The 217,474-nt window shown below is 72.8% G+C and carries 234 protein-coding genes, 1 tRNA gene and 4 pseudogenes (2 of these 239 running past the window's edge); 134 read left to right on the top strand and 105 right to left on the bottom strand.

What is annotated here, in order from left to right:
* From OIE69_RS37665 to OIE69_RS37650, 4 genes are all read left to right on the top strand, one after another.
* Positions 1 to 699, top strand: partial view of a hypothetical protein gene (locus OIE69_RS37665; protein WP_326579389.1) — the 3' portion only. 228 nt of this gene lie to the left of the window's left edge; only the last 699 of its 927 coding nucleotides appear in the window; its start codon lies off the left edge, out of view; it ends in the stop codon at positions 697 to 699.
* A gap of 215 nt (positions 700 to 914) precedes the next feature.
* A complete protein-coding gene (locus OIE69_RS37660) occupies positions 915 to 2,528 on the top strand; it encodes an alpha/beta hydrolase (protein WP_326579387.1) in 1,614 nt (537 codons plus the stop codon).
* A gap of 136 nt (positions 2,529 to 2,664) precedes the next feature.
* Entirely contained in the window at positions 2,665 to 3,549 is an 885-nt protein-coding gene (locus OIE69_RS37655) for a DMT family transporter (protein ID WP_326579385.1), read from the top strand.
* Positions 3,550 to 3,642: 93 nt separating this feature from the next.
* Positions 3,643 to 4,206, top strand: a complete 564-nt coding sequence (locus tag OIE69_RS37650; RefSeq protein WP_326579383.1) for an Rv1733c family protein — start codon at positions 3,643 to 3,645, stop codon at positions 4,204 to 4,206.
* A 5-nt stretch (positions 4,207 to 4,211) separates the two neighbouring features.
* Here OIE69_RS37650 and OIE69_RS37645 read toward each other — a convergent pair whose 3' ends face one another.
* Positions 4,212 to 4,427 (bottom strand): hypothetical protein, encoded by a 216-nt coding sequence (locus OIE69_RS37645; RefSeq protein ID WP_143681691.1) that lies wholly within the window; start codon positions 4,425 to 4,427, stop codon positions 4,212 to 4,214.
* Positions 4,428 to 4,628: 201 nt separating this feature from the next.
* A complete protein-coding gene (locus OIE69_RS37640; protein WP_018559360.1) occupies positions 4,629 to 4,751 on the bottom strand; it encodes a hypothetical protein in 123 nt (40 codons plus the stop codon).
* A gap of 397 nt (positions 4,752 to 5,148) precedes the next feature.
* Between OIE69_RS37640 and OIE69_RS37635 the strand changes: the two genes are divergently transcribed.
* The 4 genes from OIE69_RS37635 (at position 5,149) to OIE69_RS37620 (ending at position 6,953) form a co-directional block, all read left to right on the top strand.
* Positions 5,149 to 5,556 carry an ArsR/SmtB family transcription factor gene (locus OIE69_RS37635; protein ID WP_326581528.1) on the top strand — a complete coding sequence of 136 codons (408 nt, stop codon included), beginning with the start codon at positions 5,149 to 5,151 and terminating at the stop codon, positions 5,554 to 5,556.
* A complete protein-coding gene (locus OIE69_RS37630; protein ID WP_326579377.1) occupies positions 5,553 to 6,191 on the top strand; it encodes an SRPBCC family protein in 639 nt (212 codons plus the stop codon). Before OIE69_RS37635 ends, OIE69_RS37630 begins: the two co-directional genes overlap by 4 nt.
* Before the next feature lie 78 nt (positions 6,192 to 6,269).
* Complete coding sequence (locus OIE69_RS37625) at positions 6,270 to 6,716, top strand: winged helix-turn-helix transcriptional regulator (RefSeq protein WP_326579375.1); 447 nt, start codon at positions 6,270 to 6,272, stop codon at positions 6,714 to 6,716.
* A 105-nt stretch (positions 6,717 to 6,821) separates the two neighbouring features.
* Positions 6,822 to 6,953: a hypothetical protein gene (locus tag OIE69_RS37620; RefSeq protein ID WP_326579374.1), complete on the top strand. Its 132-nt coding sequence runs from the start codon at positions 6,822 to 6,824 to the stop codon at positions 6,951 to 6,953.
* Positions 6,954 to 7,127: 174 nt separating this feature from the next.
* Here the strand turns inward: OIE69_RS37620 and OIE69_RS37615 are convergent, their stop codons facing one another.
* Both OIE69_RS37615 and OIE69_RS37610 read right to left on the bottom strand, forming a co-directional pair.
* Positions 7,128 to 8,339 (bottom strand): PP2C family protein-serine/threonine phosphatase, encoded by a 1,212-nt coding sequence (locus OIE69_RS37615; protein ID WP_326579372.1) that lies wholly within the window; start codon positions 8,337 to 8,339, stop codon positions 7,128 to 7,130.
* 208 nt (positions 8,340 to 8,547) lie between these two features.
* Complete coding sequence (locus OIE69_RS37610; protein ID WP_326579370.1) at positions 8,548 to 8,991, bottom strand: ATP-binding protein; 444 nt, start codon at positions 8,989 to 8,991, stop codon at positions 8,548 to 8,550.
* Positions 8,992 to 9,405: 414 nt separating this feature from the next.
* Here OIE69_RS37610 and OIE69_RS37605 point away from each other — a divergent pair, with 414 nt between their 5' ends.
* Entirely contained in the window at positions 9,406 to 10,170 is a 765-nt protein-coding gene (locus OIE69_RS37605; protein WP_326581527.1) for a YqjF family protein, read from the top strand.
* 14 nt (positions 10,171 to 10,184) lie between these two features.
* On the opposite strand, the gene OIE69_RS37600 is transcribed toward OIE69_RS37605, so the two are convergent.
* The 8 genes from OIE69_RS37600 to OIE69_RS37565 are packed head-to-tail and all read right to left on the bottom strand — an operon-like array spanning position 10,185 to position 13,913.
* Entirely contained in the window at positions 10,185 to 10,592 is a 408-nt protein-coding gene (locus OIE69_RS37600) for a gas vesicle protein K (protein ID WP_326579368.1), read from the bottom strand.
* Positions 10,589 to 10,804, bottom strand: coding sequence for a gas vesicle protein (locus OIE69_RS37595; protein ID WP_326579366.1), 216 nt, complete (start codon positions 10,802 to 10,804; stop codon positions 10,589 to 10,591). The genes OIE69_RS37600 and OIE69_RS37595 overlap by 4 nt, the downstream gene beginning before the upstream one ends.
* A complete protein-coding gene (locus tag OIE69_RS37590; protein ID WP_326579364.1) occupies positions 10,801 to 11,595 on the bottom strand; it encodes a GvpL/GvpF family gas vesicle protein in 795 nt (264 codons plus the stop codon). Before OIE69_RS37590 ends, OIE69_RS37595 begins: the two co-directional genes overlap by 4 nt.
* Positions 11,588 to 12,043, bottom strand: coding sequence for a gas vesicle protein (locus OIE69_RS37585; RefSeq protein WP_326579362.1), 456 nt, complete (start codon positions 12,041 to 12,043; stop codon positions 11,588 to 11,590). The genes OIE69_RS37590 and OIE69_RS37585 overlap by 8 nt, the downstream gene beginning before the upstream one ends.
* A gap of 14 nt (positions 12,044 to 12,057) precedes the next feature.
* The gene (locus tag OIE69_RS37580; RefSeq protein ID WP_326579360.1) at positions 12,058 to 12,312 is read right to left on the bottom strand and encodes a gas vesicle protein GvpG; all 255 of its coding nucleotides are present in this window, start codon (positions 12,310 to 12,312) and stop codon (positions 12,058 to 12,060) included.
* Between the two features lie 13 nt (positions 12,313 to 12,325).
* Positions 12,326 to 13,039: a GvpL/GvpF family gas vesicle protein gene (locus tag OIE69_RS37575; protein ID WP_326581526.1), complete on the bottom strand. Its 714-nt coding sequence runs from the start codon at positions 13,037 to 13,039 to the stop codon at positions 12,326 to 12,328.
* A gap of 2 nt (positions 13,040 to 13,041) precedes the next feature.
* A complete protein-coding gene (locus tag OIE69_RS37570; RefSeq protein ID WP_326579358.1) occupies positions 13,042 to 13,521 on the bottom strand; it encodes a gas vesicle structural protein GvpA in 480 nt (159 codons plus the stop codon).
* 29 nt (positions 13,522 to 13,550) lie between these two features.
* Positions 13,551 to 13,913 carry a gas vesicle protein GvpO gene (locus OIE69_RS37565; protein WP_326579356.1) on the bottom strand — a complete coding sequence of 121 codons (363 nt, stop codon included), beginning with the start codon at positions 13,911 to 13,913 and terminating at the stop codon, positions 13,551 to 13,553.
* 126 nt (positions 13,914 to 14,039) lie between these two features.
* Between OIE69_RS37565 and OIE69_RS37560 the strand changes: the two genes are divergently transcribed.
* Positions 14,040 to 14,813 carry a histone protein gene (locus tag OIE69_RS37560; RefSeq protein ID WP_326579354.1) on the top strand — a complete coding sequence of 258 codons (774 nt, stop codon included), beginning with the start codon at positions 14,040 to 14,042 and terminating at the stop codon, positions 14,811 to 14,813.
* On the opposite strand, the gene OIE69_RS37555 is transcribed toward OIE69_RS37560, so the two are convergent.
* Entirely contained in the window at positions 14,799 to 15,320 is a 522-nt protein-coding gene (locus OIE69_RS37555; RefSeq protein ID WP_326579352.1) for a hypothetical protein, read from the bottom strand. The genes OIE69_RS37560 and OIE69_RS37555 overlap by 15 nt on opposite strands.
* A 12-nt stretch (positions 15,321 to 15,332) precedes the next feature.
* Between OIE69_RS37555 and OIE69_RS37550 the strand changes: the two genes are divergently transcribed.
* A complete protein-coding gene (locus OIE69_RS37550) occupies positions 15,333 to 15,500 on the top strand; it encodes a hypothetical protein (protein WP_326579350.1) in 168 nt (55 codons plus the stop codon).
* A gap of 94 nt (positions 15,501 to 15,594) precedes the next feature.
* Here OIE69_RS37550 and OIE69_RS37545 read toward each other — a convergent pair whose 3' ends face one another.
* Positions 15,595 to 16,257, bottom strand: coding sequence for an SAM-dependent methyltransferase (locus OIE69_RS37545; protein WP_326579348.1), 663 nt, complete (start codon positions 16,255 to 16,257; stop codon positions 15,595 to 15,597).
* A gap of 149 nt (positions 16,258 to 16,406) precedes the next feature.
* Here OIE69_RS37545 and OIE69_RS37540 point away from each other — a divergent pair, with 149 nt between their 5' ends.
* Together OIE69_RS37540 and OIE69_RS37535 are read left to right on the top strand one after the other, a co-directional pair.
* Positions 16,407 to 17,573 (top strand): MalY/PatB family protein, encoded by a 1,167-nt coding sequence (locus OIE69_RS37540; protein ID WP_326579346.1) that lies wholly within the window; start codon positions 16,407 to 16,409, stop codon positions 17,571 to 17,573.
* A 158-nt stretch (positions 17,574 to 17,731) separates the two neighbouring features.
* The gene (locus OIE69_RS37535; protein ID WP_326581525.1) at positions 17,732 to 18,826 is read left to right on the top strand and encodes an NAD-dependent epimerase/dehydratase family protein; all 1,095 of its coding nucleotides are present in this window, start codon (positions 17,732 to 17,734) and stop codon (positions 18,824 to 18,826) included.
* A gap of 45 nt (positions 18,827 to 18,871) precedes the next feature.
* Here the strand turns inward: OIE69_RS37535 and OIE69_RS37530 are convergent, their stop codons facing one another.
* The gene (locus OIE69_RS37530; protein ID WP_326579344.1) at positions 18,872 to 19,837 is read right to left on the bottom strand and encodes a YihY/virulence factor BrkB family protein; all 966 of its coding nucleotides are present in this window, start codon (positions 19,835 to 19,837) and stop codon (positions 18,872 to 18,874) included.
* 95 nt (positions 19,838 to 19,932) lie between these two features.
* Positions 19,933 to 20,454, bottom strand: a complete 522-nt coding sequence (locus OIE69_RS37525) for a hypothetical protein (protein ID WP_326579342.1) — start codon at positions 20,452 to 20,454, stop codon at positions 19,933 to 19,935.
* A gap of 215 nt (positions 20,455 to 20,669) precedes the next feature.
* Here OIE69_RS37525 and OIE69_RS37520 point away from each other — a divergent pair, with 215 nt between their 5' ends.
* The 5 genes from OIE69_RS37520 (at position 20,670) to OIE69_RS37500 (ending at position 25,060) form a co-directional block, all read left to right on the top strand.
* A complete protein-coding gene (locus tag OIE69_RS37520) occupies positions 20,670 to 22,151 on the top strand; it encodes an AlkA N-terminal domain-containing protein (RefSeq protein ID WP_392567616.1) in 1,482 nt (493 codons plus the stop codon).
* Positions 22,152 to 22,279: 128 nt separating this feature from the next.
* The gene (locus OIE69_RS37515; protein WP_326579339.1) at positions 22,280 to 22,795 is read left to right on the top strand and encodes a methylated-DNA--[protein]-cysteine S-methyltransferase; all 516 of its coding nucleotides are present in this window, start codon (positions 22,280 to 22,282) and stop codon (positions 22,793 to 22,795) included.
* Entirely contained in the window at positions 22,792 to 23,544 is a 753-nt protein-coding gene (locus tag OIE69_RS37510) for a 2OG-Fe(II) oxygenase (RefSeq protein WP_326579337.1), read from the top strand. Before OIE69_RS37515 ends, OIE69_RS37510 begins: the two co-directional genes overlap by 4 nt.
* Positions 23,541 to 24,377: an Ada metal-binding domain-containing protein gene (locus tag OIE69_RS37505; RefSeq protein WP_326579335.1), complete on the top strand. Its 837-nt coding sequence runs from the start codon at positions 23,541 to 23,543 to the stop codon at positions 24,375 to 24,377. The genes OIE69_RS37510 and OIE69_RS37505 overlap by 4 nt, the downstream gene beginning before the upstream one ends.
* Complete coding sequence (locus tag OIE69_RS37500; protein WP_326579333.1) at positions 24,374 to 25,060, top strand: alpha-ketoglutarate-dependent dioxygenase AlkB family protein; 687 nt, start codon at positions 24,374 to 24,376, stop codon at positions 25,058 to 25,060. Before OIE69_RS37505 ends, OIE69_RS37500 begins: the two co-directional genes overlap by 4 nt.
* On the opposite strand, the gene OIE69_RS37495 is transcribed toward OIE69_RS37500, so the two are convergent.
* Entirely contained in the window at positions 25,014 to 26,228 is a 1,215-nt protein-coding gene (locus OIE69_RS37495; protein ID WP_326579331.1) for an MFS transporter, read from the bottom strand. The genes OIE69_RS37500 and OIE69_RS37495 overlap by 47 nt on opposite strands.
* Before the next feature lie 73 nt (positions 26,229 to 26,301).
* On the opposite strand from OIE69_RS37495, the gene OIE69_RS37490 reads away from it, so the two are divergent.
* The 3 genes from OIE69_RS37490 to ddaH all read left to right on the top strand — a co-directional run bounded on the left by OIE69_RS37490 (position 26,302) and on the right by ddaH (position 28,752).
* Complete coding sequence (locus OIE69_RS37490; RefSeq protein WP_326579329.1) at positions 26,302 to 27,273, top strand: transcriptional regulator; 972 nt, start codon at positions 26,302 to 26,304, stop codon at positions 27,271 to 27,273.
* A 15-nt stretch (positions 27,274 to 27,288) separates the two neighbouring features.
* Positions 27,289 to 27,792, top strand: coding sequence for an Lrp/AsnC family transcriptional regulator (locus OIE69_RS37485; protein WP_326579327.1), 504 nt, complete (start codon positions 27,289 to 27,291; stop codon positions 27,790 to 27,792).
* A gap of 123 nt (positions 27,793 to 27,915) precedes the next feature.
* Positions 27,916 to 28,752, top strand: coding sequence for a dimethylargininase (gene ddaH / locus OIE69_RS37480; protein ID WP_326579325.1), 837 nt, complete (start codon positions 27,916 to 27,918; stop codon positions 28,750 to 28,752).
* 97 nt (positions 28,753 to 28,849) lie between these two features.
* Here the strand turns inward: ddaH and OIE69_RS37475 are convergent, their stop codons facing one another.
* Positions 28,850 to 29,266, bottom strand: a complete 417-nt coding sequence (locus OIE69_RS37475) for a PaaI family thioesterase (RefSeq protein ID WP_326579323.1) — start codon at positions 29,264 to 29,266, stop codon at positions 28,850 to 28,852.
* A 37-nt stretch (positions 29,267 to 29,303) separates the two neighbouring features.
* Positions 29,304 to 30,893, bottom strand: coding sequence for an MFS transporter (locus OIE69_RS37470; protein WP_326579321.1), 1,590 nt, complete (start codon positions 30,891 to 30,893; stop codon positions 29,304 to 29,306).
* A 101-nt stretch (positions 30,894 to 30,994) separates the two neighbouring features.
* Between OIE69_RS37470 and OIE69_RS37465 the strand changes: the two genes are divergently transcribed.
* Together OIE69_RS37465 and OIE69_RS37460 are read left to right on the top strand one after the other, a co-directional pair.
* Positions 30,995 to 31,480 carry a winged helix-turn-helix transcriptional regulator gene (locus tag OIE69_RS37465; protein WP_326579319.1) on the top strand — a complete coding sequence of 162 codons (486 nt, stop codon included), beginning with the start codon at positions 30,995 to 30,997 and terminating at the stop codon, positions 31,478 to 31,480.
* Positions 31,481 to 31,548: 68 nt separating this feature from the next.
* Positions 31,549 to 32,079: a hypothetical protein gene (locus OIE69_RS37460; RefSeq protein WP_326579317.1), complete on the top strand. Its 531-nt coding sequence runs from the start codon at positions 31,549 to 31,551 to the stop codon at positions 32,077 to 32,079.
* A 25-nt stretch (positions 32,080 to 32,104) separates the two neighbouring features.
* Here the strand turns inward: OIE69_RS37460 and OIE69_RS37455 are convergent, their stop codons facing one another.
* Positions 32,105 to 33,136, bottom strand: coding sequence for a LacI family DNA-binding transcriptional regulator (locus OIE69_RS37455; RefSeq protein ID WP_326579315.1), 1,032 nt, complete (start codon positions 33,134 to 33,136; stop codon positions 32,105 to 32,107).
* 443 nt (positions 33,137 to 33,579) lie between these two features.
* On the opposite strand from OIE69_RS37455, the gene OIE69_RS37450 reads away from it, so the two are divergent.
* From OIE69_RS37450 to OIE69_RS37440, 3 genes are all read left to right on the top strand, one after another.
* A complete protein-coding gene (locus OIE69_RS37450) occupies positions 33,580 to 34,824 on the top strand; it encodes a glycoside hydrolase 5 family protein (RefSeq protein ID WP_326579313.1) in 1,245 nt (414 codons plus the stop codon).
* 209 nt (positions 34,825 to 35,033) lie between these two features.
* Positions 35,034 to 36,437: a Si-specific NAD(P)(+) transhydrogenase gene (gene sthA, locus OIE69_RS37445; protein ID WP_089227372.1), complete on the top strand. Its 1,404-nt coding sequence runs from the start codon at positions 35,034 to 35,036 to the stop codon at positions 36,435 to 36,437.
* 157 nt (positions 36,438 to 36,594) lie between these two features.
* Positions 36,595 to 37,386 (top strand): class I SAM-dependent DNA methyltransferase, encoded by a 792-nt coding sequence (locus OIE69_RS37440; protein WP_326579309.1) that lies wholly within the window; start codon positions 36,595 to 36,597, stop codon positions 37,384 to 37,386.
* Between the two features lie 44 nt (positions 37,387 to 37,430).
* On the opposite strand, the gene OIE69_RS37435 is transcribed toward OIE69_RS37440, so the two are convergent.
* Together OIE69_RS37435 and OIE69_RS37430 are read right to left on the bottom strand one after the other, a co-directional pair.
* Entirely contained in the window at positions 37,431 to 37,691 is a 261-nt protein-coding gene (locus OIE69_RS37435; protein ID WP_326579307.1) for an acyl carrier protein, read from the bottom strand.
* Between the two features lie 76 nt (positions 37,692 to 37,767).
* Positions 37,768 to 38,700 carry a 2-dehydropantoate 2-reductase gene (locus tag OIE69_RS37430; RefSeq protein ID WP_326579306.1) on the bottom strand — a complete coding sequence of 311 codons (933 nt, stop codon included), beginning with the start codon at positions 38,698 to 38,700 and terminating at the stop codon, positions 37,768 to 37,770.
* 63 nt (positions 38,701 to 38,763) lie between these two features.
* Between OIE69_RS37430 and OIE69_RS37425 the strand changes: the two genes are divergently transcribed.
* Positions 38,764 to 39,393, top strand: a complete 630-nt coding sequence (locus OIE69_RS37425; protein WP_326579305.1) for a CGNR zinc finger domain-containing protein — start codon at positions 38,764 to 38,766, stop codon at positions 39,391 to 39,393.
* An 8-nt stretch (positions 39,394 to 39,401) separates the two neighbouring features.
* Here OIE69_RS37425 and OIE69_RS37420 read toward each other — a convergent pair whose 3' ends face one another.
* The 3 genes from OIE69_RS37420 to OIE69_RS37410 form a co-directional block, all read right to left on the bottom strand.
* A complete protein-coding gene (locus OIE69_RS37420) occupies positions 39,402 to 40,301 on the bottom strand; it encodes a LysR family transcriptional regulator (RefSeq protein ID WP_326579304.1) in 900 nt (299 codons plus the stop codon).
* 138 nt (positions 40,302 to 40,439) lie between these two features.
* A complete protein-coding gene (locus OIE69_RS37415; RefSeq protein WP_326579302.1) occupies positions 40,440 to 41,399 on the bottom strand; it encodes an NAD(P)-dependent oxidoreductase in 960 nt (319 codons plus the stop codon).
* Positions 41,400 to 41,877: 478 nt separating this feature from the next.
* Complete coding sequence (locus OIE69_RS37410; protein WP_326579300.1) at positions 41,878 to 42,339, bottom strand: ATP-binding protein; 462 nt, start codon at positions 42,337 to 42,339, stop codon at positions 41,878 to 41,880.
* Between the two features lie 173 nt (positions 42,340 to 42,512).
* On the opposite strand from OIE69_RS37410, the gene OIE69_RS37405 reads away from it, so the two are divergent.
* Both OIE69_RS37405 and OIE69_RS37400 read left to right on the top strand, forming a co-directional pair.
* A complete protein-coding gene (locus OIE69_RS37405; RefSeq protein ID WP_326579298.1) occupies positions 42,513 to 42,749 on the top strand; it encodes a DUF397 domain-containing protein in 237 nt (78 codons plus the stop codon).
* Between the two features lie 89 nt (positions 42,750 to 42,838).
* Positions 42,839 to 43,747: a helix-turn-helix domain-containing protein gene (locus OIE69_RS37400; protein ID WP_326579296.1), complete on the top strand. Its 909-nt coding sequence runs from the start codon at positions 42,839 to 42,841 to the stop codon at positions 43,745 to 43,747.
* A gap of 50 nt (positions 43,748 to 43,797) precedes the next feature.
* Here the strand turns inward: OIE69_RS37400 and OIE69_RS37395 are convergent, their stop codons facing one another.
* Entirely contained in the window at positions 43,798 to 44,613 is an 816-nt protein-coding gene (locus tag OIE69_RS37395; protein WP_326579294.1) for an SAM-dependent methyltransferase, read from the bottom strand.
* Positions 44,614 to 44,851: 238 nt separating this feature from the next.
* Between OIE69_RS37395 and OIE69_RS37390 the strand changes: the two genes are divergently transcribed.
* The gene (locus OIE69_RS37390; RefSeq protein ID WP_326579292.1) at positions 44,852 to 45,139 is read left to right on the top strand and encodes a DUF1905 domain-containing protein; all 288 of its coding nucleotides are present in this window, start codon (positions 44,852 to 44,854) and stop codon (positions 45,137 to 45,139) included.
* A 25-nt stretch (positions 45,140 to 45,164) separates the two neighbouring features.
* Here OIE69_RS37390 and OIE69_RS37385 read toward each other — a convergent pair whose 3' ends face one another.
* Complete coding sequence (locus tag OIE69_RS37385; RefSeq protein ID WP_326579290.1) at positions 45,165 to 45,644, bottom strand: hypothetical protein; 480 nt, start codon at positions 45,642 to 45,644, stop codon at positions 45,165 to 45,167.
* Positions 45,645 to 46,080: 436 nt separating this feature from the next.
* Positions 46,081 to 46,155: transfer RNA gene (locus tag OIE69_RS37380), tRNA-Trp, on the bottom strand.
* Between the two features lie 353 nt (positions 46,156 to 46,508).
* Here OIE69_RS37380 and OIE69_RS37375 point away from each other — a divergent pair.
* Positions 46,509 to 47,021: a hypothetical protein gene (locus tag OIE69_RS37375; RefSeq protein ID WP_326579288.1), complete on the top strand. Its 513-nt coding sequence runs from the start codon at positions 46,509 to 46,511 to the stop codon at positions 47,019 to 47,021.
* A 327-nt stretch (positions 47,022 to 47,348) separates the two neighbouring features.
* Here the strand turns inward: OIE69_RS37375 and OIE69_RS37370 are convergent, their stop codons facing one another.
* On the bottom strand, positions 47,349 to 47,816 hold the full coding sequence (locus OIE69_RS37370; RefSeq protein ID WP_326579286.1) for an SAM-dependent methyltransferase: 468 nt from the start codon (positions 47,814 to 47,816) through the stop codon (positions 47,349 to 47,351).
* A 183-nt stretch (positions 47,817 to 47,999) separates the two neighbouring features.
* On the bottom strand, positions 48,000 to 48,509 hold the full coding sequence (locus OIE69_RS37365) for a DUF1062 domain-containing protein (RefSeq protein WP_326579284.1): 510 nt from the start codon (positions 48,507 to 48,509) through the stop codon (positions 48,000 to 48,002).
* 614 nt (positions 48,510 to 49,123) lie between these two features.
* Between OIE69_RS37365 and OIE69_RS37360 the strand changes: the two genes are divergently transcribed.
* Positions 49,124 to 49,882 carry a class I SAM-dependent methyltransferase gene (locus OIE69_RS37360; protein WP_326579282.1) on the top strand — a complete coding sequence of 253 codons (759 nt, stop codon included), beginning with the start codon at positions 49,124 to 49,126 and terminating at the stop codon, positions 49,880 to 49,882.
* Between the two features lie 191 nt (positions 49,883 to 50,073).
* Here OIE69_RS37360 and OIE69_RS37355 read toward each other — a convergent pair whose 3' ends face one another.
* On the bottom strand, positions 50,074 to 50,229 hold the full coding sequence (locus OIE69_RS37355) for a hypothetical protein (protein ID WP_326579280.1): 156 nt from the start codon (positions 50,227 to 50,229) through the stop codon (positions 50,074 to 50,076).
* Between the two features lie 37 nt (positions 50,230 to 50,266).
* On the bottom strand, positions 50,267 to 50,779 hold the full coding sequence (locus OIE69_RS37350) for a hypothetical protein (protein ID WP_326579278.1): 513 nt from the start codon (positions 50,777 to 50,779) through the stop codon (positions 50,267 to 50,269).
* Positions 50,780 to 50,928: 149 nt separating this feature from the next.
* On the opposite strand from OIE69_RS37350, the gene OIE69_RS37345 reads away from it, so the two are divergent.
* From OIE69_RS37345 to OIE69_RS37315, 7 genes are all read left to right on the top strand, one after another.
* Positions 50,929 to 51,207, top strand: coding sequence for a DUF6510 family protein (locus tag OIE69_RS37345; protein WP_326579276.1), 279 nt, complete (start codon positions 50,929 to 50,931; stop codon positions 51,205 to 51,207).
* Positions 51,208 to 51,285: 78 nt separating this feature from the next.
* Positions 51,286 to 51,720, top strand: a complete 435-nt coding sequence (locus tag OIE69_RS37340) for a nuclear transport factor 2 family protein (RefSeq protein ID WP_326579274.1) — start codon at positions 51,286 to 51,288, stop codon at positions 51,718 to 51,720.
* A gap of 54 nt (positions 51,721 to 51,774) precedes the next feature.
* Positions 51,775 to 52,983 (top strand): PP2C family protein-serine/threonine phosphatase, encoded by a 1,209-nt coding sequence (locus tag OIE69_RS37335; RefSeq protein WP_326579272.1) that lies wholly within the window; start codon positions 51,775 to 51,777, stop codon positions 52,981 to 52,983.
* Between the two features lie 195 nt (positions 52,984 to 53,178).
* Positions 53,179 to 53,844: a VanZ family protein gene (locus OIE69_RS37330; protein WP_326579270.1), complete on the top strand. Its 666-nt coding sequence runs from the start codon at positions 53,179 to 53,181 to the stop codon at positions 53,842 to 53,844.
* A 159-nt stretch (positions 53,845 to 54,003) separates the two neighbouring features.
* A complete protein-coding gene (locus OIE69_RS37325) occupies positions 54,004 to 54,270 on the top strand; it encodes a DUF6400 family protein (protein WP_326579268.1) in 267 nt (88 codons plus the stop codon).
* Positions 54,257 to 54,487, top strand: coding sequence for a hypothetical protein (locus OIE69_RS37320; RefSeq protein ID WP_326581524.1), 231 nt, complete (start codon positions 54,257 to 54,259; stop codon positions 54,485 to 54,487). The genes OIE69_RS37325 and OIE69_RS37320 overlap by 14 nt, the downstream gene beginning before the upstream one ends.
* Before the next feature lie 116 nt (positions 54,488 to 54,603).
* Positions 54,604 to 55,725 (top strand): baeRF3 domain-containing protein, encoded by a 1,122-nt coding sequence (locus OIE69_RS37315; RefSeq protein ID WP_326579266.1) that lies wholly within the window; start codon positions 54,604 to 54,606, stop codon positions 55,723 to 55,725.
* A gap of 129 nt (positions 55,726 to 55,854) precedes the next feature.
* Here the strand turns inward: OIE69_RS37315 and OIE69_RS37310 are convergent, their stop codons facing one another.
* Positions 55,855 to 56,298 (bottom strand): SRPBCC family protein, encoded by a 444-nt coding sequence (locus OIE69_RS37310; protein ID WP_326579264.1) that lies wholly within the window; start codon positions 56,296 to 56,298, stop codon positions 55,855 to 55,857.
* 236 nt (positions 56,299 to 56,534) lie between these two features.
* Here OIE69_RS37310 and OIE69_RS37305 point away from each other — a divergent pair, with 236 nt between their 5' ends.
* The 3 genes from OIE69_RS37305 to OIE69_RS37295 all read left to right on the top strand — a co-directional run bounded on the left by OIE69_RS37305 (position 56,535) and on the right by OIE69_RS37295 (position 59,446).
* Positions 56,535 to 58,001: a S1 family peptidase gene (locus OIE69_RS37305; protein WP_392567697.1), complete on the top strand. Its 1,467-nt coding sequence runs from the start codon at positions 56,535 to 56,537 to the stop codon at positions 57,999 to 58,001.
* Between the two features lie 41 nt (positions 58,002 to 58,042).
* On the top strand, positions 58,043 to 58,774 hold the full coding sequence (locus OIE69_RS37300; RefSeq protein ID WP_326579262.1) for a class I SAM-dependent methyltransferase: 732 nt from the start codon (positions 58,043 to 58,045) through the stop codon (positions 58,772 to 58,774).
* Between the two features lie 156 nt (positions 58,775 to 58,930).
* Complete coding sequence (locus OIE69_RS37295; RefSeq protein WP_326579261.1) at positions 58,931 to 59,446, top strand: mycothiol transferase; 516 nt, start codon at positions 58,931 to 58,933, stop codon at positions 59,444 to 59,446.
* On the opposite strand, the gene OIE69_RS37290 is transcribed toward OIE69_RS37295, so the two are convergent.
* The 3 genes from OIE69_RS37290 to OIE69_RS37280 form a co-directional block, all read right to left on the bottom strand.
* A complete protein-coding gene (locus tag OIE69_RS37290) occupies positions 59,443 to 60,051 on the bottom strand; it encodes a dihydrofolate reductase family protein (RefSeq protein ID WP_326579260.1) in 609 nt (202 codons plus the stop codon). The genes OIE69_RS37295 and OIE69_RS37290 overlap by 4 nt on opposite strands.
* A 77-nt stretch (positions 60,052 to 60,128) precedes the next feature.
* Positions 60,129 to 61,628 (bottom strand): MFS transporter, encoded by a 1,500-nt coding sequence (locus OIE69_RS37285; RefSeq protein ID WP_326579259.1) that lies wholly within the window; start codon positions 61,626 to 61,628, stop codon positions 60,129 to 60,131.
* An 82-nt stretch (positions 61,629 to 61,710) separates the two neighbouring features.
* The gene (locus OIE69_RS37280; protein ID WP_326579258.1) at positions 61,711 to 62,682 is read right to left on the bottom strand and encodes an aldo/keto reductase; all 972 of its coding nucleotides are present in this window, start codon (positions 62,680 to 62,682) and stop codon (positions 61,711 to 61,713) included.
* Positions 62,683 to 62,953: 271 nt separating this feature from the next.
* Here OIE69_RS37280 and OIE69_RS37275 point away from each other — a divergent pair, with 271 nt between their 5' ends.
* The 3 genes from OIE69_RS37275 to OIE69_RS37265 all read left to right on the top strand — a co-directional run bounded on the left by OIE69_RS37275 (position 62,954) and on the right by OIE69_RS37265 (position 67,276).
* Positions 62,954 to 63,616 carry a peptidoglycan-binding domain-containing protein gene (locus OIE69_RS37275; RefSeq protein ID WP_326579257.1) on the top strand — a complete coding sequence of 221 codons (663 nt, stop codon included), beginning with the start codon at positions 62,954 to 62,956 and terminating at the stop codon, positions 63,614 to 63,616.
* 72 nt (positions 63,617 to 63,688) lie between these two features.
* Positions 63,689 to 64,975 (top strand): PP2C family protein-serine/threonine phosphatase, encoded by a 1,287-nt coding sequence (locus tag OIE69_RS37270; RefSeq protein ID WP_326579256.1) that lies wholly within the window; start codon positions 63,689 to 63,691, stop codon positions 64,973 to 64,975.
* A gap of 105 nt (positions 64,976 to 65,080) precedes the next feature.
* Entirely contained in the window at positions 65,081 to 67,276 is a 2,196-nt protein-coding gene (locus OIE69_RS37265) for an FUSC family protein (protein ID WP_326579255.1), read from the top strand.
* On the opposite strand, the gene OIE69_RS37260 is transcribed toward OIE69_RS37265, so the two are convergent.
* Both OIE69_RS37260 and OIE69_RS37255 read right to left on the bottom strand, forming a co-directional pair.
* A complete protein-coding gene (locus OIE69_RS37260) occupies positions 67,227 to 67,742 on the bottom strand; it encodes an HD domain-containing protein (RefSeq protein WP_326579254.1) in 516 nt (171 codons plus the stop codon). The two genes, OIE69_RS37265 and OIE69_RS37260, sit on opposite strands and share 50 nt — an antisense overlap.
* A gap of 355 nt (positions 67,743 to 68,097) precedes the next feature.
* Entirely contained in the window at positions 68,098 to 68,793 is a 696-nt protein-coding gene (locus OIE69_RS37255; RefSeq protein WP_326579253.1) for a type 1 glutamine amidotransferase domain-containing protein, read from the bottom strand.
* 106 nt (positions 68,794 to 68,899) lie between these two features.
* On the opposite strand from OIE69_RS37255, the gene OIE69_RS37250 reads away from it, so the two are divergent.
* On the top strand, positions 68,900 to 69,862 hold the full coding sequence (locus OIE69_RS37250) for a LysR family transcriptional regulator (RefSeq protein WP_392567615.1): 963 nt from the start codon (positions 68,900 to 68,902) through the stop codon (positions 69,860 to 69,862).
* Between the two features lie 55 nt (positions 69,863 to 69,917).
* On the opposite strand, the gene OIE69_RS37245 is transcribed toward OIE69_RS37250, so the two are convergent.
* Positions 69,918 to 70,262, bottom strand: a complete 345-nt coding sequence (locus OIE69_RS37245; protein WP_326579252.1) for a hypothetical protein — start codon at positions 70,260 to 70,262, stop codon at positions 69,918 to 69,920.
* Positions 70,263 to 70,363: 101 nt separating this feature from the next.
* Between OIE69_RS37245 and OIE69_RS37240 the strand changes: the two genes are divergently transcribed.
* On the top strand, positions 70,364 to 71,299 hold the full coding sequence (locus OIE69_RS37240; protein WP_326579251.1) for a MerR family transcriptional regulator: 936 nt from the start codon (positions 70,364 to 70,366) through the stop codon (positions 71,297 to 71,299).
* Between the two features lie 18 nt (positions 71,300 to 71,317).
* Here the strand turns inward: OIE69_RS37240 and OIE69_RS37235 are convergent, their stop codons facing one another.
* A complete protein-coding gene (locus OIE69_RS37235) occupies positions 71,318 to 71,887 on the bottom strand; it encodes a PadR family transcriptional regulator (protein WP_326579250.1) in 570 nt (189 codons plus the stop codon).
* A 137-nt stretch (positions 71,888 to 72,024) separates the two neighbouring features.
* Between OIE69_RS37235 and OIE69_RS37230 the strand changes: the two genes are divergently transcribed.
* Together OIE69_RS37230 and OIE69_RS37225 are read left to right on the top strand one after the other, a co-directional pair.
* The gene (locus tag OIE69_RS37230; RefSeq protein WP_326579249.1) at positions 72,025 to 72,447 is read left to right on the top strand and encodes a nuclear transport factor 2 family protein; all 423 of its coding nucleotides are present in this window, start codon (positions 72,025 to 72,027) and stop codon (positions 72,445 to 72,447) included.
* Positions 72,448 to 72,564: 117 nt separating this feature from the next.
* Complete coding sequence (locus tag OIE69_RS37225) at positions 72,565 to 73,575, top strand: questin oxidase family protein (protein WP_326579248.1); 1,011 nt, start codon at positions 72,565 to 72,567, stop codon at positions 73,573 to 73,575.
* Between the two features lie 44 nt (positions 73,576 to 73,619).
* Here OIE69_RS37225 and OIE69_RS37220 read toward each other — a convergent pair whose 3' ends face one another.
* The gene (locus tag OIE69_RS37220; protein WP_326579247.1) at positions 73,620 to 74,282 is read right to left on the bottom strand and encodes an HAD family hydrolase; all 663 of its coding nucleotides are present in this window, start codon (positions 74,280 to 74,282) and stop codon (positions 73,620 to 73,622) included.
* A 48-nt stretch (positions 74,283 to 74,330) separates the two neighbouring features.
* Positions 74,331 to 75,293, bottom strand: a complete 963-nt coding sequence (locus OIE69_RS37215; RefSeq protein WP_326579246.1) for a lytic polysaccharide monooxygenase — start codon at positions 75,291 to 75,293, stop codon at positions 74,331 to 74,333.
* Positions 75,294 to 75,479: 186 nt separating this feature from the next.
* On the opposite strand from OIE69_RS37215, the gene OIE69_RS37210 reads away from it, so the two are divergent.
* The 10 genes from OIE69_RS37210 (at position 75,480) to OIE69_RS37165 (ending at position 91,575) form a co-directional block, all read left to right on the top strand.
* Positions 75,480 to 77,096: a serine/threonine-protein kinase gene (locus tag OIE69_RS37210; protein ID WP_326579245.1), complete on the top strand. Its 1,617-nt coding sequence runs from the start codon at positions 75,480 to 75,482 to the stop codon at positions 77,094 to 77,096.
* Entirely contained in the window at positions 77,093 to 77,884 is a 792-nt protein-coding gene (locus OIE69_RS37205; protein WP_326579243.1) for a hypothetical protein, read from the top strand. The genes OIE69_RS37210 and OIE69_RS37205 overlap by 4 nt, the downstream gene beginning before the upstream one ends.
* 437 nt (positions 77,885 to 78,321) lie before the next feature.
* On the top strand, positions 78,322 to 80,922 hold the full coding sequence (locus OIE69_RS37200) for a Pls/PosA family non-ribosomal peptide synthetase (protein ID WP_326581522.1): 2,601 nt from the start codon (positions 78,322 to 78,324) through the stop codon (positions 80,920 to 80,922).
* A 31-nt stretch (positions 80,923 to 80,953) separates the two neighbouring features.
* Entirely contained in the window at positions 80,954 to 84,205 is a 3,252-nt protein-coding gene (locus OIE69_RS37195; RefSeq protein ID WP_326579241.1) for a non-ribosomal peptide synthetase, read from the top strand.
* Entirely contained in the window at positions 84,202 to 85,236 is a 1,035-nt protein-coding gene (locus OIE69_RS37190; RefSeq protein ID WP_326579239.1) for a TauD/TfdA family dioxygenase, read from the top strand. Before OIE69_RS37195 ends, OIE69_RS37190 begins: the two co-directional genes overlap by 4 nt.
* Positions 85,233 to 86,303: a 2,3-diaminopropionate biosynthesis protein SbnB gene (gene sbnB, locus OIE69_RS37185; protein ID WP_326579237.1), complete on the top strand. Its 1,071-nt coding sequence runs from the start codon at positions 85,233 to 85,235 to the stop codon at positions 86,301 to 86,303. The genes OIE69_RS37190 and sbnB overlap by 4 nt, the downstream gene beginning before the upstream one ends.
* A 226-nt stretch (positions 86,304 to 86,529) precedes the next feature.
* Positions 86,530 to 87,621: a 2,3-diaminopropionate biosynthesis protein SbnA gene (gene sbnA / locus OIE69_RS37180; RefSeq protein ID WP_326579235.1), complete on the top strand. Its 1,092-nt coding sequence runs from the start codon at positions 86,530 to 86,532 to the stop codon at positions 87,619 to 87,621.
* 209 nt (positions 87,622 to 87,830) lie between these two features.
* A complete protein-coding gene (locus tag OIE69_RS37175; protein WP_326579233.1) occupies positions 87,831 to 88,139 on the top strand; it encodes a hypothetical protein in 309 nt (102 codons plus the stop codon).
* A gap of 98 nt (positions 88,140 to 88,237) precedes the next feature.
* Complete coding sequence (locus OIE69_RS37170) at positions 88,238 to 89,638, top strand: PI-PLC domain-containing protein (RefSeq protein WP_326579232.1); 1,401 nt, start codon at positions 88,238 to 88,240, stop codon at positions 89,636 to 89,638.
* Positions 89,639 to 89,640: 2 nt separating this feature from the next.
* A complete protein-coding gene (locus tag OIE69_RS37165) occupies positions 89,641 to 91,575 on the top strand; it encodes a glycoside hydrolase family 5 protein (RefSeq protein WP_326579230.1) in 1,935 nt (644 codons plus the stop codon).
* Positions 91,576 to 91,636: 61 nt separating this feature from the next.
* On the opposite strand, the gene OIE69_RS37160 is transcribed toward OIE69_RS37165, so the two are convergent.
* Positions 91,637 to 93,076, bottom strand: coding sequence for a cellulose binding domain-containing protein (locus tag OIE69_RS37160; protein ID WP_326579228.1), 1,440 nt, complete (start codon positions 93,074 to 93,076; stop codon positions 91,637 to 91,639).
* Positions 93,077 to 93,314: 238 nt separating this feature from the next.
* Between OIE69_RS37160 and OIE69_RS37155 the strand changes: the two genes are divergently transcribed.
* The 4 genes from OIE69_RS37155 to OIE69_RS37140 all read left to right on the top strand — a co-directional run bounded on the left by OIE69_RS37155 (position 93,315) and on the right by OIE69_RS37140 (position 96,079).
* On the top strand, positions 93,315 to 94,157 hold the full coding sequence (locus OIE69_RS37155) for a GntR family transcriptional regulator (RefSeq protein WP_326579226.1): 843 nt from the start codon (positions 93,315 to 93,317) through the stop codon (positions 94,155 to 94,157).
* Between the two features lie 99 nt (positions 94,158 to 94,256).
* Positions 94,257 to 94,859: a DUF4328 domain-containing protein gene (locus OIE69_RS37150; RefSeq protein ID WP_326579224.1), complete on the top strand. Its 603-nt coding sequence runs from the start codon at positions 94,257 to 94,259 to the stop codon at positions 94,857 to 94,859.
* A gap of 14 nt (positions 94,860 to 94,873) precedes the next feature.
* Positions 94,874 to 95,608 carry a PhzF family phenazine biosynthesis protein gene (locus tag OIE69_RS37145; protein ID WP_326579222.1) on the top strand — a complete coding sequence of 245 codons (735 nt, stop codon included), beginning with the start codon at positions 94,874 to 94,876 and terminating at the stop codon, positions 95,606 to 95,608.
* Between the two features lie 21 nt (positions 95,609 to 95,629).
* Complete coding sequence (locus OIE69_RS37140; protein WP_326579220.1) at positions 95,630 to 96,079, top strand: DUF5959 family protein; 450 nt, start codon at positions 95,630 to 95,632, stop codon at positions 96,077 to 96,079.
* Positions 96,080 to 96,162: 83 nt separating this feature from the next.
* On the opposite strand, the gene OIE69_RS37135 is transcribed toward OIE69_RS37140, so the two are convergent.
* Entirely contained in the window at positions 96,163 to 97,239 is a 1,077-nt protein-coding gene (locus OIE69_RS37135) for a protein kinase family protein (protein ID WP_326581521.1), read from the bottom strand.
* A gap of 211 nt (positions 97,240 to 97,450) precedes the next feature.
* Between OIE69_RS37135 and OIE69_RS37130 the strand changes: the two genes are divergently transcribed.
* Together OIE69_RS37130 and OIE69_RS37125 are read left to right on the top strand one after the other, a co-directional pair.
* Positions 97,451 to 97,870, top strand: a complete 420-nt coding sequence (locus OIE69_RS37130) for a hypothetical protein (RefSeq protein ID WP_326579218.1) — start codon at positions 97,451 to 97,453, stop codon at positions 97,868 to 97,870.
* Between the two features lie 98 nt (positions 97,871 to 97,968).
* Positions 97,969 to 98,307 carry a YciI family protein gene (locus tag OIE69_RS37125; RefSeq protein ID WP_326579216.1) on the top strand — a complete coding sequence of 113 codons (339 nt, stop codon included), beginning with the start codon at positions 97,969 to 97,971 and terminating at the stop codon, positions 98,305 to 98,307.
* Here the strand turns inward: OIE69_RS37125 and OIE69_RS37120 are convergent.
* On the bottom strand, positions 98,285 to 98,692 hold the full coding sequence (locus OIE69_RS37120) for a hypothetical protein (protein ID WP_326579214.1): 408 nt from the start codon (positions 98,690 to 98,692) through the stop codon (positions 98,285 to 98,287). The two genes, OIE69_RS37125 and OIE69_RS37120, sit on opposite strands and share 23 nt — an antisense overlap.
* 170 nt (positions 98,693 to 98,862) lie before the next feature.
* Here OIE69_RS37120 and sigJ point away from each other — a divergent pair, with 170 nt between their 5' ends.
* On the top strand, positions 98,863 to 99,810 hold the full coding sequence (gene sigJ / locus OIE69_RS37115) for an RNA polymerase sigma factor SigJ (protein ID WP_326579211.1): 948 nt from the start codon (positions 98,863 to 98,865) through the stop codon (positions 99,808 to 99,810).
* Positions 99,811 to 99,829: 19 nt separating this feature from the next.
* Here the strand turns inward: sigJ and OIE69_RS37110 are convergent, their stop codons facing one another.
* From OIE69_RS37110 to OIE69_RS37095, 4 genes are all read right to left on the bottom strand, one after another.
* Entirely contained in the window at positions 99,830 to 100,189 is a 360-nt protein-coding gene (locus tag OIE69_RS37110) for a nuclear transport factor 2 family protein (protein WP_326579209.1), read from the bottom strand.
* A 76-nt stretch (positions 100,190 to 100,265) separates the two neighbouring features.
* Positions 100,266 to 101,909: a M4 family metallopeptidase gene (locus tag OIE69_RS37105; RefSeq protein ID WP_326579208.1), complete on the bottom strand. Its 1,644-nt coding sequence runs from the start codon at positions 101,907 to 101,909 to the stop codon at positions 100,266 to 100,268.
* Positions 101,910 to 102,148: 239 nt separating this feature from the next.
* Positions 102,149 to 102,931, bottom strand: coding sequence for a crotonase/enoyl-CoA hydratase family protein (locus tag OIE69_RS37100; RefSeq protein ID WP_326579206.1), 783 nt, complete (start codon positions 102,929 to 102,931; stop codon positions 102,149 to 102,151).
* A gap of 36 nt (positions 102,932 to 102,967) precedes the next feature.
* On the bottom strand, positions 102,968 to 104,164 hold the full coding sequence (locus OIE69_RS37095; RefSeq protein ID WP_326579204.1) for an alginate lyase family protein: 1,197 nt from the start codon (positions 104,162 to 104,164) through the stop codon (positions 102,968 to 102,970).
* Positions 104,165 to 104,470: 306 nt separating this feature from the next.
* Between OIE69_RS37095 and OIE69_RS37090 the strand changes: the two genes are divergently transcribed.
* On the top strand, positions 104,471 to 105,265 hold the full coding sequence (locus OIE69_RS37090) for an SDR family NAD(P)-dependent oxidoreductase (RefSeq protein WP_326579202.1): 795 nt from the start codon (positions 104,471 to 104,473) through the stop codon (positions 105,263 to 105,265).
* Between the two features lie 116 nt (positions 105,266 to 105,381).
* Here OIE69_RS37090 and OIE69_RS37085 read toward each other — a convergent pair whose 3' ends face one another.
* Positions 105,382 to 105,819, bottom strand: a complete 438-nt coding sequence (locus tag OIE69_RS37085; RefSeq protein ID WP_326579200.1) for a subtilase-type protease inhibitor — start codon at positions 105,817 to 105,819, stop codon at positions 105,382 to 105,384.
* Positions 105,820 to 106,119: 300 nt separating this feature from the next.
* Positions 106,120 to 107,688, bottom strand: a complete 1,569-nt coding sequence (locus tag OIE69_RS37080; RefSeq protein ID WP_326579198.1) for a cellulose binding domain-containing protein — start codon at positions 107,686 to 107,688, stop codon at positions 106,120 to 106,122.
* 263 nt (positions 107,689 to 107,951) lie between these two features.
* Between OIE69_RS37080 and OIE69_RS37075 the strand changes: the two genes are divergently transcribed.
* From OIE69_RS37075 to OIE69_RS36995, 18 genes are all read left to right on the top strand, one after another.
* The gene (locus tag OIE69_RS37075) at positions 107,952 to 109,664 is read left to right on the top strand and encodes a hydrogenase maturation protein (protein WP_326579196.1); all 1,713 of its coding nucleotides are present in this window, start codon (positions 107,952 to 107,954) and stop codon (positions 109,662 to 109,664) included.
* Positions 109,665 to 109,796: 132 nt separating this feature from the next.
* A complete protein-coding gene (locus OIE69_RS37070) occupies positions 109,797 to 110,882 on the top strand; it encodes an NADH-quinone oxidoreductase subunit B family protein (protein WP_326579194.1) in 1,086 nt (361 codons plus the stop codon).
* Positions 110,883 to 110,948: 66 nt separating this feature from the next.
* Positions 110,949 to 112,733 carry a nickel-dependent hydrogenase large subunit gene (locus OIE69_RS37065; RefSeq protein WP_326579192.1) on the top strand — a complete coding sequence of 595 codons (1,785 nt, stop codon included), beginning with the start codon at positions 110,949 to 110,951 and terminating at the stop codon, positions 112,731 to 112,733.
* On the top strand, positions 112,730 to 113,251 hold the full coding sequence (locus OIE69_RS37060) for a hypothetical protein (protein WP_326579190.1): 522 nt from the start codon (positions 112,730 to 112,732) through the stop codon (positions 113,249 to 113,251). The genes OIE69_RS37065 and OIE69_RS37060 overlap by 4 nt, the downstream gene beginning before the upstream one ends.
* On the top strand, positions 113,248 to 113,910 hold the full coding sequence (locus OIE69_RS37055) for a DUF5947 family protein (RefSeq protein ID WP_326579188.1): 663 nt from the start codon (positions 113,248 to 113,250) through the stop codon (positions 113,908 to 113,910). Before OIE69_RS37060 ends, OIE69_RS37055 begins: the two co-directional genes overlap by 4 nt.
* Positions 113,907 to 114,554, top strand: coding sequence for a DUF6084 family protein (locus OIE69_RS37050; protein ID WP_326579185.1), 648 nt, complete (start codon positions 113,907 to 113,909; stop codon positions 114,552 to 114,554). Before OIE69_RS37055 ends, OIE69_RS37050 begins: the two co-directional genes overlap by 4 nt.
* Complete coding sequence (locus tag OIE69_RS37045) at positions 114,551 to 115,915, top strand: hypothetical protein (protein WP_326579183.1); 1,365 nt, start codon at positions 114,551 to 114,553, stop codon at positions 115,913 to 115,915. The genes OIE69_RS37050 and OIE69_RS37045 overlap by 4 nt, the downstream gene beginning before the upstream one ends.
* Positions 115,912 to 116,430: a hydrogenase maturation protease gene (locus tag OIE69_RS37040; protein WP_326579181.1), complete on the top strand. Its 519-nt coding sequence runs from the start codon at positions 115,912 to 115,914 to the stop codon at positions 116,428 to 116,430. The genes OIE69_RS37045 and OIE69_RS37040 overlap by 4 nt, the downstream gene beginning before the upstream one ends.
* A gap of 54 nt (positions 116,431 to 116,484) precedes the next feature.
* Positions 116,485 to 116,589: a DUF6893 family small protein gene (locus OIE69_RS44845; protein ID WP_392567614.1), complete on the top strand. Its 105-nt coding sequence runs from the start codon at positions 116,485 to 116,487 to the stop codon at positions 116,587 to 116,589.
* Positions 116,590 to 116,743: 154 nt separating this feature from the next.
* A complete protein-coding gene (locus OIE69_RS37035; RefSeq protein ID WP_326579179.1) occupies positions 116,744 to 117,142 on the top strand; it encodes a hydrogenase maturation nickel metallochaperone HypA/HybF in 399 nt (132 codons plus the stop codon).
* Between the two features lie 5 nt (positions 117,143 to 117,147).
* Entirely contained in the window at positions 117,148 to 117,951 is an 804-nt protein-coding gene (gene hypB, locus OIE69_RS37030; RefSeq protein WP_326579177.1) for a hydrogenase nickel incorporation protein HypB, read from the top strand.
* Positions 117,951 to 120,326 carry a carbamoyltransferase HypF gene (gene hypF / locus OIE69_RS37025; RefSeq protein WP_326579175.1) on the top strand — a complete coding sequence of 792 codons (2,376 nt, stop codon included), beginning with the start codon at positions 117,951 to 117,953 and terminating at the stop codon, positions 120,324 to 120,326. The genes hypB and hypF overlap by 1 nt, the downstream gene beginning before the upstream one ends.
* Positions 120,326 to 120,622, top strand: coding sequence for a HypC/HybG/HupF family hydrogenase formation chaperone (locus tag OIE69_RS37020; RefSeq protein ID WP_018560791.1), 297 nt, complete (start codon positions 120,326 to 120,328; stop codon positions 120,620 to 120,622). Before hypF ends, OIE69_RS37020 begins: the two co-directional genes overlap by 1 nt.
* Positions 120,619 to 121,743: a hydrogenase formation protein HypD gene (gene hypD, locus OIE69_RS37015; RefSeq protein ID WP_326579172.1), complete on the top strand. Its 1,125-nt coding sequence runs from the start codon at positions 120,619 to 120,621 to the stop codon at positions 121,741 to 121,743. Before OIE69_RS37020 ends, hypD begins: the two co-directional genes overlap by 4 nt.
* Before the next feature lie 79 nt (positions 121,744 to 121,822).
* Positions 121,823 to 122,812 carry a hydrogenase expression/formation protein HypE gene (gene hypE / locus OIE69_RS37010; protein WP_326581520.1) on the top strand — a complete coding sequence of 330 codons (990 nt, stop codon included), beginning with the start codon at positions 121,823 to 121,825 and terminating at the stop codon, positions 122,810 to 122,812.
* Positions 122,813 to 122,909: 97 nt separating this feature from the next.
* Complete coding sequence (locus tag OIE69_RS37005; protein ID WP_326579170.1) at positions 122,910 to 123,281, top strand: low affinity iron permease family protein; 372 nt, start codon at positions 122,910 to 122,912, stop codon at positions 123,279 to 123,281.
* A 277-nt stretch (positions 123,282 to 123,558) separates the two neighbouring features.
* Complete coding sequence (locus OIE69_RS37000) at positions 123,559 to 124,002, top strand: sortase (RefSeq protein ID WP_326579168.1); 444 nt, start codon at positions 123,559 to 123,561, stop codon at positions 124,000 to 124,002.
* A gap of 239 nt (positions 124,003 to 124,241) precedes the next feature.
* A complete protein-coding gene (locus tag OIE69_RS36995; protein WP_089227292.1) occupies positions 124,242 to 124,703 on the top strand; it encodes a DUF5709 domain-containing protein in 462 nt (153 codons plus the stop codon).
* A gap of 51 nt (positions 124,704 to 124,754) precedes the next feature.
* Here the strand turns inward: OIE69_RS36995 and OIE69_RS36990 are convergent, their stop codons facing one another.
* Positions 124,755 to 126,329 carry a DHA2 family efflux MFS transporter permease subunit gene (locus OIE69_RS36990; RefSeq protein WP_326579164.1) on the bottom strand — a complete coding sequence of 525 codons (1,575 nt, stop codon included), beginning with the start codon at positions 126,327 to 126,329 and terminating at the stop codon, positions 124,755 to 124,757.
* Between the two features lie 138 nt (positions 126,330 to 126,467).
* Here OIE69_RS36990 and OIE69_RS36985 point away from each other — a divergent pair, with 138 nt between their 5' ends.
* On the top strand, positions 126,468 to 127,046 hold the full coding sequence (locus OIE69_RS36985; RefSeq protein WP_326579162.1) for a dihydrofolate reductase family protein: 579 nt from the start codon (positions 126,468 to 126,470) through the stop codon (positions 127,044 to 127,046).
* A 62-nt stretch (positions 127,047 to 127,108) separates the two neighbouring features.
* Positions 127,109 to 128,137: an MsnO8 family LLM class oxidoreductase gene (locus tag OIE69_RS36980; protein WP_326579160.1), complete on the top strand. Its 1,029-nt coding sequence runs from the start codon at positions 127,109 to 127,111 to the stop codon at positions 128,135 to 128,137.
* 181 nt (positions 128,138 to 128,318) lie between these two features.
* On the opposite strand, the gene OIE69_RS36975 is transcribed toward OIE69_RS36980, so the two are convergent.
* Positions 128,319 to 128,516, bottom strand: a complete 198-nt coding sequence (locus tag OIE69_RS36975) for a hypothetical protein (protein ID WP_018560800.1) — start codon at positions 128,514 to 128,516, stop codon at positions 128,319 to 128,321.
* A 141-nt stretch (positions 128,517 to 128,657) separates the two neighbouring features.
* Between OIE69_RS36975 and OIE69_RS36970 the strand changes: the two genes are divergently transcribed.
* On the top strand, positions 128,658 to 129,800 hold the full coding sequence (locus tag OIE69_RS36970; RefSeq protein ID WP_326581519.1) for a glutathione-independent formaldehyde dehydrogenase: 1,143 nt from the start codon (positions 128,658 to 128,660) through the stop codon (positions 129,798 to 129,800).
* A gap of 37 nt (positions 129,801 to 129,837) precedes the next feature.
* Here OIE69_RS36970 and OIE69_RS36965 read toward each other — a convergent pair whose 3' ends face one another.
* The 3 genes from OIE69_RS36965 to OIE69_RS36955 all read right to left on the bottom strand — a co-directional run bounded on the left by OIE69_RS36965 (position 129,838) and on the right by OIE69_RS36955 (position 131,295).
* Complete coding sequence (locus tag OIE69_RS36965; RefSeq protein WP_018560802.1) at positions 129,838 to 130,077, bottom strand: hypothetical protein; 240 nt, start codon at positions 130,075 to 130,077, stop codon at positions 129,838 to 129,840.
* Between the two features lie 109 nt (positions 130,078 to 130,186).
* Positions 130,187 to 130,426, bottom strand: a complete 240-nt coding sequence (locus OIE69_RS36960) for a DUF397 domain-containing protein (protein ID WP_326579156.1) — start codon at positions 130,424 to 130,426, stop codon at positions 130,187 to 130,189.
* A gap of 5 nt (positions 130,427 to 130,431) precedes the next feature.
* Positions 130,432 to 131,295, bottom strand: a complete 864-nt coding sequence (locus tag OIE69_RS36955) for a helix-turn-helix domain-containing protein (RefSeq protein ID WP_326579154.1) — start codon at positions 131,293 to 131,295, stop codon at positions 130,432 to 130,434.
* Between the two features lie 125 nt (positions 131,296 to 131,420).
* On the opposite strand from OIE69_RS36955, the gene OIE69_RS36950 reads away from it, so the two are divergent.
* Positions 131,421 to 131,855, top strand: coding sequence for an ATP-binding protein (locus OIE69_RS36950; RefSeq protein WP_326579152.1), 435 nt, complete (start codon positions 131,421 to 131,423; stop codon positions 131,853 to 131,855).
* A 291-nt stretch (positions 131,856 to 132,146) separates the two neighbouring features.
* The gene (locus tag OIE69_RS36945; RefSeq protein ID WP_018560806.1) at positions 132,147 to 132,317 is read left to right on the top strand and encodes a hypothetical protein; all 171 of its coding nucleotides are present in this window, start codon (positions 132,147 to 132,149) and stop codon (positions 132,315 to 132,317) included.
* Positions 132,318 to 132,388: 71 nt separating this feature from the next.
* On the opposite strand, the gene OIE69_RS36940 is transcribed toward OIE69_RS36945, so the two are convergent.
* From OIE69_RS36940 to OIE69_RS36930, 3 genes are read right to left on the bottom strand one after another with little or no spacing between them, the layout of a single operon-like run.
* A complete protein-coding gene (locus tag OIE69_RS36940) occupies positions 132,389 to 132,784 on the bottom strand; it encodes a (2Fe-2S) ferredoxin domain-containing protein (protein WP_326579149.1) in 396 nt (131 codons plus the stop codon).
* Positions 132,781 to 133,167 carry a PPOX class F420-dependent oxidoreductase gene (locus tag OIE69_RS36935; RefSeq protein WP_326579147.1) on the bottom strand — a complete coding sequence of 129 codons (387 nt, stop codon included), beginning with the start codon at positions 133,165 to 133,167 and terminating at the stop codon, positions 132,781 to 132,783. The genes OIE69_RS36940 and OIE69_RS36935 overlap by 4 nt, the downstream gene beginning before the upstream one ends.
* Positions 133,168 to 133,176: 9 nt before the next feature.
* Positions 133,177 to 133,677 carry a GNAT family N-acetyltransferase gene (locus OIE69_RS36930; RefSeq protein WP_326579145.1) on the bottom strand — a complete coding sequence of 167 codons (501 nt, stop codon included), beginning with the start codon at positions 133,675 to 133,677 and terminating at the stop codon, positions 133,177 to 133,179.
* A gap of 72 nt (positions 133,678 to 133,749) precedes the next feature.
* Between OIE69_RS36930 and OIE69_RS36925 the strand changes: the two genes are divergently transcribed.
* From OIE69_RS36925 to OIE69_RS36900, 6 genes are all read left to right on the top strand, one after another.
* Positions 133,750 to 134,550, top strand: a complete 801-nt coding sequence (locus OIE69_RS36925) for an exodeoxyribonuclease III (protein ID WP_326579143.1) — start codon at positions 133,750 to 133,752, stop codon at positions 134,548 to 134,550.
* Positions 134,551 to 134,876: 326 nt separating this feature from the next.
* Positions 134,877 to 135,503, top strand: coding sequence for a GntR family transcriptional regulator (locus tag OIE69_RS36920; protein ID WP_326581518.1), 627 nt, complete (start codon positions 134,877 to 134,879; stop codon positions 135,501 to 135,503).
* A 142-nt stretch (positions 135,504 to 135,645) separates the two neighbouring features.
* Positions 135,646 to 138,330 carry a pyruvate dehydrogenase (acetyl-transferring), homodimeric type gene (gene aceE / locus OIE69_RS36915; RefSeq protein WP_326579141.1) on the top strand — a complete coding sequence of 895 codons (2,685 nt, stop codon included), beginning with the start codon at positions 135,646 to 135,648 and terminating at the stop codon, positions 138,328 to 138,330.
* Positions 138,331 to 138,472: 142 nt separating this feature from the next.
* Positions 138,473 to 138,952: a MarR family winged helix-turn-helix transcriptional regulator gene (locus OIE69_RS36910; protein ID WP_326579139.1), complete on the top strand. Its 480-nt coding sequence runs from the start codon at positions 138,473 to 138,475 to the stop codon at positions 138,950 to 138,952.
* Between the two features lie 31 nt (positions 138,953 to 138,983).
* Positions 138,984 to 140,708 (top strand): MFS transporter, encoded by a 1,725-nt coding sequence (locus OIE69_RS36905; protein WP_326579137.1) that lies wholly within the window; start codon positions 138,984 to 138,986, stop codon positions 140,706 to 140,708.
* Between the two features lie 137 nt (positions 140,709 to 140,845).
* On the top strand, positions 140,846 to 142,372 hold the full coding sequence (locus OIE69_RS36900; RefSeq protein ID WP_326581517.1) for a glutamate synthase subunit beta: 1,527 nt from the start codon (positions 140,846 to 140,848) through the stop codon (positions 142,370 to 142,372).
* Here the strand turns inward: OIE69_RS36900 and OIE69_RS36895 are convergent.
* Complete coding sequence (locus OIE69_RS36895; RefSeq protein ID WP_326579135.1) at positions 142,341 to 143,378, bottom strand: Gfo/Idh/MocA family protein; 1,038 nt, start codon at positions 143,376 to 143,378, stop codon at positions 142,341 to 142,343. The two genes, OIE69_RS36900 and OIE69_RS36895, sit on opposite strands and share 32 nt — an antisense overlap.
* A gap of 225 nt (positions 143,379 to 143,603) precedes the next feature.
* Here OIE69_RS36895 and OIE69_RS36890 point away from each other — a divergent pair, with 225 nt between their 5' ends.
* Complete coding sequence (locus OIE69_RS36890) at positions 143,604 to 144,182, top strand: helix-turn-helix domain-containing protein (RefSeq protein ID WP_326579132.1); 579 nt, start codon at positions 143,604 to 143,606, stop codon at positions 144,180 to 144,182.
* Positions 144,179 to 144,724, top strand: a complete 546-nt coding sequence (locus tag OIE69_RS36885) for a GNAT family N-acetyltransferase (protein WP_326579130.1) — start codon at positions 144,179 to 144,181, stop codon at positions 144,722 to 144,724. Before OIE69_RS36890 ends, OIE69_RS36885 begins: the two co-directional genes overlap by 4 nt.
* A 54-nt stretch (positions 144,725 to 144,778) precedes the next feature.
* On the opposite strand, the gene OIE69_RS36880 is transcribed toward OIE69_RS36885, so the two are convergent.
* A complete protein-coding gene (locus OIE69_RS36880) occupies positions 144,779 to 145,627 on the bottom strand; it encodes an SDR family NAD(P)-dependent oxidoreductase (RefSeq protein WP_326579128.1) in 849 nt (282 codons plus the stop codon).
* Between the two features lie 90 nt (positions 145,628 to 145,717).
* Between OIE69_RS36880 and OIE69_RS36875 the strand changes: the two are divergent.
* A pseudogene (locus OIE69_RS36875) lies at positions 145,718 to 146,512 on the top strand (helix-turn-helix domain-containing protein); the annotation flags it as partial.
* Positions 146,513 to 146,677: 165 nt separating this feature from the next.
* Here OIE69_RS36875 and OIE69_RS36870 read toward each other — a convergent pair.
* On the bottom strand, positions 146,678 to 147,448 hold the full coding sequence (locus OIE69_RS36870; RefSeq protein ID WP_326579126.1) for a GNAT family N-acetyltransferase: 771 nt from the start codon (positions 147,446 to 147,448) through the stop codon (positions 146,678 to 146,680).
* 116 nt (positions 147,449 to 147,564) lie between these two features.
* Between OIE69_RS36870 and OIE69_RS36865 the strand changes: the two genes are divergently transcribed.
* The 6 genes from OIE69_RS36865 (at position 147,565) to OIE69_RS36840 (ending at position 151,345) form a co-directional block, all read left to right on the top strand.
* Positions 147,565 to 148,299 carry an ABC transporter ATP-binding protein gene (locus OIE69_RS36865; RefSeq protein WP_392567481.1) on the top strand — a complete coding sequence of 245 codons (735 nt, stop codon included), beginning with the start codon at positions 147,565 to 147,567 and terminating at the stop codon, positions 148,297 to 148,299.
* A 110-nt stretch (positions 148,300 to 148,409) separates the two neighbouring features.
* On the top strand, positions 148,410 to 148,850 hold the full coding sequence (locus OIE69_RS36860; RefSeq protein WP_326579124.1) for a hypothetical protein: 441 nt from the start codon (positions 148,410 to 148,412) through the stop codon (positions 148,848 to 148,850).
* 125 nt (positions 148,851 to 148,975) lie between these two features.
* Positions 148,976 to 149,314 (top strand): ArsR/SmtB family transcription factor, encoded by a 339-nt coding sequence (locus OIE69_RS36855; protein ID WP_018562704.1) that lies wholly within the window; start codon positions 148,976 to 148,978, stop codon positions 149,312 to 149,314.
* A gap of 104 nt (positions 149,315 to 149,418) precedes the next feature.
* Positions 149,419 to 149,961 carry a hypothetical protein gene (locus tag OIE69_RS36850; protein WP_326579120.1) on the top strand — a complete coding sequence of 181 codons (543 nt, stop codon included), beginning with the start codon at positions 149,419 to 149,421 and terminating at the stop codon, positions 149,959 to 149,961.
* Positions 149,962 to 150,132: 171 nt separating this feature from the next.
* Positions 150,133 to 150,363: a hypothetical protein gene (locus tag OIE69_RS36845; RefSeq protein WP_326579118.1), complete on the top strand. Its 231-nt coding sequence runs from the start codon at positions 150,133 to 150,135 to the stop codon at positions 150,361 to 150,363.
* Between the two features lie 25 nt (positions 150,364 to 150,388).
* On the top strand, positions 150,389 to 151,345 hold the full coding sequence (locus OIE69_RS36840) for an alpha/beta fold hydrolase (RefSeq protein ID WP_326579116.1): 957 nt from the start codon (positions 150,389 to 150,391) through the stop codon (positions 151,343 to 151,345).
* A gap of 141 nt (positions 151,346 to 151,486) precedes the next feature.
* Here OIE69_RS36840 and OIE69_RS36835 read toward each other — a convergent pair whose 3' ends face one another.
* Both OIE69_RS36835 and OIE69_RS36830 read right to left on the bottom strand, forming a co-directional pair.
* A complete protein-coding gene (locus tag OIE69_RS36835; protein ID WP_326579114.1) occupies positions 151,487 to 152,131 on the bottom strand; it encodes a TetR/AcrR family transcriptional regulator in 645 nt (214 codons plus the stop codon).
* A complete protein-coding gene (locus OIE69_RS36830) occupies positions 152,128 to 152,508 on the bottom strand; it encodes a cupin domain-containing protein (RefSeq protein ID WP_326581516.1) in 381 nt (126 codons plus the stop codon). Before OIE69_RS36830 ends, OIE69_RS36835 begins: the two co-directional genes overlap by 4 nt.
* Positions 152,509 to 152,915: 407 nt before the next feature.
* Between OIE69_RS36830 and OIE69_RS36825 the strand changes: the two genes are divergently transcribed.
* Both OIE69_RS36825 and aceE (OIE69_RS36820) read left to right on the top strand, forming a co-directional pair.
* Positions 152,916 to 153,659, top strand: coding sequence for an SDR family oxidoreductase (locus OIE69_RS36825; RefSeq protein WP_326579112.1), 744 nt, complete (start codon positions 152,916 to 152,918; stop codon positions 153,657 to 153,659).
* Between the two features lie 117 nt (positions 153,660 to 153,776).
* Positions 153,777 to 156,467 (top strand): pyruvate dehydrogenase (acetyl-transferring), homodimeric type, encoded by a 2,691-nt coding sequence (gene aceE / locus OIE69_RS36820; protein WP_326579110.1) that lies wholly within the window; start codon positions 153,777 to 153,779, stop codon positions 156,465 to 156,467.
* 104 nt (positions 156,468 to 156,571) lie between these two features.
* On the opposite strand, the gene OIE69_RS36815 is transcribed toward aceE (OIE69_RS36820), so the two are convergent.
* Together OIE69_RS36815 and OIE69_RS36810 are read right to left on the bottom strand one after the other, a co-directional pair.
* Positions 156,572 to 159,025, bottom strand: a complete 2,454-nt coding sequence (locus OIE69_RS36815) for an ABC transporter permease (protein WP_326579108.1) — start codon at positions 159,023 to 159,025, stop codon at positions 156,572 to 156,574.
* Positions 159,019 to 159,756 (bottom strand): ABC transporter ATP-binding protein, encoded by a 738-nt coding sequence (locus tag OIE69_RS36810; RefSeq protein WP_326579106.1) that lies wholly within the window; start codon positions 159,754 to 159,756, stop codon positions 159,019 to 159,021. Before OIE69_RS36810 ends, OIE69_RS36815 begins: the two co-directional genes overlap by 7 nt.
* A 213-nt stretch (positions 159,757 to 159,969) precedes the next feature.
* Here OIE69_RS36810 and OIE69_RS36805 point away from each other — a divergent pair, with 213 nt between their 5' ends.
* Entirely contained in the window at positions 159,970 to 161,259 is a 1,290-nt protein-coding gene (locus OIE69_RS36805) for a sensor histidine kinase (RefSeq protein ID WP_326579104.1), read from the top strand.
* Positions 161,259 to 161,891 (top strand): response regulator transcription factor, encoded by a 633-nt coding sequence (locus OIE69_RS36800; protein ID WP_326581515.1) that lies wholly within the window; start codon positions 161,259 to 161,261, stop codon positions 161,889 to 161,891. Before OIE69_RS36805 ends, OIE69_RS36800 begins: the two co-directional genes overlap by 1 nt.
* Positions 161,892 to 161,953: 62 nt before the next feature.
* Here OIE69_RS36800 and OIE69_RS36795 read toward each other — a convergent pair whose 3' ends face one another.
* The 4 genes and pseudogenes from OIE69_RS36795 to fdxA form a co-directional block, all read right to left on the bottom strand.
* Positions 161,954 to 162,634: a DNA alkylation repair protein gene (locus OIE69_RS36795; protein ID WP_326579102.1), complete on the bottom strand. Its 681-nt coding sequence runs from the start codon at positions 162,632 to 162,634 to the stop codon at positions 161,954 to 161,956.
* Between the two features lie 89 nt (positions 162,635 to 162,723).
* A complete protein-coding gene (locus OIE69_RS36790; protein WP_326579100.1) occupies positions 162,724 to 165,177 on the bottom strand; it encodes a SpoIIE family protein phosphatase in 2,454 nt (817 codons plus the stop codon).
* Between the two features lie 119 nt (positions 165,178 to 165,296).
* Positions 165,297 to 165,680: a GNAT family N-acetyltransferase gene (locus OIE69_RS36785; protein WP_326579098.1), complete on the bottom strand. Its 384-nt coding sequence runs from the start codon at positions 165,678 to 165,680 to the stop codon at positions 165,297 to 165,299.
* 283 nt (positions 165,681 to 165,963) lie between these two features.
* A pseudogene (gene fdxA / locus OIE69_RS36780) lies at positions 165,964 to 166,275 on the bottom strand (ferredoxin); the annotation flags it as partial.
* A gap of 222 nt (positions 166,276 to 166,497) precedes the next feature.
* Between fdxA and OIE69_RS36775 the strand changes: the two are divergent.
* The 5 genes from OIE69_RS36775 to OIE69_RS36755 all read left to right on the top strand — a co-directional run bounded on the left by OIE69_RS36775 (position 166,498) and on the right by OIE69_RS36755 (position 171,409).
* Positions 166,498 to 167,730, top strand: a complete 1,233-nt coding sequence (locus OIE69_RS36775; protein WP_326579096.1) for an NAD(P)/FAD-dependent oxidoreductase — start codon at positions 166,498 to 166,500, stop codon at positions 167,728 to 167,730.
* A 159-nt stretch (positions 167,731 to 167,889) separates the two neighbouring features.
* A complete protein-coding gene (locus OIE69_RS36770) occupies positions 167,890 to 169,590 on the top strand; it encodes an L-aspartate oxidase (protein ID WP_326579094.1) in 1,701 nt (566 codons plus the stop codon).
* Between the two features lie 185 nt (positions 169,591 to 169,775).
* Complete coding sequence (locus tag OIE69_RS36765; RefSeq protein WP_326579092.1) at positions 169,776 to 170,525, top strand: SDR family oxidoreductase; 750 nt, start codon at positions 169,776 to 169,778, stop codon at positions 170,523 to 170,525.
* Between the two features lie 81 nt (positions 170,526 to 170,606).
* On the top strand, positions 170,607 to 171,203 hold the full coding sequence (locus OIE69_RS36760) for a YceI family protein (protein ID WP_326579090.1): 597 nt from the start codon (positions 170,607 to 170,609) through the stop codon (positions 171,201 to 171,203).
* Entirely contained in the window at positions 171,203 to 171,409 is a 207-nt protein-coding gene (locus OIE69_RS36755; RefSeq protein ID WP_326579088.1) for a hypothetical protein, read from the top strand. Before OIE69_RS36760 ends, OIE69_RS36755 begins: the two co-directional genes overlap by 1 nt.
* A gap of 54 nt (positions 171,410 to 171,463) precedes the next feature.
* On the opposite strand, the gene OIE69_RS36750 is transcribed toward OIE69_RS36755, so the two are convergent.
* Together OIE69_RS36750 and OIE69_RS36745 are read right to left on the bottom strand one after the other, a co-directional pair.
* Entirely contained in the window at positions 171,464 to 171,817 is a 354-nt protein-coding gene (locus tag OIE69_RS36750; protein WP_326579086.1) for a VOC family protein, read from the bottom strand.
* Positions 171,818 to 171,906: 89 nt separating this feature from the next.
* Positions 171,907 to 172,797, bottom strand: a complete 891-nt coding sequence (locus OIE69_RS36745; protein ID WP_326579084.1) for an AraC family transcriptional regulator — start codon at positions 172,795 to 172,797, stop codon at positions 171,907 to 171,909.
* Between the two features lie 182 nt (positions 172,798 to 172,979).
* Here OIE69_RS36745 and OIE69_RS36740 point away from each other — a divergent pair, with 182 nt between their 5' ends.
* Positions 172,980 to 174,062 carry an aldo/keto reductase gene (locus OIE69_RS36740; protein ID WP_326579082.1) on the top strand — a complete coding sequence of 361 codons (1,083 nt, stop codon included), beginning with the start codon at positions 172,980 to 172,982 and terminating at the stop codon, positions 174,060 to 174,062.
* A 61-nt stretch (positions 174,063 to 174,123) separates the two neighbouring features.
* Here OIE69_RS36740 and OIE69_RS36735 read toward each other — a convergent pair whose 3' ends face one another.
* From OIE69_RS36735 to OIE69_RS36725, 3 genes are all read right to left on the bottom strand, one after another.
* Complete coding sequence (locus OIE69_RS36735) at positions 174,124 to 176,505, bottom strand: excinuclease ABC subunit UvrA (protein WP_326579080.1); 2,382 nt, start codon at positions 176,503 to 176,505, stop codon at positions 174,124 to 174,126.
* 259 nt (positions 176,506 to 176,764) lie between these two features.
* Entirely contained in the window at positions 176,765 to 177,175 is a 411-nt protein-coding gene (locus OIE69_RS36730; protein ID WP_326579078.1) for a VOC family protein, read from the bottom strand.
* 28 nt (positions 177,176 to 177,203) lie between these two features.
* Positions 177,204 to 177,782 carry a GNAT family N-acetyltransferase gene (locus OIE69_RS36725; RefSeq protein WP_326579076.1) on the bottom strand — a complete coding sequence of 193 codons (579 nt, stop codon included), beginning with the start codon at positions 177,780 to 177,782 and terminating at the stop codon, positions 177,204 to 177,206.
* Positions 177,783 to 177,891: 109 nt separating this feature from the next.
* On the opposite strand from OIE69_RS36725, the gene OIE69_RS36720 reads away from it, so the two are divergent.
* Positions 177,892 to 178,350, top strand: a complete 459-nt coding sequence (locus tag OIE69_RS36720; RefSeq protein WP_326579074.1) for a hypothetical protein — start codon at positions 177,892 to 177,894, stop codon at positions 178,348 to 178,350.
* A gap of 85 nt (positions 178,351 to 178,435) precedes the next feature.
* On the opposite strand, the gene OIE69_RS36715 is transcribed toward OIE69_RS36720, so the two are convergent.
* The 3 genes from OIE69_RS36715 to qcrB form a co-directional block, all read right to left on the bottom strand.
* The gene (locus tag OIE69_RS36715) at positions 178,436 to 179,287 is read right to left on the bottom strand and encodes an alpha/beta fold hydrolase (protein WP_326579073.1); all 852 of its coding nucleotides are present in this window, start codon (positions 179,285 to 179,287) and stop codon (positions 178,436 to 178,438) included.
* A 207-nt stretch (positions 179,288 to 179,494) separates the two neighbouring features.
* Entirely contained in the window at positions 179,495 to 180,445 is a 951-nt protein-coding gene (locus OIE69_RS36710) for an alpha/beta hydrolase (protein ID WP_326579071.1), read from the bottom strand.
* 80 nt (positions 180,446 to 180,525) lie between these two features.
* A complete protein-coding gene (gene qcrB / locus OIE69_RS36705; RefSeq protein ID WP_326579068.1) occupies positions 180,526 to 182,151 on the bottom strand; it encodes a cytochrome bc1 complex cytochrome b subunit in 1,626 nt (541 codons plus the stop codon).
* Positions 182,152 to 182,383: 232 nt separating this feature from the next.
* Here qcrB and OIE69_RS36700 point away from each other — a divergent pair, with 232 nt between their 5' ends.
* Complete coding sequence (locus OIE69_RS36700; RefSeq protein WP_326579066.1) at positions 182,384 to 183,271, top strand: sigma-70 family RNA polymerase sigma factor family protein; 888 nt, start codon at positions 182,384 to 182,386, stop codon at positions 183,269 to 183,271.
* Between the two features lie 31 nt (positions 183,272 to 183,302).
* Here OIE69_RS36700 and OIE69_RS36695 read toward each other — a convergent pair.
* Together OIE69_RS36695 and OIE69_RS36690 are read right to left on the bottom strand one after the other, a co-directional pair.
* Positions 183,303 to 183,905: pseudogene (locus tag OIE69_RS36695) on the bottom strand (sigma-70 family RNA polymerase sigma factor); the annotation flags it as partial.
* 707 nt (positions 183,906 to 184,612) lie between these two features.
* Positions 184,613 to 185,968 carry an NAD(P)/FAD-dependent oxidoreductase gene (locus OIE69_RS36690; protein ID WP_326579064.1) on the bottom strand — a complete coding sequence of 452 codons (1,356 nt, stop codon included), beginning with the start codon at positions 185,966 to 185,968 and terminating at the stop codon, positions 184,613 to 184,615.
* A 330-nt stretch (positions 185,969 to 186,298) separates the two neighbouring features.
* Here OIE69_RS36690 and OIE69_RS36685 point away from each other — a divergent pair, with 330 nt between their 5' ends.
* Together OIE69_RS36685 and OIE69_RS36680 are read left to right on the top strand one after the other, a co-directional pair.
* Positions 186,299 to 186,766, top strand: a complete 468-nt coding sequence (locus OIE69_RS36685) for a hypothetical protein (RefSeq protein ID WP_326579062.1) — start codon at positions 186,299 to 186,301, stop codon at positions 186,764 to 186,766.
* Between the two features lie 135 nt (positions 186,767 to 186,901).
* Positions 186,902 to 187,381, top strand: coding sequence for a cupin domain-containing protein (locus OIE69_RS36680; RefSeq protein ID WP_326579060.1), 480 nt, complete (start codon positions 186,902 to 186,904; stop codon positions 187,379 to 187,381).
* Positions 187,382 to 187,436: 55 nt separating this feature from the next.
* Here the strand turns inward: OIE69_RS36680 and OIE69_RS36675 are convergent, their stop codons facing one another.
* From OIE69_RS36675 to OIE69_RS36665, 3 genes are all read right to left on the bottom strand, one after another.
* A complete protein-coding gene (locus tag OIE69_RS36675) occupies positions 187,437 to 188,318 on the bottom strand; it encodes an RNA polymerase sigma-70 factor (protein WP_326579058.1) in 882 nt (293 codons plus the stop codon).
* Positions 188,319 to 188,365: 47 nt separating this feature from the next.
* Positions 188,366 to 189,097, bottom strand: a complete 732-nt coding sequence (locus OIE69_RS36670) for an SDR family oxidoreductase (protein WP_326579056.1) — start codon at positions 189,095 to 189,097, stop codon at positions 188,366 to 188,368.
* A gap of 142 nt (positions 189,098 to 189,239) precedes the next feature.
* A complete protein-coding gene (locus OIE69_RS36665) occupies positions 189,240 to 190,400 on the bottom strand; it encodes a PP2C family protein-serine/threonine phosphatase (RefSeq protein WP_326579054.1) in 1,161 nt (386 codons plus the stop codon).
* A 206-nt stretch (positions 190,401 to 190,606) separates the two neighbouring features.
* Here OIE69_RS36665 and OIE69_RS36660 point away from each other — a divergent pair, with 206 nt between their 5' ends.
* From OIE69_RS36660 to OIE69_RS36650, 3 genes are all read left to right on the top strand, one after another.
* Positions 190,607 to 190,783 carry an SDR family NAD(P)-dependent oxidoreductase gene (locus OIE69_RS36660; RefSeq protein ID WP_326579052.1) on the top strand — a complete coding sequence of 59 codons (177 nt, stop codon included), beginning with the start codon at positions 190,607 to 190,609 and terminating at the stop codon, positions 190,781 to 190,783.
* Positions 190,774 to 190,971: an SDR family NAD(P)-dependent oxidoreductase gene (locus tag OIE69_RS36655; RefSeq protein WP_326579051.1), complete on the top strand. Its 198-nt coding sequence runs from the start codon at positions 190,774 to 190,776 to the stop codon at positions 190,969 to 190,971. Before OIE69_RS36660 ends, OIE69_RS36655 begins: the two co-directional genes overlap by 10 nt.
* Positions 190,972 to 191,050: 79 nt before the next feature.
* A complete protein-coding gene (locus OIE69_RS36650) occupies positions 191,051 to 191,239 on the top strand; it encodes an SDR family oxidoreductase (RefSeq protein WP_326579049.1) in 189 nt (62 codons plus the stop codon).
* Between the two features lie 6 nt (positions 191,240 to 191,245).
* On the opposite strand, the gene OIE69_RS36645 is transcribed toward OIE69_RS36650, so the two are convergent.
* Positions 191,246 to 191,512 carry a WhiB family transcriptional regulator gene (locus tag OIE69_RS36645; protein ID WP_326579047.1) on the bottom strand — a complete coding sequence of 89 codons (267 nt, stop codon included), beginning with the start codon at positions 191,510 to 191,512 and terminating at the stop codon, positions 191,246 to 191,248.
* Between the two features lie 386 nt (positions 191,513 to 191,898).
* Here OIE69_RS36645 and OIE69_RS36640 point away from each other — a divergent pair, with 386 nt between their 5' ends.
* The 3 genes from OIE69_RS36640 (at position 191,899) to OIE69_RS36630 (ending at position 194,108) form a co-directional block, all read left to right on the top strand.
* Complete coding sequence (locus tag OIE69_RS36640; protein WP_326579045.1) at positions 191,899 to 192,396, top strand: Ohr family peroxiredoxin; 498 nt, start codon at positions 191,899 to 191,901, stop codon at positions 192,394 to 192,396.
* A 432-nt stretch (positions 192,397 to 192,828) separates the two neighbouring features.
* The gene (locus OIE69_RS36635) at positions 192,829 to 193,389 is read left to right on the top strand and encodes a DUF5994 family protein (protein WP_326579044.1); all 561 of its coding nucleotides are present in this window, start codon (positions 192,829 to 192,831) and stop codon (positions 193,387 to 193,389) included.
* Positions 193,386 to 194,108, top strand: coding sequence for a hypothetical protein (locus tag OIE69_RS36630; RefSeq protein WP_326581586.1), 723 nt, complete (start codon positions 193,386 to 193,388; stop codon positions 194,106 to 194,108). The genes OIE69_RS36635 and OIE69_RS36630 overlap by 4 nt, the downstream gene beginning before the upstream one ends.
* 314 nt (positions 194,109 to 194,422) lie before the next feature.
* Here the strand turns inward: OIE69_RS36630 and OIE69_RS36625 are convergent, their stop codons facing one another.
* Positions 194,423 to 194,920: a DUF5994 family protein gene (locus tag OIE69_RS36625; protein ID WP_326579043.1), complete on the bottom strand. Its 498-nt coding sequence runs from the start codon at positions 194,918 to 194,920 to the stop codon at positions 194,423 to 194,425.
* A gap of 184 nt (positions 194,921 to 195,104) precedes the next feature.
* On the bottom strand, positions 195,105 to 195,941 hold the full coding sequence (locus OIE69_RS36620; protein WP_326579042.1) for an SDR family oxidoreductase: 837 nt from the start codon (positions 195,939 to 195,941) through the stop codon (positions 195,105 to 195,107).
* 107 nt (positions 195,942 to 196,048) lie between these two features.
* Here OIE69_RS36620 and OIE69_RS36615 point away from each other — a divergent pair, with 107 nt between their 5' ends.
* Entirely contained in the window at positions 196,049 to 196,504 is a 456-nt protein-coding gene (locus tag OIE69_RS36615; protein ID WP_326579041.1) for an SRPBCC family protein, read from the top strand.
* Positions 196,505 to 196,529: 25 nt separating this feature from the next.
* Positions 196,530 to 198,152, top strand: a complete 1,623-nt coding sequence (locus tag OIE69_RS36610; protein WP_326579040.1) for a phytoene desaturase family protein — start codon at positions 196,530 to 196,532, stop codon at positions 198,150 to 198,152.
* Positions 198,153 to 198,164: 12 nt separating this feature from the next.
* Here the strand turns inward: OIE69_RS36610 and OIE69_RS36605 are convergent, their stop codons facing one another.
* Entirely contained in the window at positions 198,165 to 198,296 is a 132-nt protein-coding gene (locus OIE69_RS36605) for a hypothetical protein (protein WP_326579039.1), read from the bottom strand.
* A 252-nt stretch (positions 198,297 to 198,548) separates the two neighbouring features.
* Between OIE69_RS36605 and OIE69_RS36600 the strand changes: the two genes are divergently transcribed.
* From OIE69_RS36600 to OIE69_RS36590, 3 genes are all read left to right on the top strand, one after another.
* Positions 198,549 to 199,025, top strand: coding sequence for a MarR family winged helix-turn-helix transcriptional regulator (locus OIE69_RS36600; protein WP_326579037.1), 477 nt, complete (start codon positions 198,549 to 198,551; stop codon positions 199,023 to 199,025).
* A 113-nt stretch (positions 199,026 to 199,138) separates the two neighbouring features.
* A complete protein-coding gene (locus OIE69_RS36595; protein ID WP_326579035.1) occupies positions 199,139 to 199,696 on the top strand; it encodes a hypothetical protein in 558 nt (185 codons plus the stop codon).
* Between the two features lie 41 nt (positions 199,697 to 199,737).
* Complete coding sequence (locus tag OIE69_RS36590) at positions 199,738 to 200,211, top strand: hypothetical protein (protein WP_326579033.1); 474 nt, start codon at positions 199,738 to 199,740, stop codon at positions 200,209 to 200,211.
* Between the two features lie 370 nt (positions 200,212 to 200,581).
* Here OIE69_RS36590 and OIE69_RS36585 read toward each other — a convergent pair whose 3' ends face one another.
* Positions 200,582 to 201,721: a winged helix DNA-binding domain-containing protein gene (locus tag OIE69_RS36585; protein ID WP_326579031.1), complete on the bottom strand. Its 1,140-nt coding sequence runs from the start codon at positions 201,719 to 201,721 to the stop codon at positions 200,582 to 200,584.
* 157 nt (positions 201,722 to 201,878) lie between these two features.
* A complete protein-coding gene (locus tag OIE69_RS36580; RefSeq protein ID WP_326579029.1) occupies positions 201,879 to 202,427 on the bottom strand; it encodes a transposase in 549 nt (182 codons plus the stop codon).
* A 211-nt stretch (positions 202,428 to 202,638) separates the two neighbouring features.
* Between OIE69_RS36580 and OIE69_RS36575 the strand changes: the two genes are divergently transcribed.
* Positions 202,639 to 203,199, top strand: coding sequence for a hemerythrin domain-containing protein (locus OIE69_RS36575; protein WP_326579027.1), 561 nt, complete (start codon positions 202,639 to 202,641; stop codon positions 203,197 to 203,199).
* A 73-nt stretch (positions 203,200 to 203,272) separates the two neighbouring features.
* Here the strand turns inward: OIE69_RS36575 and OIE69_RS36570 are convergent.
* The 10 genes and pseudogenes from OIE69_RS36570 to OIE69_RS36525 form a co-directional block, all read right to left on the bottom strand.
* A pseudogene (locus OIE69_RS36570) lies at positions 203,273 to 203,712 on the bottom strand (LLM class F420-dependent oxidoreductase); the annotation flags it as partial.
* Between the two features lie 141 nt (positions 203,713 to 203,853).
* Positions 203,854 to 204,021 carry a hypothetical protein gene (locus tag OIE69_RS36565; RefSeq protein ID WP_326579025.1) on the bottom strand — a complete coding sequence of 56 codons (168 nt, stop codon included), beginning with the start codon at positions 204,019 to 204,021 and terminating at the stop codon, positions 203,854 to 203,856.
* Between the two features lie 45 nt (positions 204,022 to 204,066).
* Positions 204,067 to 204,282 carry a hypervirulence associated TUDOR domain-containing protein gene (locus OIE69_RS36560; RefSeq protein ID WP_326579023.1) on the bottom strand — a complete coding sequence of 72 codons (216 nt, stop codon included), beginning with the start codon at positions 204,280 to 204,282 and terminating at the stop codon, positions 204,067 to 204,069.
* A 23-nt stretch (positions 204,283 to 204,305) separates the two neighbouring features.
* The gene (locus OIE69_RS36555) at positions 204,306 to 204,539 is read right to left on the bottom strand and encodes a DUF6480 family protein (protein WP_326579021.1); all 234 of its coding nucleotides are present in this window, start codon (positions 204,537 to 204,539) and stop codon (positions 204,306 to 204,308) included.
* Positions 204,540 to 204,717: 178 nt separating this feature from the next.
* Positions 204,718 to 204,873 (bottom strand): DUF6131 family protein, encoded by a 156-nt coding sequence (locus tag OIE69_RS36550; RefSeq protein WP_326579019.1) that lies wholly within the window; start codon positions 204,871 to 204,873, stop codon positions 204,718 to 204,720.
* Between the two features lie 30 nt (positions 204,874 to 204,903).
* Positions 204,904 to 205,230, bottom strand: a complete 327-nt coding sequence (locus tag OIE69_RS36545) for a plasmid stabilization protein (protein ID WP_326579017.1) — start codon at positions 205,228 to 205,230, stop codon at positions 204,904 to 204,906.
* A gap of 121 nt (positions 205,231 to 205,351) precedes the next feature.
* Entirely contained in the window at positions 205,352 to 205,828 is a 477-nt protein-coding gene (locus OIE69_RS36540; protein ID WP_326579015.1) for a hypothetical protein, read from the bottom strand.
* A gap of 29 nt (positions 205,829 to 205,857) precedes the next feature.
* Positions 205,858 to 206,730, bottom strand: a complete 873-nt coding sequence (locus OIE69_RS36535) for a Rieske 2Fe-2S domain-containing protein (protein WP_392567612.1) — start codon at positions 206,728 to 206,730, stop codon at positions 205,858 to 205,860.
* A gap of 95 nt (positions 206,731 to 206,825) precedes the next feature.
* Entirely contained in the window at positions 206,826 to 207,983 is a 1,158-nt protein-coding gene (locus OIE69_RS36530) for a PP2C family protein-serine/threonine phosphatase (RefSeq protein WP_326579013.1), read from the bottom strand.
* A gap of 41 nt (positions 207,984 to 208,024) precedes the next feature.
* Positions 208,025 to 209,749, bottom strand: coding sequence for a PP2C family protein-serine/threonine phosphatase (locus OIE69_RS36525; protein ID WP_392567696.1), 1,725 nt, complete (start codon positions 209,747 to 209,749; stop codon positions 208,025 to 208,027).
* A gap of 184 nt (positions 209,750 to 209,933) precedes the next feature.
* Between OIE69_RS36525 and OIE69_RS36520 the strand changes: the two genes are divergently transcribed.
* Both OIE69_RS36520 and OIE69_RS36515 read left to right on the top strand, forming a co-directional pair.
* A complete protein-coding gene (locus OIE69_RS36520) occupies positions 209,934 to 210,587 on the top strand; it encodes a HemK2/MTQ2 family protein methyltransferase (RefSeq protein ID WP_326579009.1) in 654 nt (217 codons plus the stop codon).
* Positions 210,577 to 210,792 carry a CDGSH iron-sulfur domain-containing protein gene (locus OIE69_RS36515; protein WP_326579008.1) on the top strand — a complete coding sequence of 72 codons (216 nt, stop codon included), beginning with the start codon at positions 210,577 to 210,579 and terminating at the stop codon, positions 210,790 to 210,792. Before OIE69_RS36520 ends, OIE69_RS36515 begins: the two co-directional genes overlap by 11 nt.
* 518 nt (positions 210,793 to 211,310) lie before the next feature.
* On the opposite strand, the gene OIE69_RS36510 is transcribed toward OIE69_RS36515, so the two are convergent.
* The 5 genes from OIE69_RS36510 to OIE69_RS36490 all read right to left on the bottom strand — a co-directional run bounded on the left by OIE69_RS36510 (position 211,311) and on the right by OIE69_RS36490 (position 216,038).
* On the bottom strand, positions 211,311 to 212,501 hold the full coding sequence (locus OIE69_RS36510; protein ID WP_326579007.1) for a zinc-dependent alcohol dehydrogenase: 1,191 nt from the start codon (positions 212,499 to 212,501) through the stop codon (positions 211,311 to 211,313).
* A gap of 412 nt (positions 212,502 to 212,913) precedes the next feature.
* The gene (locus OIE69_RS36505; RefSeq protein WP_326579006.1) at positions 212,914 to 213,918 is read right to left on the bottom strand and encodes an ABC transporter permease; all 1,005 of its coding nucleotides are present in this window, start codon (positions 213,916 to 213,918) and stop codon (positions 212,914 to 212,916) included.
* Entirely contained in the window at positions 213,915 to 214,835 is a 921-nt protein-coding gene (locus OIE69_RS36500; RefSeq protein WP_326579005.1) for an ABC transporter ATP-binding protein, read from the bottom strand. The genes OIE69_RS36505 and OIE69_RS36500 overlap by 4 nt, the downstream gene beginning before the upstream one ends.
* 41 nt (positions 214,836 to 214,876) lie before the next feature.
* Positions 214,877 to 215,137: a hypothetical protein gene (locus OIE69_RS36495; protein WP_326579004.1), complete on the bottom strand. Its 261-nt coding sequence runs from the start codon at positions 215,135 to 215,137 to the stop codon at positions 214,877 to 214,879.
* 262 nt (positions 215,138 to 215,399) lie between these two features.
* Positions 215,400 to 216,038, bottom strand: a complete 639-nt coding sequence (locus tag OIE69_RS36490; RefSeq protein WP_326579003.1) for a hemerythrin domain-containing protein — start codon at positions 216,036 to 216,038, stop codon at positions 215,400 to 215,402.
* Between the two features lie 72 nt (positions 216,039 to 216,110).
* On the opposite strand from OIE69_RS36490, the gene OIE69_RS36485 reads away from it, so the two are divergent.
* On the top strand, positions 216,111 to 216,734 hold the full coding sequence (locus tag OIE69_RS36485) for a TetR/AcrR family transcriptional regulator (RefSeq protein ID WP_326579002.1): 624 nt from the start codon (positions 216,111 to 216,113) through the stop codon (positions 216,732 to 216,734).
* A gap of 9 nt (positions 216,735 to 216,743) precedes the next feature.
* Here the strand turns inward: OIE69_RS36485 and OIE69_RS36480 are convergent, their stop codons facing one another.
* Positions 216,744 to 217,474 carry the 3' portion of a helix-turn-helix domain-containing protein gene (locus tag OIE69_RS36480; protein ID WP_326579001.1) on the bottom strand. It continues 136 nt past the right edge of the window, so 731 of the gene's 867 nt are visible here — the last part of the coding sequence; its start codon lies off the right edge, out of view; the stop codon is at positions 216,744 to 216,746.

Below are 217,474 nucleotides of genomic sequence, written 5' to 3'. Positions count from 1 at the left end.
GGCGGTCCGCTGACCGGCACCTTCACGATCCCGGATGACGCGCCGGCCAACACCTACACCATCACCGTCAGCTGCATGATCGGCCCGAAGGCCGACCAGGGCAGCGTCGGCACCCTCACCGTTCCCGGCACGACCAGCACGAGCGGTGACCGTGACGGCGGGACCAACACGAACACGAACAACAACACCAACACGAACAACAACAACCACAACCACAACCACAACGACGACAACGGCGACGACGAGTACGGGGACGACTACGAGGACGACTACGGCAACTACGGCCGCGGCGACCACGGCGGCCAGGGCCGTGACAAGTGCTCGTGGGGCGGCCACGGCCGGGGCGGCCACGGCGGCGGTGACGACCGCGGAGACGACGACAACGGCCGCGGCGGTTACGGCGACCGGGGCGGCTACGGTGACCGCGGCGGTTACGGCGGCCGCGACAACGACCGCAAGTGCTACAAGAAGCGCCACCACGGCCACGACCGGGACCGCGACAACGACCGCGGCAACGACCGTGACAACGACAACGGCAACGGCAACGACAACGACAACGGCGCGCCCGACACCGGCTTCGGCGGATCGACCGGCATGAACACCGCCGAGAGCCTCACCGGCGCCTCCCTCCTGGCCGCCGCGGCGGCGGGCGGTGTGTTCCTCCTGCGCCGGCGTCGCACCCAGGGCGGCGAGGCCTGACGCCCCGCGTTCCCCCCTCACGGCACTCCGCCCCGGACCCGCACACGGTTCCGGGGCGGAGTGCCGTCCGCCGGCGGCCGACCGAGCGGCCGCACCGTCGCCGTGGCCCCGGTGCGCCCGCGGCGGTTCACTCCGCCGGCCTAGGCGAACACCTCCGCCGGACACGCTGCGTGGTGCACTGATCACGCACCGGAAGGTGAAGGAGAGACGTGGCGATGAAGGAAGCCCGGACCACCGGCCACATATCCCGCGGACCCCGGCGCGGGCTCCACCACGCGGTGCTCGCAGCGCTCTGGGCCTGCGCACTCCTGCTGACCGGCTGCGCGGCGGGACCGCCGGGACAACGCGCGGGGCACGGCCCCGCGGGGCCCCCGGGCACCACCGCCACGGCCGTTCCCCCCGGGTTGGCCGACCACTACCGGCAGAAGCTCCGGTGGACGCCCTGCGAGGAGCAGCCCTCGTTCCAGTGCACCACCCTGCGGGCCCCGCTGGACTACGCCCGTCCGGAATCGGGCGACATTCGCCTGGCGGCGACCCGCAAGAAGGCCACCGGGACCGGCGGCCGGCACATCGGCTCACTGCTGTTCAACCCCGGAGGCCCCGGCGAACCCGCGATCACCTCGCTGTGGTCGTTCGCCGGGGCCTTCTCCCCGGCCGTGCGGGCCTCTTACGACCTGGTCGCCGTGGACCCCCGCGGGGTCGGTTCCAGCACCCCGGTGAACTGCGGCGGCGACGCGGCCGGCACCCCTGCGGCGGTGCGGGGACTCCCCGGCTCGGGCGGCCCGGACGAGGACGGGCCGGCCACCGAGCCGCACGCGGACGGGCCGGACTTCGCGGCCGCCGACGAGGCGGCCCGCGAGACCGCCACCGCCTGCGAGCGCGGCGCGGGGCGTCTGCTCCCCCACGTCGGCACGCTCGACTCGGCCCGGGACCTGGAACTGGTCCGCGCCCTCCTCGGCGACGAGCGGTTGCACTACCTCGGCTTCTCCTACGGCTCCTACCTCGGCGCGAGTTACGCCGGCCTCTTCCCGTCCCGCGTCGGCCGCATGGTGCTCGACGGCGCCGTCGACCCCACCCTCGACGGCGTCCACAGCCTGCTGGGCCAGGCCCGGGGCTACCAGATCGCCTGGGACTCCTTCGCGGCCGACTGCGCCGCCCGCCCGGCATGCCCCGTGGGCCACTCCGCCGCCGAGGCCGGCCCCGCGCTGGACGCGCTGGTCGACGCCCTCGACCGCGCCCCGTTGCGGCAGGGCAAGGACGTGGTCGTCGACGGCGACAGCCTCGTCAGCGCGGTCACGACCGCGCTCATGGCACCCGCGTGGGAGAAGCTGCGCGCCGCGCTCCGCGAGGTGCGCACCGGTGACACCACCACCGTGCAGGAACTCGGCGGGGCCTTCGAGGACTCCGGTTTCAGCGGTGACGCGTACGTCGCGATCACGTGCCTCAGCGGAAGTCTGGGAGCACGCGCCACCCCCGCGCAGGCACGAGCCGCGCTACCCGGGTTCCTGCGGGCCTCCCCCCGCTTCGGGCGGTACTTCGCGGACCAGTTGTCGACCTGCGCCCACTGGCCCGTCCCCGCGGACCAGCCGGCCGGTCCCATCACCGCGCCCGGCGCGCCGCCGATCCTGGTCGTCGGCACCACCCGCGACCCGGCGACCCCCTACACCGAGGCCCGGGCCCTGGCCCGCCTGCTCTCCTCTGGCCGGCTCCTCACCTACGACGGCGACGGCCACACCGCGTACCTCAGGTCGGTCGGCTGCGTCGACGACGCCGTCGACCGCTATCTGATCCGGGGCCAGTTGCCGCCCGCCGGCACGGTCTGCGCCTGACATCCCCGACAAGGGTTGGGGGGCGGCTCGGGGTGGACCCTGATGCCCCGGGGGCGGCGCACACGATGTGCTGGAGGCACTCGGCACCATCCCCGCACCCCAGGAGGAGCCCCATGCCCGTTCGGAGGGCGTTCGCATGAACGGCGGCGTGCTGTCCCTGGCGGCGGCCCTGCTGTCGGCGGTCTGCTACGCGACGGCGGCCGTCGCCCAGGAACGCACGGCGGCCGCCGGGCGGAAGCCGACGGGCGGGCTGTGGACGCTGGCTCTGGTCCTCCAGTCGGCCGGGGCCGGACTGCACGCGGTCGCGCTGCGGTACGGGTCGCTGACCGTGGTCCAGGCACTGGGCGCGCTGGCCCTCGTACTGGCGCTGCCGCTGCACGCGGCCCTCGGCCGGCGCCGGGTACGGCCCCGGGAATGGCGCGGCGCGGGTCTGACCGTGCTGGGGCTGGTGACGCTCCTGCTGTCCACCGCACCGCCCGGCACGGAACGGGCGCTGGGCAGTGCCGAGTTGGTCCTGCTGGCCGCGATCACGGCGGCGGCGGCACTGGCGCTGACCCGGCTGCCGTGGGGGGCGGACCGATCCGCACTGCGCGCGCTGCGCTTCGCGACGGCGGCGGGCGCGGCGTTCGGGATCGCCTCGTGCCTGACCCAGGGCCTCGCGGTGCACCTGGCCGCGCAAGGGCTGGGGGCGGCCGTCGCCGACCCGATGCTCCTGGTGGCGGCGGGCTGCACCGGCGTCCTGGCGATCGCTGGGATGGTGTGGTCGCAGGAGGCGTACCGCGGTGGGCTGGGCGTCGCGCTGGCGGCCGTCACGCTGGCGAACCCCCTGGTGGCGGGATGCGTGGGTGTGCTGCTGCTCGGTGAGGGCTTCCGGGGCGGCTCGGTGGGCCTCGCGGTGGCGCTGGCCGGGGCGCTGGCGGCCGGGCGGGGCGTGGTCGTGCTGTCGCGGCCGACGCCCTCGGCGGGCCGCACTCACCGGGTCCCCGGCCCGCGGCCGGCGTCGCCCGCGGTCGCGGACTAGAAGGCGAATTCCCGGCGCCCGAACGCTCCGTGGGTGCAGCATGTCGGCAGTCCGGTCGAGGCCGGGCCGCGCGCCTCGTCCGAGGGGGGTCCCATGTCGCTCTGTGCCTGTCCCGCCGTGCTGCCGTCCCGGTGCCGTCCGTGCGCGCACACCCTTCCGCGGCTGGCCGCCTCCGTGCTGATGGTGCTGGCCGTGGTCGTCTCGTCGTGTGCAGGGTTCGCCGTGCACCGGACGGAGCGCGCGCAGGCGCTGGCCGAAAGGGGCCACCGGCACCTCGTGGCGGGCACCGCCCTGGCCGCTACGGGACCGGTCTTCCATGAGCACGGCATGCGCTCGCTGCCGCCGGTGAGTGCCGGCTGGGAGTTCCCGCGCGGCCGCCCGCACACCGGACGGGTCCCGGTGGGCCGGCCCGTCGAGGCGGGCGACCGGATACGGATCTGGGTGGACGACCGGGGCGCGCCGGCGCCGGAGCCCCGCAGTACGGCGGGTGCGCGGGGGGCCGCCCTCGTACTGGGTGTCACGTCCTTCCTGCTCTGGTCCGCGCTGGCCTGGGGCGTGCACCACGCGGTGGCCGCCCTCGCGCTGCGCGCGCGGCTGCGGTCGTGGGAGCGGGAGTGGGAGCGCGTCGAGCCGGTGTGGTCCCGCCGGGCGCCCTGACCGGGTCAGAGGAAGAGCCGCAGGACCCGTAGACCTCGTGCGTGGTCCTCACCGGGGCCCGCCTTGAGCTCCTCCGGGGGTTTCCAGTCGGCGTGCAGGGCGGCCCAGAAGTCGGTCCACGCCTGCGTCTCCGTCGGCCCGCGCCCGACCGCGTCGGTCCCCGGGCACGTGACCACATAACCTTCGCCGTCCTGCCGGATCGTCACTGCTGGCTCGACCATGGCCCACCTCGCGTTCCGGTGCACCCGAATCACGTCAAGGGTCACCCGGTCGGCGCCGACGCGCAACAGCGCCCCGCGTGGGCCGTCCGGGGGACTCGGCCCGCGACCCGTCACGGCCCCCGGTGCGCGGGGGCCGGCGGGCCAGGCCGGGGACCGACCGCATCCGGGCCGCCGGCGGCTTTCCGGGCTCCACCGGAGCCGTCACCCGGCCGGTGCGGCGCGGCGGAAGCCTTCGGCGAGGTAGCGCAGCCGCCTCACCACGTAGGCGAAGACGGGGCGGAAGGCCGGGACGGTACCGCCCGGTCGGCAGGACGTGTCGCTCATCTCGGGCGACCCTTCTGGACGTGCACAGTGTGCGTCGGGGCGGGCGTCAGTACGGGAGGGGCTTTCCGGACGGTGTCCGCAGGTCGATCGGAGGGCGCGACGGCGCCGGCTGCTTCGGTCGCTGGACGCGGATGCGGCGCATGGTCATCACTCCTTCGAAAACGCGCCCCGTGCGGGGCGGACCCTTTCAGTCCTACGCCGTGGACCCGGGGGCCCGCGTCAGGGAACGTCCCTGAAGCCACCCCTATGCCCGGTTCGTTCCTCCTCCCTTGGGGTGAGGTGCGCACCGAGGCACGTCGTCGCTGCTCAGGAGGTCGAGGAGAAACGGATGTCTCCCCTGAGCAGCGGACCCCAGAGCTTATCTCACTCCTTGCTTATATAAGTGGCTACTGCCATAGTGGCCGACGTGCACGCATTCGACGTACTCGGCGATCCGGTGCGACGCCGGATTCTGGAGCTCCTCGCCTCCGGGGAACAGCCGTCCGGCGCGATCACCGAGGTCATCAGGGAGGAATTCGGCATCTCGCAGCCCGCCGTGTCCCAGCATCTGAGGGTCCTGCGGGAGAACGGGTTCGCCGTGGTGCGGGCGGAGGGCACCCGGAGGCTCTACGCCGTGCAGGCCGCGCCCCTGCGCGAGGTCGACGCGTGGCTCGAGCGTTTCCGCGGCTTCTGGGAGCAGCGGCTGGACGCGCTCGGCACCGAGCTCGCCCGGGGGCGCCGCGAACGGCGTGTCACACAGGAAGAGCAGCGACCGGGGACGGGACAGGCCCGGGGCCCCCGAAGGGAACGTGAAGACACCGGATGAACATCGTCGACGAGATCAACGCCATCCACCGCGCGACCGGCAGCCGGGACGTCTCCGGCGAGGAGGCGCGCACGGTGCTGCTGCGCCGCACGTACGACGCCCCCGTCGAGGACGTGTGGGACGCCTGCACGACCGCGGAGCGGATCGGTCGCTGGTTCCTGCCGGTCACCGGCGAGCTGCGGCTCGGCGGCCGCTACCAGTTGCAGGGCAACGCCGGCGGGGAGGTCCTGCGCTGCGAACCCCCGAAGCTGCTCCGGGTCAGCTGGGTCATGGGCGAGGCCCCCGGGTTCAGCGAGGTGGAGGTGCGGCTGACCGCGCAGGACGCGGAGCGGACGGTCCTGGAACTGGAGCACGTCGCCGTCGTGCCGCCCGGCATGTGGGACCGGTTCGGGCCCGGCGCGGTCGGCGTGGGCTGGGACCTGGGGCTGCTGGGCCTCGGCCTGTACCTCGCCGGCGAGGCCATCGGACCGGAGAAGGCCGAGGAGTGGCAGTACTCCGACGAGGCCCGCGACTTCATGACCCGCAGCAGCGGGGCCTGGGGCACCGCGTACGCCGCCTCGGGCGTCCCCGAGGACACCGTGGCCGCCGCGGTCGACGCCACGACCGGCTTCTACGTCCCCGCACGACCCGAGTAGGCCCGTACCCGGCCCTACCCGGCGACGATGTTTGCCCCGCCCGCCCTCTCGGTTTAATGTCGAAACCGGGAGAGGGCGATGCAGAAGAAGGACTTCAGTGACGGACCGTGCCCGGTCGCGCGGACCCTGGGTGTCGTCGGCGACTGGTGGTCGCTGCTGATCGTCAGGGACGCGCTCAACGGGGTGCGCAGGTTCAACGACTTCCACCGCGGCCTGGGCTGCGCCAAGAACATCCTGAGCAGCCGCCTCGGCAAGCTGGTGGAGCACGGGGTGCTGCGCACGGTGCCAGCCTCGGACGGGAGTCCCTACCGGGAGTACGTACTCACCGAGGAGGGCAAGGGGCTGCGGCTGGTGCTGCTCGCCCTGCGCCAGTGGGGCGAGGACAACCTCTTCGAGCCCGGGGAGCGGCGCACCACCGCCGTGGACCGGGCGAGCGGCCGCCCGGTGGCCCCGCTGGAGATCCGCGACGCCGACGGGCGGCCGCTCGGGCCCGACGACGTCGAAGTGCGGGCCCCGGCGCCCTGACGACCGGCGGGGTGCCGGACCGCGACGGGGGAAACGCGGTCCGGCGCCCGCACCGCACGCCTGTCCGCGACGGCGCGGTTCATTCCTCCGCACCGGGCACGGCCGGTGGACGGGATCAGGCGGCCGGCCCTCAAGGCCCTGTGGTGGATCGCGCTGATCGTCCTGGTGGTGTGGCTGCCCGGCTTCGTGTTCCGGGCCGTCGAGGGCGGCGGACGCCGCCGCTGGTACCGATGGTGACCCGACACTCCGACGCAGTGCCAGGGGTGGGGTTCTCGCGGCCGCGTACGGCGGTCGGGAACCCCACCCCCGGCCATGGGGGCATGGAGACCGGCGGATGCGGCCGGTGCCGCGGCGTACCCTGCCGTCCGCGGGAGCCGCAGGTCCGGGACGGCGGCGTCGTGGCGGTCGTCGTCACAGTCCGCGGCCGGCAGGTCGAACGCCCGGCTCATCGGCGTCCGCCGCCGTGTCGGCTCCGGCGTGGGCCCGTGCACGCGGTGGCGGTCCCCCCAGGGCGTCGCGCAGGATCGCGACCACGGCCATGTCGTCCTGCAGCGGGGCGGCCACGTGGGCGAGCAGGTCGTCGGTCACCTTCCGCACGAGCTGGTCGGGGCGACGGTCGGCCCATTCCGCGACCCGGCTCATGAGCGGATAGAACTCCCCGGCGCCGTTCCGGGCCTCGGTCACGCCGTCGGTGTAGAGCAGCAGCCGGTCGCCGAGTGCGAAGGGGAAGGCGGTGGGGGCGTAACTGCTGCCGGTCAGCCCCCCGAGGCCCAGCGGGGGCGCCGGTTCGGGTACGTCGAGGGTGGTGACGGTCCCGTCGTGGAGGAGGATCGGCGGCAGGTGCCCGCAGCTGACCACGCGCACGTACGGCTCGTCGTCGGGGATCTCGACGACGGCCGCGGTGACGAAGCGCTCCCCGACGTCGGACTCGTTCGTTCCGTCCCATGACTCGGTGAGTTCCCAGCGGACGCCCGCCTCCAGCGACTCCATCAGCTCCGCGAGCGGCTCCTGCCGATGCGCGGCGGCACGGAACGCGCCGAGGACGGTCTCGGTGTCGCCGATGGAACAGAGGCCCTTGCCGCGTACGTCGCCGATGAGCAGGCGGGTGGCCCGGGCGGTGCGCGCGACGGCGTACAGGTCGCCGCCGATGCGGTCGCCGTCGCCGGCGCTCCGGTAGGCCGTGGCGATGGTCACCGGCCCGGCGTGGGTGGGCAGCGGCCGCAGCAGCACGCCCTGAGTCGCCCGCGACACCTCGCGCAACTCCTGGAGCTCGTGTCTGCGGCGCTCGCGCAGGGCGCTGATGAGGACGAGCAGGACGAAGAGCAGCACCAGCGAGCCGAGCTGGACGAGGACGTTCTCCGAGGACAGGGTGTGCCGTTCGGCGCCGGCCGCGACGAGCGCCAGTACGGCCGCGAGTCCCGTCAGGGCACCGCGCACGGCTCCGGTGAACGCGGAGGCGAGCGCGACGGGGACGACGAGCACGTGGGCGAGGTGGATGTCCTCCGGCAGGAAGTGGTCGGCGATCGGCACGGCCGTGATGATCGCGATCATCACGGCGAGGAAGACCCTGCACCCCGATCCGACGGGATCCTGCATCGCCGAGAGACGGGACCCGAACTCCATGCGGGTGCACTCCCTTCCCGCACCCGGGCCGGGTGCGACCACGACAGCCCTCCCTCTGGGCGATCTCAACATAAGGGTATTTCGTTTTCTTCCGGACAAAATTCGCGTAAGCAAATCCGCCCGCCGGGACCCCGAGGGCGCGGGCGGTTGGTCGACGCGGGTCTTTGCCCAGGTCAGGGGGCCAGTCAAGCGGGCGGTCCGGCCCAGGTCAGGCGGCCGGCAGCTCCGCCCAGCGGGCGCCGCCGCGGCTGCGGGCGCCGATGCCGGAACCGACGCCGAGGCTGTCGACGATGGCGGCGCCACGGCCGTGCTCGCCCGGTCCGCAGCTGGCGGCCCAGGCGCCGTGCCGCAGCGCGGGCCCGCCGTCCGTGACCTCGACGCGGATGATCGCCGTGCCGTCGACCTCTCCGCGGCGCAGACGCAGGCGCAGGGCGACCGGCGGAAGCGCGTGCTCCACGGCGTTGGTGACCAGTTCCGACACGACGAGAACAGCGTCGTGGACGGCCTCCTCCGGCACCGACCAGCCGGTCAGCACCGTGCGCGCGGTGCGTCGCGCGACGGCGACGGCCACGGCGCGGTGCTCCAGCTCGCACACGTACACGTACACGTCGGTACGGACGGCAGGTGACGAGGTGGCGTACCAGTGCGTCATCTCCATCACTCCCCACGCCGAAGGGCTGCTCCGCAGCGTCACCGGTAGGGGGAAGGGCCCCCTGTCCGTCCCCAACGGATGCGGGGCCCCGGCACCCGCCACCATGGTGTACCCCACTGTGACCTCCTGAACCCCACGTGTCACAGGAGTGGTCCGGCGGCCCTGCGGAGGCCTGTGCTGGTGGGGCGACAGGGGCCGGCCGTCGCCCACCCCGCGGACCTGGCGCGGCCGAGGCGCCGCTCGACGCACCCCTCGGGCGCACCCGCCGGACGCACCCGCGTGATGACGCAGCGCATCGTCGCGTACGGCACGACCGCGGGTGAACTCGCCCGTGCGGTGCGGATGTCCGCGTCCCGCGCCCCGGCCGGCTTGACCGTCCTCCGGCGCCCCTCACCCGTCTGCGATCCTGGTCGGGTGCCGCCCCCGCAGACCACACCGGAACCGATCACCGCGGAGCCGCCCGACGTCGCCGCCGTCCCGCTGCTCACCCAGTCGTGGCTCGACCTGGCGTTCCTCCACTGGGCGGCCGACCCCGCCGACATCGCTCCGCACCTGCCGGCCGGCACCGTCCCCGACACCCTCGACGGCGTCACCTACGTCGGCCTCGTCGCCTTCCGCATGCACCGCGTCGGCTGGTTCCGTCTCCCCGGCGTCCCCTACCTGGGCACCTTCCCCGAGACCAACGTCCGGCTGTACTCCGTGGACGCCCACGGCCGGCGCGGGGTCGTCTTCCGCTCACTCGACGCGTCCCGGCTGATACCCGTGGCGGTGGCGCGCGCCGCGTTCCGTCTGCCGTACCTGTGGTCGCGCATGGCGATCCGCCACGACGGCGACACCCTCACGTACACCAGCACCCGCCGGTGGCCGGGCCCCCGCGGGGCGCACTCCCGCATAGCGGTGCGCGTCGGCGAACCCGTCGCGGAACCCACCGAGCTCGAACACTTCCTCACCGCGCGCTGGGGCCTGCACAACACGTTCTTCGAGCGGCAGGTCTACCTTCCGAACTCGCACCCCCGCTGGCCCCTCCACCGCGCCGAACTCCTCGACTGCGACGAGACCCTGGTCACGGCCGCCGGCCTCCCCGCCCCCGTGGGCCCGCCAATCAGCGTCCTGTACTCCCCCGGCGTCCCGGTCCGCTTCGGCCGGCCCTCCCGCCCGGGCGGCATCCCCACGCCCTGAGTCCTCCCGCGCGGTCAGTCGGGCGGGAGCAGCGTGCCCAGGGGGCCGAGGTCAAGGTTCAGGTCGGACATGGACAGGCCGTACCGGACGCACAACCCTTCCATGCGGTCGTGGAGGATCATCAGGGTGGCGCCGAGGCGTTCCTCCTCCTCCTCGGTGAGGTCGCCCGCGTCGACACGGTGGAGGGCCTGCCGCTCCATGAGCTGGCGGAGGAGTTCGACGAGAGTCAGGACGAGCCTCATCAGGTCGCGTTCGACCGTGTCGGGGTCGGTGCTGATCCGGCGCGCGGGGCGGGGGGACACGGTGTCGCGGGGGACGGCGGGAAGAAGCCGGAAGGCGCGGGCGGCGGCGTCGGCGACCTCGCCGAGCCGGTCCGAGGGCTCCGGCGGGCGGTCGTCACGGGGGGATGCGGGGGGTGTCATGGGCCGGGCTCCGGGCCCCACGGGGAGGGGTTGCGTTCGCTGATGGAGACGATCAGGGCACGCAGCGAGATGCGGACGAGGTCGATGTCGGCGATGGACAGCACAACGTCGCCGGTGAGGACGACTCCGCCGCTGAGGAGGCGGTCGAGCAGGTCGACGAGGGCCACCTGGCGTTCGGCCAGGGGTTCGGGGGCCCGGTCGGCCGCGGTCATGGCGCCGCGTCCGCCACTTCCGCCTCGGGGAGGGCGGCGAAGGAGTACGGGGCCCAGGGCCCGGTGACGTCGACACGCACCCCGGGCAGGCCTTCACCGGCGGCCAGGGCGCGACTGCGGAAGGCCTCGGCTCGCTCGTGCGCGACGAGGAAGGCGTCGTTGAGAACGTTCTCCCCCGCCCCGGCGGCGAGTTGGCCCTGCTGCACACGGTGCCGGGCGTGCCCGGCGGCCAGTTCGCGGCCGATCGTCTCGACGCGGGCGGCGGCTTCCTCCGCCGCGTGGAAGGCCTCGTCGCGGGAGTGCCGCTGGGCGCGGCGGGCGCGCAGGTAGGCCCGGCCGGGGCTGAGCTCCTCGGGGGCTCCGGCGGGCTCGGCGGCCGCCGCCGGGGCGTCCACATAGATCTTGACGCCCCATTCGAGGTGGCCGGCCAGCCGCTCCAGTACCTCAGTGAACGCTGCGTCGTCCTCCCGCAGCACGTGCCGGACGCGTTCGTCGTCCAGGTAGACCGTGGCCAGCCGCAGCGGCAGCACGGTGGTGTGCGCGGAGAGCGCCTCGATGACGGTGTGGTGGGCTCGGGCGACGGCCTCGAGCCAGTCCAGGTCCTCCAGGTGCCGGCGGAGGGCGTCCTCGTCGAAGTCCGCGGCGGGCACCGGGCTGACGGCGGCGGCCAGCGGACCGGACGTCACGAGCCGTACGGGGGCCCGGGCGACGCCCGTCAGCGCCTCCAGGGCGCCGTCCGGCACGCCGTCGCCGCGCAGCACGGCGTACGCGTAGCTGACCCGGTCATCCATCGTCGTCCGTCCCGGTTCCGCCGCCGCGGCGGCGGGGCGTCGCCGAGGAGGACCGGGTGCGGTGGCGGGAGGCCACGCTGCCGCGTGGCGTGTCCGTCAGCTCCCGTCCCTCCTTCAGCGCCTCGATCTCCTCGCGCAGCCGCCGGTTCTCCTCCGCGAGCGAACTCTCCCCGTGGGCGCGCGAGGACAGGGAGGGGTCGTGCTCCCACCAGTCGATGCCCATCTCCTTGGCCTTGTCGACGGAGGCCACCAGGAGCCGCAGCTTGATGGTGAGCAGCTCGATGTCGAGCAGGTTGATCTGGATGTCGCCGGCGATGACGATGCCCTTGTCCAGGACACGCTCCAGGATGTCCGCCAGGTTGGCCGACGACCCCTGTCCGTAGGGGGACTGTGGGGGAGCGGCCCTCGTGGGATACGAACCGAGCCGGCCGGCCGGGGAATCCGTCACAGCGTCACCTCGTCTCAGGGCGCGGGCTCACCGCGCCGGAAGGCCGCGATCTCATCGAGGCGGTCGAGGAGTACCTCCTCGCGCTCCTCGAAGGTCTCCTCGTCGATCCGCCCGGCGAGGAGTTCCTTCTCCAGGGCGGCGAGTTCACGTTCGACGGGCTCGGGGTCGTAGTACTCCTGCTCGGCGGCCTCCAGCACGCGCTCGACGACCCAGCCCACCCCGCGCACGGGCGCCAGGGGGAGGGTGACGATCTGCGTGAACAGACCCATGGGCCACTCCCTTTCACACGAAGCTGTACGGCGGCAGCGGTCCGAGCAGCCGGAAGTCGCACTCCTCGCCCACCTGGTTGGCCAGGCTGAGCTGGGTGGCCAGGAACATCTCCTCCTTGCCGTCGTCCACCAGGAAGGAGACGCTGAGGAAGTCCTGTCCGGCCGGCGCGGAGGCCACGTCGTCCCGGGCGAAGGGGCGCAGCGCCTCGACGATGCCCGCTCCCAGGGCCTGCCGGCGGGCCTGCACCTCGTTGGCGATCAGCTCGCCCAGCATGAGCGGTACGTCGGGGGAGGCGGCTCCGCCACGGACCTCCTCGTTCAGCCGGCGTGCATCGTCGTTCTCCTCCAGGATCCGGCGCAGCAGGGAATCCTCGTCCCACGAGACCTTCAGGTGGTACTCGGTGCAGCCCTGCAGGTTCTTCAGCTGCTCGCGGTACTCCACAGCCCGGTCCTCCAAAGCGCCCCTGACGGCCTCCTCGTCGGGTGCCGTGAAGCCGAACTGCAGCGGCAGCACGGCGCCGTCGGCCATCAGCCGCTCCTGAACCTCCTGGTGGGCTAGCACGTCCCTGCGCCGGGGACGCAAGTCCTCCGGGGCCTCGCTCACGACCGCGGAGAGCTCCGCATTGGTCACCGTGCGCAATTCCCGGCCCGAGCCGCCCACAGCCGTGAGTCCGTCGAGGCGCAACGGGTGGTCCTTCGAAGTGATGGAGTAGACGTAGACCGCCATGCTCATTCCCTCTCCCGCCGGGAAGCCCGCCCGGTGCTCCTGCGCCGCGGCTGCCGGGGCTCCTCCTCGTACTCCGCTTCCTCCTCTTCCGGCTCCTCCTCGTACTCGTCCTCCTCCTCGTCCTCGTCACTCCCGCCCTTCAGGGTGTCGGTGACGGCTTCGACGGCGCCCGACAGGGCACCCTTCGACTTGCCTTTGGCCCCGCCCTCGGTGATCTCACCCACGAGGTCGGTGAGCTGGGCGGGCTGCTTGCGCCCGGATTCCAGGTCAAGCCGGTTGCAGGCTTCGGCGAAACGGAGGTACGTGTCCACGCTCGCCACCACGATGCGGGCGTCGATCTTGAGGATCTCGATGCCCACCAGGGACACGCGGACGAAGACGTCGATGACGAGCCCCCGGTCCAGGATCAGTTCCAGGACGTCGTAGAGGCTGCCCCCACCGCCCCTCGACATACCACCCCCGCTCTGCGGCACCACGGTCATGGGGCCTCCCTTCAGCGCCTTGCGTCGGATCAGGAGCGTCGGTCGATCTGGCCCCGCGTGTAACGGCGGGTCCGCTCGTACGCCACGAGGTCTCCTTCCTCGTCCAACGTCACGTGGTACGTGGCCATCACACTGGTCGTCTGGGGCACGCGCTCCAGCTCCAGCACCTCGACGTCCGCTTCCCAGCCGCCTTCGGTCGGTTTCACCGCGGATACGGATTCAGGCCTGCGACCGAGGAGTTCGGAGAGTTGCTCGGACGCGGATCGCATGGCCCAGGCCGCCGAACGTTTGCGGGGCCGCCGGGGGCGCTCGGCGCTCTCACGCCGTGCTGCGCCTTCGCTCCTGGTGGAGCGCCGGCCCCTTCCGGGGTCGCTCTTGTCGCTTGCGGCCATCCACTTCTCCGGCTCTGGAGCGGCGCCACCCCCGTAACGAAACGTACTATTTCAGCATATACACCTCATAAGGTGCGCGGCGACGGGGCGCCTCCCGCGGGGCCCAACTCCCGAAGGGAACAAGTGATGAAGGACTCGACCAAGCTCGCTCTGGCCGCCGCGGTAGCGGGCGGCTACGTCCTCGGTCGTACCAAAAAGGGGCGGCTTGCCTTCGGAATGGCTACCTACCTTGCCGGTCGCCGCTCCGGACTCGATCCGCAACAGCTGGTGACCGAGGGTATTCGCAAACTCAAGGACCTGCCTCAGGTCGCCCAGCTCAAGGAGCAGGTGCAGGGAGAGCTGATGGACGCCGGCCGAAAGGCGGTCGTCGCTGCCGCGGACCGGAAGCTCACGGATCTCGCAGGGACCTTGCACGACCGTACGGCCCGCATCGGCGGCAAGAAGGAGAAGCGCGAGGACGAGGAACCGGACGAGGCGGAGGAGGATTACGGGCCGGAGGACGAGGAGGAGCCCGAGGAAGAGGATTACGGGCCGGAGGGCGAGGAGGAGCCCGAGGAAGAGGAGGAAGAAGAACCCGAGGACGAAGAGGAGGAAGAAGAAGAACCCGAGGAAGAAGAGCCGGAGGAAGAGGAAGAAGAGCAGGCCCCTCGGCGCCGTCGCCCGGCCAAGCGGCAGGCTCCCACGCCACCGGCGCGCACGACCGCAGCCAAGAAGGCGGCCGCCAAGAGGACCCCCGCCAAGAAGGCACAGCCGGCGAAGAAGGCCGCCGCCAAGAAGACCGCGGCACCGGCCGGGAAGAGGGCGGCGCAGAAGACGGCGGTACCTGCTCGGAAGTCCGCCGCGAAGAAGACGGCCGCGAAGAAGTCGACAGCCAAGAAGGCCTCCTCACGGCGAAGGTAGTTCCACGGCCAGGACGGCTGGGGACAGTGGGGACAGGCTTCGGGCCTGGATCAGATGCGTTGCGAGCTGCGATACGGGCTCGCCGGCACCGTCGGGGCCCATGCGGAGAACCCGGCCGGCAAAGCGCGCGCCGGAGTCCCCGGGCCGACCCACCAGTTGATGAACGTGACCGACAACGGCGGCATCGGTCCGGGCGTTCGGCGGCGGCGCTGTACTGGACAGGGCGGAACGCTCGTCGGTGGCAATGACGAGGGCGACAACTCCGGTACGCAGAAGGTGACGAACATCGTCGAGGTCCAGGACCTCGGCCTCCCCTCCCGGTTCGGGCGACGGGAGGGTCAAGGCCGGCCCTTCGACCCGTGGCTGGAAGGCCGTGGTCGATGAGCAGATCCCCGACGAGCGCGTGATCAGGCACTCCGACGACGGCGCAAAGCGCACCACGCCCGGCAGCGCCGGCCTCCACGAGCCGACGCCGACCCCGCTTGCATCCTCCTCGTCGTCGAGCACTACCCCTCGGGCGTGTTCGAGAAGACCGGCCACATCTTGCGCGCCCAGGGCCGGCGCGGCGAGATCCGCGAAGCCGAGGTCGTGCGCACGCACGAGGAGGCCCTCGATGCGAAGGAGGCCGAGGAGGCCGAGGAGGCCGAGGAGGGCGAGGAGGCCGAGGAGGGCGAGGAAGGCGAGTAGGAGGCGTACGCGAGCGCACGTCGATGACGCCCCATCACCCCCGCACCCGCGCGCGCCGGCGGGCCGTGGTCGCCACGGCCCGCCGCGCCGTGTGTCACCGCGCCAGGCGGCGGATCTCCAGGGTGTTGTCCACGCGGGTCGTGGGCCGCCCGTCGGGATCGTTCTGGATGCGCTCGTGCTCGTCGGTCAGCACCACCTCCCACTCCCCTTCGGCGAGCCCGAGGCTCTCCAGCACCTCCTCCGGCGTCGGGAAGTGCACCTCCGGGTGCGGATCGGTCTCCCAGGCCGGGAACCCGGCGTGCCCGACGACGAGCAGCACACCGCCGGGAGCCACGGCCGCCGCGGCGGCGCGCAGGATGCGCTCGCGGGGCATGTCGTTCGGCGAGTGCAGGAACTGTGCGGAGACGAGGTCGTAGGTGCCCTCGGGGAACGTCTCGCCCAGGTCGTGGCGCTGCCAGTCGATGAGGCCCTCGGCGATGCCCTCCGCCTTCGCGTGGCCGGCGGCCCGCTCCAGGGCGACGCGCGAGATGTCGACGGCGGTCACCCGCCACCCCTGCCGGGCCAGCCAGACCGCGTCGGCGCCCTCACCGCAGCCCAGGTCGAGGGCCGTGCCGGGCTTCAGGCCCCCGACCTCGCGGACCAGGACGTTGTTGGGGTTGCCACTCCAGACGCGGTCGCTCCCGGCGTACCGGGCGTCCCAGAACTCCGCCTCCGGCTCGGGCTCGGCGCCGATCGCGCTGGTGGTGCCGTCGGTCATGGATGTCGTCTCCCTTGTGCCGTGGGTGTGGACCTGCCCCCGACGATGCGGTCCCGCGCACCCGCCGGGCAAGCCTTCTTGCCGGTTCGGCAACACGTCCGCCTTGCCGCCCCCTGCCCCGGCGGCAGGTCCGCACCTATGTTGATGTCATGGACATCGCGTCGAATGACGACCACCCGCTGCGGCGCCTCACGCTCGAGCAGCTGCGGCGCCGGACGAGCATGAAGTGGCGCACCCATCCTGAGGACGTGCTGCCCCTGTGGGTGGCGGAGATGGACGTGCCCCTGGCCGCGCCCGTGGCCCGGGCGCTCACGGAGGCGATCGCGGTCGGCGACACGGGTTATCCGGCGGGCACCGCATACGCGGAGGCGCTGGCGCACTTCGCCCGTGAGCGGTGGGGCTGGGACGGCCTGGCCGTGGAGCGCGCCTCGATCGTCCCCGACGTGATGCTGGGCGTCGTCGAGATGCTCCGGCTGGTCACGGGTCCCGGGGATCCGGTGATCGTCAACTGCCCGGTGTACCCGCCGTTCTACCAGTTCGTGACGCATATGGACCGACGCGTGGTGGAGGCCCCGCTCGGCCCGGGCCTGCGGCTGGACCTCGCGGCGCTGGAGGAGGCCTTCGCCCGGTCCACGGCCGGTGGCGGCCGGGCCGCCTACCTGCTCTGCAGCCCGCACAACCCGACCGGCACGGTGCACACCGCCGAGGAGCTGTCCGCGGTGGCGGCGCTGGCCGGGACGTACGGGGTGCGGGTCGTGGTGGACGAGATCCACGCGCCGCTGGTGACCGCCGAGGCGGCGTTCGTGCCGTACCTGAGCGTGCCCGGCGGCGAGAGCGGCCTGTCGCTGATGTCCGCGTCGAAGGCGTGGAACCTGGCCGGGCTGAAGGCGGCGCTCGCCCTGGCCGGGCCCGCCGCGGCGGACGACCTGGCGCGTATGCCGGAGGAGGTCAGCCATGGGCCGAGCCACCTGGGCGTCATCGCGCACACTGCGGCGCTGCGCGAGGGCGGGCGGTGGCTGGACGCCGTGCTGGACGACCTCGCCGAGAACCGCCGGCTGCTCGCCGCGCTGCTGGCCGAGCAGCTACCGGCGATCGCCTACCGGCCGACCCCGGGCACCTACCTGGCCTGGCTGGACTGCCGGGAGCTGGGCCTCGGTGACGACCCGGCCGCCGCCTTCCTGGCCCGCGGAAGGGTCGCCCTCAGCCCGGGGTCCGACTTCGGCACGGGCGGCGACGGCCACGCACGGCTGAACCTCGCGACGACGCCCGAGGTGCTCACGGAGGCGGTGCGCCGGATGGCGAAGGCGGTCGGCTGAGGCGGCCGGCCGACGCCCTGCGGCGAGGTCTGGAACGTCCCTCGCCGGGTAGCCGCCCCGGAGACCGGGACAGACATCGGACGAGGCCGCCAGGGCGCCGGGCGACCCGCCCGGCACCGCCGGTGCCCGGGCGCTCCCGGTGGCCGAGGGAGGCGAGGATCGTGACGAACGACTTCGCGCCCGGCGGCGGCGCCCTGCGCGTCGTCGTCGTAGGGGCGACCGGAAACGTCGGGACGAGCCTGGTGCGGGCCCTCGTCGAGGACCCGGCGGTGGCCGACATCGTCGGCATCGCCCGCAGGATCCCCCAGAACTGGCGCCCCGCCCGCACCACATGGGTGCACTCCGACATCGGCGACGACCGCACGCGCCTGGTGGAGCACCTGCGCGGCGCGCACGCCGTCGTGCACTTGGCCTGGCTGCTGCAGCCCACCCACGATCCGTGGATCACGTGGCGCACCAACGTCCTGGGCGGCATCCGCGTCTTCGAGGCGGCCGCCGCGGCCGGCGTGCCGACCCTGGTCCACGCCTCGTCTGTGGCGGCGTACTCCCCCGGTCCCAAGCGGTACCCGGTCGACGAGTCGTGGCCCACGCACGGCTGGCCAGGGGCCGCCTACTGCCGGGAGAAGGCATACGTCGAGCGCTGCCTGGACACCTTCGAGCGGGAAAACCCGCAGATCCGCGTGGTGCGCATGCGGCCGGGGTTCGTCTTCAAACGGGAGTCCGCCGCCCAGCAGCGCCGCTTGTTCGCGGGGCCGTTCCTGCCGAACCGGCTGGTACGCCCCCGGCTGGTGCCGGTGGTCCCGGACATGCGCGGGCTGCGCTTCCAGGCGCTCCACTCCGACGACGCGGCCGAGGCCTACCGGCTGGCGTTGCACCGTCCGGTGCACGGCGCCTTCAACCTGGCCGCCGATCCGCCGCTGGACGCGGAGGAACTCGCCGCGCTGCTCGGGGCGCAGGTCGTCCGTATGCCGCGAGGCGCGGTGCGGACGGCGCTGGCCGGGGCGTGGCGGCTGCACCTGGTGCCGTCGTCGCCCGGCCTGTTCGACGCCGTGGTCAGGCTGCCGCTGATGGACACCTCGCGGGCCCGCCGTGAACTGGGCTGGGAGCCCCGCCACACCGCCACCCGGGCGATCGAGGAGTTCCTCGAGGGTCTGCGCGAGGGCGCGGGCGACTCCTCGACCGCTCCCCTGGCGCCGGGCGGGGCCGGCAGCCGGCTCCACGAGGTCGCGACCGGTGTCGGCTCTCGGCCGTGAGGGCACGGAGGCCTGACGGCACGAGCGCGTGACGCCGTCCCGTCATCACCCGTCGTCGGTGCTGAGGCGCTCGGTGTCCTGCGGTTCGGCCTTGGGCACCCTGTCGTCCGGGCCGTCGTCGGGGCCGCCGTCGGGCCGTGCTCGGGCCCGTTCGAGTTCGGCGTTGAACTCCAGGCCGAGGAGCACGGCGATGTTCGAGATCCACAGCCAGACGAGGAAGACGATGATCGCCGCCAGGCTGCCGTAGAGCCTGTTGTAGTTGCCGAAGTTGGACACGTAGAGGCTGAACAGCGCAGAAGCGGCGGCCCAGATGACCACGGCCAGGGCGCTGCCGGGGCTCACCCAGCGGAAGCCGCCGTGCTTCACGTTGGGGGCGGCCCAGTACAGCAGCGCGAGGACCAGGCCGAACAGCACGAGCATCACGGGCCATTTGACGATGCCCCACACGCCGAGCGCGGCGTCGCCGGCCCCCAGCACCTGGCCCGTCCTGCGGGCCAGCGCGCCGGTGAAGACCACGCCGATCGCGATGAGCGCGGTGGCCACCAGCAGCACCACGGGGATGACGAACCTGCCGGCCAGGGTCTTCCACAGGGGCCGGCCCTCGTCGATGTCGTAGAGGGCGTTGGCGGCCCGCATGAAGGTCGCCACGTAGCCGGAGGACGACCACAAGGCGACCGCCGCGCCGATCGCGAGGGCCAGTCCCCCTCGGCCGACGCCCTGCTGCAACTGCCCGAGCACGCCGGTCAGGGTGTCCCGGACGGGTCCTGGTGCGAGCCCGCTCGCGTTGACGATCAGGGGTCTGACACTGGGGCCGCCCAGCAGGCCGACGACCGAGACGATGACGAGGAGGGCGGGGAAGACCGACAGCACGGCGTAGTACGTCAGCGCCGCGGCCCAGTCGGTCAGATGGTCCGCCCAGAACTCCTTGACCGTGCGCCGGAGCACCACGCGCCAGGACTCCGGGGGGAGCTCGGTGGGCTTGCGGGCGCCGGTCTGCGTGTGGCGAGCCATGCGCGTTCACCGCCTCGGGGCACACCTGCCCCACAGGAAACACCGACAAACCACTACATACAGGGCCCACCACAGCACAGCCGCAGCACCACCGCTCAGTGCTGGAGCGCGACCTTCGCCGCCACGATGACCAGGCCCAGCACCAGGTTCACGATGCCCACGGACACCACCGCCCAACGGGACGCGCCCACCCGGATGACGGCGGCACTGGCCCACCCGACCTGCTGGACGACGGCGACGGCCAGGGCCAGCCACGCCGTGCCCTCCAGCCCGAGCCCCAGCAGCGGGCTCACCGCGACCGCGGCCGCCGGCAGCAGCGCCGCCTGCACGATCGGCCACTCGCTGACGCACACCCGGCGGATCTCCTGCCAGGTGACCTTCCCCCTGCGCAGGCGGTCGCCGACGAACCCCGCGTAGACGTGGGCGGCCCAGAACACCAGACCGGTGCAGATCAGCAGCAGCACCAGCTCCACCCGGGGGTACGGGCCCGCCGAACCGGCACCGGCCACCACCGAGGCGGCCAGGAGCGATCCGTAGACGGCGCCCGTGTAATTGGCGCGGCCCGTGCCGGGGGCCTCCCGGCCGGTGAGGTCTCGCGGGGCGGAGCCGGCTGTCACCCCTTCAGGATCACCGAGGCGGCCCGGCCCCGCACGGTCGCACGGCAGCCGCCGCGCCCGGCGTCGTCCATGGGCATCCTCGGGTCTCGTCCGTCACGGATGCCGCCTCCTCCGGGTCCGCCGCCCCTCCAGGTCCAGGGCACGACGGCACGGGCGGCGACTCGGCCCGGCCCGGGAACGCGACGTCCGAATTCCGCCAGCGGCCCGCCTCCGCGATGCCGCACAGTGGAGGGGTGACGATCGACACGACCGACGAGGACAGCAGGTACGAGGCGGTGTGCAGCCGCGACGCCCGCTTCGACGGCGAGTTCTTCTTCGCGGTGACGACGACGGGGATCTACTGCCGCCCCAGCTGCCCGGCGGTCACGCCCAAGCGGCGCAACGTCCGGTTCTTCCGTACGGCGGCGGCCGCCCAGGGGTCGGGTTTCCGGGCCTGCCGCAGATGCCGCCCGGACGCGGTGCCGGGCTCCGCGGCGTGGAACGCTCGGGCGGACGTGGTGGGCCGCGCGATGCGGCTGATCGCCGACGGCGTCGTCGACCGGGAGGGCGTCGCGGGGCTGGCCGGGCGGCTCGGGTACAGCGCGCGCCAGGTGCAGCGGCAGCTCACCGCGGAAGTGGGGGCGGGCCCCATCGCCCTCGCCCGCGCGCAGCGGGCGCACACCGCCCGGATCCTGCTGCAGACCACCGACATGCAGGCCGCGGAGATCGCCTTCGCGGCCGGTTTCGCGAGCGTACGGCAGTTCAACGACACGGTCCGCGAGGTGTACGCGCTCACGCCGACCGGGCTGCGGCAGGCGCGCCCCGCCCGGCACCCGGCCGCCGGCACGGCCGCCGGCGTGCCGCTGCGGCTGTCGTACCGGGGGCCGTACGACACCGGGCGGGTCTTCGACTACCTGGCGGCCCGCGCGATCGCCGGTGCCGAGGAGATCACGGGGACCCGCGGCCGGCGGGTCTACCGGCGGACGCTCCGGCTGCCGCACGGACCCGCGGTCGCCGAGGTCGAGGAGGCCCCGCCCGGCAGGGGCGGTGACTGGCTCGAATGCCGGCTGCACCTGACCGCGCTGCGCGACCTGACCACCGGAACGCAGCGCGTGCGGCGCCTCTTCGACCTGGACGCCGATCCGTACGCGATCACCGAACGGCTGTCCGCGGACTCGGCGATGGGAGCCCTGGCCCGGGCCCGCCCCGGGCTGCGGGCGCCCGGGGCGGCGGACCCGCACGAGCTCGCGGTGCGGGCGGTGCTGGGCCAGCAGGTCTCCGTGGCGGCCGGGCGCCGGCTCGGCGCCGCCCTGGTCGCCACCCACGGAGAGCCCCTGGCGGCGCCGAACGGTGGCCTGACGCACCTGTTCCCCGACGCGGACACGCTCGCCGGTGCCTCGCTGGAAACCGTCGGCATGCCGCAGGCCCGGCGGGAGACGCTGCGCGGCCTGGCCCGCGCCCTCGCCGTCGGCGAGGTCCTGCTCGATCCGGGCGCGGACCGGGACGGCGCGGAGAAGGACCTGCTCGCGCTGCGCGGCATCGGGCCGTGGACGGCCGGCTACATCCGGATGCGCGCCCTGGGCGATCCCGATGTGCTGCTGGAGGGCGATGTCGCGGTGCGCGCGGGGGCGGCGCGTGCCGGTGTGCCGCTGGAGGACGCCGAGGGCTGGCGGCCGTGGCGCACCTACGCGATGCACCTGCTGTGGAGCGCCGGTTGACCGGGACGGGCGCGATCCGAAGGCGCGGGGCACGGCGGGAATGCGACGTCCGAATCCCGCCGGACATCGGTGCCGAACCGCCGCAGAATCGTGGATGTCACTGAAGGTGTGAGGAAAGGGAAGGACCGATGACGGTCTACACGACGTTCGACAGCCCGCTGGGCGAACTGCTGCTGGTCGGTGAGGAGTCACCGACCGCGAAGGGCGGCACCGCGCTCACCTCGCTGTCGGTGCCGGACCAGAAGGGCGGCGTCGTCGCGGCGGACCTGGCGGACGGCGCGCGTGCCGACGGCGCCGCGTTCACCGAGATCATCCGCCAGCTCCGGGCGTACTTCGCCGGCGAAACGACCGACTTCGACATCGAGTTCACCAGCGCGGGCACCGCCTTCCAGCAGCAGGTGTGGAAGACCCTGGAGACCATCGGCTACGGCACGACGCTCACCTACGCGGACGTCGCCGAGGCGATGGGCATCCCGCGGACCTCGTCGCGCGCGGTCGGCACCGCGATCGGCCGCAACCCGCTGCTGGTCGTCCGTCCCTGCCACCGCGTGGTCGGCGCCAAGGGCGCCATCACCGGCTACGCGGGCGGCGTCGAGCGCAAGCGGCTGCTGCTGGACCTCGAGTCCGGGCGCGGGACGGCATGAGGACGACAGCCGTGACCACCACCGCCGCGCACCCCACGACACCCCTGCACGAGCGGGTCGACGCCGAGGACTGGCCGGCGCTGGCCGCCGGACTCGACACCCACGGGAGCGCTCTGACCTCCCGTCCGGTCCTCTCCCCCGCCGAGTGCCGGGCGGTCGCCGCGCTCTACGACGAGCCCGGGCGGTTCCGCTCGACCGTCGACATGGCACGGCACCGCTTCGGCTCGGGGCAGTACCGCTACTTCGCCCGTCCCGTCCCCGAGCCCGTGCGGGCCCTGCGGGCGGCGTTCTACCCGCGGCTGCTGCCGATCGCCCGCGGCTGGGCGGCCCGCCTGCGGCAGCCCGCGCCCTGGCCCGACAGCCTCGACGAGTGGCTGGCGATGTGCCACGCCGCCGGCCAGACCCGCCCGACGCCGATCCTGCTGCGCTACGGCCCGGGCGACTGGAACGCGCTCCACCGCGACCTGTACGGGGACCTCGTCTTCCCGCTCCAGGTGGTGATCGGGCTCGACGTCCCCGGCGAGGACTACAGCGGCGGCGAGTTCCTGATGACGGAGCAGCGGCCGCGGGCGCAGACCAGGGGCTCGTCCACCACCCTGCCCCAGGGCCACGCGCTCGTCTTCACCACCCGCGACCGGCCGGTGCGCTCGGCCCGCGGCTGGTCGGCCGGCCCGATGCGGCACGGGGTGAGCACCGTGCGCGCCGGCCGCCGCCACACCCTGGGCCTGGTCTTCCACGACGCGGCTTGACGCCGTACGTGCTGACCGGCCCGGACGGGCTGCCGTACCGCAGCGCGGTTCCGGGGGCGCTCGGCGGGCACCGGCGCGGCCGGTTGTACGGCCGCCTCGACTGCCCGGCAGCCTCCCGGGCCATCGCGCGCGGCGGGTACGTGCGGGAGCGGGTGTTCTTCGCGGACGAGGCGACGGCGGTCGCCGCGGGCTACCGGCCCTGCGCCCGCTGCCTGCCCCGGCAGTACCGACAATGGAAGGCGACACCGACGGAGCGGAACTCCATGACCCACCCCGACACTCCCGTCCCGGCGCCGGCCTCGCCTCTGGTCCCGGCCGAGGGCCTGGCCGTGCTCGACGGCGTACCGGGACCGGCGCCGCACACCGGGGCCGAACTCGCCGCGCTGCTGGGCCTGTTGGGTGACGCCCGCCCCCGCGTGCGCGCCGTCGCCCTCGGCCACAGCCGGGACGCCGCCTCCCGGGCCGCCGCCGAGGGCTTCGCCGCGGCGTGGCGCGCGTCGGGCGGCACCGTCGCGGCCGTCGTGGACTGGCCCGAACGGGCCGCGTCCTGGCTGCGGGCCGCCCAGCGGCTGACCGCGCCGGCGCCGGACGCCTGGGTGGTGGCCGCGGCGCCGGCCGGGTGGGCGCAGTTGGCGCGCCGACTGCGGCGCAGCACGCCGTGGGAGCCGGCCCGTACGTACGGCTTCGCCCGTCTCGGCGACGCGCGCGTGGTGGCCGCCGCCGGGGCGGAGACGCTCCAGGGCCTGCGCGGCGCGACCCCGGACGGCCGGACCTGGCACGTGGACCGGGGCTGGGTGACCACGACCGCCCCGGGCGAGGGCAGTGCCCGGTGAGCGCGCTCATCCCCCGGCCCCGGCTGCAGGTCGCGCCGGGCGCGGTGCACGTGCCGGGCTGGCTCACCCCGGACGAGCAGCGGGGGCTGGTCGTCGCGTGCCGCGCCTGGGCCATGGGCCCGGTCCCCATCCGGCACACCCGCCTCCCCCGCGGCGGGGTGATGTCGGTGCGTACGGTCTGCATCGGCTGGCACTGGCAGCCGTACCGGTACACCCGTACAGCGGACGACGTGAACGGCGCCCGGGTCGCGCCCTTCCCGGACTGGATGGTGGAGCTGGGCCGCCGCGCCCTGGTCGCGGCCTACGAGGACCCGGCGGCGGGCGACGGCTACACCCCGGACACCGCGCTGATCAACTTCTACGACGGCGACGCCAGGCTCGGCATGCACCAGGACAAGGACGAGCGCAGCGACGCCCCCGTCGTGTCGCTGACCATCGGCGACACCTGCGTCTTCCGCTTCGGCAACACCGAGAACCGCAACCGCCCGTACACGGACCTGGAGCTGGCCTCCGGCGACCTGTTCGTCTTCGGCGGCCCGTCCCGATTCGCCTACCACGCCGTGCCGAAGGTCCGACCGGGCACCGGCGACCCGGCCACCGGCCTCGCCTCCGGCCGGCTGAACATCACGATGCGGGTCACGGGACTGGGCGACGGGTCGCGGGGCCGGGCGCCGCGGGCGTGACGGCGTCCGCGGTGCCCGGGCGCAGACCGGGTGCCAGGACCAAGGTGACGGCGACAGAGAGGGCGGCCATGACCGTCATCGCGGTCGCCGGGGAGGTGTGCTGGGCGACGGCGCCGGCCAGGGCGGCGCCCAGGCCCTGGCAGGCGAGCATGCCCGAGGAGTGCAGGCCGAGGGCGTGACCGCTGTGTTCGTCCGGCGTGAGGGCCATCAGCCGCTCCTGCAGCAGCAGGCTCGCCGCGTAGCCGACGGAGGCCAGGGCGACAACGGCCGCCGCGAGGGGCAGCGCCGGGTGCAGTGCGAAGACCAGGTAGGGGGCCGCGAGCAGCAGGCGCAGCGCGGCGCCCGCGCGTTCCCGCCACCATGGCGGGACGAACCGGCCGGCCATGGTGTCGCCGACGAGCATGCCGCAGGCCGCGGCGGCGAGGAGCAGCCCGGCGTTCTCGGGCGCGTAGGGCACGAACAGCGACTCGCAGCCGACGATCAGGCCGTTGGGGACCCAGAGCGCGAGGTACACGTAGCGGCGCGGCCTGGCGGACCACAGGAGCACGTTGGTCCGCCAGGTCTCGGCCGCCGAGGGGCGGCCGACCGCGCGCGGCGGCCTGGCGCGCAGTCCGGTCAGGGCGGCGGCCGCGGCCGCGAGGTAGAGGGCCGCGCCGGCGAGCAGGACCCCGCGCGGGGACAGGGCGGCGAGCAGCAGGCCGCCGGCGGCGAAGCCGCAGATCTGCATGGTGCCGGTCGCCATGTTCAGCACGGAACGGCCCAGCAGGAAGCCGCCCTTGGGCAGGATCTCGTGGAGCAGGCCGTAGCGCACCCCGCCGCCCAGGGACGCCACCAGGCCCTCGACGGGGAGGATGACGAAGACGGCCCAGATCGGCAGGCCGGGGACGGCCAGTACGGCGGTGCCGAGGGCGAAGATCAGGGCGACCGCCGTGAGCGCGGCGCGCGGCGGCAGCCGGTCGGCCGCCGACAGCAGGGTCGTCGCCCCCACCACCTGCGCCAGGGACGGGCCGAACATGGCGACCGCGGACAGCAGCGGCGAGCCCGTGGCGTCGTAGACCAGCGTGCTCAGGGCCAGCCCGCTCACCGTCTGCGCCGCGACCTGGCCGGTGGACACCAGGAACAGCGGGGTGAACTCCCGTGTGCGGAATAGCTCTTGGTAGGTGCGCATGGACCCGAGTCTCGGCGGCGCCGGTTCGGGCGGTTAATGTTTCGCACGAGCGCGAAAGGTGAGGAGGCGGGGCATGGGCTGGTGGGTGGTGAACGCGGAGACGCTGGTGGGCAGCCGGTTCGTCGTCTCCCCGCTGGCCGAGGCCGTCGCGGCCCTCAAGCTGCTCGACCGGGGCACGGCCGCGCACCCCGGGGAGCGCGAGTGGCTCGGCACGCACCTGCCGGCGTACCGGGAGCGGCTGGCCGCCGACCCGGTGACCGGGTTGCTGGTGCGTGCCGCTCTGGGGCGCACCTGGAACGCCGACTTCCTCACCCCCACGCCTTCCGGTGAGGGTGCTCCGGGCTTCGAGGAGGAGCTGACGCGGATCCGGGAGACCCCGCCGGACGCCGCCCGTCGGCATCTCTCCCTGTCGCTCGGCGGACCGCTCCCCGACGTGCTGCGCCGCGCGGACCTGCCGGAGCGTGCGGCGGACGTCGTCGCCTGGGTGTGGACGCACACGGTGCTGCCGGACTGGCCGCGCCGGCGGCGGGTCATCGAGGCCGACATCGTGGCGCGCACCGCCCAGCTGGGCCGCGGCGGCTGGGCGGAGGCGCTGGACGACATGCGCCGGGGGATGCGCTGGCTCGGCGAGGGCCGGTTGCAGATCAACACGCGGGACTACCCGCCCCGCGACCTGTCCGGTGCCCGGCTGATGTTCGTGCCCGTCACCCCGCGCACCGGGTGGGTGTCCTGGGACGAGCCCGTGCGGTACGCGGTGGTCTACCCGTGCTCGGGGGCGCTGGCCGAGGCGGGGCGGCAGCGGGTTCCCGAGGCGCTGGGTTCGCTGCTCGGCCCGGCGCGCGCCGCCGTCCTGGTGCTCCTCGCGACGCCGATGAGCACGACGCAGCTGGTCGCCCTGACCGGCCAGGGGCTGGGCTCGGTGGGACGTCATCTGAAGGTGCTCCTCGACGCCCGTCTGGTGCGGCGCCGGCGGGCGGGGCGTTCCGTGCTCTACTACCGGTCGGAGACCGGCGACGCCCTGGTCGCGGCCCAGCAGGACGGCTGACGGAAGGAGCGGGGCATGGTCCACAGACCCGTGCCGTTCGACGAGCTCGACCGCAAGATCGTCGCGGCTCTGATCGCGAACGCCAGGACGAGCTTCGCCGAGATCGGCGCGGACGTCGGCCTGTCGGCCACCGCCGTCAAGCGGCGGGTGGACCGGCTGCGGGAGTCCGGGATCATCACCGGGTTCACCGCCACGGTCCGGCCCGCGGCTCTCGGGTGGCGGACGGAGGCGTACGTGGAGGTGTACTGCGAGGGCGCGGCGCCGCCCCGGCGGCTGGCCGAGGTCGTCAGGAACCACCCGGAGATCACGGCGGCGATGACGGTGACCGGCGGCGCGGACGCCCTGCTGCACGTCCGGGCGACCGACGTCGAGCACTTCGAGGAGGTCCTGGAGCGGATCAGGACCGAGCCCTTCATCCGGAAGACGATCAGCTACATGGTGCTGTCGCACCTGCTGCCCGACAGCCCTGAGGCGGGGGCGGCGCGGCCCGCCGCGGAGGGCGCAGCAGACCTGCGTTGAAGGGCTCGTCGACGCAGCATCGCTGCGTGTGCGCGCAGCGTCCGGATCTTGTCGTCCACGGCCCCCGATTCCTACCGTTGAGCCGTTCCCCCGGCCTTACCGCAGGAAGCGGAGGAGTTCGCCGTGCCCGAGAACCGTGTGGCCCGCCCCCGGCGTTATCTGGTCTGCCCGCCGGACCACTTCGATGTGCGCTACGCGATCAACCCGTGGATGCGGGAGGGCGTGCGGGTCGACACCGCGCTCGCCCGGGAGCAGTGGGCCGCGCTGGTGCGGGCCTACCGGGAGCACGGTCACACGGTGGAGTCCGTCGAGCCGGTCCCGGGGCTGCCCGACATGGTGTTCGCCGCCAACTCGGCGCTGGTGGTGGAGGGGCGGGTGTTCGGCTCGTCCTTCCACGCGCCCGAACGCCGGCCGGAGGCCGAGGAGTACGCGGCCTGGTTCAAGGCGGCGGGTTTCGACGTGCACCGCCCGGTCTCGGTCTGCGAGGGGGAGGGCGACCTGGTGCCGGTCGGCGGTTTCGTCCTGGCCGGTACGGGCTTCCGCACCGTCCGGGCGGCACACCACGAGGTGCAGGAGTTCCTCGGTGTGCCGACGATCGGCCTGCAACTGGTGGACCCCCGCTTCTACCACCTGGACACCGCGCTGTTCGTCCTCGACGACGGGGCCGCGGGCGGGCCGGCGAACATCGCGTACCACCCGGAGGCGTTCTCTTCCGGCAGCCGCGAGGTGCTGCGCCGGATGTTCCCCGACGCGGTCGTCGCCACCGCCGACGACGCGCTGGCGTTCGGTCTCAACTCGGTGTCGGACGGTCGGCACGTGTTCGTGGCGCCCGCCGCGACGGGGCTGGCCGAGCAGCTCGCGGGGCGGGGCTACGTGCCCGTTCCCGTCGACCTCACGGAGTTCCACAAGGCCGGCGGGGGCATCAAGTGCTGCACGCAGGAGATCCGCCCGGCGGCCTGAAGCGCGGGAGCGGGGCCGCCACCCGGAGGCACCGCCCGGCTTCCCTGCCCCGGGGTTCCCTGCTCCGGCTTCCCTGCCCCGGGTTCCCTGCCCGCCGTCACACGGGCAGGGAGCGGTTGAACAGCCGCACCTGGCCGCGGGCGATCGGCCGGCCCGCCGCGTCGGTGATAACCGCCAGCCACAGCTGCAGGCTCCGGCCCTGCTGGAGGGGAGTGCCGCGGACGTCGAGGCGACCCCTGACGTACGGGAGCAGGAAGTCGGTCTGGTTGCCGACGCCGACGGCGAACCGGCCCTCGGACCGCACGGCGTAGGAGGCGCCGACGCTCGCCACGCTCTCGATGACGGTGGAGTAGAGGCCGCCGTGGGTGATCCCCCACGGGGTGTGGTGCTCCTCGGTGGCCTCCAGGTGGGCGGTGACCTCCTGCGCGCTGATCGTGTCGTAGTGCAGCCCGACGGCGCGCAGGAAGGCTCCGGCGGCCTCAGGGTCGAGGTCCGGGTCTGTGGTCTCCGTCATCGCGGCTCTCTCCTGTTCTCCTGTGACGCGGGCGGGGTCAGTGAGCCTGCGGAGCGGGCCGGTTGCCGACCAGCACGAGGGCGGCGACGGCGGCGGCCGCCAGGCCCACGCCGGGGATGAGCACGGCCAGGTGCAGGGCTCCGGTGAAGGCGCCGCCGACGGCCTCGGTGACGGTGTCCCGGAGCGCGGCCGGCAGGGTGGAACCCTGGGCGCCGGTGCCGACGGCCTGGGTCACCTGGTCGGTGAGGCGGGAGGGGACGCCGCGGTCGGAGAGTTCGCCGGGCAGCCGGGAGGCGAGGCCGCTGGTGAGCACGGTGCCGGTGACGGTCGCCCCGAGCGTGCCGCCGACCTGGCGGAAGAGGTTGACGGTGCCGCTGGCCATGCCGCCGTCGGTCTGCGGCACGCTGATGACGGCCACGGCCGTGCTCGGCGGCAGGACCAGGCCCGCGCCGGCACCGAACATCGCCATCAGCAGCACGATCACCTCCGTCGACGAGGTGGGCGTCTGGGCCGTCATCAGCAGGGTACCCGCCGAGGCGAGCAGGGCGCCGATGCCCAGGGTCGCCTTGAAGCCGATGCGGCGGGCGATCGCCGCGGCCACATAGCTGACCAGTACATAGGAGCCCATCAGCGGCAGGAGCAGCAGGCCCGCGTCGAGGATGGACTCGTGCCGGATCCGCTCGAAGTACAGCACCTGGGCGAAGGCGGTGGCCACGAAGGCGTACTGGGCGATCATCGCGACGACGTTGGCCGTGGCGAAGGAGCGGCCGCGGAAGAGCCGCAGCTTGAGCATGGGCGTAGGGGTGCGCGCCTCGTGGACGACGAAGGCGGCGAGCGAGGCGGCGGCGACCGCGAAGGCCGTGATCGCGTGGGTGGTGCCGAATCCGGTGTGGCCTCCCTCGACGAGGCCGTAGTTCAGCGCGCCGATGGCGAGGACCGCGAGCACCAGACCGGGCGGGTCGAGGTGGCGTCCGGGCTGCCGGCTCTCGGTGACGAACCGGGGCGTCAGCACCAGGACCAGCACCGCCAGGACGACGTTGACCAGGAACACCGCGTGCCAGGACCAGCGCTCGAGGATCAGCCCCGCGGCCACCGGCCCGAAGGCCAGGCCTATGCCGGAGACGGCGACCCAGATGCCGACGGCCCGGGTCCGGGCGTGCGGCTCCGCGAACATGCCGGTAACCAGGGACAGGCTGTTCGGCAGGATGGCTGCGCCGCCGAGGCCCATGAGGGCCTGGCCCACGATGACGCCCGACGCACCCGAGGCCAGCGAGGTGACGAGGCTGCCCCCGCCGAGCAGCAGCATGCCGAGGGCGAAGACGCGCCGCCGGCCGAAGCGGTCGCCGACGGTCCCGGCGGAGAGCACGAAGCTGGCCACCATCATGGAGTAGATCCCGGCGATCCACACCAGCTGGGCGCCGGACACCCGCAGGTCCTGCTGGAGCGGGGCGAGGACGGCGGTGGTCTGGGTGATGTTCACGAACATCGCCATCTGGCCGAGGCTCGCGACGACGAAGCCGATCCATCGCTTCCCCGCCTCCCCCGGGTCCGGTGTCCTCACGGTGGTCGCGGCGTCGGCCGCACCCGCACTGACGGCCTGGTCCATGGCGGCGCTCGGGCTCCTCATGAGCTGTTCCCTTCCCAGCTGAGTTCGACTTTCGAACCTAGCTTGCTCGGGCACGCTACCACGCCTGAGTTCTTTCTGAGAACTCAGGTAGGATCCGGAGCATGGAATACCTCGACCAGGACACCTCGAACTGCTCCGTCGGGCGGGCCGTCGGGCTCGTCGGCCAGTCCTGGGTGCTGCTGATCCTTCGCGATGTCACCCGCGGGATCAGGCGCTTCAGCGACCTCCAGGACCACCTCGGCGTCTCCCGCTCGGTCCTGGCGGACCGGCTGGGCGGCCTGGTCGGCCACGGGCTCCTCGAACTGCACACCTACCAGGAGCCCGGCGCCCGGCGCCGTGCCGAGTACGTGCTCACCGAGAAGGGCCGGGACCTCTACCCGCTGCTCACCTCGCTGCGGCAGTGGGGCGACAAGTACCTCGCCGACCCCGAGGGCCCCGCGCTGCTGGCCACCCACCACGACTGCGGCGCGCCCGTACGGGCCCGGCTGGTCTGCGAAGAGGGCCATGTGATCGGCGCCCCCGAAGAGGTCGACCGCACCCCGGGCCCCAGCGCCCGGCCCCGCCCCACCGCGGACGTACCGGCCTGAGCGGACCCGCGCCGCACGCGGCACGCCGGCATCCTCGCTGTCAGACCGACGCCCTACCGTGAGGCGGGATGATCGCTGACGATGGGAGACAGGCGATGGGCGCCACCGGCTGGGACTACGTCACTCCGTACCGCGGGAGCGTCGAGGCCACGCTCGAAGCGCTGCACGAGCAGGTCTTCCAGGAGCTCTACGGCGACGGTGAGGAGTACGGCGATCGCGCGGCGCTCTACGCCGACGAGTCCATGGCGGAGTCGGGCACCCACTCGATACTGGACGTCCACCGCATCGTCGACGCACCCGCGGGTCCCGGCAGGGGCGACTGGGACCACTACACGCTGCGCCCGCTGCGCCCCGAAAGGCTGGTGCACCACTTCGGGACGGAAGAGCCGACCCCGCAGCAGTTCGAGGACGCCATGGCACGTGCCAAGGACTCCTCCTCCCCCAGGTCACGCAGGTCACGCAGGTCACGCAGGTCACGCAGGGCTGAGGACATGACCCTGATCGGCGAGCAGGAGCTGCGCTGGACCGGACACTATGTGCTCCTGCACACACACGGAGAAGCCACCCACGTCGGCTTCTTCGGCATATCCGGAGACTGACCGCCCGACGTGCCCGGCCGGGCGCTCAGCCGCGCCGCGGCGGCGCCGTGCTGTCGCGGACGACGAGTTCCGGGGTCGGCTGGGCCACGTCACGGGCCGGGCGGCCGCCGAGCAGGCAGACGAGTTCCGCCGCCGCGCGCCGGCCGAAGGCTGTCGCGTCGCGGTCCAGGGCGGTCAGGCGGGGGTGCGTGGCGCGGCAGAGCGCCGAGTCCTCCCAGGCGACGACGGACAGGTCGTGCGGTACGGACAGGCCCATGCCGAGGGCAACACCGGCGCCCGCGACCGCCATCACGTCGTTGTCGTAGATGATCGCCGTGGGCGGCTCGGTCCCGGCCAGCGCGAGGCGGGTGGCCTCGGCGCCCTGGCCCTCGGAGTAGTCGGTGGTGACCGAGCGGACCGCGGACACCCCAAGGCGCGCGGCCCCGGCCCGCAGCGAGGCGACGCGGCGCGTGGTGTGCGCCAGGCCGGCCAGGCCCGCGACGTGCACGACACTGCGGTGGCCCAGCCCCGCGAGGTGCTCGACGATCGCGCCCATGGCGGCCGCGTCGTCCACCCGGACCGTGGAGATCACCGGGTACGGGACGGGCTCCTGCGGCTCGCGGTCGACTTCGCGGCCGCCGACCACCACCGCGGGCAGGCCCAGGGAGTCCAGCAGGGCCGGCCGGGGATCACCGATCCGCGGGTCCACCACGATGACGCCGTCGACCCGCTGCTCGGCCCACCACCTGCGGTAGACGGCGCATTCCTCCTCCGCTCCCGCGACCACCCGGAAGAGCAGGCCGAGGTGGCGCTCCGAGAGCACCTCCTGGATACCCGACACCAGTTGGAGGAAGAACGACTCGATGCCCAGTGAGCTCGCCGGGCGGGCTAGCACCAGGCCCACGGTCGCGGCCCCCTCCCCCGACAGGGCCCGCGCGGCGGTGCTGGCCCGCCAGCCGAGCTGGTCGGCGACCCTGCGCACGCGGTTGCGGGTGGTCTCGGAGACCCCGGGGCGGTCGTTGAGGGCGAAGGACACGGCGCTCTCGGAGACTCCGGCCCGCCGGGCGATGTCCTTCATCGTGGGGCGCCGGGCGGGGACGCGCCGACCGGTCCGGGCAGCGTGCGGCGGCTCCACCGGTGGCTCGTGCGCCGCGATCGTGGGCCCCCTCGGATCGTCCGCGTGACGTCGTGCGCGCCGGGCGCCGGGCGGCGCGACGCGCGCACCAGTATCCCCCAGCCGGGGAAGGGCGCGTACTAAAGCGCTTGAGCGACACGTCCCTAAAGCGCATTAGTGCTGACGCCCGAATTCCGGTCGCACACCGTCGACCTGCCACTTCTTCGCCCCAAAGAACAAATGAGAGAGGCGAGTTGACTTTCCCGGGGCGCGGTGCCACCTTGTCGTGGGCGCGCGGCGGCGACTCCCCCAGCCGCGCCGATCACGGGACGGATCCCCCGACCGCCCCGCGACCACCGGCAATGCCGCCGCGCGCCCACCCAGCTCGTACGAACACGGGAACCGCCATGACACCGCGCTTCGGCGTCAACTACACGCCCAGCCAGGGCTGGTTCCACCACTGGCTCGACTTCGACCTCGACGCCGTCCGCGCCGACCTGGACTCCGTCGCGCGCCTCGGTCTGGACCACATCCGGGTCTTCCCCCTGTGGCCGCTGTTCCAGCCCAACCGCACCCTGATCCGGCCGCGCGCCGTCGAGCAGCTGGTCGCGCTGGTGGACGCCGCGGCCGAACACGGCCTGGACGTCAACGTGGACGGCCTGCAGGGCCACCTGTCGAGCTTCGACTTCCTGCCCTCCTGGACGGCCACCTGGCACCGCCGGAACATCTTCACCGACCCGGACGTCGTCGCCGCCGAGGCCGAGTACCTGCGCACCCTCGCCGCCGCGCTCGCCGACCGGCCCAACTTCCTCGGCATGACCGTCGGCAACGAGATCAACCAGTTCTCCGGCCCGCCGCATCCGGACCCGGACCCCATCGGCCCGGCCGAGGCGGACGCCTGGCTGCGCCTCATGCTCGACGCGTGCGAGCGGGGCGCCCCCGGCAAGCTCCACCTGCACGCCGAGTACGACGCCGCCTGGTACCAGGACGACCACGCCTTCACCCCCGCGCAGGCCGCCCGGCTCGGCTTCGCGACCGCCGTCCACTCCTGGGTCTTCAACGGCACGGCCCAGCGTCACGGCCACGCGGGCGTCGCCACCGAGCACCACGCGGCGTACATGATCGAGCTGTCCAAGGCCTGGGCCACCGATCCGCACCGCCCGGTCTGGCTGCAGGAGGTCGGCGCCCCCGCGCCCGTGGTGCCGCCCGAGCACGCGGCGGCGTTCGCCACCGCCACCCTCGCGGGCGCCCTGGACTGCGCGGAGGTGTGGGGGGTGACCTGGTGGTGCTCGCACGACGTCGCCCGGTCCCTCGCCGACTTCCCCGAACTCGAGTACACGCTCGGGCTCCTCACCAACGACCGCGAGGTCAAGCCGGCGGGCACCGCCGTGGCCCGTGCCGTGGCGGAGCTGCGCGACCGCGGGTACGCGCCGCGGCCCCGGACGACCGCGCTCGTCGTCGACGTGGGCGACAGCCTGACCGCCCCCCGGCGGGCCGGCTGCGCCCCCGGCGGCGAGGTGTTCGAGGCCTGGGCGGCGCTGACGGCCCAGGGCGTACGGCCCGCCCTGGTGCTGGCCGACCGGGCCGCGGACGCGGCGCACCTGGCCGCCCGCGGTATCACCGAGGTCGTCACCCCCGCCCAGACCCGCTGAAACTCCCGAGCCGCGGAACCTCCACCGCGGAAGCTCCGCCGCTGAACCCCGAGCCGTCGAACCCCGGTCCGGCCGGACCCCGCACACCCCGTCCCCCGGCGGGCCCCCGGGCACGGGTCACGTACCCGTGCCGGGGGGCTCGGGGACGGTACCGGCCGCATCGCCGTCAGCCCTTTCCCGGGGGCGCCGCGGCCTGACAGACTCGTCCGGTGACCGAATTCGACCTGCTCGTCATCGGATCCGGCCCGGGTGGCCAGAAGGCCGCCATCGCCGCGGCCAAGCTGGGCCGCCGGGTCGCCGTCGTCGACCGCCCCGACATGGTCGGCGGGGTCTCCATCCACACCGGCACCATCCCGTCCAAGACGCTCCGCGAGGCCGTGCTCTACCTGACCGGGCTCACCCAGCGGGATCTGTACGGCCAGAGTTACCGCCTCAAGGAGGACATCACCATCGCGGACCTCACCGCGCGCACCCAGCACGTGGTGAGCCGCGAGGTGGACGTGATCCGCAGTCAGCTCTCCCGCAACCGCGTCACCATGCTCACCGGGACCGGCCGCTTCACCGACGACCACACGGTCGCCGTGGAGGACCCGTCCGGCCGCGAGGTGCTGGTGACCGCCGAGAACATCGTCATCGCCACCGGTACCCGCCCGGCCCGCCCGTCGACCGTGGAGTTCGACGACCGCACGGTGATGGACTCCGACAGCGTGCTCAACCTGGACCGGGTGCCGCGCTCCATGGTCATCGTCGGCGCCGGTGTCATCGGCATCGAGTACGCCTCGATGTTCGCGGCGCTGGGCAGCAAGGTGACGGTGGTCGAACAGCGTGACGGGATGCTGGACTTCTGCGACGTGGAGGTGGTCGAGGCGCTCAAGTACCACCTGCGGGACCTCGCCGTGACCTTCCGCTTCGGCGAGACCGTGGCGGCCGTGGAACGGCATCCGACGGGCACCCTCACCGTCCTGCAGAGCGGGAAGAAGATCCCCGCGGACGCCGTCATGTACTCGGCCGGACGGCAGGGCCTCACCGACGCCCTCGACCTCGGCAAGGCGGGCCTCGCCGCCGACAAGCGGGGCCGCATATCCGTCGACGAGCACTACCGCACCTCCGTGCCGCACATCTACGCCGTCGGAGACGTCATCGGCTTCCCGGCACTCGCGGCCACCTCCATGGAGCAGGGCAGGCTCGCCGCCTACCACGCCTGCGGCGAACCCGTGAACGCGATGCACGGGCTGCAGCCGATCGGCATCTACACGATCCCGGAGATCAGCTTCGTCGGCCGTACGGAGGACCAGCTCACCGACGACAACGTGCCCTTCGAGGTGGGCATCTCGCGCTACCGCGAGCTGGCCCGCGGCCAGATCATCGGCGACTCGCACGGCATGCTGAAGCTGCTGGTGTCGACGGAGGACCGCACCCTGCTGGGCGTCCACTGCTTCGGCACCGGCGCCACGGAGCTGCTGCACATCGGCCAGGCGGTGATGGGCTGCGGCGGCACGGTCGACTACCTGGTCGACGCGGTGTTCAACTACCCGACACTCGCCGAGTCGTACAAGGTGGCGGCCCTCGACGCCACCAACAAGCTCCGCCAGATCAACCGCCTCACCGGCTGACCCGGGTCCGTCGTGTGCGGGGCGCCCCGGTCGGGGGCGCCCCGCACACGTACCCGCACCACCCGTTCGGCGGGGAAACGACGAGCGCGCCGCGTGGCAGCCTCCCGGGAGGGGACGAAAGCACACCTGCCCCGTGACCCTCCGAGGGAGCACCCGCATGGCCACCAGGAAGAACCTCCGGGCCGACCGGACGAGCCTCACCCACCAGGTCGGCTACGCCCTCCGGCACCCCACGAGGGTCGCCGCGCACGCGCGCCGCGCCGCACGGGACCGCTGGCTCGCCCGCCGGCACCGCGACCACGTGGCGTACTACCGGGCCGTCATGGCCAGCGACACCGCGCGCGACCCCGAGGCCGCCGTCGGCAGCGGCAGCCACGAGCGCTGGCTGGCGCTGGGCGCGATGCAGTTCGACTACCTGCGCGAACACGGCCTGTCGCCGCGGCACCGGCTGCTGGACATCGGCTGCGGCAACCTGCGCGCGGGCCGGCTCCTCATCGCCTACCTCGACGCGGGCCACTACTACGGCATCGACATCTCCCCCGACATCCTGATCGCCGCCAAACGCACCGTGACCGCGCAGGGCCTGCAGCCCAAGCTGCCGTACCTGACGCTCACCCACGACCTGACCTTCGACTTCCTGCCGGACCGCCACTTCGACGTGGTCCACGCGCACAGCGTCTTCTCCCACTCGCCGCTGGAGGTCATCGACGAGTGCCTGGCCCACGTGGCCCGGATCCTGGCCCCGGACGGGTGGTTCGACTTCACGTTCGACCGCACCGAGGGCAAGGAACACCACGTGCTGCGCGAGGACTTCTACTACCGCACCGAGACGCTGGTGGGGCTGGCCGCCCGGCACGGGCTGCGCGCCCGCTTCATGGACGACTGGGAGCTGCGCGGCCACGGGCAGTCGAAGATCCGCGTCCACGCGGCCTCCTCCGCTCCCGCCTGACCGCCCGGGGGCCGCACCGGGGGCGCCTGCTCGGAGCACGTCCGTCAGGGGGCCTCCGCGGCCTCCTGCTCGGCGCGCTTGCCGGCCACGTGCTCGACCAGGTCCCCTACCGTGCCCATCCGCTCGACCTCGTCGGCCAGCAGCATCACGCCGACCTCGCGCTCCACGGCGTCGGCGGCACGCTGCTTGGCCCGGTCGCCCAGGCTCAGCTGGGCGAAGGTCGTGTCCGGCCCGATCTCCTCCGGCGGCACCTGCGCGCACCCGGCGACCACCCTGCGCACGATCCCGGCGACATCCTCGGCCATGTTCCCTCTCCCCTCCGGTGACTGCCCGATACGCCTACCCCGCCGGCGGCGCAGGACCGCACCCGGCCGCGGTCGGTCACGGCACCCGCGGCCGGCCGGGCACGTAGGGAGCGAGGATGTCGGCCACGGTGCGGTTGCGGGGCGTGGGGACGCCCAGCTCCCGGCCGAGGTCGGCGACGCCTCCGCTGAGCCAGGGCAGTTCCAGGCGGTTGCCCTGCTCCAGGTCGTTGTGCATGGAGGAGGTCATCGTGGCGGGCAACGTGTCGCAGAAGGCCAGTTGCTCGTCGACGAAGGACTCCTCCAGGCGTACGCCCGAGGCCCGGCCGACGGCGACGACCTCCGCCATGACGTCGCGCAGCAGCCCGCGCGTCGCGGGGTCGGCACGGACGACGCCGATCGGCTGTCGCACGGCCGACGTGGTGCCCGACAGCGCCGTGAGGAACACGAACTTCTGCCACACGACCCGGGCGATGTCGGCGCTGACCTCCGCGTCGACGCCGGCCTTCTCGCACACCGCGCGGAACTCCTCCGCCCGGGCGGTCCCCCCGCCGTCGTACGGGCCGAAGACCAGTTTCTGCATGGTCCCGCGGTGGGAGACGACGCCGGGCTCCTCGATGACTGCGGAGATGTAGCAGACCCCGCCCCACACGGCCTCGGGCGGCAGGTGCCGGCGCAGGACGGTGTCCTTCCGGACGCCGTTCTGCAGGGAGATCACGCGTGCGCCCGCTTCGGCCGGGCCGCGCAGCCGTTCCGCGACGTCCTCGGTGTCCCACAACTTGACCGCGACCAGCACCACGTCGACGGGGCCGACGTCGCCGATGTCCGGCACGAACCGGTCGGCCGGTGCCCGGAACTCCCCCAGCGGACTGCGGACGACCAGACCGCCGTTGGCGCGGATCGCCTCCAGATGCCTGCCGCGGGCGACGAAGGTGACCTCGTTGCCCGCCTGCGCGAGACGGGTGCCGAAGTAGCCCCCGACACCGCCCGCTCCGACGACCGCTATGCGCATGGCATGCTCCCTTCCCCGTTCGGCCGATGGCTTAGTAACCGCCCATAGGGTTATTATTGTCGCATGAGCGAGCGCGCACCGGCCACTCCCCGCACCCGCGTCACGGCCAGGGTCCGTGAACTGCGCTTCGATGCCGGCTCGCTGTCGCTCGACCTCGTCGCCACCGTGGGCCGCCGCCCGAGCACCCCCGTGGAGCGACTGGGCGACCACGACCGGCTCCGCGCCTGGTGCCAGGGCGTCGGTCTGACCGTGCGGGACGGCGAGGACCGGACGGCCCTGCTCGGGGCCCTCCACGAACTCCGCTCCGCCGCCACCGACGTCGCCACCGCGGCAGTGGACGGCCGCGCGCCGCGGCCGGAGTCCGTCGGTCGGCTCAACGACCTGGCGCGCGTCGAGCCGCCGGCGCCCCGTCTCCGCGTCGACTCCAAGGGGCGTCCGGCCGCCGGTACGGAACCGCTGTCGTCCGCCCAACTGCTCTCGGTCGTCGCCCGCGACCTGATCGCGCTGGTGACCGACCCGCGCCTGCGGGAGCGGCTGGGCACCTGCGCGGCAGAGGTCTGCGGCATGGTCTACCTCGACCCCGGCAGCGGGAAGCTGCGCAAGTGGTGCTCCATGGAGCGCTGCGGCAACAACGCCAAGGCGGCCCGGCACCGGCACCGTGCCTCCGCATCCGGGTCCACGCCCACGCCGTAGCCGGACGACTACGGCGACGCCGGCTGCTCGAAGGCGGCGATGAAATGGCCGAGGTCGCGCCGGCGGCAGCTGGACGGCCACACGGCCCAGGTCCTGCGGACCAGGGGATCCCCGACGAGCGGCGACCAGATGACGGTCTCGGGGATCGGCTGCGCCCAGTTCGGCGGGTCCAGCGCGAACGCCCGCCCCGTGATCACGGCCGCCAGCTTCACCTCCGCGATCAGCGGCTCCACCGCGCCCGTCTCGGGACCCACGTCCAGACCGTGGCTGCGCAGCACCGAGGTCAGCTCGTCCCACCAGGCAGGGCTCCCGTCGCGGGGGAAGCCGACCCACTCCAGCCCCGCCAGGGCCTCCAGGCGCACGCCGTGCGGGCCGGCGAGTTCGGCCGCCTGCTCGGCCGCGAGCAGCACCCCGAGGTTCTCCCTGACGACCAGCATCGCGTCGAACTCCGGCCCGGCCGGGCGCTCACGCATCAGTCCGACGTCGAGCTCGTCCGCGTGCAGCGCCTCCAGCTGAGCCGCCGTGGACAGATGGCGGGCCTGCACCCGGGTCTCGGGGTACGCCCGGGACAGCTCGGTGAGCACCGGGGTGAGCAGGTCGGGCGGCAACTCCAGCGGAACGCCCAGACGCAGGGTGCCCTCCCCGTGCGAGGTCAGCGCCGCCATCGCCCGTACGGCCTGGTCGTGGCGTACGAGCACGGCCCGGGCCTCGGACAGCAGCGTCGCCCCGGCCTCCGTCGTCCGCACCCCGGAACTGGACCGCACCAGGAGTTTGACGCCGAGTTGCCGCTCCAGCGCGGTGACGGTCTGCGAGAGCGCCGACTGGCTGACGTGCAGCCGCCGCGCCGCGGCCGACATCCCGCCCTCCTCCGCTACGGCGACGAAGACACGCAACTCCCGCAGTTCCATCCGGACATCTCACCAACGCGGCGCCCGGCGGGCGCCGCGACAGGCCAGGCCAGTTCCTTATGGCGGAACACGCCGCCCCCTGGGGGTGACGCGCCGGGCGGGCCGGCCCCGGGGGGTTTCCGCGGGGGCCGCCGGCGCTCAGTGCGCCGCCGCCATCTGGGGCAGGACGTTCACCAGGGGCTCGCCGTGCGCGTAGCGGTGCAACTGCTGCGCGATGAAGGCGAGGGAGGCGGGGGTGAAGGCGTCGGTGAAGGCCCCGACGTGCGGGGTGATCAGGATGCCGGGCAGGTACCACAGCGGGTGACCGCTGGGCAGCGGCTCCGGCGCGGTGACGTCCAGGGCGGCGCGCAGCCGCCCGCGCCCGGCCTCCCGCACCAGCGCCTGCGTGTCGACGATCTCCCCCCTGGCCACGTTGACCAGGACCGCCCGGTCCTTCATCAGGGCGAGGCGGGACGCGTCCATCAGGTCGCGGGTCTCGTCCGTCAGGGGCGCGCACAATACGACGGCGTCAGCGGAGGGAAGCAGCGAGGACAGGTCCGCGAACCCGTGCACGTGGCCGTCCGCCGTGTCGCGCGCGGTGCGTGCCAGCCTGACCACCCGGCAGCCGAACGGGGCGAGCCTGGCAGCCACGGCCTTCCCGACCGCGCCCTGGCCGACGACCAGGACCTCCTTGCCGGAGAGCGTGGGGAACACGCGGGGCCGCCACTGGCCCAGGGCGTGCCGGCGGGAGAAGTCGTCGAGGCCGCGCTCGGACGCCAGCAGCAGTGTCACCGCCAGCTCGGCCGTGGCCTCGCCGTGCACACCGTTGGCCGTGGCGACGCGGCTGCCGGACGGGAGCAGCCCGAGGAAGGGGGCGAGGTAGTCGTGCCCGGAGCTGAGGACCTGCAGGACCTCCAGCCGCTCGGCACGGCGCAGCAGTCGGTCCAGGATCTCGTGCTGCTTGGCCGGGACGGGCGGGACGACGGCGAACCGTACGTCCCGGGGATCGGACGGGAAGGCCGAAAGGCCGTCCCAGAAGTGGTACGACAGGGTGTCGGGCAGCGGGCCGGGAAATTCACCGGACCGATAGGGGAGCCAGACCGCGCGGCTTTCTTGCATGATTCGCAGTGCTTTTCTGTGGAACTCGGAGAACGGGCGTGCCACGCCGGGCTCCGAGAGCGCCACCCGTTGGACCAGGGGCTTTCCGTCGCGGACGCGTCACGTCCGTCGGCCCGGAGCATCTGACGTCGTTGTCGCGCGTGAACCTCGGGAACGCTAACACATGGCCGGCCGGCGGCTTCGGGCCGAGGGCGGCCGGAAATGGCGGTGCGTCAACGAGAGGTGAATTCCTTTCCCCGGAAAGGCAAAGGCGCGGTCACGAACCGTCCCCGGGGACGGCGCGCGACTGTCGTCCTCGTCACGCCCCGCTCGGGGAGTCCGGGCCCGGCCGGTTCGGCCGGGCCCGGCGAAACGAAGCGGAGAGCCGTCCGGCCGCGGCGAGGCATCCCCCCGGTGCCCCGCCGCGGCGTTTCTGGCCCCCGTTCCCCCGTTCCCCCGTCCCGCGGCGTCCGTTCTGCGCGACGCCGCGGGGCGGAAGTCACATGGGCGCCGAGATCAGCGCCCAGACGGACTTGCCCGCCTCGTCGGGCGGTGTCCACCCCCAGGACTCACTGAGTGAGTCGATGATGTGCAGCCCCCGCCCCGTCTCGGCGAACCAGTCCGGCTCCTTCACCACCGGGATGCCCGTGCCGGGGTCGGCGACCGTGCAGAGCACGGCCTCCTCGCGGCGGAGCAGGCCCAGCCAGACCGGCCGACTGGACAGCGGTGCGTACGCCGGGTCGTCGAGGCCGTAGCGGACGGCGTTGGTGAGCATCTCCGACACCACGATCGAGGCGGTGTCGACGATCGCGAGCATCCCCCAGTTGCTCAGGGTGGCACGCGTGAACTGCCGTGCGGAGCCTGCGGCATGGAGGTCACCGCTCAGGCCGCACGCGGCAAAGCGTGACCCTGAGTCCTCGGTCAGGCCGTAGTCGAGGGGGATCGCCGGATGCGTGGTCATCGGGAACTCCGCAGAGCTGTCGGGCGGGGGGCGCGGTGCTGTCTGCGTCCACCACTATCCCCGTCGGATCCCTACCCGTGCAAGCACATCTGCAATTACAGTCGTAAGTGCAAGAGTAAGTACATCTGCACGTGCATCTGCACGTGCAGATGGCGCGTCAAGGAGGCGTAGCCATGCGGGAGTTCGACAACGGCGTACCGGCCACCGACATCGAGGGCGCGGTCTGGAGGAAGAGCGGCCGGAGCAACCCCAGCGGCAACTGCGTCGAGCTGACGGCGCTGCCCGGCGGAGGCTTCGCGATGCGCAACTCCCGGCACCCGGGCGGACCTGCGCTCGTCTACACGCGCGCGGAGATCGAGGCCTTCCTCGGCGGCGTGAAGGACGGCGACTTTGATGACATGACGGGCTGACAAAACGTCGGCATGCCATAAGATGCGGCTGTATTCGGGCGCCACTCAGTGAGACACTGGCGGTCCGCCCAGTCACCACGGGAGTCGGCATGACCGCGACGCGGCCGAGCAACGAACCGTCGATAAGGCAGTACCTGGAGCACCCGCGCGGTGGTCCGACGGTTCTGCGTATCGTGCTCGGCACCCAGTTGCGGAGGCTGAGGGAGTCCCGGGGCATCACCCGTGAAGCGGCGGGTGACTCGATCCGCGGCTCCCACGCCAAGATCAGCCGTCTCGAGCTGGGCCGCGTCGGCTACAAGGAGCGGGACGTCGCCGACCTCCTGTCCCTCTACGGCGTGACCGACGAGACCGAGCGCGCGGACTTCCTCAAGCTCGCCCGGCAGGCCAACACGCCCGGATGGTGGCACCGCTACGCCGACGTGCTCCCCGGCTGGTTCGAGACGCTCGTGGGCCTGGAGGAGGCCGCCTCCATCATCCGTACCTACGAGGTGCAGTTCGTCCCCGGCCTGCTGCAGACCGAGGAGTACGCCCGCGCCGTCATCCGGCTGGGCCACCCCCGGGCGTCCGGGGTCGAGGTCGAGCGCCGGGTCGCACTGCGCATGGAGCGCCAGCACCTGCTGAACGGGGCCAACCCGCCCAGGCTGTGGGCGGTCGTGGACGAGGCGGCGCTCCGCCGTCCGCTGGGCGGCGCCGAGGTGATGTCCCGCCAGCTGGAGCGGCTCATCGAGGCGGCCGCGATGCCGAACGTGACGCTGCAGGTCGCGCCGTTCAGCGTCGGTGGCCTCGCCACCGCGGGCGGACCGGTGACGATCCTGCGTTTCCTGGAGCCGGACCTGCCCGACATCGTCTACCTGGAGCAGCTCACCAGCTCGCTGTATCTGGACAAGCAGGACGACGTCGACAACTACCTGGCCGTCATGGACCGGCTCAGCGCCGAGGCCGAGCCGCCGGTCCGCACGCCGGGCTTCCTGCGCGACTTCCTCAAGCAGCTGTCGTGAGCTGACGCGGGCCCCCGGGCCGGCCTTCCGGCCCGGGACCCCCGAGGCGATCAGGCCTTGCGGCCGACCCCGCCGAACTCGATCCATTCCTGCGTGGCCTGACGGGGCGCCAGGTCGGTGTCCGGACGCCAGGTGGACACCTCGACCAGCCCCGGCTCCAGGATCTGCAGTCCGTCGAGGAAGTCGTGGACGTCGCTCTCCTGGCGGACCCGGCCCCAGTTGCCCTGGGTGCTGGCGTCCATGAACTCGGTGACGAAGTCGCGCACCGACTTGTCCTCGCTGACCAGTTGGCAGACCACCAGGAAACTGCCCGGGGCCAGTCGCTCCGCGACGCGCCTGACCAGAGCCGCCGGGTCGTCCTCGTCGGGGATGCAGTGCATCACCGAGACGAACAGCGCGGCGACCGGCCGGCTGAAGTCGATCAGCCGCTCCACCTCGGGGTGACCGAAGATCCCGTCGGTGTCCCGGAAGTCGGCCTGGATGACGGCCGTGTTCTCGTTCTCCTCCAGCAGCGCGCGGCCGTGCGCCAGCACGATCGGGTCGTTGTCGACGTAGACGACGCGCGAGGCCGGGTCGACGCGCTGGGCGACCTGGTGGACGTTGTCCTGAGTCGGCAGGCCTGACCCGTGGTCCAGGAACTGGCGTATGCCGTACTCGCGGGCGAGCACGCCGACGACGCGCTGCAGGAACCTGCGGTTGTTGACGGCGAGTTCCTTGGTGCTCGGGACGACCTTGAGCAGCTCCTCGGAGGCCTCGCGGTCGATGGCGTAGTTGTCCTTGCCCCCGAGCAGGAAGTCGTACATCCGGGCGACGCTGGGAATCCCGGTGTCGATCGCGGTCGGCAGCGGCTCTCGCTCCTGGCTCATCCGGTCCCTCACAGTCCTGCCCACGCCCTGGACGCGGGGTGATCGCGGAGTCCCCATTCTAGGCTCAAGTCACGTTGTCGCCCTGCGGTTTCACCCATGGGAAGTGAATCGATCGGCAATTAGTTTGACTCCTGAAACCCCATCAGTCGCCCCGGAAACGGACCTATCCCCCTCGCCTCCGGGGGTCGTCGGTAGGCTGAGGCGGTCTTGCCGCCCCTCCAGGAACAGGACGGACCTCATGGAGCTCGTGTTCGCCGGCCGCGTGATCGAGTGGCGCGGACCCTCGCCGTACTACTTCGCGACTTTGCCGGACGAGGAGTCCGCGCACATCCACGAGGTGGCCGCGGCGGTCACCTACGGCTGGGGCGTCATCCCCGTCGAGGCCCGCATCGGCGGCACCGCCTTCACGACGTCGCTCTTCCCCAAGGACGGCGGTTACCTGCTGCCGCTGAAGGACGCCGTGCGCCGTCCTCAGGGCATCACGGCCGGGGACGACGTGACCGTGGAGCTCACGGTCCGGCTTTGAGTCTGCGGGCGGCACACCGTACGGTTCATCGGCCCAGTTGCGCGCGGGCCGCCTCCAGGAACGCCAGTTGCGCCCCGCGCACGTGGTCGTGCAACGACACCTCGGCGTGGGCGTACTCTCGCCACAGCACCTGGTCGACCGCCGTCCCGTACGCCCAGGCGCGGCGGTAGAAATCGGCCGGGAAGACGACCCCGATCATCCGCTCGCACACCCACATCCGGTCGATCAGCCCCAGGGCCGCCGCCCGCCACTCCGCTGTCGCGGCGGTCTCCCAGTCGCCTCCGGCGCCCTCCCGCTGCTCGGCGAGGCGTACCCCCTGCTGCGCCAGGGCGATGAACTCCTGCAGCAGCTCCAGCCGTTCCGCCCTGCGGGCCTCTGCCACGTCCGCCTGCCGGCGCCTGGCCTCGCTCCGGCCGGCCTGACGGCCCGCGGTGATCTGGGCCAGGAAGGAGAAGCCGCCGCCGAGCGCGACACCGAGCAGTGACGTCCACACCTGAGCGTCCACGGCACACACTCAACCAAACCGCCGCGGGCCGGCGCAGGCGGAACGCCCTTCCCGCACGATCGTGGACACCGCCCTCGGACGGACCCGGCACGGGGCACGTCCGCCGTCGCCGCGCCCGAGGGTCCGGCCCCGCCCCGAGTTCCAGCAGGTCACCGGATACCACCGCGCCTGGCCCTGCGCGGGAGCGAGCGGCGCGTCGTCAACGCCGACCGCGGGGCCCCGGAGGACGGCTACGTCCACCCCCTCCACCACGCGGAGGCCGCCAAGGCGCCGAAGGGGACGTCACTGGACCCCTACGCGAAGCGCGAGGCCATCGACGACATTCCGGCCGGGTGCGTGACGGCCACCCGCACCTGACCGCGCTCCCCCCACGGGACGAGCCCCGTTCGCGCTGCGAACGGGGCTCGTGTGCGGCAGGGGCCGCGTCCATCGTTTGCAGGGGCGGCAGGATTTGAACCTGCGGCATGCGGGTTTGGAGTCCGCTGCTCTGGCCGGGCTGAGCTACACCCCTTCGGTGGCATCACCTTGGCACGTGAGGCGGTGGAGGGGCCACGTGTTTTCCGGGGGGTGGGTTCGAGTGCGGCTTCCGGTCCGCCCGGGGCCCGTCGAGACGCCGGACCGCCCCCGTCGGGCAGATCAGCCGGTGGCCGCTCTCATTCCCGGGGTCGCAGTCCGGCGCCGCGGCGAGCGCCCGCATCGGGTGGGACCCGCCGCGGCGTGGCCCGTGTCGCCGCGCCCAGCCGGTTCGGCTCGAAGGCTCCACCCAGGGCACTCCCCCGGTCGCGGGCCGACCTCGAAACGTATCCGACGGCGCCTGTGAGCGTGGTCTTGGCCTCGCTCAGACGTGGGGTCACACTTGCCCCTGTGGAGGAGGCCATCCCGCTCAGCCGAGGCGATGTGCACTGGGTGTTCCCGGACCTTGAGGACACCGACGCGGTGGCGGGAGCGCTGACCACCGCCGATGCGCTGGTCTCCCGGCTGGCCGGGCACCTCGGCGTCCGTGCCGGCCGCACCGGAAGCGTCCTGGAGTACCTCCGCCTCGAAGGCCACGTGCTCGCGGGGGTCTTCGGCTGCGCCGAGCGGCCCGAGGTGTCCTTCCACGCACGGCTGTACTTCCCGCGGCGCTGCCTCTGGGATCTGCGCTGGGGTCCGCCATGGGACGTCGAGGCGGAGGTCAGGGTGCCGTGCGACCGCGAAACGGACTGCGGCGGGCACACCCTCGCCGTGAGCGAGCACACCTACGTCACTCCCGTCGACTCGGCGCGCGGCTTGGTGCGGGCCACGACGTGGCTGCTCACGCAGGGCGTCAGCAGGCCGCCGGACGCGTGGCGCTCCCTCGACCCCGGGTGCGGGTGCCTTCCCGGCCTGGTGGATTGAGACGACGGCCTCGATGCCGCGAACCCGCCCATGAGCGGCCCGGCCCAGCGGTTCCGGCCTGTGTGCTGACGTGCGGTACTCCTCGGGGAGCTCGACACCGTACTGGCCCTCGACCTCGGCGATCTCGGCGGCCGTCAGGACAGGATCGAGGAACGGGTACGGAGAAGTCCCCCGGCCCCGTGCCCGGCACTCGGCCTCCTCCACCGCGATCACACGTTCCCGGACCCCCGACCAGCCCGTGTGCGTGTCCATGACTGCCGCACGGTGTCGCACACCTGCGCGCTCTCCCCGGGCCCCGCCGAGCACCGATCACCTTGTCGCCGCGTCCTACGGCCGGAAGTACTCCGACATCAGACGGCTGACCCACTCCGGCTGCTTGACGTTCAGCGGGCGGAACTCCTCCATCGTCGGCTTCAGGTCGATGACCGGGGTGCCCGAGACCGCGTCGAGGCCCACCACCGTCAGTTCGCGGCCGCGGACGGATTCGATGGCGCAGGACGTCACCCCGATGCGGTTCGGCCTGCGGGGGCCGCGGCCGGCGAAGACGCCGACGGGCGGGAGGTCGGAGCGGCCGCGGTAGGGGCGGGGTTCACGGTGGTCGTCCTGTTCCGGGAACTGGTCGAAGACGAAGAGGACCTCCACGTGGGAGAAGCCCTCCAGTCCCTGGAGGCAGGCCTCGCCGAAGCGCTCGTCGACGGTGATCGTGCTGCGGACGGCACCCCAGTTGTCCGTGTGCTGGACGTCCGTCCTGTCGTTCCGGACCGTTCCTATCGCTGTGATCTCGAAACTCGGCATGGCCAGAGGCTATCCAGGCCGCGCCCCACGTCGAGGACGACCGCTCCCATGCGTCCCGATGCGGTGCGAGGACGCCTGTGCCCGTCACGGCTCGCAGGCCGACCGGCGGGGCGACGATCCACGAGGGAATCGGTCGGCGGCCCCGCCGAGCCGGGGCACGAGCGGGGCCGACGTGGCGGCCGATCAGGTGAGTCCCCGGACCCCGCCCGCCGGCGCACCGGGTGACGGCGGCGGTGTGGTGACGACGTAGAAGGTGAAGTCCTCGCGTGCCTTCGCGTCGACGGCCATGGGCAGGCGCAGCCGCCCGGACGCGGCCATGCCCCGCACGGCGGACCGGCTCAGGCCGAACCCGGTCATCAGCAGCTTCTCGACCCGCACGGGCGCAGGGAGTTCGAATCTGACGAAGACCTCGAGCGGCACCGGTCGCTCGGGGTCGGGCCGGTGGAAGGGCATGTCGGTCTCCAGCTCCCATGTGCCGCTCCAGTCGAGCCGGTACGAGGCCCTGCCCGCCAGCGCACCGTCCATCGCCAGTTGCCGCACCATGACCGGATCGTTGTTCTCGAACATCAGCAGCCGCTCGCTCTCGAGCGCCTGCACATGGACGCGCTCGTGGACGGGGATCTTCGACGTGCGGCCGCACAGCGCGCAGCCGATCAGCAACCAGACGTCGAGGAGTTTGCCGCTCGCGTTCACGCGGATCTTCCCGGTGGGCCGGTGACGCGTGGACCTGCACGAGACGCATGCTCTGACGATGGCGGGCAGACCCAGCTCTCGGATCACCCACAGTGCCTTCCGGTCGACGTCGACTCCGCCGCCGTCAGCGGGCACACGGCTGCCAAGGGATTGGTTCATGGTTTCGGCGAGCTCCAGGGCTTGCGCGGAAGGCAGCACCCATCGCCGTACGGCGCCGTGGGATGCCTTCCGGAATCAGTGGCGAACAGCCGGTGCCGCAGAGCGGAGCACACCGGCCGGCGCGACGTGGCGGAGCACGTCGCGTGAAGGAAGCCCGCAGCCCGCACCGATCACACGGTGCGGGCTTCGAGCGGTACGGCGGAGCGAGACGGGGAGTGACTCGAACCCGTCTTCATTCCGCACATGCGCCACTGGTCACAGATCCATGCCGGAGATGATGTGCAACCGGTGGGTGGTCGGGCAACAGGTTTTCCGGAAGTCCGGAGGACGGCACCTCAAGCCCGGCTCGGGCAGGCCCTCTTGTGGGGCGAGGCGGTGCAACCTACCGTCCCGATGTGTCGAATCGACGCGTCAGGACGCCGCTTGCGGTCGCCCGGCTGACACGGGGAGAGGCCATGAGGACGATCGACTACAACCAGGAGCAGTACCGGGACTACGCGCGCGGTCGCGCGCTCTCCGAGCGCCAACTGGGGGTGTGGCTGGACGCTTTCGCGGCGGTGCTGCCCGAACGGCGGCCGCTGGCAGGGCTGGACGTCGGTTCGGGGACCGGCAGGTTCACCCCCGCGCTGGCACGGGAGTTCGGGCCGGTCATCGGCGTCGAGCCGTCGGTCCGGATGCGCGAGGTCGCGCAGACGCGGTCCGGGCACCCCGGGGTGCGGTATCTGGCGGGCGGCGCCGAGGAGATGCCGGTGCCGTCCGACAGCGCCGACTACGCCCTGCTGTTCCTCTCCTGGCACCACGTCCAGGACAAGCTCCGGGCGGCCCGGGAGCTGGCCAGGGTGCTCAGGCCCGGCGGGCGGTTGCTGCTGCGCGCGAATTTCAGCGACCACCATCCCCGCCCGTGGTGGCTGGAGCACTTCCCCCGGGGATACGAGGTGGACGCCTCGATCTTCCAGCCGCTGCACGAGGTCATCGCGATGTTCACGTCGGCCGGCTGGAAGGTCGTGGACTACGGCACGGTCACCGAGCCGTCCCCGGGCACCCGCGGCGACATGCTGGAACGGCTGCGCCTGCGCACCCTCTCGTTCTTCGCGCAGCTCGGTCCCGAGGAGGTGGAGGCCGGCTTCCACCGCTTGGAGCAGGCTGTCGCCGCGGATCCCGACGCGCCGGCGCCCGTGTTCGCCGAGCCGCTGCTCACGTTCGAACTGCGCTGACGAAGGGATCGGGCACGGCACGGGTGACGCCCTGCGTCGGTGCTCGACGGAAGCAGGAAACGCTCGGCCTTGTGTTGCAGGTCAGGGGGCAGACCCGTCAGCCCCCTGACGATCGCGCGAAACTCCCGGCCGAGTTCGGGAAATTCGGCCCAGACCGCCGAGTCCCTGGTGTGGACCGATGTCCTGCCCGATCAACAAGCGCATGCCTCGACGGTCAGCTCGCCGATCGGCCGATGCCGCAAGGCGAGTGCGGTGGCGATGAGGCGGGTGTCGTCGGCCGACGGAGCCGGCCATTGTTCGCGTTCGAGCTCGTGGAGGGAGCGGTCACGATGCATGGGGTGCGTCATCGATCGATGGTCCTACGGCCAGGTTCCGAACCCGGTCTCATGTGTCCGTCAGACGATCGCTCACGGAGACGTCCGGGTACACGCGAATGCTCAGGCTCCCCTCGTGTCCCCCCAACTCGAAGTGCACCACTATGTACTTCTCCCGGACACCGTCCTCGATCCGGATACCGCGCGCACCCTCCCGGTAGATGCTGAGAATCTCGGCGTCGTCGCGCAGCCAGCGGAGCATGAACGAGCCGACGGTGACGTCGTACGAGAAACAGAGGATGTCCTGGTCGTCGACTACCAGCTCGAGGACCTCCACGTCTTCGCAGCCCTCCTCCGGCACGGGCGCGACACCGAACACTTCCCGGAAACGGGCGGCTTCGGGGACATGGAAGCTGCCGCCTCCCCCCGGAGCAGGGGGCGGTTCCGGTACGCGGCCCCGCCTCGGGAGAGCAGCACCCTCATCGCGTCGAGGCGAGGGGCCGACCTCGTCGGTGTGGATCACCGGGGCGGCGTCGTGCACAGGCGTCGCGCCATGGAGATCCGGAGCAGCGGTGCGGGGCATGGGGACACGATCCCATGCCGGGAAACCCGCAGGCGACCGGCCGTACCCGGGCCGTACGGCGGACGGGCCGACGGCGTGCGCGGGCGGGGTGGGCGTCGGCTGCGTAGGGTGGGTGGCGCCGGGGACGGCCGGGCCGATGGGAGGCTGGGATGAGCGCACAGGGCACGGACGCGTACACCGACGGCAACGCGCTGGCCGGACCGCTGCGGGAGATCTTCGCGGTGGAGATGACGGCCGCCGAGGGGCGCTGCGTGGGCTGCGGACTCACCGGCCCGGTCGCCTCGCTGCGCGTCTACGACCACGCTCCCGGTCTGGTGGCGCGCTGTCCCGGCTGCGACACCGTGATCATGCGGCTGGTCCGCGGGCCGTCCGCCGCGTGGCTCGATCTGCGGGGCTCGGTGAGCATGCGCATCCCGCTGCCGGAGTGACACCTTCGGTCGATTCCCGGCCCGGTTGACCGCTGCACGCGTCTTGGCTCTTCGCGCCGTGTGCCCAACACTGTGCCGATGACGACGCGAGCGGAGTGGGAGACCCTGCTGGACCGGCTGGCCGTGGACGAGCTGATCAGCGGCTACGGGGCGGCCGTCGACGACGGCGACTGGACGGCGTACGTCGCGCTCTTCACCCCGGACGGCCGGGCCGACTACACGTCCGCGGGCGGCATCGCCGGTCCCGCCACCGAGGTCGCCGAGTGGCTCGACTCGACGATGCGGCTGTTCCCCGTGCGCCAGCACCTGATCGTCAACCGCCGGATCACCCTGGAGCCGCCCTCGGCCGTGGCGCGGGCCGACTACGTCAACCCCATGCGGCTGGACGACCCGGGGACGAAGGCGACCGCCCCCAACTTCGTGTGCGGCGGCCGTTACACGTTCGGCCTGCGGCACACCGGAACCGGCTGGCGCATCCAGGAGGTGCTGGTCCGGGAGAAGTGGCGTTCCTGAGGCGCGGGACCCCACGGACGGGCAGGGCCAGGGGCGCGGGTGTATCCAGGAGTAATGGACGTGGCACGACGCCTGGGGCAGTGGGGGCGGTCGTGGCGGCCCAGGCAGCTGCTGGTGGCCGCCATGATCATGCTGATCCTGGTGGTCACCGCCGTCGACATCATGGCACCGCCCGACGTCCATCTGGGACCGTTCCTGGTCGCCGCCCCCGCGATCACCGCGTCGTTCGCCGGGGCCAGGACGACGGCGTTGGTCGGCGGGGTCGCGGTGGCCGCGCAGATCCTCGTGGCGGGGGTCCGCACGACGCCGCTGGACCTCAACCACTCGGCGCAGATCGCCACCCTGGCCCTGATGTCGGTGCTGGCGACCTTCTTCGCCCACCTGCGCGTCAAGCACGTGCGGCAGGTGACCCGCCTGCGTTCGGTGGCCGAGACCGCGCAGCGGGTGCTGCTGCGGCCCATCCCCCGGCGCATCGGACCGCTGTGCATCGCCTCGGTCTACCTCGCGGCGGAGGCGGAGGCGCAGATCGGCGGGGACCTGTACGCGGCGGTGCGGACGGACGGCGGGACCCGGGTGATCGTGGGCGACGTCCGCGGCAAGGGCATGGAGGCGGTGAACGAGGCCGCGCTGACCCTGGGCGCCTTCCGGGCCGTGGCCCACCGGCAGGCGGAGCTGCCGGCCCTCGTCCTGTGGCTGGAGCGGGCCCTCTCGTCGGAGCTCACCGATCCCGCCGCCGAGGCCGGACGGGCCGAGGACGAGGCCGAGTCGTTCGTCACCGCGGTCGTCGCCGACATCCCGGACGACAAGCCGGTGGTCCACCTCGTCACCTGCGGTCACCCCCCGCCGCTGCTGCTGCACGACGGACGGGTGACCTCGCTGGACATGCCCGCGCCCGCGCCGCCGCTGGGGCTGACGCAGTTCGTCGGCGGGGCCGGCGAGGAGCCCACGGTGCGGACGTTCGCCTTCGGGCCGGGTGACACCCTGCTGCTGTACACCGACGGGGTCGTCGAGGCACGTGACGTGTCCGGCGTGTTCTACCCGCTGACCGGCCGGCTGGCCGGGCTTCCGCCCGGTGATCCCGAGGCGCTGGTGGACCGTCTGTGCGCCGACCTCCTCGCCTACGCGGGCGGCTGCCTCGGCGACGACGCGGCCGTCCTGGCGATCAGCCGGTCGCCCGCCCTGGTGCCGGCGGCGGGCCGCGCGGGCGGTGGTCCGCCTTCGGCACCGCCGCCGCCTCCCGGGCAGGCGGCGCCCCCGAGTTGACCGGCGCGGCGCGGCGATCGATGGCATCGCGGGGGGCGCTTGGGGTATCCGGTCTGTGACACGGGGAGACCACGACCGGAACAGACCAAGAGGAGGGGGTAGTCCGTGGCTCGATCGGCGGTGCGCGGGCGTACGTCGGAAGGATCGGGAGAGGGCCGGCGATCACCGCTGGCCGCGCTTGCCCGATGGGCGGCGATGGCGCTGGCGTTCGTGGCGATGGTCGCGTTCGGGGCGGTGCTGGCCCGGGCGACACTGGCGCCGTCGTACGCCTCGGAGGGGCTCGCGCACGCGAATCTGCAGCCGGGTGCGTCACTGCGGCAGTACTACGAGCGGTACACGGTGGCGGGCGCCGTGCGGCAGGTCGGCGGGAACGTGCTGCTGGGCATGCCCTTCGGCGTGCTGCTCCCGGTGCTGGCGCCCAAGGCGCGCGGGGCGCTGCGCGTGGTGGTGACGACCGGCCTGGTGATGATCCTCGTGGAACTGGCGCAGGGGGCGGTGGTGCAGGGCCGCGCCTTCGACGTCGATGACGTGATCATGAACACCGCCGGTGCCCTGCTGGGCTACCTGCTCTTCGGGCGCCGCCTCGGCCGGGCCGTGCACGACGTCCGCCCGGCGGCTCCCGCCGAGGACCCGGCCCCGGCGGCGAAGCCCGCGGCCGGCACCGGGACGTCGAGGATCACGAAGGCGTTCCGGGGTCGCGGAAGCGGCGCGGCCGGGAAGACCGGAACGGCGGGGAAGACCGGGAAGACGGCGGGAGCCGGGAAGGGAGCCGCGAAGGGGGCCAAGGCCGCGGAGCCGGGCCCCCGCAGGCCGTTCCCGTCCTTCGGGACGGTCCGCCGCAAGGCCGCCCGGCGCTCCTGAGCGGGCGCCCGGCCCCCTGCGCTCCGCCGCTGGTACGTCCCTGACCAGCGGCGGAGCCGCATGGAGTTCGTCACATCGGGGCGGGAAAGGCTTTCCCCCGGGCACCACACTTTGTTACACAGAGTGGATTCATCCCCGATTGCCCCGGGAGCGGGCGACATGAACGACGACGACACCCCGGACCGCCTCCACGCGTTCGAGCTGGACTTCACCGACCACGAGACCCGCCGCCGGGCCGAGGTCCTCGCCGCCCTCGGCGACGACTGGGACCCGGTGACCGTGCTCCGCGAGGAGGACGCGGCCTACCGGCTGCTCTACTCCGGCCTCGACGAGGAGCAGGAAGCGGTGTACCGCACGCTCGTGGCCGCCGGTGTGCTGCCGCCCCGTGAGGCGACCGGGGAGGACGACGGTGCTGCTTCCGATTGATCCCACGGCCGACCCCGGCCGCCGGGCGTGGGTCCCCTGCCCGCGCTGTGCGGACCACCGGGAGTGCGCCACCTGCGCCGCGGGCCGCAACTGCCCCGACCACTGGCGCTACTTGCTGTCGAACAAGGGACCCGTGCTGCATCTGCAGTGCCCCGGCTGCACCCACATGTGGGCCTGGGACTCCGGCTTCGGCGCGCACCACCGCAACCGCGCCTGAACGTCACGCCGCCCGGGCCGTCCCCGGCAGGCGGCGGCCCGGCTGGTGTGCGAGGCTCGGGGTGTGGGCTGCCCCCGTCCGCGGGGAGCAACCGCGGACCCCTCAGGGAGGCGATCATGGAAACCGATGCCCTGACGGTCGGCACCCTGCGAGAACTGCGCGCGACCAGGCCGTATCCGGCGGTGTCGCTGACCATGCCGACGCACCGGCGCCAACCGGACAACGCCCAGGACGCCGTACGGCTGCGCAATCTTCTCGCCGAGGCCGAGCGCCGGATCGAGCACGATCCCGAGGCGTCCCGCCGGGCCCGGATGGCCATCAAGACTCAGCTCAAGGCGGCCGCCGCCGAGGTCGACCTGCGCTACTCGCTGGACGGGCTCGTCATGTACGCCACGGAACGGGACCACCAGATCTGGACCCTGCCCCGGGCCGTCCCCGAGCGCGTGGTTCTCAGCGACAGCTTCCTCACCCGCAATCTTGTCGCCGCGAAGGCGAGGGCCCGCCCGTACTGGGTGCTCACGGTGGCGGCCGACCGGGCCACCCTGTGGGGCGGCAGCGGCCAGTCGCTGCACCCGCACGACGCCCGGGGTTTCCCGCTGGAGCCCGATCCCGTGCAGTGGGACCCCGAGCGTCAGGAGCAGGTCGGGGACCACCCGAGCACCTTCCGGGACGAGGAGACGCGGCGGTTCCTGAGGTCCGTGGACAGCGCGCTCGCCGCGCTCCTGGCCACCGACGACCGGCCGCTGTACCTGGTCGGCCTGCCGGACGCGGTCGCCCTGCTCAAGGAGGTCGGCACCGCCGCCGACGCCGCGGTGGCCGTCGTGCACAAGGGCGGCCTGGCGAACGGCCCCGCGCCGGCGCTGCTCCAGGAACTCGCCCCGGCGCAGAAGGAGTTCGCGGAGCGGGAGGCGGAACAGATCGACCGCAGGCTGGTGGACGCCCGCAGTCGCAGGATCTTCGCGGCCGGGCTGGACGAGGTGTGGGAGTCGGTGTGCGAGGGCCGTGCCGAACTCGTCGTGGTCGAGGAGGACTTCCAGCGCGCGGTGCGCCTGAGCGACGGTCACCTCACGCCGGTCGACGGTGACGCGCCGGAGGCGGGCGGCTTCGAGGAGGGCATCCGCGAGGACATCGTGGACGAGCTCGTGGAGACCGCACTCGACAAGGGCGCCGAGGTCCGCTTCGTGGCGCCGGACAGCCTCGTGGAGCACGACCGGATCGCGGCGGTGCTCCGCTACTGATCCGTCGCGCCACCGGGCCGCCGTCCGGTCGCGGCGAGCGCGGCGCCCCCGAGAACGTCACCCGGGTCCGCTGTCGGCGGCGGGCCCGGGTGACCTGCGCCGCGGCGGCGGCATGGGCGGGCCGCCGGGTCAGGAGGCCTCGACGGCGGCCTTGATCCGCTGCCCGAACGCCGGGGCGTCCTTGCGTGCGGCGCTCAGGGCGATTCCCACCAGCAGCTTCCCGAGACCGTGCCCTTCCAGATGGTTGAAGATCCGCACCCGGGTGGTGGTCTCGGAGACCGGCTCCAGGTCGTAACCGCCCTCGGCGGTGACCAGGTTCTTCGACTGCTCGGTCCAGCGGATCCGGTTGGGCGGGTCGAACTCGGTGATCCGGAACTCCCGGTGGGACTTCATCCCGGCGTCCTTCACGATGCTGGTGAACACCGTGCCGACCGTGGTCGGGGCGTCCGGCGTCCGCAGGATCTCCTGCACCCTGGGGCTGAACTTCGGGTCGTTGCGCCCGTCCGCGAGGAAGGCGAAGACCTCCGCCACGGGACGGCCGACCTCGACGACCGCCTCGAACTGACCGCCCATGTCGCTCCTTGATGCCTCGGTGGATCGCCGGGTCCGGCGACCCGGCCACGATAGGGCCCTTCACCGCCCCGGGCACCCGGGCGCGTTCCGCATCTTCGCCGCGAGCGGTGAGCGCTGCGGCTCCCCCGCACGTATGGAAGGCCGGGTCCCCGCTCGGGACCTGCGGCAGCTCATGCCGGTGACCTGCAGGTACGTAAGCGGATATTGGGGGCACGGTGAGGCGCAAACGGCGTCAGGTGCAGCGCGCGCTGCGGCTCGTGGCCGTCGCGGGAGTGGTCTGCGGCGGAGTCATGATGTCGCAGGCCTTCGGGGCGGCCCCCGACGGCACGCAGCCCAGGAGCGGGAGCCGGGTGCTGGACGCACCGGACGGCGCGCGGGGCCCGGCGGACGCGGCGGGCCTCGCCAGAGACCTGGCGGCGCGACTCGGCGACGCCCGGACGGGCGGCAGCTGGGTGGACGACGAGGGCCGCCCGGTGGTCGCCGTGACCGACGAGGACACCGCGGCCGAGGTCGCCCGGGCGGGCGCCCGGGCGGAGGTCGTCCGCTACAGCATGCGTGACCTCCAGGACGCGGCCGGCGAGCTGCGGGAGGCCCCGCGTGTGCCCGGTACGGCCTGGTCGGTGGACCCGGTCTCCAACGAGGTCCTCGTGCTGGCCGACAGCACCGTCTCCGCGCAGGAGTGGGCACGGCTGCAGTCCGTCGCGGACGGCATCGGCGGGCAGGTGCGCATGGAGCGCACCGAGGCCGCCTTCACGACCAGGACCGCGGGGGCGGCGCCGATCCTGACCCGGGGCAGCCGCTGTTCCGCCGGCTTCAACGTCACCAACGGCACGACCGACTTCATCCTGACGGCCGGTCACTGCGGCCCGCCGGGCACCGGCTGGTTCGCCGACAACCAGGGGACCAAGCCCGTCGGCACCACCGTCTCGACCTCGTTCCCCGGCGGCGACTTCTCGCTCGTCCAGTACCAGAACGACGGCTCGGACCACAGCAGCGTCGTCGGGGTCGGCTCCGGCCGCGTGGTCCGCATCACGGGTGCGGCCGACCCGTTCGTGGGTCAGGAGGTCTTCCGCAGCGGCAGCACCTCGGGGCTGCACTCCGGTCAGGTCACCGGACTGAACGCGACCGTCAACTACCCCGAGGGAGCGGTCAGCGGTCTCATACAGACCACCGTGTGCGCGGAGCCCGGTGACAGCGGCGGCCCCCTGTTCGCCCAGGGCTTCGCGCTCGGCATCACCTCGGGCGGCAGCGGCGACTGCACCGCCGGCGGCATCACCTTCTTCCAGCCGGTGACCACGGCGATGGCGACGCTCGGTGTGAGCCTGCCGCGCGCCACGGACAGCGGCGACGCCGCGACGCCGGCCGCCGGTGGCGGGACGCCGGGTACGGCGCCGGCCGCCACCGCGGGTGCGCCCACCCGTGAGGCGGGTGGCGGCGCGGGAGGCGGTTCGGGCGGCTCCGGGACCGGCCAGGGCGGGCAGCAGGCGGCCCCGGGGGCGCCCGGCGCCCCGACGGCTCCGGGTGGCGCGCCGGTCTACCCGGGCACCGCGAGCGGTCCGACGTCGCTGGGCGCGATCGGCAGCGGCGGCGGCATCGGCCCCGGTCTGCTGATCGTCGCCGTCAGCTGCCTCGCGTTCCTGGCCACGCGGTGGATCCGACCCGCCGCGGCCGCCGGGGGCTACGGCTCGGGAGGCTGGGACTGACCGGCCGTCGCGGGCGGGCCGGGACGGAGGATCATGGAGGTATGACCGGTTCACCTCGCGCCCGCTCCTTCGACCGTGCCGCCGGACGGTACGCCGCGAACCGCCCCTCCTACCCGCCCGCCCTCCTCGACGCCGTCGAGGAGCTGGCGGGACGCCCGCTGAGCGGTGCCCTGGTGGCCGACGTGGGCGCCGGGACGGGCATCGCCACCGCGCTGCTGCACGACCGCGGCGCCCGGGTCGTGGCGGTGGAGCCCGGCGACGGCATGTCCGCGGAACTGCGCCGCAACCTGCCGGACGTCGCCCTGGTCCGCGGGGACGGCGACCGGCTGCCGCTGGCCTCCGGCGCCTTCGACTTCGTCACGTACGCCCAGGCGTGGCACTGGACCGATCCGCGGCGGTCGGTGCCGGAGGCCCTGCGGGTGCTGCGGCCGGGCGGCGCGTTCGCACTGTGGCGCAACGACCCCGACACCTCGGTGCCGTGGATCGCCGCCGAGCAGACGCGGCTGCGCGGCTTCTTCGCGGCGCTGTCCCACCCCCGCGCGGGGCGGCTGCCGGACGGGCCGGGTTTCACCGAGCTCCGGGTGCCGTGGTCGCGGCGGGTGCCCGTCGAGGTGCACCTGGCGAACATCGGCACCCAGTCGGCGTTCCTGGTGATCGGCGAGGAGCGTTCCCGGGCCTTCCTCGCCGCCGAACGGGAGCACCTGACCCGGCACTTCCCCGACGGCATGGTGGACGAGCACTACGTCGTGGCCCTGGTCCTCGCGATCCGCTGACGGGCGGCCCGGCGCCGGCGCCGGACGCCACGCGCCGCCCACGCACCCGGTGACCCGTACGGTCGCGGCGCGGCCCGGGTGCCGGGTGCTCTGGTGGCCGCGGCGGGGCGGCACGCCTAGCGTGGGCGAAGTGGCACAGGAACCGAGGGAGCACGCATGAAGAGCGCAGATCTCCTCGCCGACGCCTTCGGCAGGATCCAGGAGGCCGTGCACGAGGCCGTCGAGGGCATCGCCCCGGAGGGCCTGCACGCGCGGCAGGACGAGGGGGCCAACTCGATCGCCTGGCTGATCTGGCACCTGACGCGCATTCAGGACGACCATGTGGCCGGCGTCGCGGGCACCGAGCAGCTGTGGACCGCCGACGGCTGGGCCGACCGCTTCGGTCTGCCCTTCGCGCCGTACGACACCGGGTACGGCCACCGCCCCAAGGACGTCGCCGCGCTGCGCGTCGAGTCGGGCGAGCTGCTGACCGGCTATCACGACGCGGTGTGCGAGCGCACCCTGGGCTATCTGTCGACGCTGCGCGAGGCGGACTTCCCCCGCGTCGTCGACACCAGCTGGGATCCGCCGGTGACGCTGGCGGTGCGGCTGGTCAGCGTGGTCTCGGACGATCTGCAGCACGCCGGGCAGGCCGCGTTCCTGCGCGGCTGCGTGGAACGCGGCGCGCTCTAGCGGCCCGGCCGCGCGTTACCGTCACCGCCGTCGTCGGCATCGGCATCGGCGCGCTCGTACTGGAGCAGTACGACCCCGTTGCCGAAGGTCCGGGTTCCGGTACGCCGTAGGGCGGTGAGGGTGCCGGCGTCGGGGAAGGGCGTCCTGCCCCGCCCCAGCAGGACGGGGTGGACGTAGATCCGGAACTCGTCGACCAGGCCCAGCCGCAGGAAGGAGGCGGCGAGGCCGGCCCCGCCGAGCACCAGGTCGCCGCCGGGCCGCGCCTTGAGCTCCCGGACCTCCTCGGCGACGACGTCGCGCACGATCGTGGCGTTCCAGTCGGCCCGCTCAAGGGTCCGCGAGTACACGAACTTCGGCATGTCGCGCCAGATCCCGGCGAACTCGGCCACGGCGGGGCTGCTCTGCGGGTCGGCGTCGGCCGTCGGCCAGTAGGCGGCCATGAGTTCATGGCTGACGCGGCCGCTGAGGAAGCCGCCCATCACCTTCAGCCGCTCGTTCATGTGGAGGTGCAGCTCCTCGTCCACGAGGTGCCAGTCGATCTCGCGATCGGGCCCCTCGAAGTAGCCGTCGAGGGACACCGACATCTGCATGATGATCTTTCGCACGGCGGTCCTCACCCTGGGTCGCCCGGGTTGCCCACGACCCCCCGGACGATACCCCCCCGGGCCGCCGGCAAAGCCGGTCAGGGGCGCGCGCCGGCCGTGCCGGAGGTCCCCGCCGGCTCCTCGACGGCGCTGAGCGGGGCTGCCAGGGACTCCAGGCTGCGCCGCTCGGCGCGGACACCGATGGCCGCCTCGACCAGCCCCGCCAGCGTCATCAGGGTCGCGCCGAGGCAGAAGGCGAGGGTGGTGTCGCCGGGCTCGCCGCTGCTCACCAGGCTGTTGAAGAGCAAGGGACCGGTGATGCCGCCGATGGCGGTGCCGACGGCGTAGAAGAAGGCGATGCACAGCGCCCGGGTCTCCAGCGGGAAGATCTCGCTGACCGTCAGGTAGGCGGCGCTGGCGCCCGCCGAGGCGAGGAACAGCACCGCGGTCCAGCAGGCCGTCATCGTCACCGCGCTGAGGGCGCCCTGCTGGAACAGGTAGGCGGTGCCGAACAGGAGCAGGCCGGAGCCCACGTAGCTGCCGGTGATCATCGGCTTGCGGCCCACGGAGTCGAAGAGGTGGCCGAGCAGCAGGGGGCCGAGGAAGTTGCCGACCGCGATGACGGCGAAGTAGTAGCCGGTGTCGCCGTTCGGCACGTCGAAGAAGGTGGTGAGGATGACGGCGTAGCCGAAGGTGACGGAGTTGTAGAGGAAGGCCTGGCCGGAGAAGAGCGCGAGGCCGAGCACGGTGCGGCGCGGATACGTGCGGGTGACGGTGCGGGCGATGGACAGGAAGCCCCGTTCGCCGCGGGGGCGGATGAGGATGCTCTCGCCCGGCTCCGGCAGGGGCTTGCCGCTCTCCTCGGCGACCGTGCGCTCCACGTCCGCGACCAGGCGTTCGGCCTCCTCGGCCCGGCCGTGGGTGAACAACCAGCGCGGGCTCTCCGGCACATGGCGGCGTACCAGCAGGATGACCAGCCCGAGGACGACGCCGATACCGAAGGCGAGCCGCCACCCGACGTCGGTGGCGAACAGCGAGGTGTCCAGGAGGGCGATGGACGCGAACGCGCCCACGGCGGCGCCGATCCAGAAGCTGCCGTTGATGATCAGGTCGATGCGGCCGCGCACCCGGGCCGGGATCAGTTCGTCGATCGCCGAGTTGATGGCGGCGTACTCGCCTCCGATGCCGAACCCGGTGAAGAAGCGGCACAGGATGAAGAACCAGGCGGTCCACGACACCGCGGTGACGGCCGTGGCCGCGAGGTAGACGGCCAGGGTCACCATGAACAGCTTCTTGCGGCCGAGCCGGTCGGTCAGCCTGCCGAAGAACAGCGCGCCCAGGCACGCCCCCGCGACGTAGACCGCGGCCGCCAGGGTGGTGACCTGGGCGGTGCTGATGTCGATGCCGCTGCCCCGCTCGGCGAGCCGGCCCGCCATGTTGCCGACGATGGTGACCTCGAGGCCGTCGAGGATCCACACCGTGCCGAGACCGATCACGATGCGCCAGTGCCAGCGGGTCCACGGCAGCCGGTCCAGACGGGCCGGGACATCGGTCCGCAACGCCCCCGGCGGGTCGGCGTGAGCCGTCGACGCTGACATGGCCACCTCCGTGAACGATCCGTTCTGTCCGGAAGCGCGTCTTCCCCCGAGGGGGGCGTTCATGCTGCGGCGGTCGGGCCGGTCAGCCGTAGAAGTTGCGCTCCCAGCGGTGCCGGGCCAGCACGGCGAGTTGATCCGGCGTCAGGGGGCGTCCGTCGCTCAGCGCGGTGTTCCGCTCGACGTTGCGCACCGACCGCATGCCGGGGATGACGGTGGAGACCGCGGGGGCGCTCAGCACGAACCGCAGGGCGGTCTCGGCCATGTCGTCCCGGTCGATGCCGAGGTCGGCGACGATGGCGTCCACGTGCCGCTCCACCTGCGCGGGCCGGTCGTCGCGGAAGTAGCGGTTGCGGAAGTCGCCTTCGGGGAACGCGCTCCCGGCGGTGATCCGGCCGGTGAGGCCGCCCTCGTCGAGTGCCACCCGGACGATGACGCCGACGCCGTGCTCCTGGCAGGCGGGCAGCAGCGCGTCGGCCGGTGCCTGGTCGAAGACGTTGTAGATCACCTGCACCGTGTCCACGAGGCCGCTGCGGACCAGGGCGAGGGCGTTGTCCGGCTCGTGGTCGTTGACCGACACGCCGAAGAGCCGGATCTTGCCCTGCTTCTTGAGGTCGGCGACGGTCTCCGCCCAGTCCCCGCGCCGAACCCACTCGTCGCTCCAGACGTGGAACTGGAGTACGTCGAAGTGGTCGAGGCCGCTTGCCCGCAGGCTGGTGTCGAGGCTCTCGCGGATGTGGTCGCCGGGGAACGCCTCGGCGGGGTCGACACCGTCGGGCGCGGGCCACAGCCGGTTCTTCGGCGGCACTTTGGTCGCCACGAGAACCTCCTCGCCGGCGCGGGCGCGCTCGCGGACGACCCGTCCGACGATGCGCTCGCTCTCGCCGTAGCCGCGGGCGGTGTCGATGAGGTTCACCCCGAGGTCGACGGCCCGGTTCAGGGCGCGTACGGACTCGTCCTCGGTCGCGCCCACCCACGCGGACTCGCCGATCCCCCAGGCTCCGTAGCCGATCTCCGACACCCGCAGCCCGCTGCGTCCCAGGTCCCGGTAGCGCACAGTCGTCCTCCACTCGTGCCGTCACCCGCGGAGCGGTCTCCGCAGCCATGACGATAGGCGACCGGCCCGCACAAGGTCATCAGGGTTCCGCGCGGTCGCCGCCGACGACGCCCGCGCATACCCCAACGCGGCCCGGCCCGCGACGAATTCGGCGGTTCCGGGCCTTTGCCCACCGGCGGGTCCTAGCGTGGTCGGCCCGTAACGGATGACGGGGGAGAACAGGGGGACCGCTGTGCCGAACCCGTCCGGCGGAGGACCGTCACGGCGCCGCATGATCGAGCCGACGCGCATCATCCCCGCGCGGGAGGCATCCGGGGGGCCGGACGAGCCGTGGGAGGACTCCCTCGACCTCTTCCGCCCGGCCGGCGGTTCCGCCGGTTCCAGCCCGCCCAGGGAGGGCGGCCCCGACACCCAGCCGCTGCCACGCACCGCACCGCCTCCCGCACGGCCCGCACCACCGCGTACGGACCCCCGGGCCGGGGCCCGGACGGGACGGCCGCCTCGGCGCACCCCGCGTACCACGCGCGCCCTGCGCGTCGCCGTGCTGACCGGCACCGGTGGGGCCGCCGGATTCGCGCTCGCGCTCGCCCTGTTCGCCCCCGGCGTCCTCCATCCCCGCGCGCCGCAAGGCGCCGCCCCCGCCGCTCCCGGCGCGCCCACCGCCACGGCTCCCGGCTCCCCCGGCGCGGGCGCGATCGGCGGGGTGCTCCGCCGGGGCGACACCGGACCGGCCGTCAGCGAACTGCAGGCCCGGCTCCTGCGGATCCCGGACGTGTACGCGGGCGGCGCGGTCGACGGCCTCTTCGACGGGCGCCTCGCGGCGGCCGTCGCCCGCTTCCAGGTCTGGTACGGAGTCCGCGGCGACGAGAGCGGCGAGTACGGCGACGCGACGCGCCGCGACCTGGAGTCCCGTACCTCGCTCGCCTCGGGCTGAGCTCCGGCGGCCCGGCCGGGACGGCCGGCCGCGCGACAGGTGAGGAAACCGCAGGCCTTATAGATTGGTGGGGTGGCCCTGCCCGAGCGGGGGGACGACGAGCAGCACACCGTGGCGGCACCGCGGATCGACTACGCGGCGCTCTTCGCGGCGACGCCCAGCCCGTACCTGGTACTGGACGCGGCGCTCGTCATCGTGAGCGTCAACCGGGCGTACCTGGAGGCGACCCGGCGCACCCGGGACGACCTGATCGGGCAGTACATCTTCGACGCGTTCCCGGACAACCCCGCCGATCCGCTGGCCGACGGGGTGCACAACCTCAGCGCCTCCCTGCACCGGGTGCTGACCTCCCGCGAGCCCGACACGATGGCGGCGCAGAGGTACGACATCCCGCTGGTGGCCGAGCCCGGGAGGTTCGAGGAGCGCTGGTGGAGCCCCATCAACACTCCCGTCCTCGGGCCGGACGGCACGGTGGCGTGGATCATCCACCGGGTCGAGGACGTGACGGCGTTCGTCCAGGCCCGCCGGCACCGGCACGGGCTGCAGGGCTCCGAGCTGAGCGAGCGGGAGCAGGCGATGGAGGCCGAGCTGTACGCGCGGGCCCGGGAACTGCAGCGCCTCAACGACCAGCTGCGCGAGGCCCACGCCCGCGAGCGGAAGGTCGCCCTGACGCTGCAGGAGGCCATGCTGCACTCCCCGGACCTGGTCCAGCACGGGGACATCGCGGTGCGCTACCTGCCGGCGGCGGGCTCGCTGAACGTGTGCGGCGACTGGTACGACGTGGTCAACCTCTCGCCGGGCTGCTACGCGGTGGCGGTCGGCGACGTCGTGGGCCACGGTCTGGAGGCCGCCAGCGTCATGGGGATGCTGCGCAGCGCGCTGAGCGCGGCGATGCGCACCGTCGACGGTCCCGCCAAGGCCCTGGAGATCGTCGGCCAGTACGCCCGCTGTGTGGAAGGCGCCCTCGCCACCACGGCCTTCAGCGCGCTGATCGACAAGGAGCGGCACACGATCAGCTACAGCAGCGCCGGGCATCCGCCGCCCGTGCTGCTCCACGGCGACGGACGCTGCGAACTGCTGGACCAGGCGACCGACCCGCCTCTGGGAGCCCGTCCCGCCCACGTCCCCCGACCGCAGGCGGCCGTGTCGTACCGGCCGGGGGACACGCTGGTGCTCTACACCGACGGGCTGATCGAGCGCCGCGAGGAGGACATCTACACGGGCCTGGCCCGGTTGACCTCGGCGCTCGCCGAGAAGCCCGGGCTCGGCGCGGAGTCGCTCGCGGACGCCCTGCTGACCCGGCTCGGCGTCACCGGGGGCGCGGCGGACGACATCGCGCTGGTCACCGTACGCCTGTGAGGCGCGGGCCGGTGCGGACGGCGCGGTGGCCGGGCGGTGCCGCCCGGCCTACGGTGATCTGAGGGGTCCGGCGGGTCGTGGACCTGAGCAGCGAGGAGGCCGCGGGTGCCCGGTCGCGGTGGGCTGGAGTGGGTGCGGGCCCGTGATCCGGGTCTTCGGGCGGTGCGCCGTTCCGCTCGGGTGACGCTGGTGGCGTGCCTGAGCTTCTATGTGGCGCGCTACGGCTTCGGCGACCCGGTCGTCGCGATCTACGCGCTCTTCGGCGCGGTCGCCTCCGGCGCCCTGTCGTATGTGCCGGGTACGCCGCGTGAGCGTGCCCGGACGCTGCTGGCCGCGCTGCCGGTGGCCGCGCTGCTGGTGGCCCTGGGCACGGCGCTGGCCGTGAGCGACTGGACGGCGGCGCTGGGGATGCTCGGGGTCGGCTTCGCCGTGACGTACGCGGGAGTGGGCGGGCCGAAGCTGGTCGGGCTCGCGAACGGCCTGCAGTTGTTCTACATCCTGCCGTGCTTCCCGCCGTACCAGCCGGAGACGCTGGGCCTGCGCCTGTGCGGTCTGGTGGTCGGCGTGCTGCTGATGGCGGCGGCCGAGTTGTGGGTGTGGCCGGATCCTTCGCCGGGCCGCTACCAGGACCGGCTCGCCCACGCGTGCGAGGCCGCGGCGGACGCTCTGCAGTCGCTGGCGCTGGAGCCTCCGGTGGTGCGGGAGCGGTCGGAGGGCCTGCTGGAGACGGCGCAGCAACTGCGCATGAGCCATGTGCCGAAGGACGAGCGGCCGGTGTCCGCGGGTGCGCGCGACCGGGCGCTGTGCCAGGGCGCCGCCTACCTGCGGCACCTGCTGGCGCAGACCGGGCAGTTGGCGGACGACGCGGCGGAGCGCCCGCCGGCCCCCGACGCCGCGCGGTCGCGGATGCTGCTGGCCTCGGCCACCGCCTGCCACGGCGCCGCCCGGGCCCTGAGGGGCGAGGCGCCGGCGCCCCTGGTCGCCCCGTGCGCGGCCACCGCCGAGGCCTTCGAGGAGCACCGGGCCCGCCGGCCGGTGTCCGGGGCGGCCTCCGCGACGACGGTGCGGGACGGGGCGATCGCGCTCGACATCGCGTACACCGCGGCCTTCCTGGTCACGTCCGTGCGGATCGCGCTCGGCGCGCCGGTGCGGTCCGAGGCGACGCGGCCCGCGGAGGGACCGGGACCGTTCTGGTACGCGGGGCAGTCACCCGTCGCGCTGTACGGGCACCGGATGCGGGCCCATCTCACGCCGCGCTCGGTCTACTTCCAGAACGCCGTGCGCATCGCGCTGGCGCTGGCCGCGGCGCGGCTGATCGCGGGCGGGCTCGATCTGTCGCACGGCTTCTGGGCGCTGCTGACGACGCTGACGGTGATGCGCACCAGTGCCGCCGGCACCCGTACGACCGTGGTCCCCGCGGTGCGTGGCACGCTGGTCGGGGCCGGAGTGGCGGCGCTGCTCCTGGGTTTCGTGGGCGACCACCCGCTGGTGTACGCCGTCGCGATGCCGCCGGTGTTCTTCCTGGCCTTCACCGCGGGGCCGCTGCTCGGACTCGGCTGGGGCCAGGCCTTCTTCACGGTCGCGGTGGCCACCGCCTTCACGCAGATCGCCCCCGCGGGTCCCGAACTCGCCGCGTTCCGGATCGCGGACGTGGTGACGGGCGTGCTGACCGGCACCCTCGTCGGGCTGCTGGCCTGGCCGCGGGGCGGCACGGGCGAGCTGGGGCGGGCCTGTTCGCGGCTGCTGGACCAGGGCACCCGGGCGGTCACCCAGATCACCGACTGCATCACGGGCACGGGGACGATGGGCGACGCGCTGTCGAGGGCCCGGCTCGCCCAGCTGATCGCGGAGGCGAGCTACGCGCAGTTCGCGACCGAACGCGACACCCCCGGGGCCGGGCCTGCCCTGCCGACGGACTTCCAGGCGATCATGCTGGCCGGGAACCGGGTCCTGACCATGGGGCAGACCCTGGTGGACCACTGCCCTCCGGGCGCGCTGGCGGCGTGGCCGCTGAGCGCCGCGCACCTGCGGGACGCGGCGCACCATCTGCGGCTGACGACGCTGCCGCTGACGTACGACCTGCGCTCGGGGACGTTGCGTCCGGCGCCGGACGAGTCGCCGCAGCGGAGCGTGCCCACGGACCGCACCGTCATCGCCGACGTCTGCGCGGCCTCGGGCGGCCGGGCACCGGACCCGCTGCTGTACTACGCCGTCGACGCCGCGATCTGGCTGGCCAGCCTGCAGCGGGTGGTCACCGCGGTCCGCCGGCCGGCGGAAGATCCGGTAGCAGCGCAGTGTTGACGACCGCGAGGATGGCCGCCACGTCCTCGCGGGGCACCGCGGGCCACAGAACGGCCCGTGCGCGGCGGTACTTGGCGGCCAGCCGCAGCCGCTGCGCCTCGTCGAGGCGCGCGGCCCGGTCCGGGTGGCTGTTGTGGGCGTTGTCGGCGATCTTGACCAGGGCCGCGTCACGGGAGGCGGCGATCCGCCGCAGTTTGTCCTCGTAGGGCACGCCCGGCTGATTGGTCACCTGCTCGACGATGTCGACGACCCGGTCCGGGACGCCGGCGGCGCGCAGCCGGCCGGCGGTCCAGGAGGTGTCCTCGATGACGTCGTGCAGGAGCCCGGCCATCTGCAGTTCCGGGCCGAAGGCGGCGAGCCCCGCCGCGACCGCCCGGACGTGCTCGATGTAGGGCACGCCGATGCGGTCGGTCTGCCCCTCGTGCGCCAGGCGGGCCAGGGCCTCGGCGTCGGCCACGCTGTTCACCAGGTTCCTCCCAGGATGCCCGGACCTTCAGACCGGGGAGGGAGCGGACCCCTGCGGAGCAGGGCAGGAATCGGGGTTTCGCCCCCAGGGGTAAAGACCGTCGGGTCGTGTCCGTGTCGTGCTGAGCGAGAACCAAGCCGGCACGGCGGCGCGTTGCGAGAACCAAGCACGAGCCACCTCAGCTTTGCCGTACACGACCGGGCAGGTTCCGTCCCGGCTGGTGTTGAGGGAGTAAGACCTTGCGCGTTGCTGACCTGCGGGGCTTCCTGAGCCAGGAATCCCCCTGCGTCAGCAGCGGGAGGGTTCAACTTCATGGCAACCCATCCTCGGGGGCGCCGGGCGGGCCGGTCCAGCCTCAGTCCAGCGCGGCGAGCAGGCGCTCGGCCAGCGGGCCGGAAGATGCCGGGTTCTGACCGGTGATCAGGTTGCGGTCGGCCACCACGTGGGGCGTCCAGGGCTCGCCCTCCTGGAAGTCCGCCCCGAGGGCGACCAGCCGGTCCTGCAGGAGCCAGGGGGCGCGGTCCGCGAGCCCGGCCTGGGTCTCCTCGGCGTTGGTGAAGGCGGTCAGCCGGTAGCCCGCGAACGGCCAGCCGCCGTCGGCGCGTTCGGCGGCGAGCAGGGCCGCGGGTCCGTGGCAGACGACGCCGAGCGGCTTGCCCGAGTCGAGGGCGGCGGTCAGCAGGCGGCCGGAGACCGGGTCGACGGCGAGGTCCTCCATCGGGCCGTGCCCGCCGGGGTAGAACACCGCGGCGTAGTCGTCGAGATCCGCCTCCTCCAGTTTGATCGGGTGCCGCAGCGCCGTCATCGCCTCCAGTTCCTCGGCGACCGCCCTGGCGCCCTCCTCGCCGCCGTTGAACCCGGGGTCCAGACTCCCCCGGTCCACGGCCGGGACGACGCCGCCCGGGCTGGCGACGACGACCTCGTGCCCCGCGGCGGTGAGGATCCGGTGCGGGGTCACGGCCTCCTCCGCCCAGAAGCCGGTCGGGTGCTCGGTGCCGTCGGACAGCGTCCAGGACGAGGCGCCGGTCAGGACGAACAGGATCTTCGCCATGTGAGGTCTCCTTGGGGTGCTAGGTTGCCGCCGGCCCGCGTCGGGGCGGGCCGGACAGCACGACGGTAGGACGGGTCACCCATCGGATTCCAATAGAATCACCATCATGAGCCATACGGATTCCAATGGGTCTCCGGGAATGCGCCCGGGGCACGGCGGCGGCGGCGCGGGAGGCGGGCCGCTGGACCTGACCCTGCTGCGCACGTTCCTGGCAGTGCACCGCGCCGGCTCGTTCACCGCCGCCGCGCGTCTCCTGGGACTGTCCCAACCGACGGTGACCACCCAGATCCGTACCCTCGAAGGACAGCTGGACCGGGAGCTCTTCGAGCGGCTGCCCCGCGGGGTCGCCGCCACGCCCTTCGCCGACGAGCTCGCCGGCCGGGTGGCAGAACCGCTCGACGCGCTCGCCGCCGTCGCCGAGCGCGGGCACGGCGACCCGGACGTCCCGGCCGAGCCGGTGCGCCTCGGAGGCCCGGCGGAGCTGCTGTGCGAGCGTGTGCTGTCGGCGCTGGCCCCGCTCGTCGAGCGCGGCGTACGGCTGCGGATCGGTACCGGGCTCACCGACGACCTGCTGGAGTCGCTGCGGGCCGGACAGCACGACCTGGTGATCTCCACGCACCGCCCGCGCGGCCGGCTGTTCAGCGCCGTCCCCCTGATGGACGAGGAGTTCGTGCTGGTCGCCGCCCCGTCGCGGGCCGCCCGGCTGGACGTGGCGTCCGGCGGCCCCGGCGCGCTGAGCGGCGTCCCGCTCGTCTCGTACGCCGAGGACCTGCCGATCGCCCGCCGCTACTGGCGCCACGTGTTCGGCCGCCGACTCACCGGCCAGGCCGCCGTGACGGTTCCCGACCTGCGGGGCGTGCTGGCCGCCGTCGCCGCCGGCGCGGGCTTCACCGTCCTCCCCCGCTACCTGTGCGCCACCGCTCTGGCCGAGGGGACGCTCGTGCCGCTGCTGGAACCCGAGGACCCGCCCATCAACACCGCCCACCTCGTCCAGCGCCCGGGCGCCGGCCACCACCCGCACCTCGGCCTCGTCCGCGACCTGCTGCTGCGCGAGGCCCGCGCCTGGTGAGGCCCGGCCGGGGCCGCCGGTCCGGACGGGCGGTGCGGCACCGCGGTCACCGCGGTCACCGCGCGAGCGACTCCAGGGCCAGCACGGACAGCAGGAGGAGCCACCCCATCAGGAAGACCACCTGCACGCCCGTGGCGGCCCCGTGGCCACGGCGCGCCAGGACGACGGCAGTCACCGCGAAATACGAGCCGAGGAGGCCGAGGGCCGCCCCGTACACGGTGAGGTCGAGGGCGTCGTACGCCGGGCAGCCCGGTCCGCTGAAGCAGAGGTTGTGGGTCAGGTACCAGTAGACGACGGAGAGGTACATGGCCATGATCAGGAGGATCCCGGCCAGGAACACCGCGACGGCGGTCCAGGCCCCGGCACACCGCGACGGCGGACGCATCACGGAACGAGTCATGAGGCGAGTGTGGCGGTCCCGGCCGGATCTGCACCCGCGCGGGCGCCGTCCGGGAGGGCATGCTTGAGTCTCCCGCGGCGGGAGACCCCAGGATGGCGGACATGGACGACGACACCCTCCACACCATCGGTGACCTGGCCCGGATGACCGGTCTGAGCGTGAAGACCATCCGGTACTGGTCGGACACCGGAGTGGTGCCGCCGACCGATCGGACACCCGCCGGCTACCGGCTCTACGACCGGGCCGCGCTGGACCGCCTGGCCCTCGTGCGCACACTGCGCGACCTCGGCATCGACCTCGCGTCCGTCCACTCCATCCTGGACAGCAGGGTCACCGTCGCCGAGGTCGCCGCGGCCCACGCCGAGGCCCTGGAGGTGCAGATCCGCGCCCTGCGGATCCGCCAGGCGGTACTGCGGACGGTCGCCGGGCGCGGGGCCTCACCACAGGAGACGGAACTGATGCACCGACTCGCCACCCTCTCGGACCGTGAACGCCGCCGTCTCGTCGACGAGTTCGTCGACCACATCGTGAGCGGCATCGACGTCGACCCCGGATTCCCGGCCATGATGCGCGCCGCGCTGCCCGGACTCCCCGACGACGCCTCGCCGGAACAGGTGGGCGCCTGGGTGGAGCTGGCGGAGCTCATCCAGGACGAGGACTTCAGGGCCGGCGTCCGCCGGGCCGTCGCCGACCAGAGCAACGCGCTCGCTGAGGGCGGGCGGCCGGATCCGGCGGTGGCCCGCCGGACGGCCGAGTTGCTGCGCGAGCGCGCGGGCGGCGCAGTGGCGGCGGGTCTCGCCCCGGCCTCGCCGACGGCCCGGCCGGTCGTGGAGGAAGTCGTCGCCGCCTACGCGGAGTTGTCCGGCCGAACGGACGGTCCGGAGTTCCGGGCATGGCTGGCCGAACGGCTGGAGATCTCCCACGACTCCCGTTACGAGCGCTACTGGCAACTGCTGGCGCGGGTGGGCGGCCAGGAGGCACCCCACACCCTGTCCCCGGCGGTCGCCTGGCTGACGGCCGCCCTGCGGGCGGGCTGAGCCGGGCGCGGCAAGCCGTCAGCGCTCCTCCGCGACGCGGGCCCGCCGCCGCAGGACTTCGGCGGCCCGCCGGCACCAGTCCCGGTTGCCCTCCTCGAAGGCGAGGCCCCGCAGACAGGTGAGGTACGGGCCGACGCGGCGGCCGCGGCCGAGGAACTCCTCCTCGCTGCGGTCGCCGCGCATCCGCGCGAGAAGCCGTTCGAACAGCTCGATCTTGGCGTCGGCGAAAGCGGCCCGCTCGCCGAGCCGGGCGATCAGCTCCCCGGCGTCGACGACGTCGGCGGCCTGCACCGCCACCAGCAGGTCGTCGCGGATGAAGGAGGGCTTGCCGACCGCGGCCGCGAAGCGCTCCAGCTCGCCTACCCCGCCCTCGGTGACGTGGAAGAGGCGCTTGTTGGGCCGGCTGTCCTGGACGACCTCCCGGCCCGCGATCAGCCCCTCCTTCTCGAGCCTGGCCAGTTCGGCGTAGAGCTGCTGCGGCTGGGCGTGCCAGAAGTTGGCCACGCCGATGTCGAACGCCTTCGTCAGCTCGTAGCCGCTGAGCTCCCCGTCCAGGAGTGCGGCCAGGACCGCGTGCCGCAGGGCCATCCCGGCTCCCCTTCCGCCCGCCCGTCCCGGCGTGCCGTGCCGTGCTCTTCCGTGTGGACGCTCCCCATGATACTCAAGAAACTGACTAATCAATTTTCTGAGTGCCGGCGTCCGGAGCCGGACGACCAGGAGGAGCCATGACCGCCGCCGAACGCTTCCGGTCCGCCGTCGAGCGCAGCGATCTCAGCGCGCTGGACGAGCTGTTCCACGAGGACGTCCGTCTGTACAGCCCCGTGAAGTTCACCCCGTTCGAGGGCAAGCCCATGGTGATGGGGCTCTTCGGCGTCCTGCTGCGCACCTTCGAGGACTTCCGCTACGTGGGAACCCTGGACGGCACGGTCGAGACCAGCGCAGACGGCTCCGGGGCACCCTCGACCGTGCTGGTGTTCCGCGCCACCGTGGGCGGCAGGAGCATCCACGGCATCGACCTGCTGCAGGTCGACGAGGCGGGCCTGATCAAGGAGTTCACCGTGATGGTGCGCCCGCAGTCCGCGGTGCACGCGCTCGGGGAGGCCGTCCTGGCCGGCCTCGTCGCCGACGGCCTCGTCCCGGCACCGTAGGGGCACGGCACCGGGCACGAGCACGCCGGGCAAGAGCACGCCGGGCGGCTGACCTGGGCCGGGTCTTACGTCCCGGGCCCGTTACGCCGCCCTGGTGACCCGCCTACTGTCCTGGCCATGGATACGACAGGGACCCTGGACGAGGCGCTACAGCGACTGCACGGATCGGGGCCCGAACGGCTCGGACGGCTCACCAACCACGCGCCGATGGCCGTCGAGGCGCTCGCCGCCCGCGGGCAGGCCGCTTCCGTGCACCGCTGGCTCGACCTGTACGCGCGCAAGCTCGAGGAGTTCCCCTCCGGCGTCGAGCCTGTCACGGCCGCCGACTGGCGCTCCGCGCTCGGCGATCCGCGCCGCGCCGCCGACTGGATCGCCTACTTCGGGCGCGAGATCGCCGAGCACCCCTGGCGGGAGGTGCTCACGCAGTGGTGGCCGCGGCTGCTGCCCGGCGTGTACGGCGGCTCGACGCACCCGGTGATCCGGGTGGGCCACGCCGTACGCACTCTGCTGGCCGGCGAGACCACCGCGCCCCGTCTGGCCGAACTCGCCCACGGCCTCGGCTACTGGGCCGCCCGCCACCACCCCGTCGCGGGTCTCGCCCCGCTGCCTGGCGCGGGCAGCGCGGCCGCGGCTCTCGACGCGGTGGCGCCCATCGCCGTACGGGACGGCGGCTTCCCGGCGCGGCTCGGCCGCGTCACGGGCCTGCCGGTGTGGGCGGCCTCCGTCACGGACCCGGACGAAGCCCGCACCCGCCTGACCGAACTGGTGCGTGCGGCCACCCACCGGTACGCCACCCACGGCCACGGCGAGGAGACGATGCTGGTCCACGCCGCCACGGCCCCCAACGCCGTCCTGCGCGCCCTGCCCGCCCTCCCCCGCGCCCTGTGGGTACCGAGCCTGCGGGCCGCTTGGACGGCCTCCGCGGCGGTGACCGCGATGTACGCGCCGGACGCGCCGGTCGCGTACACCCCGCCGGGCACGTTCACCCCCGAGGAAGTCTTCGAACGGGCCGTGGCGCACGGCGACGAACACGTCCTCAAACTGACCGACACGGCCCTGGACGTCGGCGACGAACAGGCCCTGGCGGCCGCTCTGCGCTCCGTCGAGCTGAGCGAACCGCTGCGGTAGGCGCCCCGTCGTCCGGTCCGTGCTGCGGGCCGTGCTGCGGGCCGTCAACCGGTGGCGGAGACCATGCGGCCCAGGGCGGGAAGCACGCTTCGCAGGTCGCCGTCGTCCACGGTGACGGTCGCCGCGTCACGCGCTCCCGCCGACGCGTTGAACGCCACGCTCAATCCGACGGAGGCGAACAGCGGCAGGTCGGAGCGGCTGTCCCCGACGGCCCCGCACTCGCGGGGATCCAGCCCCAACCGCCGTGCCTGCGCGAGGGCGACGTCCCGTTTGTCGTACTCGTCGAAATGACGGGCGACCCGGCCCGTGAACCGGCCGTCGGCCGTCTCGAGGCGCGGCCCCCCGAACGCGTGGAAGCCGAACCGCCCGGCCAGATGACCGCCGACGGGTGACCAGGCGAGCGTCGCCAGGATGGGCACCAGCCCGTTCCGCCGGCACCAGGCAACGGTCTCGTCGATGCCCGGCACCAGGGGAAGCCCGTCGAGCCAACCAAAGACCCGGTCCACGGGAACCCCCGCCCAGCCCGCGGCATCCAGCTCGGAGACCTGACGATCGTCCAGTTCACCGGCGGCGTAGGCATCTTCGGCCCGGGCCAACTCGTCCCGGTGGCCGAGGAAGCCGGCCAGATGGACGGACGAACTCGTACCCGGGACGAGGGTGCCGTCGACGTCGAAGAACACGGCACCGGCATGATCGGACGAGGACACCGCGCAAGGATCCCACGGCCGCGGCCGAGCGCCCCCCTGCGGCCCGGCCTACCGGCCCCGGGTGCCCGGTGAACGGCGCAGCCGGAACAGCAGGGCGATCGCGGCCATGCCGCCCAGCAGGCTGGCGCTGCCGAGGGCCAGCAGGGTGCGTCCCGGTCCCTCGCTCTCGGCGGCCACGGGCCGGGTGGCAGGCGTGTGGACCGCGTCCCGCGGAGAGGCCGGGGCGGCCGCGGCGGATTCCGCGGTCCGGGCGGCGGAGGGGGACGCCGCGCCGCGGGAGACCGTGGCCGCGGGGCTCGCGGAGGCCGCCGTCGCCGCGGGTTCGGCGGGCTTCGCCGGCTTGGCGGGCTTTGCCGGCGCCTTTGCCGCGGCGGCCGGGAAGACGACGTCCGAACAGGAGTAATAGGTGTCGGGCGTCGAGGAGTTCTGCCAGATCGTGAAGAGCACGTGCCGCCCGGTGCGGTCCGAGGGCAGCCGCCCGCCGATGCGGTAGGCCCCGCCGGACACGGGCGGGTCGGTGACCTTCACGAAGGGGTCGCTCGCCAGCGCCGACCAGGTCAGCGGCCGGGTCGGGTCGTAGCCCTCCTTGGTGAGGTACAGCCGGAACGTGCCCTGGTGCGGGATGGTCGTGCCGTACGCCATGGTGAAGGCGGCACCCGGCGTCAGGCGCGTGGCCGGCCAGTCGGCGCGCGGCAGGTCGAGGCCGCGGAAGGCGGCCAGCCCGCCGCTGCAGAGCTTCCCGTCCGGGATCACCTGGCGGTCGCGGCCGGCGACCCCGGCGACCCGGAGGTTGTCCCAGTCCGCGAAGGGCCGGCTCCCGCCGTTGGCGGCCGCGGCGGCACGGCAGGCGGCCGTCCCCACGTACTGTCCGCTTCCGGACGCGCACGCCGCGGCGCGGCTGACCGGGGACACCGGTGCGCCGTGGGCGGCGGCCGGTCCCGCCAGGGCCAGCGGCAGCACGACGGCCGTGCCTGCGACGACGGAGCTGAGCACGTGGCGCGATGGGGCCATGCAGGCCGCCTCCCCTGTTGCCGTTCGGTGGATCGGAACGCACGTCCCCCCGTAGTACGGACGGTCGGCGGGGGGTGTTCAGCCGGGTGGGGGGTTCCCCGGGAACCGGTCGCGGAGGAATCGTGTCTGTTGAGGAGAAGTCGACGCGGTCGCCGGCACCGCGCCACGTTCAGGGGGGACAACTGAATGAGCGGCTGGAGGGCTCCCGGGTACACCGAGACCAGAGAGCTGGGCTCGGGCGGCGGCGGTCGCGTGGTGCTCGCGTCCCATGACGCGACGTCAGCGCCCGTCGCGATCAAGTACCTGAGCGACGAACTCCGGGCCGATCCGGGGTTCCTCCAGGAGTTCCGCGCCGAGGCACAGTTGCTGGGAGGTCTCGATACACCGTATGTCGTCAGTCTGTACGAGTACGTGGAGGGTCCCCGGGGTGCCGCGATCGTCATGGAGCTGGTCGACGGCTTACCGCTGAGGACGCTTCTCCGTCAGGAAGGAGCCACCGGGCCCGAGGCAGCGCTGGTGGTGCTCAAGGGGTCGTTGCTCGGCCTCGGCGCCGCCCACCGCACCGGTGTGGTGCACCGCGACTACAAACCGGAGAACGTCCTGGTCGCGGCGGACGGATCGTCGAAGCTGGTCGACTTCGGGATCGCCTTGCGCAGCGGGACCAAGGGGGCCGTGGCGGGAACGCCCGCCTACATGGCCCCCGAGCAGTGGAACGGGCGTACGGCGTCGCCCGCGACGGATGTGTACGCGGCGACGGCGACCTTCTACGAGTGCCTCACCGGCAGCAAGCCCTTCGGGGGCGACAACTTCGCCGAGCTGGCCGTACAGCACATCGAGGCCCCGGTGCCGGTGGAGCGGGCTCCGGAGGCGGTACGCGGCCTGATCCTCCGCGGGATGGCGAAGGACCCGGAGGAGCGCCCGGCCGACGCCGAGGCGCTCGTCGCGGAACTGGAGGTGATCGCGGGAGCGGCCTACGGAAGCGACTGGGAGGAGCGAGGCCGGCGCAGGCTCGCCGCCCTCGCGGCACTGCTGCCGCTGCTCTTCCCTTCTGCGGGACCGGCGCCGGGGACGGCCGATCTGGCCACGACCCTGGTCCGCGGCGGCGCGCGTCGCCTGACACGTCAGGGCATGCTCGCCGCGGTGGGCGGATTGATCATCGCCGGACTGCTGACCTTCGCCGCGGTGGCCTCGGGCGAGGCCCCACGGCAGACGACCGCAAACTGGACAGGGGAAACGACGAGAGCGACTCCGCGCGGCACCTCCGCCACGCCGGGGACGACGGCTCCACCGGGCAGTCCCTCGCCCGGTCCGACGAGTGCGTCGCCCTCGCAGCCGGAGGGCACCCCGGCGACCACCGGGCCCACCGCCGTCACCACGCCGACCGCGCCGACACCGACCACGACGGTCTCGGCCACGACTTCCGCGTCCGTGACGACCACGCCGCCGGCGTCGCCCTCCACGTCGCCGACACCGCCGGTGAGCGTGAGCGACGTCTCCGTCACCTCGCTCACCCAGACGGGTGTATTCAGTGCCGCGGCCACGATCCAGGTGCGCACCAGCGACGCACGCCCGGTGACCGTCACGGTCGCCTGGTACACGAGCGACGCGAAGGGGGAGCGCGGCACCGCCGACGGCGCGCAAACCTTCACCCGCAGCGGCTCGACCTCGTACACCTTCACCGCCGACCACACGTTCCCGCGGGGCAGCGGCTGTTGGTTCGGAGCGCTCGCCACCACCGCGCCGGCGGCGGCCAACGGCCAGTCGTTCCAGCAGATCCTCACCCGTGGCTGCGTGATCACGTGAACGGGTCGCCCGGCCTCCCGCCGGAGGAGACGGACCGCACCCTCCACCTCGGCCCCGCGGACGCGCCGCCGGCTGACGCGGCACCGCGGGACGCCACGCCCCACGACACCGAACCCGTACGGGCAGCGGCCGACCCCGAGTACAGCGCCACCGTCCTCGCCGAGCACTGGGCGCCGTCCACACTGCCGACGGCACGGCTCGAACCCACTGTCAGCGCCGAGGGGGCGGTGCCCACGGTGAAGGCGGGCCCCACCGTCGTCCTCCCGGACCGGGTCGAGGGCGATGTGATGCGCTTCGGCCCCGGTGTCACACCGGCCGCGGCGGCCCGTGCGAACATCGCCGCCGAGGTGTGGCGGGGCCTGATCACCCCGCCCCCGCCGCCGAGGCCGGCAGGCCGCAGGTGGCCGCAGCGGTACGCACTGGCCGCGACGGTGCTGGCGGCGGTGCTGCTCTTCCTCGCCTGGCAGCGCTTCGGGCCGGGCCTCGCGGTGCGGGGGGTGACGGTGACCGCCTCCCCGTCGGCGCCCCCCTGCGACACCACCGTCGACCTCGTGGCGGTGGTCACGACCAACGGCCGCCCGGGCACTATCGGTTACCGATGGCTACGCAACGACGGCACCTCCTCCGACGTGCTGTACGAGGAGGTCCCCCGCGGCCGCCACGAGGCCCGGCTGCACCTGTTGTGGACCTTCCGCGGTCAGGGCACGTACCGGGCGCAGGCCGAACTGCGCATCACCACCCCCGGCCACCGCGCCGTCACCACGGGTTTCACGTACGACTGCCCGTGACCACCGGGCCCGCCCGCGCAGCCTGAGCGCGGGCGGGCCCGGCCATATGACGAGGCTTCAGCGAATACCCGTCGCCTTTTAACTCTCTTGACCGGGGCGACCACTCTCGGTAGCGCTTATCGCATCTCCGCGACTTTCCCGCAACCTTGCGAATCGATGGTTTTTCCGGCTTTACGGAACGGTACTCGTCGATTCGTCGCGCCTTCTCGAGCATTTGCGCAGTCCAGGGCCGCGACATGCCACTTCGATCATCTTCGAGTGGCAGTCCGAACGAGGACGGCGGAGACTACGAGGAGCGACATATGGTTGTATGGCGAGAGAAGAGCTCACGACCGCATGGCTTCCGGATTACTCGCTCCGGCCCAGCCGGGGCGCGAGGGACACCGGGTACCGGCCTTACCGGCCGCCCGTGGTCGACTTTTCCTCAAGGAGCTCACATCGTGGAAAAATCTGCAGAGGTCCTGGCGTCGGATCCCGCTTCGGATCCCGATGAATCTTCAACCACCGGGCGCCCCTACGCCGCCCCGGCCGACGGCACGGAAAGAATTCTCGCCGACATTCTGGCGGGCGTCGTGCACACGGACCGGGTGTCGGTCGACAGCCATTTCTTCACGGAGATGGGTGCCGACTCCCTGGTGATGGCTCACTTCTGCGCCCGGGTGCGGAAGCACCAGGATCTGCCGTCGGTGTCGATGAAGGACATCTACCGGCATCCGACGATCAGAAGCCTCGCGACGGCGCTGGACGCCGTGCCGGCCACTGCCGAGGCCCCCGCCGCGGCGTCGGCCCTCGCCGACGTGCCGGTCCCCGAGGCCATCGAGGCGGCGGCCGCGAGGGGCACACCTCGCTACGTGCTCTGCGGCGTGCTGCAGGCACTGTTCTTCCTGGGCTACTCGTACCTCGCCGCGCTCGTGGTGATGAACGGCGCGGAGTGGATATCCGCCGGCACGAGCCCCATCGACATGTACCTGCGGTCCGTGGCCTTCGGCGCCGCGGCCCTGGCCGGCCTCTGCGTCCTGCCCGTCGCGGGCAAGTGGCTCCTGGTCGGACGGTGGAAACCGCAGGAGATCCGCATCTGGAGCCTGGCGTACTTCCGGTTCTGGTGCGTGCGGACCCTCATCCGGGCGAACCCCATGGTCCTGTTCGTCGGTTCACCGCTGTACGTGCTGTACCTGCGGGCGCTGGGCGCGCGAATAGGCCGCGGCGTCGCCGTCTTCTCCAAGCACGTCCCGGTCTGCACCGACCTGCTGACCATCGGCGACGGCACGGTGATCCGCAAGGACTCGTACTTCTCCTGCTACCGGGGCCACTCGGGCGCGATCCAGACCGGCCCGGTCACCCTCGGCAAGGAGGTGCTGATCGGCGAGGTGACGGTGCTCGACATCGGCACCTCCATGGGCGACGGCGCCCAACTCGGCCACGCCTCCTCGCTCCACACCGGCCAGACCGTCCCCGCCGGCGAGCGCTGGCACGGCTCCCCGGCACAGCCGGGCGCGGCGGACTACCGCGTGGTCGCGCCGGTGAAGTCCGGCAGGAGCCGCCGTGTCACCTACTGCCTGACGCAGTTGCTGATCCTCGTGGGCGTCTCGGTCCCGCTCGCGGTCGGCGGGGTGGCGATCCTGCTCGCGGCGGTCCCGCGACTGGCCCCCCTGCTGGAGCCGGGCCCGGTGGCCCTGACGACGTGGACCTTCTACGCCGACGCCCTGGCCGTCTCCTTCGTGCTCTTCTGCGGAGCGGTGCTGATCGGCCTGCTGCTCGTCGCCACCGTGCCGCGCCTGCTGCACCCGCTCGTGAAGCCCGACGCGGTCCACCCGCTCTACGGTTTCCGCTACGGGGTCCACCGGAGCATCGGCTTCCTCACCAACCGGAAGTTCTTCCGTGTCCTGTTCGGCGACAGTTCCGCCGTCGTGCACTACCTGCGCGCCATCGGATACGACCTGTCGCCGGTGGAGCAGACCGGCTCGAATTTCGGTACCGAGGTGAAGCACGAGAATCCGTTCCTGAGCAAGGTCGGCAGCGGCACCATGGTCGCCGACGGACTGTCCATCATGAATGCCGACTACTCGAGCACCTCTTTCCGCGTCACCCGGACGGCGATAGGTCCGCACAATTTCCTGGGCAACCACATCGCCTATCCGCCCCAGGGCAGGACGGGCGAGAACTGCCTGCTGGCGACGAAGGTCATGGTCCCCGTCGAGGGGCCGGTCCGGGAGAACGTCGGGCTGCTGGGATCGCCCAGCTTCGAGATTCCCCGCACGGTGGACCGGGACAGCAAGTTCGACCACCTGAAGGACGGCGACGCGTTCCGGCGCCTGCTGTCGGACAAGAACAAGCACAACACCGGCACCGCGGTGCTGCATTTGATGCTGCAGTGGCTGCTGCTCTTCCTGGTCGCACTGACGGCGTCCTGCGCCGCCGACTTCTACCCCACGTACGGCGTCGCCGCATTGGCCCTCGCGAACGTCGTGGTCCTGGTCGTCACGGTCACCTACATCGTGCTCGGCGAGCGGATCGTGACCAGGTTCCGCGGTCTGCGCCCGCTGTACTGCTCGATCTACGACCTCGACTTCTGGCGGCACGAACGCTACTGGAAGGTCACGGCCGCGACGGAGTACCTGAACGTCTTCAACGGCACCCCGTACAAGAACGTCGTCTGGCGTCTGCTCGGCGTGCGCATCGGGCGCAGGGTCTTCGACGACGGCCTCTTCCTCCCGGAGCGCTCCCTGGCCGCCATCGGCGACGACTGCACGCTCAACGCGGGCACCGTGATCCAGAGCCACTCCCAGGAGGACGGCGCCTTCAAGTCCGACCACAGCACGCTGGGTGCCGGCTGCACCCTCGGGGTCGGCGCCCTCGTCCACTACGGCGTGACCGTCGGCGACGGCGCCGTGATCGCCCCGGACTCCTTCGTGATGAAGGGCGAGGAACTCCCCGCGCACGCCCGGTGGGGCGGGAACCCCGCCCGGGAGATGCCCGAGAACCCGAAGACCCCCGACAGCGGCGGCGATCGCGCCACCGCGCTGATCAGCGGTGTGTAGCCCCGTGGAAACCGCGAGTGGAGGCAGTTCGATGGACATGGCAGTGCACGCCGGACGGGAGTTCTGGCGCGGAGTGCTCGCCAAGGGCGGGTTCACCGCGATCCCCCGCTGGACTTCCGAACCGGTCACCGGCGCCGCCGAGCACGTGGTGGCGGTCCCCGACGGCCTCACGGCGTCCGTACGCCGCGTGGCGGACGAGGTCGCCGTCCCGCTGGGCTCGGTGCTGCTGGCCGCGCACGCCAAGGTGCTGGCCGCGCTCTGCGGCGAGACCGACGTCGTGACCGGTTACGTCGCCGCGGGCGGCGCGGTGCTGCCGTGCCGGCTGTCGGCGGGCCCCGGCTCGTGGCGGTCCCTGCTGCTGGACGCGCACGGCGCCGAGTCGCAGGTACTGGCCTTCCAGGACTTCCCGGTCGACGCGCTCCGCAAGGAGCTCGATCTGACCGAGCCGCTCTTCGAGACGGTCTTCGACCTGTCCGGCGGCGGTGTCGAGCTCGCCCCCGGCACCGTGCTGTGGGTCGGTGCCTCGGACCGTGACGGACGCCTCTCGCTGCGGCTGCGCTACGCCACCGACGTCATGGACGAGGACGCCGCGGCCCGTGTCGCCGGCTACCACGTGGCCGCGCTGGCGCGGATCGCCGCCGACCTGGACGCCGAGCACACCCGCAAGAGCCTGCTGTCGGCCGAGGAGAACCGGCTGCAGCTCAGCGGAATGGCCGGACCGCACAGGAAGCTGCCGGACCAGCGGATGCACGAGCTGTTCGAGGAGCGGGCCCGGGCTCACCCGGAGGCGGTCGCGGCCGTCCACGGGGACCGCCAGTGGACGTACGGCGACCTCAACGCCCGGGCGAACCGCCTGGCCCACGCCCTCCTGGCGCGCGGTCTGGAGCGCGAGGGCGTCGTCGCGGTGGTCACCGAGCGGAACCTGGACTGGCTGGCGGCGGTGCTGGCGGTCTTCAAGGCCGGCGGTGCCTACCTGCCGATCGAGCCGCACTTCCCGGCCGGCCGTATCAGGAACACCCTGACCCGCGCCGAGTGCCGCCTGGTGCTGACCGAGCGCGGCAGCGCCGCCACACTGGACGAGGCCCTGGCCGCGCTCCCCGAGGTACAGCGGCTGCCGGTCGAGGACGCCTACGCGGAGGACCATCCGAGCGAGGACCCGCGCGTGGCCGTCGCCCGCGACCAGCTGGCGTACATCTACTTCACCTCCGGGTCGACCGGGGAGCCCAAGGGCGCGATGTGCGAGCACGCGGGCTTCGTCAACCACCTCTACGCCAAGATCGACGACCTCGGCATCGGCGAGGGGCAGGTGGTCGCCCAGACCGCCCCGCAGTGCTTCGACATCTCGCTGTGGCAGCTGGTCTCGGCGCTGCTCGTCGGCGGGCGCACCCTGCTGGTCGAGCAGGAGACGATCCTGGACGCCGACCGCTTCCTCGACAAGGTCGTCGAGGGACGGGCGAACGTCGTCCAGCTCGTCCCCTCCTACCTGGACGTCGTGCTCTCCGCACTGGAGCGGCAGCCGCGCGAACTGCCGGACCTGCGCTGCGTGTCGGTGACCGGCGAGGCCCTGAAGAAGGACCTCATCGGACGCTGGTTCGCCGCCCGGCCCGGTGTGAAGCTGGTCAACGCCTACGGGCTGACCGAGACCAGTGACGACACCAACCACGCGGTGATGGACCGGGTCCCCGACACCGACTGGGTGCCGCTGGGCAGGCCCGTCAACAACGTCCGCGTGTACGTCGTCGACGAGCACCTGTCCCCGGTGCCGCTGGGCGCGCCGGGTCTGGTCGTCTTCTCCGGGGTCTGCGTGGGCCGCGGCTACATCAACGACCCCGAGCGCACCCGGCAGACGTACCTGACCGACCCCCACCGGTCCGGTGAGCGGCTGTACCGAGGCGGCGACTACGGTCGCTGGCACCCGGACGGCACGCTGGAGTTCCTCGGCCGCAAGGACCACCAGGTCAAGATCCGCGGTTTCCGCATCGAGATCGGCGAGATCGAGAACACCCTGGTCCAGGCGCCGGGCGTACGCGACGGCGCGGTCGTCGTCACCGAGGACGGCAGCCAGCTGGTCGCCTTCTACTCGGGCCCCGCGCCCGTGGAGGCGGAGACGCTGCGCGAACACCTGGCGGCCTCCCTGCCCGCCTACATGGTCCCCGCGGCCTTCCACTGGAGGGAGAGCCTGCCGCTCACCGCCAACAGCAAGATCGACCGCAAGGCCCTGACCGCGCCGGCCGCGGAGGGCTCCGAGCGGGACGCCGCGGAGCCGGACGGGCAGGCCCCCGGCACCCACGCCGAGCTGCGCCTGGCGAAGGCGTGGTCGACGGTGCTCGGCATCCCGCAGGAGCGGATCGGGCGCCGGGACCACTTCTTCGACCGCGGCGGCACCTCCCTGTCGGCCGTGCGGCTGGCGATCCTGCTGGACCGCGCGATCTCCCTCAAGGACGTCACCGCCCACCCGGTCCTCGCCGACCTCGCCGAGGTCGTCGACGGCCGGACGGCGGCCCGGCCCGGACTGCTGCAAGCCCTGTCGGAGCCGGACGGCGAACCGCACGGCACCCTGGTGTGCTTCCCGTACGCCGGCGGCAACGCGGTGAACTTCCGGCCACTGGCCGCGGCCCTGCGGCCCGCGGGCTGCGCGGTCTACGCCGTCGAACTGCCCGGCCACGACCCGGCCGCCCGCCACGAGGCGTTCGCCCCGATGGCGCAGGTGGCCGGCGCGGTGGTCGAGGAGATCGCCGGCCGCGGACTGTCCCGGATCCTGCTGTGGGGCCACTCCTCGGGCACCGCCCTGGCGGTGGAGACCGCCCGGCGGCTGCAGGAGCGGGGCGTGGAGGTCCAGCGCGTGTTCCTCGGCGCGCAGCTGCTCGGCGACTCCGCCGGGCGGCGCGCCGCGGCCGAGGCGCTGTCCGGCCGCGGCGACGCCGAGATCGCCGCCGAGCTGAGCGGTGACGGCGGCTACGGCCAGCTCGCCGAGCTGGACAGGACGCGTGCCGAGCACGTGGCCGCCGCCTACCGCCACGACTGCGTGGCGGCCCACCGATACTTCGCCGACGCCCTCGACTCCGCACCGCCGGTGCGGCTGTCCGCGCCGGTCACCGTGGTCGTCGCCGCCGACGATCCGTACACGGCGGACCACTCCCGCCGGTACCGCGAGTGGCGGCTGCTGGCCGAGCACGTCGATCTGTACGAGCTCGCCCGCGGCGGTCACCACTTCCCCCGCACCTGCCCGGACGAGGCGGCGCAGGCGGTCCTGCGCGCCGCCGAACTCCTGGCCTCCCCATGAACGCGAACCGAGAGGAGACGCAGTTGTCGACCTCAGCTTCCCCTCCGTCCCTGCTCGACCTCGAGCTGCGGCCCGGCTCACCCCCGATCCTGCGCACCGGGGCCGTTGAGGACCCGGCGGGCTGGGCCGACGGATACCGCGACGCGCTGCGCGCGGTCGTCGCCGAGCACGGCTCGGTCCTGATCCGCGGCCTCGGCCTGACCGACGCGGACAAGGCCGCAGGCGTCGTCCGGCGGCTGGCCGGCAGGCTGACCCCCGAGAAGGAGGCCTTCGCGTCCCGGCAGACCTATGCCGAGGGCCTGTACTCCTCCTCCAACTGGCCGCCCAACCAGCCGATGTGCATGCACCACGAACTGAGCTACCGGCTCGAGTTCCCGGGCATGATGATGTTCGCCTGCCTGACCGCGCCGGAGAAGGGCGGGGCGACGGCGGTGGCCGACGCGCCGGCCGTGCTCGAGGCGCTGCCGCCCGAGCTGGTCCAGCGCTTCGAGCGCGAGGGCTGGCTGCTCACCCGCAGCTACAACGACGAGATCGGGGCGACCGTCGCCGAGGCCTTCGGCACGGACGACCGTTCCGCCGTCGAGGACTACTGCCGCGCCAACGCCATCGCCTTCGAGTGGCAGCCGGACGGGGCCCTGCGCACCCGCCAGCGGCGCAGTGCCGTCGTCCGCCACCCGGTCACGGGCCGGCGCTGCTGGTTCAACCAGATCGCGTTCCTCAACGAATGGACGATGGACCCCGAGGTGCACGAGTACCTCGTGGACATGTACGGCGCCGAGGGCCTGCCGTTCAACACCCGCTTCGGCGACGGCGACCCGATCGGCGCGGACGTCGTCCAGCTGCTCAACACCGTCTATGAGGCGAACACCGCCCGCGAGCCGTGGCAGACGGGCGACCTGATGCTCGTCGACAACATCCGCACCGCGCACAGCCGCGAGGCCTACGAGGGCTCCCGTGAAGTGCTGGTCGGCATGGCCGACGCGGTGCGCCTGGCCGACTGCTCCCCGACCGTCGAGGTGACGACCGCATGACCAGCAACCGCTCCGCCGCCCAGGGTTCCGCGCCCTCCGGGCCGCTCGCCGTACCGCCGTTCGCGGTGGTGCCCGGTGTCCAGGTCCAGCGTGCCCTGCACGGGCGCGAGAAGCAGATCACGGAGTTGGTGGAGACCACCTACCGGCTGCACTCCGCCGGTGACTCGGTCAACCCGCCGTCGTACTTCCTGCGGTTCCCCGACCGTCCCACCGCCCGGATCATCGCCCTGCCGGCCTCGATCGGCGGCGAGGTACGCGTGGACGGCCTGAAGTGGATCTCCAGCTTCCCGGAGAACGTGGCGGCGGGGATCCCCCGCGCCTCGGCGGTGCTGATCCTGAACGATCACGACACCGGCTACCCGATCGCGTGCCTGGAGAGCTCCATCATCAGCGCCACCAGGACGGCGGCGATGGCGGCCCTGGCCGCCGACCGGCTGAGCCGCCCCGACCGGCGCCCCCGGCGTGTGGGGTTCTTCGGGACGGGGCTGATCGCCCGCTACATCCACACCTATCTGGTGGGCACGGGCTGGCACTTCGACGAGGTCGGCGTGTACGACCTGTCGGACGAGAGCGCGAAGGGCTTCCGCGGCTACGTCGAGCAGACGGGCGCCCCGGGACGCATCACCCTGTACGACAACCCCGAGCAGATCATCCGGGAGAGCGACCTGGTGGTCTTCGCCACGGTCGCGGGCCGGCCCCACGTAGGGGACATGACCTGGTTCGGGCACAAGCCGCTCGTGCTGCACATGTCGCTGCGCGACCTCACGCCGGAGATCGTGCTCGGCTCGACCAACGTGGTCGACGACGTCGAGCACTGCCTGAAGGCGGACACGTCGCCGCACCTGGCGGAGCAGCACACCGGCAACCGCGACTTCCTGGCCGGCACGCTGGACGACGTGATCGCCGGCCGGGTGGCACTCCGCGAGGACCGGCCCGTGGTGTTCTCGCCCTTCGGCCTCGGGGTCCTCGACCTCGCGGTCGGCAAGTACGTCTACGACGAGGTGGCGCGTTCCGGCGAGCTGCACGTCGTCGACGACTTCTTCCACGAACTGCGCCGGTACGGATGAACGGCCGCGACCCCGCCCCCACGCCACCTGGCCCCCGGACCTGGGCCCGGGCCCCCGACGCCGGGGCGGGCACCACGGCGACCGACCACAAGGAGCCGCATGCGGAGGTACCTCCGGGAAAGACCAACGGTCCAGCCACGCAAGCTCATCAGTGCAGGACACAGCGGCCGCTGACGCGTTGCTCACCCGTCTGGACGGGAGAGGCGCTGCAGATGAGGAGGCCATCGTGACAGTCATATCCGTTCCCCAGGCCTTCAACGAGGAACAGCTCTTCGTCGACCTCGAGTCGATCTTCGGGCAGTCGCTCTTCCTCAAGTGCGAGGGCTTCAACTTCGCCGGTTCGATCAAGCTCAAAGCCGCGACCGAGATGGTGGAGACCGCCGAGCGGGAGGGGATCCTGACTCCGGAGTCGATCCTGGTCGAGTCCTCGTCCGGCAATCTGGGCGTGGCGCTGAGCATGATCGCGGCCAGCAAGGGCTACCGGTTCCTGTGCGTCACCGACGCACGGTGCAATCTGTCGACCAGGCTCCTGATGAAGGCCCTGGGCAGTCAGGTGCACATCATCTCCGGGCCGGACGCCCACGGCGGCTACCTCGGTGCGCGCCTGGACTTCGTCCGCGCGCTGTGCGCCTCCGACGACCGGTACGTGTGGCTCAGCCAGTACACGAACCCGGGCAACTGGAGGGCGCACTACCGGACGACCGCGCCGGAGATCGCGCGGCAGTTCCCCGAGGTCGACGTCGTGTTCGTCGGGGCCGGCACCACGGGGACGCTGATGGGCTGCGCCCGCTGGTTCCGCGAGTGGTCCCGGCCGGTCAAGGTCGTCGCGGTGGACAGCGTCGGTTCCGTGACGTTCGGCGGGGCTCCCGGCCGCCGGATGATCCCGGGGCTGGGCATGAGCGTCCATCCGCCGCTGCTCGACGAGTCCTTCGTGGACGAGGTCGTCCTGGTCGAGGAGGCGGACACCATCCGCGCCTGCCACCGGCTGGCCCGTCGCGGCTTCCTGTTCGGTGGCTCGACGGGCACCGTGGTCAGCGGCGCGACGAGCTGGCTCGAGAAGAACGGCGCCCCCGGCCTCACGTCGGTGGCGATCGCGCCGGACCTCGGCGAGCGCTACCTCGACACGATCTACCAGAGCAACTGGCTGCAGGACCTGTACGGCGAGGACGTCCTCGAACCGGACGAACGGGCCGACACCTCCTGGGCCGACCCCGCGTGGGCGGCGGCGGCCGAGGCCGCCTGGGCCGCCGCGTCCTCGGCGGCCCCCGCCGAACCGGCGACGACGCCGTCGGTCTCACCCGACGGTCAACTGCACTGACGGCCGGGCGGCGGCGCCGCCCCCGTCGATCACATGCTGCTGCGGCGGTCATCGACCGCCGCAGCAGCACGTCCGCGTTCGGGCGCGCACCGATTGAGTAGTTCCGCCGATCCGGCTTGAGCACGCGTACTCATCCCCGCCCGGGTGCGCCCCCCGTAGCCTCGTCAGCAGGGTCGACAACGACGCCTGGGACCAAGGGGGGACCTACGATGATCCGACGCACCGCCACCGCTCTGGCACTGTCCGCCGCCACCCTGCTGATCGCCGCAGGGGCGGTCGCCGCGGCGGACCAGGGGCCCGGGGCCGTCACCGGGGCCTGGGTCGGTCCTGGGGTCGTCAAGGCCTGGGTGGGACCCGGTGTCGCCACCGAGAGCTGGGTCGGGCCCGGCGTCGTCAAGGCCTGGGTGGGACCCGGTGTCGCCACCGAGAGCTGGGTCGGGCCCGGCGTCGTCAAGGCCTGGGTGGGACCCGGGGCCGTCACCGAGGCCTGGGTCGGGCCCGGCGTCGTCGAAGCCTGAGTCGGCGCGGGCGCGGCGCTCGCCCGGCGGGCGGGCGACGCGCTGAGCCGCACGGCGCGCCCTTTCATGGCAAGCGTTACCGGTGGTATGTCATGCGCATGACTACCACTCGGAGCGATCGCTCCGTCTCCCTGCCCCGCGCCGGCGCGGTGGCCGTGACCGTGGCGGCCGCGGTCCTGGCCGTCACCGTGCCCGGGCTGCCCGCCGGGGCCGCGGCCGTCGCCGCGCCCGGCGGCACCTTCTCCGTACAGAGCGCCGTGAACGGCCTCAACGCCTCCGACAGCGGCGGCACCGTGGCCCTGCACCGGCCCAAGGGCAACGAGGACCGCCAGCAGTGGACGGCCGTCGCCGTGCCCGGGGGCCAGGAATTACGCAGCACCGACGACGCGAGCAGCTGCCTGGGCCGCTCCGGCGCCGACGCGGCGATCGTGGCGTGCGGCGGCGCGAGCGCGGCGTGGGAGATCACGGCGGCCGGTGACGGCACGTACGCCCTGGGCGTGCCGGGCACCGCGGACCGCCTGACGCTGGGCGAGGCGCCGAGCGGGGGCGTGTACCCCGAGCGTCCGCGCGTGGGCGCCGCGGGGCCGCTGTCCCGGTGGCACCTCACACCCACCCCGCTCCCCCGGGCCGCCGTGCCGCCCGCCGACGGGCGCACCCTGGACCAGGTCACCTTCCTGACCGCGCACAACGCGTACGCCAACGGCGTCGACGGCGGCTTCGCCCCGCCCTTCGTGAACCTCTTCCCCAACCAGTCGCGCGGTATCTCGCAGCAACTGGGCGACGGTGTCCGCGGCTTCATGATGGACATCCACCAGACCCCCGACGGCGCGATCCTCTGCCACAACAGCTGCACGCTGGTCAGCCGTCCCGTCGCCCTCTGGGTGGACCTGCAGCGGATGGTCGACTTCCTCCGGCAGCACCCGGGGCAGTTCGTCACCGTCTTCCTGGAGGACTACGTCTCCCCCGAGGTGCTGCGCTCCGAGCTCTCCCGGGTGAACGGCCTGTACGACGTCCTCTACCGCCCGGACCAGGACGGCGTGCGCGAGCACGGCTGGCCCACCATGTCCGGCCTGGCCGCGCGCGGCAAGCAGTTGATGATCTTCAGCGACAGGACCCGCGGCTCCGACACCGGCCTGAAGCGCGACAGCTTCGGCGTGCTGTACCAGCAGGAGTGGACGGTGGAGAACCACTGGTCGATGGGCTCCGGCGCGAGCACCTCCGACTGGTCCTGCTACAGCCGCTGGTACGGCGCCGGGGTCAACGTGCCGCTCACCCGCGAGGAATCCGGCTTCCGGCCGCTCTTCGTCATGAACCACTTCCGGGACACGACCCTCGCCGGCACCGCGTCCACCGACAACGGCAAGCTGCTCAACCGCATCCAGAACTTCTGCGAGCCCGCGGCGCGGAAGAAGCCGACGTACGTGGCCGTCGACCGCTACGACCTCGGCTCGCCGATGACCGCGGTCGACCAGCTCAACACCTACACGGTGGTGCCGTAGCCATGGCCGCGACGTTACCGCGCCGGCCCCTCACGGCCGTGGCCGCCGCGCTCGTCACCCTCCTCGGCCTGCTCACCCCCACGACGGCGCTCGCGCGGGACCCCGGGCCCTCGGCCCCCGCCGCGCCCGCCACCGCGCTCGCCGCGTCCTGGACCCCGCCGCTCAGCACCCGCGGGCGGTACATCGTCGACGCCGACGGCAACCGCTTCAAGCTCAGGTCCGGCAACTGGCACGGCGCCAGCGGCACCTGGAACGGCTCGGGCGATCCCGCCGACCCGGCGAACCACCACGCGGGCGAGGACTCCGGCCGCACACCGCTCGGCCTGGACCGCGCGCCGATCGCCGAGATCCTCTCCGGCTTCGCCGAACTCGGCGTCAACAGCGTCCGGCTGCCCTTCTCCAACGAGATGATCCACGACTCCGTGCCCGTCACGGACGCCGCCGTGGCCGCGAACCCCCAGCTGCGCGGCAGGACACCGCTGCAGGTGTACGACGCCGTCGTCGGCGCCCTCACCGGCGCGGGCTTCGCCGTCGTCCTCAACAACCACACCAACACCACCCGCTGGTGCTGCGGCGTGGACGGCAACGAGCGCTGGAACGCCTCGCAGTCCACCGGCACCTGGGAGGACGACTGGCTGACCATGGTCCGCCGCTACCGCGACAACAAGCGCGTCGTCGGCGCCGACCTCTACAACGAGGTGCGCCGCTCGGTCTGGGACGACCCCAACTGGGGCCTCGGCGACGACCACGACTGGTTCGCCGCCTCGCAGCACCTGGGCGACCGCATCCTCCAGGAGGCCAACCCCGACCTGCTGGTCATCGTCGAGGGCATCAACTGGACGGGGCTGCCCGTCGACGGCCTCCCCCACGACCGCCCCACCCTGGAGCCCGTCCAGCGCCTTTCCCACACCCTCGTACGGTCCGGGAAGCTGGTGTACTCCGCGCACTTCTACGGCTACACCGGCCCGCGGCACAGCGGCGCGACGGGGATCGGCGAGACCCACGACCCGCGCTACAGCGACCTCGGCCGCGACGAGCTGTACGCGGAGCTGCGCAGACAGGCCTTCTACGTCTCGTCGGACACCGGACGGCACTACACCGCGCCGCTGTGGATCAGCGAGTTCGGCGTCGGCGGCCGGGACGAGACCAACGACAAGTCCCGCGCGTGGTTCGCGAACTTCACGGACTTCCTGATCCAGACAGACGCCGACTTCGCGTACTGGCCGCTGGTCGGCCGGCACGAGAACCGCCACGGCAACGGCTGGGCGCTGCTGCACTGGGACTCCGCCGGTCACCGCATGGGCCTGTACGACGGCGACGACTGGCGGGCCGACGCCTGGTCCCGGCTGGTCGGCAGCCCCGGCCGCACCGGGTACGTGGCCCCCGTCGCCCACTGGTCGATGCTCGCTCCGGACCACGGGGACTTCGTGCAGAGCCTGCGCATGCGCGCCCGCCCCGACTGGGACTCCGGGGCACGCAAGGCCGCCTGCCCGGACGGGCAGCGGCTGATCGGGCTGGCCCGCACCGGCAACCGCGGTCTGTGCACCGACACCGGCGCCGGGGACCTGTGGGCCTCCTCCGGGGCGTACCAGGTCGTCACCGACGAGCGGTACGTGCCTTCCGGGGGCGACTGGGCCTCGGGCTACACCAAGCTGCAGTGCCCGGGCGGCTCGTTCCTCGTGGGCTACGCGGTCCGCGGCGCCGCCGTCTCCAGCGCGCTGTGCGCCACCGCGGGCACGGCCCTGGGCGGTGCCGGGCGCACCGTGTGGTTCGACCGGGGCGACAACCGTCCCGCGTCGGGCGCGGGCGGCGACTTCGCGTACGGCAGCTACAAGGGCCAGTGCGCGGACGGCGAGTACGCGGCGGGCATCGCCTGGACCGGCCGCTTCGGCTCCTCCCGGACGCCGGACGCGCTGTACTGCCGGCCGCTTCCGTAGGGGCGGTCCGTGCCGCCGCCCACCGCGCCCCTGTGGCGGTGGGCGGCGGCACGGTGCCCGGTCAGCTGCCCGGGACGGTGTCGGTGAAGGCGGTGCCCGCGGTGCGGTAGGCGGTCACCTTGGCGGCGACCTGGGCCGGGGTCAGCACCTGGTCCTTGACGAAGTAGACGTAGTCGACCTGCTGGTTGTACGAGCGCGGGGTGCTGCCCGTCTGGCCGGTGAGGTCGATCAGCCAGTGGTTGAAGTCGATCCACTGGCTGGTCTCGGGCAGGTAGGGCTCGCCGTGGGAGCCGAAGACCTGGCCGTCGATGTAGTAGGTGATGGCGCTGTTGTCGATGGTGATCTGCAGGTCGTGCCACCCCTCGTAGCTCTGGCGGCTCTCCGAGTGGGTGTTGACCGCGTTCCACGGGTCCGGGTTGTAGGTCTCCCAGGACGTCGTGTACATGATGTTGCTCGGCTCGCCCCAGCCGCCGTTGGGCAGGTACTCGAAGTCCTGCTCGCTGTAGTTCGGGTCCATCGGGGCGTTGAGCGGGGTGAAGGCGAAGAACGTCTGCACGACGTGGTCGCCGTCGGGGCCGCCGGTCGGCGTGTCGTTGAAGCGCACGCGGGCGGCGTACGTGCCGTTGCGGAACTTGCGGGCGGTGGTCTGGATCTCGCTCTCCTTGGTGCCGGCGGCGGTGCCGTCGGTGGTGAGGCGGAGGTTCATGACCTTGTTGCTCCCGGTGCCCGCCACGAAGGTGACGTCCTGCGGGGACCACGTGGCGCCCGGTACGCCGGGACCGCCCTGGCCGGACTTCACGGTCCAGCCGTGGTTCTGCAGCGCGGGGTCGCTGCTGGAGGTGTAGGTGAAGTCGTCGAACATCGCGGGCGCGTTGGGATCGGCCGGCGGGTCCGTGGGCGGATCCGTCGGCGGGTCCGTGGGGTCGTTGCCGGCGGGCGCGGTGCCCCAGACGACCGAGCCGCCGCGCTGCACGGTGACCTTGTCCCAGTCGGCGTACGACGTCCGGGAGCCGTTGAAGGAGTAGTCGTCGGACTGGGTCAGGCGCTGCCAGTCCGCGCGGTAGAAGCGCAGCTGCATGTCGCCGGTGTTCTGCTCGGCGGCGAGGGAGCCCGCGCCGGAGGTGAAGCCGATCTCCAGGTAGCGGTCGGCGGTGGCGGTGGGGTTGGCGAGGTTGCCGAACGTGCCGGTGATGTTGGCGCACCCCTTGACCGCCCAGGAGCATGCGAAGCGGTACGCGGTGGTGGGGCTGTCGGCCTTGAAGTAGTAGCGCAGGGTCACCTCGCTGAGCGGTACGGAGGAGGTGCCCCGGTTGGTGATCTCGAGCCAGGGCTCGGCCTGGTCCGCGGTGGCCCCGGACGCGCTCGTCCGGTACTGCGCGGTGAGCGTGGTCGCCGCGGCCGACGCGGGCAGCGCGACGAGTCCGGCGCAGGCGAGACCCGCCGTCGTACAGGCGGCGATGGCGGTGCGGACCCGGGCGGTGGTGCGGAACGGTCCTGACATGGGGACCCCTTCCAGTCGGGTGGAGCACGTGGGGGAGGGCTTACCACTTGGCAACTGGTCTTCCACTGGTAAGGGAAGGTGGCATAGACCAGATGAAGGGTCAAGTCCCCTGACAGGAAGGGAAGTCAGCGCATCGGCAGCTGATACGAGTGTCCGAAACGCTGGAGAACTGGTCAGCAACTGGATAGCCTCATGGGCACGGCATTCACCGCACGGCCGAGAAGAGGGGGCGGGGCGCATGACGGGCGAGGCACCGCGGTCGCCGCTGAAGCGGGAACGGGTCCGCGACCACCTCCTGGAACTCGTCGAGTCACAGGCACCGGGCACCCCGATCCCGTCGGAGCGCGCCCTGTGCGAGCAACTGGACGTCTCCAGGCCCACCGTGCGCTCGGCCGTCGACGAACTGGTCACCACAGGACTGCTCGTCCGGCGCCACGGGAGCGGCATGTTCGTCGCCCCCGCCAAGATCACCCAGGAACTCGCCCAGGGGGAGAACGCCTTCAGCCTGCCGCAGGCCTCCGGCCACTGGCTCAGCCGCGTCCTGGAGTTCGCCACGGTGCGGGCGGGTGCCCGCGTCGGCCGCAAGCTCCGGGTGTCGCCCGCCGCCGAGATCGTCTACATCGCCCGGCTCCGCCTCGTCGACGGCGAGCCGATGGCCGTCGAGTACCTGCACGTACCGGCCGAGCTGGTGCCGGGCCTGCGGGCGGCCGACATGGAGTCCGGGGACTTCTACGCCTGCCTGCGCGAGCGGCACGGCGTCCTCGTCCACGAGGCCGTCCAGTCCATCGAACCCACGGTCGCCAACGAGGAGGAGGCGCGTCTGCTGCAGGTGCCGGTGCTCTCCCCCGCGCTGCTCTTCGACCGCCTCACCAGCGATGCCGCCGGCCGCCCCGTGGAATACGTGCACTCCCTCTACCGCGGCGACCGCTACCGCATCGTCTCCCGCCTGTCCCTCGCCGACTCGGCGTCCGCGGGCCTGCCCGTGACCGCCGGCCACCACCCCGGCATGCCCCCCGACGAGCGCGCCGCCCCGGCCGGCACGCTCGCCCACGTGATGGGGGACGTACAGCCCCGCGGATGAGGACCCGCAACCCGTACACACGTGCGCCCCGCAACCCCTATGATCACTCCGCTCCCGTGTCCACCGGAGCCGCGCACGACCCGAGACAGGCCATCCACGATGTCCAGCAAGCCCCCCAAATCCCCCTTGTTGCTCGCCCGTTGCGCACAGACGGTGATAGCAGCGGCCGCGATCCTGGACGTGTTCCGGGCGATCGAACTGCGGAACCGGTTCCTGCATCCGACGGACGCGAATCGGCACACCTCGGCCCTCATGTCCCAGATCTTCATCTATGGGATCGAACTCGCGATCGTGCTGTTCCTCGTGGGGCTCGCCCGGGTCCGTCGGAACGCGCAGGCGTTGTCCCCGCAGGCCAACGTCCCCACCCCGGGGTGGACGATCGGTGCGTGGTTCACGCCCCTGGTCAACTTGTTCGTCCCACGGCAGTTCGTCCTCGACATCGGGCGCGCGAGCCCCTCGGCTTGGCAAGAGCCGAAGGACAGGACGCTCGTGAACCTGTGGTGGGCGGCATGGCTCGGGCACATGATCGCGCTCCTGGTGACCGGCAATCTGGTACCCGGATCCCTGGCCCTCCTCGTCGTCGCGGAGACGTGCATGCTCGCCGCTGCCGGGCTGGTCGGTGTCGTCATCGAACGCATCAGCACGCTCCAGAGCGCCACGCTCGGTGCCTCGGTTCCCGTCTCCCCCGTCGCGCCGGCATGAGGCAGGCTGCAGCCATGACCGGCTACGACATAGTGCGGGTCTTCTGCGGACCCGACGGCGACCACGGCGACCGGCTCGCCGTGGTGCGTGACGGAAGCACCGTCGCCGACGAGCAGGACCGCGTCGCGTTCGCCCGGCGGTCGGGCTACACCGAGACCGTGTTCGTCGACGACCCCGAGCGGGGCATCATCGACATCCGCTCCGCCGACGGCCGGCTGCCCTTCGCCGGCTCCCCCTGCATGGGCGCCGCCTGGCTGCTGGACGCCCCCGAGCTGATCACCCCCGCGGGCGTCGTGGGCGTCCGCCTCGACGGCGAGTTCACCTGGCTCGAGGCCAGCCCGGCCTGGGCCCCGCCCCGCACCCTGCGGCAGTACGACTCGCCCGAGGAGGTGGAGGCGCTGCCCGTGCCGCCGCCCGGCGAGTGGGTCTACGCCTGGGCCTGGGAGGACGAGCCCGCCGGACGCGTCCGCGCCCGCGGCTTCCCGGGCCGCGGTGACGGCGTCGCCGAGGTCGAGGCCACCGGCTCGGCGGCCCTCCTGCTCACCGACCGCCTCGACCGCGCCCTCAACATCGCCCAGGGCCGCGGCTCCCAGATCCTCACCGCCCCCGCGCCGGACGGCCTGGTGGAACTCGGCGGCCGCGTCCACCTGGAGCGCGCCGTCCCCGGCACCCCCACCAGGACCCGCCCCGCGATCACCCTCGGCAGCCCGACCTCGTCGCGCCGCCGTATCCACCTGCTGGACCTCTGACGGACGGGCGAGGAACCGGCGGTGGATCTCGTTTCCCTGACCGACGGGGAGAGCCGTCTCCTCGTCCGCGTGCTGGGGCGGCACATGCCCGGTGTGCTGCCCTGGCACGACTTCCTGGACGCCGAGATCACCGTGACGAGCGGTTTCGCCCAGGGCCGCCTGGAACTGTGCCTCGCTCCGGACGACCTGGACACCTGGTCGGAAGCGGTGGCGACGCTGGCCGCCGGGGAGGACGTCCACTGGATGGACGACGGGCGCAACCCCGGGATCCGGTTCGAACGCGCCGGGGAAAGCGCATTCGTCGCGGTCGTCGTGTCGGACGCCGCGGCATCCGGCACGTCGGTCCGCATTCCCGTCCGCCTGGCCGACGGCTGGGCCGAAGAGCACGCCGAGCGCCTGCGGCGTGTACGGGCGGCCTGGCCCCGTGAGGTCGTGGAGACGTCGCCGCACGCCTACGAGTGGCGTCGCTGACGCCGCCTCGGGGCGACCGGCGAATGACCGCTGCACGCCTGGTCGTCCGGCGCGGCGCGGCCGGGCACGGTGCCACGCGTCCGTCAGCGGAAGGAGGAGCTGCCCATGCCCACGAGTCGGCGGATCTCCTCCAGCGGGTACGGGGTCTGCCTGCTCCGGCGCTGGAACGAGAGGTTGAACTCGGACATCACCGCGGCGACCGGCGCGTGCCGGGCGAGAATCGCCGCGACCGCCTCGGGGATTCCCTCGGGGCGCCTGCCCTCCGCGTAGGCGCGCACCAGCGCGTAGCGGCCCTCACGGTCCTGCCTCCGGAATCCGAACAGGGCGGTGACCAGCCAGTTCGCCAGGTACGTAGTGGTGAAACAGCGGTCGTAGGTCTGATGCCGGTCGAAGAAGTCAGCCTCCCCCTCGGACAGTTCGAACCCGGAGGACAGGGAGAGGCCGTAGTCCGCGAAGTACAGCCGACGGCCATCGGTCAGGATGTTCTCGAAGTGCGCGTCGAAGTGCAGCAGCCCGTGGCTGTTCATGAACGACGTGCCGGCCGCCAGTTCCCTCTCCACCATGGCGCAGGCTCGGTCGGCGGTCTCGCCCCCCGCTTCGACCTGGGCGTCCAGCCACTGGTGCAGGTTCTGCGGGATGTACTCCAGGAACAGTGCGACGCTCGCCGAGGACTCCTGGAGCGCTTCGATCCGGCGGCGCACCTGCGATCCGCCACCCCAGTAGGCGACGGCCCGTTCGATGTCGGCCAGTTCTTCGGGCAGGGGCGCCGAATCCGGCAGCACCCGCCAGTGGTACATCAGGGGGAAGCCCTCGTGTTCCGCCGCGAGCACCCAGTTCGTCGTCATGGTGTGCACGGCGAGCTCGCGCCAGGCCCCGAAGCCCGGCCCGCCGATGGTGCCGACGCCGTACTGGCAGAAGACGGGCAGCTCGAACAGATTCGCGGTGGACCGGACGTGCTCGGGTTGCCTCTCCAGATCGGTGAGAGGCACCCGCTTCACGAAGACCGGGGTTCCGGCGACCTCCAGCAGGGCCGCCTTCCCGCCGAGGCCGGACCCGATCGGCACGGCCGTTTCGACGAGCTCGCGCAGGGCGCGGTCACTGCGCAGGGCCAGGAATGTGGAGACGGCACTATGGGTGGCCAGACGCCCACCGCGCGACATGTCGGGGGACTTCACTGCGGCCTCCGCCTTGGTGCCGACCTCGGTCCTGCGAGGGCTTCGCGGTCCCGCCGAGCGCAACGACCGCACTCTACGTGACGCTCGACGACGGAATCGAGCGGACCCGGTGCCTCGGCGGACCGAGGAGCGCGATCCGCGCGCCACCGCCCTCACTCGTGGAGGCTCGCCGGCCGGCGGATGGAAGGATCGGTCCGTGACGTGCGACGTGTGCGGGCGTGAGATGCGCCCGGTGGCTACCGGGGACCCGCGGGAGAGGGAACGGTGGTTCTGCCGCTGGTGCTACGCGTGGACCATGCTGGGCACCCACCCGGGCGAGGTCTCACGGCCGCGGTACCTGCCCGCGAACCTGCGCTGGGAGCGGGCGGATCGGGCGGGTCCCCCGCCCGGCCTCGCCCATGCGTACGGCTACTTCGGCGCAACCCTGTGCGGCATGCGGCGGGACGGCCTCGCTCCCTCGCCGTATCCGTGGGTGCCGGAGTGGGACGACGCCTGCCCAGGGTGCAAGGCGGCGGCGGACGTCATCGACGACCGCTGGCCGGTGGACGCGCGGGGCGAGAAGTACGAACGGCCACTGCTCCCGCCCCCGCCGGGTTCGGACTGGCCGCCGTTCTGAGCGCGTCCCGGAAATCTGTTCGAATGCCGGTCCGGCGGGAGGCGCTCGCCGTAGGGTGAGAGGCGGCCGATGGCGGCCGACGACCGAGGGAGCCACGTATGACCCGGTATCTGATCTCGTTCGACGACGGCGCGATGACCTTCCCCGAGGAGGATCTGCCCGAGGTGGCCGAGGCCTCGCTCAAGGTGGTGGGCAAGGCCCGGGACGCCGGTGTGTGGGTCTTCGGCGGTGGGCTGGAAAGGCAGCGGGCGAGCGTCGTGTCCACCGGCGGGACCGTCACCGACGGCCCGTACCCGGAGACCAAGGCGGTGCTCGGCGGGTTCGCGATCATCGACGTGCCCTCACGTGAGAACGCGCTGGAGTGGGCTGCCGAGCTCGCCGCCGCGTGCCGCTGTGCGCAGGAGGTCCGGGAGATCATGCCCGACCCGACCGACTGATCGAAGACGACGTCCCTCGGCCGTCCACGGGCAGCGCCAGCACGCTGAGCCCGAACATCAGGACGCCCAGGGGGACATGGAGCGACGGCATGTGGGCGATGCCCAGTGCTACCTGCACCGAGGCGAGGGCGAGGAAGCCGGAGGCGTACAGGATGGGGCGGGGCGATCCGCCGCCCGGTCGCCACGCGAGGATCGCGGTCAGCACGTACAGCATCGACGCCGCGTACATCACGCGCGCTCCGGCACTGTGCAGCACCTCGCCGTGCGACGAGGACAGCAGCACTCCGGCGGTGACCGCCTGGAAGAAGATCGCCGAGGTCTGCAGGGCGACCGCGATCCGAAGGAACGTGAGGCTGCGGTGTTCTGCCGTTGTATCTGTGGCCATGACGCGGTCCCTCTTCTGTCTCGCGGCGGTGGATCGGTGCTGTCCCTCCATTCCGACGACCCGGGCCCGTGAACTGTCAGGCCGAGCGCCGGCCTGACAAACGGGGGCCGTGTTCCGTCGAAGGGGCGAGAGCGCAAGCGCACGGGACGATCCAGGGAGCGGTCGCTGCCATGAGCACCCCATCGAAGCCAGGGCGGGGGTCCGAGCCGGACCTGAGCGCGGTCGTCGGCGAGCGCCGTCATCTGATCAACCTCGCCTACCGGCTGCTCGGTTCGCTGGCCGAGGCCGAGGACGCCGTGCAGGAGACCTATGCCCGCTGGTACGCGATGTCGCGGCAGCAGCAGGAGGCCATCGAGTCTCCCGGCGCCTGGCTGACGACAGTGGCCGGCCGCGTCTGCCTCGACCTGCTCGGCTCGGCACGCGTCCGGCGCGAGCGCTACGTCGGCTCCTGGATACCCGAGCCGCTGCCGGACCGCTCGGAGTGGACCGGCGGCCCGGCCGGCGGCGGTGCCGAGTCGGGCGACCCCGCCGACCGGGTCACCCTGGACGAGTCCGTCACGATGGCCTTCCTCGTCGTCCTGGAGTCGATGACACCGGCCGAGCGGGTGGCGTTCGTGCTGCACGACGTCTTCCGCTTCCCCTTCCCCGAGGTGGCCGGGATCGTCGGCCGGACGCCCGCGGCCTGCCGGCAACTGGCGTACTCGGCCCGCCGAAGGGTTCGCGCCGCGCAGGGCCCGGCGGTGCCGGCGGCCGGGCAGGCCGGTGTGGTGCGGCACTTCAAGGAGGCGTGGGAGTCCGGGGACATCCGGGCCCTGATCGGCCTCCTCGACCCCGACGCCACGATGGTCGCCGACGGCGGCGGGCTGGCCGGTGCCGTCCTGCGCCCCGTTGAAGGCGGCGAGCGCATCGCCCGGTACCTGGTCCACATGGCCGGCAGGACCCCGGGGCTGACGCTCCTGGAGCGGACGGTCAACGGCCGGCCCGGCCTGGTCGCCCGGCACGCCGGGATGACCGTGACGGTGGCGGCGTTCGATGTCACGAGCGGCCGTGTCTCCCGCATCTGGGCGGTCCGCAACCCGGAGAAGCTCCGGCCGTGGACGGAGGGCGGTTCCTCCTGAGGGAGGTCCGAGGGCGCCCTCAGGAGATGTCCGCGCTCCCCTCGCGGTAGACCTTCGCCGACGCGATGCGGCCGTCCCGGAGTTCGTAGAACGCGGCGATGGGGCAGGTGCGGCGTTCGCCGCGGTAGGTGAGGGTCTCGGTCATCTGGCAGGCCGTGCGGTCGCCTTCGGCGAGGAGACCGTGGACCTCCAGCGTGGGGAGCAGCCCGCGCATCGCCTCGTCGAAGAGTCCGGTGAGCGCGGCGCGTCCGCGCACCGTGGTGGTGCCGGTGATCCATACGGCGTCATCGGTGAAGCCCGCCAGGAGGGCGTCCAGGTCGCGGGCGTTGAAGGCCCGTACGTGCGCGTGTATCGCCGCCGCGGCGTCGGTCGTGGTCACGGGGGCCAGTGTGGCAGGACCCCGGGGGACCGGCCTGGCGGTGGTCGGTCTCCCGGGGCCGCGGATCCGCCCGGCGTCAGTTGACGCTGACGGCGGACCAGGCGGCGGCCACGGCGGCGTACTCGGCGCTCGACGCGCCGTAGAGGTCGGTGGCGGCCTTGAGGGTGGCGGTGCGGGCGCCCGCGTAGTTGGTGCCGGAGGTCATGTAGACCGTGAGGGCTCGGTACCAGATCTTGCCGAGCTTGTCGCGGCCGATGCCGCCCACCGTGGAGCCGTTGCAGGTGGGGCTGTCGTAGCTGACGCCGTTGACGGTCTTGGCGCCACTGCCCTCGGCCAGCAGATAGGCGAAGTGGTTGGCGACGCCGGAGGAGTAGTGGACGTCGAGGTTGCCGACGCCCGAGCTCCAGCAGTCGGCGGAGCTGCCGTCCTTGGAGGGCTTGTCCATGAAGCGCAGCGCTGCCTTGCCGAAGCCGGACTTCACGATGCGCTCGCCGATGAGATAGTCGCCGGTGTCGGAGGAGTTGCCCGCGTACCACTCGACCAGGGTGCCGAAGATGTCCGAGGTGGCCTCGTTGAGGCCGCCGGACTCCCCGGAGTAGGTGAGGGCCGCGGTGCGCGAGGTGACGCCGTGCGACATCTCGTGCCCGGCGACGTCGAGGGCGACCAGCGGCCCGAAGGTGGTGCCGTCACCGTCGCCGTAGGTCATGCAGAAGCAGCTGTCGTCCCAGAAGGCGTTGTTGTAGTTGCTGCCGTAGTGGACCCGGTTGTACGAGCCCTTGCCGTCGCCGGCGATGCCGCTGCGGCCGTGGACGGTCTTGTAGTAGTCCCAGGTCTCGTCGGTGCCGTACTGGGCGTCGACGGCGGCCGTCGCGCGGTCGGCGGTGGTGCCGGTGCCCCAGTGGTTGTCGGCGTCGGTGAACAGGACCGCGGGCGCCCGGGAGAAGCAGATGCCGAAGATGCACAGGTCGGTCTTGTTCTGCGCGTCGCCGGTGTAGGTGTTGCCGCGGGTGGGGTCCTTCAGCTGGTAGGTGCTGCCGCTGAGGGTGGTCTCCAGGGACACGGTGCCGCCGTACAGGGACTTGCCGTCCCCGGCGGCGGTCTCCAGGGCGTCCCAGGCGTCGATGCGGGCACCGTTGCGGGCGTCGGTGAGGACGACGCGGGCGGCCGGGTTGCCCAGGCTGTCGAGGCCGACGGCGGTGGTGCGCCAGGCCAGGCGGGGCGTGCCGTGCAGTGCGTCGACGACGAGCTGCGGCTTGGCCTTGGCCTGCCGGAAGGCGGTGCCCCGGTGGGCGGAACGCAGCGCCGCCAGCCCCTTGTCGGCGGCGGTGGCGGCCTTCACGGACGGGCTGGTGCTCGGCACGGCCAGGTCGGAGCGGGTGGCCCGCTCGGCGCCCTCGTAGGCGCCGCCCGGGGCGAGGTGGACGACGAGGTCGCCGCCGAGGACGGGCAGTCCGCGGTAGGTCCGGTCGTAGCGGATGTGCTGGGCGCCGTCCGCGTCGGTGACGACGTCGCGGACGGTCCGGCCCTGCGCGGCGGTGACGGCGAGCCGGGTCGCGTTGGTGGTGACGGCGGCGTCGGCGCGGGCGACGCCGGTGGCGCGGGAGGGGAGGTCACGGCCGGACGCGGACGCCGCGGACGGCGTCAACAGAGCGGCGGTGACGGCGGTCGCGGCCAGCGCCGCGGATATGGCGGTCGCGGCACGTCTGGTGCTGGGCTGCATCGTGCTCCTCTGGTGGGGGGCGTGCGCGGTCCCCGCATCTGCGTCCGGCCACGGTGGGGCGGGCCCGGGTGCGGAGGTGAGGCGGTGCCAGATTTAAGTGCCCATGACATACGGATGTCCAGAGCGCGTCCGTGGTCCACACACGGGAACCGGCCGAAGTCCACACGGCGGTCACGCCACGGGCGCAGGTCAGCCGGGCGACCGGCGCGGAACGGCCCCCGTCGGTCGTCCCGCGCCGGTCAGCTCCCGTCGAACGCGCCGTGCCTCCCGGCCCCCGCCGAGAAGCGCGCCGCGCCCTCCCCCGCCTCCGCCAGCGACACCCGGCCGTGCCGCAACTCCGCCTCGAGCGCGGCCGTCTCCGCCAGGCCCTCGGCCTCCAGCACCGCGAGCCGGTCGTGCCGCAGGCAGGTCTGCGGAAAGGCAGCGATCTCCGCGGCGAGCCCTTCCGCCGCGGCACGCGCCCCGCCGGCCGGGACGACCCGGTTGACCAGGCCCATGGCGTACGCCTCGGCCGCGCCGACCGGACGCCCCGTCAGGATCAGGTCCATCGCCCGCGAGGTGCCGATCAGGCGCGGCAGCCGTACCGTCCCGCCGTCGATCAGGGGCACGCCCCAGCGCCGGCAGAACACCCCGAGCACCGCGTCCTCCTCGGCGACCCGCAGGTCGCACCAGAGAGCCAGTTCCAGGCCGCCGGCCACCGCGTGACCCGAGATGGCCGCGATGACCGGCTTGCCCAGCCGCAGGCGGGTGGGCCCCATGGGCCCGTCCCCGCCGCTACCCCCGTCCGCCACGTCGGTCACCTCGTTGCCGCGCGGGGTGCCGATGGCCTTGAGGTCGGCACCCGCGCAGAAGGTGCCGCCCTCGCCCCACAGCACGGCGACGAAGGCGCCGGGGTCGGCGTCGAACTCGCGGAAGGCGTCGGCCAGTTCCCGTGCCGTCGGACCGTCGACGGCGTTGCGCGCCGCGGGGCGCGAGAGCACCACCGTGGTGACGGGTCCGCTGCGCTCGACACGTACGGGCATGGCCGGTTCCCTCCGCCGCCGATCACCTCTTCCGGATCAGGAGAGGTTATCGCCGTGGGTCAGGGTCTCCCAGGCTACGAAGAGGTTGTTGCTGCCGGCCGGGCGCTGGGACTCGGTGAGCGCCTGGGTGTTGGTCATGGCGTAGCCGAGCCGGTTGTGCATCGCGTTGTAGCCGACCTCGGTGACCGGCCCGAGACCGAGGTTGAGGCTTCCGCCGCACAGCCAGGACGGCACGGCCTCGCCGCGCTGGTACTTGGACTGGAAGCCCAGCGCCTGCCGCAGCCGCTCGCCGACCTGCGGGTAGAGGTCCTCGCCCTGGATGCGGCTGGTCTCGGCGACGTGCGAGATCGACGAGATGCCGTAGCCGGTGTGCGTGAAGTCGCGGCAGGTCTCCTGGGTCAGACCGGTCACGAAGGTGGACTGGCCCTGCCAGTAGCCGACGATCTCGTCCCGGGTGTCGAGCCCGCTCCCGGGCACGGTCCTGGGCAGCGCGCCGTCGGTGTCCAGGTAGACGTACGCCGCGACGCGGTTGAGGTAGCGCGTGACGGCCTTGCCGTAGGAGGTCCGGTCGTCGAGGAAGACGGAGATGCCGACGGCGGCCTCCATCATGCTCAGCTCCCAGTTGCCGTTGCTCTTGGAGCCGTTGATGACCTCGGGGAGGTAGACGTTGCGCAGCATGGTGGCGAAGCGGTTCATGTTCGGCCAGCCGGTGTACGTGTAGCGGATGATCTCCGCCGCGCGCGGCCACACCGAGCCCGCCCAGCCGGTCTGCAGCGGGGCGTTGCTGTTGGTGTGGTCGGTGATGGTGGCCGACCAGGCGTCCATCAGCTGGATCGCCTTCTGCGCGTACTTGGCGTCGCGTGTGACGTACCAGGCCAGCGCGTTGGTGTAGGCCGCGATGGCGTCCTCGCGCTCGTCGGTGCAGCCGTAGTTGGGGTTGGAGTAGGAGCCGCACTCGACGACCGCGCGGGGCTTGGGGGTCCGCGACTGCGAGGCGTACTTCGACGCCATCATCTGGTCGTACGCGCCCTTCCAGGGCTGCGCCCCGGCCTGCACCTTTCCGCGTACGAAGTCGAGCTGGGCGCGGCTGACCAGGACACCGGGGTGGCTGAAGGCAGCCGGCGCGGCCTCGGCGCGACCGCCGCCGGGCAGCGCGGCCAGGAGGGCGGCGACCAGCGCCGCGACGAGGGCGAAGATGCCCTTGGTGAGGAGACCTTGTGATCTGTGGGACATGGGGGGACGCCTTCCCAGGAGACGGCATGTTCACATGGGTGAACCATGGATGTACCCGTGAACACTGCGATTGAGGGATGACGGTAGGACTAGACCAATACCCCGTCAAGTCCCCTGTCGTACACGGCCGATACCCGCCACCGTCCAGGGCACGTCTCGACGGTGCCCGTGCGGCGCGGGGACACGTATCTGACCGACCCTCATGCGCGAATCCCGGCGAGGGCCCCGACCGGCGGCGCTCCGGTGGCGACCCCGCCTCCCGTCCCCCAGGCTCGACACCCACCCGCCCGTCCCGAAGGGGTCCCCATGGAACTGCAGCTCCAGGACAAGGTCGCTGTCGTCACCGGAGCCGGCAGGGGCATCGGCCTGGCGGTGACGGAGGCACTCGCGCGTGAGGGCGTCCGGGTCGTCGCGGGCAGCCGCAGCCTCACCCCCGAGGCGGAAGCCCTCCGGGACGCCTACGAGGTGACCCCCGTGGCCGTGGACCTCGCCACCCCGGATGGCCCCGCCGAGCTCGTACGGCAGGCCGTGGAGCACTACGGCGCCGTCGACATCCTGGTCAACAACGTGGGCTCCGGGAAGTCCCGCGGCAGCTTCCTCGAGGTGGACGACGCGGAGTGGGGGCGGGTCTTCGAGATCTCCTTCTTCAGCGCGGTCCGCACCACCCGCGCCGCGCTGCCCCACATGGTGGCGGCGGGCGGCGGCGCTATCGTCAACGTCACGTCCGTCAACGCGCGCCTCCCCTACCCCATGGTCGTCGACTACTCGGCCGCCAAGGCGGCGCTGGCGAACCTGACGAAGTCACTGTCCGAGGAGTTCGCCCCGCGCGGCGTCCGCGTCAACGCGGTCGCTCCCGGCCCCGTCCGCACGCCCTTCTGGACCGCCCCGGGGGCCTTCGCCGACCAGACGGCCGCGGCGGCCGGGACCACCGCCCAGCAGGCCCTGGACGAGGTCGTGCCGCGCAGCATGGGCATCTCCACCGGGCGCGTCACCGAGCCCGAGGAGGTCGCCGCCCTGATCGCCTTCCTCGTCTCCCCCGTCGCCGGCAACGTCACGGGCGCGGAGTTCACCATCGACGGCGGCCAGATCAAGACGACCTGATGCCGCGGCGGGACACGAAAACACAGGGGCGGCCGACCCCGTCCCACGAGTCGGCCGCCCCCTCACAGGGCTCTCCCCCACGGTGAACCCCGTGGCCTTGGTTCACGGCATCGGCGTCAGAAGGCGAAGACGCCGGCCGTGTCGCTGCCGCGCAGCACGCACGGGTTGCCGAAGGTCTGCGCGAAGGTGACGCGCCGGCCTTCCCAGACCCCGTCGGCGGTGACCACGACCGGATCCCAGATCCGGGTGCAGGCCACACCCTCCGCGTCGGCGGTCATCGCCGCGAAGTCCCCGTGGACGGCGGCGAGTTCCGCACAGGCGGCCACCGGGTCCGGGTGGTCGCCGTACGGGGTGGGCCTGCAGCGCAGCACGACCGCGCGCTGTATCGTCGCCGTCGCGGGGTCTTCTCCCCTCCCCACGGACAGGACGAGGGCGGACGGCGCGTACAGGCTCGTCGCCCCGGCCGGCCTGGCCTGCGCCGAGCCGGCTGCGACCCCCGCCGAGCACATCGCCGCCACCAGGGCCAGGCAGGTCCCCACCGCACTGATCCGCATAGCGAACACTCCTTCGGCACTCGATCCGGATATCGGACGTCGAGGAGTCTTGTGCATCGAGAGCCCGCTCGTCACATCGCTCCGCGACTTTCGGTCACCGATTGTTCACAATGTGTACTATCCGTTGTGTCGCACTTGCGGTGGGCTGGGCGTCCGGGTGAATGGACTCAGTGGAACCGGGGCCTCCGTGAAAGCGCCTTCACGGATCGGCGACATCGTCTCCACATCGGCCGGAAAGCAGCGGGCCGCCGCCGTGTTCCGCACACGACGACGGCCCGTGGGGACGGTGCCCGGGTGGTGCTATCCGGTGTAGCCCGCGAAGATCCGCGAGAACTCGTAAGGGGACTGCGGGATGTTGGTGCACATGTAGAGCGCGCCGGTGCAGGCGTTGCGGTCCCGGGTCGTCTCCCAGAAGGCGAGCATGCCGAGGTGCCTGCCCTGGGCGAAGCTCACCAACTGGCGGGCGTCGGCCTGGTCGTAGATCCGGCCGTCGTCGTTCTGCCCGAGCATCGGCGTGACGCCCACCATCGCCCACACCTGGGCGTCGGACTTGCCGGGGTAGAGGGACTTGAGCTGGGCGAAGGTGCTGTTGGCCGCCTGGATCGCCGCGTCGCCGTAGTCGGCGCTGCGGTAGTAGTCCATCGCCATGATGTTGACGACGTCGAGGTTCACCCCGGCGTCCCGGGCCGAGCGCACGACACCCAGCCCGTCCGCAGTGAGCCCCTCCGGAAGGACGGGCAGGGTGAGGGAGATCCGCAGCCCGGGGTGGGCCTGCTGGAGGCGGGCCAGCGCCTGGGAGCGGCGGGCGACGGACGCCGGGTCGGCGGTGGCGGCGCCCTCGATGTCGAAGTCGGCGTAGGTCAGGCCGTAGGCGTTGACCACGGCGTCGTACTCGGCGTACAGCGCGTCGACGGAGCCGCAGGCCTGGGCGAGTTCGATGCCGGTGGCGCCGCCGAAGGAGATCTTGACGTCACCGCCGGCCGCGCGGATCGCGTCGATCTGGTCCTTGTTCCAGCCGTCGCGCGGGTCGTAGGCGTTGAACCACATCGCCTTGCAGGACGAGGCGGTGATGAAGGCCATGGTGAAGCTCTTCAGGCCGCTCGCCGAGGACAGCGTGGTCAGGCTGGGCGTCGGCCAGGCGCCCATGTCGACGTACGGCGCGGTGCGCACGCCGCCCGGGGGCGGGTTGGTGCCGCCGGAGGTGGTCGTCCCGCTGACCGCGCCGCTGTACGCGGAGGTGTTGCCCGCCGCGTCCTTGGCGCGGACGCGGAAGGAGTAGCCGGTGCTCACCTGCAGCCCGGTGGCGGTGTACGAGCTGCCGGTCACGGCGACGGGGGCGCCGCCGTCCCGGGAGACCTCGTAGCCGGCGACGCTGCCGGAGTTGTCGGTGGAGTCCGTCCAGCGGACGGTGAGCGAGGAGGAGGTGGCCGAGCCGACGGTGACCCCGCCGGGGACGCTCGGCGCGGTGGTGTCCGGTCCGCCGCCGGAGCCGGTGCAGGACCCGCCGTTGAGCTTGCAGTTCGCGGGCGCGCCCGTACCCGAGGAGACCCAGCCGAAGACCGCGGTCGCGCCGGGCGCCAGCGTGCCGTTGTACTCGCGGTTCTTGAAGGTGTAGTGACTGCCGCTCTGGGTCATCAGGGTGTCCCAGTACGAGCCGACGCTCGTCCCGGACGGCAGGTCGAACTCGACGGTCCATCCGCTGAGGGTGGTGGTGCCGCCGTTGGTGATCGTGTACTGCCCCTGGTATCCGGTCTCCCAGGTGGCCGTCTTCACGAAGGCCGCGCTCGGGGCGGCCGCGGCGGCGGGCGGGGCGAGGAGCAGGACGAGCGCTCCGACGAGCGCGGTGACCAGGGCCAGAGTTCTTCGCATCCGGGCCTCCCGTGGGGGGAACGCGCAGTTGGTCTGTACCAAATGCATCTGGTGTAGACCTATCGAGTTGATGCGTTCGCGTCAATACATGGGACGGTCCGGGATCGCGCCGCCGCACCACCCGCAAGCGGCCGGGTCGGCGGCGATCGGGTGAACCGGCGGCCGGGCCGCACCCGCGGGCACCCGCGGGGCGGGCATCATCGCTGAAGGCCGGGGCCGGTGCTCCCCCTCCCCGATCGTGCCGGGCGGCCCGGGAGGTCGTCATGCACATCCTGCTCATGGCGTCGGCGTTCAACAGCCTGACGCAGCGCGTGTACGCGGAACTCGGCGAGCTGGGACACACCGTCGCCGTGGAGGTGACACCGGACGGCGACGCCATGCGGGCGGCGCTCGCCCGCCACGAGCCGGAACTCGTCGTCGCGCCCATGCTCACGGCGGCGATCCCCGCGGACGTCCGGACCGCCCGCACCTGCCTGATCGTGCACCCCGGCCCACCCGGCGACCGGGGCCCCGCCTCCCTGGACCACGCGGTGCAGGAGGGCGTCACCGCCTGGGGGGTGACGGTCCTGCAGGCCGAGGAGGAGATGGACGCGGGTCCGGTCTGGGCCTCGGTGGACTGCGAGGTGCCGCCGGTCGGCAAGAGCGACCTGTACCGGGGAGAGGTCTCGGACGCGGCGATGGAGGCCGTCCTGCTGGCCGTCGACCGGTTCGCCTCGGGCGCGTACGTCCCCCGGCAGCAGAGCGACCCGGCCCTCGCGGCGGCCGTCCGCGTCCGCCCCGCACTCCGCCAGGGCGAGCGGCGCATCGACTGGGCCGCCGACCCGACCGCGACCGTGCTGCGCAAGCTGCGCGCCGCCGACTCACGGCCCGGCGTCCTGGACGAGCTCCTCGGCGCCCGCTGGTTCCTGCACGGCGGCCACCCCGAGGACCGGCTGCGCGGTGAACCGGGGCGGCTGCTGGCCACCCGGGCGGGCGCGGTGTGCCGGGCCACCCGCGACGCCGCCGTGTGGCTCCCCCGGCTGCGGCCCCGTCCCGCCCCGGGCGGCCCACCCACGTTCGCGCTGCCCGCCGTCACCGCGCTGGGCGCCCTCCTGCCGCCGCTGCCGGAGGACCCACTGCCCCCGGAACTCGCCGGCGAGCGGGAGACCTGGGCCGACATCCGCTACCGCGAGGACGGCGCGGCGGGCGTCCTGTCGTTCTCCCTCCCCGGCGGCGCCATGTCCGCCGCCGACTGCCGACGGCTCCTGGCGGCCTACCGCCACGCCTGCACGCGGCCCACCTCGGTGCTGGTGCTGGGCGGCGCCCGGGACGTCTTCTCCAACGGCATCGACCTCAAGGCCATCGAGGCCGCCGCCGACCCGGGCGCCGAGTCCTGGGCGAACATCACCGCCATCGACGACCTGGTCGAGGCGGTGCTGACCACCACCGACCGCCTGGTGGTCTCCGCGCTCGGCGGCAACGCGGGCGCGGGCGGCGTGATGCTCGCCCTCGCCGCCGACGAGGTCTGGTGCCGCCAGGGCGCGGTGCTCAACCCGCACTACCGCCTGATGGGCCTGTACGGCTCCGAGTACTGGACGTACACCCTGCCCCGCCGGGTCGGCCCCGCCACGGCCGCGTGCCTGACGCAGCAGGCCCTGCCGGTCGGCGCGGCCGCCGCCCTGCGGATCGGGCTGGTGGACCGGCTGCTGATGTGCGGCCCGCAGGAGTTCGGCGCCGACGTCGCCCGTCTCGCGGCCCGGCTGGCCCGCACGGCCGGGACGCAACCCAGGATCGCCGCGAAGAAGGCGGAGGCCGAGCGCCGCGAGGCGCAGCGCCCCTTGGCGTCGCACCGCGCCGAGGAGCTGTCCCGCATGCGGGAGGCCTTCTTCGACCCCCGGTCCCCCTACCACGCCCTCCGCTCGGCCTTCGTGCACCGCCGCACCCCCGCCGGGACCCCCTCGCACCTTCGGGAGGCCCCGGCGGCCTCCTGCCCCTGAGGCGCACCCGCGCCGATCAAGGGGCGGTCACCGTATTGGCCCCCTTCGACGTCCCCTCCCGGCGAGCCACTCGCTATCAAGGGGGATAGATGCCTTTATCTGGCATTTGTCGCTCGATGAGGAGGCATCCCGATGGATGCGACTGCTTCGACCCAGAACGACGCCGCACGGACCCCGGCAGCCGGGGACGAGCAAGCCCCGATCCACATTCTCTGGATCAACGCGGGGCTGAGTTGCGACGGAGACTCGGTGTCGCTGACCGCCGCGACGTTGCCCAGCATCGAGGAGATCGTCCTGGGCGGCCTTCCCGGCCTTCCCAAGATCCAGGTGCACTGGCCGCTGATCGACTTCGAGTGCGGTCCGGTCGGGGGCGCCGACACCTTCATCGAGTGGTTCTTCAAGGCCGAACGCGGCGAGATCGAGCCGTTCGTCCTGGTCGTCGAGGGGTCCATCCCCAACGAGGCGATCAAGGCCGAGGGCTACTGGTGCGGCTTCGGCGACAACCCCGAGACGGGCCAGCCGATCACCACCAGCGAGTGGATCGACCGTCTCGCGCCCAAGGCCCTGGCCGTGGTCGCCATCGGCACGTGTGCCACCTACGGCGGCATCCACGCCATGGAGGGCAACCCGACCGGCGCCATGGGCGTGCCGGACTACCTGGGCTGGGAGTGGAAGTCGAAGGCGGGCATCCCGATCGTCTGCGTGCCCGGCTGCCCGATCCAGCCCGACAACTTCGCCGAGACGCTCACGTACCTGCTCTACCAGGCGGCCGGCTCCGCGCCGATGATCCCGCTGGACGACAAGCTGCGCCCGGCGTGGCTGTTCGGCGCGACCGTGCACGAGGGCTGCGACCGCGCGGGCTACTACGAGCAGGGCCAGTTCGCCGACCGCTACGACTCGCCGCAGTGCCTGGTCAAGATCGGCTGCTGGGGCCCGGTCGTGAAGTGCAACGTCCCCAAGCGCGGCTGGATGGACGGCATCGGCGGCTGCCCCAACGTCGGTGGCATCTGCATCGCCTGCACCATGCCCGGCTTCCCGGACATGTTCATGCCGTTCATGGACGAGCCGCCCGGCGCGCGGCTGTCGAGCACCGCCAGCGGCGCGTACGGCGCGGCGATCCGGCGGCTGCGCTCCATCACGGCCAGGACCGTGGACAAGGAGCCCAAGTGGCGCCACACCGGCCGGAAGCTCACCACCGGCTACAAGGCGCCCTGGTGACCTCACGGCACCAAGCCGGCCACCGACCACCCACCTCCCCCGTTTGACGAAGGGCACGCACACACCATGGCTCCGAAGACGAAGACGGCCGGAGACGGCAGTGGCCTGATGGAGATGTCCTGGGATCCGATCACCCGGATCGTGGGCAGCCTCGGCATCCACACGAAGATCGACTTCAAGCAGAAGCGTGTCGCGGAGTGCTACAGCACCTCGTCGGTCTTCCGCGGCTACAGCGTCTTCATGCGCGGCAAGGATCCCCGCGACGCGCACTTCATCACCAGCCGGATCTGCGGCATCTGCGGCGACAACCACGCCACCTGCTCGGTCTACACGCAGAACATGGCGTACGGGGTGAAGCCGCCGCACCTCGGCGAGTGGATCATCAACCTCGGCGAGTCCGCGGAGTACATGTTCGACCACAACATCTTCCAGGAGAACCTGGTCGGGGTCGACTACTGCGAGAAGATGGTCCGCGAGACCAACCCGGGCGTCATGGAGCAGGCCGACCGCACCGAGTCCCCGCACGCCGCCGAGCACGGCTACCGCACCATCGGCGACATCATGCGCTCGCTCAATCCGCTCGAGGGCGAGTTCTACCGCGAGGCGCTGCAGGTCAGCCGCTACACCCGCGAGATGTTCTGCCTGATGGAGGGCCGGCACGTCCACCCGTCCACCCTCTACGCGGGCGGCGTCGGCACCATCGCGTCGGTGCAGCTGTTCACCGACTACCTCACCCGGCTGATGCGGTACGTGGAGTTCATGAAGCGCGTCGTGCCGCTCCACGACGACCTCTTCGACTTCTTCTACGAGGCCATGCCCGGCTACGAGGAGGTCGGCCGCCGCCGCATCATGCTCGGCTGCTGGGGCGCCCTCAACGACCCGGACCACTGCGACTTCACGTACGCCAACATGACCGACTGGGGACGGAAGATGTTCGTCTCCCCCGGCATCGTGGTGGACGGGAAGCTGGTCACCAACGACCTCACGCAGATCAACCTGGGCATCCGCATCCTGCTGGGCAGCTCCTACTACCAGGACTGGGAGGGCCAGCAGCAGTTCGTCACCCACGACCCGCTCGGCAACCCGGTCGACCCGCGCCACCCGTGGAACCAGCACACCATCCCCGCGCCCCAGAAGCGCGACTTCGGCGACAAGTACAGCTGGGTGATGTCCCCGCGCTGGTTCGACGGCAAGGACCACCTGGCGCTGGACACCGGCGGCGGCCCGCTCGCCCGGCTGTGGTCCACCGCGCTCAACGGCCTCGTCGACATGGGGTACGTGAAGGCCACCGGGCACAGCGTGGTGATCAACCTTCCCAGGACGCTGACCAAGCCGGAGACCACCTTCGAGTGGAAGATCCCGCAGTGGAGCAACGCCCTGGAGCGCAACCGGGCCCGCACCTACTTCCAGGCCTACTCCGCCGCCTGCGCCCTGTACTTCTGCGAGAAGGCGCTGGACGAGGTCCGCGCGGGCCGCACCCAGACGTGGGAGAAGTTCGAGGTCCCGGACGAGAGCATCGGCGTGGGCTTCACCGAGGCGGTGCGCGGCGTGCTCTCGCACCACATGGTCATCCGCGACGGCAAGATCGCCAACTACCACCCGTACCCGCCGACCCCGTGGAACGCCAGCGTGCGCGACACCTACGGCACCCCGGGCCCGTACGAGGACGCCGTGCAGAACACCCCGATCTTCGAGGAGAACTCCCCGGAGAACTTCAAGGGCATCGACATCATGCGGGCCGTGCGCAGCTTCGACCCGTGTCTGCCGTGCGGCGTCCACATGTACGTCGGCGGCGGGCGCACCGTGGAGAAACTCCACGTGCCCACCGGTCTGAGCGGTATGGCCGGATGAGCGCGGAGCAGACGGCGCGGCGCGTCGAGGAGATCCTCGACGCGTTCGCGGCCTCCGGAGACGGCGAGACCGCGCGTGCCGCCGAGGAACTGGTGCGCACCCTCATGGAGTTCTACGGCGCGGGCCTGGACCGCGCGGTCACGCTCCTGAAGAACGGCTCGGCCGACCCGCTCGCCGTGCTGATGGCCGACGAGATGGTCGCGGGCCTGCTGACCCTCCACGACCTGCACCCCGAGGACACCCTCACCCGGGTCGGCCGCGCCGTGGAGGCGGCCCGGGCCGGTGCGACGGTGGGCATCGAGCACTTCGACCCCGAGACCGGCACACTGCGCCTGAGCGCCCGCGAGGACGGGGGCTGCGGCTGCCCCAGCACCATGGACGCCACCCGGCAGCGCATCGAGGCGGCACTCTCCTGCTTCGCCCCGGAGGTGTCGGTGGTCGAGATGCCGCTCTCCGGTCCGGCGGCGGGCGAGCCCGCGCTGCTCCAGATCGGCAACCGCCCACCGGGGGCGCCATGAGCCGGCAGGCCCCCGGGGCCGGACTGCGCCGCTTCGTGGCGCCCCGGCAGCCCACGCCCGAGCGCTGCGAGCTGTGCGGGGTGGAACTGACGGGCCCCCACCGGCATCTGGTCGACGCAGGCCGGCGCGCGCTGGCCTGCGCCTGCGTGCCGTGCGCGCTGGTCCTGGAGCGGCCCGGTGCGGGCGGCGGCCGGTTCGCCGCCGTGCCCGACAGGGTGCTCGGCGACCCGGGCTCGGTGCCCGATGCGGCCGCCTGGCAGCGACTGCGCATCCCCGTCTCGGTCGCCTTCTTCTTCCACAACTCGGTGCTCGACCGGCCCGTGGTCCTCTATCCGAGCCCCGCCGGCGCCACCGAGAGCGAGGTCGACCCCGGCACCTGGCAGGCCGTGTTCGGCGACTCGCCGCTGGCCGGCGCGCTGCGTCCGGACGTCGAGGCGCTCCTGGTCCGCCGGGACCGCGACGGGGGCGACGGCGACGGCGACGGCGGCGAGTGCTACCTCCTCCCGGTCGACCGGGCCTACGAGCTGGTGGGCCGGCTGCGTCTGAACTGGCAGGGCTTCGACGGCGGTTCCGGCGCCCGCGCCGAACTGGCCGCCTTCTTCGACGACGTACGACAGCGGGCCGCACCGGTGGCGCCGCGGGAGGGGTTGCCGACGTGACCGAGCTGGACTTCGGCTGCACGGGCGTACGGGCCGATCCGTACGCCGCCGGACCGACGCTGGTCTTCCGGCTGCGGATCACCGCCCCCGGCGGGGAGCGGGTGCACGCCCTCGCGCTCCGCTGCCAGTTGCGCATCGAACCGGCGCAGCGGGGGTACGGCGACGCGGAGGCGCGGGGCTTGGGCGATCTGTTCGGCGAGCGCGAGCGGTGGGGCAGCACGCTGCAGCCGATGCAGTTCGCGCAGGTGTCGCTCATGGTGCCGGGCTTCACCGGCGAGACCGAGGTGGACCTGCCGGTGCCGTGCACCTACGACACGGACGTCGCCTCGGCGAAGTACTTCGAGGCCCTGGAGGACGGCGAGGCGCCGCTGCTGCTGCTCTTCTCCGGCACCGCCTTCGTCGGTCCGGGCGGTTTCCAGGTGCAGCCGGTGCCCTGGGACAAGGAGGCGGTGTGCCGCATGCCGGTGGCGGTGTGGCGCGAGGCGATCGACGCCCACTTCCCGGGGTGCGGCTGGATCCGGCTGCCCCGTACGGCGCTGGAGTCCCTGCGGTCCTTCCGGAGCGCGCACGCCCTTCCCTCGTGGGAGGCGACCGTCGAGGCCCTGCTCGCCGGCGCCGCCGCCCCGGCGGGAGGCGCCCGGTGACGGCCGCCACGGAACGCTTCGCGACCGCCCGGCAGGCCGCCGACGCCGTCCTGTTCGAGGGCTACGTGCTCTACCCGTACCGGGCGTCCTCGGCGAAGAACCGGATGCGCTGGCAGTTCGGGGTGCTGGTGCCCCCGGTGTGGGCCTCCGCGTCCGGCGAACCCGTCCTGCAGCGCACCGAGATCCTCATGGAGCCGCGCGCGGACGCCGCGCTCCACGCGGAGCTGCGCTTCCTGCACGCCCAGCGGCGGACGGTGGAACGGATCCTGATCGACGGCGAGTTCGAGCCCACCGGCGAACTCCAGTTGCCTGACCGGGTGCTGGTCCCGTGGGACGAGGGTGTGGAGGAACGCGTCGAGGTGTCCGTCGACATCGCGGCGCTGACCGCCGAGGACGTCGTCCTGCCGTTCACCGTCCCCGCGACGGAGGACAGCGAGATCGTCACCGGCGCGGACGGCTTCCCCGCCGGGCGGGTCGTGCGGCGCCGGGAGCGCCTCGAAGGCGTCCTGCGGCTCTCGGCGGAGGAACTGCCCGGCCCCTACCGGGTGCTGCGGCTGGCCGCCGTCGCGGAGAACACCGGGAACGCCCTGGCCTCGAACCGGGAGGAGGCGCTGCCGCACGCGCTGGTCTCGGCCCACCTGATGCTGCGGCTGACCGCCGGCTACTTCGTGTCGATGACGGACCCTCCCGAGTGGGCGAAGGCCGCCGTCGCCGAGTGCCGCAACGAGAACACCTGGCCGGTGCTGGCGGGCGACGACGGCGCGGCGAACGTGGTGCTGTCCTCCCCCATCATCCTGGAGGACCATCCGCGGATCGCCCCGGAGAGCCCCGGCGCGCTCTACGACGCCACCGAGATCGACGAGATCCTGGCGCTGCGCACCGCCGCCCTCACCGACGAGGAGAAGCGCCAGGCGCGCGGCACCGACGAACGGGCGGCCGCGGTGATCGACCTGGCCGACTCCATGCCGCCGGAGGTGATGGAGCGTCTGCACGGCGCCGTGCGCGCGCTGCGCGAGGTCACCGGTCCGCGGGACTCGCCCGCCGCGGTCCCCGAGACCCCCTGGTGGGACCCGGGCGCCGACGCCTCCGTCGACCCGGCCCGGGACCGCGTCATGGTCGGCGACACCTGGGTGGCCGCCGGCAGCCGGGTCGTCCTGCAGCCGGGACGGCGGCGCACCGACGCACAGGACCTGTTCCTGCACGGGCGCAGCGCCCAGGTGGAGGCGGTTCTGCACGACGTGGACGGCGGGGTGCACCTCGCGGTGACCGTCGAGGGCGACCCCGGCGCGGAGATCCGCCGGGAGCAGGGCCGCTTCCTGTACTTCCAGCCCGACGAACTCGCTCCCCTGGAGGACGCGTGAGCACGGGAGGTGTGCTGGTCGCGGGCATCGGCAACATCTTCCTGGGCGACGACGGCTTCGGCGTCGAGGTGGTGCGCCGGCTGTCCGGGCACCCGCTGCCCGACGGCGTCCACGTCACCGACACCGGCGTACGCGGCGTGCACCTGGCGTACCAGCTGCTCGACGGGTACCGCAGCGTGGTCCTCGTCGACGCCGTGGCGCGCGGCGGCGCCCCCGGCACGCTGCACCTCATCGAGGCTCCGCCGCCCGGCGGCGACGGCCCGGGCGAGGCCCTCGTGGACGGGCACCGGATGACCCCGGACACCGTACTGGCGCTGCTCGACACCCTCAGCGCCGGGACGGGTTCCCCCAAGCCCTCCCGGGTCCTGGTGGTCGGCTGCGAGCCGGCGTGCCTGGAGGAGGGCATCGGTCTGAGCGCTCCTGTGGCCGCCGCCGTGGACGAGGCCGTGCGCCTGGTGCTGCGGGTCGTCGGCGAGGAGTGCGGCCGGCCCGCGGACCCGCACACGGTGGCCTGACCGGCCCGCCGCAGACCCCGAAACACAGCAACGACCAGAAAGGAGCACCCCGCCATGTGGAAGATCGCCCTGAGCGCGGTGGGCGCGGCCGTGGCCGTCTTCGCCATGTCCCGCGTCCTGCCCGACGTCAAGCGCTACCTGCACATCCGGTCGATGTGAGCCCGAACGGGTAGGCCGTCGCCGGACGGGCGGCGTGGCGGGCCGGGTGCCCCCGGCGGCGGGCCTTCAATGGAGCCGCGTGAGCCGCCGGCGCCGCCCACCGGCCCACCCGGCCCACCGGCAGCCCCGGGCCCGCACACCGGAGAAGAGACCGATGCACGAGATGTCCATCGCAGTGGCGGTGGTGGAGCAGGTCGAGGAGGCCGCCGCCCGGCTCGCGGACGGCACGGGCGGGGCACCCTCCGCGGAGTCCGTCCACCTGGAGGTCGGCGAACTCGCCGGCGTCGTGGCGGACGCCCTCGCCTTCAGCTTCGACCTCGCCTGCACCGGCACCGTCCTGGAGGGCGCCGCCCTCATCACCGAGACCGTACCCGGCCGGGCCCGCTGCGCGCGCTGCGCGCGGGACTGGCCCACCGGCATGCCCCCGCGGCTGAGCTGTCCCGGCTGCGACGGCGCGGCGACGGAACTGCTGGCGGGCCGTGAGTTGCGGATCACCGAGGTGCGGTGGGCCGAGCAGCGCCGTCCGGTCGCCACACTCCCCGAGGAGCGCTGAGAACCATGTGCAAAGTGACCGATCTGCGGCAGTCCGTGCTCGCCAGGAACGACCGCGGCGCGCAGGAACTGCGGGAGGAACTCGCCGCGCGCGGGACCGTCATGGTGAACCTGCTGTCGAGCCCGGGCAGCGGCAAGACCGCGCTGCTGGAATCGGAACTCGGGCTGGCCCGGCTGCGCGGGGTGCCGGTGGCGGCGCTCACCGCCGACCTCGCCACCGAGAACGACGCGACCCGGCTGGCCCGCTCCGGCGCCCCGGTGCGGCAGGTGCTCACCGACGGGCTGTGCCACCTGGAGTCGGCGATGGTGCGGTCGCACGTCGACACCTGGCTCCCGGAAGGCACGCACCTGCTGTTCGTGGAGAACGTCGGCAACCTGGTCTGCCCCGCCTCGTACGACCTCGGTGAGTCGCTGCGCGTCGTGCTCGCCTCGGTCACCGAGGGCGAGGACAAGCCGCTGAAGTACCCGACGGCCTTCGGGCTGGCGCACCTGGTGCTCGTGACGAAGTACGACATCGCCGGGGCGGTCGGCTTCGACGAGCCGGCCTTCCTCGCGGCCGTGGCCCAGGTCAACCCGGGCGTGGAGGTCGTCCGTACCTCCTCGCGGGACGGCGACGGCGCGGGCGTGCTGCTGGAGCGGGCGCTGGCCGTGCACGCCGGGGCCGCGGTGCACCGTCCGGTGATGGCGCGCACCGCCGTCCAGCACGGCCACACGCACGAGCACGGACACGCCCACTCCCACGAGCACCCGCACGAGCACCCGCACGAGGATGCCGCCGGGCACACCCGCTCCGTGGACCACACGCACTGATGCCGGGTCAGCCGGGGCCCGCGGCCCGGACCGCGCAGCGCCGCCGGGTGCTGGTCCGGGGGGTCGTGCAGGGGGTCGGCTTCCGGCCGTTCGTGTTCGGTCTCGCCCGTGAACTGGGGCTGGCGGGCCACGTCGGCAACACCGGTGACGGGGTGGTCGCCGAGGTCGAGGGCGCCCCCGGCGCGGTCGCGGCCTTCTGCGACCGGATCGGTGCGGAAGCGCCCCCGCTCGCGGTGGTGGAGTCGGTGTCCCACGGTCCCGTCCCCCCGACGGGCGGCACGGACTTCACGATCAGCCCGTCCCGCCCCGGCGACGGGGCCTCGCGCACCCTGGTCTCCCCCGACACCGCCACCTGTGAGGCGTGCCTGGCCGAGTTGCGCGACCCCGGCGACCGCCGCCACCGGCACCCGTTCATCACCTGCACGCACTGCGGGCCGCGTTTCACGATCGTCACCGGCCTGCCGTACGACCGTCCCAACACCACGATGGCCCGCTTCCCCATGTGCGCGAAGTGCCTGGCCGAGTACGAGGATCCCGCCGACCGGCGCTTCCACGCGCAGCCGGTCTCCTGCCACGACTGCGGTCCCCGGCTGCGGCTGGTCCTGTCCCGCACGGACCGGACGGGGCAGCGGGGCGAACCGGTCGCGCAGGCGCGGCGGTTGCTGGCGGCGGGCGCGGTCGTCGCGGTGAAGGGCCTGGGCGGCTACCACCTGGCCTGCGACGCGGGCAACGAGGAGAGCGTGCGGCTGCTGCGGGCCCGCAAGGACCGCGGCGACAAGCCGTTCGCCCTGATGGCACGGGATCTCGCGGACATCGAGCGGCTGGCCCATCTCGGTCCGGAGGAGCGGGAGTTGCTGACCGGCGCACGCCGGCCGATCGTCCTGCTGCGGCGGCGTCCGGAGGCACGTGAGGTGGCGGAGGCCGTGGCCCCTCGGGTGGCCGACCTCGGGGTCATGCTGCCGTACACGCCGGTCCACCATCTGCTGCTGGGGTTGCCGGGCGACCCGCCGGGGCCCCGGCTGCTGGTGATGACCAGCGGCAATCTGGGCGGGGAGCCCATCGTCACGGACGACGAACAGGCGCTGGAACGGCTGGCGGGACTGGCCGACGCCTGGCTGACGCACGACCGGCCCATCCATGTGCCGTGCGACGACTCGGTGGTGCGGATCTGCGACGGCGCGGAACTTCCCGTGCGGCGCTCGCGCGGCTACGCGCCCTTCCCCGTGCCGCTGCCCGTGCCGGTGGCCCCGGCGCTCGCCGTGGGCGGCGACCTGAAGAACACCTTCTGCGTGGGAGAGGGCCGGCACGCCTGGCTGTCGGCCCACGTCGGCGACATGGACGACCTGGCGACGCTGACGGCCTTCACCGACGCCGAACGGCAGTTGGAGGAGATCACCGGGGTCAGGCCCGTACTGCTGGCAGCGGACCGGCACCCCGGCTACCGCTCGGTGGGCTGGGCCCGGCGCGCCGCCGGCGACCGGCCGCTGCGGCAGGTGCAGCACCACCACGCGCACGTCGCGGCGGCGATGGCCGAGGCGGGGCTGGACGGCACGAGCCCGGTGATCGGCGTCGCCTTCGACGGCACGGGCCACGGTGACGACGGCGCGGTCTGGGGCGGTGAGTTCCTGCTCGCCGGCTACAACGGCTTCCGGCGGTCCGCGCACCTGGCGTACGTGCCGCTGCCCGGCGGGGACGCGGCCGTGCGCCGCCCCTACCGCATGGCGCTGGCGCATCTGCGGGCGGCCGGCCTCCCGTGGGCACCCGGCCTGCCGTGCACGGACGCCTGCCCGAAGGACGAACGGACCGTGCTGGCGGCCCAGTTGGAGCGCGGGCTGCAATGCGTCCCGACCTCCAGCATGGGCCGGCTCTTCGACGCCGTCGCCTCGCTGTCCGGGGTGTGCCACCGGGCGGGCTACGAGGCGCAGGCGGCCGTCGAGCTGGAGGCGGCGGCCGTGGCGGCGGGCGGCCTGCCCGCCGAGGGCTACTCCTTCGCGCTGCGCCCGGGCGCCGGCGCCGGCGGGGCGACCGCCTGCGACCCCGGCCCGGTGCTGGCGGCCGTCGTCGCCGACCTGGGCGCGGGGGTGCCCACCGGGGTGATCGCCGGACGCTTCCACCGGGCGGTGACCGAACTCGTCCGGCGGGTGTGCGCCGCCGTACGGGAACGCGACGGGATCACGACGGTGGCGCTCAGCGGCGGTGTCTTCGCCAACGCGCTGCTGTCGTCCGCGTGCGCGCGGGACCTGTGCGCGGACGGGTTCACGGTGCTGCGCCATCGGCTCGTACCGCCCAACGACGGAGGCCTGGCACTCGGCCAGCTCGTCGTCGCCGCCCGCGGCGGCCCCCCGACCCCCCACCCACAGCGAGGAGACAGCTGATGTGCCTGGCGGTACCCGGCAAGGTGCTGGAGATCGAGGAACGTGACGGCACCAAGATGGCGGTCGTCGACTTCGGCGGCGTGGTGAAGGACGTGTGCCTGGAGTACCTGCCCGACCTCCAGGTCGGCGAGTACGCCATCGTCCACGTCGGTTTCGCGCTGCAACGGCTCGACGAGGAGTCCGCGCGGCAGACGCTCGCCCTCTTCGGGAACCTCGGGCTGCTGGAGGAGGAGTTCGGCGACCCCTGGCAGCAGGCGGCCGCCGAGGCGGGAACGACGGCGGAGGCGGAGCGGTGAAGTACATCGACGAGTTCCAGGACCCGGAGCTGGCCCGGAGACTGCTGGACGACATCCACGCGACGGTGACCAGGCCCTGGGCGCTGATGGAGGTGTGCGGCGGCCAGACCCACACCATCATCCGGCACGGCATCGACCAGCTCCTGCCGAAGGAGGTGGAACTCATCCACGGGCCCGGCTGCCCGGTCTGCGTGACCCCGCTGGAGGTCATCGACAAGGCGCTGGAGATCGCCTCCCGCCCCGGGGTGATCTTCTGCTCCTTCGGCGACATGCTGCGCGTCCCCGGCACCGGGCGCGACCTCTTCGGCGTCCGCGGCGAGGGCGGCGACGTACGCGTCGTCTACTCCCCGCTGGACGCGCTGCGCATCGCCCGGGAGAACCCGGACCACGAGGTCGTCTTCTTCGGCATCGGCTTCGAGACCACCGCCCCGCCCAACGCGATGACGGTGTACCAGGCGCGGAAGCTCGGCATCGCCAACTTCAGCCTGCTGGTGTCCCACGTCCGCGTCCCCCCGGCCATCGAGGCCATCATGCGCTCGTCGGACTGCCGCGTGCAGGGGTTCCTGGCGGCCGGTCATGTGTGCAGCGTGATGGGGACGGCGGAGTACCCGGAGCTCGCGGACGGCTTCGGCGTGCCCATCGTCGTCACCGGCTTCGAGCCGCTGGACATCCTGGAGGGCGTGCGCCGCGCGGTGCGCCAGCTGGAACACGGCGAGTACCGGGTGGAGAACGCCTATCCGCGCGCCGTCCGCCCGGAGGGCAACCCCGCGGCCAAGGCGATGCTCGCGGACGTCTTCGAGGTCACCGACCGGGCCTGGCGCGGGATCGGCGTCATCCCCGACAGCGGCTGGCGGCTGTCGGAGCGCTACCGGGAGTACGACGCCGAGCACCGGTTCTCCGTCACCGGCATCGCCACACGGGAGCCGGCGGAGTGCCGCAGCGGCGAGGTGCTGCAGGGCCTGATCAAGCCGCACGAGTGCGAGGCGTTCGGCGGTGTCTGCACGCCCCGCACCCCGCTCGGCGCCACGATGGTCTCCAGCGAGGGGGCCTGCGCCGCGTACTACCTCTACCGCCGGCTCGGCGGCACCAGCGCACCCCTGGAGGCGAGCCCCGTTGGCTGACATCGCAGAAACCCTGGCCGCCCCGGACTTCTCCGGCTGGACCTGTCCGGCCCCGCTGCGCGACCAGCCGCGGGTGGTGATGGGGCACGGCGGAGGGGGCGCGCTGTCCGCGGAACTCGTCCGGTACGTCTTCGCCCCCGCCTTCGGCGGGGAGGTGCTGTCCGGGCTCGCCGACTCCGCGACCGTCTCGTTGGGCGGCGCCCGGCTGGCGTTCTCCACCGACTCGTACGTGGTGCGGCCGCTGTTCTTCCCCGGCGGCAGCATCGGCGACCTCGCCGTCAACGGCACCGTCAACGACCTGGCGATGAGCGGGGCCAGGGCCGCCTACCTCTCCTGCGGCTTCATCCTGGAGGAAGGCGTCGAGATGTCGCTGGTGGCCCGGGTCGCCGAGGCGCTCGGCGCGGCCGCGCGCACCGCGGGGGTGGAGGTCGTCACCGGCGACACCAAGGTCGTCGAGACCGGCCACGGGGACGGGCTGTACGTCAACACGGCGGGCATCGGGCTGATCCCCGACGGTGTCGACATCCGTCCGCAGCGCGCGGCGCCTGGCGACGTGGTCATCGTCAGCGGGGCGATCGGGGCCCACGGTGTCGCCGTGATGAGCGTGCGCGAGGGCCTGGAGTTCGGGGTCGAGATCGAGAGCGACACGGCGGCGCTCGGCGGGCTCGTCGAGGCGGTGCTGCGCGTCACCACGGACGTGCACGTGCTGCGGGACCCCACACGCGGTGGGCTGGCGGCCGCTCTCAACGAGATCGCGGCCGCCTCGGGTGTCGGTGTCGTCCTGCAGGAGCGGGCGGTGCCCGTGCCGCCCGCGGTGGCCAACGCCTGCGCGGTGCTGGGCCTGGACCCGATGTACGTCGCCAACGAGGGCAGGCTCGTCGCCTTCGTGCCCCGCGCGGTCGCCGAGGAGGTGCTGGCCGCGATGCGCGCGCATCCGCTGGGCACCGGCGCGGCCGTCATCGGCGAGTGCGTGCCGGACCACGCGGGCATGGTCGTCGCCCGTACGGGTCTGGGCGGGACGCGGGTGGTCGATCTGCCGCTGGGTGAGCAACTGCCGCGCATCTGCTGACCGTGCCGGGGCTCCGGCCGGTCCGCCGACGCGGGCCGGCCGGTGCCCCGTGCGCGCCGCACGGGCGCATCGTCGAGGAACACCCCAGGAGGACGGTGTGGCGTTCCGGCATCCCGCCGAGCGGACCGAGGACGAGGCCGGACGGGGCCGGTTCGAGCGGCTCGCCGAGGCGGCGTCCAACTTCACGGCGTCGCCGCTCTTCTACGGCGTCTGCCTGCTCCTGGTGGCCGGCTTCCTCGTCGCCCACGCCCTCGGGCTGCCCCTGAAGTGGCAGTTGTTCGCGGCCGATCTGATGACCGCGGTCACGCTGCTGCTGCTCGCCCTGCTCAAGAACGCCGAACGCCGCGCCGAGCACGCCGTCCAACGGAAGCTGGACGCGATCGCCGGCGCGCTGCTGGAGCAGGGCGGCAGCTCGCACGAGGCACGGGACGCGCTGCGCGGGGTGATCGGGCTCCACAAGGACGCATGACCGCCCCAGTTTCTGACGATTCGTCAATCATGTTTCGACGCAAGGTGTCTGTCGCGACGTCACCTGTTTGCGGGTAGGCCCGGCATTCTGCGCGGGGGAACGGTTGCATGGCTCCTGACCTGCGGCGACATACCGAGGGTGCGGCCGCTGACGGCCGCCTGCGGCGCCGTGTGCAGCGCCCTCGGGTGGCAGGCTCCCTTGGGTGCTGTTTTGCTCCGCGTGGAGCGGATCGCGCTGAGACCGCTTCTTACCTGCCCGTTCACCTGGAGGCTGCCTCATGCCCACAACTCGCGTTCTTGGCGGCGTCGCCATGGCCGCGGCCGTCATCGGTCTCACCGTTCCCAATGCCTCGGCCACCGATATCTCCGACGCCTGGGTCACTCCCTACTACGCCGTTCCCGGAATGCGGCTGACGGTCACGACCACGGCCTGCGGCCCTGACGCCAACTACTCCAAGGGCCAGTCCGAAGCCGGCGGCCAGGTCAACCTGCTGCCCCTGGGCAGGAGCGGCCTGCTCGCGGGCACCTTCCGGGTGCCGAAGCACACCCGGCCCGGCTGGTACACCGTGACGCTGCGGTGCCCGCCGCGTACCCAGACCACCGCGTCCTTCCGGGTCGTCCGGGGCCCTGCGCACGGGTTCTCGGGTCTGGACCGCGGGTTCTCGGGCCTGGAGTGCGACGACGACTTCGGTCCCGTCGGCCGGCGGTCCTCCGGACGCTGACCCCCGGAGCCCCGGGTCTTCGGATCGCCGCCCCGGCCGCCGCCAAGCACGACGGTGGCGCGGCCGGGGCGGCGGGGCACGGGACCGCGGGCGGAGCTCCGGGGACACTCCCGCACCGGCCCTGTTCACGCTTCCGGGTGGCGATCGGCGTCCGGACGGAAGAGTGTGGAGGGAAGAGGGGGCGCGCGGCCCGCAAGGCGGCGCCGAGGCGGTGGCGGCGCGTGAGCGAGGAGACGGACATGCGAGAGAACGAGATGGGTGACGAGGTCTACCAGCCGGACGGGTCAGAGGTCCAGGACGACGCCGGGCTGCTGGAGCCCGAGGACACCCTCGACTACCACGGTGTCGACCAGATACTCGACGAGGGCTACTCACCGCCGGAGCGGCCCTGGGCGGTGAACAAGCCCGCCACCACGGCGGCGGGCCGCCTGCAGGGCGAGACGCTCGACGAACGCCTGGCCGAGGAGCTCCCGGACCTGCCGATCCCCGACGGGGACGGCATCGGGGACGCGTGGGACACCGACGGGGAGCTGATCGACGGCGAGGTCGGCGGGCCGCGCGCCGGGCGGCTGGTCGCCCCCGACGAGGGGGCGCACTACGACACCGAGGGCATGGTCGCCCAGGACATCGGCATCGACGGGGCGGCCGCCTCCGCCGAGGAGGCCGCGATGCATCTCGTACCGGAGTCCGAGGAGTACTGACCCGGGCCGGACCGGCCCAGCCGGCCGGGCCCCCACGGCTCATCACACGGTTCACGCGCCAGGGGGAGCGTCCTTGCGCATGTCGGGCCCGCCGCCGGCCGCCTCTCCCGTCCGGGACTGCGCACCGCACTGCAGGGGCGGGGCGCCGATGGCGCAGTAGTGCCTGCACGGCGGGGCCGGCTTCACCGGCTCCTCCGGGGTCTCCCGCAGGACGTCCGAGCGGATGCCGAACCAGGCCAGCAGCGAGCCCGCCACCAGCATCCCGGCGCAGATCACGACGGCGACGCGGAAGCCGTGGCCGAAGGCGGCCGGGTCCTCGTAGTCGTCGCCGGAGAGCCCGGCCATCAGCGGCAGGGCCGCCACCGCGAGCAGGCCCGCCGCCCTCGCCACCGCGTTGTTCACGCCGGACGCGGTGCCCGCGAGGCGTACGTCGGCGGCGCCGAGGACGGTGGCGGTGAGGGGGGCGACGGTGGCCGCCAGGCCCAGGGCGAAGACGCACACCGCGGGCAGGACGTCGGCGACGTAGGACGCGTCCGCGCCGATCCGCAGCATCAGCAGCAGGCCGACGGCGGAGATCGCCGGGCCCACCGTCATGGGGATGCGCGGCCCGATGCGCTCGGCGAGCCGGCCCGCGCGCTCGGACAGGGCCAGCATGATGACCGTGATCGGCAGCAGCGCCGTCCCGGAGGCCAGCGGGGAGTAGCCGGCTTCGGTCTGCAGTTCCAGCACCAGGAAGAAGAACAGTCCGCCGAGTGCCGCGTAGACCGCGAAGGTGACCAGGTTCGCGGCGGTGAACTGGCGGTTCGCGAAGAGCCTCGGCGGGAGCATCGGGTGCCGGCTGCGCCGCTCGGTCACCACGAACCCGGCGAACGCGGCCAGGCCCACCACGCCGGAGACGCAGACGGCGGTGATGTCCGGGTGGCTCCCCCCGGCGGCGATCAGGGCGTAGGTGACCCCCGCGAGGCCGACCGCGCCGAGCACCGCGCCCGCGACGTCGAAGCCGCCGCTGACGCTCTCGCCGCGGCTCTCCGGGACGTGCCGGGCGGCGACCGCGACGACCAGGGCCGCCAGCGGGAGGTTGATGAAGAACACCCAGCGCCAGCTGACGGCGTCGACCAGCCAGCCGCCGAGCAGCGGCCCCAGCGCCCCCGCGATGCCGCCCAGGCCCGACCACACGCCGATCGCGCGGGCCCTGTCCTGGGAGGCGAAGGACGCCTGGATCAGGGCCAGCGACCCGGGGGTCAGGAGGGCACCGCCGACGCCCTGCAGGGCGCGGGCGCCGACCAGCATCTCGATGCTCGGCGCGATGCCGCACAGCAGGGAGGCCAGGGCGAACCACACCGTGCCGATCATGAACAGCTTGCGCCGCCCGAAGCGGTCGCCGAGCGAGCCTCCCAGCAGGATGAGCGCGGCGAGGGTGAGGGTGTAGGCGTTGATCGTCCACTGGAGGCCGGCGAGCGTGGCCCCGAGGTCCTTGCCGATCGTCGGGAGGGCGACGTTCACGACGGTGCTGTCGAGGAGCGTCATGCCCGATCCCAGGACCACCGCCGCGAGGACCCAGCGCCCGCGCGCCCCGCCCAGCGTCAGCGTCCCGGGCCGGTCCGTCGCGCTCGCGGCTTCCGTCATCGCACCCTCCGCCATCCCCCGTCGTCCCCGCGGTCCGTCACCGAATCTACCCCGGGGGTCGGGGTATCGCGTGGCGGTGGGCCGCGATCGCACGCTAGCTTGACCCCGGTTGACGACCATCGCGGACCAGGGGGAAGCATGCGCAGGCTGACGTATTTCGTGGCGTCGACGATCGACGGTTTCGTGGCCGGTCCGGAGGGTGAGTACGACTTCCTCGCGGCCGTGGGCGACCACATGGAGACGGTCCTCGCGGAGTACCCGGAGACCCTGCCGGTGCAGGCCCGCGGCCCGCTGGGCATCGCCGACGCGCCGAACCGGCGGTTCGACACTGTGCTGATGGGCCGGGCCACCTACGAGGTGGGGCTGCCGTTCGGGGTGACCAGCCCGTATCCGCACCTGCGGCAGTACGTGGTGTCGGGGAGCATGACCGCGAAGCCGGACCCCGAGGTGGAGCTGGTCCAGGGCGACCCGCTGGATTTCGTGCGCGAGCTCAGGCGACAGGAGGGGGCGGGCATCTGGCTGTGCGGGGGCGGCCGGCTGGCGGGCTCGCTGCGCACGGAGATCGACGAGCTGGTCGTCAAGATCAACCCCGTGGCCGCGGGCGCCGGTGTGCCGCTGTTCGCAGGCGGTTTCGCCCCGCAGGCGTACGACGTGACCGAGGTGCGGACACACAAGAGCGGCGTGCTGATCGTGACGTACGCCCGCCGGGAGGACTGAGCGGCCGCCTCCGCGGCGCCGCGGCGCGGGAATCCCGTGCCGCGGCGGACGTTGCACCAGAGGTGATCGCACCGCAGCTGCCCCCGATTCCGTTCTCGATCCTCGACCGCTCGCCCGTACGCGAGGGCGCGCAGCCCGCGCAGGCGCTCCGGGACACGGTGTGGCTGGCGCGGCACGCCGAGGAGCTGGGCTACCACCGCTTCTGGGTGTCGGAGCACCACGGGGTGCCGGGCGTGGCGGGGTCCGCGCCCGCGGTGCTGGCCGCGGCGGTGGCCGCGGCCACGTCCCGGATCCGGGTCGGCACGGGCGGGGTCATGCTGCCCAACCACCGGCCGCTGGTGGTGGCGGAGCAGTTCGGCGTGCTGGAGTCCCTGTTCCCCGGGCGGATCGACATGGGGCTGGGGCGGTCGGTGGGCTTCACGGACGGAGTGCGCCGGGCGCTGGGACGCGATGCCCGCGCCGCCGGGGACTTCGAGGAACTGCTGGCCGAACTGCTCGGCTACTTCACCGGCACGGCGGGCCCCGGCGCGGTGCACCCGCGCCCGCCGGAGGGGATGCGCGTCCCGGCGTTCGTACTGGCCACGGGGGCGGGGGCGGCCACGGCGGCGGCGTTCGGGCTGCCGCTGGTGATCGCCGCGGTGCGGGGCGAGGAGCGCATGCGGGAGGCGATCGACGGCTACCGCGCGGCGTTCCGGCCGTCGCCGTGGGCGCCGCGTCCGTACGTCGTGGTGTCGGCCCCCGTGTCCGTCGCGGAGACGACGGAGGCCGCCCGGCGGCTGCTGGTCTCCGAGGCCTGGTCGCTGGCGCGCTCGCGTACGCAGGGTGAGTTCCCGCCGCTGGCGCCGCCGGACGAGGTGCCGGTAGGGCGCATGACGGCACGCGAGCGCGAGGTGTTCGAGGGGACGCTGTCGAACGGCGTCCACGGCACCGGGGACGAGGTGGCGGCTGCGCTGTCGGGCCTGGTGGCACGCACCGCGGCGGACGAGGTGCTGGTCACCACGGCCGGCTACGACCGGTCGGCGCTGCTGGACTCGCACCGCCGCCTGGCGCGGCTCGCGGAACTCGGCACGCGGGCCGTGGCGGCAGGCTGAGGCGTGGCCTGGTCCGGCCCGGGGCGATCCGCCCCGCCACGGCCGCGGGTTGGGCGCCGGGTCCCTCAACTCGCCGTGCAGGGGCCGGTCCTGGCCGGGGCGGACGTCCCACGTGACGGCCTTGTCGCGGGGGCGCCGTCAACTCGCCCCCTCCCACGCCCGGGTGTGCCCGGCGGGGACGTCAGACCGCGGGGCCCTCGTACACGTCGTCGTTGCGGCCCTCGGCGAACTCCCACCACGACAGCGGCAGCCAGTCGCCGTCCACGAAGGCGTCCACGGAGGAGCCCAGACCGCTGATGGCCACGCGCGTGCCGACCGGGTACAGCGTGCCGGACAGGCCGGGCACGGGGACGAGCAGCGTTCCTGAGCGCTGGGCCATTGTTCCCGCCTTTCTCCGCGGTCAACCGCAAATCGACATATTTACGTGAAGAATAGCTGGCTTGTCTCGTACTGCCCAAGGAGGGAGCATGAGAAATAGGTCACGTAAGCCATGAATCCGACACCAATCGGAGGTGTCCACGTGAAGGCCGTCGTCTACAAAGGACCGTTCGAAGTAGCCGTCGAGGAAGTCGACAATCCGCGCCTGCAGCACCCCAACGACGTGGTCGTCAGGGTGACCTCCACCGCGATCTGCGGCTCCGACCTGCACATGTACGAGGGCCGGACCGCCGCGGAGCCCGGCATCGTCTTCGGCCACGAGAACCTGGGAATCATCGACCAGGTCGGCGAAGGGGTCACCACCCTCAAGCAGGGCGACCGCGTGGTCATGCCCTTCAACGTCGCCTGCGGATTCTGCAAGAACTGCTCGGCGGGTTTCACCGGCTACTGCCTGACGGTCAATCCGGGGTTCGCCGGAGGCGCTTACGGCTATGTGGCCATGGGCCCCTGGCCGGGCGGTCAGGCGGAATACGTGCGCGTTCCGTACGCGGACTTCAACTGTCTGAAACTGCCGGAGGGCACCGCCAACGAGTCCGACTTCGTGCTCCTGGCCGACATCTTCCCGACCGGCTACCACGGGTGCGAGCTCGCCCAGGTCTCCCCCGGCGAGAGCGTCTCGGTGTACGGCGGCGGCCCGGTCGGGCTGATGGCCGCCTACTCGGCGATGCTGCGCGGGGCGGCCAAGGTGTTCGTCGTGGACCGGGTGCCGGAGCGGCTGCAGAAGGCCGAGGAGATCGGCGCGATCCCGATCGACTTCACCAAGGGCAGTCCGGTGGACCAGATCAAGGAGCACATGAAGGGCGAGGGCACCGACAAGGGCGTCGACGCGGTCGGCTACCAGGCCCAGGCCGGCGGCGCGGGCCGCGAGGAGCCCGCGGCGGTGCTGAACTCCCTGATCGACACCGTGCGCCCCACCGGCGCCCTCGGCATCCCCGGCCTGTACGTGCCGTCCGACCCCGGCGGCCCGGACGAGCAGGCAAAGAGCGGCCGGCTGCTGGTCGCCATCGGCCGGCTCTTCGAGAAGGGCCTGCGGCTGGGCACCGGGCAGTGCAACGTCAAGCGCTACAACCGGCAGCTGCGCGACATGATCATCGAGGGTCGCGCCCGTCCGAGCTTCGTGGTCTCCCACGAGCTGCCCCTGACGGACGCGCCGTCGGCGTACGAGAAGTTCGACAAGCGGATCGAGGGCTACACCAAGGTCGTCCTCCACCCCGGTCAGGGCTGAGACGCTCCGCTGTCCGCGCCCGGGGCCCGGGGCCCGCCTAGCAGCTCTCCGGGCCCTGGGCGTCGTACGGGCCGGAGGGGCTGACCTCCTCCAGGGTGTACGTGTACAGGTCGAACTCCACCAGCCCGTCCGCGTTGGTGGTGACCCGCGGCGGACGGGTCCCGGGATACCGGGAGGCGATGACGTCGGCGACCCTGTGGGCGGTCGCCGCGTCGGCCGCGGCGATGCGCACATAGGCCACGCCCGGTTCGTACAGCGGTCCGAGTTGTCCGGTCATGCTGCTCCCCTTGTCCCGTCCGTCCGGCGGATCACCGCTGGAGACAGCCCGTCGGTCGTCGCGGTTGCCCGCGCGGGCTGCGTTCACTCGAAGTTGTCGATGCGGCGCCTCAGGACAGCAGGAAGTCGGCCTTCCCGTCCTTTGCACCCGCGATGAACATCCTGATCTCGTGGTCCGTGTAGATGAGTGCCGGCCCGTCGGGGTCGGTGGACTGCCGCAGTGCGACCCTGCCGTCGGCCAGTTTCATGGCCTCCACGCAACTTCCCCCGTTGCCGCCGCTCCACGGCTTGTGCCAGCCCTCGCTGCCGAGGTCGAGGGCGCGCATGCCGTTGTATATGCGGTCGTCCATGTGTGTCAGATCTCCTTGCGGATGCCATCGAGGATGGCTGCGGTGCTGTGTGCAGGCGCGGCTTGCGCGCACATCCGGTCCAGGGCCTCGAGGAACGTCGAGACGTCGTCCACGTCGTCCAGGTAGGCGGCGCCCACCAGGCTCTCGGTGAACACGACGTCCGGCAGCTCGCGGATCTGGAACCGGAAGATGTGGAACGGCCCGTACATCGCCGGGTGCGGCCCGGCGTCGAAGGGCATGATCTGCAGTCTCACCTGCGGCATCTCGCACGCCCCGGCCAGCCGGTCCAGCTGCGCGCGCATCACCTCGGGGCTGCCGATGGGACGGCGCAGCACGGTCTCGTCCATGACCACCCACAGCAGCGGGGCGTCCGGCCGGGCGAGCAGCGACTGCCGCTCCCGGCGGAGCTCGACCAGGCGCTCGAGTTCCTCCGTGGTGGCTCCGGGGCGGCCTGCCCTGAGCACGGAGTGCGCGTAGTCCTCGGTCTGCAGCAGTCCGGGGACGTAGTGCGGCTCGTAGGCACGGATGATGGCCGCCTCGCCCTCCAGGCTCACGAAGGCGCTGAACCAGGACGGCAGGACGTCGCGGTAACGGTGCCACCAGCCGGGACGGTTGCCCTGCCGGGCGAGGTCGATGAAGGTCGCCGCCTCGGCGGCGTCGACCCCGTACAGCGCCAGCAGCTTCTCCACGTACGGGATGCGCAGGCCGACCTCGGCCTTCTCCATCCGGCGCACCGTGGCATGGGTGACGTCGAGCTCGCGCGCCGCCCGCTCGTACGAGCAACCGGCCTTCTCCCGCAGGTCGTGGAGGCGTTTGCCGAGGATCACGCGGAGGACGGTCGGCGCCCCGCTCGCCCTTGCCTCAGCCACGCTGCAATTCCCGCATGGCAGCAGTGTGCCATGTCAGGAATGGAACCCACACCCTGCTACTGGCGATTGTGTAATTTGCAGAATGACCCTTGCCTACTGTGTAAGCAGTGGCCATAGTTACGTGTGTGCTCTATGCCATCAGCGCCCGGGACACCTTCCGGCTCCGACTGCCGGCGCAGGCCTCTTCGGTCGGCGTCGCGCGCCGCCAGGTGCGCTCCGCGCTGAGCGGATGGGGCCTGGTGGGGCTGCACGACGACGCCGGCCTCGTGGTGAGCGAACTCTTCACCAACGCCGTGGTCCACAGCGGCGGCGACCACGTCGCGTGCCGGCTCTGGACGGCGGGCGGCAAGCTGCACATCGAGGTCGCCGACGAGGGGCGCGGGCCCGCCGGCCCCCTGCCGCGCACGGCCGCCGACGGCGACGAGAGCGGCCGCGGGCTCGCCCTCGTCGCCCATTTGGCCGAAGGGTGGGGCGTGCGTCCGCCGGCGCGCGGAACCGGTCGCGCGGTGTGGGCGATCCTCTCCTGCGCCCGTACCGAGGCGGCCCGGCGCAGCGGTTGAACACCGGGTGACGTCCCGCCGGTGTCCGCGGGAAGAGTGGTCGTCGCCGGGGCGCGCCGTATTGGGATGGTGGCACCCCGCCCGCGGGCATAGGCTTCTCCCGACGGAAAGGCCCTCGGGGGAGCACCAACACCCCCTGCCTCCGCCCCGGGAGGAACCGCCCACCGCGGTCCCCGCCCGGTTCCGCAACCGGCGCCACCGCGTCCGCTCAGCCATCAGCCCGACCGGGCGGTCGGCGTCCGGCAGCGGCCGGGGCCGGCGTCCGGCTCACCCGACACGAAGGAGTGCGCGGTGACACCCGAGAAGTCAAAGCGGAACCAGCTCCCCAAGGAGCCCGACGATCAGCCCGCGCAACAGCGGGAGGTGCGGAACCTGGACGTCTGGGCCAGGTCGGCACCGATCCGACTGGCCGGCTACGAGGACGATCTGAACGAGCCGCACATCCTGCGGAGCATCGACTGACCCTCGGGCACGGCCGGTTCACGGGCCGTACGGGCAACGAAGCCCGTACGGCCCCTGCCGTGTCCGGCCTCTCAGGGCGCCGCGTCCGCCGCACCCACGACGCGGCCGCCGGGCGGCTCGATGGCGTAGAGGTCCAGCACGTCGGGCGGCGCGGCGACCCCCGGTCCCCCGGCGCGCACCCACGCGACGATGTCGTCGACGGCGCCGACATCGTTGACCAGCCCCAGCCAGACCGGTCGCCCGCCGGCCGCGCGCGCCTGCGGCGAGGGCTGGACGACCACGACGTTCGCCTGCTCGCACACGTCGAGGCACTGCGTGACACGCACCCGGCAGATGCCGGCGAGTTCCCTCCGGAGCCGGTCGAGTTGAGCACCGTGGTCGACTCCGGGGACCTTCTGCGTACCGCAGCAGCAGTCGCGGCAGACGCTCACCGTGCAGGCGCCCGGCCGCGGCACACCGCCGCTCACGTGAGGGTGATCCGCACGCCCACGGTGCCCTCGCGGCCGCGGCGCAGCCGGCTGCCGAACAGGGTCAGCTGGCCGAACAGCCCGTACTTGCGGGCGACCAGGGAGCGGTAGCGCTCGGTCTCCTCCGGTCCGAGGACCTCGGCCCGGGCGGGCACCTGCTCCCCGGTGGGGTTGCCGCGTACGTCGCAGGGGCCGACCAGCACGTCGGCGCGGTTGCGGATCCGCTTGACCTTGCCGGAGTCCGCCGCGGTCCACGCGCCGAGCGCCTCGCCGTCGCGGACCACCCAGACCGGGGTGGGAACGGTACGGCCGTCCCGTCGGTAGGTGGTGACCAGTAGGTACTTGCCCGCCGCGAGACGGGCGGACGCGCTTTCCTCGATCATGGACCAAGGTTACGCGGGAACGGCCGCCTCGGCCGGTGCCGGGAGCGACTTGCCGAGGCACACGCTGAGCGGACTGTCCTTGTAGTGGCCGAACTTGGTCACCGGCGTGTAGCCGCACGAGGCGTACAGGGCGATCGCCTCGGGCTGCATCTGCCCCGTCTCCAGCACCATCCGGGTGCGACCCGCGGCGGCGGCGCCTGCCTCCAGGGCGGCGAGCATCCGGCGCGCGAATCCGCGGCCCCGGGCCTGCGGCACGACGTACATCCGCTTGACCTCAGCGTCGCCGTCCTCGAAGCCCTCCGGGGAGGCGTCCTGGCCGCGCCAGCCGCCGGTCACGACGGGGGCGCCGTCGAGGTAGCCGACCATGAACTGACCCTGCGGGCCGTCGAAGTGGTCGGCGTCCATCGCGGTCGCGTCGGGGCCGCCGTACCGCTCCACGTACTCCTGCTGCACCTGCTCGGTCAGCAGCACGGCGTCGGGGTGGTCGTAGCGCGTCTTCCGGATCTCCACCCGCACATCGTACGGGTGTGCGGCCTACGCCCCGGTACGGGCACCCTCCGGCGGCCCGGTATCGTCCCCGTCATGCTCACCGTGACCACCGTGAACGTGAACGGGCTGCGCGCCGCGGCCAAGAAGGGCTTCCTCCCCTGGCTGGAGGCGACCACGGCCGACGTGGTGTGCCTGCAGGAGGTCCGCGCAGAGGCCGCGCAGCTGCCCGAGGAGGTCCGCGCACCCGAGGGCTGGCACGTGCTCCACGCGCCGGCGGCCGCCAAGGGCCGGGCCGGGGTGTCCCTCTACTCGCGGCGGGAGCCGTCCGCGAGCCGGATCGGGTTCGGCTCGGAGGAGTTCGACGGCTCCGGCCGCTACGCGGAGATCGAGCTGCCGGGCGTCACGGTCGCCAGCCTCTACCTCCCCTCGGGCGAGGTCGGCACGGAGCGGCAGGAGGAGAAGGAGCGCTTCATGGAGGCGTTCCTCGAGCACATGGTCAAGCTCCGGGAGAAGGCCGCCGCGGACGGACGCGAGGTGCTGATCTGCGGCGACTGGAACATCGCGCACACCGAGCGCGACCTGCGGAACTGGCGGGCCAACCAGAAGAACGCCGGCTTCCTCCCCGAGGAGCGGGCCTGGCTCTCCCGCGTCTACGACGAGGCCGGTTACGCCGACGTCGTGCGTCACCTCACCCCGGAGGGCGAGGGCCCGTACACGTGGTGGTCCTACCGCGGCCGCGCCTTCGACAACGACAGCGGCTGGCGCATCGACCTCCATGTCGCCACCCGCGGTCTGGCGGCCCGGGCGGCGCACACCCGGGTCGAGCGTGCGGACACCCACCCCGAGCGCTGGTCCGACCACGCGCCGGTGACGGTCGCCTACGATCTCGGGTAGTCGGGAGCGGGCGGCCGGTTCTCCGGGGGAGCAATGGGGCGGCAGTGGCCGCGACGCGTCCCGCCCGTCCCGCCGGGCTCGTGCACGAGCCGGACGGCAGGCAGGTCACCGACGAGCCCGGCCGCCACCTCGCGCTGGGCGTCACGCTGAACTCCCGCGGGGCGCCGGACAGCCGCTTCGGCCCGGTCCTGGAGGTGCCGGCCGAGGACGGCGTGGAGGTCGTCCTCGCCCGAGGGCGCGGCGGCACCCGGTGCCGCCGTCCCGGAACGCCGGAGGGCGCCGTCGCCGTATCGTCTAGGCAGCTGCCCTTTTCCGGAGGAGTCCCCATGGCGCCGCCCGTCGTCCGCTCTCTGCGCGAGCAGATCCGCGAGTTCATCGTGGACGGCATCGTCAGCGGGCGGTGGAAGCCCGGGGAGCGGATCGTCGAGCGGGGCATCGCCACCGAGCTGGAGGTCAGCCAGACGCCCGTGCGGGAGGCGCTGCGGGAGCTGGAGGTCATGCGGCTGATCGAGTCCGCCCCGAACAAGGGCGTGCGGGTGCGCCGGCTGACCGCCGCGGACCTGGAGGAGATCTACCCGGTGCGGGCCGGCCTGGAGCAGATCGCCGCGGAGCTGGCAGCGCCCCGCCTGCGGCAGGACCTGTCCGCGCTGGAGGCCGAGGTCGCCCTGCTGCAGGAGGCGGACGCGGAGGGCGACGCCGGGGCGCAGGTGCGGCACACCGTGGCGTTCCACCGCGAGCTGGTGCGGGCCTCGGGCAACAGCGTGCTGCTGCACACCTGGGAGTCGCTGGGCATCGAGGTGTGGACGGCGCTGTCGATCCGCTGGCTGGGCACCCGCCAGCGGCTGTACGCCGCGGAGCACCAGGCGGTGGTGGAGGCCTTCCGCAAGGACGATCCGCGGGTCGGCGAGCTGGTCAAGGAGCATGTGCTGGGCTGTGCCCCGCAGGGCGGCTGACCCCGCCCCGAAAACCGCCGAGGACCGGAGTCCCCCGCCCTGTGACCCTCGTCACAGGGTATTTGATCGATCATCGATCAGATTTATTCTGTGAGAGACGGGGACACCCTGCCCGCACGGAACCATCTGGAAGGCGTTCACCATGACCGACGCCACGCTGAGCGCACTTGATCACCTGCCGGACCCCGACCCCGAGGAAACCGGCGAATGGGCCGCTTCCCTCGACGCGGTCGCCCGTGCCGCCGGCCCTGAGCGCGCGGCCTACCTGATGCGCCGCACCTTCGACCACGCGCAGGCGTCCGGCCTCTCGGTGCCGTCGCTGCTGGAGACCGAGCACATCAACACCATCCCGACCGCCGCGGAGCCCGAACTCCCCGGTGACGCGGAGATGGAGCGGCGCATCGCCGGATGGAACCGCTGGAACGCCGCCGCCATGGTGACCCGCGGCAGCCGTCTGGGCCTGGGCGGCCACATCGCCACCTTCGCCTCCGCGGCCTGGCTGTACGAGACGGGCTTCAACCACTTCTTCCGCGGCAAGGAGGGCGACGGCTCCGGCGACCAGCTGTACGTCCAGGGCCACGCCTCCCCCGGGATCTACGCCCGCGCCTTCCTCGACGGCCGGCTGACCGAGCAGCAGCTGGACAACTTCCGCCAGGAGGCCGGCGGCGAAGGCCTGCCGTCCTATCCGCACCCGCGCCGGCTGCCCTGGCTGTGGGAGTTCCCCACCGTGTCGATGGGCCTCGGCCCGCTGGCCGCGATCCAGCAGGCGCGCTTCAACCGCTACCTGACGCACCGCGGCATCAAGGACGTCTCCGGCTCGCACGTGTGGGCCTTCCTCGGTGACGGCGAGATGGACGAGCCGGAGTCGACCGCCGCCCTCGGCCTCGCCGGCCGTGAGGGGCTGGACAACCTGACCTTCGTGATCAACTGCAACCTGCAGCGTCTCGACGGCCCGGTGCGCGCCAACTTCAAGATCGTCCAGGAGCTGGAGGCGAAGTTCCGCGCCGCCGGCTGGAACGTCGTCAAGTCGCTGTGGGGCTCCGCCTGGGACGAGCTGTTCGCCCTCGACACCACCGGTGCGCTCGTCCGGCGGCTGCGCGAGGTCCCCGACGGCCAGTTCCAGACGTACGCCACCCGCGACGCCGCCTACATCCGGGAGCACTTCTTCGGCGCCGACCCGGCGCTGGCCGAGATGGCGAAGCTGCTGACCGACGCCAAGATCACCGAGTGCTTCCACACCTCGCGCGGAGGCCACGAGCCGCGCAAGGTGTACGCCGCCTACCGCGCGGCCACCACGCACAAGGGCGCGCCGACCGTGATCCTCGCGCAGACGGTCAAGGGCTGGACGCTGGGCCGCGGGTTCGAGTCGCGCAACGCCAACCACCAGATGAAGAAGCTCACGGTCCCCGAGTTCCGCACCATGCGCGACCTGCTCGAGCTGCCCATCCCGGACAGCGCGCTCTCCGGCGACCTGGTGCCGTACGCCCACCCGGGCGCCGACTCCCCCGAGGTCCGCTACCTGCAGGAGCGCCGCGCCGAGCTCGGCGGTCCCGCCCCGGCCCGCCGGGTGCACCCGGTGGCGCTCCCCGAACCGTCCGCGAAGCCCTTCGAGGCGCTGGCCAAGGGCTCCGGCGGCCAGGAGATCGCGACCACGATGGCACTGGTCCGGCTGCTCAAGGACCTGATGCGGGAGAAGGAGAGCGGTCGCCGCTGGGTGCCGATCGTCCCCGACGAGGCGCGCACCTTCGGGATGGAGTCGCTCTTCCCGAGCGCCGGCATCTACTCGCCGCTCGGCCAGACCTATGACCCGGTCGACCGCGACATGCTCCTGTACTACAAGGAGGCGGAGAACGGGCAGATCCTCAACGAGGGCATCACCGAGGCCGGTTCGATGGCCTCCTTCACCGCCGCGGCGACCTCGTACGCCACGCACGGCGAGCCGATGATCCCCTTCTACATCTTCTACTCGATGTTCGGCTGGCAGCGGACCGCCGACCAGATGTGGGCCCTCGCCGACCAGCTCGGCCGTGGCTTCCTGGTCGGGGCGACCGCGGGCCGTACGACGATGACGGGCGAGGGCCTGCAGCACGCCGACGGCCACTCGCACCTGATCGCGTCGACCAACCCGGCGGCGCTCTCGTACGACCCGGCGTTCGCCTACGAGATCGGCGTGATCGTCCGCGAGGGCCTGCGCCGCATGTACGGCCCCGACGCGGAGGACGTCTTCTACTACCTGACGGTCTACAACGAGCCCAAGATCCAGCCGGTCATGCCGGCCGAGCCGGCCGAGCCGGGCATCGAGGAAGGCATCGTCAAGGGCCTGTACCGCTTCCGGACCGCCGACACGGCCGGGCTGCCCGCCGACGCGCCGCGACTGCAGCTGATGGCGTCCGGCACGGCGATCCACTGGGCCCTGGAGGCGCAGCAGCTGCTGGCCGCGGAGTGGGGCGTGGCGGCGGACGTGTGGTCGGCGACCTCGTGGAGCGAGCTGCGCCGCGGCGGTCTGGCGTACGACGCGGCCCGGCTGCGCGGCGAGGACGCGCCGCTCCCCCACGTCACGCGCGTGCTGGAGGGTGCGCCGGGCCCGGTGCTGGCGGTGAGCGACTGGATGCGCGCGGTGCCGGACCAGATCAGCCAGTGGGTGCCGCAGGACTGGCACTCGATCGGCACCGACGGCTTCGGCCTGTCGGACACGCGTGAGGCGGCCCGCCGCCACTTCGGCGTGGACCCCCGGTCGGTGGTCGTCGCCGCGCTGGCCTCGCTCGCCGGGCGCGGCGAGGTGAAGCGGGAGACCGTCCAGGAGGCCCGGGAGCGTTACGGGCTCTGAGCCTCCCCGCCCCGCCCCGGGTGGGGACACGAGGGCCGGGCACGCCGTCGCAGGCGTGCCCGGCCCTCCTTCGTGCCCGCCCGCGCACGGCGCTCCGGGGTGGCCCCTGCCCTGATACATAAGGCAGTGATATAAATGTCTTATGCATCTTCCCGGCGACGACCCGGACCGCAGCCACGCCGTCGACGTGGCGCGGGCCCTGGAGCGGCTGTACCGCGTGCTGCGCAGGCTCAGCCAGCCGAGCGAGCTGTCACTGACCACCGTGGCGACGCTGTCCACACTGGAGCAGTCCGGCCCGCTCCGGCTGACCGAACTGGCGGCCCTGGAGGGCGTCACCCAGCCGGCGATGACCCAGGTCGTGTCACGGCTGACCGAGGCGGGACTCGCCGGTCGCGCGGCGGACCCGTCGGACGGGCGCGTGGTGCTCGTCGACATCACCGACGCGGGCCGGGAGGCCATCGCCCGGCGCCGCGCCGTACGTGCCGAGCGGCTCGGGGAGTTGCTGGAACAGCTGAGCCCGGACCAGCGGTCGGCCCTGGTGGCCGCGCTGCCGGCCGTGGAGGCACTGACCCGGCTGGGGCAGCCCCCGGCCCCGTCGCGCACCACCCATCGGAGCAATTGATCAGGCATCGGTTCTACGTCGGAGCAGCCACATGACCGCGCAAGCGCAATCGTCCCGTTCCGTGAATCCGTTCAAACAGCCGAAGGCCGTGTTCGCGGTCGCCTTCGCCTGTGTGGTCTCGTTCATGGGGATCGGGCTGGTCGACCCGATCCTCCCCGCGATATCCGAGCAACTGGACGCCACCCCCAGTCAGGTGACGCTGCTGTTCACCAGCTACCTGGTGGTGACCGCGGTCGCCATGCTCATCACCAACTGGGTCTCCAGCCGGATCGGGGCCAAGCGGACACTGATCGTGGGCCTCGCCCTGATCGTGGTGTTCGCGGCCCTGGCCGGCGGCTCGGGGAGTATCGGCGGCATCGTCGGCTTCCGCGCGGGCTGGGGCATCGGCAACGCCCTGTTCATCGCCACCTCGCTGGCGGTGATCGTGGCCTCCGCGAGCGGCGGCTTCGCGGGCGCGATCATCCTCTACGAGACCGCGCTGGGCGTCGGCATCGCCGTGGGCCCGCTGCTCGGCGGGCTGCTGGGCAACGTGAGCTGGCGCGGCCCGTTCTACGGCGTCGCCGTCCTGATGGCCATCGCGCTGATCGCCACCGTCGTCCTCGTGGAGCCGATACCGCTGCCGGCCCGAAAGACCGGACTGGGCGAGCCGCTGCGCGCACTGCGCCACCGCGGGCTGCTGACGATGTCGCTGACGGCCCTCTGCTACAACTGGGCGTTCTTCACCGTGCTCGGCTACGCGCCCTTCCCGATGGGCCTCGGCGCGATCCAGCTCGGCCTGGTCTTCACCGGCTGGGGCGCCCTCGTCGCGGTCTTCGCCGTCTTCGGCGCCCCGCGGCTGCAGGCCCGGCTGGGCATCGCGCGGACGCTCTACGCCAACCTCGCGCTGTTCGCCCTCACCGTGCTGGCCATCGCCGTCTGGACCGACGAGCGGGCCGTGCTGATCGCATGCGTGATCGTCGCCGGAGTCTTCATCGGGGTGAACAACACGGTCACGACGCAGGCGGTCATGACCGTCGCGCCCGTCGACCGTGCCGTCGCCGCCGCCTCGTACGGCTTCGTCCGCTTCATCGGCGGCGGGCTGGCGCCGTTCGCCGCGGGCAAGCTGGTCGAGGCGTTCGGGATCCACGTGCCGTTCTACATCGGCGCCGGGGCGCTCGTGCTGGGCATCGCGATCCTCTCCACGGCCCACGGGCTGCTCAAGGAGGCCGAGAAGGTCCAGGCCGAGCAGGTCGACGCCGCCCCCGGAACCGGCGCCGCCGCGTCGCTGGTGCCGGTCGAGCACGGCGCCGCGGTGCCCGGCGACGCGGGCCGCGGTGCCATCGTCGCCGCCGTGGACGGCTCCCCCGACGCGCGGCGCGTCACCGAGGCCGCCGGCCGCCTCGCGACGATCAACGGCCGTACGGTGTACGTCGTCCACGCCGAGGAGTCCGCTGTCGCGGGTGACGCGGCCACCGGCGCCGAGGACCTGGAGTCCGCCCGGACCGCCGTCCGCGAGCACCTGGAACGGCTCACCGCACTCGGCATCCCGGCCGTCGGCCACGTGCTGCGGAACGTCACCGCCCACGGGGATGCGGGCCGCCTGGTCGCCGAGCACGCGGAGCGCACCGGGGCCCGCGCCATCGTCGTGGGGGCGCCCGCCCACGGCGGGCTGACCGCGCTGATGGACGCCGGCGCCGGGCAGGCCCTGATGCGGTACGCGACCTGCGACGTCGTACTGATCAACCCGCGCTCGGCGGAAGTGGGGACCGCGGCCTGAACAACCGGCGGAAGATCACGGTGGCCGCGCCATCGAAATACCGACAAACCCGACGTATGGTGGCCTGAAGGTGCCATGTGCCGGGGGACGCGGTCACCGTGACACCCCTGATCGTGACGGCGGCGCCGGAGGCGGCCATGGCCGATCCCAAGGGCTTTCTCACCACCCCCCGCCGTACGCCCGCGCGCCGCCCCGTCTGCGAGCGCGTCGAGGACTGGCACGAGGTCTACACCGGCCAGAGCCTGCTGCCGATCGTCTCCGCGCAGGCCGGCCGCTGCATGGACTGCGGCATCCCGTTCTGCCACGAGGCCTGCCCGCTGGGGAACATGATCCCCGACTGGAACGACCTGGTGTACCGGGAGGACTGGGCCGCGGCCGCGGAACGGCTGCACGCCACCAACAACTTCCCCGAGTTCACCGGCCGGCTGTGCCCGGCGCCCTGCGAGAGCGCCTGCGTCCTGACCATCAACGCCGACCCCGTCACGATCAAGAACGTCGAGGTCGCCATCGCCGACCGCGCGTGGGAGGACGGCCTCGCCTGCCCCCGTCCCCCCGACCGGCACTCCGGCCGCACGATCGCCGTGGTCGGCTCCGGACCCGCCGGGCTCGCCGCCGCCCAGCAGCTCACCCGGGTCGGCCACACGGTGACGGTCTACGAGCGGGCGGACCGGCTCGGCGGGCTCCTGCGCTACGGCATACCGGAGTTCAAGATGGAGAAGCACCATCTGGACCGGCGGCTGGCGCAGATGCGAGCCGAGGGCACGCTCTTCCGCACCGAGGTCGAGGTGGGCGCGGACCTCGACGCGCGGCAGGTCGTCGCCGAGCACGACGCGGTGCTCCTGGCCGTGGGCGCCACGGCCTGGCGCGAGTTGCGGGTGCCCGGACGGGAACTGACGGGCATCCACCAGGCGATGGAGTACCTGCCGCTGGCGAACCGGGTGCAGGAGGGCGACCTGACCGAGTCTCCGGTCAGCGCCGAGGGCAAGGACGTCGTCATCGTCGGCGGCGGCGACACGGGCGCCGACTGCCTGGGCACCGTGCTGCGGCAGCACGCGGCCTCCGTCGTCCAGCTCGACATCAACCCGCTGCCGGGCGAGTGCCGCCCCGAGCACCAGCCGTGGCCGGTGTATCCGCACGTCTACCGCGTCTCCCCCGCCCACGAGGAGGCCCGTGAGCTGGCCCGGCGCGGCGTCTGGGACCCGGCGGAGCACGGCGGCGTGCCGCTGCCGGGCCCGGAGGGCGACATCCGGGTGTTCTCCGCGTCGACCTTCCGCTTCGAGGGCGACGACGAGGGGCACGTACGGTCGCTGCACCTGGTCGGGGTCGAACCGCGGCACCGGCGTCCGCAGCAGGGCACCGAGCGCGTCATCCCCGCCCAGCTGGTGCTGCTGGCGCTGGGGTTCTCGGGGGCCGAGCGCGACTGCGGGCTGGTGACCCAGCTCGGTCTGGAAGTCGACCGGCGCGGCCACGTCGTCCGCGACGCCTGCTTCGCCACCGGGGTGGAGAAGGTGTTCGTCGCGGGCGACGCGGGCCGCGGTCAGTCGCTGATCGTCTGGGCGATCGCCGAGGGCCGGTCGGCCGCGGCGGCGGTCGACCGGTGGCTCACCGGCAGTACGTGCCTGCCGGCGCCGATCACGCCGACGGCCCGGCCGCTGGTGGCGTGACGGCGGCGGACCGCGGGCGCGGCTCGAAGCCCGCGGCGCGGTAGCAGGCGTCGATCATGCGCATCGACTCCACGGCGTCGTCGGCGTCCGTGGGCAGCGGGGCTCCGTCGCGCAGGGTCGCCGCGAACGCCTCCAGCTGGTAGGTGTACGAGGTCCGCTTGCCGAGCTCCTCGACCCGCTCGCCGTCCGGCGTGCGGATGACGACCCGGTCGTCCGTGTGCGGCAGTACGAAGCAGGGCGCGGTGGCCTCGCCCCGGCTGCCGACGATGCGCCAGCTCATCTCGAGGGCCTCGGCGTCCATGTGGCAGCGGGCCGAGGCGGTGGCGCCGCCGGGGTACTCCAGGTCCGCGTCCAGCCACTCGTCGACGCCGGGCGCGACGGCGCGCTCGCCGCCGCGCGCGGCCAGCAGGCGCGGGGCACCGCCGGCCCAGGGGGCCAGGGAGCGCGCCGCGTGGAGGGAGTAGCAGCCGAGGTCCATCACGGCTCCGCCGGCCAGCGGCAGCGACCAGCGGGGGTCCTCGTCCGCGGGGGCGGGGATGTTGACCACGGTCTCCACGTGCCGCAGTTCGCCGAGCTCGCCGGACTCCAGCAGCTCGTGCAGGCGGCGGGTGACCGGGTGGTAGAGGTAGTGGAAGGCCTCCATGACGACCACGCCCGCCTTGGCGGCCGCGTCGCGGACCTCGACGGCCTCCTCGAGGTTGCTGGCGGAGGGCTTCTCGCTGAGCACGTGCTTGCCCGCGGCGATGGCGGCCAGGTTCCAGGGGCCGTGGAGGCCGTTGGCGAGCGGGTTGTAGACGGCCTCGACCTCGGGGTCGGCGATGACGTCGGCGTACGTGTCCAGTACGCGCTCGACGCCGTGCTCGGCGGCGAAGTCTGCCGCGCGGGAGCGGTCGCGGGCGGCCACGGCGACGAGCCGGTGGCCGGTCGTGCGGGCGGGGGCGGCGACGGCGGCGCCTGCGATGCGGGCGGCGCCGAGCACGCCGATGCGCAACGGTTCGGTGGTCATGCGGTGCGTACCTCTTCCATACGTACGGGTCGGTGGTCCCCGAGGAACGACGTGCAGGCCTCGGCGATCATCCGGCCTCGATCCCGTCGGCGACGGTACACGGCGGAGGCGAACGGCCCGTGACGGCCCCGGGGAAGACGGCCGGCCCGGGGCGGGGGGCTGTACGGCGGCCTGGACGTCGCCCACGCTTGGACGCCGTCCCGAATCCGGGATACCGTCCCGAATATGAGAGACCCCGATCTCGCGTCCGTCGACGCCCGCCTGGCCGCGCGCCTCGCCGAACTGCGCGACGAACGCGGCTGGTCCCTCGACGAGCTCGCCACGCGCACGGGCATCAGCCGCTCGACGCTCTCCCGCCTCGAACGCGCCGAGATCAGCCCCACGGCCGCCCTGCTCGGGCGCCTGTGCGCCGCGTACGAGCGCACCATGTCCCGGCTGCTGGCCGAGGTCGAGAGCGGCGGCGAACCCGCGCAACTCGTGCGTGCCGCCGACCAGCGCGTCTGGACCGACACCCCCTCCGGCTTCGAACGGCGCTCCGTGTCGCCCCCGCACCCGGGGCTGCGCGCCGAGATCGTCGAGGGCGTGCTGCGACCGGGCGCGGCCATCGCGTACGAAGGCCCGCCCGTCGCCGGTCTCGAGCACCACGTGTGGCTGCGCGAGGGCGCACTCGAGGTCACAATCCAGGGCCGCGCCCACCGCCTCGCCCCCGGCGACTGCCTCCGCTACCGCCTGTGGGGCACCTCCCGCTTCCACTGCCCCGGTCCTGACGCCGCCCTCTACGCCGTCGTGGTCGTACTGCCATGAAGGAGGCTTCCACCCCCGTGCACACCATCGCCCCGCTCTCCGCCGACGCCCTCCTGGACACCGCCGACGGCCTCGCCGCCCTCCTCGTGGACACCGTCGAAGGCGGCGCCTCCCTCGGCTTCGTGGCCCCCTTCGCCCACCCCGAGGCCGCCGCCTGGTGGCGTACCCGCGCCCGCGCCGTCGCGTCCGGCGAACTCACCGTCTGGGCCGCCCGCGACAACGGCGGCGTCACCGGCACCGTCAGCCTCGCCCACGAGGCCAAGCCCAACGGCCGGCACCGCGCCGAGGTCCTCAAGCTCATGGTCCACCGCCGCGCCCGCGGCCACGGCCTCGGCCGCACCCTGCTCACCGTCGCCGAACACGCCGCGGCGGCCTCGGGCGCGGCCTTGCTGCTGCTCGACACGGAGACCGACAGCCCCGCCGAGCACCTGTACCGCACCGCGGGCTGGACCCCCTACGGCACCGTCCCCGCCCACGCCGCGAACCCGGCGGGCGTGCTGAGGCCTACGACCTTCTACTTCAAGGCGCTGGTGTCTGCCTGACCTGTGGCATCGACGCCCGGGACGGGCTGCGGACCGTCGGCCGGACTGCCGTGGTCAGGATCCGCTCGGCTTTCCCTGCGCGAGGCGCGAGACGTGGTCCCACTGCTCCAGCCCGGCGAGCCGGCCGGCGTACTCGGTGCGCAGAGCCTCCAGTCCGCCGGTCCCGAACAGGACCCGCACGGGCGGCTCGGGCGTTTCCACGAGCGCGAGGAGGGCCTCGGCCGTCGCGGCGGGGTCGCCCGGCGTGAAGCCGCCGGCTTCCGCCCCCGCGAACAGCGCCTGCCGGGCATGTGCGTACGCCGGGTCCTGCCGGGCCTGCGGGGAGGTGGCCGCCAGACCGGTGGGGAACATGACCGGCTCGATCAATGTGACGTGGATGCCGTACGCGGCGACTTCGGCGGCGAGTGACTCGCTCATCGCCTCCAGGGCCCACTTGGAGGCCTGGTAGATGCCGAGCGCCGGATAGGCGACCAGGCCCCCGAGCGAGGAGACCTGCAGGATGCGGCCCGCACGGCGCTCCCGCATGCCGGGCAGCACGGCCCGGGCGGCCCACAGCGAGCCGAAGTAGTAGACGTCCATCTGGGCGCGGGCCTGTTCCTCCTCGACCTCTTCGACGGCGCCGATCAGCATGTGGCCCGCGTTGTTGACCAGCACGTCGATTCCGCCGAACGCCGCCTCGGCGCTCCGCACCGCATCGGGGACGGCCGCGGAGTCGCGGACGTCGAGCTCCAGGGGCAGGAAGCGGTCGCCGTGGCGCTCGGACAGCGGCGCGAGCGCCGCCGTGTCACGGGCGACCGCCGCGAGCCGGTCACCGCGGGCGAGGATCGCCTCGGCCCAGTGTGCGCCCAGCCCGCGGGACGCTCCGGTGAGGAACCAGGTCCGGGAAGTCACTGCCTTGCTCATGTGGTCCTCCATCGTCATCCGACCGGGCTGCTCCCGGTTCGATGACCAGCGTTTCGCCGATCGGAGACGTCAGGCAGAGTCGCCTTACCCATGGATCGGCGGTCTCTGGCCGGCGGTCCGGCCGTGCCGCAGACTCGAAGGGTGGACACCAAGCAGCCGGCGGATTTCCTGCGGGTGCGCAGGGAGGCGCTCGACCCCGGGGACGTCGGCCTCGCGGGCACGGGGCGCCGGCGCACCCCCGGACTACGCCGTGAGGAGGTCGCGCGCCTGGCCGACATCTCCACGGACTACTACACGCGTCTCGAGCAGGACCGTGCGCCGCAGCCGTCGCCGGGCGTGCTGCGGGCGATCACCAGGGCGCTGCGCCTGACCCTGGACGAGCGCGACCATCTCTTCCGGCTGGCCGGGCACCGACCGCCGGACCGCACGCGGTCCGACGAGCATGTCGCGCCCAGCCTGCTCCGTGTACTGGACGGCCTCTCCGGCGTCCCGGCCCAGGTGATGACCGACCTCGGTGCCACCCTCGTCCAGAACGACCTGGCACGGGCCGTCTTCGGGGATCTCGTCCGGCTGCGCGGTACCACGGGCACGGTGGTGTACCGGTGGTTCACCGATCCCCGCGCCCGGGCCGGGTATCCGGTCCAGGATCACGCGACGGAGTCCCGGGCGCTCGTCGCCGACTTGCGGGCCGCAGCCGTCCGCCGCGACGACGCGCAGGCGAAGGACCTGGTCGACCGGCTGCTGCGGGCGAGTCCCGAGTTCGAGGCCCTGTGGCGTCTGCACTCGGTGGCAGTGCTGCGCAGCAGACGCAAGCGGATCCAGCACCCGGAGGTGGGCCTGCTGGAACTCGACTGCCAGGTGCTCGTCGACGAGGAGCGCACGCAGGTCCTCGCCCTGTTCCCGCCCGCACCGGGCACACCGACGGCGGAGCGTCTCGCACTTCTCGCTTCCCTGGGACCCCTCGCCGCCCAGCGCTCTTTCCTGGAGTACCAGGCAGGTTGCGCAACCCCGGCCGGTGGTGCCGCTCCATCGGCTCACCCGGCGGCGCGGTCACGCGGGCAGGCTGAAGAGCCGGTACTCGGAGACCCTGGTGAAACCGAAGCGGCGGTAGAGGGGTTCGCCGGCCGGGCTGGCGAGGAGGGCGGCGCGGTGGGTGCCGCGGTCGTGGGCGACGCGGAGGGCGGACGTGGTCAGTGCGGCGCCGATGCCGCGGCGGCGGTGGGATTCGGCGACGTGGACGAGGAAGATGCCGGCCACGTCGTGCGCCGTGATCACCACCGTCGTGCCCACGACCTCGCCGTCCAGCACGGCGGCGAGGCGCACGACGTCCGCGTTGTCCGCGCGATCGGCCTCGAACCGTACGAGGCCGGGCTGGAGTTCGGGGGCGATGCCCATGGAGGTGCGGTACGTCCCGACCAGCCCGGCCAGCCGGTCCGGGCTCTCGACGGCCTCGACGCGCAGGCCGGACGGGGGTTCCTGGGGGTCCGGGGCGCGGTCGAGGGGCCGCACCATCAGGGGCAGGGTGCCGAGGGGGACCGCGCCGTGCCGGATCAGGGCGGCGGGAGTGCCTTCGGGGCTGTCCGGGCCGGCCCACCACCACCAGGGGACGCCCGCGAGTTCGGTGCGCGCGGTGGCCACGGCCCGGCCGAGCGCGGCCAGGGACCGTATCCGGAGCACGCCGTTGAACTGCGGGGTGGCAAGGCCGCTGCGGTAGCGGTCAAAGCCGCCGTCGTCGCGCTGTGTCTCGCCCCAGCCCATCAGATACTGACGGAAGTTGGCGGTGATCCCCGCCAGTTCCTCCGTGGCTGCCGTGACCGACATGTCTCCCTCTCCCGCTGTGCCGGCATGGTGTCACACGTGTCACACGCCGGGCCTTCCGCACCGCGCACGCGAAAGCCCTTCCTCGCAGGCGGGGACCCCCCATTATGCTGGCCGGCATGAGTGAGGGACTGCTGGAACGGCGTGAAGGCCCGGCGGGCGGCGGGGCGGCCTCCGAGGCGATGGTCGTGGTCGAGGACCTGGTGCGGACCTTCGGCACCGGGGACACCGCGGTGCACGCCCTGGGCGGGGTGTCCTTCAGCGTGGCCCGCGGGGAGCTCGTGGCCCTCAAGGGCCGCTCGGGCTCGGGCAAGACGTCCCTGCTGAACATCATCGGCGGCCTGGACCGCGCCGACTCCGGCCGTGTCACCGTCGACGGCACCGCGCTGGACGGCCTGGCCGAACGCGAACTGCTCGCCCTGCGCCGCGACCGCATGGGCTTCGTCTTCCAGTCCTTCGGCCTGCTGCCCATCCTCACCGCCGCCGAGAACGTCGGCGTCCCCCTGCGCCTGCGCAACACCCCCCGCCGCGAACGCGAGGAACGCGTCAGCCTCCTGCTCTCCCTGGTCGGCCTCCAAGACCACGCCGGCCAGCGCCCCGGCGAGATGTCCGGCGGCCAGCAGCAACGCGTGGCCATCGCCCGCGCCCTGGCCAACCGCCCCGCCCTGATCATCGCCGACGAACCCACCGGCCAACTCGACGCCGACACCGGCCGCGCCGTCATGGAACTCCTGCGCGCCGTCGTCCACAGCGAAGGCGTCACCGCCCTCGTCGCCACCCACGACCCCCAGCTCCTCGCCCTCGCCGACCGCGTCCTCGAACTCCGCGACGGCCACATCCTCACCACCGACTGACACCCGGTTTCCTCCGGAGAGTGGGGACATCACGCCCTTCGGCGCGTAAATTGGGTTGTGAACGGTGCCAATCCGTGTGACCACGGAACTGCGCGGAGGTGAGGGATCGCATGGCCTCGGTGACCCGGAAGGCGCGGAGCGTCGAGCACACCGCGGAGAGCCTCCAGGACGACCTGGTCCGCCTCGAGGCCCAGAGGCAGGCCCTGGAGCGGGAGCTCGCCGCGGTCATGGCGCACCTCGGCTCGGTGCAGCGGGCCCTCGGCGCCCTCCAGGCGGTCATCCGCCCTTCCGCATCCGCCGCCGCTCACGCGGACGTCGCGGCGGCCCCCGCGGACTCCGGCAGTCCGTACGGGAGACTCACCGAGCAGATCCTGGACTTCTTCGAGCGGTCCGGTGACACCGAGGTACGAGCCCGCGACGTCGCCGCGGCCCTCGGCCGTGACGGCGACAGCGGCAGCATCAACGCCGTCCGCAGCACACTGGACCGCCTCGTGGGGGCGTCGCGCGTCGACCGCGCGGGCCGCGGCCTCTACCGGGCGCGCCGGTCCTGAAACCGCGCCGCCTCGGGCCCGGTCCAGGCCGTCGTGATGATCCCGTCCTTCCGGTGATCCGGGGTTCCGGGGTTGCGGTGATCCGGGGTTCCACATTCTTCGAACATTCGGGTTATCGTGACCGTATGGCCGACCAGCATTCCCACGAGGCGAGCGAGATGAGCCTGCCCCGCGTCCTCGCCGCGTTGAGCGATCCGACGCGGATCGGGATCGTGCGCGTGCTGGCCGACGGCAGGGAACGCGGGTGGGGCCAGCTGCGGGCGCCGGTCGCGAAGTCCACGTTGAGCCACCATCTGAAGATCCTGCGCGAGGCCGGCATCACCCGGACCCGCCAGGAGGGGACGCGTTGCTACGTCACGCTGCGTCGTGCCGAGCTGGACGAACGGTTCCCCGACCTGACGCGCGCCCTGCTCGCGGCGGCCGATGCCGAGGACGTCGGCGAGGTCACCGCCGACGAGTCGTAGCGCCGGGCACCGCCGTCGGTGTTCAGTGTGGTCACCCCGTGTGTTCGCCGTACTAATCTGTGTGCGCGGACGTTGGCCCCCAGGGGCCGGGAATGAGAGGACACATGGTCTCAGCAGCGCACACGACCGAGGATCTCCAGGTCACGGCCGGAGCCCTGCAGGGAGAACTGCAGCGCCTCGAGTCACAGAAGCAGGCACTCGAACGGGAGTTGGCGGCGGTCGTCGCCCATCTGGGATCGGTGCGCAGGGCGCTCGGCGCCCTCAGTCACCTGTCGGTCACGGGTCCCGCCGTCGCGGACGCGGGCATCCCGGCCGAGGACGCCCGGGCCGAGGAGCGGCAGCCTCCCGTCATGGAGGACGGCGCGGCCGAGGAGACCGGGTACCCGGGCGAGGACGGCGACGGGGACGGCGTCGAGGAGCAGGCCGCCGCTTCCGTGGTGGGCGGCTACGGCAGGCTCACCGAGCAGATCCTGGAGTACCTGGCCACCACGGGCGGGGCGGAGGTCCGGGCCCGCGAGGTCGCGGCCGCCCTCGGCCGGGACGAGAACGCCGGCAGCATCAACGCTGTGCGCAGCACACTCGACCGCCTGGTGGGCACGTCCAGGGTGCGGCGGGCCGGTCGCGGCCTGTACCGGGCCGCCGTCTGACGGCCGGAGCCGCGAGGCCCTGCGCATCGTTGTCACGTTCCGGACGGCCGGCCTGTCGAGAGTGTGCATGACCGGCGCTCCGCGCCGGGAGAGCGGCCGGAGGACGGGGTTCCCCTGCCCCCGCCTCCGGCCGCTCTCTTCTCGACCGGCCGATCCGCCTGGAGGGCGACGATGCTCCCGAACACCGATGAGGCCCCCGACGTGCGGGCGATCGTCATGTCACTGGCCGCCGAGGCCGCCTCCCTGGACGCGCATGTGCGCAGGCTGCGCGAGGAGATCTCCGCGGTGGACGCGCGGCTGGACTCCGTGCACGAGTCCCTGCGCGGCCTGCCCGGCCTCGCACTCCCGGGCCCGGACGCGATCGGCGGCGTGAACGGCGCGGCCTCTGCCTCAGTAGACTGACACTGTGACACAGCATGTGGAAAGTGTGAATTCATCCGTCGTGCCCGCCGTCCTCCCCCACGCCGCCGACAGCGCCGCCGGGCCGCTCGCCCCGGGTACGCACACGATCACCGTCGACCACAAGGGCATCGCCGTCGCGCAGCGGTACCACGTCGCCGGCGCCGGTGGTCCGGTGTGCGTCGCCCTCTCCGGCGGGCCCGGCATCGGCTGGGAGTACCTGCGCATGCCGCTCCTGGAGCGTGCGTTCACGATGGTGTACGTCGAGCCCGTCGGCACCGGCGAGTCCGGGCGCCTGCCCGACCCGCGCGAGTACACCCTGCCCACGTACACGCACTTCCTGAACGGTGTGATCGAGCACCTCGCACAGCCCCCGGTGACGCTGCTCGGCCATTCGTACGGCGGTTTCGTCGCCCAGCAGTACGCGCTGGAGCACCCGGAGCACCTCGCCTCGCTCGTCCTGTACGACACGTCCCCGGTGACCGGGGAGGACTTCTGGGCGGACGCCGTGGCCAACATGGAGCGTTTCGCCCGCCGTCACGTCGCGAACCACCCCGAGGTGGCCACCTACGTGGAGGCCCTTACGGCGCCGCTCGGCCGGCTCGACGACGACGCCGCCACCGAGTGCCTCCGCACGATCATGCCTGCGTACGTCGTCGACTACTGGGGGCGCGAGGACGAGTTCGGGCCCGCGCGCGGGTCGCTGCGCATGTACGCCGAACCCTCGCTCGGCGAGGGGCCGGCCTTCGACGTCCGGGAGCGGCTGTCCGGCATCACGGCGCCCACGCTGGTGCTGGTCGGTGCGGAGGACTTCATCTGCGGGCCGCGGTGGGCACGGATGCTCCACGAGCGGATCCCCGGTGCGCGGCTCGCCGTCCTCGACGAGACCGGCCACCTGGCGCACGTCGAGCGCCCCGCGGAGTTCACGGACGCGGTGGCCGGCTTCTTGCTGGAACACACCGTGGCGCAGGAACCGGGACACTGACCGTGCGGGACGATTCGGAAGCCCGTCGGCGGGGAACGCCGGCCGCGGTCTGACCCGGTGCCGGAGGCGGTCCGCCGTGCGCCCCCGGCGGGCGATCCGGCCGGGGGCGCGGAGGACGCGGACGCGCCCTCCGCGCCCGGTTCAGCGCCGGGGCAGGTGGTACGGCTCGTGCGACACCCGGGGAACGGGGACGACCAGGCCCTCCAGGTACTGCCGGACGAGGCGCGGGCACCTCTCCTCGGTGGCCCGCCAGGTGGTTCCGGGGAGCGGGCGACCCAGCTGCGACACGACGGCGAGGACGTCCTCGGCGGTCACGTCCCCGCGCACCCGCCCCGCCCGCTGCGCGCGCGACAGCAGCCGCCACGCCGCGGCGACCACGCGGGCCCGGGGCCCCGCACCCGCCGCCGGCCCGTCGCCTGCCCCTTCGGGCAGGCAGTACAGGGCGGCCGGCCGCGCGGACGCCAGGGACTCCAGGAAGCCGCGCAGCGCTACCAGGGGGTCGCTCGTCGACAGCCTGGCCTCGGCTGCGGCGGCCACGACCGCGACCTCCTCGGCGACGTCGGTCAGCAGTTCCCCACGGCTTCCGTAGTGGCGGTAGAGCGTCGCGTTGCTGACCCCGGCCAGGCGGGCTATCCGGTCCAGCGACACGCCCGCGCCCTGTTCGGCGAGCAGATCGGCGGCGGCCGTACGGATCCGGCGGCGGTTGCGCACCGCGTCGGCCCTCAGTCCGCCGCAGCGCACACCGCACTCCTGCCGCGTTCCGCCGTCCTGTGCGGAAGGGGTCACGCGCCGGTCCGCGATGGGCGCGGGGCGCGCAGGTGGGCGCGCCGGGCCAGTTCCTCGTCCTCGACCAGGGTGAGCATCGGCTGGCCGGGCGCGCACAGCATGGTCACGACGAACCGCGTCGGCGCGTCGGGCAGGGCGTTGCCGTCCTGGTAGTGGATCACGTCCCCGCCCGGCTCCCAGAACGTCTCGCCGGCCTTGACGACGCGCTCCGGCTCGCCCTCGAGCTCGAAGCGGACCGCGCCCTCGAGCACGTACCCGAAGGCCGGCCCCGAGTGGCGGTGCGGCGGGGTCCCGGGGTCGCCGGGGGGCCACTCGACGGCGATGGTCATCCCCGAGGCGCCCTCGGGGAGGAAGGGCGGCTCGGCTTCCTGCAGCATCGTCACCGCCGTCTTCCAGACCTCCGACCGGGGCTCCTCGCTGCCGCTGCCCTGTGTCTCGTTGTCCGACACTGCGCTGCACCTCCATGATTGTGCCCGAAATGAGAGGAAATGATGATATTCCGCCACCCCGCCGTGCCGATGTACCGACATCGGCGGGCGGTGGCCGCCCTCGTCCTCTCCGGGCGGACGTCGCTGCTCCCTCATACGACCGGACAGCACGCGCTTGTGTGACGTCCGCCTCGTCCCCGCCCCCCTGCGTCCTCCAGCGCCCCCGCCGCCGCGAGGGGCCCCCGCGGTGCTGTCACAACCACGGCCCCGCCGCGGTCACAGCAGGTGGAGCGGCCGGCTGCGCCGTCACGCGGACACCACAGGGGTCGCCGGCCCCGCGGACGAAAGGGACCCGGATGAGAGTCGTTGTCGCAGGGGCCACCGGTCTGGTCGGCTCCAGGACGGTCGTCAGGCTGCGGGACCACGGGGTGGAGGTCGTCCCCCTGTCCCACCGCGACCACTCCGGTGCGGCCACGGAGAGGGACCTGGCCCGGGCTCTGCGCGGCGCCGACATCGTGGTCGACGTCACCGACGCGCCCTCGCCCGCGGAGCCGGTCAGCCTGCAGTTCTTCCGTACCTCCACCACCGGTCTGCTGGCCGCCGCCGAGAGGGCGGGCGTCGAGCACCACGTCGTCCTCTCCTTCGTGGGGGCGGAGAGGCTGCTGTCGGGCTACTTCCGCGCGAAGCTGCTGCTGGAGGACCAGGTGCGGCGCTCCCCGGTGCCCCACTCGATCGTGCGTGCCGCCCTGTCCTTCGAGTGCGTCGAGGCCATGGCCTCTCAGGACGCGCACCAGCACGGAGAGATACGTGTGGCGCCCGCCCTCGTGCGGCCCGCGTCGGCGGACGACGTCGCGGCGGCGGTCGCGCACGTGGCGGTGGGGGTCCCGCTGTTCGGCACCCTGGAGGTCGCCGGGCCGGAGGAGTTCGGGCTCGACGAGCTGACCGCCGAGCTGCTGGCCGCCACGGGCGACGCCCGGCACGTCGTCGCCGACGAGCACGCGTGGTTCTTCGGCGCCGAGCTGCGGCGCCGGTCCCTGCTCCCGGCGGCGCACGCCCACGCCACCCGCACGACGTTCCGCGAATGGCTCGCACAGCGGTGACGCCCTCGGCACCGCCCGTGCCCGCGGCGCACTGATCCCCCTTCGGCGGCCACCGTCCGCGAGTCCCCCTCCGCGGCCGCCGCCCTCCCCTCCCCACGCTCCGACAGGAAGGCCTCCATGACCGATCCGGCGCAGTCCGCGCACTCCCACCCGACCAGCAGGTTCGACCGGCTGCCCGACCCTGACGCCGAGGAGACCGCGGAGTGGCGGGAGTCGCTCGACGCCGTCATCCGGCACGCCGGGCCAGACCGCGCCGCCTACCTGCTGCGGCGCGTCCACGAGTACGCCTCGGCATCCGGCGTGCCGGTCCCGGGGCTGCTGTCCACGGAACCCGTCAACACGGTCCCCGCCGCCGCCCAGCCGGACTTCCCCGGCGACCTCGCCATGGAGTCCCGGATCACCGCGCTGAACCGGTGGAACGCGGCGGCCATGGTCACCCGTGGCTCCCACCTGGGCCTCGGGGGGCACATAGTGACGTACGCGTCGGCGGCCTGGCTCTACGAGGTCGGCTTCAACCACTTCTTCCAGGGCAAGGAAGGCCGCGGGGGAGGTTCCGGCGACCAGCTGTACATACAGGGGCACGCGTCACCCGGCATCTACGCCCGCGCGTTCCTGGAGGGCCGGCTGCACGAGGGGCAGCTGGACGCCTACCGCCGCGAGGCCGACGGCCGCGGTCTGCCGTCCTACCCGCACCCGCGGCGCCTGCCGTGGCTGTGGGAGTTCCCCACGGTCTCCATGGGGCTGGGCCCTCTCGCCGCTGTCTACCAGGCCAGGTTCAACCGCTACCTCCACGCCCGGGGCATCAAGGACACCTCCGGGTCGCGGGTGTGGGCGTTCCTCGGGGACGGCGAGGTGGACGAGCCCGAGTCGCTGGCCGCGCTGGCGCTCGCCGCGCGCGAGGGCCTCGACAACCTCACCTTCGTCGTCAACTGCAACCTGCAGCGCCTGGACGGGCCGGTGCGCTCGAACTCCAGCATCGTGCGGGAACTCGAGGGCCGGTTCCGCGGCGCGGGCTGGAACGTGGTGAAGTCGCTGTGGGGCGAGGCCTGGGACCCGGTGCTGGCGCAGGACTCCGGCGGGGCGCTGGTGCGGCGGCTCGGCGAGGTGCCCGACGCCCAGATGCAGACGTACGCGGCGCGGGACGCGGCCTACGTACGCGAGCACTTCTTCACCGGCGACGCGCTGTCCCGCATCGCGGCGGGACTGACCGACGGCAGGATCACCGAGCTGTTCACCGAGTCGCGGGGCGGCCACGAGCCCCTGAAGGTGTACGCCGCCTACCGCGCCGCCGTGGAGCACCGGGGCGCGCCGACCGTCGTCCTCGCCCAGACCGTCAAGGGGCACACCCTGGGGGCGGACTTCGAGTCGCGCAACGCCAACCACCAGATGAAGAAGCTGACGATGGCGCAGTTCCGCCGGATGCGCGACACCTTGGAGCTGCCCATCCCGGACAGCGCGCTCAGCGGCGACCAGGTGCCGTTCTGGCACCCCGGAGAGGACTCCGAGGAGGTCCGCTACCTGCGCGAGCGGCGGGCAGCGCTCGGTGGCCCCGCTCCGGCGCGGAGGGTGATCGCCCATCCGCTGAAGCAGCCGCCGCAGGCGCCCTTCGAGGCGCTGCGGAAGGGCTTCGGCAAGCAGGAGGTGGCCACCACCATGGCACTCGTGCGGCTGGTCAAGGACCTGATGCGCGACCCGGACACGGGGCGCCGCTGGGTGCCGATCGTCCCCGACGAGGCGCGGACGTTCGGCATGGAGTCGCTCTTCCCGAGCGCCGGGATCTACTCCCCCGACGGGCAGACCTACGAACCGGTCGACGCGGACCAGTTGCTGCACTACCGCGAGGCCGAGAACGGGCAGCTGATCGACGAGGGCATCACCGAGGCCGGGTCGCTGGCGGAGTTCACGGCCGCCGCGACCTCGTACGCCACGCACGGCGAGCCCATGATCCCGTTCTACATCTTCTACGCCATGTTCGGGTTCCAGCGCACGGGCGACCAGTTCTGGGCCCTGGCCGACCAGTTGGGGCGCGGCTTCGTGGTCGGCGCGACCGCGGGCCGTACGACGATGACCGGCGAGGGCCTGCAGCACGCCGACGGCCACTCGCACCTGCTGGCGTCCACCAACCCGGCCGCCGTCTGCTACGACCCGGCGTTCGCCTTCGAGATCGCGGTGATCGTCAGGGAGGGGCTGCGCCGCATGTACGGCGACCGTCCCGAGGACGTCTTCTACTACCTGACGGTCTACAACGAGTCGAAGCGGCAGCCGGCCATGCCCGACGGGCCGTCGGTCGAGGAGGGAATCCTGCGGGGCATCTACCGCTTCCGGCAGGCGGACCCCGGCGCCGGTCCGCGGATCCAGCTGCTGGCCTCCGGCACGGCGATCCACTGGGCGCTGGAGGCCCAGGAGCTCCTCGCGTCGAGGTGGGGGGTGCGGGCCGACGTCTGGTCGGTGACCTCCTGGACGGAGCTGCGCCGCGACGCGCTCGACGCCGACCGGGAGGCGCTGGGCGGCGAGGAGCGCGTCCCGTACGTTGCGTCGGCGCTGTCGGGGGCGGCCGGGCCCGTCCTGGCGGTCAGCGACTGGATGCGGCAGGTGCCCGACCAGATCAGCCAGTGGGTCGAGCAGGACTACTCGTCCCTCGGTACGGACGGCTTCGGCCTGTCGGACACCCGGGAGGCGGCGCGCCGCTACTTCCGGGTGGACGCCGGGTCGATCGTGGTGGCCGCCCTGGACCGGTTGGCGCGCGCCGGAGCGGTCACCCCGCAGACGGTGGAGCAGGCCCGCGACCGATACGGCCGGCAGGCCTGACGCGCCCACCGGGGGCACGGATCCCTCCGTGCCCCCGCGGGCCCTCGGCGTGAGGGTCGCCGAGGGCCCGCCCCCTGCGCCGGGGTGACGGCCCGGCGCGGGGTTCACTCCCGCAGCCCCGCGAGTGCCGCGGCACGGCCTCGCAGGGCCGACCACGCCGGGACGGCCGAGGCGGCGACCGCGAGCACCGCGCACGCCGCCACGGCCGCGCCGACGGCCGCCCACGGCAGTTCGACCGGACCGCTCACCGACAGCAGGGCCAGCGCGCACCGCATTCCGGCGAGGTTGAGCACGGCGACGGCCAAGCCCAGGAACGCGCCGATCGCGACCACCGCCAGGGACTCGGCGGCCACCAGCCGCAGTACCTGGTGCCGCGTGGCCCCGGCCAGCCGCAGCACCGCCAGCTCGCGGACCCGGTCGGAGGTGGCCATCACCATGGTGTTGACCAGGGAGATGGCGGTGTAGAGCAGGGCGATGCCGAGGACGAGCAGGAAGCCCAGCCGGGTCGTGCGGTCGCTCTTCGGCCGCAGGGCGGCGAGCCACTCGTCCCGGGTGAGCACCCGGCCGCCGTCCGGCTGAACCGCCTTGCGCAGCGCGGCCGTCACCGCGCCGGCGCCGGCACCGCCTGTCAGGGCGACGTCCACCCGGTCGACGGGGGCGTGCGGGGCGTTGGCGGGCGTGACGTAGACGCCGTTGCCGCCCGTTCCGGTGGCCATGACCGCCGCGATGCGCAGGGTTCTGCCCGTGCCGTTCCCGAGCCACACCCGGACGCTCTGCCCGACGGAGTGCCGTTCCCATTCCTCGTTGACGACGATCGAACGGTCGTCGAGGTCGGTCACCTTCCCCTCGACGAGCGGCAACCGGGCGGTTGCGGCGAGGGCCCCGGGGTCGGCGGCGCGCGCCTCGGACCTGATCAGTGCCGGGCCGTCCTCCAGGACGAACACCTCGCTCGACGCGGTCGGCGACACCTCGGTCCCGGGGATGCCGCGCAGGCGTTCCAGGGTCCGCGCGCCGAAGCCCGTGCCACCGGCCGCGGTGACCACGAAGGCTGCGGTGGTGCGCTCGCGCGCCTCCTGGGCCTCGGCCCGGCCGAGGGTGGCGGGCGCGCCGAGCAGCGAGCCGGTGAGGGCGACCGTCACCAGCACCGGAGAGGCGACCGCGGCGGTACGGCGCACGCCGGCGGCGGCGTTCTCGCCCACGAGCATGCCGGCCGCGCCCGGCAGCCGCCCGAGGACCCGGGCGAGCAGCCGGGTCGGCGGGCGCAGCAGGACGGGGGCGAGCAGCGCGGTCGCGGTGATCAGCAGCATCGGACGACTCACGTAGGTCTTGCGGTGCAGCAGGTCACCGGGGTCGGCGGCGAGCGTGACGCAGAGGGTGACGACGGCGGTCAGCAGCAGCCCGGCGCCGACGAGCCGACGGCCCCAGGTCATCGCCCCCGTGTCCGCGGAGGCTTCGCGCAGCGCCTGCGCGGGGCCGGTGCGGCCGGCGCGCCAGGAGGCCGCGGCCGCTCCGCCGAGGGCGACGAGCAGGCCCGTCCAGAAGGCTGCGTGGTAGGGCCAGGTGTGGTCACCGACGGTGAACCAGCCCGGTGCGAGTCCGCCGTCGACCACGGACGCGGCCAGCCACGGCGCCGCGAACCCGCCGAGCGCGCACCCCGCCGCCGAGGCGAGCACTCCCACCAGCAGGGCCTCCGCCAGCACCATCCGGCGGAGCTGGCCCGGGGTGGCGCCCGCGGTGCGCAGCAGCCCGAACTCGCGGCGGCGCTGGGCGACCGCGAAGGCGAACGTGGACGCCACGACGAACACCGACACGAAGGCGGTGACGCCGCCCGCGGTGCCGAACAGGGCGTTCAGCGCGGTCACCGCCTCGGCGTCCCGGCCGGGGTCGGCGTCGGCGTACCGGCGGTCGTTCCCGGTGAGGACCCGGGCGCCGCTGCCGCGGACGGCGTCCCGTACGGCGGAGGCGTCCGCGGCGACCGCCGCCTGCGCGCTGAGGGGGCACAGTCGGGCGGCGCGGGCGTCGGTGTAGAACACGGCGTGCTCGAACCCGAGGTCGGGCACGGTGCCGACGACGCGGACGGTGCCCCGGTCGGTGCGCACGCGCTCCCCCGGTACGGCCCAGCCGCCCGTCACGACGACCTCGTCGGCGGCGCGGGGCGCGCGCCCCGCGATGAGCCCGTACGGGGCGAACGCGGCGGTGGACCAGGGGTGTCCGACGAGGTCGCCGGGTCCGCCCCCGGCCCGCACGGGGAAGGATCGGTCCTCGACGACGGTGCCGAGCCGCCGCAGTGCCGCCACCGTCGCGGCGGGCACGGCGCGCGGCTGCGCGAGCGGCCGCGTACGCACGCCCCTCGGCGTGGGCACCCGCAGGGTGTCCTGGCCGCGGACCACGACCGGCGCGGCGGCGAAGCGCTCCGGCCGGCGCTCGGGCGCGTCCTGGGAGGAGGCGAGGACCAGGCCCATCACGGCGAGGAGCGCGACCCCCAGCGACAGAGCGACGAAACTGCCGGCGAAGGTGACCCGGCGGGTGCGCAGGGTGTGCAGGGCGACGCTCAGCACGGCACGGCCTCCAGCCGGGTCATGCGCGCGGCGATGGCGTCGGCGCTCGTGGCGGCCGATTCGCCGTTGACACGGCCGTCGACGAGGAAGACGACACGGTCGGCGTAGGAGGCGGCCACCGGGTCGTGGGTGACCATCACGACGGTCTGGCCCTCGCCGTCGACCATCCCCCGCAGCAGGGTCAGCACCTCGCGGCCGGTCCGCGAGTCCAGGGCGCCGGTCGGTTCGTCGCCGAACAGCACCTCGGGACGGGTGATCAACGCACGGGCCAGCGCGACGCGTTGCTGCTGCCCGCCGGACAGCTCCGACGGCCGGTGCCCGGAGCGGTCTGCGAGGCCGACCTGCTCGAGCACTTCGCGCACCCGGGCCCGGGAGGCCCTGCGGCCGGCCAGCCGCAGGGGCAGCGCGGCGTTCTGCTCGGCGGTCAGCGACGGCAGCAGGTTGAACGCCTGGAAGACGAAGCCGATGCGCTCGCGGCGCAGCAGGGTCAGCCGTCTCTCGCCGAGCGCGGTCAGGTCGGTGTCGCCGAGCAGGACCGACCCCGACGTGGGCCGGTCCAGGCCCGCGGCGCACTGCAGGAGGGTCGACTTGCCCGAGCCGGAGGGCCCCATGACGGCGGTGAAGGAGCCCTTGGGGAAGGCGAGGGAGACCTCGTCCAGGGCCGTCACGGCGCTGTCGCCGGAGCCGTGCCGCCTGCTGACGGAGCGCAATCGGATGGCGTCGTCGTTCATCTGTCCCCATCGGGTCGGGTGCCGGTGCTCCCCCGCGCCCCTCGGGGCGGAGTGCTCCGGGAGGCGGTGTCTCCCGGAGCACTCCACGAAACCGTCCGGGGCGGCCGCGGCGCAGTGCGTCAGGGGCGAGAACCGGGGTGGGGCCAGGCATACCCCCGGTCCTCCCCCTGGGCGGATGGTCCGGGTCCGCGCCCGGGACCTACGGTGATCCGCATGCATCCCAGGAATGTGTGGCAGGCGATGTCCGGACCGGGCTTCCTGCTGTCCGCGTGGCCGTGGCGCTCGCTGGCGTACCTGCTGACCGGGGTGGTCGCGGGCGCCGTCACCCTCGTGGGGATCGCGACCGCGGCGGCCGCCGGGGCCGCCCTCGCCGTCCTCCTGGTGGGCCTGCCGCTGCTCGTCCTCACCGCGCTCGCGGGCCTTCCCGTCGCCGTGCTGGAGCGGGCCCGGCTGCGCCTGGTCGACCGTGACCCCGCGCCCGGGGCCCATGTGCCGCCCGCCGCGGGAGGGTTGTGGCCGTGGCTGACGACCCGGCTGCGGGAACGGGCGACCTGGCGGGAGCTCGGTCACGCCCTGCTGTTCGCGGGTGTGCTGTGGCCGGTGGACGCCCTCGTCGTCACCATCGGGCTGGCGGTGCCGCTCTCCCTGGTCGCCGCCCCGGTCCTCATGGCCACTGTCGGGGAGGGGCACGAGGCGAAGGTGCTCAAGCAGTGGACGGTCACCACCTGGCCGGGCGCGTGGGGCACGGCCGTCCTGGGGCTGCTGCTGCTCGCGCTCGGCGCCTATGTGCTGGGCGTCGCCGCGGGCGCCCGGGCCGGCCTCGCCCGGCTCCTCGTCGCCCCGCGCGACCGCGACCCGGGCGCCCGGATCGTCGAACTGACCCGCTCCCGCGTGCGCCTGGTGGACGCCTTCGAGGCGGAGCGGCGCAGGATCGAGCGCGACCTGCACGACGGGGCGCAGCAACGCCTCGTCGCACTGTCCATGGCGCTGGGCCTGGCACGGCTGGACGCGCCGCCCGGTCCGCTGGCCGACCGGCTCGCCGAGGCCCACGGGGAGGCGGGCAGGGCCCTGGAGGAACTGCGCGAACTCATCAACGGCATCCACCCCCGGGTCCTGGCCGACTTCGGCCTGGGGGCGGCCGTGGCCGACGCCGCCGACCGCTCCGCCGTCCCCGTCGACGTGGACCTGGAACTGCCCGGGCGGCTGCCCCGGGCGGTCGAGGCCGCCGCGTACTTCGTGGTCCGCGAGGCCCTCGCCAACGTCGCCCGGCACAGCGCCGCCGACCGCGCGCGGGTGAGCGGCGGGCACCGGGACGGGCGGCTCGTCCTCCAGGTCCGCGACGACGGCCGGGGCGGTGCCGAGCCCGGTGCGGGCAGCGGACTGACGGGGCTCGCCGACCGGGTGTCCGTGCTGGATGGCAGACTCTCCCTGTCCAGTCCCCCGGGCGGACCGACCCTGCTGCGTGTGGAGATCCCTTGCGAGTGGACCGAGCGCTCCGCGTAGTGCTGGCCGAGGACAGCGTGCTGCTGCGGGACGGCCTGACGGGGCTGCTCGACCGCTGCGGGCACCGGGTCGTGGCCGCCGTGGGCGACGCCGACGCGCTGGTCGCGGCCGTCGGTGAGCACTCCCCCGACGTGGTGGTGACGGACGTCCGCATGCCGCCGGGCTTCCAGGACGAGGGCCTGCGGGCGGCGGTGCGGCTGCGGCGGGAGCGGCCGGCCCTGCCCGTCCTCGTCCTCAGCCAGTACGTGCAGCGCGCCTACGCGGGCGAACTGCTGGACTCCGGCGACGGAAGGGGCCTCGGGTACCTGCTGAAGGACCGGGTCGGGCAGGTCGAGGAGTTCGTCGAGGCGCTGTGCGAGGTCGCGGCCGGCGGCACGGTCGTCGACCCCGAGGTCGTACGGCAGTTGCTGCGCCGCCGCCGCGATCCGCTGGAGCGGCTCACCCCGCGCGAGCGGGAGGTGCTGGCGCTGGTCGCCGAAGGCCGGTCGAACGGCTCGATCGCCCGTGCACTGGTCGTCTCCGAGGCGGCGGTGGGCAAGCACATCGGCAGCATCCTCACCAAGCTCGACCTCCCTCCGGCCGAGGACACCCACCGGCGCGTCCTGGCCGTCCTCGCCTATCTGCGGGCCTGAGCGCTCGCCTCGGCGTGCGCCTCGCGTACCGGTGCGGGGCCGGGAGGCGCCGCAGAGGTCGTTCAGGCCGTCTTCGCGGCGTCCTGCCGGCGCACCATCTCGGCGATCCAGACGGGCGCGAACGGGGACGTGCAGCCCGCAGAGGTCGGGTAGTCCTTCAGCACCTCCAGGCGCTCGCCGATGCCGACGGCACGGCTGCGGAGTCCGGCGTGCTCGATCCCGATCTGGGCCAGGCAGTGGTTCATCGCCCACTGCAGGCGCTGCGGGGCGTCCTTCATCTCCGCCTCGACGACGTCGAGCAGTCCCGCGAGGTCGAGGCCGTCGGGCTTCTTCGCCACGCGTTCGGTGGTCAGCGCCCAGCCGGCACTCGCCACCACCGGATCGGGATCCGCGAGCCAGGCCACACGCAGTTCCTCGGAGTGCGGGTTCTTCTTCACCACGTAGTTCACGAGCCAGTCGTGCACCTTGGGTGCGCGCGCCTCGCGCACCATGGCGTCCAGTTCGTCCCGTCCGAACGCCTTGGGGCGGCAGATCAGGAGCGCCAGCAGCCTGGCCGCGGTGTCGTCCGTCTCCCAGAGCCGGACCGCGAGTTCCTGCTGCGTCTTCAGCCGTTTCGCGATCGCGCGCAGCTTGCCGAGGTTCACGCCGTGGTCGTCGCCGTGCCTCTCGTTCACCGCGCGCGCCTTGGGGTCCTCGAGCGCGGCCAGCTCGGCCGTCACCTCTGCCACCGTCGTTCCGGCCACCTCGGCCTCCTCTCCCTCGTGCGCGGGGTTCAGCGTACGACGGAAGCCGGGATGGCCAGGAGCAGCGCCGGGGTGGTGCGGTTCCGTCGCTACGCGCGTGCGGAGGCCAGGTCCAGTTCGGCCCAGACGACCTTGCCGTCGGCCGCCGAGCGTGACCCCCAGCGCCGGGAGAGCTGGCCGACCAGGAAGAGGCCGCGGCCGTTCTCGTCCATGGTGCGCGCGCTGCGCAGGCGCGGAACGCAGACGTCGGTGTCGGACACTTCGCAGGTCAGGGCCTGATGCCGGATCAGGCGCAGGCCGATCGGGCCGGCGCCGTGGCGGACGGCGTTGGTGACCAGCTCGCTGACGAGCAGTTTCGCGGAGTGCTCGATCCCGTCCAGGCCCCAGGCGGTGAGCTGGGCGGCGGCCAGTCGCCTGGCCTGGCGGACGGCGCTCTCGTCGCAGGGCAGGGTCCAGGAGGCGACCTGGGCCGCGCTGAGCGACAGGGTCCTGACCAGGAGCAGGGTGACGTCGTCGCACGGTGCCTGCGCGGGAAGGGACCCCGTGGCGCGGGTGCACAGCTCCTCCAGGGAGCGGCCCGGTTCGGCGAGCGCGGTACCCAGGCGGTCCATCCCTTCGTCGATGTCGCCGTCGCGGCTCTCGATCAGGCCGTCGGTGTAGAGGGCGATCAGGCTGCCCTCGGGCAGTTCCAGCTCCACCGCCTCGAAGGGGTCCCCGAGGCCGATGCCCAGGGGCGCCCCAGTGGGAAGGTCGGGGAAGGTGACCCGGCCCTCGCGGTCGACGATCGCGGGCGGGGGATGCCCGGCGCGGGCCATGACGCACACGCGGGTGGCCGGGTCGTAGACGGCGTACAGGCAGGTGGCGCCCACGACGGCGGGCGTCTGGTCCGCGGGGTCGGTGTCCTCCTCGACGAGTCGCTGGACCGTGTCGTCGAGCCGGTGCAGCAGTTCCGCGGGGGGCAGTTCCATGTCGGCCAGCGTGCGGACTGCGGCGCGGAGCGTGCCCATGGTCGCCGCGGCGTGGAGACCGTGACCGACCACGTCACCGACGACGAGGGCGACCCGGGCACCGGACAGCGGGATGACGTCGAACCAGTCGCCGCCCACTCCGTGGTCCATGTCGGCCGGCAGATAGCGTGAGGCCGCCTCGACGGCCGTGCCGCCCTTCAACCGGCGTGGGAGCAGGTTGCGTTGCAGGGTGAGGGCCGCGGTGTGCTCGCGTGCGTACTGGCGTGCGTTGTCCAGGGCCACCGCGGCGCGCCCGACGAGTTCCTCGGCCAGCAGGAGGTCGACCTCCTGGAACGGCTCCGGGTCGGCGGTGCGGATGAACAGGACGACGCCCAGCAGCGCGCGCCGGGCGCGGATCGGGACGACCATCAGCGAATGGACGCCGTTCGTGCGGATCCGCGCGGCCAGGGCCGGGTCCTCCTCGAACCAGATCCCCGGAGCGGTGTCCAGGATCGGCTCCAGGTGGGACCTGCCCGTACTCAGCACGGACGCGAAGGGCGAGCGGGGCGGCACGGTGACCGGCTCGCCGCGCACCCAGACGGACTCCGGGGCCCCCAGGTGGATCGAGGCCAGACCGGCACGCCGCAGCACGGGCAGGCGTCCGCCCGCCGTGTCCATGCGCGCCGGAGGCCCCTCACTGAACGGCACGGACTGCTCCAGGTCCACGGCGACGTAGTCCGCGAGCAGCGGTACGGCGAGGTCGGCCAGTTCCTGGCTGGTCTGCATGACGTCCAGGGTGCTGCCGAGACGCGCGCTGGCCTCGCCGACGGCGGCGAGACGCTCGCGGGCCAGCCGGCTCTCGACGACGTCGGCGCTGATGACGCAGACCCCGAGCGATTCGCCGTCCGCGCCCTGGAGGCAGTGGAACGACGCCGCGAACGGATGCTCCCGGCCCTTGCTCACCGGCAGCCAGGTCCGGTACTCGTGCACCTTGGTGGTGCCGCTCTCGAGCACCTGCCGCATCACCGTTTCGAGTGCGCCGGCCTTGGGGCCCGCCAGCACGTCCACGAACCGCCGTCCGAGTCGCTGATCGGCCGGGATGCCGTCGTGCTCCTCCATCACGTCGTTGACGAAGACGCAGCGCAGCTGCGGGTCGCGGATGACGACCCCGATGGGTGCGCGGGCGAGGAGCGGCCCCCACACGGATCCGCTCGTCGCGTCCCCGGAGAGGGCGCCGGTGTCGGTCAGCGTCGCGAGCCAGCGCGTCGCCCCGTTCAGACCCTGCATCATCGTGATCCGCAGGCTGACGTCGATGACCCGCCCGTCCCGGTGGGTCACCGCCGAGGTGCCCGGCCAGCCGTCCTCGGCGAGGCGCTGACGGGTGAAGTCCGACATCGAAGGAGCGTCCCCGAAGGACGGCAGCACAAGTGCGGCGGACAGGCCGACGACGTCACCGGCGGCGTATCCGACCAGACGCTCGGCGGCCGTCGTCCACGCAACCACCGTCCCCCGCTCGTCGAAGATCGCGAACGCCGAGTCGGATATCCCGGGCGCGTTCACTTGATTACCAAGCGTCACCGCATCTGTGCAGGTCATCGAAGTCTTGTCCTCGGCTGGCTGAGCGGACGGGCAGAATGCCCGATTTGCGTCTTCCGGGGGTCAGACCGGGCAGCGTCCGGATCTGTGACAGCGGCACACGTCCGGCGCCGCGCCCGTCACCACACGTCGGCGGGGACTTCCTCGGCCCCGATGTCGGCGGTCTCCGCCCAGAGGGTCGTCACGCCCTCCTCGTACGCGGTGTGCACCGGGACGGAGGTGTGCGACAGGATGGCGGAGATCTTCGCGTCACCGGGCAGGACGAGCCCGTAGACCTCCTTCCACCCGGCGCCGACCGCACGATGCCCCAGGTGGCGCAGGAGCCGGCCGCCGAGCCCGCTGTTCTGCCACGCGTCCTCGACGAGCAGCGCCGCCTCCGCGTTCCCGTGGTCCGGCATCAGGTGCCCCACGGCCACGAGGTCGCCGGCCGGCTGCTGGACGCCCAGGTGCACGGCCCCCGGTCTGGCCAGCAGGGTGCGCAGATAGGACCGGGGATCACCCATCGCCCTGTGGTAACGGCTCCACAGCGTGCCGGACGAGCACCTGAGGTGCATGGCCACGGCGCGTTCGAGGTCCTCAGGGCCGAGTTCGACGAGGCGGGGCCCGTGCCGCGCGGGCCGTCCGCTCCGCAACCGGGTACGGGCGAAGGGGTTCACCACCGGGCCTCGTCCACGTCGACGCCCACGCCCGTGTCCCCCCGGATCGTCACAACGGGAACCAGAGGTCGGCTTCCTCGGCCTCCTCCTTGCCGATGGCGAAGACGGCGATGTCCTTCTTCCGGGACCCCTGCGGCGGCAGCTCCGCCACATAGGGGTGGTCCCCGTCGCCGACCAGCGGTCTGCCGTGCCCACCGGAACCCGAAACGGACTCGAAGTACTCGGCGTTGACGTCCCCGTACCGCGCCCACTCCTGCGGCAGGTCGTCCTCGTGGAAGATCGCCTCGACCGGGCACACGGGCTCGCAGGCCCGGCAGTCCACGCATTCGACGGGGTTGATGTAGAGCGTCCGGCCGCCCTCGTAGATGCAGTCCACCGGGCATTCGGCGACGCAGGCCCGGTCCTTGACGTCGATGCAGGGCTGCGCGATGACGTAGGTCACCTTCTGCTCCCAGGTCGCGGCGAGGACGAACACCGGTGGGCCGTCCCCCCGGGCGTCCTTCGATCAGCCCTATGACCGGAGCACCCCTGACGTTGTGACAAACGCGCCCGCCGGACGGCCCGGCGACACGACGGCTGTGTCACACAACGGAGTGCCGAGCGGTCTGGTGGTTGACTCTCCGTACATGGTTCGCAGCATGCGACATCCGAGATGAGGTGCATCGTGTCCCCTGAGAACACTTTCGTGATCGTCGGAGGCGGTCTGGCCGCGGGCAAGGCGGTGGAGGCGCTGCGTGAGAACGGCTACGACGGCCGGCTGGTTCTCATCGGCGACGAACCGGACAGGCCCTACGTCCGGCCGCCCCTCTCGAAGGGCTATCTGCTCGGCAAGGAGACCCGCGACTCGATCTTCGTCCACCCCGACGACTGGTACGACAAGCACGACGTCGACCTGCGCCTCGGCACGACGGTCACCGGGCTCGACGCGGGGGCCAAGGAGGTGGAGCTCGACGGCGGGCGGCGGATGCCGTACACCAAGCTGCTCCTGGCCACCGGTTCGACCCCGCGCCGCCTGCCCGTCCCCGGGGCGGACCTGGACAACGTGCTCTACCTGCGCCGTGTGGGCGACAGCGAGCGGCTGAAGGCCGCCTTCACCGCGGGTGCGCGGATCGTCGTCATCGGCGGCGGGTGGATCGGCCTGGAGACCGCCGCGGCCGCCCGGCAGGCCGGAGCGGAGGTGACGGTGCTGGAAGCCGAGGAGCTGCCGCTGCTCAGGGTGCTCGGGCGCGAGGCGGCCGAGGTCTTCGCGGGCCTGCACACCGACCACGGCGTGGTCCTGCGGCACGGCGTGCAGGTGGAGCGCATCACCGGCAGCGACGGGCGCGCCGACGGGGTGCGGCTCGCCGACGGTACGCACCTCCCGGCGGACGCGGTGGTCGTCGGCGTCGGTATCACCCCCAACGTGCAGCTCGCCGAGGCGGCCGGGCTGGAGGTGCGCAACGGCATCGTCACCGACGCGCACCTGCGGACCTCCGCACCGGACGTCTTCGCCGCGGGTGACGTCGCCAACGCCTACCACCCGTTCCTCGACCGCCACATCCGCGTCGAGCACTGGGCCAACGCGCTGAACCAGCCGGCCACCGCCGCGCAGGGCATGCTCGGCGGCGACGCCGTCTACGACCGGCTGCCGTACTTCTACACCGACCAGTACGACCTCGGCATGGAGTACACCGGCTACGTGGAGCCCGGCGGCTACGACCGCGTCGTCTTCCGCGGGGACAAGGCCGCGCGGGAGTTCGTCGCCTTCTGGATGTCGGGCGACCGCATCCAGGCCGGCATGAACGTCAACGTGTGGGACGTCATCGAGCCGGTCCGCGACCTGATCACCTCGCGCGCCGCGGTCGACGACACCCGCCTCGCCGACCCGCAGGTGCCGCTGGACCGCGTCACCGCCTGACGGCCCGGCCGCGTGGGCGCGGGGACGGCCGGACCGGCCGTCCCCACGCCCACGGGCGGGAAGCCGGTGTCACAGATGGCCCGACCGCCCGGTCGTACCGAGTGACAACCAAGGCGATCGGAGCGGACCGTGGCCCTCACTGAACAACACATTTCCACCATGGTGCTGGTGATCGGCACCGGAGGAGCAGGACTGCGAGCGGCGATCGAACTGGCGGAGGCCGGTGTGGACGTCCTCGCGGTCGGCAAGCGGCCCAAGGACGACGCCCACACCGCGCTGGCCGCCGGGGGCATCAACGCCGCGCTGGCCACCATGGACCCCGAGGACAGCTGGCAGCAGCACGCCGCGGACACGCTCAAGGAGAGCTACCTGCTGGCCGACCCCCGCACCGTGGAGATCGTCACCCAGGGCGCGGCCCGGGGCATCGACGACCTGGAGCGGTACGGCATGGCCTTCGCCCGGGAGGAGGACGGCCGGATCTCGCAGCGCTTCTTCGGCGCGCACCGGTACCGCCGCACCGCCTTCGCCGGCGACTACACCGGCCTGGAGATCCAGCGCACCCTCGTCCGGCGGACGGAGCAGCTCGGCATCCCGGTGCTCGAGGGCGTCTACATCACCCGCATCCTGGAGCACGACGGCGCCGTGTTCGGGGCGTACGGCTTCGACCTCACGGACGGCACGCGCTACCTCATCCACGCCGACGCCGTGATCCTCGCGGCCGGCGGCCACACCCGGATCTGGCGGCGCACCTCCTCCCGGCGCGACGAGAACACCGGTGACTCGTTCCGCCTGGCCGTGGAGGCCGGCGCCCGGTTGCGCGACGCCGAGCTCGTCCAGTTCCACCCGTCCGGCATCATCGAGCCGGAGAACGCGGCCGGCACGCTCGTCAGCGAGGCGGCCCGCGGTGAGGGCGGCATCCTGCGCAACGCGCTCGGCGAGCGGTTCATGAGCCGCTACGACCCCGAGCGGATGGAGCTGTCCACCCGCGACCGCGTGGCGCTCGCCTCCTACACGGAGATCAAGGAGGGCCGCGGCACCCCCAAGGGCGCCGTGTGGCTGGACGTCTCCCACCTGCCGCGGCAGACCATCATGAACCGGCTGCCCCGGGTCTACCAGACGCTGCTGGACCTGCAGATGCTGGACATCACCCGCGACCCGATCGAGATCGCGCCCACCGCGCACTACTCGATGGGCGGCGTCTGGGTGCGGCCCGAGGACCACAGCACCGACGTCCGCGGCCTGTACGCCATCGGCGAGGCGTCCAGCGGCCTGCACGGCGCGAACCGCCTGGGCGGCAACAGCCTCATCGAGCTGCTGGTCTTCGGCCGCATCACGGGTCAGGCGGCCGCCGCCTACTCGCTGGGGCTGACCTCGCTGCCGCGCTCGGCGGCGGCGATCGCGCAGGCCCGCGCCGAGGTCGACGACCTGCTGGCGGCGGACGGGCCGGAGAACGTCCGCGCCCTGCAGCGCGCCATCCGCAACACGATGACCGAGCACGCGGGCGTCGTACGCGACGAGGAGGGCCTGCGCGCGGGCCTGGCGGAACTCGACTCCATCGAGAAGCGGATGGAGTCGGTCGGGATCCACCCCGACATCGCCGGCTACCAGGACCTCGCACACGCCTTCGACCTCAAGTCCGCGGCGCTGGCGGCACGTGCCACGCTGGAGTCGGCGCTGGAGCGGCGTGAGACCCGCGGCTGCCACAACCGCAGCGACTACCCGGAGTCGGACCCCGCGCTGCGGGTCAACCTCGTCTGGTCCCCGGAGACCGGCGTCACCCGCGAGAGCATCCCGGCCGTCCCCGAGGAGATCGCCGCCCTGATGCAGGACGTCTCCACCGAGGGCAAGCTCGTCGAGTAGCGGCCGGCCGCAGGCCACGCCGTGTGAGGTACCGGGGCCCGCCACGCCGGGCCCCTGTCACAAACCGCTCCGCCACCCGGTCATTACCGGCGAACACGTACCGGCGATCACGTACCGGCCGGTGCCGGTGGGCGAGTCACCGCACCATGCGCCCCGCGCACGAGAACACCCGAGAGGACTCCAACATGAAGGTCGTAGTCATCGGCGGAACCGGGCTGATCGGCTCGAAGGTCGTCAGCAAGCTCAACGACCACGGGCACGAGGCCGTCGCGGCCTCCCCCAACACCGGCGTCAACACCCTGACGGGCGAGGGCCTGGCCGAGGTCCTGCAGGGCGCGCAGGTCGTGGTGGACGTCTCCAACTCGCCCTCCTGGGAGGACGAGGCCGTGATGAACTTCTTCCGCACCTGCACGGGCAACCTCCTGAAGGCGAACGCCGAGGCCGGTGTCACCCACCACGTCGCGCTCTCCATCGTCGGCACCGACCGGCTCCCGGAGAACGGCTACTTCCGCGCCAAGCTGGCGCAGGAGGAGCTGATCAAGGCGTCGGGCATGCCCTACTCCCTCGTCCACGCCACGCAGTTCTTCGAGTTCGCGAACGGCATCGCGGACGCGGGGACCGAGGGCGACACGGTGCGCATCCCGCCCGTCAAGTTCCAGCCCATCTACTCCGACGACGTGGCCACGGCCGTCGCCCGCACCGCGGCCGGCACGCCCCTCAACGGCGTGGTGGAGATCGCCGGCCCGGACGTGTTCCGGTTCGACGAGCTGATCCGTGACGTGCTGACCGCCCAGAACGACCCCCGCAAGGTCGTCGCGGACCCGCACGCGCGCTACTACGGCTCCGAGCTGCAGGACGGGTCCCTCGTCCCCGGCCCCGGCGCGCAGCTGGCCGCGACCCGCTTCGCCGACTGGTTCGCGCAGCAGCAGCGGTAACCCCCGCGGGTGGCCCCTGCCCCCGGCGGGGGCCACCGCAGCCTCCCGAGACCCACCCGTACGAAGAGGTGTCGACCCGCCATGCCCAGGAATTGCGCGGAAACCACCGTCCCCGGCGCCCGTCCGCAGGAGGAACTGACCGGTGCCTACGTCATCGACCCGGTCCACAGCACGGTCGGCTTCTCCGTCCGGCACGCCATGGTCACCCGGGTGCGGGGCGTATTCACGGCCTTCGAGGGCTTCCTGCGGCTCGACGCGCTCCGGCCGGCCCGCTCCGAGGCCCATGTGAGCGTGCAGACCGGCAGCCTGGCCACGGGCCTCCGGGCGCGGGACTCCCACATCACCGGCCCCGACTTCCTGGACTCCGCGACCTTCCCCCTCATGGTCTTCCGCTCCACCGCGGTCGCTCCCTCGGGCGGGAACGGCTTCCGCATGACGGGGAACCTGACGCTCAAGGACGTCGAGCTGCCCGTGCACGTCGACCTCGCCTACGGCGGCACCGCCCGCGACGCCGACGGGCAGTGGCGGGTCGGCTTCGAGGGCTCGGCCACCCTCCGCCGTTCCGACTGGGGGCTCGACTGGAACGTCCCCCTGCAGACCGGCGGCGTCCTGCTCAGCGACAAGGTACGGCTCGAACTCGGCGTCTCGGCGCTGCAACTCGGCCCGGAGGCCCTGTGATGACCGGCTCCCCCGACCACCGCCCCGACGTCTCGGCCACCGCCCTGACCCTCAGCGCCCAGGCCGTCGCCCTGGAACTGCGCGTCATCGAGCTGCGCCGCGAACTCGCCGACGTCGCCGACCGCATGACCGCCGTCGCCGAAGCTCTCAAGGGTCTCCGCGGCTCCGGCCTCCTCCCGGAACAGGACCCGGGCGAGGACCACTGAGCCTCGACGTTGCGACCCCGGGTTCCGGCGGTCAGTGCCCGGGGGAAGGTGCCGTCAGGCGGGCTGCCACAGCTCGATCCGGTTGCCCTCGGGGTCGGTGACCCAGCCGAAGCGGCCGACACCGTCCATGTCCTCGGTTTCCGCGGCCACGTCCGCGCCCTCGGCGCGCAGTTGCGCGAGCATGGCGTCCAGGTCGCCGACCCGGAAGTTGAGCATGGTCTGCTGGGTGCGGGACCCGAAGTAGTCGGTCCCGGACTCGAAGGCCGCGAAGACCGTGGGCCCGGGTTCCTGGGTCCACAGGCCGTTCTGGTCGGCGTCCAGCCCCAGGCAGTCGCGGTACCAGGCGCTCAGGGCCGCCGGGTCGGCGGCGCGCACGAAGTGCCCGCCGATTCCAAGCACACGTTCCATGCCGCCATCCTGCCAGGACGGTGACCGGAACTCCCGGACCCGCGCGGACCGACGGGCTCTGCGACGCGTGAGGCGGTCGGCGGGGGCGGCTACTCCTGGACGACCGCCGCGGTCTGCAGGCGGGCCGCGTCCCGGCCCGGGGGCGCTCCGAACATACGGCGGTACTCGCGGCTGAACTGCGAGGCGCTGTCGTACCCGACGGCGTGGCCGACCGCGGCGACGTCGTCCGGTGCCGCGATCAGTTGCAGACGGGCCTTCTGCAACCGGATCTGCTTCTGGAACTGCAGCGGGCTCATGGCGGTCACGGCACGGAAGTGCCGGTTCAGCGAGGAGACGCTCATGCCCACCTCGCGGGCGACCTCGTCGATCCGGATGACCTCGTCGTAATGGGCCTTGATCCACTCGATCGCGCGGGCCACGAGCGACATGCGGCTGTCGGCGCGCCCGATCTGCCGGATCAACGCTCCCTGCGGCCCGTTCAGCAGCCGCCAGTGGATCTCGCGTCGCACCCCGGGAGCCAGTACGGGCACGTCACGGGGCTCGTCCAGCAGGCGCAGCAACCGCAGGACCGCGTCCAGCAGCCGGTCGTCGGCGTCGCTGGTGGCCAGGCCCGGCCCCTCGTAGGGGAGGGCCGGGACGGTGGCGGCCTCGAGCAGCAGTTGCGCGATGAGCGCCGGCCGCAGCGGAAGCCCGAACCCGATGAACGGCTCCGCGGGCGTGGCGCGGCTGATCTGCGAGGTCAGCGGCAGCTCGACGGTCGCGACCAGGTACTGGCCGGCCCGGTAGTCGAAGATCCGGTCACCGAGGACGGAACGTTTCGCCCCCTGGACCGTCAGCGCCATCATCGGGGCGTTGACCGTGCCCATCGGTTCGGTGACGCGGCCGCTCGCGGAGACCACCATGTCCTCGATCCACCGCGGCCGCGGGCTCCCCGAGGACAGGCGCGTGATCCGCTCGCCGATCTCATCCAGGTGACGCATCCCCCCAGTGGACCACGAGACGGTGACAGGTGCGCTCATGATCGGGGCGGGGGTGAGCGGATCGTGCAACGATGCGCGCCGATCGGTCTAGGGGAACGGCGGGCGGCGGGATCGAATGGAGGAGCACCTGGGGACGGCCGATCCGGCGTCCCCGACCCCGTTCCCCGTGAGGAAGCCCCGTCATGTCGCTCGATTCCTACGTCACGCTCGGCCGCTCGGGACTGCGCGTCAGTCCGTTCACCCTGGGCACGATGACCTTCGGTGAGGATCACGGATGGGGCTGCGGTCCCGAGGAGTCCGCGAACATCCTGGCCGCCTACCTCGACCGCGGCGGCAACTCGATCGACACCGCGAACATCTACACCAACGGACACTCCGAGAAGATCATCGGCGACTACTTCGCCGGCCGGTCCGCACTGCGCGACCGGGTCGTGATCGGCACCAAGTTCTTCGGCAACCTCTACGAGAACGACCCCAACGGGGGCGGACCCGGCCGCAAGGCGATCGTGCAACAGCTGGAGAACTCGCTGCGGCGCCTGCGCACCGACTACGTCGACATCTACTGGCTCCACAACTTCGACCCGGCCACGCCCGTCGAGGAGACCCTGCGCGCGCTCGACGACCTGGTCCGCGACGGCAAGATCCGCTACGTCGGGTTCTCCGACGTGCCTGCGTGGGCGACGGCGGAGGCCGCCACCATCGCGCGCTTCCGCGGATGGGCCCCGGTCGTCGCGCTGCAGCTGGAGTACTCCCTGCTCGAACGCACCTCGGAGGGCGAGCTGATCCCGATGGCCCAGGCCCTCGGCATGGCGGTGATGCCCTGGGGGCCACTGCGCAGCGGGTTCCTGTCCGGCAAGTACGCGAGCACCTCCAACGGGCCGGTGGACACCACGCGCACGCACCTCGTCGGCGTCCCCGGCGAGGCCGACTACAAGGTCATCGACGCGCTCCACGCCGTCGCCGCCGACGCGGGCGCCGACCCCGCCGCCGTCGCCCTGGCGTGGGTGCAGGGGCGCCCCGGGGTCACGTCCACGCTCATCGGCGCGCGGCGCATGGACCAGTTCGAGGCCAACCTGCGGGCCCTGGACGTCACCCTCACAGCGGCCCAGCGCGGGGTGCTCGACGAGGTGTCCACGCCCGCGCTGAACTTCCCCGCCCACAACAACGCGACGCTGGCCCCGATGCTCCAGTTCGCCGGGGCGAGCGTCGACGGCCGCCCGTCGACGCCCTCTCCGCTCCTGCGGGCCCACAGCGCCCGCTACTGAGGACCGCGGGGACCGGGGCGTGATCGCCCCGGCCCCCGCGCCGTCGTACGGTGGCCGCGCCTCAGGCGCCGACGTAGGCGGCCAGGTGCCGGCCGGTGAGGGTGGAGCGGTCGGCGACGAGGTCCGCCGGGGTGCCCTCGAAGACGATCTGCCCGCCGTCGTGGCCGGCGCCGGGGCCGAGGTCGATGATCCAGTCGGCGTGCGCCATGACCGCCTGGTGGTGCTCGACGACGATGACGGACTTGCCGGACTCGACAAGGCGGTCCAGCAGGCCGAGCAGCTGCTCGACGTCGGCGAGGTGCAGGCCGGCGGTGGGCTCGTCGAGGACGTACACGCCGCCCTTGTCGGCCATGTGCGTGGCCAGCTTCAGCCGCTGCCGCTCACCGCCGGACAGGGTGGTGAGGGGCTGCCCGAGGCTGAGGTAGCCGAGTCCGACGTCGGCGAGCCGGCCGAGGATGCGGTGCGCGGCGGGGGTGTGCGCGTCGCCGGCGCCGAAGAACTCCTCGGCGTCGGTGACCGACATGGCGAGCACCTCGCTGATGTCGCGCCCGCCGAGGTGGTACTCGAGCACGGAGGCCTGGAACCGCTTGCCCTCGCACTCCTCGCAGGTGCTGGCGACGCCGGCCATCATCGCCAGGTCCGTGTAGACGACGCCGGCGCCGTTGCAGGTGGGGCAGGCGCCCTCGGAGTTGGCGCTGAACAGGGCGGGCTTGACGTCGTTGGCCTTGGCGAACGCCTTGCGGATCGGGTCGAGCAGCCCGGTGTACGTCGCCGGGTTGCTGCGGCGCGAGCCGCGGATGGGGCTCTGGTCGACGGACACGACACCGGCACCGGCGGGGATGGACCCGTGCACGAGCGAGCTCTTGCCGGAACCCGCGACTCCCGTGATCACCGTGAGCACCCCGAGCGGGACGTCGACGTCGACGTCGCGCAGGTTGTGCGCCGTGGCGCCGCGGACCTCGAGGTGGCCGGTGGGCTTGCGCGCCGTCTCCTTCAGTGAGGCGCGGTCGTCGAAGTGGCGCCCGGTGATGGTGCCGCTGGCGCGCAGCCCTTCGATGTCGCCCTCGAAGCAGACGGTGCCGCCGGCCGTGCCGGCGCCGGGGCCGAGGTCGACGACGTGGTCGGCGATCGCGATGGTCTCCGGCTTGTGCTCCACGACGAGCACCGTGTTGCCCTTGTCGCGCAGCCGCAGCAGCAGCCCGTTCATCCGCTGGATGTCGTGCGGGTGCAGACCGGTGGTGGGCTCGTCGAAGACGTACGTGGTGTCGGTGAGCGAGGAGCCGAGGTGGCGGATCATCTTGACGCGCTGCGCCTCGCCGCCCGAGAGGGTGCCCGACGGCCGCTCGAGCGAGAGGTAGCCGAGGCCGATCTCCACGAACGACTCGAGGGTGTGCTGCAGCTTGGTGAGCAGCGGCGCCACCGAGGGCTCGTCGAGGCCGCGTACCCACTCCGCCAGGTCGCTGATCTGCATCGCGCACGCGTCGGCGATGCTCGTCCCGGAGATCTTCGACGCCCGGGCGCCCTCGCTGAGCCGGGTGCCGTCGCACTCGGGGCAGGTGGTGAAGGCGACGGCGTGGTCCACGAACTCGCGGATGTGCGGCTGCATCGCCTCCTTGTCCTTGGAGAGCATCGACTTCTGGACCCGCGGGATCAGCCCCTCGTAGGTCATGTTGATACCGGCGATCTTCATCCGGGTCGGCTCGCGGTGCAGGAAGTCGTGCAGCTCCTGCTCGGTGAACTTGCTGATCGGCTTGTCCGGGTCGAAGAAGCCGGACTCGGCGTAGAGCCGGGAGTTCCAGCCGCCGCCCTTGTAGCCGGGGACGGTGATGGCGCCCTCGTTGATCGACTTGGAGTCGTCGAAGAGCCGGCTCAGGTCGATGTCGGAGACGGTGCCCCGGCCCTCGCAGCGCGGGCACATGCCGCCGGTGCGGGTGAAGGAGACCTTCTCGGCCTTGCTCGCGCCGCGCTCGACGGTGATCGCGCCGCTGGCGCGGACGGAGGGGACGTTGAAGGCGTACGCGCTGGGCGCGCCGATGTGCGGGGAGCCGAGCCGGCTGAAGAGGATGCGCAGCATCGCGTTGGCGTCGGTGACGGTGCCGACGGTGGAGCGGGGGTCGGCGCCCAGCCGCTGCTGGTCGACGGTGATCGCGGTCGTCAGCCCGTCGAGGACGTCCACCTCGGGACGGGCCAGCGTCGGCATGAAGCCCTGCACGAAGGCGCTGTAGGTCTCGTTGATCAGCCGCTGCGACTCCGCGGCGATGGTGTTGAAGACGAGGGAGCTCTTGCCCGAGCCGGAGACGCCGGTGAACACCGTCAGCCGGCGCTTCGGGATCTCGATGCTGACGTCCTTCAGGTTGTTCTCGCGCGCGCCGTGCACGCGGATCAGATCGTGGCTGTCGGCAACGTGCGGCGCAAGCGACTGCGCGTCCGCCTTCTTGGCCATGTGTGTCGTCTCTCCATCTGTCTGGTGCGTGCGGGGCCCGCCCACGCGGTCTCCGTCGGCGTCGCCCGACTCGATCCGACCGGCTTCGGACAAGTATGTCCGGGGTCCCCTCGTCGGCGGCGGTCGCGGCCACGGTAGCCGTCCGCCGGGCCGCCCCGCTCCCGGTTCGGACCGGTGTCCCCGTCGAACGGGCCGGGCGGCGAACGGGTTCCCGGCCCTGGGGGGCGTCCGTGCGGGGAGCGGGGATCAGCGGGAGGCGTCAGCGGACCTCGTTGAACCGGATCGTGTTGCCCGCCGGGTCGCGGAAGGCGCAGTCGCGGATCCCGTACGGCTGCTCGGTCGGCTCCTGGACGACCTCGGCGCCGCCCGCCACCAGCCGCTCGAAGACGCCGTCGAGGTCGGGTGTGGCGAGGACGAGGCGGGCGTAGGTGCCCTTGGCCATCATCCCGGTGATGGCGCGGCGCTCGTCCTCGGTGATGCCCGGGTCGCCGGCGGGCGGCTCCAGGACGATCGAGGTGCCGGGCTGGTCGGCGGGGCCGACGGTGATCCAGCGCATGTCGCCGTAGCCGACGTCGTTGCGGACCTTGAAGCCGAGGGTGTCCCGGTAGAAGGCGAGCGAGGCCTCGGGGTCGGTGTGCGGGAGGAAGGTCCAGTGAATGGTGATGTCCATGGCCGTCACGCTAGCCGCGGGCCGCCGGCTAGGGCTTCTCCATTCCTGACCGATCCCGCGGCCGCCACTGGTCGGCGGTCAGCCGCCGGACGACCTCGATCCCCACTTCGCCGGGAGCGGACGGGCCTTCCGGTTCCGGTACGCGTGCGATCTCCGTGAAGCCGAGGCGGCGTGCGACGGCTCCGCCGGCGGCGTTGGCGGCGTCGTGGTGGATCTCCAGCCGCTCGACGCCGGGCAGCCTGAAGCCCTCGCCGACGAGGGCGGCCACGGCCGCCGTGGCGAGGCCGCGTCCGGTCCACCGGGGGTGGAGCCAGTAGCCGATCTCCAGGCCGCCGGCTCCGATGCGGCGGTGGAGGCCGCAGCCGCCGATCACGGTGTCATCCGAGGTGATGGCGTAGGCGAACGCCTCTCCGGTCGCCCACTCCTCGTCGCTGCGGCCCAGGAAACCGGCGGTGCGGTGTCTGCCGTGATCGGCGGCCCATGGCATCCAGGGCGTCAGGTGCTCCAGGGACTCGCTGATCGCGCGGTCCAGGGCGTCGAGGTCGCCGGCGCGCCAGCGGCGCAGTACGGCCTGGTCGGAGCGGAGGATTGCGGCGGGCTCGGCCATGTACGGATGCTCTCGCGGCGGCGCGGGGGCCGACAACGCAGTATCGCCGGCCGGCGGCCGCGGGGGGCGCCGTGCGGCCGGTCGGATCCGCTCTGATATCCCTGCGGGTATGAGTACCGATACCGCCGCCCTGGACGCCGCCGAGTGGGCCGCCGCGTGCCGCGGCCGCACCAGGGACCTCCTGGCCGGTCTCGGTCGCGCTCCCGGTCTGCTGCGGACGGATCCCGGCGCCGCGGCGCGCGCCCTCGACGAGAGCCTGGCACGCGAGATCCCCGCCCTCCTGGACGGGGAGGAGTGGACGCGGCTGCACACGCTGCTGACGGCCTGCCTCGGGGAGTACCTGATCAGTGTGCACGGTGCGCGCTGGACGTGGCTCGAGGACTCGGCCTCGCCCGTGGGCGGCCGCTGGGTGGTCACCGGGTTCACGCGGCCGCCGGCCCGGCGGACCGCGGCGGTCGACGTGGGAGCGCTCGTGGGTGACGCGCTGGCGTCCGAGCCGTCCGTCGGCCTCACCGCACTGGCCGGCCGCGCGGAGCGGGCGGCCGGCGTCCGCGTCGTGCACGGCTGAGGGCCCGCGGCGAGGCGTCCCGACGAAGGACGGGCGGGGCGGCGCGTGATGCGCCGCCCCGCCCGCCGGGTCACCGCGGCGGCGGTCAGCGGACGGAACGCGCCGCTTCCTCGATGATGCGGGCGCTCTCCTTCGGGTGGGAGACGCTCACCGCGTGGGAGGAACGGACCTCCTCCACGTGGGACTTGGCGCGCTTGGCCATGAAGACCTGGAGCTCGCGGGGGATGTTGCGGTCCTTCGAGGCCACCAGGGTCCAGGAGGGGATGGTCTTCCACGCGGGCTCGCCGGAGGGCTCGTACAGCGCGCCACCGGACACGGGGCGCTGGGTGACGCCCATGATCTCCGCGGTGTGCTCCGGGACGTCCGCGGCGAACTGCTGGTGGAACTTGGGCTGGTCGATGTAGAGGTCGACGCCCTTGGAGCCGTCGGGCAGCGTGACCGGCACCTGCTTCAGCGCGTCGCCGAGCGTGCTGCCCTCGAACTTCAGCGACAGGTCGAAGGCGTTCTCGCCCTTGTCGGGCATGAAGGCGGCCAGGTAGACCAGGGCCTTGACCTTGTCGGAGCCGTAGGCGGCGTTGGAGATCACGGCGCCGCCGTAGGAGTGGCCGGCGAGGACCACGGGGCCCTTGATGCTGTCCACGAGTTCCCTGACGTAGGCGGCGTCGCTGCTGAGCCCGCGCAGCGGGTTGGACGCGGCCACCACGGGGTAGCCGTCGTGCTTCAGCTTCTTGACGACGTCGTTCCAGCTGGAGGAGTCGGCGAACGCGCCGTGGACGAGGACCACGGTCGGCTTGCGGTGCTGCGTGGGGGCGTGGCCGCCGCCCTTGGTGGCGCTGGCGGGACCGATGGTGGCGGCGAGCAGACCGGCGGCGACGGTCACCGTCGCCATGACGGTGAGCGGGGTGCGGAGGGTCCGGTAGCGGGCATGACGGTTCACGGGTTGGCCCTTTCGAGGCAGGTGTCGGGTTGGTTGTGCCACCACCCGGCCCCGGGACGGAGGCCGGCGGTGGGTGGGTACGGCAGTCGCTGCCGTACGTCTGGAAGAGGTGGCTCACGGCCGCGGACGGCGACGTCAGGGTCCGGGCCACCTGGGATCACCGGTGCGGGCAGCGCGTCACGCGGCCGCCCTCCGGTGGCGGGGCGGTCAGTTGCCGTGCAGCGCGGTGTGCAGCGCGCGGGTCGCCTGCTCCATCGCGGCGCCGGTCGCCTGCGTGGAACGGACGGGGTTGAGCATCATGAAGTCGTGCAGCGTGCCGTTGTAGCGGACGCTGACGGTGGGGACGCCGGCCTGGGTCAGCTTGCGGGCGTAGGCCTCGCCCTCGTCGCGCAGCACGTCGTTCTCGTCGGTGATGACCAGCGCCGGCGGCAGGCCCTCGAGGTCCTGCAGGCTCGCGCGCAGCGGCGAGGCGGTGATCTCCGCCCGCTCGGCCGGGTCGGTGGTGTAGCAGTCCCAGAACCAGGCCATGGCCTTGGCGGTCAGGTGCGGGCCGTCCGCGAACTCCCGGTAGCTGCCGGTGTCCTGGGCCGCGTCGGTCACGGGGTAGTAGAGCGACTGGTGGACGAAGGTCACGTCGCCGCGGCGCTTGGCCATGATGGTCAGGGCCGCGGTCATGTTGCCGCCGACGGAGTCGCCGGCGACGGCCATGCGGGAGGCGTCCAGGCCCTCGTCCGCGCCCTTCGCGGTGATCCAGCGGGCCGTTGCGTACGCCTGCTCGATCGCGACCGGGTAGCGGACCTCGGGCGAGCGGTCGTACTCCACGAACACCACCGCGGCGTGCGCCAGCACGGCCAGTTCCCGCACGAGACGGTCGTGCGTACCCGCGTTGCCGAGTACCCAGCCGCCGCCGTGCACGTACAGCACGACGGGCAGGACCTCGTCCGCGCCCACGGGCCTGACGATGCGCACCCGTACGTCGCCGACCTCTGCGGGCACGGTGATCCACTTTTCCCGGACGTCGTACTTCTCGACCGGCGTCGCCTGGATGTCGTCGAGGACCTTGCGGGCACCCTCCGCACCGAGCTCGTAAAGGAACGGCGGCCTAGCCGTGGCGTCCGCTATTCCCTGGGCCGCGGGCTCGAGAACGGGCTTGCTCATGTGTCGAACTCCCAAGTTCGGAACTGTCGTGCGTTTTCCTTCACCCTTTTCGACAAGGGAACGGGTGAATCTGTGACAGGTCAGTGGATAACGGTGTCGTCACCGTCGTCGTGGGCGATCTCCTCGTATTCCCGCACGGTGGGTTTGGGAATCTGCGTCCCCTTTCCGTACAGGCCCCGGCTGAGCAGCGCGCGCAGCCGCTCGGCACGGGCGGCGCCGCCGTCCGCGGAGATGCGGATGGGCGCGTACTGCTCGTGCTGGGTGAGGAGGTGGAGCTTCTCCCGGCCGAGCGGCCGGTGGACCTCGATGTACTCGCCGTCCGGCATCCGCTTGATGATCCCGGTCTCGCGGCCGTGCAGCACCTCCTCCCGGTCGCTGCGCTGGAGGGCGAGGGCCCATCGTTTCGTCACGGCGAAGACGACGAAGGGCACCACGAACAGGCCGATCCGGACGGCCCAGGTCACGGCGTTGACCGACATGTGCAGACGGACGGCGATCAGGTCGTTGGCGGCTCCCAGCAGCGCCACCGCGTACACGCTGACCCACGCCGCGCCCAGGGCCGTGCGCACCGGCCGGTTGCGCGGTCTGTCGAGGAGGTGGTGGTCGCGCTTGCCGTCCTTGGTGACCCAGGCCTCGACGAACGGGTAGGCGCCCAGGGCGAGGAAGAGCCCGGCACCCGCCAGCAGCGGCACGAGGTTGTCCAGGGCCAGGGTGTGGCCCCAGAGGACGACCTCCCAGCCCGGCATCACGCGCAGCAGTCCGTCGAGGACGCCCATGTACCAGTCGGGTTGTGATCCCGCGGTGACCTGGTCGGGCCGGTAGGGGCCGTACAGCCAGATGGGGTTGATCTGCACGAGCGAGGCGATGATGAAGACGACCCCGGTGACCAGCAGGAAGTACGCCCCCGACTTCACGGCGTACACGCGGAAGGGCAGGCCGACGGTGTTTCCCTCGGTGCGCCCGGGCCCCGGGTACTGGGTGTGCCTGTGACGGCGCGCCAGGACCAGGTGGGCGACGAGGATGCCGGCCATGAGGGCGGGGATCACCACGACGTGCAGGGTGTTGAAGTGCGCGATCAGGTCCTTGCCCGGGTACTCGCCGCCGAAGAGGAACATCGACAGGTAGGTTCCGACGAGCGGGATGGAGAGGATGGTCCCGTTCACGACCATGAGCCCGGTCCCGGACAGCAGGTCGTCCGGGAGGTCGTAGCCCGTCAGGCCCTCGAACATGCCCAGGACCAGCAGCGAGAAGCCGAGCACCCAGTTGAGTTCGCGCGGCTTGCGGAAGGCTCCGGTGAAGAAGACCCGCAGCATGTGGACGAACATGCTGGCGACGAAGATCAGCGCCGCCCAGTGGTGGGCCTGGCGGATCAGCAGGCCGCCGCGCACCTCGAAGGAGATGCGCATCGTCGAGTCGAAGGCCTCGGACACCGTCAGGCCCTGCAGCGGCGCGTAACTGCCGTGGTACTCCACCGGCGTCATGGACGGGTGGAAGTACAGCGACAGGTAGATTCCCGTGAGGACGAGAACGAAGAAACTGTAGAGGGATATCTCCCCCAGCATGAAGGACCAGTGGCTGGGGAACGCTTTCCGTCTGACGGATGATCCGGAACGGGTGTCGACGCCCAGTCGCCCGCCGAACCATTCGGTGACCTTCGCGCCTCTGCCGGCCTCTTGCGATTCCTCGGACCGGCTGACGCTACCCATGTTCCTGTCACCATTCATGTTTCACCCATGGCGGATCGCAGGTCGGCACTCTCGTGCACCTTCCACGTATACGACCGATCCCGCGGCGAAAGTGTGACGTGCACCGTCTGCGCGGCATTGCCGGTGCGGTGGCGAACGAGCGCAATGTCACAAGGTCCCCGCCCGCTTGGTCTCACCACCAGGACAGGAAAACGGTTCCCTGTCGGTATCGCGGGCGAGGGAGGTCAACGCCATGGATTTCTCCGATGACGCGGTCCCGATCGCGGAGTTGCTGGACGAGCGTCGGCACTTGCTGGACGTGGCCCTGTGGATGGTGGGCGGGTCGGCGCAGGCCGAGTCGGTCGTCGACGAGGCCTACCGGCAGTGGTTCGAGTTGCCGGAGGCGGCGCGCAGGGCGATCGAGTCGCCCGGGGCATGGCTGGCGAAGACGGTGGGCGGGATCTGTCTGGCCCGCCTGGCCACGTCTGCCGGGTACGCGGGACCGGCCGCGGCGGACACGGCACGTCCGCAGGTGGGGGTCGAACTGCAGCACGAGATCGGTGAGGTCCTGCTGACCGCGCTGGACGCGCTGGCGCCCGCGGAGCGGGCGGCGTTCGTGCTCAACGGCTGCTTCGGTATGGCGCTGGGCACGGTGGCGGACGTGGTGGGGAGGCCGGAGCCGGAGTGCGCCGAGCTCGCCGATCGCGCGCGGCGTGCGATCCGCGCCTACAGGTCGCACACCGTGACGCCGGAGGACCACGATGCCGTGGCGCGCGCGGTGCGCGCGGCGTGCCTGAGCGACGACGCGGTGCGGTTGTCGGCGTTGATGTGCCCGGACGCCACGGCGTTCTTCGACGGGGGCGGGAAGCTGCGGTCACTGGTCCGGCCGGTGCACGGTGCCGAACCGGTCGCGCGCAGTCTGCTGACCCTGCTCGCCCACCACCAGCGGGTGACCCTGTCCGCCCACTCCGTCAACGGCCGCACCGGTCTGGTGGCCCGCTACGGCGGCCAGGTGGCGGCGGTCGTCAGCCTGGACGTCGCCGACGCCCGTGTCTCGCAGGCCTGGATCGTCCTCAACCCCGACAAGCTCCGGCCCTGGAACCACCCGGCCCGCGCCGTCCGCCCCGTCATCGGTTCCTGACGGCACCGGGCACCGTGCGGGCCGCTTCTCCCGCACCCCGCGGACCGCCGCGTTCACGCGGGCGGTCCGCGACGTCGGGGGCGAGCAGTGCCTCCAGCGGGGCCAGGTCCCCGGTCCGGGCCGCGGAGACGAAGGCCTCGCGCAGACGCCGGTGCTCCGCGGAATCCACCGTCTCGCGACGCTCGGCCATCACGTGCTTGCGGGCCCGGCTGACTATCTTGCGTGCGTTGACCAGGCTGACCTGCAGTATCCCGGCGATCTCCGGATAGGCGTAGTCGAACGCCTCCCGCAGGACATAGGCCGCGCGTTCCATGGGGGTCAGTCGCTCCAGCACCAGGAGCAGGGCGAGTTCCACCGCCTCGGCCCGCTGGGCACCCACCTCGGGGTCCGCGCTCGTGTCGACGGGCTCGGGCAGCCAGGGCCCGATGTAGGTCTCGCGGCGCACCCGGGCGGACTGGGCGACGTTGATGGCCAGGCGGGTCGTGGTGGTGGAGAGGAAGGCGGCCGGGCTGAGCACCGCGGAGCGGTCGGTCTTCTGCCAGCGCAGCCAGACCTCCTGTACGACGTCCTCGGCCTCGACCGCACTGCCGAGCACGCGGTACGCGATGCCGAAAAGACGCGGCTGAAGTTCCATGAAGACGCCGGCGGCCTCGTCGAGACCCTGTGCGGAGGGGGACGGCCCGGCATCCCCCTTCCCCCGGGCTTCGTCCACTCGCACGGCATCACCGTCACCTGGTGGCCGGCAAGCGCACACGTCACCCATCCGTTCAGAGGTCATTTACGGGCAGCCCCCAGCCGCGCGACACAAGGGTGTCACACGATGTTCCACATGGGTGGCCACTACACAGGCTTCGGTCACCGAGCGTCATGATTTCTCCCATCACTTCCGCTGAATAGACCGGTAAAGACCCGATCGTGTGACAGAAATGGCGAGAGAAAATCGTCACCAGCCACCGAAATAAAGGATCTCGGGCGAGTGAACGGTGTGCGTCAGGAGCCCGCGACCCACCGTCGACTCACATCATACGCTGGACAAATGCCGTAAATCGGGCGCACCTTCCGGCGCTTCGCCAAGAACCGCACAGAATCAATCCCATGGTGTTTCAAAAAGCAGTGACACGTTATTCATCCGTGGCTGAAGTTCCGCCCATGGAAATGGCCGCGTCACGGAGGGTGACGCGGCCAGGGTGCGAGGAAGCCCCGCAGACCTGATCCGCCGCCTCCGGGCGCCGGGCGTGCCCCTGGAAGCGGCGGCTCAGGTCTGCGTCGGTCGTCCCGGCACGGAGGGCGTTCAGGACGTGAGCGCGCCCCACCGCCCGGCTGGCGTCGTCTTCGCGGCGCTCACACCGCCGCGCGGCCGCCCGCCTGCCGCTCCGCGGGGCGCCGCGGTGCGGCGCTGGTGACGAACGCGTCCCGCGGGTGCTGCACGGAGGCGAGCGAGACGAGGTCCCGGCCGAACAGGGCCGCGGTGAGCCAGACGGTGAGCACCCGGACCTTCCGCTCCCAGGTGGGCACGGCGAGCACGTGGTAGCCGCGGTGCATCAGCCAGGCCGGGAAGCCCTTGATGACGATGGCCTTGTACTGGAAGATGCCGCGTCCCAGACCGAGCGTGGCGACCACGCCGAGGCTGCTGTGGCGGTAGTCCCGCACCCTGCCGCCGCGCAGGCTCGCGAGGATGTTCTTGGCCAGCCGCTTGCCCTGCCGGACCGCGTGCTGGGCGTTGGGCACCGTGCGCGCCCCCGGCACGGGCGAGGCCAGGTCGGGCACGGCCGCGTCGTCCCCGGCCGCCCACACGTCCGGCACGGGGTCGCCGTCCGTGCCCACCCGGAGGTCGGGGCGCACGACGAGCAGTCCGCGCTCGTCCACCGGCAGGTCGGTGTGGTTGTGCACGACCGGGTTCGAGGCGTTGCCCGCGGTCCAGACGATGAGTTCCGAGTCGAACTCCTCCCCGTTGGACAGCACGACGTGTCCGTCCTCGGCGGAGACCAGCTGGGTGTTCAGGTGCACGTGGGCGCCGCGCCGCTCCAGGTGGCGCACGACCCAGGCGCCGGGCTTGTCGCTCACCTCGGGCAGGATGCGGCCCCGGGCCTCGATCAGGTGGAACGACAGCTCGCCCAGGCTCAGTTCGGGGTAGGACCTGAGCATCGCGGTCGCGAGCGAGAGCAGTTCGCCGAAGCCCTCGACACCGGAGAACCCGCCGCCCACGAAGGTGACGGTGAGCAGCTTCCGCCGCTCGGGCCCGGGCGGCAGCGAAGCCGCCTGGTCGAACGCCGTCAGCAGACGGTCGCGGACGGCGACCGCCTCCTCGACGTGCTTGAGGCCGATGGCGCTCTGGGCCAGGCCCGGGATGGGGAAGGTGCGGGTCACGGCGCCGGCGGTGACGACGAGCGTGTCGTAGCGGAGTTCGTACTCCTCACCGTTCACGGGCCGGACGGTCACCGTCCGGTCGGCGTGGCGGATCTCGGTCGCACTCCCCGCGACCAGGCGGGTCTTGTGCAGGTGGCGCCGCAGCGACACGGCGGCGTGGCGTGCCTCCACCGAACCGGCGGTCACTTCCGGCAGGAACGGCTGATAGGTCATGTAGGGACGCGGGTCGACGACGGTGACCCGTGCTTCCCCGGGCCGAAGCGTCTTCTCCAGCCCCCAGGCCGTGTAGAAGCCCGCGTAGCCGCCGCCCACGATCAGGATCTCGCGCATGGTTCCCTCTGTTTCTCTCCGTCACAAGTAAGACAGCGCAGCTCCCGTCGGTGTGACAGAGCATGCCCGTTCAGTGGCGAACACTGTGATCACATAGCGCCCATATAGGGCACTACCGGGAGGGAACGACTGCGCTGAAGAGCGTGTGCACCCCCTCCGTCCGCCCGACGGATCAACACTGTCTGCTACGTTCCCGAGGACTCGACTTCAGGCCCGGCACGGGCTGACCGACGTCCACCGCGGCTCCGCGCCCGCACCCGCCCACGCCCACCCGCACCCCCGACCGGTGCGGCACCCGGCTGTTCCCGCCTTCCTTCCCCTGGAGCCCTCGTGCGCACCGCGCTCCTGTCCGCCGTACTCGTCAGCACCGTCACGCTCGTGCCGTTCGCCGCGGCGTGCGCGGACGGCGCGCCCCGCAAGGAGGAGGTCCGTGCCTCGCCGCCGCCCGCGACGGACCTGCGCGTGGGAGCGGTCTGCTCGGCGCGCTTCAGCTTCGCCACCGACGTCTCCTGCGGTCTGGCCGACTTCGGCGATGTGCGCTTCCACTGCACCGACGAGCTCGGCGGCACGTGTCCGAGGACCCGTTCCGTTACGCTGGAGAACATCGGCAGAACGCCGGTCAGGCTGGTGGCCGTCAGCGGGTCGGAGCCCGGCGAGAGGCACGAGGCCGTATCACGCACCCTGCCCTCGGGGGCCCGGCAGGTCGTGACCCCCCGCCCGGGCGACACCTACCTCTACGACATCCTCCTGCGCGCGAACAACGGCATGGCGGCGGTGGGCGTCGTCGCGGTCACCTGACCCTCCTGGGCTGTCACATCCGCCCGGGGGCTTCGGTCTTACCTCGGAACGGCGTGGTCACGGGCGGTCTCGACGGCCGGCACCCGCCACGCCCGGTGCGCTCGGCGCACGCGACGCGAGTAAGGGATGGTAGGCATGTCGTACCCACAGCAGGTGTACTTCGGGGACACCGGAGAGATCAACGCCAACTTCCGCCCGGCGAGCACCCCTCCGAACGTCGGCCAGGCCGGGGACGGCATCCACTACCTGGCCACCACGGACATGACGCGGGGCGAGTACGGGCTCTACCGCGTCATGATGAGGGCGAAGGCGGGCGGCCCCAGTACCCACTTCCACCGGACCATCTCGGAGTCCTTCTTCATCCTGAGCGGAACCGTCCGCCTCTACAACGGCGAGAAGTGGGTCGACGCGGAGGAGGGCGACTTCCTTCACGTCCCGCAGGGCGGGCTGCACGCCTTCCGCAACGACTCCGACGCCCCGGCCGAGATGCTGCTGCTCTTCACGCCGGGAGCGCCGCGCGAGGAGTACTTCGAGCAGATCTCGCAGATGGGCAACGCCACGGCGGAGGAGCGCGCCGCGTTCCTGGACAAGCACGACTCGTACTTCGTCGACTGACCGGGCCGCTCCCCGGCGCCGTACCCTCCTGGGCGGTGCCGGGGTCCGTGCACGCCTACTTGTCCAGGACGGCGAGTTTCGTCGGGCTCATCATCCACATCACGCGGTCGATGCCCTCCGCCGTGACGCTCAGCGTCAGGAGGGCGAAGACCGTGCCGTCGCGGGACAGCTTCATGGCGGGCCGGCCGTTCACCTGGACGGGCTCCACGATGGCGTCCACCCAGAACCGGTCGGCGAAGGCATGGTGGTACTTGGCCACCCGGTGACGGCCCACTACGGGGAACTTCGACGCCCGCACCTCTCCTCCACCGTCGGAGTAGGACACGACGTCCTCGGCGAACATGTTCTCCAGCAAGCCCACTTCACCCGCCTTGGCGGCCGCGACAAACGCCGTCAGGAACCGCTGGTGGTCGGTGGACACGACACTGGCCCGCTTCTCCGCCGCCAGGTGCTTGCGCGCCCGGCTGACCAGTTGGCGCGCGTTGGCGTTGGACTGGCCGATGATCTCCGCGATCTGCGCGTAGGGGTACTCGAACGCCTCCCGGAGCACGTACGCGGCGCGTTCGGCGGGGGTGAGCTTCTCCAGGAGCATCAGCACCGCCACTTCGAGCGCCTCGCCGTTCACGGCGCCGAGGGCGGGGTCGCTCTCGGTGTCCACCGGCTCCGGCAGCCAGGGCCCGACGTACGTCTCGCGGCGGGCCCTGGCCGACTTGAGCACGTTGATCGCGAGCCTCGTCACCGTCGTCGCGAGGAACGCCCGGGGGTTCTCCACCTTGGAACGGTCGTAGGTCTGCCAGCGGATCCAGGCGTCCTGCAGCACGTCCTCGGCCTCGCTCACGCTGCCGAGCATCCGGTAGGCGATGCCGAACAGGCTGCCACGGGCGGCCTGGAACTCCTCCTGTGCTTCGCGGAGGTCCAGGTCCTCGGCTTCATCCACTGCTTCGTCCTCGGTCGGCGTCGTCCGCGTCCGGGACGCCCCGGTCGTCAGGACAGCCAGTCCCTGTAGTGGGTGGGGGCGATGCGGGCGTCGCTGCCGCCGGTGAGGACGTCGCCCCGGGCGACGGCGAACATGCCCGCGGTGTCGTCGACGACGACCGTGCGTCCGTCTCCCTTGGCCGCGATGGTGATCCGGCCGATCTCCTCCAGGGGGAAGACGTCGGGCCCGGCGATGTCCACGGTCCCGTTGAGCGGGGGGCCCGAGGCCACCTCGGCCACCATCCGCGCGACGTCCGCGGCGGCGATCGGCCGGAGCGGGGTCCGCGGCAGCCGTACGGTGTCACCGTCGGTGGTCCAGGACATCGTCGCTTCCATGAACTCCATGAACTGGGTGGCGCGGACGATGGAGTAGGGGATCGAACCGGCCTTGAGGATGTCCTCCTGGAGCGTCTTCGCCCGATAGTAGTCCAGTTCCGGCACCTGGTCGACGCCGACGATCGAGAGGATGACCATGTGGCCGACGCCGCCCTTCTCGCTCGCGGCGACCAGGTTGTCCATGGACGTCTGGAAGAAGGCGGGCGAGGCCTCGTCGAAGGTCGGCGAGTTCGTGAGGTTGACGACGACGTCGGCGCCCGCGACGGCCTCCACGACGCCCTCGCCGCTCAGCAGGTCCACGCCGGTCGACAGGGAGTGCGGCACGGCCTCGTGACCCGCCGCGTCGAGGTCCTTCACGACCTGTGAGCCGATGAGCCCGGTTCCGCCGATGACTGCGATTTTCATGGCTTTGCCCATCTCCCGATGCCGATGACCGGTGAATGCCTCTACGTGTTCAACGTACCTTCGCTGCAGTCGACGCGCCTGGGCTGCCGCGGGGCGGCCGGCCGGGGCCCGGGCGGCACCGGCACCGGGGTGCGGGGCCGTCTCAGCGGGCGGCGCAGGCCGGGGTCCCCTCGGCCTCGGGGCTGCCCGCCTGCGCGGGAACGGGAGTCCGCTGCACGGCCACGATGGCGACGTCGTCGCGCAGCGGGCCGCACAGGTGCCGGCACAGGTCGTCCCGGACGTGCCGCACGAGGCCGCCCGGGTCGGTGCCCGTCCAGCGGGCGAGGCGGTCCCGGAGGGGGTAGAAGGCGCCGGCCGGGTCGCGGGCCTCGGTGACACCGTCGGTGTGGAGGAGGAGGACCTCCCCCGGGGCGAAAGGGAAGGTGTCCTGGTGGTGCTCGTGGGGGGCGAGGCCGCCCAGGCCGAGGGGCGGGCCGCTCCGGTGGGGTGTCAGCGGGGTGACCCGGCCGCCGCCGGTGACCAGGGGCGCGGGGTGGCCGCAGTTGACCGCGTGGACGACACGCCGGTCGTCCGGGATCTCCAGCACCAGGGCGGTGACGAACCTCTCGGCGGCCTCGTCGTCGCTCCGCTCGGCCTCCGCGAGATGGCTGCGCATGCTGCCCTCCAGGTGGACGGCCACCTCGGGCAGGGTGGCGCAACGGGGAGCGGCCTCCCTGAACGCGCCGACCGCGGCCACCACTTCGGGGATGCCCTGCAGGCCCTTGCCCCGCACGTCGCCGATCAGGATCCGCGTCGCTCCGGTGATCCGCGCGGCCGCGTAGAGATCGCCGCCGACGGTGGCGTGGGCGTCCGACGCCTGGTAGGAGGCGGCGACGCACAGCGGGCCGATCCTTTCGGGGAGCGGACGCAGGACGACGCGCTGCGTCATCTCCGAGACGGCGCGGACGGCGGTCAGTTCCAGTTTGTGGTGCTCCTGGCGGACGAAGAAGACGACGACGACCACGGACAGGACGAGCACGGCGGCCGCCTGCGAGGTCGTGACGGGCGGGACCCCGCCCGGGCTGACGGCGAGGCCGATGCCGGCCGCGGCCACGATGAGGACGGCTCCCCCGGTCAGCGAGGCACCGGCGTACGTCGCCGCCGCCGAGGCGGCCACGAGCGTCGTCGCCCAGCCGACGGGCGGGGTGCACACCTCGTCCAGGACGCCCACGCCGACGAGGAAGGGAAGCACGACGGAGGGCCGCATGACCGGCCCACGGGGCCGGGGAGCGGGACGGGTGCGGCGAGGGAGGGCGGGGATCATGCGCTGCCTTTCCTTGGCGGGACACCGATCGGCCGCATGGACGCCGCCGGGCGCGGCGCCGCGGCACAGTTCCGGCTTTCGCAGTACGACCGGACATCCACCGCATATGTGACATGAGTCCCATACGCGGCCATCCGGCCACCCCACTCCCCTGACGTACATTGTTCGACATGTGACGAACATCAAACCAAGATCAGGAAACCGCTATGACCGGTTCTGCCGACCGGCGCTCGTCCGGGCGCGCGGCGATCGTCACCGGCGCCAGCTCGGGCATCGGCCGGGCCACCGCCATCGCCCTGGCGGAGTCAGGGGCCCGGGTCCTGGGCGCGGGACGCCGCAAGGACGCGCTGGTCTGCGCGGACGGCGCCTCGACGTGCTGGTGAACAACCGGCGCCACGGCCGTCATGCGCTGGAGGGAACGGACCGCGGGGTGATCGAGAGGCTGTTCGCGCTCAATGTGACCGCGCCGAGCCTGCTCGCCCATGCGGCCCTTCCGTACCTGCGGGAGTCCTCGGGTTCCATCGTCAACGTCTCCAGCACGCCGCGACCAAGTGCGCACCGGAGCAGCTGACGCGCCCCTGGGCCCTGGAGCCGGCGCCCGAGGGAGTCCGGGTGAACGCGATCGCCCCCGGCCCGACCGAACGGACGTCATGGTCGCCGCGGGGCTCTCCCCCGAGGAGATCGAGTCGATGCTCGGCCGGGAACGCGACCGCATCCCGATGGGCCGTCTCGCCGGTCCCCGGGACGTGGCGGAGTGGATCCTGCGGGTCGCCGAGCCCATGCGGACGCACATGACCGGCCAGATCGTGACGGTCGACGGCGGGCTGGAACTCGCCTGATCCGGATCAGGCGGTGGCCTGCCGGCCCTTCCGCCAGCGTTCGACGTAGTCGCGCCGCCGGACCCTGCGCCGTTCCTCCTCCGTGGTCCCGCCCCAGATCCCGTCCAGGCCGCCGGCCGCCAGAGCCCACTGCAGACAGTGAGCCATGACCGGGCAGCGCAGGCACACGGCCTTGGCCTCCCCGGTCTGGGCCCTTCCCAGGCCGCTGCCGCTGACGGGGAAGAACAGCTCCGGATCCTCCTCGCGGCACGCCGCCTCATCACGCCAGTTCACGAAAACCTCCTCGTACGGACAGCCGGGCTCCCCGGCACACCCGCGAGCCGTGGCCGGCGGGACCCGTCGGCCGTCCGTGGCGGGGACTCCCCAGGGAGACCAGTGGATCGACGGGTGTGTGACGCCCGATATGCCGGGTCCGGGCACCCGGCGGGCCCCTCCCGGGCCAAGCCCCCGCATCGCCACGAGAGTTCACCGGAAATTCCCCGCCCGGAGCGTCACACGCGGATCGGCTGGCCGGTCAAAGTCGATGATCAGGTCCGGGCCTCTCCCCGGGACGACGAAGGACAGAGCATGCAGACCACTGTCACGAGCGGCAGGTGGACGCCCGCACGGGTCACAAGCCCCACGGCCGCCCGGAGCCTGCACCATGGAGAGGCACCACGATGAGCGAGCCGACCGACTGGCCCGGCCTGTCCACCGCCAAGGACTTCGACGGCCCGGCCTTCTCCCCCCTTTACACGACGACCGTGACCGTCGACGGCGGTGCGGTCAGCCACGGACGGGCCTCGGGCCGGGCCCGGTCGTCCGACGGCGCGCTGGACCTCACGCTGCGGCTCCCCGCCGAGCTGGGCGGGGACGGCGGTGGCACCAATCCGGAACAGCTGTTCGCCGCGGCCCTCGCCGCCTGCTTCCACGGCGCCCTCAGCCTGGTCGCCCGGCAGGCCGGGCGGAATCCCGCGACGATCGCGGTCGAGGCGTCCGTCGCCTTCGGGCGCGATCCCAGGGACGGCGGCTACCTGCTGCGAGCGGATCTGGTGATCACCTGGCCGGGGACGGACGCGGCGACCGCCGCTCCGTTGCTGAGGCGGGCGGACGCCTTGTGCCCCTACACGAAAATGCTGGCACTGGGGACGCCGGCCACGCTCACGCTCGCTCCCTGAGCCTCGGACGTAGCGCATGTCGCCTCGCGCCGCGGGCACGTCGCCGTGACGGTGACCCCCAGCCGGGCCCGCAGGAACGGGGGCGTCCGAGAAGGTCCACAGGCGTAACCGTTGAAGCAGGGCGCAGTCCGGCGCGTCCCACGGCGTGGTCATCGTGCGCCCGGCGATGTAGGACCGGTACCTGTGAGTGGCACGCCGGTTCACCCCGGCGGAGGGCCCGGACGCTCGGAGAGCATCGGGGCGGTTGCACGGGCGCAGGCCGGGGCCGGTGCCCTGCCGGCAGGATGCGCAGAACCGCGGGCCCCGTCGGGTCCCCGGCGGAGTAGGCTGAAGACACCAGGAGCACTTCGTACACGGGCCCCATGCCGGTGTCGTTCCCGGCGAACGGCCATCTCGGGCAGGCGGGAACGCTCCCGGAGTCAGGTCCGTGTCATGAACATCATCCTCGATCGCCCACTCGTCGCTGATGGGCAGGATTACTCACCACCCGCACCGCCGCCTCGGCTGGCACTGAAGCCTGCCAATGCTGCCCCGGGTCTGCTGGACGGAGCCTGGTGGCCTCGTTCTCGCGATCTCACCCGCGAACTCCCGGCCCTGATCGACACACTGGACCGCTGCTGGGCGCGGGTGACCCGGGTCGCGGTGCACCCCTCGCTCTGGCCCGTGATCCCTCACAAGGTGCCCGCCTCAGGACATGTCGTCCACGTCGGCTGGTTCGACGAGCAGGACGCGAACAAACTGCTGCTGCTCTCCTACACCACCGGCCGCCTCGATCTGTTGGTCATACCGCCGGAATGTGATCTGGCCGCAGCGGCCCGGCTGATGGCAGCCGCGGCCGACCCACGGTGCCGGCGCACCGCGAGCGGCATCATGGCGGACGACGAATGCCTCACCGTTCGCAGAGGCGAAGCGGACTGGGAGGCGGAAGGCGGAGCCCCGTCCTCGGCCGGTACGGCCGCGATGGCGGTCCACGCGGGAGGGATGTGGGCATGATGACGATCCTCGTCGGCCTGGCCGTGCTCCTCGCGATGATCGCCGTGGGCACCTTCCTGATCCGTGCGCTCAACGAGCGCCACGACCAGCGGATCGCCGCTTTCCACTACGGCGATCTCCTTCCGTACCGCCGCCGGACCGTCGCCGTCCCGGAAGGAAGCGCAGGCGACTCCGCGAACTCACCGGCCGCGACGGTGCCGGAGGAACCGCGACGCGAAAGCGGTCGTCTGATGCGAACCTCAGGTTCGACGGCAGTGAGCGCGCAGCGACCCGCACGGCTGCTGGCCTCGCCTCGTCGGGTGACCGTTGCGGACCGCCCGCCGTGCGTGGCGCCCAGCGTGCGAAAGGCGCCTCGGACCGCGCTCGCCGAGGTCCGCATCGTCGCCGCGTCCCCCGAGGCCGCCCGCCAAGTCGCTGAGACGCTTCGGCGGCACTTCGCGGGTACGGAACAGCGCAGCTACCCGGCGGCTCCCGAAGGCGGCACCCGCCTGCACCTCACGGTCGACACCGCTCGGGCCCCCGGAGCCGTGGCGTCGTTCCAGTCCGGAGCGGGCACGGGCCACCCGTCTCCCACCGGCCGTCCGCACGAGGGAGAGATTCCGCCTCGGCCGGCGTCGGCGAGCGGCGATGACACGGGTGACGCGGCGGAGATCCGCAAGCGGGCGGGCACCGCCCGGGCCCGCCGGGCCGACTGGCCGCCGGCAACCGCCTGGGGGTGATGTACGGCCCGCGTCCCGGGCCGACAGGCGGCTGCGGCGGGCGAACCCGGCCCGCCCGGCTTCACCGCGGGGCCCCGACCGGCGACGGACCGTCGGTCGGGGCCCTGTTGGGGTTTCCCTCCCGGCGATCCGCGACGGCGCGGTCGTCCGCGGGTGTCTCAGCGTCGAGGCTTCGGCAGCGGTAGCCTTGAAAGCGAACTGGTGCACTCTCACGTGCGGCAGTTTGGAAGGGGCGGCCCTGGCGTGTGAATGCGCCGGGGCCGTTTGCGTTCGGGCAGGGCTCCCGCACCCGGGGTGGGGAGGGGAGGGGAGGGTCATCGTCCCTTCACTCGCCGTGGAGGATCCGGATCGGTGCCCGTGTCGATGAGGATCTGTTCGGCCCCTTTGACGTTGCCGGCCTCTACCGCCTCGGCCATCGCGGCACGCGCCGTGTCGGGGGTTGTCTGCGGCGGGACGACCAGCAGGGAGAAGTGGTCCCGCTCGCCGCGGGTGATCAGGACCGTGTCGTCACCGACGGCGAAGGAGTCGATGTGCACGACCCGGTCGTCGATGGTCAGGCGCGTGGGGAGTTCGTCCCAGGCGCTCGCGTCCAGGCCGACACGCGAGATGGGGCCCAGATAACGGACCAACTCGGTGATCAGGCTGGGAAGCTCCGCGACGACGTCGCGGGAACGCGGCCACCACGCACCGTCGAGGATGCCCTGGCGGTCGTGGGTCGTCTCCAGCCTCAGCAGTGCCGTGCCGGGTCTCACTTCTCGCTGGACCTCATCCGGGAGGAGTTCGGGAGGGTTCGGGGTGTCGGAGTCGACCATGGTGTCTCGCTCGTCTCAGGCGGCCCGCCCAGCACGCCCATTCCCCGATGCCCGACCGGCTCGGCTGTCCGCAGGCGTTGCTCCCTGTCGTCTTCACCGTACTCCCACACCGGCAGGCCGACCCGATCCGTGCCCGCCGTGCCGCGGCGCCGGGCCCTGCCGCCCGAGCTTCGTGGACGCCCGGTCACCGTGCGGCGTCCTCGGCGCTGTCGTCGCGCCGTTCCAGGGCGCCCATCGCCTGGCGGGCCCGCCAGGCGACCAGGCCGGGCAGGAGTGTGCGCACCGCTTGGACGCCGCGCAGCCATGGCTGCACGTAGACGGCGGGGGCGCGGTGCTCGATGCCGCGGACGAGCCGTTCCGCCGTGGACTCGGCGGGGTACGTGCGGCTCGCCGGCCAGGGCATCAGCGCCCTCAGCTCGCGCAGGTCCGCGCGGTACCTGGGGTCGCGGATCATCTCGGTGTCCGTCCAGCTCAAGTAGGCGATGCCCACCGCGACGCCGCGGTGGGCCACCTCCGCGCGCAGGGAGTGCGTGAAGGCCTCTACCCCTGACTTGGAGGCGCAGTAGGCGGACATCAACGGGGCGGCGCCGATCGCCGCGAGCGAGGAGACCTGCAGGTAGTAGCCGCGGGTGGCCAGCAACTGCGGGAGGAAGGCCCGGGCGGTCAGAGCGCTTCCGACGAGGTTGACCTCGACGATCCTGCGCCAGGTCGCCATGGAGGACTCCCCAAAGGGGGCCGCGGAGGCGATACCGGCGTTCGCAACGACCACGGAGGCGGGCCCGAACTGCTCCGTCACCTCCTCGCCGGCACGGCGCAGCGCGGCCTCGTCCGTGACGTCGAGGCACCACGCCCGCGCCGCACCGGGCACAGCGGCGGCCGCCGACTCCAGTTCCCCCGGTTCCAGTCCGAGCAAGGCGACGCGGGCGCCTCGGACCGCGAGGAGGTGCGCCACCGCCCGCCCGATGCCCCGGGAAGCGCCGGTGACCACGGCCGTACGTCCCAGCAATGGCGAGCCGGTCACCTTGGTCCTCCAAGTACGCGAGGTAACTACGCAGAAACGCCCATAACGACCGTAACCGAGGGCAGGAGAGTAGGCGTGCGGTGAACGCCAAGACACCGGAGGCTGTCATGGCAGTACGGCACAGGCTGGTAGGCGCCGCGCCGGAGAACGTATGGGCCGTCCTGGCAGACGGTGAGCGTTACGGGGACTGGGTCGTGGGTCCGTCGTCGTCCCGGCACGGCGAAGGCGACTGGCCGGCGGTCGGTTCCCGCATCGAGTACACGGTGCCGCTGGGCCCGGTGAAGCTGACCGGCGAGACGATCGTGCGGATCTGCCGGCCTCCGCTGCAGCTGGAACTGGAGGCCTTCAGCGGATGGCTCGGCTCCGCGCGGATCGCCATCGAACTGCGCCCATGGGGTGAGGGCACGCTGGTCATCGTGGACGAGCATCCGCTGCGCGGCCCCGGGGGCCTGTTCCACAACGCCGCATTCGACGCCCTGCTCCAGGTACGCCACCGCAGCATGCTCAGCCGGCTGGCCGACGCCGTGGAAGAGGACGGGACACGCAAAGGCGCGGACGGCTGAACGGCGCGGACGACGGGAGGCATCCATGGCGGACGCGGTCGTGATCGGCGCGGGGCCCAACGGCCTGGTCGCCGCCAACCTGCTGGCCGACGCGGGATGGAGCGTGGAGGTCCTCGAGGCGCAGGACGAGCCAGGCGGCGGGGTCCGCTCCGGGCGGGACGTCCATCCCGCGTTCGTCCACGACCTGTTCAGCTCCTTCTATCCCCTCGCGGCCGCCTCCCCGGTCATGCGCGGGCTCGACCTGCACCGGGAGGGCCTGCGGTGGAGCCATGCGCCGGCTGTCGTCGCCCATCCGCTGCTCGACGGCCGCTGCGCGGTGCTGCACCGGCGTGCAGTCGACACCGCCGCGGTCCTCGACGCGGACGCCGACGGTGACGGCGCGGCATGGCTCCGGCTGTGCACGGCTTGGGAGCGCCTCGGCGACGACCTCATCGACGCGCTGTTCACGCCGTTCCCCCCGCTGCGTCCGGGACTGCGGCTCGCGGCTCGACTGCGCGCGGGTGGCGGGCTGCGCATGGCACGCACCCTCGTGCTTCCCGTGCGCCGGCTGGGCGAGGAGGAATTCCGGGGCGAATTGGGCCCGCTCCTGCTCGCCGGCAACGCGCTCCATGCCGATCTGGCCCCGGAAGCCGCGGGGAGCGGGGGATTCGGCTGGCTCATGGCCATGCTCGGGCAGACCTACGGCTTCCCCGTGCCCGCAGGCGGCGCAGGAGCGCTCACGGCCGCCCTCGTCGGCCGGCTGCGCAGGCGCGGCGGGACACTGCGGTGCGGGGCACGGGTGACCGAGGTCGTGGTGCGCTCCGGCCGGGCGGTGGGGATCCGTACCGCCGACGGCGACGCGGTACCGGCCCGCCGCGCCGTGCTCGCCGACGTGTCCGTGCCCAGCCTGTACGGGCAGCTGCTGAGCCGTGACGAACTGCCGGACCGCGTCTGGGACGACCTGCGCCGCTTCCAGTGGGACTTCGCGACCTTCAAGGTGGACTGGGCCCTGGACGGCGCGGTGCCGTGGTCGTCGCCCGAGGCAGCGCAGGCGGGCACGGTGCACCTGGCCGAAGGGGTCGACGAACTCACGCAGTTCGCCGCGCAGATCGCCATGGGGCAGGTACCCGAGCGACCCTTCCTCCTCTTCGGGCAGATGACCACGGCGGACGGGTCGCGCTCCCCTTCCGGGACGCAGTCCGCGTGGGCGTACACCCACCTCCCCCACCGTGTCCGCGGCGACGCGGGCGGGGCGGGCATCACCGGCACCTGGACCCGCGCCGACCAGGAGCTGATGGCCGACCGGGTCGAAGCGCAGGTGGAGCGGTACGCACCCGGCTTCCGTTCGCTCGTCGCCGCCCGCCGGGTCCTCGCGCCACCGCAGCTCGAGGCCTACGACGCCAACCTCCACGGCGGTGCCATCAACGGCGGCACCGCGGCCGTGCACCAGCAGCTGGTCTTCCGTCCCCTCCCGGGCACGGGACGGCCGGAGACGCCGATCGCCGGACTCTTCCTGGCGTCCGCCGGAGCGCATCCGGGCGGTGGGGTCCATGGCGCCCCTGGCGCCAACGCCGCTCGTGCCGCGCTGCGCTCCCGTTCACCCAGCCGCCTGCTGAGCGGAGCACAACGGGCCCTGACGCGCCGCGGCCGCACGGGCCGCGCCTCCTGAGCCACGTGTCCTTCAAGCCTGGGTGAGGCGGGCGCAGGCCGCCGCGACCCCGCGGAGGGCCGCCGGTGCGCGCCGGAGCAGGCAGCACTGGACGCGGACGCCGTCGCCGGTCTCGAGGAGTCCGGGGGCGTCCTGTGCGGGCATCAGGTCGCCGTTGTCCTCCAGGGCTTCGCGTACCTGGTCGAACAGGGCGCGCGCGGACCACGGCCTCGGCCGGGGCGGGTTCCCATGGACACCGGGTGGATCAGCAGGCCGTCGGCTCTCTCGCGGGCGGCCCGCCACGTGGCCGGGGTACTCACAGCGAGGACCTGGTTCTTCGAGTGACGCCTCCCTCAGCGCCCACCACCAGAATGTGCGGCTTTCAAGTGGAATCGGCACGCTGGATATGATGGCGAAATGGAGAAGGGCAAGAGCGACGAGTGGCTTACCCGTGACGAGCAACAGGCCTGGCGCACCTACCTGGACGTCGGCACGCTGCTGCTCAACCAGCTCGGACGGGACCTGGAGCCGTTCGACCTGACCATCAACGACTACGAGATCCTCGTGAACCTCTCGGAGTCGCCCCAGCGCCGCATGCGGATGAGCGACCTGGCCCGCGCCACCCTCCAGTCCAAGAGCCGGCTGTCGCACCAGATCGGCCGCATGGAGAAGGCCGGCCTGGTCCGCCGCGAGAACTGCGAGTCCGACCGGCGCGGGCTGTTCGCCGTCCTCACCGAGGACGGCTGGGAGACCATGCGCAAGGTCGCCCCGCACCACGTCGCCGCCGTGCGGGAGCACTTCATCGACCTGCTCCCCACCGAGGACCAGACGGCCCTCCGCACAGCACTCGCCCCGGTCGTCGAGCACCTGCGCGCGGAGCGCGGCACCGCCTGAGGGGTCACCGGCACCACACCCGATAATTGCCCGCACAAGTGGCGTTTTGGACATCGGGCCCGGGGCAGGCGTCGGGGTGAGGGGGGTTCCGTGAGTGCTAGGGAGTCGACCCCATGTCAACAGGGACACTTCTGGCGATCATCATCCCCGTGGTGGTGATACTCGCCCTGATCGCGGTGGCGTCCACCCTCTACGTACGCCACCGGCGCCTGAAGGAACGCTTCGGCCCGGAGTACGACCGGACGGTCGAGGGCGCCGACAGCCGCAGGGACGCCGAGCGGGACCTGTCCGCGCGCGCCAAGCGTCACGACTCGCTGGACATCAAGCCGCTGCCGAGCGGCGTCCGTGACCGCTACGCGCGGGAGTGGACCAGCGTCCAGGAGGAGTTCGTCGACCGGCCCGAGGACGCCGTCCACGACGCCGACAGCCTGGTGGCCTCCCTGATGCGCGACCGCGGCTACCCGACCGAGGGCTTCGACCAGCAGGTCAAGGACCTGTCGGTGGAGCACGGCCAGACCCTGGACCACTATCGGGCGGCCCACGAGGTCAACAACCTCAGCACCCGGCACGAGGCCACCACCGAACAGCTGCGCGGAGCGATGGTCCACTACCGCGCCCTGTTCGACGAGCTGCTCACCGACGGCGGTGGGCGGCGCCACGCCCGGGCCTGACGGAGGGCTCCCCGAACACCGATCTGGAAAGGCGGAGAACGATGGAACGCGAACGCGTCTCCCGCGGAAGCGGCCTGGCCACAGAAGACCTCGCAGAGACCCACGCACCCGCCGGCCCCCCGCAGGACCGCCCGGAAGCGGCCTCCAGGGCACCGGAGTACCCGGGCGAGAGCACCGGAACACGGGGCGAGGCGCCTCCGGAGGAAATGGCGGGGACTCCCGCCCAGGAGAGTGCGGAGGATGAGACTCCGCAGCTGCTGGGCTCGCAGGACCAGGAGAACTTCCGCGGCCGCTGGCAGCAGATCCAGAGCGAATTCGTGGACGACCCACGGGATGCCGTGCACGCCGCCGACGAGTTGGTGGCGGACGTCATGCAGAAACTGGCATCGACGTTCGCCCAGCACAAGGGGGACCTCGAAGGCCAATGGACCCGTGGCGAGCAGGTGAACACGGAGGACCTGCGCACAGCGCTCCGGCGCTACCGGTCCTTCTTCAACCGCCTGCTGTCCACCTGAGTCAGGCGCGGCGGGACGCTGCCGACGCAGCGTCCCGCCCGTCGCTGTCCCGCTGCCGGTGCCGGGCCTAGAAATCCTCCAGGCCCGTTCCCCGGCGCTTTTCGTGCGGCGGAGTCTTCAGCTGCTCCGGGTCCCGCCCCTCCTCGTCCGCGCAAGGCGCTCCAGATTCACGGGTGGCCTGCTCACCCGGTTCCTCATCCGGGCCCCGGCGGGTCGGGCGGGTCTGCTTCTCCGGTTGCCCCATGCCGGCTCCTCCCTTCTCAGGTAAGCGGCATTTCAGACTTGATGCTGCAAACCCCCATCATAGGCACAAGGGGCAAAGCCCAGGTGGGTGCTCGCGTGACCGTGGCCCACGGCGTCGGCGGGACGATCAGCCCTTGACGAACCGGCTCTCGACGCCGGGAAACCCCTTGTCCCACCAGTGTCCATAGCGCCGGTACACGAGCGGGTCACGCTCGGCCAGCAGAGTCCAGAGCTTCGCCGCCTCCCCTGCCAGGCCCTGCCAGGCGGCCTTGCCGAGCTTGCGGAATGCGGTCAGCTCCAGGCCGTCACCGGTCGCGCGCCACACGCCGGCGACCTGCCCGTCGACGAGCAGGCACGGCAGGGTGTCACCGTTGCGCCGTGCGATCAGCGGCCGGTACTCCACGGGCACGACCCGTCCCGCGCCCGCGTGGGCCAGCAGGATGCTGTCCCACATGGGGAGCAGTCTCGGCGGCGCCGGCGTGTCCTCGTCCGGCACGGTGGCGCCCACGAGGTCGTACAGGGGGGCGCGGCCGGGGCCCGCCACCCGCACCACCTGGTCGCCGAGCCCCTGCAGCGCCTTGGTGATGACGGAGCGCTGCAGCAGCGTGAAGCGTGCGAAGTCCTGGGTGGAGCCGGGCCCGAAGGCGCGCAGGTACGACAGCAGCAACTGCCGCACCCCGGCGTCCGCCTCCTCGGGCGTCGGTGCGGGGACCGCGTCGGCGGCACGGTAGGTGTTCGGCTGGGTGAACGACCAGGGGCCGCCGGCCGGCACGTGGTGCAGCGGGGCGTATGTGCGCAGCGCCCACCACACCCGGTGCGCGTGCTCGCCGAACCGTCCCGTGACCTCGTTCTCGACCTCGGCGCCGACGCGGGGCCGGGCGAGGAAACCGGCGAGGTCGGGGAGCGTCGCGTCGGCGTCTGCGGGATCCAGACCGGTTGAGCCGAAGCGGCGGTCGTGCAGGCGTGCCGCCCGCAGCGTGCGCACCATGGCTGCGTGGTGGGCGGCATGGTCGTCGGTGTGGACGGCGTGCAGAGTGATCCGCATCAAGGTCGCCTTCACTATGCGGCGGTCCGTGAACGCCGCGTCGAGGTCCTCGGGCGCGAAGTCCTCGACGCGGTTCCACAGCGCCACGTACGGGGAGGCCGGAGCCTGCGCCTGCAGGGCGCAGACCCGGCGAACCGCCTCGGCCACGTCGAGGCGCCGGCGCTCGAGCAGGAGCTGACGGTCCAGGGTGGCGAGGGCGAGTTGCCGCACGGTGAGGCTCATGGCCGGATCATGCCACCACGGTCCGACACTCCATCGCGGGCTGGGCCACATGCGGGGCGCAGACCCCCGTCGTCGCGTTCCGCCGACACCCGGATGCGCGGGGCCGTGCACGGCCAGGTCGGGTCCGCCCACGTCGAGCGCCTCCGACAGGAGGCGATCACCAGGGAACGGGGGGCTCTCCGGGGGTTCCCGCGGCGCGGGTGCCGGCCATGGGCGAGGAGGGCGTGAGCGCCACCCGTACGGTGCTCGGGTCCCGCGGCAACCGCTCGAGCGACCTGGCGGTCGGACCCGTCCGCGAGCCTTCGGGCCCTCGGCCGTCCGGCTCGGTGAGGACACCGCGAGGCGGCCTGTTGAAGCCTGCTCTGTTCCGTGCCCGCACGGTGCGCCGATGGGCCCGGTCGACGTCGGCGTCGACGCTGAGGTCCCAGGTGATCACGTCCTTCGCCTCCGCCCGGGCCTGGAGCCGGACGGAGACCCGCTGCCATGTGCCGTCCCTCTGCCAACGGCGGAACAGGTCGTACACCCGGCCCCATGGGCCGTACCGTTCGGGCACGTCCCGCCAGGGCACACCGGTGCGGATCCGGAATCGTATGCCGTCGATCAGCTGCCGCCGGGTCCATGTCGCCGGCCGACCGACCTTCTTGCGCACGGGCAGCAGGGGCTCCAGCAACGCCCACTGCTCGTCCGTCAGATCTCCACGAGCCACAAATCAAGATCATTTCATACCGGGATCCGCGGGTGCGACACACCAGTCGTGCTTGTCCGGTTCTCCGGCGCCCCGTCCCCGCCGGCCGGGGTCCACGCGCAGGCACCGCCGCCCGGACGGCAGACGGACAGGGGGCGTGCCCCGCGTGGGACTGGGAAGCCGCTCCGAAGAAGACCGTCGACCGCACACCAACCCGGAAGGGAGTCATGTGATGGGACACGGCGGAAACGTCATCGCCGAACTCACAGCCGACCACCGCGAGGTCGAGGAGTACTTCGCCCGCCTCCAAGCCCTGCCCGCGGGCGACAAGGAACGCCGTAGCGTGCTCGACGAGTGCACCATCGAGCTCGTGCGGCACTCGGTGGCCGAGGAGATGTACCTGTACCCGGCCGTCCGGAAGCACCTGCCCGGCGGGGACGCCCTGGCCGACAAGGAGATCCGGGAACACGCCGAGGTCGAGCAGGTCCTCAAGGACCTGGAGGACCTCGACATCGACGACCCCCGCTTCGACCGGATGGTGCAGAAGCTGGTCACCGACGTCACCGAGCACGTCCGGGAGGAGGAGCAGCAGCTCTTCCCGGGCCTGGCGCAGGCCTGCTCGCCCGAGCAGCTCGCCGAACTCGGCGATCAGGTCCGGCGGGCCAAGAAGGTCGCCCCGACCCGGCCGCACCCCAGCGCCCCGGACACCCCGCCCGGCAACAAGCTCCTGGCACCGGGGACCGGTCTGGTGGACCGGGCCCGCGATTTCATCACCGGCCGCGGCAGGTCCTGACGCGTTCGGCCACCTCCGGGCCGCTCGGACGGGAAGCCGTCCGAGCGGTCCTTCGCGGCGCGGATCGGCGGTGTCAGAGTTCGCGCAGCGCGGGCAGGAGGGTCTTCTCGGCCCAGTCGAGCAAGGCCGACTGTGAGTCGCCGCCGACCTGGACGAGGGCGATTTCTGTGAACCCGGCCTCGTACGGGCGGACCGCCTCCACGAAGAGTTCCGGGTCGTCCCCGCAGGGGATGGACTGCCCGACGTCCTCCGGGCGCACGTTCTCGCCGGCCGAAGCGAAGGCTGCCGTACCGGGCAGGTCCCACGGCTTCGCCGACTCCACGTCGAAGTGCTCGCCGCGGTGGTCGACACGACCTCCGCCGAACAACGCCCGGATGACCTCCACGGCCTCGGCGAGCATCTCGTGGCGGACGTCCCCCGCCGGCCATCCCCGCCCACCACCTGTTCGTTGAGGTTCTCCCCCGAGCCCAGCCGGGGCCGGACGTCCGCCCGGTCGATCACCGCGAAAACGGCACCGTCCACGTGTGTGCGACGCGGGATCGGGGGCAGCCGGATCCTGCGGTGAGGCAGTCGCATGGTGGGCGAACGCCCCGGACGCCGGGTCCCCCCTCCCGGCGTCCGGGAACACCTCTCGTCCCCGGGGCCGCCCGGGCCTCAGTCGGGGGGTTCCTGCGGCGGCAGGTCACGCGGCGCGTCGGGGACATCGTCCCCGGGCCGCTTCCGTTCCGCGACGCCGGGATCGCGCCCGCGGTCGTGCCGCAGATCCTGCTGGTCCTTCGCGGACGGGGCCGTCATCTCGACCGCGTCTTCGAATGCGTCCACGGCGTCGCTCCGGTCGTCCCGCCCCCGGGTCTTCCCCGCCACGCCTCACCGCGCCTCGCCCAGGGACCCCGGCTTGTGCACCGCGGAGCGCCCTGACTTGCCGCTCTCCACCTCGAACTGCGGTTCCTCGCTGGAGGCGTCGACCGTTCGGCCCGCCGCCCGGGTCCGTTTGGTGATCTTCTTCGTGACCTTCCCGGTCACCTTCTGGCCGTGGCTCTTCCACGACACCTCTTCGCCCTTGCTCAGATCGCGCTCGACCATGGAATCCTCCTCGGCGAAGGGGGCTACGTGGAGAGTGCGACGATCATGGCGATCACTCCCGCGAGGAAGATCGCGACGACGCAGAGGATCAGCACCAGTGGCGTGAAACCCCAGGCCTTGCGCAGTTCCGGGCGCTCGGGGAGGGATATGCCTTCGGTGGTGCTGCTTTCCCCCGGGGGAGTCTCGGTGGGCGGCACCTTGTGTTCGGTTCCCCCCTGTGCTGCCGCGGAACGGTTGCCCTCATGCGGCGTGCTCATGGCGCACCTCCCGGAGGACGCGAGTCAGTGCATCTGCTGGGCCTCTGCCCGGTTCCCGACCCGGGAAACGGAATCAGGTCATCCGAGATCGTGGGCGACCACGCGCAGGTCAGCGACCAGCCCGGCGTGCATCTCCTCTCGTATCCGCCATGGGGAACGCCTACCCCGGGGCCCCGGCCTACCAGTAGTGCTTGCGCCCGCCGACGCTGTGCCCCACGGCGCCCAGCACCCAGAGCACGAGGCCGATGACGACCAGGATGATCCCGATGGTCCACAGGATCGAGATCCCGGTGAGGAAACCGATGATGAGCAGGATGATGCCGAGGATGAGCATGATGTCCTCCGCTGGTTGACCCGAGTGCGCTCAGCTGTCGCCGAGGACGCGCTGGAGTTCGGCCTTGTTCATGTGGGAGCGACCGTCGACGTTGCGGCGCTTGGCCTCGGCGTAGAGCTGGTCGTAGGTGGGCCCCTGGGAGCCCTTGCCGGAGCGTTGTCCGCCGCGCCTGCCCGAGGACATGTCCTCGATGGACGAGCGGCTCGCGGTCTTGGACTCGCCCGCCCGCGCGCGCTCCTTGTTGACGGTACGGGCCGCGATCTCCTCGGCCCGCTTCTCGCTCTCGCCCCGGTCCTTGGCGCTCTCCTTGATGTGCTCGTACTGCCGCTCACGCTTGCGGCTCGACCCTGCGGGCATACGGTTCACCCCATTTGCTCATGTAGGTCATACGTGACGGCTACCCCGTACGGGCGGATCATCACACTTTTCACTCGGGTGGCCTGACGGCGAAAGAGGTCACAGCCGTCGCGTCCCGGCATCAGCCCAGGCCGGCGCCGACCGCTTCGCGGCGTACGGTCTCGACCGTGTCGATCTGCTCCCGTGCGCGGTCCAGCAGGGTGTGCAGCCGGTCCTCGTCGAGGTCCTTCTTCGGCGTGAGGGACAGCAACGACTGCCACAGCAGGCTCTTGCCCTCGATCCCCAGGCGCAGCGCCTCGAGTTCGATGACCGTGCTCAGACCGGAGCGCCGGGTGACCCGTCCGTTGAGCTTGAGCAGGCGCGCCTTCTCGGCGAGCCAGCCCGCATAGACCTTGTGGCGCCGCGCGGGTACGTCGAGCGTGGCCATCAGGTCGAGGAGGCTCTGCCGGTCCTCCTCGATCTCGTCCGCCACGCGCCGCAGTTCGTCGCCGTGCGACGAGGAGCGATGGCGGTCGGCGAGGTGCCGCGAGATCAGCTGTCCGGTGGTGGAACCGGCCAGATGGTCGTTCATGTAGATCTCGAGAGCTTGCTGACTCATGACAGCTCCTCCTCGTGACGCAGGGTGGCTCAGGTCTCGGCCAGCCGGACTTCCACCTGCCCGCCAGCGGATATCCGGCACTCGAAGCGGGGTTGCGGCGCCGTTGCCGGTCCCTGGACGTTCGCGCCGTCCGAGAGGCGGAACTGGCTGCCGTGCCAGGGGCATTCGAGGCAGCCCTCGAGGACCTTGCCCTCGTGCAGGGGGCCGTTCATGTGGTTGCAGCGGTCGGCCAGGGCGTGGAACCGCCCGTCGTCCTCCCGGACCACGACCACCGCCACCTCGTCCGCCATCCGCCGCACCGGCTCGCCGAAGGGGAAGTCCTCCGGCACGCCGACGCGGTGCCAGCCGGGCTCGACCAGCACGGGCACCGCCTCCGCGTGGTTCACGCCGGCGCCCTGCCGGAAGGCGAGGTGGCCGCCGAGCACCCCGCCCGCCGTGGCCAGCGCCATCCCGCCGAATCCGAGGGCCCGGCCGAGCACGGGCCGACCCTTGATCCGGTACGCGAGTGATGCGGCGTAGGCGGTGACGGCGGCGATGTTGGCGGTCGCGTGGACGAGGCCCACACGGGCCTGCCGGGGACGCTGCTCCGCCCAGTCCACCCATCCGGCGAGGGCCGCCGGAACCGCGGAGACCAGGCCCAGCGCCACCAGACGGCGCGCGGCGCGACTCTCGCCGGGGAGCAGGTCGAGTATCCCGGCGGAGGTCCAGGCACCGATCGGCACCTGGACCAGCACCGGGTGCACCGGGTGGCCGAGCCACAGGCCGCGCAGCACGTCGCGCCCCCGCCCCAGGGGGAGGGCGCGTACGGCCCTGCGGACGCCCGCGGCCGTACTGTCGAGCCACTCCTGCTCCTCCAGGGTGTCCATCGCCGCGGGGAGGGCGGCGTTCGGAGAGCCCTGCATTTGGTTCGTAAGCCTCATAAGCCTCATATGGAGCGGCTTTCCTCCTCACTCCATGACAAACCCGGCGCATTCGGCCATGCGGCGGCCGCGCTGCTCTACGCGCGCCAGTCCAGGCACAGGATCGAGGCGTCGTCCTCCAGGTGACCGTGGCAGGCGACCGACACGGCGGACGTCATCGTCTCGACCACTTCACGGGCGTGCTCGGCGGCGGAGTCGCGGAGCATGGCGGCCAGGTCCACACCCCGGGCCCGGCGCTCCTGCATGCCGTCGGTGTAGAGCACGAGCCGGTCGCCGGCGCGCACGTCGATCTCCTGAACGCGGTGGGGAGCCGGGGACGGGACTCCGAAGGGAAGGTCGATGTCGAGGCGCAGTTCGTCGACCCTTCCGTCGCGCAGACGCAGGGGCCAGGGATGCCCCGCGTTGACCAGTTGGCAACCGGATCCGTCCAGGGCGACGCGTACCAGCTGCCCCGTGGCCAGCCCGTGACTGCCGTGTTCCAGGATCGCCTCGTGCATCTGGCGGGCCTGTTCCGCCAGGTCGCACCCGGCGCGGCGGGCGCGGCGGGAGGCGTTCACCACGATGGTGGCCAGCAGGGCCGACTTGATGTCGTGCCCCATCGCGTCGGTGATCGACATGTGGAGCGTTTCCTGGTCCAGGGTGAAGTCGTAGGTGTCGCCGCCGATGGAGTCCGCGGGCACCAGCGCCCCGGCGACGGTGAACTCGTTCTCCGTGCAGCAGGAGGCCGTGGGCAGCAACTGACGCTGGATCTCGGCCGCCAGGGTCATCTGCGTCGTGCGCTTGCCCCAGTGGTAGAGGTCGGTGAACCGGCGGTCGGTGACGACGATGTACGCCAGCGCGTGCGCGGCCTCGCCGACCTGCTCCAGCACGTCGTCGGCGGCGTCGGACAGGGTGAGCTCCAGCACCCCGATCGTGTCACCCCGGTTGGTGACGGGCGCGATCACCCGCTCACCCGCTCCGTCGCCGGGGACCCGCGTCACCTGCTGGCTGCGCAGGACGTCGTGGTACACGCTGCCGTGCAACGGAACCTGATCGGCGCTTCCGCCCTGCTGTGACTCCACGTCCCCGCCGACCCGCACCATCCTCTGGCCGACGACGTCGGGGAGCAGCAAGGACACCGACCGGGCTCCGAAACGCTCCCGCAGGTTGCGCGCCACGACTTCCAGGGACCTCACCGGCGAGGCCTTCTCCACCGCCGCGAGCAGGTCGCCGAGTCCGAGCTGATCATCCACCATGGCCTCCCTCGCTCCCCGGACTCCTTCCCACCCCGGCCGCTTCACTCACGGGGCGGCGGCGTGCGCAGGGCGAGGAAGGCCACGTCGTCGTCGTTGTCCTGGGGACGGACCCGGTTGAGCAGCGAGTCGCTGAAGGAGTCCAGGGGCCGCCGGGCCAGGGACGCGGCATGCTTGCGGAGCTGGTCGAGGCCCACGTCGATGGAGTGCCGGACCGACTCGACCAGTCCGTCGGTGTACAGCACGAGGGTGGCCGCCGGGGGCAGGGTGACGGCGGCGTCCTGACGCGGTCTGTCGGTGCCTGTGCCGAGCAGGATGCCGTGGCCCTCGGTGAGGAAGCTGGTCCGCCCGTCGTAGGTCACCAGGAGCGGCGGCGGATGCCCGGCGTTGGTCCACTGCAGTCGCCACAGCCCGTCGTCCGCGCTGGTGAGCCGCGCGAAGACCATGGTCGCCATGGGTACTTCGGCGGTGTGCATGACGGCCTGGTCGAGGCGCGTGACGACGTCGCTGGGTGACTCGGGATCCGACCAGGCGAAGGCCCGCAGCATGTTCCGGACCTGCGCCATGCCGCCGGCGGCGTCGAGGTCGTGTCCGACGACGTCGCCTATGGCCAGTGCGGTGGCACCGTCCGTGAGCGGGAACGCGTCGTACCAGTCGCCGCCGACCTGTGAGGCCTGCGGGGCGGGGACGTACCTGGCGGTCATCTGCAGCCCGGGGATGGCGGGCATCTGGGGCAGCAGGTGGCGCTGCATCGTCTCGGAGACCTTCCGCTGCCTCTGGTAGAGGCGGGCGTTGTCCAGCGCCAGGCCCGCCCGGCGGGTCACGTCCTCCAAGAGCGGCAGGTCACCGGCGGTGAAGCCGTCCAGGCGTTCCGACCGACCCAGCGTGAGCGCTCCGAGCGTGTCGCGGAGGCCGCGGATCGGAGCGATGGCCGCGGAATGCATGCCCGTCTCCTCGAAGAGCCGGTGCTGCTCGACGGCGATGCCGGAGTCCGGCGGGCCGTGGTACGTGGAAGCAGTGGCGACGGTGGACGCGGCGCCGCGCAGCGCCCGGGACAGCGGCATCGGGGATTCCTGCGGGAGCGGAGGCATCGGTCCTTGCAGGTCGGCACGCTCCACCAGGAGGCCGTCCTTGTACTGGACGACGAGGGCGCGCCGCACCTCGTCGCTCTCGGTGAGCAGGTCGACGACCGCCCAGTCCGCCAGCAGCGGCACGGTCAGGGCGGCCAGGCGGTGCAGCGCGTCTTCCACGTCCAGGGTCGAGGTGAGCTGGGTGGTGGTCTCCGCGAGCAGGGCCAGGCGCTCCAGCTCCGAGAGCGCCGTCGACGGAGCCTCCTCGCGGGAGTCCGCGGCTTCCTTCCGCTGGTAGAGCATGACCAGAGCCCCCGACCTCCCCAGGCCCAGGGCGTAGGGCGTCAGGAACCAGGAGAGCCCGAGCAGACTGCCGTCACCGCGGGCGAACCACCCCACATCGCTGTGCCTGGTGCGCTCCGCCAGAAGGGCGTCGCGCATGTCGCAACGGGAACGCGGCAAGGTGCGGCCGTGACTGTCACGGTGCAGCAGGTCGTGGGCGTCCTGGCCGAGCAGGTCCACGGCGGACCGCTGCAGGAGGGCCAGCGCGGCGTCGTTGGCCGCTGCGATCACCCCCTCGCCGTCCACGACGTAGGCGGGCGCCATGACGCCTTCCAGCAGACCCTCGGGCACCGCGGGAACACGTGCCCGGGGCCCGTTCAGAAAGGGCGATCCGGCGCCCGGCATGACGGCGTCCATGTCTCCCGTCCTCATGTACGACCTATCCACGCTGGCTACCCGCGCCCCCAGGATCCCATGCGGTCGGCTCGCGCACTCGCCGACGGGAAGCGCGATGGCGACGTCGTGGCATGTGGGGGGAGGCGGCATAGGAGCCGACGCGTCGGGCGATGTTAGTTCGCACACCGTGGGGTATCCGAGCGTTATGTGGCTTTTGTGCCCACCGGGCGTGTACCGCCCCCAGGATGACACGCTCCTCCTCGAAGACGCGCTGAAGCGGGAGCGTCTCGCCGACGACGTCGATGTCCTCGATCTGGGGACGGGGACCGGCGCGCTCGCGCTGGCCGCCGCGGAGCGCGCCGCGCAGGTGACCGCCGTGGACGCCTCGGTGCGCGCGGTCTGCACCACATGGCTCAACGCCCGCCTCCACGGCCTGCGGGTCAGGGTGCTGCGCGGCGACCTCACGACGCCCGTGACGGGCTCCCGCTTCGGTCTGATCATGGCCAATCCCCCGTACGTGCCGTCTCCGCGAGCCGAACTCCCGGCCCGGGGACGCGCCCGGGCGTGGGACGCGGGGTCCGACGGCCGCGCGCTGCTCGACCGTGTCTGCTCGGACGCGCCACCACTGCTCAGCCCGGGAGGGGTCCTCCTCCTGGTCCACTCCGGTCTCTGCGGCGCGGAGAGCACCCTGGGCAGGCTGCGTCGCGCCGGGCTGCGGGCCGCGGTCACCGAGCGCCGGTACGTCCCCTTCGGACCGGTGCTGCGCGACCGGTCGGCGTGGCTGGAGGCGCGAGGACTGATTGCTCCTGGCGAGGAGAAGGAAGAGCTGGTGGTGATCCGTGCCGAACGTGACCGGTGAACCCCCACCGACGCGCGTGACGGTCACCCGCGACGGTCCGATCCTGATCGAGGGTCCCGTCGAGGTGGTCCTGGACGACGGTCGCGTCATGCGTTCCGATCGCTTCGTCGTGGCCGTCTGCGCCTGCCGTCGCAGCCGCACGTACCCGTGGTGCGACACCAGCCATCGCCGGCGCACCCGGACGGCCCCGGCTCCCGACGACTAGGCGAACCGGCTCCGGGCCAGGACCCGGGCGGGCGGGCGCCGGTCCCGTTCGCCGAACACGTCCAGAACCCGCCGCGCGCCGGGTCGAAGCGGTCGACGGGCCGGCTTGCCGCTCGTACGCGCTCAGCGGCGATCGCCCGCCGCGGCCGGTTCCGATGGCCGGCCCGTGCTCGGCGGCCGCAGCGTGACGAGCCCGCGGGTGCACAGTTCCCGCACGACTCGGAGCAGCACGTCGCTCTCGTCCAGGCCACATGCCGCCCATTCCGCACGCGGGACGGGCGGCGCGTCCCCCGTGGACACCTCCCGTGGCCGCGGGACACAGGGAGCCGGCCGATCGGTTTCCTCATCGCACTCCCGCCGTATCGCCATCACGGAGCCCCATGATGCGACGACCGGGTGAACTCGGCGCGGAGGTCATCGTGGCCGGCAGCAGGACGACCCCTGCGCAGGTGAGGCCCGTGCGACCCGGCCGAGCAGGTGGCCACGTCGCTCGGCGCCCCGCCTGGGTGATCGCGGGCGTCACGGGACCATGAGGACCTTGATGGCGCCGTCGGCCTTCTTCTGGAACATGTCGTAGGCCTGCGGTGCCTGCTCCAGCGGGACGTGGTGCGTGGCGAAGCCGTCCACGCCGAGGGGGTCCTCGTCGGTCAGCAGCGGGAGGATCTCGTCGCTCCAGCGCCGGACGTTGGCCTGGCCCATGCGCAGCTGGATCTGCTTGTCGAACAGCGTCAGCATCGGCATCGGGTCGGTCATGCCACCGTAGACGCCGGTGACCGAGATCGTGCCGCCTCGCCGGACCAGTTCGATGGCCAGGTGCAGGGCGCCGAGGCGGTCGACGCCCGCGGTCCGCATCAGCTTGGCCGCCCAGGCACGCGGGAGCAGGCCGGCGGACTGCTGAACCAGCTTGCCGACGGTGCTGCCGTGCGCCTCGGTGCCCACGGCGTCGATGACGGCGTCCGGGCCGCGCCCGTCGGTGGCGTCCCGGACGGCCCTCACGAGCTCGTCCTGGTCCTCGTACTCGTCGAGGCTGAAGACCTGGGCACCGTCGTGGCGCGCCCGGGTCAGCCGCTCCGGTACGTGGTCGATGCCGATGACCTTGCCCGCGCCCAGGTGGCGAGCCACGCGGCAGCACATGTCGCCGATCGGCCCCAGGCCCAGGACGGCCACGCTGCCGCCCTGCGGGACGTCGGCGTACTTCACCGCCTGCCACGCCGTGGGCAGGACGTCGGAGAGGTAGACGTACCGGTCGTCGGGCGGGCCGTCCGGGACCTTGATCGGCCCGAACTGGGCCTGCGGCACGCGCAGGTACTCGGCCTGGGCGCCGGGGACGCTGCCGTACAACTTGGTGTAGCCGAAGAGCTCCGCACCGCTTCCGTATTCGGTGACCTGGGTCGTCTCGCACTGCGTCGGCAGGCCCTCACGGCACATGTAGCAGGTGCCGCAGGCGATCTGGAACGGCACCACGACGCGGTCGCCGGGCGAGAGGTCGTCGACCTCGGAGCCGGTCTCCTCGACGATACCCATGGGTTCGTGCCCGAGGATGTCCCCGGGCGTCATGAAGGGGGCGAGGACCTCGTACAGATGCAGGTCCGAGCCGCACAGTCCGGTCGACGTGATGCGCACCACCGCGTCGGTCGGCTCCTCGATCCGTGGGTCGGCCACGGTGTCGACCCGTACGTCGTGCTTGCCGTGCCACACGGTCGCCCGCATGATCGATCACTTCCTCGCGGTTGTCTTCACGGCAGGACCATCGGGTACCCGTGGGCACGCCGGTGAAGCGTCCATCCGGCCGGTCCATGCCCGGGGACGTCAGGGATCGTGCGGTCCGGGCACGCGTGACCGGGGCGCCCAGGCGGTGCGCCGACAACGACAGCGTGAAACCGGAACAGGGAGGTGAGTCCCCCGTGACCGTCAAGGTGTCCGACTTCGTTCTGCGATCGTGTTCACGCTCATGTCCAGCTCTCCTGATTCCTCGTTCCGCGGTGCGGAGCCCGGTCGGGCCCCGCACCGCTCACCACCAGGTTCGGCGTGGACACCGCGCCGATGAAGGCATCACCGATCCGGGGAGCGCCGGTCCCCCTCTGGGCACGCGGGGGCCTCCGAAGGGGACCGTCCGCGGTGATCAGGCCGGGTTGCGACGGGTCCACCACACGGACAGGGCGAGGAGCACGACGCCCAGCGCCAGGCACAGGCCCGTCGCCGTCCACTGCAGCGGCCAGAGGTCCGAGGCCGGGTGGTACTCCGACCAGCGGCCGGTGATGCCCCGGGAGGCGAGGCACTGCTTGATGTCCCCTGCGGCGTAGCAGTCCCAGGCCTCGGACACGCGGTGCCCCTCCTTGGTCAGCGGGCCGTCGGCCAGCTGCCAGGAGTCAAGGGGGGCCGGCGGTTCTGACGTGTGCTGCGCGTACGCCGTGCGGACGGGCCACAGGCGCGGCCGCACCGCTTCGAGGAGGGCGAACAGCCCGGCGCCGACGGCGAGGGTGGCACCCATCGCCAGGACGGTACGGCGCAGGACGAGGCCCAGGGTCGCCCCCAGCAGGTAGAACAGGACGCTCAGGCCGACGACGACGGGCCCCACCCCGTAGAACGGGTACCACTGGTGCCAGGGGAACATCGGCCCCATGGCCTTGGCCACCGGGTGCCACCACCAGGTCATCGCGGCCGCGATGACACCGCTGACGACGACCGTCATGGCGAGCGGCACGCCCAGCTTCGCCGCGAACCAGCGCATGCGGGTCACGGACTGGGTGGCCACCGTGCGGTACGTCCCCGACTCCAGCTCCTGCGCGAGCTGCGGCCCGCCCAGGAAGAGGCCGAAGAGGAACGGGAGCAGCAGCATGGCCTGGAGCGGCCGCCGCATCGGGAGCTGGTACTGCTGCCCGAAGGTGTTGAGGCGGCCGAGGCAGTGTTCGGAGAGCTGGTGGCCCTGGCAGGCGTCGAGGTGCTGCGCGGTGACGGCCGCCGCTATGTGCTGGTGCTGTACGAGGGCGTAGCAGGCGACCGCTGCCGCGACCGCCAGTCCGATCCAGAAGGCGGTGCGGTTCTGCCGCCAGATCAGCCAGGTCAGTCCGCGCAGTCGCGGTCCGCGGCGAACGGCGGTGCGGCCGCGGGTGGTTGCGGTGCTCATGCCGCCACCACCTCCACGCCGCCGTCGACCCGCGCGCTCGGGGTGAGGAGTGCGGGCGCGTCGGGCGCGCGCAGATAGCCGAGGACCAGTTCCTCCAGGGTGGGGGCGCGGTGGGCGGCGTCGGGCCGGGACGCGTGGGAGGTGCGGACGAGCGAGCTGTGGCCGCCCTCTCCGTCGGAGGTCGCGATGACCTGGTAGCCGTCCGGGACCGGCTCCTGCCGGTGGGGCCCGGTGAGCTGCCGGTGCTCGGCGAGGAGGAGGTCCACCTCGCCGGCCAGCCGGACTGTGCCGTTGTTGACGAGCACGAGGTAGTCGCAGGCGCTCTCCAGCTCGGAGACCAGGTGCGAGGACATCACGACGGTCGAGCCGTGCCGCCGGGCCTCGGCCTGGAGGATGTCGTTCATCTGGTGGCGTACCAGGGGGTCGAGGTCGGCCATCGGCTCGTCCAGGAGCATCAGTTGGGGACGCTTGCCCAGCGCGAGGGCGAAGGCGACGCGGGTGGCCTGTCCGCCGGAGAGGGTGCCGACCCGGGCGTTCATGGGGACCTGGCCGGCGTCGATGACGGACTCGGCGGTCTCCTGGTGCCAGGTGGGGTTGAGCTCCTGGCCCATGCGCAGGATCTCGCTGACGCGGAACCGCGGGTAGAGGGCCTTCTGCTGGCTGAGGAAGGCGGTGCTCCGTCGGGCCTGGACGCTGCCGGGACGGTGCCCCGACAGCGTGATCGTGCCGGTGGTCGGCGTGATCAGGTCGGCGGCCATGGACAGCAGGGTGGTCTTGCCCGCGCCATTGGGGCCGACGAGCGCGCACACGCGGCCGGCGGGAAGGCGGAAGGAGGTGTCGCGCAGCGCCCAGCCGCGGCGGTAGCGCCTGCCCAGCCCGACGGTCTCGATGGCGGGGACGTTGGGGGAATCGGTCATGACGTGTTGGCCCGTGTGATCTTCCTGTGCGTGTGCGTCGTTCAGCGGTCTTGGGCGGCCGGAGCCTTGCCGTGACGGAGGCGCCAGAACAGGGTGAGCAGCGCGGCGCCCACGACGAGGAGAACAAGGTGGGACAGGCCCGGGACGGTCTGGCCGGCGGCCCACACCGTCAGGTGGTCGAGGATGCGCTCGGTGAGCGGCACACCGCCCAGCAGGAGGAGTACGACGCCGACGAGGCCGGCGAGGAGCTGTGCGGGGCGCTGGGTGAGGGGAACGGATTCCGTACGCGGGGTGGGGTTCATGTCACCGAAGTTATGGCGCGTGCCGGCCACCGGGCTTCGGCAGAAAGTCTGCGTTCCGCGGGTGACGAAAGTCGCGGCGGGAGGCGCCGCCTATACCTTCGTCTATTGTTTCGCGGCGCCCTCCGGGCCTGCGCTCCCCGGCGTGCCCCGGTACGGATCCACCCACCCCGGCGTGTGCCGGGCGCGCCTCGGGCGCACCCTGGAGATGCGGCCCCGCTCCGGCTTGCCGAATCCGCCCTCGGAGCGGGGCCGCGCGGCCGGGTCAGGCCTCGGCGCCGCGCAGGGTCCGGAGGTCGTCCGCCGCCTGCCGGCGCATGGCGGGCAGGAGCGGCCGCACCGGCTCCGGCAGGGCCGCGAGCATGAGCCCGACCTCCTCGGGGGTGCCCACCTCGTCCAGGAAGCCGATCATGAGGTGGCCGGCGACGGGCGGCGTGGTGGCGATCACCCGCTGGGAGAAGTCCGCCCAGTACTCGGGCGTGACGTGCTCCCGCAGGGCGGGGAAGAGGATGGGCTCCTCGTGCGCCAGGTGGCTGTGCACAGTGTCGCGTACGGCGAGGGCCGCCTCGTGGAGCGCGGGCCGGCCTCCGTCGTCGTCGCTCAGTACGACGGCGGCGAGCGCGTCGAGGGCCTCGTCCAGTCGCTCGTGTTCCGCGCTGAGGTCCTTGAGCGCGTCCGCGGCGGCCGGCGAGGTCGCGACGATCTGCGGCCACAGGTCCTCGTCCTCGGTCTCGTGGTGGTGGCGCAGGTTCACCACGAGGAAGTCCCGCAGCTGGGCCAGCGTGCCCAGGGGCGCGGAGGGGCGGACGGCCGCCTCCGCCAGCAGGGCGGTGGCCACGCGGTGGACCTCGTGGGCGAGCCGGGTCTCGACGACGGACATGGGCTCTTGCGGGGAGTGGTTCATGAAGCGGAACATATTCATTAGAGGGAATTATTGTCAATATAATCACTTACGGTGGAGAGGTATGCTGCGCCGGTGACGAGCCGGAAGTACCACTCCCCCCTCCGCGCCCATTCGGCGGCCGCTACGCGCGAAGCGATCCTGGGCAGCGCGCAGGCGCTCTTCCTGGCGCGGGGGTACGCCGGGGTGACGATCGGGGAGATCGCGGAGGCGGGGAAGGTCGCCGTGCCCACGGTGTACAGCAGCGTGGGGAACAAGCCGAAGATCCTGGCGGCCCTGCTGGAGCCCGCCCTCACGGACCCCGCCATCGCCGAGTCGCTGGCCGCGGTCGAGGACAGCGACGACCCGCGCGCCGTGATCGCACTGACCGCCGAGGGCACCCGGCTCACGCACGAGCGCCACTGGGATCTGGTGTACGGGCTCTTCTACCGGGATCCGCCGGGGGAGCCAGCCGTCAAGGCGGTGCTGGACAAGGGGGCGGACGACTACGTCCAGGCCCTGACCCGGGTCGCGGACCGCCTCGCGGCGCTCGGCGCGCTCCGCCCGGACGTCAGCCGCGCCGAGGCCGTCGACCTGCTGTGGTTCCACCTCGGCCCGCACGCCTGGAGCACGCTCGTCGGTGAACGCGGCTGGGCCTTCGACCGCGCACAGAGCTGGGTCGCACGTGCCGCCTGCCGGGAGCTGCTCCAGGGGTCCTGAGGCGGCCGTTCAGTCCACGGGAGTCGTGGACAGCGACCGGTCCGCGGCCCAGGAGGCGAGCATGCGCAGCCCGTCGTGGGTGGGCGAGCCGGCCTCGGCGGTCCAGATCACGAGCTTCTGGTCGGGGTCGGTGGTGGCGGTCAGCGTGTCCCAGTCCAAGGACAGCTCACCGGCCACCGGATGGTCGAGCACCTTGGTCCCGACCGTGAGCGCGGCGACGTGGTGGGCGGCCCACCACGAGCAGAAGTCCGGGTCCTGCGCGGACAGTTCCCCGACGAGCGCGGTCAGCCGGGGGTCGCTCGGATACGTGGCCGCCTCCATGCGCAACTGGGCCACGCAGGAGCGGGCGATGGTCCCCCAGTCGGTGTACAGCGTCCGCATGGCGGGGTCCGTGAACAGGATCCGGGGATAGTTCCGGTGCTTCTCCGGAATCCTCCCGAAGTCGGCGATGAGCGCCGCCGCGAGCACGTTCCAGGCGATGACGTCCATGCGCCGGCCCAGCACCATGGCGGGGGTGGCCGTGAGGTCGTCCAGGAGGCGCCGCAACTGCGGCTGGACCTTCTGGCGGGTCCGGCGGCGGGGGCGCACGGTCTCCTTCCCGGCGAGGCCGAAGAGGTAGTCGCGCTGGTCCGCGTCGAGGTGGAGGGCCTGGGAGAGTGCGTCCAGGACCGGGGCGGACGCCTGGATCCGGCCCTGCTCCAGGCGCGTGTAGTAGTCGGTGGAGATCGCCGCCAGCCGGG

Source organism: Actinacidiphila glaucinigra, from assembly GCF_035918135.1.
Taxonomy (GTDB): Bacteria; Actinomycetota; Actinomycetes; order Streptomycetales; family Streptomycetaceae; genus Actinacidiphila; species Actinacidiphila glaucinigra.
The sequence above is the reverse complement of the archived record's forward strand: the minus strand, read 5'-3'. Positions and strand labels throughout refer to the sequence as shown.

Bases quoted from the DNA above. Each gene is read 5' to 3' on its own strand.
- OIE69_RS37660 (WP_326579387.1), top strand. From the start codon at position 915: ATGAAGGAAGCCCGGACCACCGGCCACATATCCCGCGGACCCCGGCGC.
- OIE69_RS37655 (WP_326579385.1), top strand. From the start codon at position 2,665: ATGAACGGCGGCGTGCTGTCCCTGGCGGCGGCCCTGCTGTCGGCGGTC.
- OIE69_RS37650 (WP_326579383.1), top strand. From the start codon at position 3,643: ATGTCGCTCTGTGCCTGTCCCGCCGTGCTGCCGTCCCGGTGCCGTCCG.
- OIE69_RS37645 (WP_143681691.1), bottom strand. From the start codon at position 4,427: ATGGTCGAGCCAGCAGTGACGATCCGGCAGGACGGCGAAGGTTATGTG.
- OIE69_RS37640 (WP_018559360.1), bottom strand. From the start codon at position 4,751: ATGAGCGACACGTCCTGCCGACCGGGCGGTACCGTCCCGGCCTTCCGC.
- OIE69_RS37630 (WP_326579377.1), top strand. From the start codon at position 5,553: ATGAACATCGTCGACGAGATCAACGCCATCCACCGCGCGACCGGCAGC.
- OIE69_RS37625 (WP_326579375.1), top strand. From the start codon at position 6,270: ATGCAGAAGAAGGACTTCAGTGACGGACCGTGCCCGGTCGCGCGGACC.
- OIE69_RS37615 (WP_326579372.1), bottom strand. From the start codon at position 8,339: ATGGAGTTCGGGTCCCGTCTCTCGGCGATGCAGGATCCCGTCGGATCG.
- OIE69_RS37610 (WP_326579370.1), bottom strand. From the start codon at position 8,991: ATGACGCACTGGTACGCCACCTCGTCACCTGCCGTCCGTACCGACGTG.
- OIE69_RS37600 (WP_326579368.1), bottom strand. From the start codon at position 10,592: ATGACACCCCCCGCATCCCCCCGTGACGACCGCCCGCCGGAGCCCTCG.
- OIE69_RS37595 (WP_326579366.1), bottom strand. From the start codon at position 10,804: ATGACCGCGGCCGACCGGGCCCCCGAACCCCTGGCCGAACGCCAGGTG.
- OIE69_RS37590 (WP_326579364.1), bottom strand. From the start codon at position 11,595: ATGGATGACCGGGTCAGCTACGCGTACGCCGTGCTGCGCGGCGACGGC.
- OIE69_RS37580 (WP_326579360.1), bottom strand. From the start codon at position 12,312: ATGGGTCTGTTCACGCAGATCGTCACCCTCCCCCTGGCGCCCGTGCGC.
- OIE69_RS37575 (WP_326581526.1), bottom strand. From the start codon at position 13,039: ATGGCGGTCTACGTCTACTCCATCACTTCGAAGGACCACCCGTTGCGC.
- OIE69_RS37570 (WP_326579358.1), bottom strand. From the start codon at position 13,521: ATGACCGTGGTGCCGCAGAGCGGGGGTGGTATGTCGAGGGGCGGTGGG.
- OIE69_RS37565 (WP_326579356.1), bottom strand. From the start codon at position 13,913: ATGGCCGCAAGCGACAAGAGCGACCCCGGAAGGGGCCGGCGCTCCACC.
- OIE69_RS37560 (WP_326579354.1), top strand. From the start codon at position 14,040: ATGAAGGACTCGACCAAGCTCGCTCTGGCCGCCGCGGTAGCGGGCGGC.
- OIE69_RS37545 (WP_326579348.1), bottom strand. From the start codon at position 16,257: ATGACCGACGGCACCACCAGCGCGATCGGCGCCGAGCCCGAGCCGGAG.
- OIE69_RS37540 (WP_326579346.1), top strand. From the start codon at position 16,407: ATGGACATCGCGTCGAATGACGACCACCCGCTGCGGCGCCTCACGCTC.
- OIE69_RS37530 (WP_326579344.1), bottom strand. From the start codon at position 19,837: ATGGCTCGCCACACGCAGACCGGCGCCCGCAAGCCCACCGAGCTCCCC.
- OIE69_RS37520 (WP_392567616.1), top strand. From the start codon at position 20,670: ATGCCGCACAGTGGAGGGGTGACGATCGACACGACCGACGAGGACAGC.
- OIE69_RS37515 (WP_326579339.1), top strand. From the start codon at position 22,280: ATGACGGTCTACACGACGTTCGACAGCCCGCTGGGCGAACTGCTGCTG.
- OIE69_RS37510 (WP_326579337.1), top strand. From the start codon at position 22,792: ATGAGGACGACAGCCGTGACCACCACCGCCGCGCACCCCACGACACCC.
- OIE69_RS37495 (WP_326579331.1), bottom strand. From the start codon at position 26,228: ATGCGCACCTACCAAGAGCTATTCCGCACACGGGAGTTCACCCCGCTG.
- OIE69_RS37490 (WP_326579329.1), top strand. From the start codon at position 26,302: ATGGGCTGGTGGGTGGTGAACGCGGAGACGCTGGTGGGCAGCCGGTTC.
- OIE69_RS37485 (WP_326579327.1), top strand. From the start codon at position 27,289: ATGGTCCACAGACCCGTGCCGTTCGACGAGCTCGACCGCAAGATCGTC.
- OIE69_RS37475 (WP_326579323.1), bottom strand. From the start codon at position 29,266: ATGACGGAGACCACAGACCCGGACCTCGACCCTGAGGCCGCCGGAGCC.
- OIE69_RS37470 (WP_326579321.1), bottom strand. From the start codon at position 30,893: ATGAGGAGCCCGAGCGCCGCCATGGACCAGGCCGTCAGTGCGGGTGCG.
- OIE69_RS37465 (WP_326579319.1), top strand. From the start codon at position 30,995: ATGGAATACCTCGACCAGGACACCTCGAACTGCTCCGTCGGGCGGGCC.
- OIE69_RS37460 (WP_326579317.1), top strand. From the start codon at position 31,549: ATGATCGCTGACGATGGGAGACAGGCGATGGGCGCCACCGGCTGGGAC.
- OIE69_RS37455 (WP_326579315.1), bottom strand. From the start codon at position 33,136: ATGAAGGACATCGCCCGGCGGGCCGGAGTCTCCGAGAGCGCCGTGTCC.
- OIE69_RS37450 (WP_326579313.1), top strand. From the start codon at position 33,580: ATGACACCGCGCTTCGGCGTCAACTACACGCCCAGCCAGGGCTGGTTC.
- OIE69_RS37440 (WP_326579309.1), top strand. From the start codon at position 36,595: ATGGCCACCAGGAAGAACCTCCGGGCCGACCGGACGAGCCTCACCCAC.
- OIE69_RS37435 (WP_326579307.1), bottom strand. From the start codon at position 37,691: ATGGCCGAGGATGTCGCCGGGATCGTGCGCAGGGTGGTCGCCGGGTGC.
- OIE69_RS37430 (WP_326579306.1), bottom strand. From the start codon at position 38,700: ATGCGCATAGCGGTCGTCGGAGCGGGCGGTGTCGGGGGCTACTTCGGC.
- OIE69_RS37425 (WP_326579305.1), top strand. From the start codon at position 38,764: ATGAGCGAGCGCGCACCGGCCACTCCCCGCACCCGCGTCACGGCCAGG.
- OIE69_RS37420 (WP_326579304.1), bottom strand. From the start codon at position 40,301: ATGGAACTGCGGGAGTTGCGTGTCTTCGTCGCCGTAGCGGAGGAGGGC.
- OIE69_RS37415 (WP_326579302.1), bottom strand. From the start codon at position 41,399: ATGCAAGAAAGCCGCGCGGTCTGGCTCCCCTATCGGTCCGGTGAATTT.
- OIE69_RS37410 (WP_326579300.1), bottom strand. From the start codon at position 42,339: ATGACCACGCATCCGGCGATCCCCCTCGACTACGGCCTGACCGAGGAC.
- OIE69_RS37405 (WP_326579298.1), top strand. From the start codon at position 42,513: ATGCGGGAGTTCGACAACGGCGTACCGGCCACCGACATCGAGGGCGCG.
- OIE69_RS37400 (WP_326579296.1), top strand. From the start codon at position 42,839: ATGACCGCGACGCGGCCGAGCAACGAACCGTCGATAAGGCAGTACCTG.
- OIE69_RS37395 (WP_326579294.1), bottom strand. From the start codon at position 44,613: ATGAGCCAGGAGCGAGAGCCGCTGCCGACCGCGATCGACACCGGGATT.
- OIE69_RS37390 (WP_326579292.1), top strand. From the start codon at position 44,852: ATGGAGCTCGTGTTCGCCGGCCGCGTGATCGAGTGGCGCGGACCCTCG.
- OIE69_RS37370 (WP_326579286.1), bottom strand. From the start codon at position 47,816: ATGCCGAGTTTCGAGATCACAGCGATAGGAACGGTCCGGAACGACAGG.
- OIE69_RS37360 (WP_326579282.1), top strand. From the start codon at position 49,124: ATGAGGACGATCGACTACAACCAGGAGCAGTACCGGGACTACGCGCGC.
- OIE69_RS37355 (WP_326579280.1), bottom strand. From the start codon at position 50,229: ATGACGCACCCCATGCATCGTGACCGCTCCCTCCACGAGCTCGAACGC.
- OIE69_RS37350 (WP_326579278.1), bottom strand. From the start codon at position 50,779: ATGCCCCGCACCGCTGCTCCGGATCTCCATGGCGCGACGCCTGTGCAC.
- OIE69_RS37345 (WP_326579276.1), top strand. From the start codon at position 50,929: ATGAGCGCACAGGGCACGGACGCGTACACCGACGGCAACGCGCTGGCC.
- OIE69_RS37340 (WP_326579274.1), top strand. From the start codon at position 51,286: ATGACGACGCGAGCGGAGTGGGAGACCCTGCTGGACCGGCTGGCCGTG.
- OIE69_RS37335 (WP_326579272.1), top strand. From the start codon at position 51,775: ATGGACGTGGCACGACGCCTGGGGCAGTGGGGGCGGTCGTGGCGGCCC.
- OIE69_RS37330 (WP_326579270.1), top strand. From the start codon at position 53,179: ATGGCGCTGGCGTTCGTGGCGATGGTCGCGTTCGGGGCGGTGCTGGCC.
- OIE69_RS37325 (WP_326579268.1), top strand. From the start codon at position 54,004: ATGAACGACGACGACACCCCGGACCGCCTCCACGCGTTCGAGCTGGAC.
- OIE69_RS37315 (WP_326579266.1), top strand. From the start codon at position 54,604: ATGGAAACCGATGCCCTGACGGTCGGCACCCTGCGAGAACTGCGCGCG.
- OIE69_RS37310 (WP_326579264.1), bottom strand. From the start codon at position 56,298: ATGGGCGGTCAGTTCGAGGCGGTCGTCGAGGTCGGCCGTCCCGTGGCG.
- OIE69_RS37300 (WP_326579262.1), top strand. From the start codon at position 58,043: ATGACCGGTTCACCTCGCGCCCGCTCCTTCGACCGTGCCGCCGGACGG.
- OIE69_RS37295 (WP_326579261.1), top strand. From the start codon at position 58,931: ATGAAGAGCGCAGATCTCCTCGCCGACGCCTTCGGCAGGATCCAGGAG.
- OIE69_RS37285 (WP_326579259.1), bottom strand. From the start codon at position 61,628: ATGTCAGCGTCGACGGCTCACGCCGACCCGCCGGGGGCGTTGCGGACC.
- OIE69_RS37275 (WP_326579257.1), top strand. From the start codon at position 62,954: ATGATCGAGCCGACGCGCATCATCCCCGCGCGGGAGGCATCCGGGGGG.
- OIE69_RS37255 (WP_326579253.1), bottom strand. From the start codon at position 68,793: ATGGCGAAGATCCTGTTCGTCCTGACCGGCGCCTCGTCCTGGACGCTG.
- OIE69_RS37250 (WP_392567615.1), top strand. From the start codon at position 68,900: ATGAGCCATACGGATTCCAATGGGTCTCCGGGAATGCGCCCGGGGCAC.
- OIE69_RS37245 (WP_326579252.1), bottom strand. From the start codon at position 70,262: ATGACTCGTTCCGTGATGCGTCCGCCGTCGCGGTGTGCCGGGGCCTGG.
- OIE69_RS37240 (WP_326579251.1), top strand. From the start codon at position 70,364: ATGGACGACGACACCCTCCACACCATCGGTGACCTGGCCCGGATGACC.
- OIE69_RS37235 (WP_326579250.1), bottom strand. From the start codon at position 71,887: ATGGCCCTGCGGCACGCGGTCCTGGCCGCACTCCTGGACGGGGAGCTC.
- OIE69_RS37230 (WP_326579249.1), top strand. From the start codon at position 72,025: ATGACCGCCGCCGAACGCTTCCGGTCCGCCGTCGAGCGCAGCGATCTC.
- OIE69_RS37225 (WP_326579248.1), top strand. From the start codon at position 72,565: ATGGATACGACAGGGACCCTGGACGAGGCGCTACAGCGACTGCACGGA.
- OIE69_RS37215 (WP_326579246.1), bottom strand. From the start codon at position 75,293: ATGGCCCCATCGCGCCACGTGCTCAGCTCCGTCGTCGCAGGCACGGCC.
- OIE69_RS37210 (WP_326579245.1), top strand. From the start codon at position 75,480: ATGAGCGGCTGGAGGGCTCCCGGGTACACCGAGACCAGAGAGCTGGGC.
- OIE69_RS37195 (WP_326579241.1), top strand. From the start codon at position 80,954: ATGGACATGGCAGTGCACGCCGGACGGGAGTTCTGGCGCGGAGTGCTC.
- OIE69_RS37190 (WP_326579239.1), top strand. From the start codon at position 84,202: ATGAACGCGAACCGAGAGGAGACGCAGTTGTCGACCTCAGCTTCCCCT.
- sbnB (WP_326579237.1), top strand. From the start codon at position 85,233: ATGACCAGCAACCGCTCCGCCGCCCAGGGTTCCGCGCCCTCCGGGCCG.
- OIE69_RS37175 (WP_326579233.1), top strand. From the start codon at position 87,831: ATGATCCGACGCACCGCCACCGCTCTGGCACTGTCCGCCGCCACCCTG.
- OIE69_RS37170 (WP_326579232.1), top strand. From the start codon at position 88,238: ATGACTACCACTCGGAGCGATCGCTCCGTCTCCCTGCCCCGCGCCGGC.
- OIE69_RS37165 (WP_326579230.1), top strand. From the start codon at position 89,641: ATGGCCGCGACGTTACCGCGCCGGCCCCTCACGGCCGTGGCCGCCGCG.
- OIE69_RS37160 (WP_326579228.1), bottom strand. From the start codon at position 93,076: ATGTCAGGACCGTTCCGCACCACCGCCCGGGTCCGCACCGCCATCGCC.
- OIE69_RS37155 (WP_326579226.1), top strand. From the start codon at position 93,315: ATGACGGGCGAGGCACCGCGGTCGCCGCTGAAGCGGGAACGGGTCCGC.
- OIE69_RS37150 (WP_326579224.1), top strand. From the start codon at position 94,257: ATGTCCAGCAAGCCCCCCAAATCCCCCTTGTTGCTCGCCCGTTGCGCA.
- OIE69_RS37145 (WP_326579222.1), top strand. From the start codon at position 94,874: ATGACCGGCTACGACATAGTGCGGGTCTTCTGCGGACCCGACGGCGAC.
- OIE69_RS37135 (WP_326581521.1), bottom strand. From the start codon at position 97,239: ATGTCGCGCGGTGGGCGTCTGGCCACCCATAGTGCCGTCTCCACATTC.
- OIE69_RS37125 (WP_326579216.1), top strand. From the start codon at position 97,969: ATGACCCGGTATCTGATCTCGTTCGACGACGGCGCGATGACCTTCCCC.
- OIE69_RS37120 (WP_326579214.1), bottom strand. From the start codon at position 98,692: ATGGCCACAGATACAACGGCAGAACACCGCAGCCTCACGTTCCTTCGG.
- sigJ (WP_326579211.1), top strand. From the start codon at position 98,863: ATGAGCACCCCATCGAAGCCAGGGCGGGGGTCCGAGCCGGACCTGAGC.
- OIE69_RS37105 (WP_326579208.1), bottom strand. From the start codon at position 101,909: ATGCAGCCCAGCACCAGACGTGCCGCGACCGCCATATCCGCGGCGCTG.
- OIE69_RS37100 (WP_326579206.1), bottom strand. From the start codon at position 102,931: ATGCCCGTACGTGTCGAGCGCAGCGGACCCGTCACCACGGTGGTGCTC.
- OIE69_RS37095 (WP_326579204.1), bottom strand. From the start codon at position 104,164: ATGTCCCACAGATCACAAGGTCTCCTCACCAAGGGCATCTTCGCCCTC.
- OIE69_RS37090 (WP_326579202.1), top strand. From the start codon at position 104,471: ATGGAACTGCAGCTCCAGGACAAGGTCGCTGTCGTCACCGGAGCCGGC.
- OIE69_RS37085 (WP_326579200.1), bottom strand. From the start codon at position 105,819: ATGCGGATCAGTGCGGTGGGGACCTGCCTGGCCCTGGTGGCGGCGATG.
- OIE69_RS37080 (WP_326579198.1), bottom strand. From the start codon at position 107,688: ATGCGAAGAACTCTGGCCCTGGTCACCGCGCTCGTCGGAGCGCTCGTC.
- OIE69_RS37075 (WP_326579196.1), top strand. From the start codon at position 107,952: ATGCACATCCTGCTCATGGCGTCGGCGTTCAACAGCCTGACGCAGCGC.
- OIE69_RS37070 (WP_326579194.1), top strand. From the start codon at position 109,797: ATGGATGCGACTGCTTCGACCCAGAACGACGCCGCACGGACCCCGGCA.
- OIE69_RS37065 (WP_326579192.1), top strand. From the start codon at position 110,949: ATGGCTCCGAAGACGAAGACGGCCGGAGACGGCAGTGGCCTGATGGAG.
- OIE69_RS37060 (WP_326579190.1), top strand. From the start codon at position 112,730: ATGAGCGCGGAGCAGACGGCGCGGCGCGTCGAGGAGATCCTCGACGCG.
- OIE69_RS37055 (WP_326579188.1), top strand. From the start codon at position 113,248: ATGAGCCGGCAGGCCCCCGGGGCCGGACTGCGCCGCTTCGTGGCGCCC.
- OIE69_RS44845 (WP_392567614.1), top strand. From the start codon at position 116,485: ATGTGGAAGATCGCCCTGAGCGCGGTGGGCGCGGCCGTGGCCGTCTTC.
- OIE69_RS37035 (WP_326579179.1), top strand. From the start codon at position 116,744: ATGCACGAGATGTCCATCGCAGTGGCGGTGGTGGAGCAGGTCGAGGAG.
- hypB (WP_326579177.1), top strand. From the start codon at position 117,148: ATGTGCAAAGTGACCGATCTGCGGCAGTCCGTGCTCGCCAGGAACGAC.
- hypF (WP_326579175.1), top strand. From the start codon at position 117,951: ATGCCGGGTCAGCCGGGGCCCGCGGCCCGGACCGCGCAGCGCCGCCGG.
- OIE69_RS37020 (WP_018560791.1), top strand. From the start codon at position 120,326: ATGTGCCTGGCGGTACCCGGCAAGGTGCTGGAGATCGAGGAACGTGAC.
- hypE (WP_326581520.1), top strand. From the start codon at position 121,823: ATGGGGCACGGCGGAGGGGGCGCGCTGTCCGCGGAACTCGTCCGGTAC.
- OIE69_RS37000 (WP_326579168.1), top strand. From the start codon at position 123,559: ATGCCCACAACTCGCGTTCTTGGCGGCGTCGCCATGGCCGCGGCCGTC.
- OIE69_RS36995 (WP_089227292.1), top strand. From the start codon at position 124,242: ATGCGAGAGAACGAGATGGGTGACGAGGTCTACCAGCCGGACGGGTCA.
- OIE69_RS36990 (WP_326579164.1), bottom strand. From the start codon at position 126,329: ATGACGGAAGCCGCGAGCGCGACGGACCGGCCCGGGACGCTGACGCTG.
- OIE69_RS36985 (WP_326579162.1), top strand. From the start codon at position 126,468: ATGCGCAGGCTGACGTATTTCGTGGCGTCGACGATCGACGGTTTCGTG.
- OIE69_RS36975 (WP_018560800.1), bottom strand. From the start codon at position 128,516: ATGGCCCAGCGCTCAGGAACGCTGCTCGTCCCCGTGCCCGGCCTGTCC.
- OIE69_RS36965 (WP_018560802.1), bottom strand. From the start codon at position 130,077: ATGACCGGACAACTCGGACCGCTGTACGAACCGGGCGTGGCCTATGTG.
- OIE69_RS36960 (WP_326579156.1), bottom strand. From the start codon at position 130,426: ATGGACGACCGCATATACAACGGCATGCGCGCCCTCGACCTCGGCAGC.
- OIE69_RS36935 (WP_326579147.1), bottom strand. From the start codon at position 133,167: ATGATCGAGGAAAGCGCGTCCGCCCGTCTCGCGGCGGGCAAGTACCTA.
- OIE69_RS36925 (WP_326579143.1), top strand. From the start codon at position 133,750: ATGCTCACCGTGACCACCGTGAACGTGAACGGGCTGCGCGCCGCGGCC.
- OIE69_RS36920 (WP_326581518.1), top strand. From the start codon at position 134,877: ATGGCGCCGCCCGTCGTCCGCTCTCTGCGCGAGCAGATCCGCGAGTTC.
- aceE (WP_326579141.1), top strand. From the start codon at position 135,646: ATGACCGACGCCACGCTGAGCGCACTTGATCACCTGCCGGACCCCGAC.
- OIE69_RS36910 (WP_326579139.1), top strand. From the start codon at position 138,473: ATGCATCTTCCCGGCGACGACCCGGACCGCAGCCACGCCGTCGACGTG.
- OIE69_RS36905 (WP_326579137.1), top strand. From the start codon at position 138,984: ATGACCGCGCAAGCGCAATCGTCCCGTTCCGTGAATCCGTTCAAACAG.
- OIE69_RS36900 (WP_326581517.1), top strand. From the start codon at position 140,846: ATGGCCGATCCCAAGGGCTTTCTCACCACCCCCCGCCGTACGCCCGCG.
- OIE69_RS36895 (WP_326579135.1), bottom strand. From the start codon at position 143,378: ATGACCACCGAACCGTTGCGCATCGGCGTGCTCGGCGCCGCCCGCATC.
- OIE69_RS36890 (WP_326579132.1), top strand. From the start codon at position 143,604: ATGAGAGACCCCGATCTCGCGTCCGTCGACGCCCGCCTGGCCGCGCGC.
- OIE69_RS36885 (WP_326579130.1), top strand. From the start codon at position 144,179: ATGAAGGAGGCTTCCACCCCCGTGCACACCATCGCCCCGCTCTCCGCC.
- OIE69_RS36880 (WP_326579128.1), bottom strand. From the start codon at position 145,627: ATGAGCAAGGCAGTGACTTCCCGGACCTGGTTCCTCACCGGAGCGTCC.
- OIE69_RS36870 (WP_326579126.1), bottom strand. From the start codon at position 147,448: ATGTCGGTCACGGCAGCCACGGAGGAACTGGCGGGGATCACCGCCAAC.
- OIE69_RS36865 (WP_392567481.1), top strand. From the start codon at position 147,565: ATGAGTGAGGGACTGCTGGAACGGCGTGAAGGCCCGGCGGGCGGCGGG.
- OIE69_RS36860 (WP_326579124.1), top strand. From the start codon at position 148,410: ATGGCCTCGGTGACCCGGAAGGCGCGGAGCGTCGAGCACACCGCGGAG.
- OIE69_RS36855 (WP_018562704.1), top strand. From the start codon at position 148,976: ATGGCCGACCAGCATTCCCACGAGGCGAGCGAGATGAGCCTGCCCCGC.
- OIE69_RS36850 (WP_326579120.1), top strand. From the start codon at position 149,419: ATGGTCTCAGCAGCGCACACGACCGAGGATCTCCAGGTCACGGCCGGA.
- OIE69_RS36845 (WP_326579118.1), top strand. From the start codon at position 150,133: ATGCTCCCGAACACCGATGAGGCCCCCGACGTGCGGGCGATCGTCATG.
- OIE69_RS36830 (WP_326581516.1), bottom strand. From the start codon at position 152,508: ATGCTGCAGGAAGCCGAGCCGCCCTTCCTCCCCGAGGGCGCCTCGGGG.
- OIE69_RS36825 (WP_326579112.1), top strand. From the start codon at position 152,916: ATGAGAGTCGTTGTCGCAGGGGCCACCGGTCTGGTCGGCTCCAGGACG.
- aceE (WP_326579110.1), top strand. From the start codon at position 153,777: ATGACCGATCCGGCGCAGTCCGCGCACTCCCACCCGACCAGCAGGTTC.
- OIE69_RS36810 (WP_326579106.1), bottom strand. From the start codon at position 159,756: ATGAACGACGACGCCATCCGATTGCGCTCCGTCAGCAGGCGGCACGGC.
- OIE69_RS36805 (WP_326579104.1), top strand. From the start codon at position 159,970: ATGCATCCCAGGAATGTGTGGCAGGCGATGTCCGGACCGGGCTTCCTG.
- OIE69_RS36790 (WP_326579100.1), bottom strand. From the start codon at position 165,177: ATGACCTGCACAGATGCGGTGACGCTTGGTAATCAAGTGAACGCGCCC.
- OIE69_RS36785 (WP_326579098.1), bottom strand. From the start codon at position 165,680: ATGGGTGATCCCCGGTCCTATCTGCGCACCCTGCTGGCCAGACCGGGG.
- OIE69_RS36770 (WP_326579094.1), top strand. From the start codon at position 167,890: ATGGTGCTGGTGATCGGCACCGGAGGAGCAGGACTGCGAGCGGCGATC.
- OIE69_RS36765 (WP_326579092.1), top strand. From the start codon at position 169,776: ATGAAGGTCGTAGTCATCGGCGGAACCGGGCTGATCGGCTCGAAGGTC.
- OIE69_RS36760 (WP_326579090.1), top strand. From the start codon at position 170,607: ATGCCCAGGAATTGCGCGGAAACCACCGTCCCCGGCGCCCGTCCGCAG.
- OIE69_RS36755 (WP_326579088.1), top strand. From the start codon at position 171,203: ATGACCGGCTCCCCCGACCACCGCCCCGACGTCTCGGCCACCGCCCTG.
- OIE69_RS36750 (WP_326579086.1), bottom strand. From the start codon at position 171,817: ATGGAACGTGTGCTTGGAATCGGCGGGCACTTCGTGCGCGCCGCCGAC.
- OIE69_RS36745 (WP_326579084.1), bottom strand. From the start codon at position 172,797: ATGCGTCACCTGGATGAGATCGGCGAGCGGATCACGCGCCTGTCCTCG.
- OIE69_RS36740 (WP_326579082.1), top strand. From the start codon at position 172,980: ATGTCGCTCGATTCCTACGTCACGCTCGGCCGCTCGGGACTGCGCGTC.
- OIE69_RS36735 (WP_326579080.1), bottom strand. From the start codon at position 176,505: ATGGCCAAGAAGGCGGACGCGCAGTCGCTTGCGCCGCACGTTGCCGAC.
- OIE69_RS36730 (WP_326579078.1), bottom strand. From the start codon at position 177,175: ATGGACATCACCATTCACTGGACCTTCCTCCCGCACACCGACCCCGAG.
- OIE69_RS36725 (WP_326579076.1), bottom strand. From the start codon at position 177,782: ATGGCCGAGCCCGCCGCAATCCTCCGCTCCGACCAGGCCGTACTGCGC.
- OIE69_RS36720 (WP_326579074.1), top strand. From the start codon at position 177,892: ATGAGTACCGATACCGCCGCCCTGGACGCCGCCGAGTGGGCCGCCGCG.
- OIE69_RS36710 (WP_326579071.1), bottom strand. From the start codon at position 180,445: ATGAGCAAGCCCGTTCTCGAGCCCGCGGCCCAGGGAATAGCGGACGCC.
- qcrB (WP_326579068.1), bottom strand. From the start codon at position 182,151: ATGGGTAGCGTCAGCCGGTCCGAGGAATCGCAAGAGGCCGGCAGAGGC.
- OIE69_RS36700 (WP_326579066.1), top strand. From the start codon at position 182,384: ATGGATTTCTCCGATGACGCGGTCCCGATCGCGGAGTTGCTGGACGAG.
- OIE69_RS36690 (WP_326579064.1), bottom strand. From the start codon at position 185,968: ATGCGCGAGATCCTGATCGTGGGCGGCGGCTACGCGGGCTTCTACACG.
- OIE69_RS36680 (WP_326579060.1), top strand. From the start codon at position 186,902: ATGTCGTACCCACAGCAGGTGTACTTCGGGGACACCGGAGAGATCAAC.
- OIE69_RS36670 (WP_326579056.1), bottom strand. From the start codon at position 189,097: ATGAAAATCGCAGTCATCGGCGGAACCGGGCTCATCGGCTCACAGGTC.
- OIE69_RS36665 (WP_326579054.1), bottom strand. From the start codon at position 190,400: ATGATCCCCGCCCTCCCTCGCCGCACCCGTCCCGCTCCCCGGCCCCGT.
- OIE69_RS36660 (WP_326579052.1), top strand. From the start codon at position 190,607: ATGACCGGTTCTGCCGACCGGCGCTCGTCCGGGCGCGCGGCGATCGTC.
- OIE69_RS36650 (WP_326579049.1), top strand. From the start codon at position 191,051: ATGGTCGCCGCGGGGCTCTCCCCCGAGGAGATCGAGTCGATGCTCGGC.
- OIE69_RS36640 (WP_326579045.1), top strand. From the start codon at position 191,899: ATGAGCGAGCCGACCGACTGGCCCGGCCTGTCCACCGCCAAGGACTTC.
- OIE69_RS36635 (WP_326579044.1), top strand. From the start codon at position 192,829: ATGAACATCATCCTCGATCGCCCACTCGTCGCTGATGGGCAGGATTAC.
- OIE69_RS36630 (WP_326581586.1), top strand. From the start codon at position 193,386: ATGATGACGATCCTCGTCGGCCTGGCCGTGCTCCTCGCGATGATCGCC.
- OIE69_RS36625 (WP_326579043.1), bottom strand. From the start codon at position 194,920: ATGGTCGACTCCGACACCCCGAACCCTCCCGAACTCCTCCCGGATGAG.
- OIE69_RS36615 (WP_326579041.1), top strand. From the start codon at position 196,049: ATGGCAGTACGGCACAGGCTGGTAGGCGCCGCGCCGGAGAACGTATGG.
- OIE69_RS36610 (WP_326579040.1), top strand. From the start codon at position 196,530: ATGGCGGACGCGGTCGTGATCGGCGCGGGGCCCAACGGCCTGGTCGCC.
- OIE69_RS36605 (WP_326579039.1), bottom strand. From the start codon at position 198,296: ATGCCCGCACAGGACGCCCCCGGACTCCTCGAGACCGGCGACGGCGTC.
- OIE69_RS36600 (WP_326579037.1), top strand. From the start codon at position 198,549: ATGGAGAAGGGCAAGAGCGACGAGTGGCTTACCCGTGACGAGCAACAG.
- OIE69_RS36595 (WP_326579035.1), top strand. From the start codon at position 199,139: ATGTCAACAGGGACACTTCTGGCGATCATCATCCCCGTGGTGGTGATA.
- OIE69_RS36590 (WP_326579033.1), top strand. From the start codon at position 199,738: ATGGAACGCGAACGCGTCTCCCGCGGAAGCGGCCTGGCCACAGAAGAC.
- OIE69_RS36585 (WP_326579031.1), bottom strand. From the start codon at position 201,721: ATGAGCCTCACCGTGCGGCAACTCGCCCTCGCCACCCTGGACCGTCAG.
- OIE69_RS36575 (WP_326579027.1), top strand. From the start codon at position 202,639: ATGGGACACGGCGGAAACGTCATCGCCGAACTCACAGCCGACCACCGC.
- OIE69_RS36560 (WP_326579023.1), bottom strand. From the start codon at position 204,282: ATGGTCGAGCGCGATCTGAGCAAGGGCGAAGAGGTGTCGTGGAAGAGC.
- OIE69_RS36555 (WP_326579021.1), bottom strand. From the start codon at position 204,539: ATGAGCACGCCGCATGAGGGCAACCGTTCCGCGGCAGCACAGGGGGGA.
- OIE69_RS36550 (WP_326579019.1), bottom strand. From the start codon at position 204,873: ATGCTCATCCTCGGCATCATCCTGCTCATCATCGGTTTCCTCACCGGG.
- OIE69_RS36545 (WP_326579017.1), bottom strand. From the start codon at position 205,230: ATGCCCGCAGGGTCGAGCCGCAAGCGTGAGCGGCAGTACGAGCACATC.
- OIE69_RS36540 (WP_326579015.1), bottom strand. From the start codon at position 205,828: ATGAGTCAGCAAGCTCTCGAGATCTACATGAACGACCATCTGGCCGGT.
- OIE69_RS36535 (WP_392567612.1), bottom strand. From the start codon at position 206,730: ATGCAGGGCTCTCCGAACGCCGCCCTCCCCGCGGCGATGGACACCCTG.
- OIE69_RS36530 (WP_326579013.1), bottom strand. From the start codon at position 207,983: ATGGTGGATGATCAGCTCGGACTCGGCGACCTGCTCGCGGCGGTGGAG.
- OIE69_RS36525 (WP_392567696.1), bottom strand. From the start codon at position 209,749: ATGGACGCCGTCATGCCGGGCGCCGGATCGCCCTTTCTGAACGGGCCC.
- OIE69_RS36520 (WP_326579009.1), top strand. From the start codon at position 209,934: ATGTGGCTTTTGTGCCCACCGGGCGTGTACCGCCCCCAGGATGACACG.
- OIE69_RS36510 (WP_326579007.1), bottom strand. From the start codon at position 212,501: ATGCGGGCGACCGTGTGGCACGGCAAGCACGACGTACGGGTCGACACC.
- OIE69_RS36505 (WP_326579006.1), bottom strand. From the start codon at position 213,918: ATGAGCACCGCAACCACCCGCGGCCGCACCGCCGTTCGCCGCGGACCG.
- OIE69_RS36500 (WP_326579005.1), bottom strand. From the start codon at position 214,835: ATGACCGATTCCCCCAACGTCCCCGCCATCGAGACCGTCGGGCTGGGC.
- OIE69_RS36495 (WP_326579004.1), bottom strand. From the start codon at position 215,137: ATGAACCCCACCCCGCGTACGGAATCCGTTCCCCTCACCCAGCGCCCC.
- OIE69_RS36490 (WP_326579003.1), bottom strand. From the start codon at position 216,038: ATGAACCACTCCCCGCAAGAGCCCATGTCCGTCGTCGAGACCCGGCTC.